Here is a 230,686-nt window from a genome sequence, read left to right on the forward strand (position 1 = left end):
GTACTCGTCGATCAGCCCGGCCCGCATCGCCGCCGCGGCGAGGGTGGCGCCGCCGACGTCCATCGGACCGCCGTCCTCGGTCTTGAGCCGGGTGATCTCGGGAACCGCGTCGCCGGTCACCAGGCGGGCCCCGTCGACCGCGCTGGTCGTGGAGGAGAACACCACCTTCGGCATGTCCCGCCAGCGGCGGGCGTACTCGATCTGCGCCGGTGTGGCGCCGGGCTGCTGGTCGGCGGTCGGCCAGTGCGAGCTCATCGTCGCCCACAGCCTGCGCCCGTACAGCGCCAGGCCCGTCGCCCCCACCCGGTCGGACCACCACTGGAACAGCTCGTCACTCGGCACGCCCCAGCCGAGGTCGTCACCGGGCGCGGCGGTGTAGCCGTCCAGGCTCACGTTCATCCCGACGGTCAGTCTCCGCACGGCGTCAGCCTCCCCGAAGTCGGTTCCCGGCGTACGGACCGGCACGGCGCGGGGAAGTCATCGGTCGGGCCCACGGTCTCACCGGCCAACACCCCCGGCCGATCCCGACGGTGATGCCGTCGGTCAGGGCGGCACCGGGTCCCGACTGCCCGCCGGCGGTGACCTTGGCGGCGGAGCAGGCGGACACCGCACGGGCCTCGTGGCGTCCCGTTCGAAGGACGGACTCTCGGGCCGGTGGACACCGAAGTCGATGGTCGGTGCTGCAGGCTGCGACGGCTCGAGTCTGGGGGTTGACGATAATGATTCTCGATAGCGATAGGGTGCCAGAGTCCGTGCTCCCGCTCCTCTGGAGGACCCGTGCGCCGCACCCCGCCTTCCGTTCCCCGCACCCTCGCGCTGTCCGCCGCGCTGCCCCTCGCGCTCGTGGCCGGCTGCGCGTCCCCCGGCGGTGGCTCCGCCGCTGCGCCGACCACCTCCTCGTCGCCGTCCACGACCGAGCAGACCGAGGTGGGATCCAGCGCCCCCCGGCTCGCGCTCACCTACGACGGCGGCGTGCAGGTCCTCGACGCCCAGACCCTGGAGGTGCTCGCCGACGAGGAGCTGGACGGCTTCAACCGGCTCAACGCCGCCGGTGACGGGCGGCACTTCCTCGTCTCGACGCAGGGCGGGTTCCGGCTGCTCGACGGGGGAGCCTGGGCGGAGCCGCACGGCGACCACGCGCACTACTACACCGCCACCCCGGCCCTCACCGACGTGGTGTTCGAGGCCGACCGACCCGGCCACGTCGTCGCGCACGCCGGGCGGACGGTGCTCTTCGACGACGGCACCGGCGAGGTCACGGCCTTCGACAGTGCCGAGGTCGCCGACCCCGACCGCGAGACCCGCCGCCACCGGACGCCGTCGGCGCACCACGGGGTCGCCCTCGAGCTCCAGGACGGCACCATGCTGGTCTCGGAGGGGACCGAGGACGCCCGCACCGGTGTCCGGCTGCTCGACGCCGAGGGCACCGAGATCGCCGCCTCCGACGACTGCCCCGGCGTGCACGGTGAGACCGTCACCGGCGGGGAGACCATCGTGATCGGCTGCGAGGACGGCGTGCTGGTCGTCGCCGACGGTGCCATCACGAAGGTCGACAGCCCCGACCCGTACGGCCGGATCGGCAACCAGGCCGGCAGTGACGTCTCGCCGATCGTGCTGGGCGACTACAAGGCCGACCCGGACGCCGAGGTGGAACGGCCCACCCGGGTGGCACTGGTGGACACCACCACCATGCAGCTGCGCCTGGTCGATCTGCCTGCGTCCTACTGGTACCGCTCGCTGGGCCGAGGTGAGAACGGCGAGGCGCTCGTGCTCGGCACCGATGGTGCGCTGCACGTCATCGACCCGGTTGCCGGCACGGTCACCCGGTCGGTGCCGGTCATCGGCGCGTGGGAGGAGTCCGAGGACTGGCAGGACCCGCACCCGCAGCTCGTCGTCCTGGACGGCACCGCGTACGTGTCCGAGCCCGCCACGAGCTCGCTGCACGCGGTCGACGTCACGACCGGGGAGGTGTGGCGGACCGCCGAACTCGAGGTGACCCCGAACGAGCTGGCCGGCGTTCCCGGAGAGGTGGACGAGCACGCCACCGGCGAGCACACCGGTGAGGGCGGCGGGCACGAGGAGAGGGAGGAGGGCCACGGCCGGTGAGCCGTCCACCCGTCCGTGCGGTGGCCCTGGCGGGAGCGGCGGTCTGCGGCCTGACCGCGTGCTCCGGCGCCCACGCCGGCGAACGCGACGGCCTGACCGTGGCGGTCACCTCCTACCCGCTGGAGTACGTCACCGAGCAGGTCGGCGGCGAGCACGTGACCGTGCAGAACCTGACGCCGCGGGGCGGTGACAGCCACGGCCTCGAGCCGACCCCGCGGGTCGTCCTGGCGCTGGCCGAGGCGGACGTCGTCGTCCACCTGTCCGGCGGCATGCAGCCCGGGGTCGACGACGCCCTGGCGCAGCAGCCGACGGAGCACCTCGTCGACGCCGCGGACCTCGCCGACCGGCCACCGGATCCGCACTTCTGGCTCGATCCGGTCCGGCTGGCCGAACTCGGTGACCGGGTGGCCGACGGCCTCGCCGGTGCCGACCCCGCGCACGCAGAGGAGTACGCGCAGGCGGCCGACCGGCTCGGGGAGTCCCTGCAGGCCCTCGATGCGGAGTACGCCGCGGCCCTCGCACCGTGCCGGGGCGCCACCCTCGTCGCGGCGCACGAGGCGTTCGGCTACCTCGCCGACCGGTACGGCCTGCGCCAGGTCGGGGTGACCGGGCTGGACCCGGACGTCGAGCCGTCACCGGCCCGGCTTCGCCGGGCTGCGGAGGCGGTACGGGACAGCGGAGCGCGGACGGTCTTCTTCGAGGCCGCCGCCGGACCGGCCGTGGCGCGGACCCTGGCCGACGACCTCGGCGTCACCGCGGACGTCCTCCACCCGATCGAGAGGGTCGAGGGCGACGAGAGCTATCCCGAGCTCGTGCGGGACAACCTGACTGCGCTCGAGCGTGGCCTCGTCTGCCACGGCTGACCCGTTCAGAGCGCCGGCCCGACCGCAGTCCCCGGGACGCGACGGACGCGATCGCAGGGGCCGGCGGCCGGGTCGGCGCCCGGCTGGCGCCGAGCTGCCCTGGCCTCACGAGGCGGCCGGGGCACCGGGGAGCAGTGCATCGGGATCACCGCGGACGGCGTGTGTCAGGGCTGGTGACCCCGACGATCCGGCGTTCGGCGACGGTCCGCACGCCCACGGGTGACCCAGGGGATGTCGTGGCCCGTTGACGGTCCCGTGACGACCTCCTGTCTACCGTCCCCGCCTGCGCCGTAGGAGCGCGCAGGCCTTCGAGGAGGGGGCATGCCGAAGCGTCTGGTGCTGTGCTGTGACGGCACGTGGAACACGGCCGGCCGGGAGCGGGACGGCCGCTTGTGCCCGACCAACGTCGCCAAGGTGGCCCTGGGGGTCGACGGCGTGGACGGGAACGGTGTCGAGCAGCGGGTGTACTACCAGCAGGGGGTCGGCACGAGGCCGGGGGAGCGGCTGCGGGGCGGGGCCTTCGGCATGGGCCTGTCGCGCAACGTGCAGGACGCCTACCGGTTCCTCGTGGAGAACTACGAACCCGGCGACGAGCTCTTCGCCTTCGGCTTCAGCCGCGGTGCCTACACCGCCCGCAGCACCGTGGGGCTGGTGCGCACGTGCGGTGTCCTGCGGCGGGAGCACGCGGGCCGGCTCAAGGAGGCCTACGCCCGGTACCGGTCCCGGACCGAGGGCCCGCGCGACCTCGAGTCGCAGCTCTTCCGGCGGTCCTACAGCCACGAACCACGGGTGCGCTTCCTGGGGGTGTGGGACACCGTGGGCTCGCTGGGCGTCCCGTCGGTCGGACTGGGACTGTCGAGGTTGGTCAACCGCCGCTTCGAGTTCCACGACACCCGGCTCAGTAGCACGGTCGACGCCGCCTACCAGGCGCTGGCCATCGATGAGCGGCGGCGGCCCTTCGCCCCGACGCTGTGGGACCGTCGCTCGGTCGCAGGGCGCCCGCAGGTGGAGCAGGTGTGGTTCAGCGGCGACCACTGCGACGTCGGCGGTGGGCACGCCAGGTCGGAGCTCGCCGACATCACGCTCCTGTGGATGGTCGACCGCGCGCGCTCGTGCGGACTCGCGTTCCGGGAGGACGCCTACCGGCGCCCGGCCGACGGCGCGCCACGGACCTTCGACGGCCGGACCTTCCCCGTCGAGCCCGATCCCCTGGGGGTCCTGCACGACTCGCGGAGGTGGTTCTTCCGCCTGGTGCGGCCCTACGCCCGGCCCATCGGCGTGGAGGACCCGGACTCGGAGTCCGTCGCCTCCAGTGCCGTCCGCCGGCACGGGGAGCCCCGGGCGCGGTACGCGCCCCGCCAGCTCGTCGCCTACCTCGAGGGACGTCCCCGGGTCACGGACGTCCCGCTGGGGAACGGTGCCCGGACCGGCATGCGGCCACTGGCGGGACAGGTGGAGCCCGCCGAGGAAGAACGGACGGTCGCCCACCTGACGCCGCCCGGTCCCGGTAGCCCCGAGATCGACCTCTAGGCGGGAGCGTCCACCTCGTCATGACCGACCTCGTCAAGGGCATCGTGGGCGGCGGTTGGAACCTGGTGGTCGGTTGGATCCTCCCGACGTTCCTCGCCCTGCAGGTCGTCGCCTGGCTCCTCGTGCCCGCCTGGACGACGGAAGCAGCGCGCAGCTACGTGGAGTCTCCCCTGGCCACCCGTCAGGCACTCCTGCTGGCCGTCTCCGCGGTCGTCGGTCTCGTCCTCGCGGCGGTCAAGACCCCCCTCTACCGCTTGCTCGAGGGCTACCTGTTGTGGCCCCGGTGGCTCGTCGACCGATCCACCACGCGTCAACGGAGGCGTCGCGACTCGCACGCGAGGAGCAGTGACCGGGCCCTGGCCGCAGGCAGCTCCCTCAGGTACGCCCTCCTGTACGAACGGGTGCAGCGGTACCCCGCGGACGACGCCCAGTTCGCGCCCACGGCTCTCGGCAACTCCATCCGTCGCTTCGAGCACTATGCGAGCGATCGGTACAACCTCGACTCCCAGCTCCTGTGGCACCACCTGGCGACGTCGGCTCCCGATCGGCTGGTCAAGGTGCAGGAGAACGCCAGCACCAACGTCGACTTCTTCGTGTGCCTCGTGTACGGCTCGGGTCTCACCGCGACCTGCGCCCTGGCGACGCTCGTGGGCCCGGGACGTCCTGGCGTCCTCTGGTGGGCGGTGGTGCTCGGGCTGGCCGGCGCGCGGATCGCCTACCGTCTCGCCATCATCGCCACGGACGAGTGGGACCGGGCCGTACGGGCGATGGTCGACCACGGCCGGCTCGGAGCGGCGAAGGTCTTCGGTCTTGCCGTTCCGAAGCGACTGGCCGAGGAGCGGGACATGTGGCGGGCGGTCAACACCCTGGTCCGGCGGCCGTACGCGTACTCGACGAGCAGGGACGTCCCGGGGAAGCTCGATGCCTTCCGGGTCCAGCACGACCCCAACTCCCTGACGGTCGTGCTGGAGACCCGGCCCGCGCCGAACCCGTGAGGCGACCCCGCTGCCGGTGTCGGACCGCGCGTGCGGTGCTGGTCCCGGCGGTGCAGCCGACCGATGACCCGGTCCCGCCGGATGCGAGCCCGTCCCGCCCGGCAGCCGGCCGGCAGCCCGGTGTGGTGACGTCGCGGTGACGTCGCGGTGACGGACGACCGGTAGGTCCTGGCGGCACAGCGTTCGCCGCGGGCGCCATGGGAACCCGGAGTGGTTGATGGCCGACAGCACCGTCGATCTGTTCAAGTTCGTGACCATCCGCGCGACGCAGACCACGGCGCCGGCGGATCCGAGCGTCATCCGTGACCCGCGACTGGGTCCCCCGGCACCGGAGGGGGAGACGCCGGAGGTGGATGCCGACGCGGCGAACTACGCGGGCAGTGCCGCTGCACGCGCGGTCTACGACCTGGTGAAGGAACTGGGGGCGGACGCGCACACGGCACCCCAGGTGATCGAGGCCAACCGTGCCGTCGCGCAACGCATCCTGTCGCGCGGCCCGGTGGAGACCGGGACCGGCCTGCCGCACGTCGACGCGACGACGGCCGCGCTGGACGAGGTCTCCCCGGCGTCGTCGGCGGACGACCTCGGCGCGGCGATCACCGGCCGGTGGCCGTTCCCCGACGAGCCGGCCACGTCCTGGCAGGCGTACGTCGACCGACCGCCCGGCGCAGCCGGTGCGGACCGCCCCAGCCTGGAGGCCGACCAGGGGAGCCTGTTCGACCGGCTCTACCTGGCGCTCGTGGCCAAACGGGACCGGGCGGTCAGCCTGGAGGAGCTGATCCGGGGACTGCGCCTCCTCAACCTCCTCCGCGCCCTCCACGGGAGCTCCGCTCCCGAGCCGGCCGACGTGGCCGGCCTGCTGGCGGCCAACCCGGCCGTGCACCGACTGATCACCGCACTGGTCGGCTACTACCGCCCCTTCAACCCGATACGGCCCGTCGGGATCGGGGACCTCCTCGTCGTCAAGCAGTTCCTGTGCAGGTACGAGCCCGGGGAGGTCGCCCACATCGAGAACGTCCTGCCGGACGAGTCGAAACTGCGCAGGCACCGGAGCCTGCACCGGACGGACGACCTGGTCTCGGTGGTCGAGGACGAGGTGTCCCTCACCGAACGGGAGCTGTCGACCTCTCAGCGGTTCGAGCTGAAGAGCGAGACCGAGTCCACCATCCAGAACGACCTCTCCGCCGAGATCAGCGGACAGGTCAGCGGTCGGTACGGCGTGGTCGAGTACTCCGCCAACGCGGGGGTCAGCTACTCGACGTCGAGGCGCGACTCGCGCCGCGGTGCCAACAACTTCGCCAAGGACGTCGTCGACCGGTCGCTGTCCCGCATCCAGACGAGCGTCCGCGAGGAACGGACCACCCGGCGCCTCAGCGAGACCGAGGAACTCAACCGGCACCAGCTCGCCAACTCCACCGGGCGCAACATCGCCGGCATCTACCGCTGGGTCGACAAGGTGTACCGGGCGCAGGTCTACAACTACGGCAAGCGCCTGATGTTCGAGTTCGTGATCCCGGAACCGGCGGCCTTCGTGCTCTCGGTCTTCGACCACGAACGCCAGCAGACGGAACGGCCGGACATCCCGCAGCGCCCGGTCAAGCCGGACCTCGACATCAGCCAGATCAGCGCCGCCACGGTCGACACCTACGGTCGGATCTACAACCTCTCGGGACTCGACCCGGAACCACCGTTCGAGCAGACCATCACGCAGGCCATCGGGCTCGGCGGCCTCGAGGACCAGGCCGCGTCCGCGCACGAGCGGCTCTTCGACATCCCCGCGGGATACGCGGCGGTCGAGGCGACCATCGACGGGCGGTGGGACGGGCAGAGCAAGAACGAGCACGGTGCGGGTGTCTCGATCGGCGGCAAGACCGAGTTCCAGTCGGATCCACCCCAGGGACGGATCCACATGGACTTCGCGACGCGCACGCCGACGTTCGACCCGCCCCTGATCGGCAGCGTCGCAGCCGTGGTGTTCGTCTACCGGGTCAGGGCCTTCGCGTTCAGCGTCGCGCTGAAGGTGCGCCGCACGCCGCAGAGACTCCGGGAATGGCAGCTGTCGGTGTACGAGAGCATCATGGACGCCTACGACGAGGCCTACAGCGAGTACGTCTCGGCGCTCGGCGAGTACGAGTCGCAGCTGCAGGGTTACCGCATCAGCCAGGGCGTCCTGATCCGGGGCCGGAACCCCCGCATCAACCAGGAGGTCATCCGGACGGAGCTGCGCAAGAGCTGCCTGAGCATGATCGCGCTGCAGTTCGACGCCGACGGCTCTGACGACGTCGTGTTCGACGCCATGCGGAGCCGCAAGGAGTTCCTGCCGGTCGAGTCCGTGATCACGACCGAGACGGAGACGGTCACGACGACCACGCCCTCGCCGGGCACGACGGTGACGGTCACCACGACGAGCACGAAGAAGGAGCCGTCGACCGTCCGCACCGCGATCGACGTCCCGGCCATCGACGTCCCCGAGGCGGTCGACGACGGGCGGACCGTGCAGTTCCTGGAGCAGGCGTTCGAGTGGCAGCAGCTGAACTACGTCCTCTACCCGTACTTCTGGGGGCGGATCCCCGGCAAGTGGTACGACGCGCAGCGGTACTACGACGAGGTCGACCCGCTGTACGCGAAGTTCCTGCAGGCAGGAGCTGCCCGGGTGCTGGTCAGCGTGCGCCCCGGCTTCGAGGCGGCCGTCCAGCACTACCTCTCCACGCGTGAGCCCTGGAACGGCGGGCCGGTTCCCGACATCGACGATCCGCTGTACCTGGCCGTGCACGCCGAGCTGCGGGACCAGCAGGACGACCTGAACAACGCGACGCCGTACGGGGACGCGTGGACCGTCGTCGTCCCGACGCCGATCGTGTGGTTGCAGCCGGACGGAGTGCTGCCGGAGTTCGACTGCGGTGCAGCACCCGGCGTCGCGCACTCCATGACGGGGTTCTGGACCGGCACCGCCCACCAGGCGACGCTGTCGACCCTGGCCTCGGACCAGCAGGAGTGGACCGACTGGCCCTCTGCGGCCCGGTGGGACGTGCCCGTGCCCGACTGGGCCACCGAGGCCGACGTCACCTTCACGCTGAACCCCGGGGTCGTGGACGGCGACGTGTGGGGCGAGCTGCGCGCGGACCTCGGGGGGATCGTCACCGGCCCGTCGATGTTCGACGTCAACTACGAGGCCGACGTCGGGGGTCACCCGGAGCAGGCCGTGATGATCGTCGGCGCGTCCGTGGAGATCCCCGCGGCGCTGCGAGGGGAGGTCGTGCCGGTGCGGCTCCAGGGACGGATGCTCGACCCGCCCGAACACCCCGGTCGCCTCGAGGCCAACCGCGGGTGTCACGTCAGCGGTCAGGTGCACTTCAAGCGGCATCCGCTTCCATGACCGTGGGGGCGACAGCCGGGGTCACCGTCGTCGCTCCGGGGAACCGGCCCGCGGTCGACGGCACCGACGTCGACGGCATCGACGTCGACGGTCTCGCGGTCGCCGCGCCGGCAGGGGGACCCCGGGCTCTCCCGTCGGTGCAGGACATCGTCGTGGCGCTCCCGGTCGGGGTCGACGGAGCCGCGCCGTCCCCGGTCACCGTCACCTTCGACATGGGCCGGCCCGACCTGGCCGGTGTCGTCGCCGCGGCGTGCGACTCGATCTTCGTGATGGCGGGGCTCCCCGGGCTGACCGCGTTCGAGGAGGCCCTGGGGGGCACGGGGGTCTCCCTCGAGGGCCTCGGACAGGTCGGGATGCTGGTCCCCGTCGCCGGTCTGCGGGGGGAGGAACGGTATCGGGACGCTCGGCGGTCGCCGAACCGGCACCGGCTGCGGGAGGCGTTCGAGCAGTACACCCGCCGACTGCCGGCCCGCCGGGCAGCGGCGGAGGCGGCGGTCGGCGCCGCGGCACGGGCCGCGGCCCGGTCGCGGCTGGGTGCGAGTCGCGACGAGGTGGTGCGGGAGGCCCGGCGGTACCTGTCCGTCGCCCCGGGGGACCCGGTGGCCGCGGCCGTCCTCGGCGGCACCGCTCCCAACCGGCTGGCCGGGCCCGACGTGATCGGGCTGGCCACCGACCTGGTCAGGATCGCCGGGGCGCGCGACCGCCTCGATCGCGTGCAGGAGGCGCAACGGCGCGTGCAGGAGCAGTGGGAACGGGACAAGCGGTCCGTGGTCGAGGAGGACTACACGCGACGCAGCGTCCGCCAAGGCACCCCGCTGACTCCGGAGCAGTCGGCCGAGGCCGCCCGCGCTCTGGCGGCCATCGGTGACTCGGCGGCGGTCCGTGAGGCCCGGCAGCGGACGAGCGACGAGCGGATGGACCTCGCCCGGCTCGTGACGGACCTGGCGAGTCAGCGGCCGGTCCTCTTCCGGCTCTGGCGCACCGATGCCCCGTTCGAGGCGCGCCGCGCCGTGCTGCGGTCGGGTGGCGGCACCATCGTCCGGGACCGGGCGGTGCTGGCCTCCTCTGCTCCGCTGCGCGATGCGGTGACCGCGACGCCCTCCGGACGACGTGGCAGGCGGCGACCGAGCTCGGCCATCGCATCGACGACGTCCCCGACGTCGTCTGGCACTTCCCCGCCCTCGTCGACCAGGTGTTGCAGGAGTCGTACGCCGACGACGGCGACTTCGCCGGCCGGGCGGCACAGATCCGCCTCCGCGCCGAGGAGCCTGCTCGCGACCTGACCGACCTGTCGGACTGGATCGGTCGCGCGAGCCTGGCCGCTGCCCTGGTGGGGGCGGAGCCGGTCGCCACCACCGCCGCGGTCGCGCAGATCCTGGTGGATCTCGGCGGCCTGTTGGTGAAGCTGCTGCGCGCGCTGGAGCAGCAGCTGGGAGCGGATGCGTTCCTGGATCCCTCACGTCAACTGGCCGTCCCGCCCACCTACTCGTCGTTGGCCGTCGATCTCCTCCTCGTCGGCCTCGACGTCTTCTCGACCGGTCGGGAGATCCGCGGACCGCGGGTGCGGTGATGGCCGCTCAGCGGAGTCCCGAAGAGGTCGTCCAGGACATCGCCGACCTCAGCCGCACGGCCACCACGAAGGTCGTGCGACTGTCGCCGGCGGTGCGTGGTGGCTTCATCCGGCTCATCGGGGCCGCCCGGCACCGGTCCGCAGTGGTCGCCGCCGTGGACCAGTACCTCCTCGCCTCCCGCCGGGTGGAGTCCCACGCCGATCCGGCGGCACTGGCCGTCTTCACCCGAGCCGATGCCGTCCTCACCCAGCAGCTCGCCACCGTCACCGGGCCGGACATGGACCTGCTGAGGCGAGAGCTGGCGCAGCGACGGGCCACCGTCCTGCTGGATCCGGCCGCCCTGGAGGAACGACTCCGGAGAGCGGCCGAGCGGCAACGCAGGCGGCTCCGTGCCCGTCCGGGGCCCGACGGCGCCGACCTGCACGCCGCGCTCCTGCAACAGCGGTTCTTCCAGCAGCTGCGGGACGTCGCGGCCCGTGGACCGGCTGGGTGGACCGCCGAGCAGCGCAGCATGCTCCGGGGCTGGCGGAAGCTGAGAGCCGTGCTCGGCAGCCAGTGGGCAGACGGCTGGGAGGCGACCTTCCGCCACCTCCGGGAGAACGCCGTCGGCATCGCCGGAGCCGGCCGGGAGCTCCGCTCCGCGGTCAGTGCGCTCGACGAGGCGCGGGCCGGAGGCTCGGCGGTGCTCGTCCGTGCCGCCGAGGCGAGGGTGCAGCGGGCCCGCCGGCGAGCCCACGGTCACCTGAGCACGATCAAGGGACACCTCGGTGAGGCGTACGTGCCGAGGTGGAGTGCCTGGCAGATCCAGGTCGACGGCTTCCTCGACCTCGCCCGCCGCGAGGTCGCGCAACGGCCCGGCCGCTGGGAGGTCCGCCGTGTGACCGGTGACCTGCGCATCGGAGGACGGCAGGCATGGGACGAAGCCGTCCTCCTCGTCCGGCGGGACGTCTCGCCACCCAGCGCGGAGCTGTTCGTCGCGGCGCAGTTCAAGGTCGAGAAGCGGGTGTCCGCGCTGCGCCAGGTCCACGACGACGCGCGACGCGAGACCGCGTTGGTGGGGCACACGGCACCGGTCGTCCTCAGCTTCCGGTCGGGAGACGCGATCGAGAACGTCGTCCTCTCGCCGCCGAGGGCAGGCGCGGCCAGTCATCGGTACGTCTTCAACGCGGCCGGCGGGCGGTTCTCCGCCGCGGACGTCGCGCGACTGCGCCAGGCCGGCCTGGAGGTGAACCAGCTGAGCCTCGACGTGTCGGTCGGGGAGTTCGACGCCGTCGCGGAGGCGCTGATGGACGTGGTCACCGCGACGGTCGGCCGGTGACCGCCGGATGCCGGCGCCGGGCGACCTCCGGCCCCACCGAGGACCCCGCCGTCCGCGCCCACCTGCGCGACCGGCGGCCGTCCGGCGCCTGCGCGGACGGGTGGGGCACCGCCTGAGCCCGTCGCGCCTCAGCCGAGCGCGGGGACCGCGCTGGACGGGTTGCCGTCGGCGGCTGCCGCCAGGGCCGGCACGACCTCCTCCACCAGGTAGGGCAGCGACAGCGGGCTGCCGAAGCCGAGCGCGGCGGACACGTCGCCGGAGTAGCCGCCGAGCAGGACCGTGCGGTCCTGGGTCACCACGTCGAGGGCGGACAGCAGCGCGTCGGCGTCGGCGTCGGCCCGGTCGTACCCGTTCACGGCCAGCACGTCCGCCTCGAGCAGGTCCAGTCGCTCCTGGCTGACGTCGGTGCTCGTGTCGGGGACGGTGAAGCCGAGACCGGTGAAGAACTGGGTGCGCAGGTCGTCGCTGCCCAGCAGGTAGTGGCCCGAGCCGACGCCCGTCAGGTCCACGGCGATCGAGCTGCCGGCGAAGTCGGGGTTCTCCTCGATCGCCTGCTCGAACCGGCCCTCGACGTCGTCGACGAGAGCCCGCGCCTCGTCCTCTCGGCCGAGCGCCCGGCCGACGAGGAGGGTCTGCTGCTGCCACGGGGTGGCGCCGTCGGCGTGCTCGTCGGTCTGCGCGAGCGTCGGCGCGATGCCGGACAGCTGCTCGTAGACCGTCTCGTCCATGAAGGAGTAGACGCCCACGATCAGGTCCGGCTCGAGTGCGGCGACGGCCTCGAGGTCGATCTCCTCGCCGCCCACGGTCGGGATCTCCTCGGCCGGGAGCAGCTCCTCCGCCCAGGGCCGGGTCGCGGCGTCGTACCCACCGAGGAGCTCCCGCTCGCCCACCGGGGTGACGCCCAGCGCCAGCACGAAGTCCTGGTCGTTGAAGCCGACGGTGACGACGCGCTGCGGCTCCTCGGGGATCTCGGTGGTGCCGTACTTGTTCCCGATGCTGACCGGGAAGGCGCCCGACGCGGAGGACGCCCCCGCGGCCGGGGCGGGTTCGTCCCCGGAGCCGCCGCAGGCGGTCAGCCCTCCGGACAGGGCCAGGACGGTGAGCGGGACGGCGAGACGGGACGGGCGCAGCGGGCCCGCACTCTTCGGCATCAGGCGAGGTTAGCCTGCCCTAAGTCCGTGCTGACGAGGGGTCACGTCCGGTGCTTGTGCGGCCCGGTCGTCGACGTCGGCGGGTCGGCGCACGTGTCACGGGGCGGGGGCCGGGTAGTCGCCCGGGTCAGCGGCCGCGGGACGGGTCCTCGCGCCGGACGACAGCGACCCGGTGCCCGGGTGCCCCGTACCGCTCGAGGAGGAGGCGTGCCCCCTGGCCGGCGCCCGCGCGTCCCGTCCGGCGACGGGCGCGACCGCGGCGCGGGCGTCGTCAGCCTCGCACCGCGTGCACCGTCCGAGATCGAGGTCGTGGCCCACCGCGGTGTCTCGGCGGAGGCCCCCGAGCACACCCTCGCGGCCTACCGGCAGGCGCTGGCACTCGGCGCGGACGCCGTGGAGTGCGACGTCCGGCTGACTCGCGACGGCGTGCTCGTGTGCGTGCACGACCGCCGCATCAACCGGACCTCCACGGGCCGGGGCGTGGTGTCGGCGCTGGATCTGGCCGACCTCGAGCGGCACCGCGTCGTCCACCGGCGACCCCGGCGCGCCGCGCTCCGGGGGCGCCCGCCGCGCCCCGTGGCCGAGGACGCCGACGTGGGCGTCGACGTGGGCGCCGACGTGGGCGCCGACCCGGGCGCCGACGACGAGGCCGACGAGGACGCCGGTCGGGTGCTGACCCTCGACCGGTTGCTGGACTACGTGACGTCCTCGCCCGGGCGCGTGCGGCTGGCGATCGAGACCAAGCACCCGACCCGCCACGCCGGTCAGGTCGAGGCGGCCCTGCTCACCAGCCTCCGGAGGTTCGGGCTGCTCTCCGGCGGACGCCCACTGGAGTGGTCCGGACGTCCGGCGGTCCGGGTCATGAGCTTCTCGCCGACGGCCCTGCGGCGGGTCCGGCTCCTGGCGCCGGACCTGCCCACCGTGCACCTGGTCCGCCAGATGCTGCCGCGGACGCGGACACGGTCGGTCGCCCCGGCCGGCACCGCCGTCGGCCCGTCGCTGGCGCTGCTGCGCCAGGACCCGGCCCTGGTCGCACGCCTGCACCGGGCCGGACTGCAGGTGCACGTGTGGGTCGTCAACCGCCCGCGCGACATGCAGTTCGCCCTGTCCCTGGGGGTCGACGCGATCATCACGGACGAGGCGGCGGTGCTGATGCAGCTCCTGGGGAGAGACCGGCCGTCGTCGTCCGGCACGGGCTGACCCCGCCGGGTCAGGCCGGCCGGGCGGAGAACAGCCGCCGGTGGACGACGGCGTCGGGGCCGAGCGCGAGCAGACCCGCGGTGAGCGCGTCGGCCGCGGCGTGCGCGTCGTCGTCGGTCAGCGGGTCGAGGACGTCCAGGACGAACAGCGCGCCGGTGGTCCCGGTCGTGATGCGGGTACGCACGCCCTGGCGCCAGTTCCAGCGCCGGCAGGTGACGCCGGCGTCGTCGCGCCAGACGACCTCGCCGGGCTCGGGGTGCTCGACGACGGGCTCGCCCCCGGCGGTGCTGTCGAAGGGCTCGGTGCCGTCAGCGCGCACCAGCCGCGGCGGTCCGGTGTAGGCGGCCCGGTCCTCCCCGCCGAGCGGGAGCAGGTGGGCGACGGAGACGGCGTTGTAGACGTCGGTGATGCGGTCGATGCGCGGCAGCCCGTCCGGGTCGAGCCGGCGCAGCAGCGCCTCGACGCTCGGCCGGGTGCGCTGCGGCCGGGCGCCGAACGCGCGGTAGGCCTCGCGCCAGGCGGCCAGCTCCGGCAGCTCCTCGGGCCTCCGCCCGCCGAGCCGGTCCCGCGCGGTGGCCTCGGCGGTGGCGAGGACCCGCTCGCTGACCTCGTCGCTGGTCCCCCCGCGCAGGCCGTCGGCGGTCACCAGGAGCGCGCGGTAGTCCGGGCGCAGTGCGAACACGGCGTCGTCGACGGCGGCCGCGGCGAGCCACTCCTGCGGATCGGTCACGATCGGCCTCCGGTGACGTGGCGGCCGGCCGCTCCGGACCCTCGCCGCGCGGGGCCGGTGGCCGGGAGGTCCGGGACCGGGTGGCGCGCTACGGCAGCCCGACCGAGGACGACACGTACGGGACGACCCACAGCGCCACCGACACCGGCCACCACACGCGGGCCGGCACCGGCGTGTAGCTGCGGGCGAGCGCGGTCAGCGGTGCGGCGACCAGGACGAACACCGACCACAGCAGGACGGTCGTGATGACGGCGGGGCTGAGCCCGTCGCGCAGCAGCGTGGACGAGGCGTCCGCCCAGCCGGCCCGCATGGCGATCATGAGGCCGGTCATGCCGCTGACGATGAGCGGGAAGCGGCACAGCCAGCCCAGACCCAGTCCCAGCCCCAGGCACAGCAGCCAGCTCGCCCAGTGGGGGAGCTGCCGCCGCGGGGGTGCGGCGACCGGCGGTCGGCGCAGCGTGTCCGTCACCTCGTCCTCCTCCGGGGCGGCCGTCTGCTCGCCGCGGTCGGCACGGTAACCGGCCGTCGGCCGGACCCGGGGGTGGAGCGCCGCCGGCCGTTCCCGACCGGCGGACGTCGTGACCAGGCGTGACTCCGCCGTCGGTCCCCGGTGAGACCGACGGGTCCGGTCGCCCACGCGGCGGTGCCCCGGCCGCCCGCGTCGCCGGCCTCCACCGAGGACGCCCCCGGCCGGGTGACATCGGCGGGCGTCAGGCGTCGACGGCCTCGTACAGCCCGGCCGCGGTGCTCCGGCCGCTGACGACCAGGTCGGCCACCACGCGGGAGGCGACCCAGGCCTGGACGTGACCGGTGCCGTTGTAGCCGCCCAGCGCCAGCACCCGCCCGTCGGTGCCCGGCACCGGCCCGCACCGGGGCACCGGGTCCCCGGCGAAGCCGACCACGCCCGCCCACCGGTGCGTCACCGGGGCGCGCACCTGCAGCTCCTCCAGGAGCCACCGGTCGAGGCGCGCCTGCACCGGCGCGGAGACCTCCGGCTGCGACGTCCAGCTCGCGTCCCCGTCGAGGTCGGAGAAGCCGCCGAGCGCGATGCGCCCGTCGGCGGTCTGGTGCACGTACTCGTGGCCGTGCCGGGCGTACACGGGGCAGGGGAGGACCGTCCGGCCGACCGGCGCCGTGGCGAGCATGTTCAGGCGCCGCGGGCGGACGGCCGCCGCCGACGGCACCAGCGCGGCCAGGTCGCCGTCCATCGCGACGACGGCCCGGCCGCAGCGCACGACGCCCGCCGCCGTCTCCACGCGGACACCGTCGCCGTCGACGACGGGTGGCCCGGTCACCGGCGAGCGCTCGAAGACCCGCGCCCCCCGCGCCTCGAGCACGCCGGCGAGCGCACGCAGCCAGCGGACCGGGTGCACCGAGCCGTCGTGCGGGAGGAACAGCCCGGCCCGCCCGGGCCGGGCGAGGGGGCCGGGGAGGTCGTCGGCGGGGACGAGGTGCCCCGGGAAGCCGTCCTCGGCCAGCGCCGCGGCGTGGGCGCGGACGTCGTCGGCCTCGGCCTCGTCGACGGCCAGCCGGAGCATGCCGTCGAGGCGGAAGTGCCCGCGGGCGCCGACGGCCTCGGCCACCTCGAGCATCTCCCGCTGCGCGTCCAGAGTCGCCCGGTGGATGGCGACGGCGCGCTCGCGTCCCCAGAGGTGGCGGGTGTCGTGGTACATCGGCGCGGCGCCGGCGATGAAGAACCCGCCGTTGCGCCCGCTCGCGCCGGAGGCCACCTCGTGCCCGTCGAGCAGGACGACCGACAGGCCGGCGTCGAGCAGCCGCCGGGCCGTCGCCAGCCCGCCCACGCCCGCGCCGACGACGCACACGTCCGCGCGCACCTCGCCCTCGAGGGACGGCCGGGGGCGGTACGGCTCGTCCTGCCACAGCGGGACCTGGCTGCTCATCGGCGTCCTCTCCGTCGGGGTGGTCGTCGGACCGGTCGCGGGACGCGGATGCCCCGGCCCGCGCGGTGCGGACCGGGGCATCCGGCAGGGGAGTGCCTACCGCAGGTCGAAGCGGTCGAGCTCCATGACCTTCACCCACGCGGCGGCGAAGTCCTGCACGAACTTCTCCTTTGCGTCGTCGGCCGAGTAGACCTCGACGATGCCGCGCAGGATGGAGTTGGAGTTGAACACCAGGTCCGCGGCGGTCGCCGTGCGCACGACGTTCCCGTCGGCGTCCAGGCCCTCATAGACGCCCTCGGTGTCGACCGAGGTGCGCCACTGGACACCCAGGTCGAGCAGGTTGCGGAAGAAGTCCTGCGACAGCACGCCCGGCCGGTCGGTGAAGACGCCGTGCCGCACGCCGCCGGTGTTCGCGCCGAGCACGCGGAGCCCGCCGACCAGGACGGTCATCTCCCGGGCGGTCAGCTCCAGCATGTAGGCGCGGTCGACCAGCAGCGTCTCCGGCTGCAGCTTGCTGCCCGGCGCGATCCAGTTGCGGAAGCCGTCGGCCCGCGGCTCGAGCCAGCGGAAGTTCTCGACGTCGGTCTGCTCCTGGGAGGCGTCCGTGCGGCCCGGGTGGAACGGCACGGTCACCGGCGCGCCGGCGTCGGCCGCGGCCTTCTCCACCGCCGCGGTGCCGCCGAGCACGATCAGGTCGGCGAGCGAGACGCGCTTCCCGGTCTCGGACTCGAAGTCGGCCTTGACCTGCTCGAGCACCGTCAGGACGTCCTGGACACCCTCGTTGACCGCCCAGCCGACCTGCGGCTCCAGCCGCAGCCGGGCGCCGTTGGCCCCGCCGCGGTTGTCGGTGCCGCGGAAGGACGCGGCGGCCGACCAGGCGGTGTGCACCAGCTGCGGGACGGTCAGGCCGGAGGACAGCAGGCGCTGCTTGAGGTCGGCGACCTCGGCCTCGCCGACCAGCTCGTGGTCGACCGCCGGGACCGGGTCCTGCCAGACGAGGTCCTCGGCCGGCACGTCCGGGCCCAGGTAGCGGCTCTTGGGGCCCATGTCGCGGTGCAGCAGCTTGAACCAGGCGCGGGCGTATTGGTCGGCGAAGTACTCGGGGTCGCGGTAGAAGCGCTCCGAGATCGCGCGGAAGCCGGGGTCCTTGATGAGCGCGAGGTCGGTGGTCGCCATCATCGGCGGGTTCTTCTTGCCCTCGACGTGCGCGTCGGGGACGAGCTCCTGCGCCTCGGGGTCGCTCGGCTGCCACTGCTTCGCACCGGCCGGGCTCTCGGTGAGCTCCCACTCGTAGCTGAACAGCATCTCGAAGTAGGTGTTGTCCCACGTCGTCGGCGTCGGGGTCCAGGCGCCCTCGAGGCCGCTGGTGATCGTGTCGGCGCCCTTGCCGGTGCCGTGCTGGCTGATCCAGCCCAGGCCGTTGCCGTGCACCGGGCAGCCCTCGGGCTCCGGGCCGATCAGCTCGGGGTTGCCGGCGCCGTGCGTCTTGCCGAAGGTGTGCCCGCCGGCGATGAGGGCGACGGTCTCCTCGTCGGTCATGCCCATCCGGCTGAAGGTGACGCGGATGTCGTGGGCGGAGGCGACCGGGTCGGGCCGGCCCTGCGGGCCCTCGGGGTTGACGTAGATCAGGCCCATGGTGACCGCGGCGAGGTGGCCCTCCTCGAGGTCGAGCGGGGTGTCGCCGCTGTAGCGCTCGTCGCCCAGCCAGGTGTCCTCCGGACCCCAGAAGACCTCCGTGGGCTGCCAGGCGTCCTGGCGGCCGAAGGCGAACCCGAAGGTCTTCAGGCCCATGTCGTCGTGCGCGACGTTGCCGGCGAGCAGCAGCAGGTCGGCCCAGGAGAGCTTGCGGCCGTACTTCTGCTTGACCGGCAGCAGCAGACGGCGGGCCTTGTCCAGGTTGGCGTTGTCCGGCCAGCTGTTGAGCGGGGCGAAGCGCTGCGCGCCGGTGTTGCCGCTGCCGCGGCCGTCGGCGATCCGGTAGGTGCCGGCCGCGTGCCAGGACATGCGGATGAACAGCGGGCCGTAGTGGCCCCAGTCGGCCGGCCACCAGTCCTGGGAGGTGCGCATGACCTCGACGAGGTCGCGCTTGACCGCCTCGACGTCCAGCTCCGCGACGGCGGCCCGGTAGTCGAAGTCCTCGCCGAGCGGGTCGGAGTCCCGCGAGGGCTTGTTGAGCACCGACAGGTCGACCTGGTTGGGCCACCAGTCGCGGTTGCTGCGGGGCCGCTGGTCGGTGGCGACGGTCGGCGAGGGGATCGCCGGGTTCTCGCTCTCGCTGGTGCTCGCGGTCGCGGCCTTGCCGGCCTCGGTCTTGTCGTTCTCGCTCACGGAGTGCCTCTCTGTGCTGTGGAACCGTCGGGGTCGGGGGGAGCCGGGGCCGTCCGGGCGGTCGCGCACGACCGGCAGCGGCCCCAGTAGACGACCTCGGCCTCGTCGACGAGGAAGCCCCCGTCGACGGAGGGGGTGAGGCAGGGTGCCTGGCCCGTGGCGCAGTCGACGTCGCTGATCGCGCCGCAGGACCGGCACACCAGGTGGTGGTGGTTGTCGCCCACGCGTGCCTCGTAGCGCGCGACCGAGCCCTGCGGCTGGATGCGCCGCACCAGGCCCGTGTCGGTGAGGACGCGCAGGACGTCGTACACCGCCTGGTGCGACACCGCGCCCAGCCGGGCGCGGGCAGCGCCGATCAGGGCCTCGGTGTCGACGTGCGGGTGCGCGTGGACGGCGTCGAGCACCGCCAGGCGCGGGCGGGTGACCCGCAGACCCGCCGCGCGCAGGGCGCGCTCGAGGTCTGCGGCGTCCGGCACGCCGCCATCCTGGTGCGTTCTCTTGAACGAGTCAAGAACTGGGCGGGTCGTCCCCGCGACCCCGCGGCGGCCGGCCGGTGCCGTCACCGGGCGGGCACCGGCTCAGGAGACCCGGGTGTCCGGCGTGCCGGGCCGCGCACCCCGGCGGGGTCCCCGCCGCGGCCGTGGCACCAGGGGGGCGACGCCCCGGGGTGCGCCCGCTGCGATGGGCGCGGGGTGGGTCCGCCGCAGCCGTGCGGGCAGTTCGGCGGCCGGGAGCGCGGCACCGAACAGCCACCCCTGGCCCCGGCGGCAGCCGAGCTCGAGCAGCCGGCTGCGCACCGCCTCGGTCTCGACGCCCTCGGCCAGCACGCTGAGGCCCATGGTCGCGCCGAGGACGACGGCCGAGGCGACCATGTGCTCGCGCACGCGGTCGCCCACCAGCCCGGTGACCAGCTCCCGGTCGATCTTCAGACCCGTGAGGGGCAGGCGGAGCAGGCGCACGAGGTTCGACCAGCCGACGCCGAAGTCGTCGGCGGCGACGTGGACCCCGGCCTCGCGCAGGGTCACGAGCTCGTCGCGGGCCAGCTCGACGTCGGAGATCTCCGTCGTCTCGGTGATCTCCAGCGTGAGCGCGGAGCCGGGCAGCCCGGAGGCGTCGAGCATGCCGAGCACCTGCCCCGCCAGGCCGGGGCGGGCGAACTGCTGTCCGGACAGGTTGACGGCCACGCCGTCGGGGAGCGCGATGCCGCGCTCCCGCAGGTCCGCCACGACCCGGAGCGACCCGGTCAGCACCGCGCGGGTGGTCCACGCCGACAGCGTCCCGGCCTCCAGGCCGGGCAGGAAGGACGCCGGCGTCAGCAGGCCGTGGGTCGGGTGCTGCCACCGCACCAGCGCCTCCAGTCCGGTGACGACGCCGTCGCGCAGGTCCACGAGCGGCTGGAAGTGGGGTACGAACTGGCCGTCGTCGAGGGCCCGGCGCAGCACCTGCGGCCGGCGCGCGTCGGGCACGAGGCCGGGGGCGGTCAGGCCGGCCGCCGCGTCGAGCCGGCGCAGCTCCAGGGCCGTCGTCACCTGCCGCGCCACGTCCTCGAGCGAGGCCAGGTGGTCGGCGCCGAACAGCCGCGGCCGGGTGTCGAGGACGCACAGCGTGCCCAGCGGCAGGCCGTCGCGGCCGGCCAGCGGGACGGCGGCGTAGGCGCGCGCGCCGTCGCCGCCGATCCCCGGCACGTCGGCGTAGCGGGGGTCGGCGGCCAGGTCGCGGACGACGGCCGGGCGGCCGGCCGCCACGGTGTCGGAGCAGATCGACTGCTCCCGCGGCCGGTCGTGCACGGGGACGCCGTGGGCGCTCAGCTGCCACTGCCGGTCGCGGTCGACCAGGCTGATCATCGCCATGGGAGCGGAGCACAGCCGGGCGGCGGTGCGGGTCAGCGCATCGAAGGCGGGGTCGCGCCCGAGATCGAGCACGCCGTAGGAGTGCAGCGAGGCGACGCGGTCGGCCTCGTGCTCGTGCAGTCGCACGTCCATCGGTCGCTCCGTTCGGTGGTGCGCACGGCCCGGGGGCCGGGTGTCCGCCCGGTCCGGGACACGCGGTTCCTGTCGGCAGAGCAGGACGCGGAACGGAGTCGTCCGAGTTCCCTTCACCCGTCGGGGGCAGGCCGCGTCGCGCGCGTCCGGGCGGTCGGCGGGGGATGGGAGCGGCGTCCAGGGGTCGGCTCACCTGCTACGGCGCGGCGCCGGCGGCCGCCCTCCGGCACCTCCTCCGCCCGTCGCGGCCCGATAGGGTCCAGTCACGCAACGGACCAGCTCTGCTGCGTCGTCTGCCCGGAGGGGGTCGGCATGCGGGTCGGGATCGCCGTCAGCGGGGTCGGGGACGAGGACGTGCAGTTCGTCGTGGAGGCCGAGCGGCTCGGCGCGGACACCGTGTGGGTGGCCGAGGCGTGGGGCCACGACGCGTTCACCCCGCTGGCCTACCTGGCCGCCCGGACGAGCCGCATCCGGCTGGCCACCGGGATCGCGCAGCTGGGCGCGCGGACGCCGGCGCTGCTGGCGATGTCGGCGATGTCGATGCAGGCGCTCTCCGGTGGCCGGTTCCTGCTGGGGCTGGGGACCAGCGGCCCGCAGGTGATGGAGGGCTGGCACGGCGTGCGGTTCGGCTCCCCGCTGGCGATGACCCGGGAGACGGTCGCGATCCTGCGCACCGTGACCGCGGGGGAGCGGCTCACCCACGAGGGCACGGTGTACCGGCTGCCGTTGCCCGACAGCGCCGGGCGCGCGATCCGGTCGACGGCCCCGCCCACCCCGGTGCCGGTGTACCTCGCCGCGATGGGCCCGCGGAACCTGGAGTTGACCGGCGAGCTCGCCGAGGGCTGGCTCGCCAACGCGTTCGTGCTCGAGACCGCCGAGGTGTTCCTCGGGCCGCTGGCGGAGGGCGCGGCGCGCGCGGGCCGCACGGTCGCCGACCTCGACGTCGTGGTCCCGGTCGGGGTCGAGTTCACCGACGACGAGGAGGAGGCGGCCCGGCGGCACGCCCGCGGCTACGCCTTCACCATCGGCGCGATGGGCACCCGCGGGCAGAACTTCTACAACGCCGCCTTCGCGCGCCAGGGCTACGGTGAGGACGTCCGTGCCGTCCAGGAGCTGTGGCTCGCCGGCCGGCGCGAGGAGGCCGGGGACCGCGTCCCCGTGGACCTCGGCCGGCGCACCAACCTGCTCGGCCCGCCCGACGTGGTCGCCGAGCGCATCGCGCGCTACCGCGCCGCCGGGGTGGGCACCCTGCAGGCCAAGCTCACCGGCTCCCTCGACGAGCGGCTGACCACGCTGGCGACCCTGCTGGACCTGTGCGCCACCCCGGCCGCGACGGACCGGTCGTGAGGTACGCCGACGGGCCGACCGTCGAGGTGCAGACGCTCGTCGCGGCGCCCCCGGCGGTGGTGTGGGCCCTGGTCAGCGACGTCACGACGCCGGTGGAGTTCTCCGCGGAGCTGCAGGAGGTGCGCTGGCTCGACGAGCGGCGGTTCGTCGGGCGCAACTCCCACCCGGCGGTCGGTGAGTGGGAGACCACCTGCACCGTCGTCGAGGCCGAGCCCGGCCGGGCCTTCGGCTGGGTGGTCGGTGACCCGGAGCGGCCCGCCGCCGCCTGGCGGTTCACCGTGGAGCCGGCCGACGGCGGCACGCTGCTGCGGCAGTGGATGCGCATGGGCCCGGGCCGCTCGGGCCTGACCCCTGCCATCGAGGCGCACCCCGACAAGGAGGAGCGCATCGTCGCCCGCCGCCTGGCCGAGCACCGGGAGAACATGGAGCGCACCGTCGACGGCATCCGGCGGCGGGCCGAGGCCGCGGGAGGCTGACGACCTCGGGCGGACCCGGCCCGGGACGGCCGCGGGGCGGCGTGCAGCCGGTCGGGGCTCGGCAGCCGCGGATCGGAGCCGACCTCGGCCGCGGCGAGGTCGGCGACCCGCGCCCCGGTGCGGGCGGCGGCCGGCGGTCACCGGCCGGTGAAGCGCGCGTCGCGGCGCTCGACGAAGGAGGCCACGCCCTCACGGCCGTCGGCGGAGGCGAACAGCCGCGCCACGTCCGGGCCGAGCCGGGCGGCGGCGGCCGCGTCGCCCTCGTCGCGCGCCCGGTGGGCCGACTCCAGGACGGTCCGCACGCCGAGCGGCGCGCTCCGCTCGGCGATCGTGTGTGCGATCCCGGTGGCGCGGGTCAGGGCGGCGGCGCCGTCGTCGGCCAGCTCCTGCACCAGGCCGATGCGGTGGGCCTCGGCGGCGTCGTACTCGTCGCCGGTGAGCCGCCAGCGCATGGCGTTGCCCCAGCCGGCCTCGCGCGGCAGGCGGATCGTCGCCCCGCCGAAGGGGTAGATGCCGCGGCGGATCTCGTACTGGGCGAACCGGGTGTCGCGGGCCGCGATCCGGATGTCGGCGGCCAGCAGCAGCTCGATGCCCAGGGTTATCACCCAGCCCTGCGCCGCGGCCACCACCGGCGTCGTCCAGGTGCCGGTGAGCCGCCAGGGGTCGGCGCCGTCGGCGGGGTAGGGGCTCTCGCCGGCGAGCACGGCGGGGCCGACGTCGACCATGTCCAGACCGCCGGCGAAGTGGTCCCCGTGGGCGAACAGGACCCCACAGCGCAGGTCGTCGTCGCGCTCGAGCAGGCCGTAGGCCGCCGACAGCTCACCGAGCATCGCCAGGTCGAAAGCGTTGCGCTTGTGCGGGCGGTCCAGCCCGATGAGCAGGACGTGCCCCTGCCGCTCGACGGTCACGGTGGGCTGGGCGGACGGCTCGGGCACGGCTGCTCCTGGCGTGGGTCGCATCGAGCGGGTCGCATCGAGTGAGTTGCATGACGAGACCCACCGGATGTTAGCGGTGCCCGAGCTGCCGGGTCTCGTCACTGCACCCGTAACCTGGCGGCATGAGGCGGACGTCGTTCGAGGGCTGGCCCTGCTCCATCGCGCGCACGGCCGACCTGCTCGGCGACGGCTGGACGCTGCTGGTGCTGCGCGAGGTCTTCTACGGCCAGTCGCGCTTCGACGGCTTCGCCGACACCCTCGGCGTCCCGCGCAACACCCTCGGCGACCGCCTCCGGCGACTGGTCGACGCCGGCCTGCTCGAGCGCCGGCCCTACCAGTCCGACCCCGTCCGCCACGACTACGTGCCCACCGAGCGGGGCCGGGACCTCTTCGGCGTGCTCGCCGCCATGAACACGTGGGGCGACCGGTGGCTCGGCGGGGACGACGGCGTCCCGGTGACCCTGCGCCACGAGACCTGCGGCCACGACGTCCGGGCCCGCGTCGTCTGCGCCGCGTGCGGGGAGGACCTTGCGGCCGCGGACGTCACCGCCCGCCCGGGCCCGGGCTACCCGGCGCGGTTGCTCGAGACCCCGGACGTGCGCCGGCGCTTCGGGCTGCCCGCGCCGCAGACCGCCGGCGGGGGCTCCTGACGTGTGCCGTCGACCCGGGGAGCGGCCGTCCCTGGCACGTCCCCGGGAGACGCTGCGCGTCCGCTACTTGATGCCGGTGTTGGCGACGCCCTGGGCGATCTGGCGCTGGAGGACCAGGAAGACGGCGAGCAGCGGGAGGATGCCGAGGACGGCGGAGGCCATGGTCTCGGCGTACTGGATCGCGGAACCGCCGACCAGGCTGCTGAGCCCGACCGGGATGGTCTGCGACTTGGTCTGGGTGAGGACCAGCAGCGGCCAGAGGAAGGCGTTCCAGGACGTGATGAACGTCAGGATCGCCACCGCGGAGATCGCCGGCCGGGACAGCGGCATGGCGATCCGGGAGTAGATGCGCCACCAACTGGCGCCGTCGAGGCGGGCGGCCTCGATGAGGGCCACCGGGATGGCCTTGATGAAGGAGTGGAAGACGAGGACGGCCACGGGGAGGGCGACCGAGGGCAGGATGACCGCCCAGTAGGTCCCCAGCAGGCCGATCGCCCGGAACTCGAGGAACTGCGGCAGGACGAGCGCTTCGACGGGCACCATCAGGCCGGCCAGGATCAGCCCGAACACGACGTACTTCAAGCGGAAGTTGAGGTTGGCCAGGGCGAACGCGGCCATCGAGCAGACCAGCACGGTGAAGACGACCGTCAAGGTGGAGATGATGAAGCTGTTGACGTACCACCAGCCCAGTGGGCTCGAGTTCCACGCGGAGGCGTACGCGTCGAGGTTCCAGCTGCTCGACCAGAAGTTGGTGGGGTTCGCCGCGATCTCCTCGTTGGGCCGCAGCGACGTGATCAGCGCCCACAGGAACGGGATCAGCCAGATCAGGGCGAAGAGCGTCACGCACGTGGCGGCGAGCCGGTTGAACAGCTTCCCGCTCCGGTCCTCCTCGCCTCCCCGGCGCGAGCGCCGGGTGCCGGGGTCCTTCGTCTCGGCCGCAGTCGCGGCCACGGCTGTCGCCATCGTCCGAGCTCCCCTCAGGCGTTCGCGGCGTTGTTGCGCCGCCGGATCAGGAACCAGCCGACACTGACGACGACCAGGACCACGAAGTAGACCATCGTCGCGGCGGCCGCGTAGCCGCCCCGGTAGGTCGAGAACCCGGTGTCGAAGATGTACTGGATGACCGGACGCGTCGAGTAGTTCGGGCCGCCGGCCAGCAGGATGTAGATCTGGTCGAACACCTTCAGGGACGAGAGCACCTGCAGGATCAGCACGAGGCCGATGGTCGGGCGCAGCAGGGGGACGGTGATCATCCGGATCTGCTGCCACGGCCCGGCGCCGTCGAGCAGCGCCGCCTCGTAGACCTCCTCCGAGATCTCCTGGATGGCCGCGGTGTAGAGGATGAAGTTGAAGCCGAACGTCCACCACACGGTGAGCAGGACGACGGCGAACCAGGCACCCGAGGTGCTGCCGAAGAAGTCGGGGGCGGTCAGCCCGAACCAGCCGAAGGCGTTGGTGATGAGCCCGGTCTGGGGCGTGTACATGAACGCGAAGATGAGGCACACCGCGGCCGAGGGCACGACGTACGGGGCGAAGAAGGCGAGCCGGTAGAACGTCTGGCCCCGGGCCAGGCGCGAGACGAGGACGGCGAACAGCAGCGGCAGTAGCACCAGGAACGGTGTGGTCAGCAGCGTGAACAGCGCCGAGTGCCACATCGAGGCCCAGAAGTCCGCGTTGGTCAGGACGTCGGCGTAGTTGGAGAGGCCCACCCAGCTGCCCACGCCGGCTCGCACCGTCGTGGTGTTGAACAGGCTGATCAGCAGGCCGATGACCACCGGGCCGATGAGGAAGGCGAGGTAGAGGACCAGGAACGGGGTGGCGAACAGCCACCCCGCCCGGTTCTCCGGGCGCGAGGGCTTCCCCGCGGTCGCGGCGCGGTCACTGACCTCGGCCCCGCTCGGGGGCGCGGGGAGAGCGGTGGCGGTCATGGCGGTCTCCGTCCTAGACGGGTGGCCGGGCGGTGGAGAACGTCTGCAGGCTGTTGGTCATGGAGTCGACACCCTGCGCGGGGTCGGTGGCCCCGGTGAGCACGCTGGCGACGACGGAGCCCATGGCGGTCTGGAAGTCCGAGCCCGCTCCGGTGTACCAACCCGGCGGGTCGTAGACCGCGTTGAAGGCCGCCTCCGTGTAGTTGCTCTGCGGCTGGAGCTGGAGGAACTCCTCGCTCTCCTGCACCGGCAGCCAGGCGGGGACGTGCCCGCCGTCCGCCCAGGTCGAGCTCTGGTCCAGCAGGCCCTGGACGAAGCGCACGGCGCTCGCCGTCCGCTCGTCGGGGCGTCCGGGACTCGCCGGCACGATCAGTGCGTGCGAGTCGGCGTAGGCGACCGGCTCGGGGCCGAGGAGGGCGGGGAAGGGCACGACGTCGAAGTCGAGGCCCTCGACGTCCCGGTAGGTCGGGATCTGCCAGACGCCGTCGAAGAGGAAGCCGACCTCGCCGTTGCTGAAGAGGGTCGACGACGTGGTCGACGTGGCGGTGCGGGGCATCAGGCCCAGGTCCCCGGTGAGGCTCTGCAGGAAGGCGAACGACTCCTCCATCGCGGCGCGGTCGATCGTGACCCGGGTGCCGAGGTCCTCGACGATCGGTCCGGCCAGACCGGAGTAGGTCATCAGGAAGAGGCGCCAGCAGGTCGAGGGGTCCACCGTGATCGACGCGACCGCCGCGTACTCGTTGCCGGTCGAGTCCTTCATCGCCTGGAGGGTGGCGACGAAGTCGTCGCTGTTCCTCATGGGCCGGAGGGTCCCGTTCTCGAGCAGGCCGGCCTGCTCCGCCAGTGCGGTGTTGTAGTACAGGACGAAGGGGTGGGTGTCGATCGGTACCGCGTACGTGGTGCCGTCGACCGTGGCCTTCTCCCAGGCGGCAGGGGTGAACTTGTCCTCGGTGATCCCCGCGGCGGCGAACTGGTCCGCGACGGGCTCGAGCAGCTCGGCCTGCGCCAGGAGGGGCACCCGGGACAGGTGCGCGACGGTCACGTCGGGCGGGCGGCCGCTCGACGTCGACAGCGCCAGCTTGGTGTAGAAGGGGTTGCCCCAGGAGAGCAGCGAGGACTCGACCGACGTGCCGGACGACTCGCGATACGTCTCGATCATGGTCGCCATGTTCTCGCCGTCGCCGCCGCCGAACAGGTGCCAGAAGATGACGTCGGCCGTGCTCGGCTGCGCCCCGGTGAGGCTGCTCCCGATCGGCGTGGAGCACCCCGACATGGCGACGGCGAGCGAGACACCGCCCCCTGCGGCGAGGAACCGGCGACGCGAGAAAGAAGCCATGAGGTACGTCCAGTCGTAGCCCCGAAGTTCCGGACGCCAGGACTCTTGCACGCCTTTCTGGCGAGCGGCAACAGGAGGATCTCCGTTGTGTGACACGTATTTCCGGAGCATTTCACGATCACTCGCGGACGAGACCGCACTCGATCGCTTCCCTGCTGGTGAGCGCGTCGGAGGAGCCCCCACAGGGTCCGTCCCCCGTGGGGCGCGGCGGCGCTCGACGACCCGACCGGGCAGGCAGGTGTCCGGCGGGATCCGGCACCTGCCAGCATCGACGACGTGGGCACCGAGGACCGGACGGCCACGGAGGCGCCCGCCGGACCCTCACGACGTGTCCACCGCCTCCCGACCCGGTCGTCCGCGGCGCCCTCGTGCCCGGACCCCACGACCCGCTCGTCGACCCCCCACCCAGGAGTGACCATGCCCCCACGCGCCACCCGCCAGGACGGCACCCACCCCCGCCCGCAGCTGCTGCGCGACGAGTGGACCGACCTGTGCGGGACCTGGCAGCTGGCCTACGACGACGCCCGCGCCGGGGTCGACGGGGGCTGGGCGGGCATGTCCGACCTCGCCGACCGCGCCGTCTTCGACCGCGACGTCACGGTGCCCTTCCCCCCGGAGTCCGAGGCGTCGGGGATCGGCGACAACGGCCCCCACCCGGTGCTCTGGTACCGGCGCGGCCTGCGGCTGGCCGACGTCGCCGGGGCCGACGCGGTGCGCGAGCACGGGCACCGCGTCGTCCTGCGGTTCGCCGCGGTCGACTACCGCGCCCGTGTCTGGCTGGACGGCACGCTGCTGGGCTCGCACGAGGGCGGCCAGACGCCGTTCTCCTTCGACGTCACCGGCCTGCTGACCGCCGGTGACGCCGACGAGCACGTCCTGGTGGTGCGGGCGGAGGACGACCCGCGGGACGTGACCCAGCCCCGGGGCAAGCAGGACTGGCTCGACGAGCCGCACGGCATCTGGTACTTCCGGACCAGCGGCATCTGGCAGCCGGTGTGGTGCGAGGTCGTGCCGACGGTGGCCGTGGAGCACCTGGCCTGGAACCCCGACGTCACCGGTGCCGCGGTGCACCTGGGCATCACCCTGCGCGAGACGCCGGCCGAACCGGTCACGGTGGCGGTGCGGCTGGAACTGGACGGGCAGCTGCTGGCAGAGCACCGCGTCCGCATGCAGGAGCAGCGGCTGCGCACCACCGTGGCCGTGCCCGAACTGCTCAACGGGCCGGCGCGCTGGCTCATGACGTGGTCCCCGGAGACGCCCCGGCTGGTCGACGCGACCGTGCAGGTCCTCGCCGACCCCGACGGCGGGGACGGGGAGCGGGTGGTCGACGAGGTCGCCAGCTACCTCGGCCTGCGCACCGCCGGCGTGGGCGGTCGCGCCTTCCTGCTCAACGGCCTGCCGTACTACGTGCGCTCGGTGCTGGCGCAGGGGTACTGGCCGGAGTCCCACCTGGCCGCGCCGGACGCCGGGGCGCTGCGCCGTGAGGTAGAGCTGATCAAGGAGCTCGGCTTCAACGCGGTGCGGGTGCACCAGAAGGTCGAGGACCCCCGGTTCCTGTACTGGGCCGACCGGCTCGGTCTCCTGGTGTGGGGGGAGACGGCCAACGCCTTCGCCTTCTCGCCCGAGGCCGTACGGCGGCTCACCACCGAGTGGCTGGACGCCGTGCACCGCGACATCAGCCATCCCTGCATCGTCACGTGGGTGCCGATGAACGAGAGCTGGGGCGTGCACGACGTCGCCACCGACCCGGCCCAGCAGGCCTACACCGTCGCGCTGGCCGCCCTGACACGGGCGGCGGACCCCAGCCGGCCGGTGGTGAGCAACGACGGCTGGGAGCACACCGACAGCGACCTGTGGACGGTGCACGACTACGCCGACACCGGGGCGGTCCTGGCCGAGCGGTACGGGTCGGTGGAGCTTCGGACGATGCTCGAGGACTTCTGGCCGCAGGGGCGCCGCGTCCTGCTGCCCGGGGCCGTCGACCGCGGGCAGCCGCTGATGCTCACCGAGTTCGGCGGCGTCCGCTACACCCCCAGGCCGCCCGACGAGGTGCCCGTGGAGCGGACGTGGGGGTACTCGACCGCCGAGGACGCCGAGGACTTCGCCCGGCGGCTGGAGGACCTGCTGTCGGCCGTGCACGGCTCACCCGTGCTCGCCGGCTTCTGCTACACCCAGCTCACCGACACCCTGCAGGAGGCCAACGGCCTGCTCGACGAGCACCGTCGGCCCAAGCTGCCCGTGGAGCGGCTGCGCCGGATCATCACCGGCCGGTGAACCCGGGCGTCGCGGCGGCGCTGGCCGAACGACGCGACGCCCTCCCGGCCGTCGGCGGAGGCGGACCGGCGCGCCACCGCCACCCGGCGCGGCTGATCAGGGCCCCGGCGCCCGACCGCGGCAGGCCCGTCGGTCCCCGTCGCTACCGTGCCGCATGCCCCTCCAGCTGCTCGGCCTGCGCACGGCCGTCCACCCGGCTCCCGACCTGGACGCAGCGAAGCGGTGGTGGTCCGAGCAGCTCGGGACCGCCCCGTACTTCGACGAGCCGTTCTACGTCGGCTTCGACGTGGCCGGCTACGAGCTGGGCCTCCTCCCCGGCGCCGACCCGGCCGACGGCGTGCTCACCTACTGGGGCGTCGACGACGTCCCCGCGGCGGTGGCGCAGCTGCTGGCCGCCGGCGCCACCGGGCACGTGGCCCCGGCCGACGTCGGGGGAGGCATCGTCACCGCCACCGTCCGCACGCCCGGCGGCAGCGTGCTCGGGCTGATCCACAACCCGCACTTCCGCGCGGGCGGCTGACTCAGCTCCTCGACACCGTGCGCGGCAGCACCCGGCCGAGCACGAGGGTGGCGACGCCGGCCACCACGACGGTCAGCAGGCCGACGCGCAGGCTCGTCGCGTCGGCGATGGCGCCGACCAGTGGCGGCGACAGCAGGAAGCCGATCCGCAGCAGCCAGTTGACCAGCGTCAGGCCGACGCCGGAGCGCAGCCCGGGCAGCTCGTCGGCCGCGGCGTAGACGGCCGGCACCAGCGTCGCGACGCCGAGCCCGGCGAGGGCGAACCCGACGAGCGTGGTGGCCAGCGACGGCACGGCGAGCGCGAGACCCATGCCGGCGGCGATGAGCACGCCGCCGGCCCGGGCCACCCGGCGCTGGCCGAAGCGGTCGACGACCCGGTCGCCGGTCAGCCGGCCCACCGTCATCGCCCCCTGCAGGGCGACGAAGCCGAGCCCCGCCGTCGCGGCGCCGACGGCGATCTCCCCGCGCAGGTACAGCGCCGACCACGACGAGCCGGCGTCCTCCACGAACGCCCCGGCGGTGGCGAGCACCCCCAGGGCGGCCAGGGCGGGCAGCGCCGCCCGGACGGCGCCGCGCGACACCTCCTCCGGGCCGGTCCCGGGGACCGCGTCGTCGCGGTCGGGGCCGGGCAGCATGCGGCGGCGGGCGACCAGCGCGAGCCCGGCGAAGACGACCGCGACGACGCCCAGGTGCAGGGCCAGGGGAACCCGCAGCCCGGCCGCGACCGAGCCCAGCAGGCCGCCGGCCACCGCGCCGATGCTCCAGACGCCGTGGAAGGCGTTCAGGATCGAGCGGTCGTAGGCACGTTGCACCCGCAGGCCGTGGGCGTTCTGGGCGACGTCGACGACCGCGTCCAGTGCGCCGGCGACGAACAGTGCCGCGGCGAGCAGCCACCACGACGGCGCCACGGCCGCGGCCCAGACCGCGGCGGCGAGCACCACGAGCCCCCAGGAGGCCACCCGCGCCGAGCCGAACCGGCGCATGAGGGCGGCCGAGGCCAGGGCGGAGACCAGCGAGCCCAGCGGCAGCGCGGCGAGTGCGGCGCCGAGGGTGGCGTTGGTGAGGTCGAGGCGGTCCTTCACCTCGGGCAGTCGCGGCACCAGGTTGGCGAAGAGGACGGCGTTGACGAAGAAGCAGGCCGCGACGGCCGCGCGGGCGGCGCGCAGGCGTGCGGGGACGGTCGCCGGGAGGGTGTCCGACACGGGGGTCCTGTCTGGGTGGTGGTCGGGCAGGTGGGTCAGCGGGCGAAGCGGGAGAACGCCGCGCGGATCTGCGCGGGCGTCATCGGGTCGGTCGACAGGGCGCTGTGCAGCGTCAGCCCCTCGACCATGGCGTCGATCTCTCGGGCGGTGACCGGGTCGAAGTGGCGCTCCAGGCTGCGCCGGCTGCGCAGCATCCAGTCCTGGGTCACCGCGCGCAGGGCGGGGCGCCGGGCGGCGGCCGCGTACAGCTCGACGGCCAGGACGAAGTCACGGTGAGAGGCCAGGAGGTCGTCGGTGAGGTGGCCGACGAGCACCTCCAGCGCGGCCGCGCCGTCCGGGGCCGTGGCCATGCGCTCGTCGAAGCGTGGGGCGACGTCGTCGACGTGCCGGGTGAAGGCGGCGGTGTGCAGCTCGTCGAGGGAGGCGAAGTGGTAGGTCAGCGAGCCGAGCGGCACGTCGGCGGCCCGGGCGATTGCCCGGTGCGTGGCCCCCACGACGCCGGCCTGCGCGATCACCTCGACGGTGGTCGCCACCAAGCGGTCGCGGCGTCCCGGGTCGTGCCGTCGCGGCCGGCGGACGGGGGCGGCGGTCACCGGAGCGCGTCGTCGAGCGTGCGGACCACCCGGGCGGGGTCGCCGACGGCGGCCACGCCCGCCGGCAGGTCGCGGGGAGCCACCGCGCCGGCGCCGACGACCGTGTCGGCGCCGATGCCCACCCCGGGCAGGACGACCACCCCGCCGCCGAGCCACACGTCGTCGCTGATGGTGATCGGCTGCTCGACCTCCTCCTGCCGCCACGGCTCGGCCTCGACCGGGTGCGTCGGGGTGAGCAGCTGGACGTCCGGCCCGATCTCGACGTCGTCGCCGATGGTGATGGCGGCGACGTCGAGGGCCACCAGGCCGACGTCGGCGAAGCAGCGGGCGCCGATCCGGATCTGCGTGCCGTGGTCGACGTACAGCGGCGGGCGGATCTCGGTGTCCTCGCCGACCGCGCCGAGCAGCCGCTCGAGCAGCTGCCGCCGCAGCGGGCGCTGGCGGACCGTGGTGGCGTCGTAGGCGGCCGTCAGGTCCATCGCCACGGCACTCGCCTCGGCCGGCTCGGGGTCGTCGGCGACATAGGGTCGCCGGCGAGCATCCGCTCGGGCACGGTGCGGCCGTCGGCGGCGGGCGGCAGACTCATGCGGACGAGCGTACACATCATGTGTACGCCCGTCCGCACCACGGTCCTGGTGGCGGCCGCCCGGGCCTGCCAGGCTCCCCGGCATGCAGCGCGCCTTCGGCATCGACGTCCCGGACACCGTCGCCGAGATGTGCCGCCCCGCGGCCACCGCGGTCCTCGTCTACGACGCGCAGGTCGGCATCCTCGCCCACGTCCGCGACCGCGACGGACTGGTCGGCCGGATCACCGCGGTGCTGGGTGCCGCCCGCGCGAACGACGTGCCGGTCGTCTACGTGCGGCACGTGTCGCTGCCGCCATCGCACCTGGGCGTGGCGGGGTTGCGCACCGCGATGGCCTGGCAGCGCAGGGACCGCGCCGAGGACGTCACGTCGTCGTTCCCCCCGGAGGCCGCGCACACCGCCCTCGCTCCGGAGCTCGCCCCCGCCGACGGCGAGCCGGTGTTCGACAAGCTCGGGATGTCGGCACTGGTCGGCACCCCGGTGGAGACGCTGCTGCGCGACCGCGGCGTCACGACGCTCGTGCTGGTCGGCGCGGTCCTCGAGATCGGCATCGAGCCGACGGCCCGGCACGCCGCCGACCTCGGCTTCCTGCCGGTGGTGGTCGACGACGCCTGCGGGGTGGTGGACGACGACGCCGCGCAGCGGTCGCTGGCCTCCCTCGACTACAGCCTGCTCAGCCACCGCTGCACCACCGCCGAGGTGGTCGCGGCCCTCGGCGGCGGCTGACCCCGGCGCGGGGGATGGTGTGGGGGCGCCCGGCGACCGAGGATGGTGCGCGCCGCTCCACCCCGACCCGGAGGACCCCGATGACCGCACCGTCCCGCACGCTCCCGCCGACCGCCTCCGTGGTCGTCATCGGCGGCGGGGTCACGGGGCTGGCCACCGCCTACGAGCTGGCCCGCGCCGGGGTGCGCGACGTCGTCCTGCTCGACCGGGACGCGTTCGGCGCCGGGTCGACGTGCAAGGCGGCCGGCGGGGTGCGGGCGATGTTCTCCGACCCGGTCAACATCACCCTCGGCGAGCGCAGCCTGGAGACCTTCCGCGACTTCCCCGCCCGCTTCGGGCAGGAGATCGACTTCGCCGCCGTCGGCTACCTGTTCCTGCTCTCCACGCCGGAGGCGGTGGCCGCCTTCGACGACGCCGTCGCGCTGCAGAACTCCCTCGGCGTGCCCAGCCGGATGATCGACGTCGCCGAGGCGCAGCGGCTGTCCCCGCTGATCGCGACCGACGGGCTGCTGGCCGCCGCGTTCTCGCCCACCGACGGGCACTGCACACCGGAGTCGGTGGTGCTCGGCTACGCCTCGGCCGCCCGCCGGGCCGGGGCCACGCTGCTGCCGCACTGCGCCACGACCGGCATCGACGTCACCGACGGGCGGGTCAGTGCCGTGCACACCGCCGCCGGGACCATCCGCACCGACACCGTGGTCTGCGCCGCGGGCGCGTGGTCGGCCGAGGTCGGCGCGTGGGCCGGCGTCGACCTGCCGGTGACGCCGCTGCGCCGGCAGGTGCTGGTCACCGAGCCGGTGCCCGGCCTGGACCCGCACACCCCGTTCACCATCGACTTCGCCACCTCCTTCTACTTCCACCGGGAGGGGCGGGGCCTGCTCATGGGCATGTCCGACCCCGACGAGACGCCCGGCTTCCGGCTCACCCGCTCCGACGCGTGGCTGCCGCGGCTCGGCGAGGCGATCGAGCGGCGGGCACCGGAGCTGGCCGGCGTCGGCGTCGCCGGCGGCTGGGCGGGGCTGTACGAGATGACGCCCGACCACAACGCGCTCATCGGCCGGGCCGACGAGGTGGAGGGGTTCCTCTACGCCACCGGCTTCTCCGGGCACGGCTTCCTCATGGGGCCGGCCGTCGGCGAGGTGGTGCGCGACCTGTACCTGGGCCGGGAGACCCTCGTCGACGTCTCCGGACTCGGTGCGGCACGCTTCCGGGGCGCGGGCGTCCGCCCCGAACTGAACGTCGTGTGACCCCGTCCCACCCCGGCCACCACCCCCGGCCACCGACCCGGCACCCGAGGCGACACCCCGCCCGGGCGGCCGATCCGATCGAAGGAGAACCGTGACCAGCCTGCCCACCGCCGAGGAGCTCCGCCGACTGGCCGAGGACGCCGCCCGCCGCTGCGGGGTCGACCTCGACGCCGTCGCCGGCGACCACCCGGTGACCTCACCGGTCAACGGGCAGCACCTGCTGTCGGTCCGGCGGCAGACCGCCACCGACGTCCAGGACGCCGTCGCCCGGGCGCAGGAGGCGTTCCTGCAGTGGCGGACGGTCCCCGCGCCGGTGCGCGGCGGGCTGGTGCGCCGCCTCGGTGAGCTGCTGCGCGAGCACAAGGCCGACCTCGCCACCCTCGTGAGCGTCGAGGTCGGCAAGATCACCTCCGAGGCGGCCGGCGAGGTCCAGGAGATGATCGACATCTGCGAGTTCGCCGTCGGCCTCTCGCGGCAGCTCTACGGCAGGACGATCAGCTCCGAGCGCCCCGGCCACCGGCTCATGGAGACCTGGCACCCGCTCGGCGTCGTCGGCGTCATCAGCGCGTTCAACTTCCCGGTCGCCGTGTGGTCGTGGAACACCGCGATCGCGCTGGTGTGCGGCGACCCGGTGATCTGGAAGCCCTCGGAGCTCGCGCCGCTGTCCGCGCTGGCGTCGGCCGCGCTGCTCGACCGGGCGATCGCCGAGACGGGCGCGCCCGAGGGCCTGAGCCAGGTCCTGATCGGGGGTGCCGACGTCGGCGAGGCGCTCGTCGCCTCGCCCGGCATCGCGCTGCTGAGCGCCACCGGCTCCACCCGCATGGGCCGCGCGGTGGGGCCGCGGGTGGCCGACCGCTTCGGCCGCTCCCTGCTCGAGCTCGGCGGCAACAACGCCGCGATCGTCACGCCGTCGGCCGACCTCGACCTCACCACGCGCGGCATCGTCTTCTCCGCCGCCGGCACCGCCGGGCAGCGCTGCACCACGATGCGGCGGGTCATCGCGCACGTCGACGTCGTCGACGCCGTCGTCGAGCGGGTCGCCGCGGCCTACCGGAACCTGCCGATCGGGTCGCCGCTGGCGGCCGGCACCCTCGTCGGGCCGCTGATCCACGACGCCGCCTGGAAGGGCATGCAGGACGCGCTGCAGGCGGCGCGCCAGCAGGGCGGCGAGGTCGTCGTCGGCGGCGGGCGGCGGCTGGCCGAGGAGGCGCCCGACGCCTGGTACGCCGAGCCGGCGCTGGTCCGGATGCCCGGGCAGACCGACATCGTGCGCCAGGAGACCTTCGCGCCGGTGCTCTACGTGCTGCCCTACCGCACGCTGGAGGAGGCGGTGGCGCTCAACAACGACGTGCCGCAGGGCCTGTCGTCGACGATCTTCACCTCCGACCAGGCGGAGGCCGAGCGCTTCCTCGCCGCCGACGGCTCCGACTGCGGCATCGCCAACGTCAACATCGGCACCTCGGGTGCCGAGATCGGCGGCGCCTTCGGCGGGGAGAAGCAGACCGGCGGCGGCCGGGAGTCCGGCTCCGACGCGTGGAAGGGCTACATGCGCCGCGCGACGAACACCATCAACTTCTCCGGCGAGCTGCCGCTGGCGCAGGGCGTCGAGTTCCCGATCTGAGGAGGGGGCCGGGCCCTCGCGGGCCCGGCCCCGGCTCACAGCCCGAGCTGGCGGGCGATGAGCATGAGCTGCACCTCGGTGGTGCCCTCGCCGACCTCGAGGATCTTCGAGTCGCGGTAGTGCCGGGAGACGACGTACTCGTTCATGAACCCGTAGCCGCCATGCACCTGGGTGGCGTCGCGGGCGTTGTCCATGGCGGCCTCGCCGGCGACGAGCTTGGCCACCGCCGCCTCCTTCTTGAACGGCTGGCCGGCGAGCATCTTGGCCGCGGCGTCGTAGTAGGCCGCGCGGGCCGCCATCACCCGCGCCTCCATCCGGGCGATCTTGAACGAGATCGCCTGGTTCTGCGCGATCGGTCGGCCGAACGCCGAGCGCTCCTTGGCGTAGCGCACGCTCTCGTCGACGCAGCCCTGTGCGGCGCCGACGGCGAGCGCGGCGATGGCGATGCGGCCCTCGTCGAGGATCGACAGGAAGTTGGCGTAGCCACGGCCGCGGTTGCCGAGCAGGTTCTCCTCGGGCACGCGGACGTCGTCGAAGGACAGCGGGTGGGTGTCGCTGGCGTGCCAGCCGACCTTGTCGTAGGCCGGCTCGGCGGTGAAGCCCGGCGTGGGCACCGGCACGAGGATCGAGCTGATCTCCTTGCGGCCGTCGGCGAGCTCGCCGGTGACGGCGGTGACGGTGACCAGCCGGGTGATGTCGGTGCCGGAGTTGGTGATGAACGCCTTGCTGCCGTTGATCGTCCACTGGCCGTCGGCGAGCACCGCCGTCGTCCGGGTGCCGCCGGCGTCGCTGCCGGCGCCGGCCTCGGTCAGGCCGAAGGCGCCCAGCGCCTGCCCGCTGGTGAGTAGGGGCAGCCACTCCTGCCGCTGGGCCTCGGTGCCGAAGCGGTAGACCGGCATCGCGCCCAGCGAGCAGCCGGCCTCCAGCGTGATGGCCACGCTCTGGTCGACCCGGGCGAGCTCCTCGATGGCCAGGCACAGGGCGAAGTAGTCACCGCCCATCCCGCCGTACTCCTCGGGGAAGGGTAGCCCGAACAGGCCCATGTCGGCCATGCCGCGGACGACCTCGTACGGGAACGTCTTGTCGCGGTCGTGCTGGTAGGAGACCGGCGCGACGACCTCGCGGGTGAACTCCTCGACGGTCTTCTTGAGCTGCTGCTGCTCGTCGGTCAGGCGGGTGTCGAGCACGTCAGGACTCCTGGTCCTCGGGGGTGGGGGCGGTGCGGGGGTGGACGACGGCCAGCTCCTGGCCGAGGGCGACCTGGTCACCGACGCGGACGGAGAGGTCGACGGTGCCGTCGGCGGGCGCGGTGAGCGTGTGCTCCATCTTCATCGCCTCGACGACGACCAGCGGTGCGTCGGCGGCGACCGCGGCGCCCGGCGCGACGTGCACGGCCACGACCGTGCCCGGCAGCGGGCTGCGCACCGTGCGGTCGGCGGTCGCGGCGCCGGCGTGCAGCCGGGCCGGTGGCAGCTCGGCGAGGGCGTGGGTGCCGCCGTAGACGTGCACCCAGGTGGTGGCGCCGTCGACGGCGGTGCGGGCGGACAGGGTGCGGCCGTCGACGGTGAGCAGCAGGCGGGAGTCGACCACCTCGCCCGCGACCTCGTGCTCGCCGCCGTCGCCCACACGCAGCCGGGTGCCGCCGGTGAGGGTGACGGTCAGCCGCTCCCCGTCGGGGCCGGCGAGGTCCCAGCGCAGCGGTGCCCGGCGGCCGCCGGGCCGCCAGCCGCTCGGCACGTCCCACGGGTCGGGGGCCGGACCGGCCGGACGCAGCGCGGCCAGGCGCGACAGCGCGAACGCGGCGTACGCCTCGACCGGCACGTCGGCGGCGGTCAGGGCGTCGAGCTCGCGCTCGACCAGGCCGGTGTCGAGCCGGCCGGCGCGCACCTCGGGGTGGGCGAGCAGCGCGCGCAGGAAGGCGGTGTTGGTGCCGACGCCGAGGACGACGGTGCCGGCCAGCGCCCGGTCCAGCCGGGAGAGGGCGGCGGCGCGGTCGGGGCCGTGTGCGACGACCTTGGCCAGCATCGGGTCGTAGCTGGTGCCGACGACCTGGCCCTCGAGCAGCCCGCTGTCGACGCGCACCCCGGGACCGCCGGGCTCGGCCAGCACCAGCGCGGTGCCGCCGGTGGGCAGGAAGCCGCGGGCCGGGTCCTCGGCGTAGAGGCGGGCCTCCACGGCGTGCCCGGTGAGGACGACGTCGTCCTGGCCGAACGCCAGCGGCTCGCCGGCCGCCACCCGCAGCTGCTGCTCGACCAGGTCGACGCCGGTGACCAGCTCGGTCACCGGGTGCTCGACCTGCAGCCGGGTGTTCATCTCCATGAAGAACGGCTCGTCGGGGGCGTCGCCGGCGACGATGAACTCGACGGTGCCGGCGCCGGTGTAGTCGACGGCGCGGGCGACCTCGCAGGCCAGCGCGCCGTACCGGGCCCGCTGCTCCGGCGTCAGGAACGGCGAGGGCGCCTCCTCGACGATCTTCTGGTGGCGGCGCTGCAGGCTGCACTCGCGCTCGCCCAGGTGCAGCACGGTGCCGTGGGTGTCGGCGAGCACCTGCACCTCGACGTGCCGCGGGTCGGTGACGAACCGCTCGAGGAACAGCGTGTCGTCGCCGAAGCTGGCGGCCGCCTCGCGGCGGGCGGAGACCAGCGCGGCGCGCAGGTCGGCGTCGCGGTGCACCAGCCGCATGCCCTTGCCACCGCCGCCGGCCGAGGGCTTGACCAGCACCGGGTAGCCGACCTCGGCGGCCGCGGCGACGAGGTCGTCGTCGGTCATGCCGAGGTCGGTGCGCCCGGGGACGACGGGGACGCCGGCCGCGCTGACGGTCTGCTTGGCGCGGATCTTGTCGCCCATGACCTCGACCGCCTTCGCCGGCGGACCGACGAAGACCAGCCCGGCGTCGGCGCAGGCCTGCGCGAAGGCGGTGTTCTCCGACAGGAACCCGTAGCCGGGGTGCACGGCCTGGGCGCCGGTGCGCGCCGCGGCGTCGAGCAGCCGCTCCACCGACAGGTAGGACTGCGCGGCGGGCGCCGGGCCCAGCCGCACGGCGACGTCGGCCTCGCGGACGTGCCGGGCCCCGGCGTCGGCGTCGGAGAAGACGGCGACGCTGCGGATGCCCAGCCGGCGCAGGGTCCGGATCACGCGGACGGCGATCTCACCGCGGTTGGCGACGAGGACGGTCTGGAACACGCTCACATCCGGAAGACGCCGTAGGAGACCGGCGCGAGCGGCGCGTTCGCGCACGCCGACAGCGCCAGGCCGAGGACGGTGCGGGTGTCGAGGGGGTCGATGACCCCGTCGTCCCAGATCCGCGCGGTCGCGTACCAGGCGTTGCCCTGGTGCTCGTACTGCGCGCGGATCGGCTCCTTGAACGCCTCCTCGTCCTCGGCGCTCCAGCTGTCGCCGAGCTGGTCGCGGCGCACGGTGGCCAGCACGCTGGCCGCCTGCTCGCCGCCCATGACGGAGATGCGCGCGCCGGGCCAGGTGAAGAGGAAGCGGGGGGAGTAGGCCCGGCCGCACATGGAGTAGTTGCCGGCGCCGAACGAGCCGCCGATGACGACGGTCAGCTTGGGCACCCGGGCGCACGCGACAGCGGTGACCATCTTGGCGCCGTGCTTGGCGATGCCCCCGGCCTCGTAGTCGCGGCCGACCATGAACCCCGTGATGTTCTGCAGGAACAGCAGCGGGACGGACCGCTGGTCGCACAGCTCGACGAAGTGCGCGCCCTTGAGCGCCGACTCCCCGAACAGCACGCCGTTGTTGGCCACGATGCCGACCGGGTGCCCCTGGACGTGCGCGAACCCGCACACCAGCGTGGCGCCGTAGAGCTCCTTGAACTCGCGGAACCGGCTGCCGTCGACGATCCGCGCGATGACCTCGCGGACGTCGTAGGGCGTGCGGGGATCGGCCGGGACGACGCCGGGCAGGTCCGCGGGGTCGAGCGCGGGCTCCTCGGCCGGGCGCACGTCCCACGGGCGCGGGGCGCGCGGGCCCAGCCCGGCCACGATGTCGCGGACGATCCGCAGGGCGTGCGCGTCGTCGTCGGCCAGGTGGTCGGTGACGCCGGAGGTGCGGCTGTGCAGCAGCCCGCCGCCGAGGTCCTCGGCGCTGACGACCTCCCCGGTCGCGGCCTTCACCAGCGGCGGCCCGCCCAGGAAGATCGTGCCCTGGTCGCGGACGATGACCGCCTCGTCGGCCATCGCCGGCACGTAGGCGCCGCCGGCGGTGCACGAGCCCAGGACGGCGGCGACCTGCGGGATGCCCTGCGCGCTCATCGTGGCCTGGTTGAAGAAGATCCGGCCGAAGTGCTCGCGGTCGGGGAACACCTCGTCCTGCATCGGCAGGAACGCGCCGCCGGAGTCGACGAGGTAGACGCAGGGCAGCCGGTTCTGCAGCGCCACCTCCTGGGCGCGCAGGTGCTTCTTCACCGTCATCGGGTAGTAGGTGCCGCCCTTGACGGTGGCGTCGTTGGCCACGACGACGACCTCGCGGCCGCTGACCCGCCCGACGCCGGTGATGATCCCCGCGCCGGGGGCGTCGCCGCCGTACATGCCGTCGGCGGCCAGCGGGGACAGCTCGAGGAACGGGCTGCCGGGGTCGAGGAGGGTGTCGACCCGGTCGCGGGGGAGCAGCTTGCCCCGGGAGACGTGCCGCTCGCGGGTGCGCTCGGGCCCGCCGAGGGCCGCCGTCGCGAGCCTGTCGTGCAGCTGCGCGCGCAGCTCCTCCTGGGCCGCGGCATTGCGGGTGAAGGCCTCGCCGCGGACGTCGGCCCGGGTGCCGAGCACGGTGCCGGCGTCGACCGAGTTAACCGGGGTTAACGTCACGCCCGTCACGTTAACCGACGTTCACTCCCGGCGCTACGCTGCGGAGGTGACCGACGCGGGAACGCAGAGCGACACCGCGCTGGCCGCCGACGCCGCGCACCCCTCCCGGCGCGAGCAGATCCTCCGGGCGGCCGCACAGCTGTTCGCCGAGCGCGGCTCGCGGTCGGTCGGCGTCGACGACGTCGGCGCCGCCGTCGGGGTCACCGGCCCGGCCATCTACCGGCACTTCGCCAGCAAGGACGCGATGCTGGCCGAGATGCTCGAAGGCATCAGCCGGCGGCTGCTGGCCGGCGCACGCGAGCGGGTGGCCGCCGCAGGCCCCGCCCCGGCCGCCCAGCTGCGGGCGCTCGTCGCCTTCCAGGTCGACTTCGCGCTGGACAACCCGGCGCTGATCACCGTGCAGGACCGCGACCTCGGGTCGCTGTCCGCCGAGGACGCCGCGCGGGTGCGCCGGCTGCAGCGCCGCTACGTCGAGGTGTGGGTCGACGTCCTGGCCCGGCTGCGCCCGGAGGAGGGCACCGCCGGCAGCCGGGCGCGGGCGCACGCCGTCTTCGGGCTGGTCAACTCCACCCCGCACAGCGCCGGCCGGGTGCCGCGGGCGGAGATGGCCGCGCTGCTCGCCGCGATGGCCGAGGCCGCCGCGCTCGCCTGAGGCGCGGCCGCGGGTGGCCCCGTGGCGGGCTCTCGTCCCGGCCACACGGGTGCGGCCGTCCGGGAGCGGCTCGCCGGACGAGGGGACCGACCGGTGATGTGCGCTGACGGCGCATCCCCGGTGCCGGATGCGCCCTGAACGCACCTCACCGGCGCTGCGGCAGGGGCTGCCGCCGCCCGGAGGGGCGCCGCGCCGTCAGGCGTTGCGGATCCCGGCGGCCGACTGCAGGCCCAGCTCCTCCACCGACACCTCGCGCATCTCCACCTTCCGCACCTTGCCGGTGACGGTCATGGGGAAGGACTCGACGACCTTGACGTAGCGCGGGACCTTGTAGTGGGCGAGCTTGCCGGCGCAGAACTCCCGCAGCGCCTCGGGCGTGAGCGGCTGGGCGCCCTCGCGCAGCCGCACCCAGGCCATGAGCTCCTCGCCGTAGCGCTCGTCGGGGACGCCGATCACCTGCGCGTCGACGACGTCGGGGTGGGTGTAGAGGAACTCCTCGACCTCGCGCGGGTACACGTTCTCCCCGCCGCGGATGACCATGTCCTTGATCCGGCCGACGATGTTGAGGTAGCCCTCGTCGTCCATGACGGCGAGGTCGCCGGTGTGCATCCAGCGGGCGGCGTCGACGACCTCCGCGGTCTTCTCCGGCTGGTCCCAGTAGCCGAGCATCACCGAGTACCCGCGGGTGCAGAACTCACCGGGCGTGCCGCGGGGCACGGTGATCCCGGTGGCCGGGTCGACCACCTTGACCTCCAGGTGCGGGTGCACCCGGCCGACGGTGGAGGTGCGGCGGTCGAGGTCGTCGTCGGCGCCGGTCTGGGTGGAGACGGGCGAGGTCTCGGTCATGCCGTAGCAGATGGTCACCTCGGCCATGCCCATCTCGGCGACCACCCGCTTCATCACCTCCACCGGGCACGGCGAGCCGGCCATGATCCCGGTGCGCAGCGAGGAGAGGTCGTAGGTGCCGAAGTCGGGCAGCGCGAGCTCGGCGATGAACATCGTCGGCACGCCGTAGAGGGAGGTGCAGCGCTCCTCCTGCACCGCCCGCAGGGTCGCGACGGGGTCGAACGCGGGCGCCGGGATCACCATCGTCGCGCCGTGGCTGGTGGCCCCGAGGTTGCCCATGCCCATGCCGAAGCAGTGGTAGAAGGGCACCGGGATGCAGATCCGGTCGGCCTCGGTGTAGCCGCAGCCCTCACCCACGAAGAACCCGTTGTTGAGCAGGTTGTGGTGGCTGAGCGTGGCGCCCTTGGGGAAGCCGGTGGTGCCCGACGTGTACTGGATGTTGATCGGGTCGTCGGGGGAGAGCTCGCCGGCGCGGGTGGCCAGCAGCGAGCGGTCGGCGGCCCGCCCGGTCTCCATCAGGCGGTCCCACTCCGGGTCGCCGAGGAAGACGACCTCGCGCAGCTCGGGGCACCCGCCGCGCACCTCGGCCACCATCGCCCGGTAGTCGCTGGTCTTGAACTCCGGCGCGGCGACAAGCACCGAGATGCCCGCCTGGCGCAGCACGAACGCCAGCTCGTGGGTGCGGTAGGCGGGGTTGATGTTGACCATGACCGCGCCGAGCTTCGCCGTCCCGTACTGGACGAACACCCACTCGGCGCAGTTGGGCGACCAGATGCCGACCCGGTCGCCCTTGTCCACCCCCAGCGCGTCCAGGCCGAGCGCGCAGGCGTCGACGTCGGCGACCAGCTGCGGATAGGTCCAGCGACGACCGGTGGCGCACTCCACCAGGGCCTCGTGGTCGCCGACCCGCGCGGCCGTCCGGTCGAGGTTCGCGCCGATCGTGTCCCCGAGCAGGGGGACGGTCGAGGTGCCGCTGGCGTACGACGGCAGGGCCGGCGCCGTCGTCGGGCTGCTGCCTGGCTCGGTCACTGCGGGTCCTCTCGTCCGGGGAGCGCTCGGCTCGACTGTGCGCCACGGAGGCGGGCGGCGTCACCCCCGATCGCGGGGAGGACCGGCATAGGAAGCTCTCCCCTCGTCCCGGGCGCCGGGACGAGGGGAGAGCTTCCTGTGCCTGGGCGGGGTCAGCGCGGGTCGCCGACCAGCTCCCGCTCGCGGTGCGCGGCCGGGTCCTTCTCCAGCGCGGCGCCCTCGACGTCGAGCACCGGCAGCCAGCGCAGCCAGCGCGGCAGCCACCAGGCCCGCTCGCCCAGCAGCGCGAGCGCGGCCGGCACGAGCACCATCCGGACGACGAAGGCGTCGACGAGGATGCCGATCGCCAGCGCGAACGCGATCGACTTGATGGTCGGCTCGCCGGCCGGCACGAACCCGGCGAACACCGAGAACATGATCAGCGCGGCCGCGACGACGACCGGCGCTGCCTGCCGGAATCCGGTGCGGATGGCCTCCATGGGCGGGGTGCCGTGGGTGTGGGCCTCGTGCATCCGCGACACCAGGAACACCTGGTAGTCCATCGCCAGGCCGAACAGGATGCCGATCACCAGGATCGGCGTGAGGCTCAGCAGCGGGCCGGTGGAGTCGAGGTTGACCACGTCGGCCAGCCAGCCCCACTGGAACACCGCCACGGTGGCCCCGAGCGCGGCGCCGATGGTCAGCAGGAAGCCCAGCACGCCGACCAGCGGCACCAGCAGTGACCGGAAGACCAGCACGAGCAGCACCAGCGCCAGCCCGACGACGAGCAGCAGGTACACCGGCAGCGCCTCGTCGAGGCTCTGCGCGACGTCGACGCTGACCGCCGTCGCCCCGGTGACGGAGGCCTCGACACCGTCGACGCCGGCGAGCCGGTCGCGCAGGTCGGTGACGAGCTGCTCGGTCGCCTCGCTGCTGGGACCGGACTCCGGGACGACGGTCAGCAGCGCCGCGGTGTCGTCGGCGTTGGGCACCGGCGGGGCGACGACGGCGACGTCGTCGAGGTCGGCGAGCCCGGTGCCGACCTGCGCGGCGGCCGCGGCGGCCCCGTCGCCCTCGAACAGGACGGTGATCGGCCCGTTGAAGCCCTCGCCGAAGCCCTCGGCGAGCAGCGCGTCGGCGCGGGCGGCGGAGGTGCCCTCGGCCGGGGTCTGGATGAGCGTGGTCCGCATGGAGGCGACCGGGATGGCGACGGCGGCCAGGGTGACGATCGCCAGCAGCAGCCAGGCCACCGGGCGGTGCGTCACGGTCGCGATCCAGCCGGCGAGGAAGCCGCGGTCGCGGGCCGGGGCGGGGGAGCCCGCGGCGGCGGTGCGGCGGCGGCGCGGCAGCACCCGCTGCCCGAGCAGCGACAGCACCGCCGGCACGAGCGTGAGGGCCACGAGGACCGCGACGACGATCGTGCCGGCCGCCGCCAGGCCCATCTGGGTCAGGAACGGGATGCCGGCGACGAACAGCCCGGCCAGGGCGATGACGACGGTCAGGCCGGCGGTGACCACCGCGGAGCCCGCCGTCCCCACGGCCAGGCCGATCGAGGTGCGGACGTCGGTGCCGCGCAGCAGCTCCTGGCGGTGCCGCGTGACGATGAACAGCGTGTAGTCGATGCCGACGGCCAGGCCGAGCATCGCGGCGAGGATCGGCGTCGTCGAGGACAGGTCGGTGAAGCCGGTGGCGATGGTGATGCCCAGGACACCGACGCCGACACCGACGAGCGCGGTCATCAGGTTCATGCCGGCGACGGCCAGCGCGCCGTAGGTGACGGCCAGGACCACGAGGGCGACGACCACGCCGATGACCTCCGACGGTCCGCCGACGGCCGGCACCTCCTCGACGGCCTGGCCGGTGACGGCGACGGTCAGCCCGCCGTCGCCGTCGGCGTCCTCGACCGCCGACAGCAGGGCCTCCCGCTGCTCGGGGGTGACGCCGCCGGGGGCGTCGTAGCTGACGGTGCTGTAGGCGGTGGTCAGCTCGGCGTTCACGCCGGGGGCCGCGGGGTCGAGCGGGTTCGTGGCCGAGGCGACCCCGGGCAGGCCGGTCAGCGTGCCGACCAGCCCGGTGACCGCCGCGGCGTTCTCCGGCGTGGTCAGCTGGGCGCCCTCGGGCGCGACGACGACGACCCGCGCGCTCACGCCGCCGGCCGCGCCGCCGAACTCCTCGCCGATCCGCTCGAGCGCGGTGGTGGACTCCTGGCCGGGGATGGCGAAGTCGGTCGAGGTCTCCCCGGCGAGGGTGGCCGCGCCGGCACCGCCCGCCACGAGGACGAGGAGCCACACGGCGAGGACGGCGAACCGGTGCCGTGCGGAGGAGGTCCCGAGACGGGACAACAGGACTGCCATGGGGGATCAGGCCTCCGCCTGCTGGGGGTGGGAAGGGAGGGTGCGCGGACGGCGGTGTCCGAGCGCGTCGAGACAGGTGGCGACGACCAGCGGGCGCCACTCGGTGGTGCGGTCGGCCTCGTGGGCCGCCAGGGCGAGGACGGCGAGGGCGCCGAGCGCGCCGACGACGCGCACGGTGCGCTCGGGGTCGGCGTCGTCGTCGGGGTCGACGCCGAAGGCCTCGAGGACCGCGTGCTCGGGGCTGCCCGTCTCGTGCACGACACCGTCGGCGAGCTCGGTCACCGGGGCCAGCAGCATCGCGACGACGCCCGGGTGGCCGAGCGCGACGTCGACGAGGAGCTCCACGGCCAGCCGGTCGCGCGCGGGCCCGGGAGGCAGGTGCGCCACCCCGTCGAGCACCCGCCGGCCGAGCGCGTCGGCGTGGGCGAGGACCGCCTCGTGCAGCGCGTCCTTGCTGGGGAAGTGGTGCAGCAGCCCCGCCTTGGACAGGCCGACGGCGTCGGCGACGTCCTGGACGGAGGTCTTGGCGTACCCGCGACGGGCGAACAGTCCGGCGGCGCGGTCGAGGATGCCCTCGTCGATCTGCTGCCGGAAGGGACGCGCCACGTCCGCACAGGCTACGCGCCGACCGACCGAAACGGTCGGTCCACCGTCCGGTCCGGTCGGGATGTCGGTTCGGTCGTCGCCGGTGGGACGTCCTTCCCGCGGGCTCCCGGCGCGGGGGACGGCGTCCCGGTCATCCGTACGCCCGCGCCCCGGCCCGGCTCACAGCAGGTTGCCAGGCAGCACCCCGGAGGAGGACAGGTCGGCCTCCCACCCTCGCGGTGACCGCCGAGGAGGCGCCGATGTCCGGATCCCCCGCTCGTCTCCGGCCGCGCGGTCGCCCCCGCCCGGGTCGGCCCCGCCGGTGACGGCCGCGCTCGCGCCCGCGGGCCTGCTCGACGCCACCGGCGCCGCGCTCGCCGACCACCTGGCCGCCCACGGCCCGCTGCCGGCGGCCGACGCCGCCGCGCTCGCCGGGTCCGCCGGCCTGACCGCCCGGGGCGGCCTGCCGGCCGCGGGGCGCATCCGCTCGGTCGCGCAGGCGGCCCTCACCGCCCGGCGTGCGCCGGTGGTGGTCGCCGACGGCGTGGGCGGGGACCCGGCGGGACTCGGGGACCGGGCGCTGCTCACCCGGGCGCCGCACCTGGTGCTCGACGGTCTCGCCCTGGCCGGCCGCACGCTCGGTGCGACGACGCTGGCGCTCGCCGCGCCCGCCGACCGGCTGGCCACCGTCCTCCGCGCCGTCGCCGAGCGCGGGGACGCGGTGCGGCTCGACGTGGTGGTACCGCCGTCACCGGTGGGCGGCCGGCCGACCCTCGTGCTCGACGTCGAGACCCTGGCCCGGCTCGCGCTGCTCGCCCGCGGGTGCACCGGGCCGGCGGGCGCCCGGCTGGTCACCCGCCGCTGGGAGGCCGCCGGCGTCCCGCACGCCGACGTCGTCGACGCCGACCCCGGCACCCGGTTGGCCGACCTGCTGCCCCTCGGCGGCGCGCGGGCCGTGCTCGTCGGGGGCGGGTCCGGCACCTGGGTGCCGGCCGCGGCCGCGCGGGGGCTGCGCCTGGACGGCGCCGACCTCGCCGCCGTGGGCGCGCACCCGGGTGCCGTCGTGCTGGCCGCGCTGCCGGGCGACCGCTGCGGGCTGCTCGAGACCGCCCGGGTGGTCGCGGCCCTGACCGGCGACCCGACCGGCGCCCCGGCCGGCCGCTGCGGGCCCTGTGCCGACCACCTGTCCCGCGTCGCCGCCGCGCTGGCCGCCACCGTGCCCCCGCCGCCGGGGCTGCTCGACGACGTCGCCGGCCGGCCCGGGTGTGGCGCGTGCCGGCACGCCGACGGCGCCGCGCGGCTGGTCGCCGGTGCGCTGGAGGTGTTCGCCGACGAGGTGACCGCCCACCGGTACGGCTCGTGCACCGCGACGTCGTGGGCGCCGTTCCTCCCCGTGCCCGCGCACGTCCGGTGACCGGCAGGAGGGCCCGTCGTCAGACGGCGGTGGCGGTGACGAAGGTGCACACGCCGTCGCCGGCGGTGGCCCGCTGGCGGATGCCGGCCAGCCACAGCAGCGCCATCTCCACGCGGTAGGCAACCCGCATCGGTCCCCGGTAGAGGGTGTCGCCGGCGGTGGTGACCTCCAGGGACCCGAACCCGGCGAGCCGGACGTGCTCGGTGAGCATCCAGTCCGGCAGCAGCGTGATGTGGCCGGGGGAGTGGTAGTGGCGCGGGCCGAAGATGTAGGGGGCGCCGCGCAGCAGGGTCAGCAGCCGCGAGTGCGGGTGCGTGACGTTGGGCGTGCTCACCAGCAGCCGGTCACCGGGGCGCAGCAGGGCCCGGATCGAGCGCAGCACCTGCCGGGGGTTCTCCACGTGCTCGAGCGTCTCCACGCAGACGACGAGGTCGAACGGGCCGCGGGTGTCCTCGCTCCAGTGCGGGTCGTCGAGGTCGAGCCGGTGGATCCACTCGTGCGGCGGGTCGAGGTCGGTGGGGACGACGTCGATGCCGGCGTCGCGCAGCCGCAGCGCCAGGGCGCCGCAGCCGGATCCCACCTCGAGCACCCGCCCGCCCGCGGGCAGCGCCGCGCGGACCAGCTCCGCCGCGTACTCGTGCACCCCAGGGGCGGCGTGCACGCCGTGTCCCTGGTAGGTGCGGACGGCAGGTGTCCGCCGGCCGTCCCGGTGCGCCACGGTGTCCGCTGCTTCTCCCACCGGCCCACCTTGTCACCGACCCGCCCGCCCCGCAGACGTCACGCCGGGCACCGCCGGACGACACCGGCGGGACACCTCCGGGCCACCTCGCTGGTGACGATGGGGAGTGCCCGGATCGCGCTCCGCGGCCGGTCCTCCCGCTCCCGCACCCGAGGAGAGACGTGTCCGGTTCCCACTCGCACGGCACCGGTGGTCACCACCACGACCACGGGCACGACCACGCGCACCCCCACCCCCACGACGGCGACGCCGGGTACGCGCCCTACGGCGACGCCGCGGTGCCCGACGCGGCGCTGACGCCGGGCGACCTGTCCCGCCGCCGCTTCCTGCAGGCCGCCGGCGTCCTCGGGGTCACCGTCGGTGCCACGGTGGCCGGCGCCCCCCGCGCCGCGCAGGCCGCCCCGCGCCCCGGCCGGGGCGGCGCCGGCGGCTACACCTGGCTCAACGGCGACCACCACATCCACACGCAGTTCAGCCCCGACGGCCTCTACACCGTCGGCCAGCAGGTGGAGCAGGCCCGGCGCAACGGCGTGGACTGGCTGGTCATCACCGACCACGGCTCCGCGGCCCACGCGCGGCTCGGCGTGGAGGCCGTCAACCCCGAGATCCGGGCCGCCCGGGACGCCCACCGCGGCATGCTGGTGTTCCAGGGCCTGGAGTGGAACATCCCGGCCGCCGAGCACGGCACGGTGTTCGTCGCCCCGAACGCCAACGAGGTCGCCGTCCTCCGCGAGTTCGAGAACCAGTTCGACGGCGCGGTCCGCGGCACCTCCGCGAGCTCGCCGGCCAACGAGGAGCAGGCCGTCCTGGGCATCCGGTGGCTCGGCCGGCAGATGACGGGCGGCCGCACGCCCAACGCGCTGTTCCTCGCCAACCACCCGGCCCGCAACGGCCTGGACTCGCCGCACGAGATCCGCGCCTGGAACGACGCCGACCCCCGGATCGCGGTCGGCATGGAGGGCGCGCCGGGCCACCAGGCCGCCGGCATCCCCACGCCGGAGGGGCCGGGCGAGGAGCGCGGCTACTACGGCAACGGGCCGGGGGCGAACAGCTTCCCCGGCTACCCGCTGGAGTCCTACCGGACCTTCGGGGGCTTCGACTGGATGACGGCGCGGCTCGGCGGGGTCTGGGACTCGCTGCTGGCCGAGGGCCGGGGGTGGTGGATCACCGCCAACTCCGACTCGCACTCGGTGTACCGCGACAGCCTCGTCCGCCCCGCGGGGCAGGACACCCGCGCCTGGTTCGACGCCGACGGCCAGTACCCCGACCCGGTCGACAGCGGTGTCCCGGACCCGACGCGCGGCGACTTCTGGCCCGGCTACTACTCGCGCACCTGGGTCGGCGCCGCCGGCCGCGACTACGGCGCGGTGATGGACGGCCTGCGCGCCGGCCGGGCGTTCGTCGTGCACGGCGACCTGGTCGACGCCCTCGAGGTGACCGTCCGGGGCGCCGGGGGCGGCAACGCGCCGGGCACCCTCGGGGAGCAGGTCCGGGTGGGCCGCGGCGAGAACGTCCAGGTGCAGATCCGGATCACCCCGCGGCGGCGGCCCAACGCGAACGGCGACGTCCCGGTCCTGCGCCGGGTCGACCTGATCGCCGGGCCGGTCACCGGCCCGGCCGCTGACCGCGACACCCAGACGGCGCCCGAGACCACCGTGGTGCAGTCCTTCGAGGTGCGCGGCCGCGGGCAGGTCGTCCTCGACCACACCTTCCGCCGGGTCGACCGGCCGTTCTACCTGCGGCTGCGCGGGACCGACGGCAACTTCTCGGCACCCGGCAGCATCGAGCCGCGGCTGGACCCGGCGGGCAACAGCGACCCGTGGACCGACCTGTGGTTCTACTCCAACCCGGTGTTCGTCACCGTCGCCTGAGTCCCGTGCCCGAGTCCGCCCCCGGCGACCGCTGGGTCGCCGTCTGCGGCCCGCCGCGCGCGCTGGCCGAGGTCGAGCACCGGCTGCTCGACCTCGGCCGGCGGGCCGGCGGCGCGGTCGAGGTGGTGACCCACGTCGTGCGGGTCCCGGAGGGCAACCACCACGCGGGCACCCTGCGCGTGCGCGGGCCGGCCGCCGCCGACGGCTGGGCGGAGCCGGGGGAGGCGGTCGTGGTCTGCGACGAGGACGGGGAGGTCCTCCTGGCCGGGGACCCCGGGCACCGCGACCACGCCGTCGCCGCCGTCCGGGCCCACCGGGCCCGGGCCTCCGGGCGGCTGGTCCGCTTCCCCGGCCAGGACGCGCTGCCCGACGTGCTGCCGCTCGGCGAGCTGACCGGCCGGTGCGCCGTCGAGGCGGTCGACCTCCTCGGCGTCGCCGACGACCCGGGGCTGGTGCTGCGCACCCGTGGGCACGTCCGGCCCCAGTTCCGCGACGGTGTCGTGGTCCTGCCGGTCACCGCCTGGGACGACGGCGAGGTGTGCCCGTTCGAGGGGCCGCGGCCGCGCGCCTGCTGCAGCGACCACTGACCCGCCGGCGGCCGGCCGTCAGGTGCGGGCGCCGTGGTGGACGACGCGGCCCTTGCCGGCGCGCTTGGCCGCGTACATCGCCGCGTCGGCGCGGGCCATCAGCTCGTCGGCGCCCGCCGCGGCGTCGCCGGCGCCGAGGGCGACCACGCCGGTGCTCGCACCCACCGCCCGGGTGTGCCCCGCGACGGTGAAGGGCACGGCCATCGCCGCGGTGATGCGCGCGGCGGCCTCGAGCGGGTCCCCGCCGTCCTCGAGCAGCGCGGCGAACTCGTCCCCGCCGAGGCGGGCCACCGTGTCGCCGCCGCGCAGCGCGCCGGTCAGCCGCTCCGACACCCGCATGAGCAGCTCGTCGCCCGCGGCGTGGCCGAGGGTGTCGTTGACGGCCTTGAAGTCGTCGAGGTCGAGGAAGACGACGGCGACCGGCCGCATGTCCCGCGCGTGCAGGGCCAGGGCGTGCTGGAGGCGGTCGAGGAACAGCGAGCGGTTGGCCAGGCCGGTCAGCGGGTCGGAGAAGGCCAGGTGCCGCAGCTGCGCCTCGCGGGCGGCCAGGTCGTCGGCGAGCCGGACGTTCTCCCGCACGGTCATGTACTGGCGGGCCATGAGCGCGGCGATGACCACGGTGGCGGCCAGCAACTCGCCACGGGACATCGGCGTGCCGGCGAGGCTGCGGGCCAGGGCGGTCGCGAGCGCGACGGAGACCGGGGCGTAGGGCAGCAGTGACGCCCGGGTGCCCGTCCGGCGGCGCTCGCCGGGGTCGGAGCCGGCCGGCGCGAGCGGGGGGCACAGCCCCGCGGCGGCGAGCAGCACGAAGGCGGCCGCCCAGCCGGCGTCGGCGACCCCGCCGTCGTAGCTGCTGGTCGCGGCGAGGTAGGTGAAGGCGCTGTCGGCGACGGCGAGCGAGGTCACCCCGGCCGCGACGAGGTTGAGCGGCCGGCGGTCACCGGCCGTCCGGGTGACCAGCAGGACGGCGAGGACGACGAGGGCGGTGTCGGCGACGGGGTAGGCGGCCAGCAGCAGGCGGACGACGACGTCGTGGCCGGTGTCCTCGCGCAGGACCGCACCCAGCGCCGTCTGCCAGCTGACCAGGCCGACCGCGCCGGTGCTCATCACCGCGTCCAGGGCCCGCTGGCGGCGGCCGGTGCGCCCGCCGCCGGCCGGGTGCACGACCAACGCGACCACGGCGAGGACGGCGAACCCGAGGAAGCCGACGTCGGCCAGCGAGGGGAACGGTGCCTCGCCGCGGGCCGCGAGCGCGGCCCAGTACACCTGCCCGGCGCACCACGCCGCGCAGGCGGCCGACAGCGACCACCACGCGGCGCGCATCCGCCGCCCGGTGCTCCGGACGGCGTGCCGGCCGGTGGCCGCCGCGGCGGCGCCCGCGGCGAGGGCCTGGGTGACGTCGGAGACGAGCGGCGCGACGGAGGGCGGCAGGAGCGTCGTGCTCAGCATGCCGGTGGCGCACACGCCGACGAGCAGCGCGCCCAGGTGCGGGGCTGGGGGGAGGGGCCGGGCCATGCGGGGCTGCTTCCGTCGGCGGGGAGCTGTCCCCCTCCTGATCGACCCCCGGCCGTCCCCGGCACACCCCCCGCCGGGGTGATCGGCTCAGCCGCGTCCGGCGAGGACCCGCGCCTGCTCGGCGCACAACTCGGCCGGCGCCTGGGGCGCCGACCGGCACAGCCGCGGGAAGGCGAGGAAGCCGTGGGGCATGCCCACGTACTCGGTCAGCCGCACCGGCACCCCGGCGCGTCGCAGGGCCGCGGCATAGCGGGTGCCGTCGTCGCGGATGGGGGCGTGCTCGGCGACCTGGACCAGGGCCGAGGGCAGCCCGGTGAGGTCCTCGGCGAACAGTGGGGACGCGTACGGCTGCCGGGGGTCATGGCCCCCGAGGTAGTGGTCGCGGAAGGCCAGGCAGTCGGCCTCGGTGAGGATCGGGGCGGAGGCGTTCTCCTCGATCGAGGGGCCGCTCATCGTGAGGTCGACCGACGGGTACACCAGCCCCTGGTGCGCGATGGCGGGCCCCGAGCGGTCCCGGGCCATGAGGCTGACGACGGCGGCCAGGTTGCCGCCCGCGCTGTCGCCCATGACCGCGACCCGTGCGGGGTCGACGCCGTGCTCCGCGGCCCGGCCGACGACGTCGACCAGCGCGGCGTAGCAGTCCTCCGCGGCGGCGGGCCAGCGGTGCCCCGGCGCGAGCCGGTAGTCCACCGAGACGACGACGGCGCCGACGGAGGCCGCCACGTTGCTGCACGGCCAGTCGCCGGAGTCCAGGTTCCCCAGCGTCCACCCGTCGCCGTGGAAGTGGACGACCAGCGGCAGCGGGCCGCCGTCGGCGCCCTGGGGCCGGTAGGTGCGCACCGGCACGGGACCGACCTCGCCGCGCGCCGTCCCGTCGGTGAGCCGCACCCCGCGGGCGACGCCGTCGAGCAGCAGGTCGGTGACGGGGTTGTGCCCGATCGACTGGTGCTGGGCCCTCCGCAGCCGCTGCTCGTCCATCGACGAGATCGACACGCGGCCCAGCAGCCGCCCGAGCACCCGCACCCGCAGGTCCATCCGTGCCACGTGCCGCTCCTCTGTCTCGCTGCCGGTGTCCCGGTCAGTGCTCGGCGAACCAGGCCCAGCCGAGCCCCGGGACGACGATCCTGCCGTCCTGCACCGGGAGCCGGCCGTCGCTGCCGGCCACCTGGGGGAAGGTGCCCAGCCCGGTGACGGTGTCGGCGTCGACCGGCTGGGGAGCCGGGGCCACGTTGGCCACCCCGACGAAGGTCCCGTGGCGCGGGTGCCGGCGGCGCCACACCAGGACGGTGTCCTCCCCGGCGCTGACGCCGGCGCCGAGGACCTCCGACGCGACGTCGCCGGTCAGCGCGGGCAGCGACCGGCGGGCCCCGCCCAGCCGGCGCAGCGCGGCCCAGACCCGGCCCTCGACGCTGCCGGGGTCGGCGGTGCGGGCGGCGGCCGCCCAGTCCAGCGGGGGGCGGTGCATCCACCGGTTGTCCGGCGCGAGGGCGGGGTCGGCCAGGTAGCCGGCGTCGTTGCGCTGGGCCAGCTCGTCGCCGGAGAACAGCAGCGGGATGCCGCCGAAGCCGTAGGCGACGGAGTACAGCAGCTCCAGCCGGCGGATCCCCGCCTCCAGGGCCGCGTCGTCGCCGCGCTCCAGGGCGTCCTCGATGCCGCACAGCGACGCCGTGGTGCCCGAGATCCGCGCGTCGCCGGTGGCCTCGTTCTCCTGGAACAGCGCGCCCCGGGCGAAGGAGCCGGGGAAGCGGCCGGAGTAGAAGTCGTTGAGGAAGCGCCGGTGGGCGAACCCGTCGAGGCCGACGGCGGCGGCGTCCTCGTCGGTGACCGCCCAGCCGATGTCGTCGTGGCCGCGCACGTAGGTGCACCACGTCGTCGACGGGGGGATGGGCTGCATCCGCTGCAGGGACTGCCGCGCCAGGCGGACGTCGCCGGTGGCCAGGCAGCTCCACAGCAGCACCATGAGCTGGTTGTGGTAGGCCAGCTCGCACTCCGGGCGCTCCCGCTCGTGCGCGCCGAGGTACCGGACGAGGTCGTCGGGGGCGACGATCGCCTCGGCCTTGAAGACGACGCCGGGCGCGGCCAGCCGGGTCAGCGCGTGCAGCACCTGCAGCAGCAGGTGGGCCTCCGGCTCGTTCTGCGAGGAGGTGCCCAGCCGCTTCCACAGGAACGGGACGGCGTCCATGCGGAACACGTCGACACCGCGGTTGGCCAGCCAGGTGATCTCGCCGAGCATCGCGAGCGTCACCTCGGGGTTGGTGTAGTCGAGGTCCCACTGGTAGGGCCAGAACGTCGTCCGCACCCAGCCGCCGGCGCCGCCGAGGGCCTCGGGCACCCAGCTGAACGACCCGGGCGCCCGGTCGGGGAACACCTCGGGAGTGGTCGCGTCGTAGGCGTCGGGCAGCGCCCGGTCGGGGAAGGCGGTGTAGAAGTCCGCGTACGCCGGGTCGCCGGCCAGCCAGCCGCGCGCCCACGGGTGCTCGCGGGCGGTGTGGTTGACCACCAGGTCGATGCACAGGCTCATGTCGCGCTCGTGCAGCGCGGCGGCGACCGCCTCGAGGTCGGCCATCGTGCCCAGCCGCGGGTCGACGGCGCGGTGGTCGGCGACGGCGTAGCCGCCGTCGTTCTCGCCCTCGCGCGGGCACAGCAGCGGCATGAGGTGCAGGTAGGTGGTGCCGAGCTCCTCGAGGTGGTCGAGCCGGCCGGGCAGCCGGTCGAGGGTGCCGCAGAAGCGGTCGACGTAGCAGACGTAGGCCTGCACGCGCGGCGACTGGAACCAGCCGGGGTCGATCTCGCGGCGCCGGTCGAGGCGGCGCAGGGGCGCGGGACGCTCGGCGGCCGTCCGCAGCGCGGTCCGCAGCGCGCGGTGCAGCACGTCCGGGGCCCGGCCGCCGTAGAGCACGGCCAGGGCCGCGCGCACGTCGGGCAGGCACAGCGCGGCCCGGGTGAGGAAGGCGTCGGCCTCGTCCTCCCCGAGCGCGGCGACCGCCTCCGCGGCGAACCCCTCCGGCAGCACGGCCGTCGTCGTCCCGTTCCCCCGGCTCATGGATCCTCCGTATCCCGTTCCGGCCGTGCCCGCACCTGGGCGGGGCCCCAGACTGACCGGCATGCCCACAGCCGTCCCGCCGTCCCGCCCGCCCCACCGCCGCCGGCACCGGCCGTGAGCCGCGGGCTCGTCCTCGGCGGTGGCGGCATCGCCGGCATCGCGTGGGAGATCGGCCTGCTGTCCGGGCTGGCCGCGGCCGGTGCCGACGTCCGCGACGCCGACCTGGTCGTGGGCACCTCGGCCGGCTCGATCGTGGGCACGCTGCTGCGCACGGGCGCCGACCTCGAGGAGCTCCACGCCGCGCAGCTGGGCCCGGTCCCGGCGACCGAGCGGGCCGTCGCGTTCGACGGCGCCGCCTTCGCCGCGACGGTCGCCGGGGCGCTGGCCGGCGCGCGCGGGGAGCAGGAGTCGCGAGCGCGGGTCGGCGCCCTGGCGCTGCGGGCCGAGACCATGCCGGAGTCCGAGCGGCGGGCGGTCATCGGCGCGCGCATCGGGTCGCCGGAGTGGCCGGCCGCCCGGCTCGTCGTCACCGCGATCGACACCGCCGACGGGGAGTTCCTCGCCGTCGACCGCGACACCGGCTGGCCGCTGCTCGACGCCGTCGCCGCCTCCTGCGCCGTCCCCGGCGTCTACCCGCCGATCACCGTCGGCGGCCGGCGCCTCATGGACGGCGGGCTGCGCTCGCCCACGAACGCCGACCTGGCCGCCGGCTGCGACCGCGTGCTCGTCGTCGCGCCGACGGGCGGGTTCCCGGGCAGCCCGCTGGGTCCCTCCCTCGACGACGAGCTGGCCACCCTGCGCCGCGACGGCGAGGCGCACCTGGTCCTCGCCGACGACGCGGCGCTGGCGGCGTTCGGTCGCAACCCGCTCGACCCGGCCACCCGCGCACCCGCCGCCCGCGCCGGCCGCGCGCAGGCCGAGCGGGTCGCCGGCGAGGTCCGCGCGTTCTGGGGCTGACGCCCGCCGGACCCGGAACGGGCCGGGCTCAGGCGAGGACGCGGACGGCGAGGACGGCGACGTCGTCGTCGGTGCGGGCGGGCAGCACCCGGGTGAGCAGGCGGTCGCACAGCGCGTCGGCCGGCAGCCCCTGCAGGCCGTCGAGCGCCCCGGCGACCCGCTCCAGCCCCTCGTCGATGCCGCCCCGGTCGATCTCCACCAGCCCGTCGGTGACCAGGACGAGCGTCTCCCCGGGCGCGACGGTGGTGGCGTGGTCGGTGCGCGCGCCGGGGTCGCCGGTGCCGAGCAGCCGCTCCGGCGGGGTGGTGAGCAGCCGCACCCCGCCGTCGGCGGCGAGCAGCAGGGGCGGCAGGTGCCCGGCCGACGACCAGCGCAGCAGCCGGCCGTCGCCCTCGCCGGCCGGCTCCAGCCGGGCGACCAGCGCGGTGGCCAGCGTGCCCACGTGCAGCCCGGCCAGGACGCGGTCGACCCGGTCGAGCGTCCCGGCCGGGCCGGCGGGGGAGTCGTAGGCCAGCGTCCGGACGGCACTGCGCAGCTGCGCCATCGCCGCGGCCGCCTCGACGCCGTGGCCGGTGACGTCACCGATGACGAGCACCGTGGCCCCGCCGGGCAGCTCGAACGCGTCGTACCAGTCGCCGCCGACGAGGTCCTCCGACACCGCCGCCCGGTAGCGCACGGCGAGCTCGAGGCCCGGGGGCTGCGGCGGCGGGGTGAGCAGGCTGTGCTGCAGCGTCTCGGCCACCCGCAGCTGCCGGCCGTAGAGGCGGGCGTTGTCCAGCGCCAGCGCCCCGCGCCGGCCCACCTCGACGGCGAGGGCGACCTCGGCGGGCCCCGCCGGGAGGCGGTCGCCGCAGCGCACCAGGGACAGGACGCCGATCGCCGAGCCGCGGGCCCGCAGCGGGACGAACAGGCTCGACGTCGGGTCCAGCAGGTCCCAGGCGGCCCGCACGGGGCCCTCGGGCAGGGACTCGGGCCCGAGGTCGGGCTCGAGCTCGGTGAGGTGCACCGGCTCCCCGGAGTGCAGCGCGGAGACGAGGGCGGCCTGGTCGCGGGGCGCGGTCACCCGGCCCGCCAGGTAGGTGTCGACGGCGCCGAGCAGGTCCGGGTCGCGGTGGGCGCGGGCGACGCCTCCGGGCGCCCCGTCGCCGGCGAGGACGGTGACCGTGGCCCAGTCGGCCAGCCGGGGGACCACCAGGCGGGCGAGCCGGTCGGCGGCGGTGCCGGAGTCCAGGCTCTCCGCCAGGGCGTCGGTGACCTCCGCCAGGAAGCGGTAGCGGTCGCGTTCGGCGTCGCGCTCCCCGTCCCCGGTGGGTCCACTCACCTCGGCTCCGTCCCGTCCCGGGCCTCCTCCGGCGACGGGGACGCAGCGTACGCGAGCAGACCCCCGCGACCGGCGCGCTCGCGACCGGCGGCTCAGCCGCCGCGGCGCGCGCGGTAGCGGGCGGCCCGCCTGGCCGCCGCCGCGCGGCGGCGCTCGGACTCACGGGCGTCGCGCTGCAGCCCCGCCCGGTCCCGGACGGCCTGTGCCGAGCCCGCGGCGTAGCCGGCCTTCTTGACCCGGTTCTCCACGGCCTCGGTCATGTAGGCGAGGGAGAAGGCCATGCCCAGGATCAGCCCGCCGAGCGCGGCCAGGCCGCGGATCCAGAACTCCCCGGGGACGAGCAGCAGCACCAGCCCGATCGGGACCGCGAGCTGGACGAGCGTGCGGGCCACGTGCCGGAGCACCCACGTGCCCGTCGTCGTGTCGTAGAGCACCCAGGTCCGGTGCCGCCCGGGGAGCCCGGCACCCATCGCGTAGGCCACCCACCGCAGCGGGCCGGGGCGGACGCGCCCCCCTCCGTCCGACGGTGCCCGCGCCTCCACGTCCCCTGTCTACCCCTCCGGACGCGATCGCGGGCCGCCGACCCGACGGACGGCACGGCCGAGCCGGGGCCACACTGGAGAGCGGACGGGGGTGGGGCGCATGCCGATGACGAGCCTGCGGGGAGCCGACTTCGCCTCGGCGGTCGCGGCGCAGGGCATCGTGCTGGTCGACGTCCGGACGTCGCGCTCGGGCAGCAGCCGGGCGTTCAGCGCGGTGTTCGAGGCGGCGGCCGGCCGGCACCCGGACCTGCGCTTCGTCGCGGTGGACGCCGACGTCGAGCCGGTGCTGGCCGCCGAGCTGGGCGTGCGGTCGACGCCCACGCTGATGGTGTACCGCGACGGCGTGCTGGTGTTCGCCGAGCCCGGGTGGCTGCCCGGTGACTCGGTGGACCTGCTGGTGGCCACCGTCCGCGACCTCGACATGGCCGCGGTGCGGGCGACCTTCCCCGCGCCGATCGAGCGGTACCCGCGCTGATCGGGGCGGCGCCCGTGCGCCGGACGCCGACCCGGTGCCGTCCCCGGACCGCGGGGACGGCGTCAGGTCGACACCGGGCGCGCCGGCGCCGGGACCCGCGGTCCTCCGTCAGGCGGCGAGCACGACCACCAGCGTCCGGGGGCCGTGCACGCCCTCGACCCGCTGCAGCTCGATGTCGCTGGTGGCCGAGGGGCCGCTGACCATCGTGATCGGTGCGACGGGGTCCAGGCGGGCCAGCGCGTCGGGCACGTCGGGCACCACCTGGGCCGCCTCGACCACGCACACCAGCACGTCGGGCAGCAGCGACAGCGCCCGCCGCCCCGACAGCGGCGAGCCGTCGAGGACCAGCGTGCCGGTCTCGGCGACCGCCGTCGCCACCCCGGTGAGCGTCGCGGCGAACGCGGCGAGCCCGACCGCCGGCCGGCCGTCGTCCTCGGTGGACCCCTCCGGTCGCCAGGCGGCCGGGACCCCGGGGGCGACGACGACGTCGGCGGGGGACCAGCCCCCGCCCAGCGCCAGGTCCAGGCCGCGGACGACGGTGGCGCCGACCTCGCCGGGCGCGCAGCGCAGCACGGTGGCGCGGTAGTCCTCGACCCGGTCGGTGAGCAGGTCGAGCAGCTCGGCGGCCGGGAGGTCGCGCGGCGACGGCAGCGGCGGGACGTCGACCCGCGGGCGGTCGGCCCCCAGCGCGGTGCGGATCCGGCCGAGCACCTCCTCGCGCGCGCTCACTGCCGGTGCTCCTCGGTCCACTGCTGCACGAACGACTTCCGGGGCGGGGTGGGCAGGTCGCGGCTGCGGGTCCAGGCGCTCGCCGGCGGCGGAAGGGCAGCGGGCAGCGTCGGCTTCCCGCGGGCGAGGAACCGGCCGAGCCCGGCGGCGCGCTGGGCCAGGTGCCACAGCCGCGGGTTGCTCATCACCCGCGCCAGGCCGCGGAAGGCGACGGCCTCGGCGGTGGGCCGCGTCTGCGCCTCGACGTGCTCGCCGCGCAGGTGCACGAGGATCGAGGGGATGTCGATGGCCACCGGGCAGACGTCGTAGCAGGCGCCGCACAGCGACGAGGCGTAGGGCAGCGAGGCGTTGTCCTCGACGCCGGTGAGCTGCGGGGACAGCACCGCGCCGATCGGGCCGGGGTAGACCGAGCCGTAGGCGTGCCCGCCGGTGCGCTCGTAGACCGGGCAGACGTTGAGGCAGGCCGAGCAGCGGATGCAGTGCAGCGCCTCGCGGCCCACCTCGTCGGCGAGGACCGCCGTCCGCCCGTTGTCGAGCAGCACGAGGTGGAACTCCTGCGGCCCGTCGCCGGGGGTCACGCCGGCCCAGGTGGAGGTGTAGGGGTTCATCCGCTCGCCGGTGGAGGAGCGGGGGAGCAGCTGCAGGAAGACGCCGAGGTCCTCCCAGCGCGGCACGACCTTCTCGATGCCCATGACGGTGATGAGCGTCTGCGGCAGGGTCAGGCACATCCGGCCGTTGCCCTCGCTCTCGACGACCGACAGCGTGCCGGTCTCGGCGACGGCGAAGTTGGCCCCGCTGACGGCGACCCGGGCGCGCAGGAACCGCTCCCGCAGGTGGGTGCGCGCGGCCATCGCCAGCCGGCGGGGGTCGTCGGTGAGCCCGGGGTCGACGCCGGGGATGGTGCGGCGGAAGATCTCGCGGATCTCCGAGCGGTTCTTGTGGATGGCCGGCACGAGGATGTGGCTGGGGGAGTCCTCGCCCAGCTGCACGATCAGCTCGGCCAGGTCGGTCTCGATCGCCTCGATGCCGGCGGCCTCGAGCGCCTCGTTGAGTCCGATCTCCTGGGTGGCCATCGACTTGACCTTGACAACCTCGCGGCTGCCGGTCGCCTGCACCAGCCCGGTGACGATGCGGTTGGCCTCGGTGGCGTCCCGCGCCCAGTGCACGGTCCCGCCGCGGGCGGTGACCTGCCGCTCGAGCTCCTCGAGGTGCTCGTCGAGGCGGGCCATGGTCGCGGCCTTGAGCGCCTTGCCGGCCTGGCGCAGCTGCTCCCAGTGCGGCACCTCGGCGACGACGGCGGCGCGCTTGCCGCGGATCGTCGTCGTCGCCCGGCCGAGGTTGGCGCGCAGCTGGCCGTCGCGCAGGGCGGTGCGGGCGGCGTCCGGGAAGGACTGCGTGCCGCGCAGGTGGCCCACGCCGCGGGGTGCCGTGGGCAGGCCGAGGAACGTCGTCCCGGAGCGGGGGGCGCCGGGCGCGAGGGGCGTCGGCTCGGCGCGGGAGTCCTGCGGCGTCGTCGTCACCGGTTCGCCTCCCACGCGCGAGAGGCGGTCACGCCCGGACCGCCGGGCGGGTGGTCTGGGTGGGGCTCACGTCGTCCTCCGTCGAGGCCAGGATCTCGGCCAGGTGCACCGTGCGGGTGCCCGAGCGCAGCCGCGACAGCCCGCCGCCGATGTGCACCAGGCACGAGGAGTCCCCGGCGGTGCACACCTCGGCGCCGGTGGACAGCACGTTGGCCATCTTGTCGGTGAGCATCGCCGTCGAGGTGTCGGCGTTCTTCACCGCGAAGGTGCCGCCGAACCCGCAGCAGGACTCCGCGCCGGGCAGCTCCACGAGGTCGAGCCCGCGGACGGCGCGCAGCAGGGCGAGCGGCCGGTCGCCGACCCGCAGCAGCCGCAGCGAGTGGCAGGTCGGGTGGTAGGTGACCCGGTGCGGGTAGTAGGCGCCGACGTCGGTCACCCCGAGGACGTCGACGAGGAACTGCGACAGCTCGTAGGTGCGCCCGGCCAGCGCCTGCGCCTCGTCGGCCAGCGCGTGCTCCCCGGCGCGCCGGGCCACCATCGCCTGCTGGTGGTGGATCGAGGCGACGCACGAGCCCGACGGCGCCACGACGGCCTCGGCGCCGGCGAAGGCGCGCACGTGGTTGGCCACGATCGGCACCGCCTCGCGCCGGTAGCCGGTGTTGACGTGCATCTGCCCGCAGCAGGCCTGCGTCGGCGGCACGACCACCTCGTGGCCCAGCCGCTCCAGCAGCACCGCGGTCGCCCGCGCCACCTGGGGCACCACGGTGTCGACCAGGCAGGTGGCGAACAGCGCGACCCTCACGGGCCCTCCTCCCGGTCGGCCGTCCTGTCGCGGCGGACCATGCTCGACTCGCGGACGACGAGCGTCGGCTCGAAGACCTCCTGCACGTGCACGTGTCCGTCCCCGCGGGCCTCGTCGAGCAGCAGTTCCGCGGCCCGCGAGCCGAGGGCCTGGCGCGGCTTGCGCACCGAGGTCAGCGGCACCGCGGCGGCCGCGGCGAAGTCGATGTCGTCGTACCCCACGATGGCGAACTCGTCGGGTACCCGCACCCCCTGGCGCACCATCTCCTGCAGCACGCCGAGCGCCATGAGGTCGTTGGCGCACACCGCGGCGGTGGGCCGGTGGGCGGCGGGCATCCCGACGATGCGGGCGGCGGCCTCGCGGCCGGCCGCCACGGTGAGCGCCTCGGTGGAGAGGACGACGAGCGCGTCGTCGCTGCCGGTGGCCTCCCGGACGACGGCCTGCACGCCGGCGAGCCGCTCCTGCACCTGCGGCAGGTCCGAGGCGCCGCCGATGAAGGCGATCCGCCGGTGCCCGCGCTCGAGCAGGTGCCCGCCGGCCAGCCGGCCGCCGAGGACGTCGTCGACGGCGACCGCGCACTGGTCGGCCGACGGCGCCCGGCGGTCGACCAGCACCACCGGCACGCCCCGGCGGCGCAGCGTCTGCAGGTGCGGGTTCAGCTCGCCGGTGGGGGTGATGAGCACGCCCTGCACCCGCTGCTCGGCGAGCACGTCGAGGTGGGCGCTCTCCTTCTCCGGGCGGTCGTCGGAGTTGCAGAGGAACACCGCCAGGCCGGCCCTGTTGGCGACGTCCTCGACGCCGCGGGCGACGTCGGTGAAGAACGGGTTGGCGATGTCGAGCACGACCAGGCCGATGGTGCGGCTGTGCCCGGCGCGCAGGTGACGGGCCGACTCGTTGCGCACGAAGCCCAGGACGGCGATCGCCGACAGCACCCGCTCGCGGGTCGGCGCGCTCACCACGTCGGGCCGGTTGAGGACGTTGCTGACCGTCCCGACCGAGACCCCGGCACGCTCGGCGACGTCGCGGATGCTCGCGGCCACGGCGTCTCCTCCCGGGGGTCGGGGCTCGGGACGGGACACCGTCCGGTGCCGTGATGGTCGTCGCTGTCCTGAAACGTGTCAAACACCCGTCACGAGCCGTAGGGGACCGCCGCGGTGTCTCATGACACCGATTGACACGGTCCCGAGCGGCGTCCTATGGTCCAGGCCACAGCGTCGCTGAATCGTTTCACGGCAGGAAGGGCCGGCATGTCACGTGCCTGCTTCACCCTCCAGGTCCGCCCCGACCGGCTGGCCGAGTACCGCGCACGGCACGCCGCCGTCTGGCCGGAGATGCTGCGCGCGCTGCGCGACGCCGGCTGGGGGGAGTACCTGCTCTACCTGCGCGACGACGGCCTGCTGGTCGGCGTCGTGGAGACCGACGACCTCGCGGCCGCCCAGGCGGCCGTGGACGCCACCGAGGTGAGCGGCCGCTGGGAGGCCGAGATGGCGCCCTTCTTCACCACCGGCGACGGCCGTGGCAAGGCCACGCTCGACCTGGTCTTCGACCTCGACGCCCAGCTCGCCGCCGCCGGCGAGCACCCTCCCCGTCCGAACGGAGACGCCCCGTGACCACCGACCTCCGCGCCCGCGCGCTCGCCGCGCTGGCCGACCAGACGATCGAGCTGCCCTCCTGGGCGTTCGGCAACTCCGGCACCCGCTTCAAGGTGTTCGGCCAGCCCGGCGTGGCCCGCGACCCGTTCGAGAAGATCGAGGACGCCGCCCAGGTGCACCGCTACACCGGCGCCGCGCCGCGAGTGTCGCTGCACGTCCCGTGGGACCTCGTCGACGACTTTGCCAAGCTCGCCGCGCACGCCGCCGACCTCGGCGTCTCGATCGGGGCGATCAACTCCAACCTCTTCCAGGACGACGACTACCGGCTCGGGTCGCTGACCCATCCGGACGAGGCCGTGCGGGACAAGGCGATCGCCCACCACGCGCAGTGCGTCGACGTCATGCGCGCCACCGGCTCGACCGACCTGAAGTTGTGGCTGCCCGACGGCACCAACTATGCCGGCCAGGACGACCTGCGCGGCCGCCAGGAGCGCCTCGCCGACTCGCTGCAGCAGGTCTACGCCCTGCTCGACCCGGGCCACCGGCTGCTGCTCGAGTACAAGTTCTACGAGCCGTACTTCTACGCGATGGACATCCCCGACTGGGGCACCTCGCTGCTGCACTGCATGGCCCTCGGCGAGCAGGCGACGGTCGTGCTCGACACCGGCCACCACGCGCCGGGCACCAACATCGAGTTCATCGTCATGCAGCTGCTGCGGGTGGGCCGCCTGGGTGCGTTCGACTTCAACTCGCGCTACTACGGCGACGACGACCTGATCGTCGGGTCGGCCGACCCGTTCCAGCTGTTCCGGATCATGAACGAGATCGTCGCCGCGGACGCGCTGCTCGGCGCGGGCGTCAACTTCATGCTCGACCAGTGCCACAACATCGAGCCGAAGATCCCCGGGCAGATCCGCTCGGTGATGAACGTGCAGGAGGCCACGGCGAAGGCGCTGCTGGTCGACCGCGAGGCGCTCGCCGCGGCCCAGCGGTCCGGTGACGTGCTGGCCGCACACGGCGCGCTGACCGACGCCTTCAGCACCGACGTCCGCCCCCTGCTCGCCGAGCTGCGAGAGTCGAAGGGCCTCGACGCCGACCCCTACGCCGCCTACGCCCGCTCCGGCCACCAGGAGCGCATCGCCCGCGAGCGCGTCGGCGGCACCCAGGCCGGCTGGGGCGCCTAGCCCCTCCTGCCTCCTCTCCCCGGCGAGATCACGTGATCTCGCACGGATCAGCCCCTCCCACCGTGCGAGATCCCGTGATCTCGCCGGGTCCAGGAACCCGGAAGGAACCACCCGTGACCAACCCCGTGGTCAGTGAGCTGCTGGGCCGGAGCAACCGGCTGGGCGCCGACCCGCGCAACACCAACTACGCCGGGGGCAACACCTCCGCCAAGGGCAGCGAGACCGACCCGGTGACCGGCCGGCCGGTCGAGCTGCTCTGGGTCAAGGGCTCCGGCGGCGACCTCGGCACGCTGCAGGAGTCCGGCCTGGCCGTGCTCCGGCTGGACCGGCTGCGCTCGCTGGTCGACGTCTACCCCGGCATCGACCGCGAGGACGAGATGGTCGCCGCCTTCGACTACTGCCTGCACGGCCGCGGCGGCGCCGCCCCGTCAATTGACACCGCCATGCACGGTCTCGTCGACGCCGCACACGTCGACCACCTGCACCCCGACTCCGGCATCGCATTGGCCACGGCGGCCGACGGCGAGGCGCTCACCCGCGAGTGCTTCGGCGACCGCGTCGTCTGGGTGCCGTGGCGCCGTCCCGGCTTCCAGCTCGGCCTCGACATCGCCGCCATCAAGGAGAAGAACCCGCAGGCCATCGGCTGCGTCCTCGGCGGGCACGGCATCACCGTGTGGGGGGCGACCAGCGAGGAGGCCGAGGCCAACTCCCTCGACGTCATCCGCACCGCCGAACGCTTCCTCGCCGAGCGGGGGGAGGCCGAGCCGTTCGGTGCCGTCGTCCCCGGCTACGAGGCGCTGCCCGAGACCGAGCGCCGCCGCCGCGCCGCCGAGCTCGCGCCGGTCATCCGCGGGCTGGCCTCCACCGACCGGCCGCAGGTCGGCAACTTCACCGACTCCGACGTCGTCCTGGAGTTCCTGTCGCGGGAGAAGCTGGCGCCCCTCGCGGCGCTGGGCACCTCCTGCCCCGACCACTTCCTGCGCACCAAGGTCCGCCCCCTGGTGGTCGACCTGCCGGCGAGCGCCCCGGTCGAGGACGTCGTCGCGCGGCTGCGCGAGCTGCACGAGGAGTACCGCGCCGAGTACGCGGCCTACTACCAGCGGCACGCCACCCCCGACAGCCCGCCGATGCGCGGCGCCGACCCGGCGATCGTGCTGGTCCCGGGCGTAGGCATGTTCAGCTTCGGCGCGAACAAGCAGACCGCGCGCGTGGCCGGTGAGTTCTACGTCAACGCGATCAACGTCATGCGCGGCGCCGAGGCGGTGAGCACCTACGCCCCGATCGACGAGAGCGAGAAGTTCCGCATCGAGTACTGGGCGCTGGAGGAGGCCAAGCTCCACCGGATGCCGAAGTCCAAGCCGCTGGCCTCGCGCGTCGCGCTGGTGACCGGGGCGGCCAGCGGCATCGGCAAGGCCATCGCCGAGCGGCTGGCGCGCGAGGGCGCGTGCGTCGTCGTCGCCGACCTCGACCTGCAGAAGGCCACCGACGCCGCCGCCGGCATCGGCGGCGCCGACGTCGCGATCGGGGTGGCCGCCGACGTCAGCGACGCCGAGGCCGTGGCCACCGCCTTCCGCGAGGCCGTGCTGGCCTTCGGGGGCGTCGACCTGGTGGTGAACAACGCCGGCCTGTCGATCTCCAAGCCGCTGCTGGAGACCACCGAGCAGGACTGGGACCTGCAGCACGACGTGATGGCCAAGGGCAGCTTCCTCGTCTCGCGCGAGGCCGCCCGGATCATGATCGAGCAGGGGATGGGCGGCGACGTCGTCTACATCTCCTCGAAGAACGCGGTGTTCGCCGGCCCGAGCAACATCGCGTACTCCTCCACCAAGGCCGACCAGGCGCACCAGGTCCGGCTGCTGGCCGCCGAGCTCGGCGAGCACCAGATCCGGGTCAACGGGATCAACCCCGACGGGGTCGTCCGCGGGTCGGGCATCTTCGCCGGCGGCTGGGGCGCCAAGCGCGCCGCGGTCTACGGGGTGCCGGAGGAGGAGCTGGGGCAGTTCTACGCCCAGCGGACGCTGCTCAAGCGCGAGGTGCTGCCCGAGCACGTCGCCGACGCCGTCTTCGCCCTGACCGGCGGCGAGCTCTCCCGCACCACCGGTCTGCACGTCCCGGTCGACTCCGGCGTCGCGGCCGCGTTCCTGCGCTGATGTCCGCCTTCCGCGCGCGAAAGGGGGATGGGTGAGCCGGGAGCTGACCCTCGCGGCCGTCGACCTGGGCGCCTCCAGCGGCCGGGTGATGACCGCGCGGGTCGGCCCGGGGCGGCTCGACCTCGCCGAGGTGCACCGGTTCCCGAACCGGCCGGTGCGCACGGCGGGCACGCTGCAGTGGGACGTGCTGTCCCTCTACGCCGGCGTCCTCGACGGCCTGCGCGCGGCCGGCCGCGAGAGCAGCGGCGTCGACGCCATCGGCATCGACAGCTGGGCGGTCGACGTCGGCCTGCTCGACGCCGACGGCGCGCTGCTGGGCAACCCGGTGCACTACCGCGACGCCCGGCACGGGACCGCGGTCCCGGCCGTGCACGCCGCCGTCCCGCCCGCGGAGCTCTACCGGGTCAACGGGCTGCAGCACCTGCCGTTCAACACCGTGTTCCAGCTCGCCGCGATGCGCGGGACGGCGCGGTTCGCCGCGGCCCGGCAGGCGCTGCTGGTGCCCGACCTGCTGGCGTACTGGCTCACCGGGGCCCGCGCCGCCGAGGTCACCAACGCCTCCACCACCGGGCTGCTCGACGCGACGACGCGGCAGTGGGCTCCCGGCCTGCTCGAGCGGCTCGAGCTGCCGCGCGACCTCCTGCCCGGCCTCGTGCAGCCGGGGGAGGAGGTCGGACGGCTCACCGCGGAGGTGCGCGCCGAGACCGGCCTGGGCGAGGTGCCGGTGATCGCCGTCGGGTCGCACGACACGGCCTCGGCGGTCGTGGGCGTGCCGGCGTCGTCGGACCGGTTCGCCTACGTCTCCTGCGGCACCTGGTCGCTGGTGGGCGTGGAGCTGGACGGGCCGGTGCTCACCGAGGCCGGGCGCGCCGCCGGGTTCACCAACGAGCTCGGCGTCGACGGCACGGTCCGCTACCTGCACAACGTGATGGGCCTGTGGCTGCTGCAGGAGTCGCTGCGCACGTGGGCCGCCTCCGGGCTGCCGGCGGACCTGCCCGACCTGCTCGCCGCCGCGGGACGGGTGCCGGCGTTCACCGCGGTGGTCGACGTGGACGACCCGCGGTTCCTGCCGCCCGGCGACGTGCCGGGCCGCCTCGCGCAGGCGTGCGGGGAGACCGGGCAGGCGCCGCCGCAGGGCCAGGCCGAGACGGTGCGCTGCATCGTCGACAGCCTGGCGCTGGCCTACCGCCGGACGGTGCGGCGGGCGCAGGAGCTGTCCGGCCGCGCGGTCGACGTCGTGCACCTGGTCGGCGGGGGAGCGCGCAACGCCCTGCTCTGCCAGCTCACCGCCGACGCCTGCGGGCTGCCGGTCCTCGCCGGTCCCGTCGAGGCCGCCGCGCTCGGCAACGCCCTCGTGCAGGCCCGGGCGCTCGGCGCGGTCACGGGTGGCCTGGGGGAGATGCGCCGGCTGCTGCGGGACACCCAGCAGCTGGTCGAGTACCGCCCCTCGGGTTCGGCCGCGGCCTGGGACGCCGCCGAGGCGCGCGTCGCCGGCTGACCGGAACGCGGGGCCTCGTGCGCGTCCCGGCCGGGCGCGCGGCATCGGCCCACGGGCGGCGCCTCCGCCGGCCGGTGGGGAGGGGCCGTGACCGGTCCGGCGGAGCGTCGCCGACGGCGACCACGGCGACGACCTCGCCCACGAGGCCACCGCCGGCGGGCGACCGCAGCCGGCACCCCCGGCGCCCGCGGTGCCGCCCGCCAGGGCGGCCGGCGGCGACCCCGGAGACCCCGACCGTGACCCCCGCGACCCCGGCGGGGACCTCGGCCACGACGTGGTGCACCGCGCCTGACCGGCGTCCGGGTCAGGGCCGCCCGGCGGCCGCCAGGCCGCGCTTGGTGAAGTCCAGCGCCTCGCGGGCCAGGGTGCGGTTGTCGGTCCAGAGGTTGCGCCAGATCGCCAGGTCGTTGGACAGCGTGCGGTGCACGACCTCGGAGGAGAACGACTCGAAGGTCACGATCCCGTCGTAGCCGACCTCGGTCAGCGCGCCGAAGAACTCCGCCCAGGGGATGGTCCCGGTGCCCAGCGCACCGCGGTGGGACTCCCCGACGTGCACGTAGCCCAGCCGCCCGGCCGCGGCGGCCGCCCGCACCGCCTCGGTGAACGAGTGCTCCTCGATGTTCATGTGGTAGGTGTCGAGGTGGGCCATGACGTTGGGCCGGTCGACCGCGGCGATGAAGTCCAGCGTCTCCTGCGTGGTGTTGATGACGTTGGTCTCGTAGCGGTTGCAGAACTCCAGGGCCAGCGTGATGCCCGAGGCGGCGGCCCGGTCGGCCAGCCACGCGATCGCCTCCTGGGAGTTGGCCCGGCCGCGCTCGGTGGCGGGCCCGGAGTACTTGCCGAGCCGGGAGTAGAGGACGCCGCACAGCACCGAGCCGCCGCTGTCACGCAGCACCGACAGTGCGGTCGCCAGGCGCTCCCGGCCCCGGGCGACGATGTCGGGGTCCTCGCTGGAGACGTCGGTGTCCTCGCTGAGCCCGAGGGAGGCGCTCACCTGCAGGCCGTGCTCCTCCAGCAGCCGCGCGGTCATGCCGGCGTCGAAGCCCGTCGGGTCGATCGGGGCGATCTCGATCAGGTCGTAGCCCGCCTCGGCGGTCGAGGCGATGGCGTGGCGGGCCTCGTCGGGGGACCAGCCCCCGGTCCAGACCAGCGCGTGGACGCCGTGGGTGATCGGCATGGGTCCTCTCCTCTTCCTCGGTGGGACACGGGTCAGCTGACGTCGTCGAGCCAGCCGCGGCGGTGCAGCTCGGTGACCAGGCGCCGGTAGCCCTCCTCGAGCGGGCCGGCCTGGCCGGGGTCGGGGTCGACCACCTCGGCCGCGCGCACCATCCGGTCGGCGGCGGCCACCGGCGGCGCTCCGGTCACCGCGGCGGCGGCCAGGACGGCGGCGCCGAAGGCGCTCGACGGCTCGGCCGGCCGCGTCACCGGACGGCCGAGCACGCTCGCGCGGATGACGCTCCACACCGCCGATCCGGAGCCGCCGCCGACGACCCGGTGGTCGGTCGAGGCGACCCCCAGCGCGGCGAGGCGCTCCAGGCCGAGGCGCTCGACGAACGCGACGCCGTCGAGCACGGCGCGGTGCCGCTGCTGCGGGGTCGGCGCGGAGGGCCCGACGAGGAAGCCGGTCGCCTCGGGGCGGACGAAGGGGAAGCGCTCGCCGGTCCCCGGCAGGGGGTAGGCGGTCCAGGGGGAGGGACCCTGCCGGGCGGCCTCGGCGTCGGCGGCGGCGAGGTCGGGCACCCCGGCGTCGGCCAGGACGCCGGCCCCGGTGTTGGACGCGCCGCCGGGCCACCACAGGCCGTCGGGTGCGAGGTGGGAGTAGACCGCGCCGCCGAACCCGGTCACCTCGGCGGCGGCCACGCCCTTGAGCACGAGCGTGGTCCCCAGCACGCCCGCCGTCCGGCCCGGGGCCACGGCACCCGCGGCGAGCTGCGCGGTGCAGCCGTCGGTCATCCCGGCGACGACGGCCACGCCGCGGGCGAGACCGAGCGCGGCCGCCACGTCCGGGCGGACCTCCCCGACGACGGTGCCCGGGTGCACCAGCTCAGGCAGCGCGGTCTCCGGCACGCCCGCGGCGGCCACCAGGTCCGCCGGCCAGCGGGCGGTGACCGGGTCGATGCCCGCCTTGAGCGCGTGCGAGGTGTCGGTGACCAGCCGCCCGGTCAGGTCGGCGACCACGACGTCGGGCACGTGCAGGTACCGGGCGGCCGGGTCGGAGGCGGCCAGCCAGGCCAGCCGCGCGAGGGTCGAGGAGGCGCCGACCGGCCGGCCGGTCGCGGCGCTCACCCGCCCGGCGTGCGCGGCGCCGCGCTGGTCGGCGTAGAGCAGCACGGGCCCGCGCGGCACCCCGTCCCCGTCGGTGGCGACGACGCTGCCCGACGTCGCGGTGACGGCGAGCGCCGCGACGTCGGCCGCGCGAGCGCCCAGCCGGGTGGTGAGCTCCCGGAGGACCGACCGGACGGCGGCGGCGTGCACCGGCGGCTGCTCCTGGCAGCCCGGGGCGGGCACCGCGGGCACGGGCAGGGGGGCGGCGGCGGTGGCGACGACGTCGCCGGTGCCGATCCGGACGGCCGTGGCCCGCACCGCCGCGGTGGCCAGGTCCACGCCGACCACGAGCTCGCCGGTCACCCGCGCCCGTCCTCCGCCGAGGTCAGGGGCAGCAGGACGTCGGCCAGTCCGGTGAGGTCGGGGACGGCGAGGTCGGGCTCGGCCAGCTGCTCGGGCGTGGGCTCGTCGGGCGCCTCGCCCCGCAGCACCCACACGGTGCCCAGCCCCAGCGCCGCGGCGGGCCGGACGTCGGTGTCGAGCCGGTTGCCCACGTGCACCGCCTCCTCCGGCGAGCAGCCGGCCCGGTCGAGGCACCAGCTGAACAGCTCCGGGCTGGGCTTCTCGAACCCGACGACCGCCGACACCCCCCAGACGTCGACGAACGGGGCGACGCCGTCGCGGGTGAGCGCGTCGACGACGGTCGCCTCCTGGTTGGCCAGCACCCCGACGACGACCCGCCCGTGCAGGGCGCGCAGCAGGGGCAGGACGTCGGGGTAGAGGGTGCCCGGCGGGTGCACCCAGTGCCGGCGGGTCCGCTCGTGCAGCGCGCCGCGGAGCCCGGGGTCGCCGAGCAGCTCCGTGGCCAGCGCGGTCCGCAGGGACCCGCCCTGCCGGGCCCGGGCGGCGTCGTACACCCGGCGGACCGCGGCGCGGTCGACCGGCTCCCGGCCCTGGTCGGCGCGCAGCTCGTCGAGGGCCCGGACCACGGCGGCGAGGTAGTTCCCGTCGTCGTAGACCGGCCCGCCGACGTCGAGGAACACCGCGCGCAGCCGCCGGGGCAGGGTCATGCCCGCGAGCCGCCGAGACGGGCCCGCCGCTCGGTCACGTCCTCCCGGGCGACGAACTCCTCGACCTTCGCCGGCTCCAGCGGGACGACGCCGCCCACCGAGTAGGCGGCCAGCCGGACCTGCGCGCCCTTGACCGCCATCTCCGAGGCCGCCTCGACCCCGGCCGGCCCGGGCGCGTTGACGACGATGCCGTGGTTGCCGAGGAGCACCAGCCGGGGCAGCTCCCCGTGGGCGTCGACGTGGCGCCGCAGTGCCGCGAGGTAGACCCGGCCCAGGTCGATCCCCGGCGTCGCGTAGGGGACGTACAGCGGCCGGCCGATCACCACGGCCTCGTCGGAGTAGACGTGCCGGTCCCACGCGGTGGGCCCCTGCACGCTCGCCAGCAGGCCGACCACCGCCGTCGGGTGGGTGTGCCCGACGAACGCCGTGGGGGCGAACACCTGCGCCGCCACGTGCACCAGCGTCTCGATCGAGGCCCGCCGTCGGCGGCCCTCGTGCTCGCCGGCGTCGAGCGCGGCGGTGAGGTCGGCCTGGGTCGCCGTCGGTGAGGACATGAGCTCCACGAGCGGGTCGACGTCGACGACGACGAAGTCCTCGGCGGTCGACGTGCGCATGTTCGACCCCGACGCCTTGACCACCAGCCGCCCGTCGGGCAGCAGCTCGGAGGTGTTGCCCTCGGCCAGGACGACGAGGTCGCGGGAGCGCTCGCCCAGCGACCGGGTGAGCGCGACCAGCTCGTCGCTGACCAGGTCCGGGTCCCAGACGGCGCTCACCCCGTCCTCCCGTATCGGCGGTTGGCCAGCCCGTTGAGCAGCGCGGCGGCGATGAGGACGACGCCGAGGGCGAGCAGCTGGTACTGCGAGCCGGCGTTGCCCGGCACCGCCAGCAGGATGCCCGCGTTGAGCCAGACGACCAGCAGGGTCGCCAGGACGACGCCGGCGACCCGGCCGATGCCCCCGGTGATCGCCACCCCGCCGAGGACGGCGATCGTGATCGCCGGCAGCGCCATGCCGCTGCCCGTGACCCCGGCGTCGGGCCGCGCGGAGGCGAACTGCGCCACGGTCACGACCGCGACCAGGCCGGAGATCACCCCGGCGGCGACGTAGGCGGTGAACCGGGTGCGCCGCACGTCGATGCCGGTCCACTCCGCGGCGACGTCGTTGGTGCCGATCGCGTAGAGCCGCCGTCCGTACGTGGTCCGGTTGAGCAGCAGCCAGACCACCACGGCGGTGGGCAGCAGGAAGGTCAGGATGCCCAGCGGGATCTGCAGCGGGTCCTCGCCCCCGCCGACCGGCACCGAGCGGGCGGCGGAGAAGAACTCCTGGATCGGCCGGGTGCTGATCGGCTGCTGGTCGTTGATGACGATGGCGAGCGAGGAGAACGCGTAGTAGGTGGCCAGGGTGGTGATCAGTGCCGGGTAGCCGATGTAGGCGATGAGGAAGCCGTTCACCGCGCCGCACAGGCCGCCGAACGCGGCGGCCAGCACGATGGCCGACCACAGAGGCCAGCCCCACTCCCCGTAGGCGAATCCGAACACCATGCTGGTCAGGGACACGATCGCGCCGACCGAGAGGTCGATCCCGCCGCGCCCGGACGTGATGACGAGCAGCTCTGCCAGGCCGAGCATGACCAGCGGGACCGCGCTGATGAGGGTGACCGACAGGTAGCCGGCGTCGTAGGGCGCGGACAGGTAGTTGCGCGCCGACAGCGTCAGGAACGTGACGACGACGGCGGCGAGCAGCACCAGCAGCAGCACGATCCGCTGGGTCAGCAGCCCGCGCAGCAGGAGGGCGGGCAGCTGCCGGAGCCGGGACTCCGAGGGCGCGCTCCCGTCGTCGGGCCGGGGTGCCGGGGCGGGCGCCTCCGGGGAGACCGCCGTGCTCATGTCGTCCTCCTCGTCCGCTGCCGGAGCAGGTCGGCCCCGACGGCGATCAGGATGAAGATGCCGATGAAGAGGGCCGACAGCTGCGAGCGCCAGCCCAGCTGGGTCACGCCCGAGGTGACGGTCTGCACGAGCAGGGCGCCCAGGACGGTGCCGAGGACCGAGCCGCGGCCGCCCATGATCGAGGTGCCCCCGATGACCACCGCGGCGATCGCGGCCAGCTCGATGCCGGCGCCCACGTTCGGTGCGAGCGTGGAGGTGCCGCGGGCGATGACGAAGCAGGCGGCCAGCCCGGTGAGCAGGCCGGTGAGGACGTAGGCCGACACCACCCGCCGCTGGACCTTGACACCGGCCAGCCGGGCGGCGTCGGCGTCACCGCCGATCGCGTACATATGCCGCCCGCCGGGCGTGTGCCGCAGGTAGTACCAGGCGGCCGCCGCGATGAGCAGCATGATCAGGAAGCTGTGCGGGATGCCGAGGGTGCGGCCGGCCTCGCCGCGGCCGAAGAAGGCCAGCGTGCCGGGGATGTTGTCGACCGTGGTCCCGCCGAACAGCCGCAGCCCGAGGAACTCGAACAGGTTCGCGGTGCCGAAGGTGATGATGATCGCGTGCACCCGCCCGTAGGCGATGAGCACGCCGTTGACCAGCCCCAGCACGCCGCCGATCGCGACCGAGAGCACGACGGCCACCGGCAGGGAGATCCCCGACCCGACCATCGCCCTGGCCACCACGACGGCGCAGACCATGACGATGCCGGCCACCGAGACGTCGATGCCGCCGGTGATGATGACGACCGTCATCCCGATGCCGATCAGCGCGACCGGTGCCATCGCCACCAGCAGCGGCACGATCGAGCCGCGGGTCAGGAACGCCGGGGTGGCCAGGGCGAGCGCCACCCACAGCGCGGCGACGACCACGAGCAGCACGATCTCCTGGCCGGTGACCGGGAAGGGCAGGACCCGGCCGCGCTCCCTGGCGGTGTGCGCCTCCTGCCCGGCCGGCGCGGCTCCGCCCGGGGGCGTGAGGGTGGACGAGCTCATGCCGCCTCCTCCTGGCCGACCGCGCCGGCGGCGGCGGCCAGGACGTCGGCCTGGCTCGCCCCGGGGCCGAACTCGACCGTCGTGGTTCCGGCGCGGACGACCTGCAGCCGGTCGGAGATGCGGATGGCCTCAGGCAGGTCCGAGGTGACGATGAGGACGGCGGTCCCCTCGTCGGCGAGCGCGCGGACGATCCGGTGGATCTCCTCCTTGGCCCCGACGTCGACGCCCTGGGTGGGCTCGGCGAGGACGAGGACCTTCGGCCGCTGCACCAGCTGGCGGGCGAGCACGACCTTCTGCGCGTTGCCGCCGGACATCGCCGACACCGGCTGCCGCTCGTGCGGCGTCTTCACCGACAGCCTGGTGATGAGGTCGCGGGCGACCTGGCGCTCGCGGCGGCGGTCCATCCAGGTGCCCAGCCGGGACAGCATCGGCAGGTGGCCGGCGGAGATGTTGAAGGCGATCGACTGGAAGCCGAACAGCCCCTGCTGCTTGCGGTTGGCCGGCAGCAGCGCGATGCCGAGCCGCTTGGCGGCGCGGGGGGAGTGCGGGGCGACCGGCCGGCCGTCGAGCAGCACCCGGCCGGCGGTGGCCCGGCGCATGCCGTACACCGTGTCGGCGACCTCCGAGGCCCCGGAGCCGATCAGCCCGTACAGGGTGACGATCTCCCCGGGGCGGACGGCGACGTCGACGCCGGAGTACGCCCCCTCGGAGGCCAGCCCCTCGAGGACCAGCCGGGGCGGGACGTCGGGGACGGTGTGCTCGGGCGGGCGGTCCTCGAGGATCCCGCCGACCATCAGCTCGACGACCCGGCGGACCGACAGCTCCTCGATGGGCCAGGTGCCGAGGGTCTCCCCGTCCCGCATGACGGTGACCTCGTCGGCGATGACGAACAGCTCGTCCAGGCGGTGGGAGATGTAGATGATCGCGACGCCGGTGGAGGCCAGCCGGCGGACGACGCCGAAGAGCACCTCGATCTCGGCGTCGGTGAGGATCGCCGAGGGCTCGTCGAGGATGAGCACCTCCGCGTTGCCGACCAGCGCCTTGGCGATGGAGACCTGCTGCTGCTCGGCGATGGACAGCTCGCTGACCGGGACGGTGGCGTAGCGCGCGGGCAGCCCGATGAGCTCCAGCAGCTCGACGACGCGGGCGTTCTGCGCCGCCCAGTCGACCCGGCCCCGGCGGGTGATCTCCCGGCCGGTGAAGACGTTCTCCGCGACCGTGAGGTCGGGGAACAGCTGCGGTTCCTGGTAGACGGTCGCGATGCCGAGGGCGATGGCGTCCGCGGTGCTCGAGATGGTCACGGGGCGGCCCTCGAAGGTGATCCGGCCGGTGTCGGCGGTCGCCGCCCCGGAGAGGATCTTGATGAGGGTGGACTTGCCGGCGCCGTTCTCGCCCACCAGCGCGTGCACGCTGCCGGCCCGCACGGTCATGTCGGCGTTGCGGATGGCCCGCACCGCCCCGTAGCGCTTGGACACCCCGGTGACGGACAGCCGCTCGGCGCGTGCTCCGGTCGGCTGGGAGGGGGCCGGCTCGGCCGGCCCGGTCGTTCGGGTCTCGCTCATGGTCTCCTCGCTCGGCCGGTGGCCGGGGAGGACCGGCGGGGTGCCGGTCCTCCCCGGGGCGCGATCAGTAGTCGAACTCGCCGGCGTTGTCCTTGGTGATGCGCAGCGGCGGGCCGAGCAGCAGCACCTTGCTCTCGGAGTCGAAGGTCACCTCGGGCATGTCCGCGTTGACCTCGTTGGTCTCCTGCAGCTCCTCGCCGTTGGCCAGCTGGACGCCGGTCCACGCGGTCAGGTAGCCGAGGTTCTCGACGTCCCAGAGGATGCTCGCGCTCGACGAGCCGTCCTCGAGGTAGGGCAGCATCGACTGCGGCGTCCCGAGCCCGACGGTGAAGACCTGGCCGATCTTCCCGGCGTCGCGGACCGCCTGGGCCACACCCGGCGCCGACGAGGTGCACTCGCCGACCAGCCCGGTGAGGTCCGGGTTGGCGTTCATCAGGTCGGTCGCCAGCTGGGTGGCCGCCGCCTGGTCCTCGCCGGCGTAGACGATGTCGACGATCTCGGCCTCGGGGTAGGCCTCGGCGGTGTAGGCCTCCTGGACCTCGATCCAGGCGTTGAGGTTCTCGGCCGTCTGCCCGCAGGAGACGATGGCGTACTTGCCGCGCCCGCCCATGGCCTCCATCAGCGCGTCGGTGAGGCCCTCGCCGATGCCCTGGGTCGAGGCCTGGCTGACGAACACCTCGCGGACCGAGTTGGGCGCGTCGGTGTCCGAGGTGGCCACGGCGATGCCCGCGTCGGCGGCCTGCTGCAGCAGCGGCGCCATCGAGTCGGGGTCGTTGGGCGCCACGATGAGCGCGTCGACGCCCTGCTGGATGTAGGAGCGCACGATGTCGGCCTGCGCGGCCGGGTCGGCCTCGACCGGGCCCTGGTAGAGCCAGGTGCAGCCGATCTCCTCGCAGGCGGCCTGCCCGCCGGTGTTCATGGCCTCGAAGTACGGGATGCCCTGCAGCTTGGGGACGAAGGCGACCGTGACGTCGCCGCCCTCGGAGCCCCCGCCGCCGCCACCCCCGCCGCCTCCGCCGCCGGATGCCGACCCGCCGCTGCCCTCCCCGCACGCGGTGAGGACCAGGGTGGTGGCCGCGCCGAGGGCGACGGCCAACCTCGTCGTTCGTGTTCTGCTCATCGGTCACCTCTCGGAGTGGGGGACGAGCCCCCGTGGTGCCACCGGACTCGGCGAGCCGGTGGGGGACAGGACGCTGCGCTGCTCACGTCGGGATGAGCCCCCGCTCGCGGTCGTCGTCCTGGGTCAGCTCCCGCAGCCGGGCTGCGGCCTGCTCCCAGCGCGGATCGGGGCGCGGGGACCAGGTCAGGAGGTCGGCGGTCCGGGCGACGACCGCGCGGACGTCGGCCACACCGCCCAGGTCGCCGAGGGCCACCAGCTGCGCCGCGGCGTTGCCCAGCGAGGTGGCCTCGACCGGGCCGCACTGCACGGGCAGCCCCGTGGCGTCGGCGGTGGCCTGGGCCAGCAGCCCGTTGCGGGCGCCGCCGCCGGTCACGCAGACCGCGGTGGGCGTCGTGCCGGTGACCGCCGCGATGTCCTCGGCGGTCACCCGGTAGGAGACGGCGAGGGAGTCGACCACGCAGCGGGTGACGGCGGCGGGGGACTCGGGCACCGGCTGCCCCGAGCGCCGGCAGTAGGCCTGCACCCGGGCGGGCATGTCGCCGCGGCCGAGGAAGTCGCGCGCGTTGGGGTTGACCACGCTGCGCAGGGCCGGCTCGCGGCCGGCGAGCTCGATCAGGTCGGCGTAGGAGAACTCCAGACCCCGGGCGGCCCAGGCCCGCCGGCACTCCTGCAGCAGCCACAGGCCCATGACGTTGCGCAGCAGCCGCGTGGTGCCGGCGTAGCCGCCCTCGTTGGTCAGGTTGGCCGCCAGGGACGCGTCGGTCACGACCGGCCGCGGCACCTCCGCGCCCATCAGCGACCAGGTCCCCGAGGACAGGAACAGCGCCCCGGGCCCGGGGAACGGGGTGGCGACGACGGCGCTGGCGGTGTCGTGCCCGGCCGGGGTCACCACCCGCGTCCCGGCCAGTGGGCCATCCGCCAGCGGACCGACGACCGGGCCGAGGTCGGTGCCCGGCGGCACGACCTCGGGGAACAGCCGGGTCGGGATCCCCAGCTCCTCGGCCAGGCCGGTGGCCCACCGGCCGCCGGCGGCGTCGTAGAGACCGGTGGTCGAGGCGGCGGTGGCCTCGGTGACCCCGGCGCCGGACAGCAGGTGGTGGAAGACGTCGGGCATCATCAGCAGCGACGCGGCGTCGTCCAGGCGGGTCGTCGTCCGCGCGTCGGAGACCAGCGCGAACACGGTGTTGATCTCGTTGACCTGGACGCCGGTGGACCGGTACAGCCGGTCGCGGCCGACCGTGGCCAGGGCCTCGTCCATCGCCGCGAGCTGCCGGGGGTCGCGGTAGCAGGTCGGTGCGTCCACCAGCGTCCCGTCGGCGCGGACCAGCCCGTAGTCGACACCCCAGGCGTCCACCCCGACCGAGGCGACCGCCGTCTCCGCGCCCAGCGCCGCCAGCCCGTCGTGGACCGACCGGACGAGGAGGTCGACGTCCCAGCGCAGCAGGCCGTCGACGGGCGCCGGCGTGTGCGGGAACCGGGCGACCTCGCGGACGGTCAGCCGTTCGCCGTCGAAGTCGGCGCGCTCGACCCGGCCGCTCTCGGCGCCGAGGTCGACCGCCGCGACGGTCCGCACGGCGCTCACCGGTGCTCCTCGGGGACGGCGACCCGGTGCACGCGGGTGCCGGCCCGCTCGATCGCCGCCACGACCGTGGGATCGGCGCCGGCGCCGGTGTAGAGGGCGGTGAGCTGCGACAGCGGGGTGGCCGTGTGCAGCGAGAAGCTGCCGAACTTGCTGGAGTCGACCAGGCCGTACAGCTCGCTGCAGTGCGCGGCGAAGTGCTGCTTGGCCTGCACCTCCTCCAGCGCCATGTCCATGACGCCGCGCTCGGCGGAGACGGCGTGCGCGCCGATGAAGCCCTTGTGGATGCGCCCGCGCCCGGCCAGGACGTCGTTGATGAGGCCGACCACCGACCGCGCCGAGCGGCGCACGATGCCGCCGGTCACCAGGACCGTCGCCTCCGACCGCTCGGAGAACAGCGTCGCGGTCGGCATGCTGTTGGTGATCACCACCAGCGACCGGCGGTGCAGCAGCTCGCGGGCGAGGAAGTGGCAGCTGGTCGAGGAGTCCAGCGCGATGACGTCGCCGTCCTGGACCAGCGGTGCCACGGCCCGGGCGATGGCGGTCTTCTCCGCGCGCCGCGTGCGCAGTCGGGTCTCGAAGGACCCCTCGTCGACGACGGCCGCGGCCACGGCCCCGCCCCGGACGCGGCGCAGGGCGGCGCGCTGCTCCAGCGCGTCGAGGTCCTTGCGGATGGTGACCGGAGAGACCTCCAGCCGCTGCGCGAGGTCGTTCACCTCGACCCGCCCGGCGGCCCCCAGCGCGGACAGGATCGCCTGCGAGCGGGCGTGCTCGTCGAGAGAGGGCACGGACACCTCCTCGCTCTCCGCTGCTGTGACCGGGCCACCCGATGACCTCGGCGCGCGAAAAGCTAGGGGCTCGCGAAACCGAGCGTCAAGACTCCGCAGCGAAACGAAAGCCGTCCGCTTGCGATGAGCCGTCGGGCGGTTTCGCGCGTCCCGGACGACGGCCGGACGGACCGGTCAGCCGCTGATCCGCTTGTAGGGGTCCGGCGGCGCGGCACCGCCGGCCACGACCGCCGCCGACCACTCCTCCAGCTGCCGGGTCAGCCCGGGGAGGTCCGGCCCGATCGCGGCGAGCACCGGCTCCATGGCGGCCTCCGTGCGCGTCTCGACGTCGTCGCGCAGCCGCCTGCCGGCGGCCGTGAGCGCGCCGTCGGCGACCAGGCCGCGGCGCACGAGGTCGGCGTCGGCCGCGGCCATCGCCTCCGGCGACCAGCCGCGGGTGCCGGCGTACGCGGTGGGCTCCCAGCCGACCCAGTACTCCGTCAGGAGGTTCATCTCGACGGCGGTGAGGCCGGCGGCCACGTTGGCGGCCTGGTGGGTGTCACCGCGGTACTCGCGCAGCAGCGTGGCAGCGTGCCAGAGCTGCCCCAGCGGGTCCTCCGGCCAGGGCAGGGACAGCTGGCCGGCGAACAGGGGCCGGCCGACGACGTGCGGCGCGGCGGCGTCGACCCCGCGGCGCAGCGCGGCGACCGCGCCGGTGACGTCGGCGCCGGGCAGCAGGGCGCGCAGCGACTCCACGACCCCCTGCTCCCGGGCGGCGAGGACGGCGGCGCGGCCGGCCGTGGCGCGCGCCTGCTCGTAGACGCCGGTGACCAGGCCGGGCTCGAAGACGCCGAAGGCGGCGACGACGACCGGTGCGGCCGGCTCGCCCATCGGTGCGGCGCGGCCCCAGACGTAGCCGGTCAGGAAGTCCAGGCCGAGGGCCGCGAGGCGGTCGTTGACCGGCTCGCCCCACCAGCTGACGGTCGCGATCGGCTCGGCGGCGTCGCGCAGCCGCCGGCCCGGGGTGTCGGGGACGCCGGCGGGCGTGCGCTCGACCGCGGGCGGGGTGAGGAAGACCTGCCGTGCCTGGGCGTAGTCCACGGGCGCATGGTCCTCGCGTGCCACCTCCCCGACCATCCCCTTCGCGCCGGGAAGGCCGGGCCCGTGCGGCGGGTTGTGGACCCGTCCGGCCCCCGCCCGTCAGGAGACGCCCGTGCCCGCCGCCCCCCTCGCCGTCACCGGCTCCACCGGGCGGCTCGGCGGCCGCGTCGCCCGCCGGCTCGCCGCTGCCGGTGTGCCGCAGCGGCTGCTGGCCCGCGACCCCGCCCGCGCCCCGGAGCTGCCCGGCGCGACCGCCGTCCGCGCGCCCTACGGCGACGCCGCCGCCGTCCGCGCGGCGCTCGAGGGCACCTCGACGGTGCTCATGGTGTCGGCGTCGGAGACCGTCGACCGGGTCGACCAGCACCGAACCTTCGTCGATGCCGCCGTCGCCGCCGGGGTGGAGCACCTCGTCTACGTGTCCTTCGTCGGGGCGGCCCCGGACGCCACCTTCACCCTCGCCCGCGACCACTGGGCCACCGAGGAGCACGTGCGCGCCCGCGGCCTGCCCGCGACGTTCCTGCGCGACTCCCTGTACGCCGACTTCGCGCCGGTGCTGGTCGGCGACGACGGCGCGATCCGCGGGCCGGCCGGTGACGGGCAGGTGGCGCTGGTGGCGCAGGACGACATCGCCGACGTCGCCGTCGCGGTGCTGCGCGACCCGACCGCGCACGCCGGGCGGACCCTCGACCTCACCGGGCCGGAGGCGCTCACCCTGACCGAGGTGGCCGGCGTGCTGACGGCGGTCACCGGGCGGGCGGTGCGCTACGAGCCCGAGACGGTGGAGGAGGCGTTCGCCTCCCGGGCTGTGTACGGGGCGCCGGACTGGCAGGTGGCGGCGTGGGTGTCGACCTACACCGCGATCGCGGCCGGGGAGATGGCCGCCGTCTCCTCCGCGGTCCCCGACCTCCTCGGGCGGCCGGCCCGCACGCTGGAGCAGGTGCTGCGCGCGCCTTCCTGACGGCGGGTGGGTCAGGTGCGGGCGTGCGGGTAGACGCTCCTCGTGCGCCTGCCCGGTCCCTCGGACCTCCTCGACCTGCCCTGGACGCTCGCCGACTCCGTCCGCAGCCTCAGCGCCGCCCTGCCGCGCGCCGAGACGCTGCTGCCGCTGGCCGACGACGTCCTCCGCCGCACCCGCGCCCTGCTCGACGGCGCCGGCCCGGCCGTGGCGCGGGCGGCGGCGGTGGGTCCCGAGGCCGTCGAGGTGGCGGCGGGCGTGGTGCAGCGGTTCGCCGCGATCGCGACGCCCGAGCGGGTCGCGACCCTCGGCGCCGTCGTCGACCGGCTCGGCGCGGCGCTGTCGGCCGACCGGGTCGAGGCGCTCACCCGCGCGGTGGACACGCTGCGCTCGCGGGCCGACGTCGTGCCGCGCGTCCTGGACGCCGTCGACGGCCTGCTGTCCTCCGGCCTGTTCTCCCCGGGCCGGCTGGACGGGATCGCCGACGGGCTCGACCGGCTGCTGTCGACGGACCTGCTGACCCGGGTCGAGCGGGTGCTCGACCACCTGGCCGACGAGCGCGTGGAGCGCGCCCTCGACCTCGCCGGGGACGACCGGGTCGTGCGGGCCCTCGAGCTCGTCACCGGCGACCGGGTGAACCGCACCCTGGACGTCCTGACCGACGCGCGGGTCGACCGCAGCCTGGACGTCCTGACCGACCAGCGGGTCGACCGCACCCTGGACCTCCTGACCGGCGAGCGGGTCGAGCAGGCCCTCGACCTGGCCGCCGACGAGCGGGTGCGCACGCTGCTCGACCTCGCGTCCGACGAGCGGGTGCGCACGCTGCTCGACCTCGCGTCCGACGAGCGGGTGCAGCGGCTGCTCGGCCGACCCGACGACCTGCTCGACGACGACCGAGTCCCGCGGCTGGTGGAGCGCGCCGTCGGGCTGCTCGACGACGAGCGCCTGGCTCGGCTCGGCGCCCGGCTCGACGTGCTGCTGTCCGACGAGCGCCTCCACCGCCTCGAGGAGGCGCTGGGCGAGGAGCAGGTGGACGCCGTCCTCGGCCTGCTCACCCGGCTGGGCCGCGAGCTCGACGACGACGCGACCCGCGCGCTGGGCACGCTGCTCGGCCGCCTGCCCGCGCTGCTCACCGAGCAGCGGGCCGCCGACCTGGCGGCGCTCACCGACCAGATCCCGCGGCTGCTGCGCGGGCTGGAGGCGGGGCACCTGCCGAGCACCGCCGACCTGGGGCGGGTGCCGACGGACCTGCACGCCCTGCTCGAGCTCATCGACGACCTGCACCAGGTCGTGTCGGGCCTGCCCGGGGCCGGCCGCGCGCGGGACCGCGGCGACGACCCGCACCCGCAGGTCGAGGACCCCCGGCCGCCCGATGACGAGCCCCGGACGGTGCAGAGCGGACCGCTACCGGACCCGCAGGCCGCCGAGGTGCAGGGCGAGGACCGGCCGCCGGGCGCCTGAGCCGGCGTCCTCCCGCACCGCAGCGCGTCCTCCCTCACCGCAGCGCGTCCTCCCTCACCGCCCACCGTGAGGGAGGACGCCGCACGATCAGGTCACCTGATCGTGGCGGGACCTCCACTCCCGCACCCAGGCGCGGCCGTAGTCGTTGCCGTGCGGGGTGCGCAACACGGTGTGCACGTGGAAGGGCTGCGGGGTGTCGTGGTCGAGGAAGACGCCGCAGTGGTGGTCGAGCTCGGCGACGACGACCGGCGACTGCACGCGGTAGTAGAAGACGTCGCCGGGTGCGGAACCGCCGATCCAGGAGAACCAGGTCTCGTCCAGGTGCGCCTCGACCTCGCGCAGCCGCGCCGCCCGCGGTCCCTCGGGCAGCAGCCGCACGAACGTGGCGACGACGTCGAGCACCCGCGCCCGCGCCTCCGCCGACAGCTCCGCGCACCGCACGCCCTCCACCGGGATGACGCGGTTGTCCTGGAAGGCGCCGGCCAGGTGCCGCTCGTCGCCGGGGTGCACCCGGCCGGGCGGCATGGCCGGGTCGACCATCTCGCGGTAGACGGTGGCGGCGTCGCGCTGCTCCGGCGTCAGTGCCGCCATCACGGCTAGGCCGGCCGCGATCCGGTCGGCGAACAGGCCGGAGATCCCGGCGTGCGGGCCCTCGTCGATCTCGTCGGGCTCGGCGCCCACGAACACCGGCGAGACCACCATCCGGCCCTCGACGACGAGCACGTTGACCGCGCAGTGGTGGCCGTAGAGCTGCCAGCCCCACGGCGCCCGCAGGTCGGGGTTGCCGTAGAGGGCGAGGTTGTAGCTCCACTCGCCCAGCAGCGTGGGCAGGTCGACGACGTCGCCGAGGAAGCCGTTGACCAGCATCGCGGCGTGCACCAGGTCGGCGCCCTTGGGTGACAGCGACGCGCGGACCAGCGCCAGCGCGGCCTCGCGCACCTGCGGCGGCTGGAACTCCAGGCGCAGGCCGGTGTCGAACTGCAGGAACTCCGGGTTGGCCCAGGTCTGCCACTCGGGGGCGTCGACGGCGAAGGCCACCCGCTCCCGGTCCTCCGGCGTCAGCAGGCCCAGCAGCGCCTCGGCGGCGGCGACCATCGCCGCGACGGGCGCCTCCTCACCCGGGGCGGCCGGCGTCAGCGGGTACTGCCCCTCCCGGAGCGACCCGTCCTCGGTGACCCCGCGGAACGGCGCGAGGTACAGCGGGGCCCAGCCCTCGACCAGCCCGCCGGTGAACGTGCCCGGCTTCCGCGCGAACTCCCCGTAGGTGTGGGGGTCCAGCCCGCGGACCTCCGCCAGCCGCGGGTGGTCGTGGGGGAACAGGTACCGCCGGAACTCACCGGCCACGGCGGGCCTCCCCTCCGACGACGCGGTTGGTCAGCACGCCCAGGCGGTCCACCTCGACCTCGACGACGTCGCCGGGCTGCATGAGCCACGGGGGTGTGCGGGCGTAGCCGACGCCGGACGGCGTGCCGGTGGCCAGCAGGTCGCCCGGGCGCAGCGTGAAGGTGCGGCTGATCAGGGAGAGCGTGTCGCCGACGGTGTAGACCATCTCGTCGGTGCGGCCGTCCTGGACGGTCTCGCCGTTGACCCGGGTCCGCACCCGCAGGCCCTCGCGCAGGTCGCCGACGTCCGCGGCCGGGACCAGCGGCCCGAGCGGCCCGGACCGGTCGCCGTTCTTCCCGAGGATCCACTGCGACGTGAGCTTCTGCGCCCGCCGCGAGGTGACGTCGTTGAACGTCGAGTACCCCACGACGGCGGTCAGTGCCTCGTCCGGCGTCGCGTCGACCAGCGTGGACCCGACCCAGGCCACGACCTCGCCCTCCCAGTCGAGGCCGTCCTCGTCGGCGGGGACCGGGATCTCCGCACCGTCGACGGTCAGCGACTGCGTCCAGCGGGCGAACAGCGTCGGGTACGGCGGTACGCCCTCGCCGGCGAAGGACCCCTCGGCGACGTGCTTGAGGTAGTTCAGCCCGATGCACACGACCCGCGCGCCGGGCATCACCGGCGGCACGGACTCGACCTCGCGGGTCGGCACCGTCTCGCCGTCCGGCTCGCGGGACAGCCACGCGGCGGCGTCGGCCCAGAACTCCTCCAGCGGCGCCAGCACGGTGACCGCGGCGCCGTCGTCGGACAGGGCGGCCACCTTGACGCCGGTCGCGCCCGGCCGGCGGATCCCCACGACCCGCATCAGGCGAGCCCGTTCCGGCGGGCCACCCCACCGAGCCACGCCAGGCTCGGCTTGGGCGTGCGGGCGAAGGTCTGCCGGTCCACGGCGACCAGGCCGAAGGTGGGCAGGTAGCCGAGCATCCACTCGAAGTTGTCCAGCAGCGACCAGTGCACGTAGCCGCGGACGTCGGCGCCGCCGTCGATGGCCGCGGCCAGGGACGTGAGCGCGTCGCGGGTGAAGGCGATGCGGTCGTCGTCGTCGGCGGTGGCGATGCCGTTCTCGGTGATGACCAGCGGCATCCCGGGCAGCACCTCGGCGGCGCGGGTGACGGCGGCCCCGAGGGCCTGGGGCCGGCGCTCCATGCCGTGGGCGAGGGTCTGTACCTCCAGCGCCGGCGCGATCAGCCCGTCGGGGCCGAAGCGGGCCGCGGTGTAGATCTGCAGGCCCACGAAGTCGTCGCCGCGGGCGGCCTCGAGGAACTGGTCCTCGAAGGCGGCGCGCTCGGCCCGCAGGTGCTCCTCGCCGCCCTCCTCGGCGATGTGCTCGCGGCCGACCAGGGTCAGGCCGGCGTTGCGCACGTTCCCGCGCAGCACCTCCATCGACCGGGCGTGCAGGCCCAGCAGCGCCTCGGCGACCTCCTGGTCGGGGCGGGGCAGGCCCTTGATCTCCTCGCCGCGGCGGGCCATCGCGCCCATCACCGGCTGCGCGGCCATGAGGTTGGGCTCGTTGAGCGTGGCCACGTACTCGGCGTCGGCGAGCACCGGCAGCACGGTCTCGGTGTAGCGGGCGATCCGGTCGCCGGTCTTCGGCCCGGTCCAGCCGCCGTCGTGGAGCAGCCAGCGTGGCTGGGTGAAGTGCACCAGGGTGACCACCGGCGTCAGCCCGCGGTCGCGGCAGCCGTCGACGATGCGGCGGTAGTGGTCGAGCGCGGCCCGGGAGACCTCGCCCTCCTCCGGCTCGATGCGGCTCCACTCGAGGCTGAACCGGTAGGCGGTCAGGCCCGCACCGGCGACGAGGTCGAGGTCCTCGGGCCAGCGGTGCCAGGAGTCGCAGGCGTCGCCGCTGGGCTCGTGGAACGGAGAGTGCGCCGCGTGCTCCATCTCCCAGTGGTCGTTGTTCACGTTGCCGCCCTCCACCTGGTGGGCGGCGGTGGCGGCGCCCCAGAGGAAGCCGTCGGGGAAGGTGGTCATCGGTCGTCTCCTCGGAGTGGGGTCAGCGGGCGGCGGAGGCCGGGACGGGGACGCCCAGCACGCGGTCGAGCAGCGCGGCGGGGTCGGCGACGGCCGGGCCGCGCCAGGCGACGTGCTGGTCGGGGCGGACGAGCACCAGGTCCCCGCCCATGAGCCCGTGCATCCCCGGGACCCCGGCCAGGTCCACCACGGTCAGCGGGACACCCCGGCGCTCCGCCTCACCGGCCAGCGGCGCCGGGTCGGCGGCGGCGTCCAGCCGCAGCAGGCTGAGCTCGGGGCCGAGCCGGTCGTAGAGGGAGTCGCCGTCGGCCAGCCACGCGTGCGGCAGCCGGGCGCCGGGGTGGGCCGACGGGGTGAAGGTGGCCAGCGCGGGCTCGGGGACCGCCTCCCCGTCGGGGACGACGACGGGGGAGTCGGGGTAGTCGTAGCCGAGCACCAGGCCCAGGCTGTGGAACTCGGGGTCCTTGACCTGCAGCGCCTCGGCCAGCGCCGCCCGCAGCTGCCAGCCGGTGGGGCCGTCGTCGTCGAGGTCGCGGGAGGAGAAGGCGGGGGCGAGGAAGGCCTCCTGGCCGCCGGCCGCCGCGATCGTCCGCTGCGCCACCGGGCGTCGCTCGGGCTGGTAGCTGTCGAGCAGCGCGGCCGGCGCCCACCCGCGCAGCACGGCCGCGAGCTTCCAGCCGACGTTGACCGCGTCGCCGACGCAGGTGTTGAACCCGTGCCCGCCCCACGGCGGGTTGAGGTGCGCGGCGTCGCCGACGAGGAACACCCGCTCGCCCCGGTAGCGGTCGACGAGCAGCATCCGGGCCTGCCACGGGTCGGTGGCGAGCACCTCGACGTCGATGTCGTCGCCGACCATCGCCCGCACCAGCGCGACGGGGTCGGCGTCCGCGGCCACGGTGTCCAGCCCCTGGACGATCGCCCACCAGGTGCCGTCGAGGTCGAGGCGGCCCATGAGCCCGCCGCGCTCGGTGCCGATGACCCAGTAGTGGACGCCGAGCGCGCACAGCGGCCGCTCCTCCAGCGCCCGGGAGCGGAAGGTGACGCTGAGGTTGGGCAGCGCGCCGGAGGAGCCCTCGTAGCGGGCGCCGATCGCGCGGCGGGAGATCCCGCCGCTGCCGTCGCAGCCCAGCAGGTAGTCCGCGACGACGTCGGCGGTCGCGCCGTCCGGGCCCTCGACCGTGGCGCGGACCTCGTCCGGCCCGTCGGTGACCGCGGTGACCCGGGAGCCGACCAGCAGGGTGACCGACGGCAGGTCTGCGGCGGCCGCCCGCAGCAGCACCTCGACGTCGGGCTGCGGCGCCTGCTGACCCGACTCCGCGGCGATCTGGCGCGGCTGCGTCCACAGCCCGAAGGCCTCGGGGAAGCGGGTGATCTCGTGGCCGAACAGGCCGGTGCAGAAGACGACGTCCTGGGCGTGCGTCACCGGCAGGGGAGCGGCGGCGCGCAGCCTGCCGGCCAGGCCCCAGCGGCGCAGGTGCTCCATCGTGCGGACGCTGGTGGTCTTGGCGCGGGGGCGCAGCGGGTCGAGCGTCGTGCGGGGCTCGACCACGAGCACCTCGACGCCCCGCCGGCCGAGCTCGATCGCGGCGGCCAGGCCGCTGGGGCCGCCGCCGGCGACGAGGACCGGGACCCGGGAGGGGGCGGTGGCGTGGGACACGGGGACTCCTGTCGGGACTGCGGTGCCGCCGTCCTGTCGCGTGCGAGAGGCGAGAGGGTGCGGGGATCGGGGCCGGCCGGCGGGCTCGGGTGCCGCTTCCGGACACGTCGAGCATCGGTGGCGCAGGTCACCCCGACCTACGGCGTTGCCATTGGGCGGCAGACGGCCCTGAGCCGTCTCGCATCACCCGACCGGCAGGCGCGCGCGGAGGAAGGCGACGGTGCGGTCGAGGGCATCGGCGGCCGTCTCCGGCGCGCCCAGCCACATGTGGCCGGCGGCGTCGTAGGTGTGCAGCCCGACGTCGCCGCCCGCCGCCGACAGCGCCGCCGCCAGCCGCTCGCTCTGCACGCAGGGGACCAACCGGTCGGCCCGCCCGTGCAGCAGCAGGAACGGCGGGGCGCCCGGGCGCACGTGGGTGACCGGGCTCGCCTGGGCGGCCCGCTCCGGCACCGCGGACGGCGCCGCCCCGAGCAGCCGGGCCTCGCGGGTGGTCGCGTCGGCGGGGTCGGCGCCGGTGTCGACGGCGACCGCGGCGACGTCGCTGGGCGCGTACCAGGCGGCCACCGCGACGACGGCGCTCGACGGTCCGGTCACCCCGACGTCGCCCTCCAGCGCCGGGTCGTCGACCAGGCCGAGCAGCTCGGCCAGGTGCCCGCCGGCCGACTCGCCCCACGCGGCGACCCGGTCCGGGTCGATCCCGAGCTCGCCGGCACGGGCGCGCAGCCACCGGACGGCGGCCTTCGCGTCGGACAGCTGCGCGGGCCAGACCGCCTCGCCGGTGAGCCGGTAGTCGGCGCTGGCGACGGCGATCCCGGCGGCCGCGGCGCGCTCGAACAGCGTGCGGCCGGGGAAGGCGGGGCCCCCGGAGTGCCGGCTGCCCAGCCGCCAGCCGCCGCCGTGCAGGAACAGCGCGACCGGGTGCGGGCCCTCGCCGGGCGGCAGGTACAGGTCCAGCTCCAGCGGGCGGACGCCCGGGGTCGCCGCGAACGGGACGCCGGCCAGCAGACGCGTGCCGTCCGGGCCGGGCGCGGCCGGGGGCAGCGGGGCGGCGTGGGCCGGCGGCGGGAGCGGCGGGGCGGGCGTGGGCACGGCGGGGGTGGGCACGGCTCTCCTCACGGGACCGGGCGCGGTCCGGAGGGACCGCGCCCGGCGGGGGTGCGACGGCTGCAGGATCAGGCGTCGGGCCAGGTGAAGTCGCGCATGAACTGCATGTCGTGCTGCTGCGCGGCCGCCTGCATGCGCGGGAAATCGGGGATGAAGGGCGGCTGGTCCTTCGTCGGGTGGTCGGTCGGCTGGCCCATGTGCTGGAAGAACCGCTCGAAGCCACCGGAGAGGGTGCCCATCATCCGGGCGTCCTCGACGATCTGGTACGCGTGCGCGAACCCGGCCGGCACGTAGCCGAAGTCGCCGGGACCGAGCAGCTGCGACTGCTTGACACCCTCGGCGTCCTCGAAGAACAGCCGCACCCGGCCGTCGAGGACGAAGAAGGTCTCGTGGGTGCCGTTGTGCGAGTGGGTGGGGATGACGTCGCCGGCGGGGGAGTCGCTGACGATGATCCCGAACTGGCCCTGCGTCTCGTCACCGGAGAGCAGCACGGTGAACAGGTCGCCGAAGAGCATCGCGTGCTCGCCCTCCCCGCGGCGCAGCACGTAGGGGACCGGCTTGCCCGGCAGCACGCCCTGCCACTGCGGGCCCCTCTCCGGGTCGATCAGGTACTCGAAGCTCATCGGGACTCCCGGTCTGGTCGGCGCTGACCCCCCGAGCATGGGTGACCGCCGTCACGTGCTCCCAGCACCGTGCCATTGAGCGGCAACCAACCTCCGGCGGCGACCAGGCCGGGCCCGCGGGCGTCCGCAGGAGCAGGATGCGGGCATGCCCCTGTTCACCGGCGTCGGCGTCGCCCTGGTCACCCTGTTCTCCGAGGACGGGACGCTGGACGCACCGGCCACCGCCGACCTGGCGGCGCGGCTGGCCGGCCTCGGCGTGCGCTGCGTGCTCGTCGCCGGGACGACGGGGGAGGCGGCCGCCCTGACCGCCGGGGAGCGGGACGCGCTCGTCGGCGCGGTGCGGGCGGCGTTGCCGGCGGAGGTGCCCGTGCTGGCCGGCACCGGCGCAGCCACCGGCCGGCAGGCGGCGGAGCTGACCGGGCGCGCCTTCGCCGCGGGCGCGGACGCCGTCCTGGTGCTCTCACCGCCCGGGGTCCCCGACCCGCGGCCGTACTACGAGGCGGTGGCGGAGGCGGCGACCGGACCGCTGCTGGCCTACCACTTCCCGGGGGCCTCCGCGCCCGGGATCCCCGTCGACCTGCTGCCCGGCCTCCCCGTGTCCGGGCTCAAGGACAGCTCGGGCGACGCCGGCCGGCTGCTGCACGAGCGCGAGGTGTTCCCCGGCGACCTCTACACCGGGGCGGCGTCCCTGGTCGGGTTGTGCGGCGCGATCGGGGCCGCCGGCGCGCTCGTGGCCGCCGCCAACGCCGCCCCCGAGTTGTGCGTGGCTGCGGCCGGCGGCGACGCGGACGCCCAGGTGCGGCTCGCGGCGGTCGACCGCAGCGCCTCGGCCGACTTCCCGGCGGGCTACAAGCGGGCGGCCGCGGAGCGCTTCGGCACGTCGGTGGTCACCCGGATGGGCACTTGACGACAGCCTCGGGAGCATCGCAGCGAGGAACGAGCGAGGAGCGGACCGAGGCGCGGAGTCAGGCCATCGGGATCGCTTGACGACAGCCTCGGGAGCATCGCAGCGAGGAACGAGCGAGGAGCGGACCGGGGCGCGGAGTCAGGCCATCGGGATCGCGACCGCGCTCAGTGCGACTCGCGGCTCACCGCCGACCCGCTCGAGCCGACGAGGAAGTCCAGGTCCGCGCCGGTGTCGGCCTGCAGCACGTGGTCGATGTAGAGCCGCTCCCAGCCGCGCCGGGGGGCGGCGAAGCCGGCGACGGTCGCCTCGCTCGGCCGGCGCCGGGCCAGCTCGTCGTCCGGCACCTCGACGTCGATCCGCCGCGCCGCGACGTCCAGCGTGACGACGTCGCCGGTGCGCACCAGGCCCAGCGGGCCGCCGGCGGCCGCCTCCGGCGCCACGTGCAGGACGACGGTGCCGTAGGCGGTGCCGCTCATCCGGCCGTCGCACACCCGCACCATGTCGCGCACGCCCTGCTCCAGCAGCTTCCGCGGCAGCGGCATGTTCGAGACCTCGGGCATGCCGGGGTAGCCCCGCGGGCCGCAGCCGCGGAGGACGAGCACGGAGTCGGCGTCGACGTCGAGGCCGGGGTCGTCGATACGGGCGGAGAAGTCCTCGATGGAGTCGAAGACCACCGCCCGGCCGCGGTGCCGCATGAGGTGCGGTGAGGCCGCGGCCGGCTTGACCACCGCGCCGTCGGGGGCGAGGTTGCCGCGCAGGACGGCGATGCCGCCGTGCTCGACCAGCGGCTCCGCGCGCGGCCGGATCACCTGCGGGTCCCAGACCGGGGCGTCGTCGAGGGCGTCGACCAGCGGCTCGCCGGTGACGGTGAGCGCGGTCGGGTCGAGCAGGTCGCGGACCTGGGCCAGCACGGCGAGCAGGCCGCCGGCGCGGTGGAGGTCCTCCATGAGGAACCGCCCCGCCGGGAGCAGGTCGACGAGCACCGGCACGCCGGAGCCGATGCGGTCGAAGTCGTCGAGCGTCAGGTCGATCCCCAGCCGGCCGGCGATGGCCAGCAGGTGGACGACGGCGTTGGTCGATCCGCCGACGGCGGCCAGCGCCACGATGGCGTTGGCGAAGGCCCCCGCGGTGAGGAGGGTCGAGGGCCGGCGGTCGGCGGCCACCATCTCGACCACCAGCCGGCCGGTCCCGTGCGCGGCCTCCAGCAGGCGGCTGTCCGCGGCGGGGATGCCGGCGACCCCGGGGACGACGGTGCCCAGCGCCTCGGCGACGACCGCCATGGTCGAGGCGGTGCCCATCGTGTTGCAGTGCCCGCGGCTGCGGATCATCGCCGACTCCGACCGCGCGAACTCCTCCGCCGACAGCGTGCCCGCCCGGACCTCCTCGGAGAGCCGGAAGACGTCGGTGCCGCAGCCCAGCGGCACCCCGCGGAAGGTGCCGGTGAGCATCGGCCCGCCCGGGACGACGACGGCGGGCAGGTCGACCGAGGCGGCGGCCATGAGCAGCGAGGGGATCGTCTTGTCGCACCCGCCGAGCAGCACCAGCCCGTCGACCGGGTTGGCCCGGAACGCCTCCTCCATCTGCATCGCGGCCAGGTTGCGCCAGAGCATCGCGGTGGGCCGGACCTGGGTCTCGCCCAGCCCCATCACGGGCAGGTCCAGCGGGGTGCCGCCCGCGGCGAGGACGCCGTCGCGCACGGCGGCCGCGACCTCGGTGAGGTGGCGGTTGCAGGGCACGAGGTCGGAGGCGGTGTTCGCGATGGCGATCTGCGGGCGGCCGAACGCGTCGTCCGGCGCGCCGCGGCGCATCCAGGCGCGGTGGATGTAGGCGTTGCGGACGTCGCCGGAGTACCACTGCGCGCTGCGGAGGGTCACGGCCGCCATCCTCGTGCCCGGCCGAGACGGCGGTCCAGCCCGGCGCACCCACCGTGTGGGCCGCCGTCCGCACCGGGCCGGGTCAGCCGGCCGCCGCTCGTCTCCGCCCGGTGCCGAGGACGACGCCGGCCACCAGGTCCAGCGCCGCGTCGACCGGCTCGACGTCATCCGCCGGCAGGTTGAGGAAGCCGTGCAGCATCCCGGGCACGAGCACCTGCCGGACGTCGACGCCGGCCAGCGCCAGCGCCGCGGTGAACGCCTCGGCCGAGGCGCGCAGGTCGTCGTACTCGGCGTTGAGCAGCAGCACCGGGCACAGCCCGTCGAGGACGGCGTTCGCGGGCATCGCGTACCCGTCGGCCCGGCTCTCCGGCCCGCCCAGGTAGTTGCGCGAGATCGACGCCCGGTCCTCGGGCAGGAAGCGCAGCAGCCGGGGCACCTCGGTCATCAGCGCCGCGAGCGCCGTCGACGGGGCCGGGACGACGGCGTGCAGGGTCGTGTAGGCGAGCACGAGCGCCGCGGGGACCCAGGCGTCGTCGTCACGGAGCCGCAGCACGGCGCCGGTGGCCAGGTTGCCGCCCGCGCTGGCGCCTCCGACGGAGATGCGCCCGGGGTCGACGCCGAGCGCGTCGGCCGAGTCGCGGACCCAGCGCACGGCGGCGACGGCGTCGTCGTGGGGGACCGGGTAGGTGACGCCGCCGACGCAGAGCCGGTAGTCGACGCTCACGACGACCGCGCCGGCCCGCTGGCACACCTGCCGCGCGGTCCAGTCGGCCTCGGGCATGTCGAGGTCGCCCATGCGGAAGGCGCCACCGTGCAGCCAGACCAAGCAGGGCCGCCCGGTGCCGCCGCCGTCGGGCTCGTACACGCGGACGGGCACGTCGCCGTGCGGTCCGGGCGCCGACGCCGGCCGGGTCGCGACGGCCGGTGGCGCCGGCGCGCCCGCGATGGACAGGAACGCGTCCAGGCGGGCGCGCTGCTCCGGGTCGGCGAGCCCCTTCTCGAAGGACTCGATGCCCTCGAGCAGGGGCAGGTTCGCGGCGATGGCGGGGTGGATCGGCACGGTTCCTCCAGACAGGGGTGAGCCAGGCCACCCTCGGCAGGTGGACCGCCGTCAGGCCATGCCCGTGCCATCAGGCGGCACGCCGCTAGCGCCCGAGCGGCCGCCGGGCGCCGAGCTCGCGGGAGATGGCCCGCGCCGCCGTGCGCACCGCCGGACCGAGCAGCCGCGCGTCCGCCCGCTCCTCGGGCACCACCACCGACAGCGCCGCCGCCGGCCGGTCCTGGGCGTCGAACACGGGAGCGGCGACGGAGACCAGCGGGTTGGGGACCTTGCGGCGGAAGTGGGCCAGCCCCTCCCGGCGGACGTCGGCGAGCGTGCGGCGCAGCGCCGCCTCCGACACCGGGACCCGCTCTGGCTCGTGCAGCAGCGGCCGGGCGAGGTACTCCTGCTGCACGTCCGGGTCGGCGTAGGCCAGGAGCACCAGCCCGACGCCGGTGGAGTGCAGGGGCAGCCGGCCGCCGACCTGGTAGAGGACCGGCGTGGCGGCGTGCGCCGACAGCCGCTCGACGAGCACGGCGTCCCCGCCCTCGCGGACGGCGAGCAGCACGTGCTGGCGGGTGACCTCCTCCAGGTCGCCCATGTACGGCATGGCGACCTGCCGCAGGCCGCGGGCGCGCGGGGCCAGCGAGGCGACCTCCCACAGCCGCAGGCCCACGGTGAACCGGCCGTCGGCGCCGCGCTCGAGCGCCCCCCACGCCTGTAGCCGCCCGGCCAGGCGCAGCGCCGAGCTGGTGGGGATGCCGCTGCGCCGGGCGAGCTCGCCGAGGGTCAGCGCGGGGCGGGCGGCGTCGAAGGCGGCCAGCAGGGCGAGGGCCCGGTCCACCACCGGGTCGCCCTGCGGCGGCCGGCGGCCGCGGACCCTCGGCGCGGGGGAGGGGACGTCGGTCACCCGCCGGTCACCTCCCGGTCACTGATGAGGCCTGCACCACACTCGCGTTCCATTCAACGGCATCGTGCCTGACGCCACATCCCGGTCGTCCTCATCGTCTACGTCAGCCGGGCCGAGCAGCCCGCACGGCCGCCGGTCGGCCGTCCAGACCCCTCGCGTCCGTCGAGGATGAGGAGCCAGGACACGATGAACAGAAGCACCCTCTCGTCGCGCCGGACCACGCGACCGCTGCGCGCCCGCCTCGGTGCGGTGACCCTCGCGCTGGCGACCGCCACCACGCTGGCCGCCTGCGGCGGCAACGGCGGCGGTGGCGGCGCCGGCTCCGCGAGCGCCGAGGGCACGCTGACCTTCGCCTACGACGCGGACGCGGCCCCGACCGGCTACGACCCGCTGCTGTACTCGCAGGGCCAGTTCACCTTCTTCTCCGCGCTCTACGACGCGCTCTTCGTGACCCAGGCCGACGGCACCGTCGCGCCCAGCCTGGTCACCGAGTTCGCCAACGACGCGGAGAACACCCAGACCACGCTGACCCTGCGCGAGGGCGTCACCTTCACCGACGGCTCGCCGCTGGACGCCGAGCTGGTCAAGGCCAACCTCGACCGCCGCAGCGACCCCGACCTCGAGGCCTACGGCGCCCTGGCGCCGGGCGGGGCCAGCGAGATCACCGACGTCACGGTGCAGGACCCGCAGACCGTGGTCATCACCTGGGCCCAGCCGCAGGCGCGGCCCGACAGCAACCTGGTCGACACCGCCGGCGTCATCGTCGGCCCGGCCGGCATCGCCGACCCGACGTCGCTGGAGACCACGCCGGACGGCTCGGGCGCCTACACGCTCAACACCGACGAGACGACGCGGGCGAGCACCTACACGCTCGACAAGAACGACGAGGCGTGGGCCGCCGACGAGTGGACCTACGACACGATCGTCTTCGACGTCATCACCGACCCGCAGGCGCTGGCCAACGCGGTCGTGTCCGGCCAGGCCGACGTCGCGACCGTGCTCGACCCGACGACGATCGACCTGGTCGAGGAGCGGCAGAGCACGGTGAGCGTCGGCGGCACCATCGTCGGCTTCCCCGTGACCGACAAGACCGGCGCGACCAACCCCGCCTTCGCCAGCGAGCAGGCCCGGCTGGCGATGATCTACGCCACCGACCGCGAGTCGCTCGTCGCCGACCTGCACGACGGGTCGCGCCCGACCTCGCAGCTGTTCCCCGAGAGCGCCCCCGGCTTCGACCCGGCGCTGGACGAGGAGTTCGGGTACGACCCCGACCGCGCCCGCGAGCTGCTCGCGGAGGCCGGGTTCCCGGACGGCTTCGACGTGAACTACACGGTGCTCGGCCAGCCGGAGGAGGACGCCGTCGCCATCCAGAGCCAGTGGGCCGAGGTGGGCATCCGGCTGAACTTCGTCAACGCGACGTCGACCGACCAGGTGTTCGCCGCGGTGCGGACCGACCCGGTCATCTTCGGCCCCTTCACCGTCGGTGCGAACCCGGCGGGCTTCGTCGCCGGTGTGCTCTACGGCGGCTTCATGAACATGCAGGGCGCGGAGGAGCCGGAGATTGAGGGGTCGCTCGGCGCTGCCCTCGGTGCCACCGGTGACGCCCAGGAGCAGGCGCTGACCGACCTCAACCGGGCCATCACGGCCAACGGCTGGTTCGTCCCGGTGTACGAGGACTTCGTCTACGCCGGCTACAACGCCGAGTCGGTCGCCGAGCCGTCCTTCGCCGGGACCAACGCCTACCTGGTCCTGTCGCAGATCCAGCCGGCCAGCTGAGGCCGCCGGCCGGTGGCCGCGGACCCCTCTGCGGCCACCGGCCACCTCCTCGCCCTCCTGACACGGCACCCACGGACAAGGGACCCGAGATGCTCGCCTACGTCGCCAAGCGACTGGCCCTGGCGGTCGGCACCGTGCTCTCAGCGGTCGTGATCGTCTTCCTGCTGGTGCACGCCAGCGACACCACCCCCGGCGCCGTGCGCGCCGGCGCGGGCGCCACCGCCGAGCAGGTCGCCGCGGAGAACGAGGCCCTCGGCTGGAACCGTCCGCTCTGGGTGCAGTTCACCGACTACGTGGGGCAGCTCGTGCAGGGCGACCTCGGGACCTCGCTCGTCGACGGTCGCGACATCGCCGCCGACATGGCCGACCGGCTGCCGGTGACCGCCTCGATCGCCCTGTTCGCCACGCTGCTCTCGGGCCTGGTCGGGGTCTTCCTCGGCGTCACCGCTGCCGTCCGCGGCGGCCGCCTGGGCCGGCTGATCACCACCGGCAGCGGTGTCGCCCTGTCCCTGCCGGCCTTCTGGGTGGGGATCCTCTTCGTCTACCTGCTCTCGCTGCAGCTGGGGTGGTTCCCCGCCACCGGCTACACGGAGTTCTCCTCCGACCCGCTCGGGTGGGCCACGAGCATCGCGATCCCGGTGCTCACCCTGGCCGTCGGCGGTGCCGCGATCATCGCCCGCACCGCCGCGGCCGGCATGCGCGAGGCCCTCACCCAGGAGCACATCCGCACCCTCCGGGCCATGGGGACGCCCCGGTGGCGGATCCGGTACGTGCACGCGCTGCGCTACGCCAGCGTGCCGGTGGTCTCCACGCTCGGCATCCAGTTCATCGCGCTGTTCGGCGGCTCGGTGATCATCGAGAACCTCTTCGCGCTGCCCGGCCTCGGCCAGGCCAGCCAGGTCGCCGCGTCCTCGAGCGACTTCCCGGCGCTGGTCGGCGTCGTCGTCGTGGCCACGGTGGTCGTCGTCGTCACCAACCTGCTGCTCGACCTCGTCGTCGCGGCCCTGGACCCCAAGGTGCGGACCCCATGAGCGTGCTGCCCCTCGACGCGGCCGACGAGGTCGCCACCGAGCCCGTCCCGCCGGCCCGGCGCCGTCGCGGCCTGCCCGGCTTCCTCCGCCGTCCCGGCGGGGTCTTCGGCGCCGCCTGGCTGACGTTCGTCATCGTGGCGTCGCTCACCGCGTCGCTGTGGCGGCCGTTCGAGCCCGGCCAGCAGGACACCGCCAACCGGCTCGCGCTGCCCTCGGCCGAGCACTGGCTGGGCACCGACCCGCTGGGCCGTGACCTGCTCTCGCGCATCTTCAGCGCCGGGTCGCTGCCGCTGCTGTCCTCGGCCCTCATGCTCGTCGTCGCCTTCGGCATCGGCCTGCCGCTCGCGCTGATCGCCGCCGAGCGCGGCCGCCGGGTCGAGCGGGTCATCAGCCGGGTCACCGAGGTCTTCCTCGCGCTGCCGGCGACCATCCTGCTGCTGGCGCTCATCGGCGTGATCGGCAACCGGCTCTACCCGGTGATGGCGGTCCTCGGTGTGCTCATCTCCGCCGCGGTCTACCGCGTGCTGCTCGGGGTGGCGCAGTCGGTGCGGCAGCGGCTCTACGTCGACGCCGCCCGGGTCAACGGCCTGGGCTCGCTGCGGGTGAACCTCGTCCACGTGCTGCCCTCGATGGCCACCGTGGTGGCGGTGCAGGCCGCGCAGCTGTTCGGCATCGGCCTGCTGATCGTCGCGGGCCTGGCCTTCCTCGGGTTCGGGCCCGGCGAGCCGGAGCCCAGCTGGGGCTTCATGATCCAGGACGCGTCGGGCTACATCTACACGTCACCGTGGCTGATGGTCCCCACGGGCCTGGTGCTCGCGCTGACGGTCGTGGCGGCCAACGAGCTCGCCGACGCCCTGGCGGGCAAGGCCGCCGCCGCTCGCGGGACCGGCCGTCGCCGTCGCCCCCTGCGCCGGGCCGTCGCGGCCGCCGCCGTGCCGGCCGGCGCCCCGGCCGACCCGGCCGCCGTCCTCGAGGTCCGGGACCTCACCGTCTCCGTCGACGACGGCCCGGACCTGGTCACCGGCGTCTCGTTCTCGCTGCGGAAGGGCGAGGTCCTCGGCCTGGTCGGCGAGTCCGGCTGCGGCAAGACGATGACCGCCCGCTCGCTGATGGGGCTGCTGCCCGACGGCGTCTCGGTCACCGGCGGCTCGATCCGCTGGCGGGGCCGCGAGCTGGCCGGCCTGTCCGAGGCCGAGATCGACCGGGTCCGCGGCCGGGAGATCGCGATGATCTCCCAGGAGCCGATGGTGGCCCTCGACCCGATGTTCTCGATCGCCACCCAGCTGGTCGGCCCGATCCGCCGCTTCCGCGGGGTGGGGCGCTCGGAGGCGAAGCGGATCGCCGCCGAGCTGCTGCGCAACGTCGGCATCGTCGACGCGCAGCGGGTCCTGAAGAGCTACCCGCACCAGCTGTCCGGCGGCATGGCGCAGCGGGTCTGCATCGCCCTGGCGCTGACCGGTGAGCCGGAGCTGCTGGTCGCCGACGAGCCGACCACCGCGCTCGACGTCACGGTGCAGGCGGAGATCCTGTCACTGCTGCGCGCGCTGGTCCGCGACACCGGCCTGTCCGTCGTCATCGTCAGCCACGACCTCGGCGTGGTCGCCGACATCTGCGACTCGGTGGCGGTCATGTACGCCGGCGAGGTCGTCGAGGCCGGCACCGCCGCCGCCGTGCTGGACGAACCCGCGCACCCGTACACGATGGCGCTGCTCGGGGCGAACCCGCACGTGCCCGAGGGCGAGCCGGTGCCCGAGCGGCTGGCCTCGATCGCGGGCACCGTCCCCCCGCCCGGCTCCTGGCCGACCGGCTGCCGGTTCGCCACCCGCTGCCGGTTCGTGCAGGAGAAGTGCACGGTGCCGTTCCCGGTGCTGCCCGCCCACGGGGAGGGGTCGGTCCTCTGCACCCGGGTCGACGAGCTCTCCCGCGAGCACGCCGTGTGGGAGCCCGAGCACGCCGGCGACGAGATCGCGTCGCCGCTCGCACCGCCCGCCCCCGTCGCTGGAGTGTCCTCATGACCACCGCCCCCGCCGGTGCCACGGCCCTCTCCGCCACCGTCCGCGTCCCCGCGCTGGAGATCCGCGACCTCGTCGTCCGCTACGGCTCGGGACGCAAGGCACGGCAGGCGCCGCCGGCCATCGACCGGGTCAGCTTCGACATCGCCCCCGGCGAGACCGTCGGCCTGGTCGGGGAGTCCGGCTCCGGCAAGTCGACGATCGGCAAGGCGGTGCTTGGGCTGCAGCCGCCGACGTCCGGGACCGTGAAGCTGCACGGGCAGGACATCACCGCGATGTCGCTCAAGCAGCGCAGCCGTCTGGTCGCCGACCTGCGGGTGGTGTTCCAGGACCCGTACTCCTCGCTCAACCCGGCGCGCACCATCGGCCAGACGCTGGTCGAGCCGCTGCGGCTGATGGGGGTCAAGGGCCCGGAGGCGCTGCAGAAGGCGCGCGCCGGCCTGGAGTCGGTCGGGCTCCCCGCCGACGCGGTGGACCGCTACCCGTCGCAGTTCTCCGGCGGTCAGCGCCAGCGCATCGCGATCGCCCGGGCGCTGGTGTGCGACCCCAAGGTCGTCGTCCTCGACGAGCCGGTCAGCGCGCTGGACCTGTCCACCCAGGCGCAGGTGCTCAACCTGCTCGCCGACCTGCGCGACCAGCGTGGGCTGGCGTTCCTGTTCATCGCGCACGACCTCGGCGTCGTCCGCTTCCTCTCGCAGCGCACGGTGGTGCTCTACCGCGGGCAGGTCATGGAGACCGGGCCGGTGGAGGCGGTCAGCCGGGCGCCCCGGCACCCGTACACCGTGGCGCTCACCGCCGCCGCGCCCGTACCGCGCCCGGCCGAGCAGGCCGCCCGCCGCGCGGCCCGCGAGGCCGCCGGGTTCGGCACCGCGGGGGCCGCCGCGCCGTCGGCCACCGGCTGCCCGTTCGTGCCGCGCTGCCCGCTGGCCACCGACGTGTGCGTCACCGAGCGGCCGCCGCTGCGGCTCGTCGAGGGTACCGAGGCCGCCTGCCACCACGCCGAGCGCGTCCCGGCCTTGTGACGGCCGCGGCACACGACGGGTCGGGGGCGCCGCACCCGCTCCGCGTCGAGCACCTCGACGAGCCGCTCGGCATCCGGACGACGGCGCCGCGGCTGTCCTGGCAGCTGCCCGACGGCGCCCGCGAGCAGGTCGCGTACCGCCTGACCTCCGACGACGGGTGGGACACCGGCTGGGTGGATGACTGCGGGCACCTGTTCGTGCCCTACGCCGGCCCGGCGCCCGGGTCGTCGCAGCGGGTGCACTGGCGCGTGCAGGTCCGCACCGACCTCGGCGAGAGCCCGGTGTCCGAGCCCGCCTGGTTCGAGACCGGCCTGCTGTCGGCCGGGGACTGGCAGGCCTCCTGGATCGAGCCCGGCCGGATGCCGGGCGGCCCGGCGGGGGAGCGGCCGGCGGCCCTGCTGCGGGGGGAGTTCGACGTCGACCGGCCGGTGGTCGCGGCGCGGCTGCACGCCACGGCCCAGGGGCTCTACGAGGCGTTCCTCAACGGGCAGCGGGCCGGCGACGCCGAGCTCACGCCCGGCTGGACGCAGTACGACGCCCGGCTGCAGGTGCAGACGCTGGACGTCACCGACGCCGTCCGGCCGGGCCGCAACGCGCTCGCCGTCGTCCTCGCCGACGGGTGGTTCCGCGGGCAGATCGGGATCACCCGCGCCGCCGACCAGTGGGGCGACCGCACCGCCGTCCTCGCGCAGCTGCACCTGACCCACGACGACGGCACGGTCACCGTCGTTGGCACCGGGCCGGACTGGCGCAGCGCGCCCGGCCACGTGGTCGCCGCCGACCTGATCGCCGGGGAGCGCTGGGACCTGCGCCGGCTGCCCCGCGGCTGGGACGCGCCCGGCTCCGACGACTCCGGCTGGGACGCCGTCCAGGTGGTCGAGCACGGCCTCGGCGGGCTGGTCGACTCGCCGGCGCCGCCGGTGCGCCGCGTGGCGGAGCTGGTCCCGGTGTCGGTGACCCGGCTCGACGCCGACCGGCAGGTGGTCGACCTCGGGCAGGACGTCAACGGGTGGGTGCGGCTGACCGACCTCGGCCCCGCCGGGACGACCGTGACCCTCACCCACGGCGAGTGGCTCGGCCCCGACGGCGACGTCACCACCGACCACCTCTGCCCGGCGGTGCCCTTCCTGCCGTACCCGCTGCCGGCCGGCCAGGTCGACACCGTCGTGAGCGCGGGCGTCCCCGGCGACGCCTTCGAGCCGCGGCGCACCACCCACGGCTTCCGCTACGTGCGGGTGGAGGGCCACCCCGCCGACCTCACCCCCGACGACGTCCGCGGCGTCGTCGTGCACACCGACATGCGGCGCACCGGCTGGTTCTCCTGCAGCGACGAGCGCGTGACCCGCCTGCACGAGGCGGCGGTGTGGAGCCTGCGCGGCAACGCCTGCGACGTCCCCACCGACTGCCCGCACCGGGAGCGCGTCGGCTGGACCGGCGACTGGCAGCTGTTCGTGCCGACCGCCGCCTTCCTGTACGACGTCGCCGGCTTCTCCACCAAGTGGCTGCGCGACGTCGCCGCCGACCAGTGGCCCGACGGCACGGTCGCCAACGTCAGCCCGATGCCGCGCTCGGAGGGCAGGGACAGCCCGGTGTCCTTCCTCAACGGCTCGGCCGGCTGGGGCGACGCGGCCGTGATCGTGCCGTGGGAGCTCTACCGCGCCTACGGCGACACGGCGGTCCTCGCCGAGCTGTGGCCGACGATCGTCCGCTGGCTGGACCGGGCCGAGCGGACGGCCCGCGAGCAGCGCCACCCGGCGCGGGCCGCGCGCCGACCCGGGCCCGCGCCGCACGAGCAGTGGCTGTGGGACACCGGCTTCCACTGGGGCGAGTGGCTCGTGCCGGGGGAGGAGGTCGGTGACTTCGGTGCCTTCGTGGCGTCCGACGAGGGGCACGTCGCGACGGCGTACCTCGCGCACAGCGCGGGGCTCGCGAGCCGGGTCGCCGCCGTGCTGGGCCGGGACGACGACGCCGCGCGGTACCTGGAGCTCGCCGACCGGGCGCGCGCCGCCTGGCGGGCCGAGTACCTCGACGACGACGGCCGCCTGGTGCCCGACACCCAGGCCGACCACGTGCGCGCCCTGGCCTTCGACCTGGTCCTCGACGGGCAGCGCCCCGCCGTCGCCGAGCGGCTGGTCGAGCTGCTCCGCAAGGCCGGCACCCACCTGGGCACCGGCTTCCTCGCCACGCCGTACCTGCTGCCGGTGCTCGCCGACGCCGGGCACCTCGACGTGGCGTACGAGCTGCTGCTGCAGGACACCGAGCCGTCCTGGCTGACGATGGTCGACCGCGGCGCCACCACGGTGTGGGAGCGCTGGAACGGGGTGGACGCCGACGGGGTGCCGCACGAGTCGCTCAACCACTACTCGAAGGGTGCCGTCGTCTCCTTCCTGCACCGGTACGTCGCCGGCATCGAGGCGGTCGAGCCCGCGTACCGCCGCTTCCGCGTCCGGCCGCGTCCCGGCGGCGGGCTGTCCTCCGCCGAGGCCGCGCACGAGTCGCCGTACGGCCGCATCGAGTCGGCCTGGCGGCTCGACGGCGACACGTTCCGCCTGCACGTCGTCGTCCCCGCCGGGACGCAGGCCGAGGTCGTCCTGCCCGACGGCACCACCACGACCGCCGGCCCCGGCCGGCACGAGTTCACGAGCACCGACCCGACGGAGAGCACCCGATGACCGCCACCGCCCCTCCCGACGAGTGGGCCGGGCCCGCCCGGTTCCTGCCGCCGCCGCCGGCCACCCGGCGCGACGACGGCGCCCGCCACTTCTCCGGCGTCACCTACGCCGTGGCCTTCGGGTACCGGCCGCTGCAGCTGGACGTGTGGGTCCCCGACACCCCGGCACCCCCGCCGCTGGTCGTGTGGGTCCACGGCGGCGCCTGGATGATCGGCGACCGCCGCGAGCTGCCCGAGACCCTGCGTCCCGGCCAGGTCTTCGACGCGCTGCTGGCCGCCGGGCTCGCCGTCGCCACGATCGACTACCGGTTCGCGCTGGAGGCGCCCTTCCCGGCGCAGCTGCACGACGCCAAGGCCGCGGTCCGCTACCTGCGCTCCTTCGCCGGCGAGCTCGGCGTGGACACCACCCGCATCGGCGTGATGGGGGAGTCGGCCGGGGGGCACTTCGCCGCGCTGGTCGGCCTGACCGGGCACCGCGCCGACCTGGAGGGCACGGTCGGCGTCGTCGGCCCGTCGAGCGCGGTCGACGTCGTCGTCGACTGGTACGGCGTCTCCGACCTCGACACCATGCCGCGCCAGGCGCCGCCGCCGGAGATCGCCGACCGGCTGCCCGAGGAGCTGCGCGTCCCGCCGGAGGAGCACCTGGTCGCCGGCCTGACCGACGCCACGCGGGCGGACGCCAGCCCGGTCACCCACGTCACCGCCGGCGCCCCGCCGTTCCTCCTCGTGCACGGCACGGCCGACTGGCTGGTGCCCTTCGCGCAGAGCGAGCAGCTGGCCGCGGCACTGCGGGAGGCCGGTGTGCCCGTCGAGTTCGAGGCCGTGGACGGCGCCGGGCACATCTGGCAGGGCTCCGACGACGTCGACGGGATCGTCGACCGCTCGGTCCGCCACCTCGCCGACGCGCTGATCGGAGCACGGGCGTGAGCGACCTGACCGTCGGCGCCGTCACCGTCGAGCACCACCGCGAGCCGCTCGGCATCGGCGAGACGGCACCGCGCCTGTCGTGGGTGACGTCGACCGAGCTGCCGGACTGGCGGCAGGCCGCCTACGAGGTGGAGGTCGAGCCGGAGGACGGGCCGGCGTGGTCGTCGGGCCGCGTCGACTCCGACACCTCGGTGCTCGTGCCGTGGGGCGCGCCGCCGCTGACCAGCCGGGAGCGGCGCACCGTCCGCGTCCGCGTGTGGGGCGCCGGCGACGCGCAGCCCTCCGGGTGGAGCGAGGACGTCGTCGTCGAGGCGGGGCTGCTCGAGCCCGAGGACTGGACGGCGGTCCTGGTCCGGCCGGTGCTGCCCGAGGGCGAGGAGCCGGCCGTCCTGCTGCGGCGGGAGTTCACGCTCGACGCCCCGGTCGTCCGCGCCCGGCTGTACGCCACCGCGCAGGGCGTGTTCGAGGCCGAGCTCAACGGCGCGCCCGTCGGCGACGAGGTGCTGGCGCCCGGCTGGACCAGCTACCGGCACCGGCTCCGCTACCGCACCCACGACGTCACCGCGCTGCTCTCCGAGGGCGCCAACGCCCTGGGCGTGCACCTCGCCGACGGCTGGTTCCGCGGCCACCTCGGCTTCACCGGCAAGCGGCACTGGTACGGCGACCGGACCGGGGCGTTCGCGCAGCTGGAGGTCGAGCACCCCGACGGCTCGCGCACGGTGGTCACCACCGACGGTTCCTGGCGCTCGGCGCCCAGCTGGCTGACCCGCGCCGGCCTCTACTCCGGCGAGACCGCCGACCTGCGCCGCGAGGTGCCCGGCTGGTCGGCGCCCGGCCTCGACGACGCGGACTGGACGCCGGTCGAGGCCGGCGACCTCGATCTCGCCACGCTCGTGGCCCCGACCGGCCCGCCGGTGCGACGCACCGAGGTGCTGCCCGCGGTGTCGGTGTCCACCTCACCGTCGGGGAAGGTGCTCGTCGACCTCGGCCAGAACCTCGTCGGCCGGCTACGGCTGCGCCTGCCCGACGGCCCGGCCGGCACCGAGGTCACCGTCCGGCACGCCGAGGTGCTCGAGCACGGCGAGCTCGGCACCCGCCCGCTGCGCGCCGCGCGGGCGACCGACGTCGTCGTCCTCGACGGGAACGGCCCGCGCACCTGGGAGCCGCGGTTCACCTTCCACGGCTTCCGGTACGCCGAGGTGACCGGCTGGTCCGGCGAGCTGACCGCCGACGACCTCGAGGCCGTCGTCCTGCACACCGATCTGCGGCGCACCGGGACGTTCACCTGCTCCGACCCCGACGTCGAGCGGCTGCACGAGAACGTCGTGTGGGGGATGCGCGGCAACTTCCTCGACATCCCGACCGACTGCCCGCAGCGCGACGAGCGGCTGGGCTGGACCGGCGACCTGCAGGTGTTCGCGCCGACCGCGTCGTTCCTCTACGACACCACCGGCATGCTGCGCTCCTGGCTGGCCGACCTGGCCGCCGAGCAGCGGGAGTTCGACGGCGTCGTCCCGATGTACGTGCCGTTCCTGCCGCTGCTGCCGTTCCCGCAGCAGGCCGAGACCGGCTGGGGCGACGCCGCGGTCGTCGTCCCCTGGGTGCTGTACCAGCGCACCGGCGACGCCGGGCTGCTCGCCGACCAGTGGGAGTCGATGACCGGCTGGATCGACGCGTTCGCCGCGCGGGCGGGGGAGGAGCTCGACTTCCCCGGAGGCGGGTTCTCCTTCGGCGACTGGCTCGACACCGCCGCCCCGCCGGACAACCCGGCGGCCGCCCGGACGCCGTGGCAGTGCGTGGCCACCGCCTACCTGGCCCGCTCGGCACGCACGGTCGCTCAGGCGGCGGAGGTGCTGGGCCGCGACGGCGCGCGGTTCGCCGAGCTGGGGGAGCGGGCAGCCGCCCGGTTCCGCGCCGAGTACGTCTCCCCGAACGGCCGGGTCGCCTTCCCGTCGCAGACCGCCTACGCCCTGGCCCTGGAGTTCGACCTGCTCGAGCCGGCGCAGCGCGGGCACGCCGGGCGGCTGCTGGCCGACCAGGTGCTGAAGGACGGGTTCCACATCGCGAGCGGATTCCTGGGCACGCCGCTGGTCACCGACGCGCTGACCGGGGCCGGGGAGCTGGCCACCGCCTACGAGCTGCTGCTGCAGCGGGAGAACCCGTCGTGGCTGTACCCGGTGACGATGGGCGCGACGACGATCTGGGAGCGCTGGGACTCCATGCTCCCCGACGGGTCGGTCAACCCCGGCGACATGACGTCGTTCAACCACTACGCGCTCGGCGCGGTGGCCGACTGGCTGCACCGCACGGTCGCCGGCCTGGCCCCGGCCGCGCCGGGCTACCGGCGGCTGCGGGTGGAGCCCCGTCCCGGGCCGGGGCTCACCTCGGCGGCGGCCACCCACGAGACGCCGTACGGCACCGCGTCGGTGTCGTGGGCGCTGACCGGCGGGACGGCGTTCGCGCTCGACGTCGTCGTCCCGCCGAACACGACCGCGGAGGTCGTGCTGCCCGACGGCAGCGCACCGGGAGAGGTCGGCTCCGGCCGGCACGCGTTCACGTGCGAGATCGAGGAGCCCCGCCCGGTGGAGAAGCCGGCGCTGTTCTTCGACCCGGACGCGCACGCGTGACCCCGCGCCCCGTCGTCCCCGGCTTCCACCCCGACCCGAGCGTGGTCCGGGTCGGCGACACGTACTGGTTGGTGCACTCGAGCTTCGAGTACGCCCCCGGCGTCCCGCTGTACCGCTCGACCGACCTGGTGACGTGGGAGCAGGCCGGGCACGTGCTGGCCCGGCCCTCGCAGCTCGACTTGTCGGCCGCGCCCGGGTCGGGCGGGATCACCGCGCCGACGATCCGCCACCACGACGGCCGGTTCTGGATGGTCACCACCAACCTCGCCGACGGCGGCTGGCAGGTGCTCGTCTCGGCCGAGGACCCGCTCGGGGAGTGGTCGGACCCGCTGCGGATGACCGGCGTGCGCGGCATCGACCCCGACCTCGCCTGGGACGACGACGGCACGCTGCTGGTCAGCTACGCCGGCTTCGGCGCAGGCGGCCCGGCCGGGCTCGTGCAGCAGGCCGTCGACCCGGTCACCGGCGCCGCGCTCACCGGGCGGCGGCCGCTGTGGCAGGGCACCGGCGGGCGGTTCCCCGAGGGGCCGCACCTCTACCGGGTGGGCGACCTCTGGTACCTGCTCATCGCCGAGGGCGGCACCGAGCGCGGGCACGCGGTGACCATCGCGCGCGGGCCGTCGCCGGCCGGGCCGTTCGAGCCGTGCCCGTCCAACCCGCTGCTCACCCACCGCGGCGTCGAGTCGCCGGTGCAGAACACCGGCCACGCCGACCTGGTGCAGCGGCCCGACGGCAGCTGGGCGGTCGTCTTCCACGGCGTGCGCCCGCGCGGCGCCAGCCCGCAGTTCCACGTCCTCGGCCGGGAGACCTTCGCCGCCGAGGTCGAGTGGGTCGACGGCTGGCCGCGGCTGGGGGAGTGGCTGACCCCGCCGGACGGCACCGTCGAGGTCGCCGACGACCTCTCCGGCCCCGCGTGGGTCGCGCCCCGGCGGTTCCCCGGCGAGCTGCTGACCCAGGTGGAGGGCGGCTGGCGGCTGACCGCGGCCGACCCCGACCCCGCGTCGGAGGACCTCGCGTTCGTGGGCCGCCGCCAGGAGCACGAGGACGCCCGCTTCCGTGCCGTCGTGCGGGCCTCCGACGGGGTCGGCGGGCTGTCCCTGCGCATCGACGCCCGGCACCACCTCGACCTCGAGGTCGACGGCGACCGCGTCCGCGCCGTCGCCCAGGTCGGCGCGCTGCGCTCCGTGCTCGGCGAGGCGGAGGTCGCCCCCGGGGACGTGACCCTCGAGATCCGCACGCTCCCCGGCGAGGGGCACTTCTCCTCGACGGCGCTCGCCCCCGACGTCCTGGTGGCCGGCCTCGTCGGTGTGGGCGGGTTCGCCGAGCTGGGCCGCCTCGACGGGCGCTACGTCTCCACCGAGGTCGCCGGCGGCATGACCGGACGGCTCGGCGGCGTCTGGTGCGCGCGCGGCGAACTGCACGTCCGCTCGACCACCTACCGCGGCGCCGACGACCCGGCCGCCGCCTGACTCCGGAGGAACGCGTGTCCCTGCGCATCACACGACGCTGCCGCGTCGTCGTCGACAACGACTGGGCCGGTGACCCGGACGGCCTGGTCGCCCTCGCCCACCACCTGCTCAGCCCCGCCAACCGGGTGGACGCGGTGACCAGCTCGCACTTGAACCCGGTGTTCGGGCCACCCGAGGGCACCGCGGAGAGAGGCGCCCGGTTCGCCCAGGAGCTGGTGGACCTGGTCGGCGGCCCCCGGCCGGCGGTCGCCGCCGGCTGCGACGTGGTCCTGGACGCAGGCGACACCCGCTCGGCCGCGGCGGACCTCATCGTCGCCGAGGCCCGGCGGGACGACCCGTTGCCGCTGCTGCTCGTCTGCGCCGGGCCGCTCACCAACGTCGCCCAGGCACTGCGGCAGGCGCCGGAGATCGCGCAGCGGCTGACGCTGGTCTGGGTCGGCGGGGCACTGGACCCGGCCGCCTTCGAGTACAACCGGGAGACCGACGCCGAGGCAGCCCGTGAGGTGCTGGCCCGCACCGACCTCGCCGTCTCCCAGTTCCCGCTGGAGACCTACCGGCGGTGCGAGTACTCCGTCGCCGAACTGGAGCAGGACCTGGGTGGGGCGGGCCGGGTGGGGGCGTGGCTGTGGCAGCGGTACGTCGAGCTGCCGATCCCCTACTTCGTGGAGCAGGGGGAGACCTGGCCGCTCGGCGACAGCCCGCCGTTGCTGCTGACCGCCCTCAGCGATGCCACCAGCGCGTGGACCGAGACCGCGTCCGCGCCCGGGGGTGCGTCCCGCCGCGTGTACGTCGACGTCGACGTCCGGCTGCTGGTCGCCGACCTCTACGCCAAACTGCGCCGGCACGAGCGGCAGGCGGTCGGGGCCTCGGGGCCGGTGTGACCGGTGACCGGGTGGGGCACCCGCCCCACCCCACGGGTCACAACGTGGTCATGCCGCCGTCCACGGCGAACACCGCACCGGTGGCGAACGCCGACTCGTCGCTGGCCAGGAACACCATGACGCCCTCGAGGTCACCGGTCGTGCCGGCCCGGCCCATTGGGATCCGGCCCACGATCGCGGCCCGCGCCCCGGGGTCGGCGGTGAGGGTGCTGACCAGACCGGTCTCGGTGTAGGGCGGCACGACGGTGTTCACCCGGATGCCCCGCCGGGCGTAGGCGGCGGCGACCGTGCGGCCCAGCCCGTGCATGCCGGCCTTGGACGACGCGTAGGCGGTAAACTCCGCGCCCTCGCCGCGGACCGCGGTGGGGCTGCCGGTCAGGACGACCGAGCCGCCGCCGACGGTCAGCATGCCGCGGACCGCGTGCTTGATGGTCAGGAAGGCGCCGGTCAGGTTGACCTCGTGGGTGCGCCGCCAGACGTCGAGGTCGAGGTCGGCGACCTCGGCGTCCTGTCCGAACAGCTGCACGCCGGCGTTGACGACGACGACGTCGGGGACCCAGCCGTCCGCGGCCAGCGTGGCGAACCCGCCCGCCACGCTGTCCTCGCCGGTGACGTCCATCGGCACCGCCCGCCCGCCCGACGCCGCGGCGGCCGCCTCGGCCCCTGCGGCGTCGCGGTCGGCGTAGGCGACCCGCGCTCCCTCGGCGGCGAACCGGTCGGCCACCGCCCGCCCGATGCCGGCGGCAGCTCCGGTGACCAGTGCCGTCTTGCCCGTCAATCGCCCACTCACGTCCGCAGTCTGTCCCGCGCCCCCCGGGGCACCGGCACCCGTCTGCCAACCACCGGCACGCCGCTGTCCGTCGCATGCGCGCCTCGTCGAAGATCGAGGCGCGGGCTCCAGCGGCGACCCAGCGGACGGCCGGTCGCCCCGACGCCGGACCCGCGTGGGCATGGGGCGCTCCAGCCAGGACGCCATCCGTCGCGTGCTGCCTCTTCGTCCCCGATGACAGGACAGCCATGCGCCGCATCCCGTTCACGACCGGCTGGCAGACCCGCCGGCACGCCAACTCCTTCGCCGAGATGGTCGGCGCCGCGGCGCCCTGGCGGGACGTGACCCTGCCGCACGACGCGACCCTGGGTGAGACCCGCGACCCCGTCCACGGCGCCGGCCGCGGCTACTTCCCCGGCGGCGTGTACGAGTACCGGGCGACGCTCCCCGCGCCCGCGGAGTACGCCGACCGCCGCGTCCTGCTCGAGTTCGAGGGCGTCTACCGGCGAGCGACGGTCTCCGTGAACGGCGCCCTGGCCGGCCACTGGGCGTCGGGCTACACCGGCTTCGCCGTGCCGCTCGACGACGTCCTCCGGTACGGCGAGGACAACGAGGTGCGGGTCGTGTGCCGGTCCGCCGAGGACTCCCGCTGGTACGCCGGCGCCGGGATCCACCGGCCGGTGCACCTCGTCGTCGGCGACCTGCTGCACGTGGCGCTCGACGGCGTCCGCGTCACCACCGAGGACGTCGACGCCGACCTCGCCGTGATCGAGGTCGTGACGACCGTGGAGAACGACCGGCCGCGGCTGGCCACCGTCGAGGCGGTCACCGAGGTCCGCGACGCCGCCGGCGCGGTCGTCGCCACCGACCGGGCGCCGGTCACCGTGCGGCCCGGTGAGCCGGCGGTCGTGCGCCAGCGCCTCGTCGTCCGCGAGCCCGTCCTGTGGGGTCCCGGCTCGTCGGCCCTGTACACCGCCACGGTGCAGCTCCGCGACGGCGACGCGGTCGTCGACGACGGGACGGCGACCTTCGGCATCCGGACGATCTCGGTCGACCCGGTGCGCGGCCTGCGCGTCAACGGCGAGAAGGTGCACCTGCGCGGGGCCTGCGTGCACTCCGACAACGGCGTCCTCGGCTCGGCCACCATCGACCGCTCCGACGAGCGGCGGGTGGAGCTGCTGCAGGCGGCCGGCTTCAACGCCCTGCGCAGCGCCCACAACCCGATGAGCCGGGCGATGCTCGAGGCCTGCGACCGGCTCGGCGTCCTGGTGATGGACGAGCTGAGCGACGTGTGGACCGAGAGCAAGTCCGATTTCGACGCCGCACTGGACTTCCCCGAGTGGTGGCAGCGCGACGTCGCCGCGATGGTGCGCAAGGACGCCAACCACCCCAGCGTGGTCATGTACTCGATCGGCAACGAGATCCCCGAGCTCGCCACCCCGCAGGGCGCGCTGTGGTCCCGGCGGCTGGCCGAGGAGGTGCGCCGCCTCGACCCGACCCGGCTCGTGACCAACGGCGTCAACGGGATGCTCGCCGTCATCGGGGAGGCCAGGGCCGGCGCCGAGGCCGGGGGCGGCATCAACACGATGCTGTCGGACATGGGCGGCTTCATGCGGGAGCTGTCCGGGTCGGAGCTGGTCGGCCGGCGGACGGCGGAGTCCTTCGCGGTGCTCGACGTGGCCGGCCTGAACTACATGGACGCCCGCTACGAGGCCGACCGTCAGGTCTTCCCGAACCGCGTCGTCGTGGGCAGCGAGACCTTCCCGGCCGACATCGACCGGCTGTGGCCGCTGGTCCGCGACAACCCGCACGTGATCGGCGACTTCACCTGGACCGGCTGGGACTACCTCGGCGAGGTGGGCATCGGCCGGGTCGCCGACGTCGAGGACCCGACCGCCCGCCAGCTCAACGGCCCGTACCCGTGGCTGCTCGCCCACGTCGGCGACATCGACGTCACGGGGCACCGGCGGCCGGCGTCCTACCACCGCGAGATCGTCTTCGGCCTCCGGCGCGACCCCTACGTCGCGGTGCTGCGGCCGGAGCGCTCCGGCCGGGAGACCGTGTCGACGCCGTGGGCCTGGAGCGACACCGTCGGCAGCTGGGCCTTCCCCTCCGGGACCGAGGGGACGCCGCTGACGGTCGAGGTCTCCAGCGACGCCGAGGAGGTCGAGCTGCTGCTCGACGGCGAGTCACTGGGCACCGCGAAGGCGGGGGAGGCCAACCGGTTCCGGTCGGAGTTCACGGTGACCTGGGCGCCCGGCGAGCTCACCGCCGTCGCCCGCACCGGCGGGGAGGAGACGGGCCGGTTCTCGCTGCGGGCGGCGGAGGGACCGGTCGCGCTGGCCGCCGTCGCCGACCGCGGGGTCATCCGGGCCGACGGCACCGACCTCGCGTACGTGGACCTGGCGCTGCAGGACGCCGCCGGCACCGTGGCGCTCGGCGTCGACCGCGAGGTCACCGTCACCGTCGAGGGACCCGGCGTGCTCGCCGGGTTCGGTAGCGCGGCACCGGCGACCGAGGAGTCCTACCTCGACGAGGTGCACACCACGTTCGACGGCCGCGCGCTCGCCGTCGTCCGCCCCACCGGCCCGGGGACCATCACCCTCACCGCCTCGGCGCCGGGCTGCGGGCGCGTGACCGCGACCGTCGAGGCGCGCTGACCGGGCTCCTCTACGGTGCCGGCATGACGGACGGGGAGCTGCGCGTGCAGCCGTGGCACGCCGGCGCGTGGACGACCGCCCCCGCCGCCGTCGCCGAGGACGGGCCGGACGTGGTGGTGACCGCCGTCGAGGGCAGCGACGCGTGGCGGCACACCGCCTACGGGTTCGTGCACGACGACGCGCACGCGCTCCTCGCCCCGTTGGCGTCCCCGGGCGCGGTCGAGGTGACGTTCGACGTTGGGTGGGACGGGCAGTTCGACCAGGCCGGGTGGTGCTGCGGGCCGACGAGCAGACCTGGCTCAAGGCCGGTGTGGAGATGACCGACGGCGCCGCCCACGTCGGCGCCGTCGTCACGCTGGGCCGCTCGGACTGGTCGCTGGCACCGGTGCCGGAGTGGGCCGGCCGCCGGGTCACCGTCCGGGCCAGCCGTGCCGGGGACGCGGTCACCGTCCGCGCGCGGGTCGACGACGAGGCGTTCCGGCTGGTCCGGGTCGCGTCCTTCCCGCCGCACCCCGCGGTGCGGGCCGGGCCCTATTGCTGCGCACCCACCCGCAGTGGCCTCGTCGTGCGTTTCCGGCGGTGGGCGGTCGGCCCGGCGGACGCCGCGCTGCACTGAGCGGCGCTGCCACTGGATGGCAGCCGCGAGGACGGTGCGGTCCGCGGCACAGCAGGATCGGGTGGTGACCTCCGCCACGCCCCCCGACCGGTCCTCCCTCGACGCGCTGCCCCTCGAGACGAGGGCGGCGTTGCTGTCCGGGCAGGACTTCTGGTCCACGCCGGCGGTCGAGGAGGCCGGGCTGCCCTCGGTGGTGCTCACCGACGGCCCGCACGGGGTGCGCCGCCAGGAGGGGGACTTCGACCGGATCGGCCTCCTGCGGAGCGTCCCGGCCACCTGCTTCCCCCCGGCGGTCGGCGTCGGGTCGAGCTGGGACCCGGACGTCGCCGAGCGGATCGGCGCCGCGGTCGGCCGGGAGGCCCGCGCGCTCGGCGTGCCCGTCGTCCTCGGCCCGGGCGTCAACATCAAGCGGTCCCCGCTGGGCGGGCGGAACTTCGAGTACTACTCCGAGGACCCGCTGCTCACCGGCGTGCTCGGCGCGGCCCACGTCCGCGGCCAGCAGGCGGAGGGGGTCGGCGCCTCGGTCAAGCACTTCGCGGCCAACAACCAGGAGACGCAGCGCATGCAGGTCAGCGCCGACGTCGACGAGCGCACGCTGCGCGAGATCTACCTGCCCGCCTTCGAGCGGATCGTCACCGAGGCGCGGCCGGCCACGGTCATGTGCGCCTACAACAGGCTCAACGGCGTCTACGCGTCGCAGAACCACTGGCTGCTCACCGAGGTGCTGCGCGAGGAGTGGGGCTTCGAGGGCGTCGTCGTCTCGGACTGGGGCGCCGTCGACGACCGGGTCGCGGCGCTGGCCGCCGGCCTGGACCTGCAGATGCCCGGCGACCACGGCGCGGGCAACCGGCTCGTCGTCGAGGCGGTCCGCGCCGGGGAGCTCGACGAGGCGCTCGTCGACCGCAGCGTGCGGCGGGTGGCCGCGCTCGCCGACCTGGTGACCGAGCCGACCGAGGCCTTCGACGCCGACGCCCACCACGCGCTGGCCCGGGAACTGGCGGCGCAGTGCGCGGTGCTGCTGAAGAACGACGGCGGCGTGCTGCCGCTGGCGCCGGACGCCCGGGTCGCCGTCGTCGGGGAGTTCGCCCGCACGCCCCGCTGCCAGGGCGGCGGGAGCTCGAACGTCAACGCCACCCGCGTCGACGACGCGCTGACCGTCCTGGGGGAGGCGCTACCCACCGTGTCCTCCGCCCCCGGTTTCTCCCTCGACGGCTCGGGCGACGCCGCCGCGCTGCGCGAGGAGGCCGTGGCGCTCGCCCGCGACGCCGACGTCGCCGTCGTCTTCGCCGGGCTGGCCGAGTCCGACGAGTCCGAGGGCTTCGACCGCACGACGATCGACCTGCCCGCCGTCCAGGTGGAGCTGATCCGCGCGGTGGCCGCGGCCGCCCCACGCACGGTCGTCGTCCTGTCCTCCGGCGGCATCGTGTCCCTGGAGGGCTGGCACGACGACGTCGACGCGATCCTGGCCGGGTTCCTGCTCGGCCAGGCCGGCGGCAGCGCGCTGGCCGACCTGCTCACCGGCGCGGTGAGCCCGTCCGGGCGGCTGGCCGAGTCGATCCCGCTCCGCCTGGAGGACACCCCCAGCCACCTGAACTTCCCCGGCGAGCAGGGGCACGTCCGCTACGGCGAGGGCGTGATGGTCGGCTACCGCCACTACACGACCGTCGACCGGACGGTGCGGTACCCGTTCGGCCACGGGCTCGGCTACACGACCGTCGAGACCTCCGGCCTGCGGGTGACGGCGACCGGCGACGACACCGCCACCGTCGCGGTGACCGTGACCAACACCGGCGAGCGGGCCGGTCGGCACGTGGTGCAGGTCTACGTCGCGACGACGGCCGGCCCGGTGCGCCGCCCGGCGCGGGAGCTGCGCGCGTTCACGAAGGTGCCGCTGGAGCCCGGGGAGTCGCGGACGGTGGAGCTGGCGCTGGACCGCCGCGCGTTCGCCTACTGGGACGTCCGCGAGGGCGGCTGGGTGGTGGCGCCGGGGGAGTACGCGGTGCAGGTCGGCGCGAGCGCCGCCGAGGTCCTGGCCGAGGAGACGCTGACCCTGGCGGGCGACACGGTCGTCCCCGAGCTCACGCTGGGGTCGTCGGTGGCCGAGTGGTTCGAGCACCCGGTCGTGGGGCCCCAGCTGCTCGAGGGCTTCCTCGCGTCCATGCCGGACGGCGCCGCCGAGATGCACGCCGGGATGCTGCAGATGATCGGGTCGATGCCGATGCGCCGGTTCGCCGCCGACTTCGGCGCCGCCATCCCGCCCGCCGAGCTCGACCGCCTGGTCGCCGTCGCCCGGGAGGCCCGAGCCGGCTGACCACCCGACCGTGCCCGCGGATCTGCCCGGTGCAGATCCGCGGAAGTGCACGGAGGGACGGCGGTCAGCGGCGGCCGGACAGCTCTCCGGCGCGGCTCCGCACGGCGGCCACGAGTTCCGCGTCGTCGGCGAGTGCGGGATCCAGGGTGGCCAGGACGGCGGGGACGGCCTCGGCCGGCGGCCGACCGCCGAGGGCCCGGAGCTCGTCGGCGCGGAGGTCGCGCACCGGTGCACCGGTACCGCGCAGGTGCAGCAGCCACGCGGCCAGGACGGTGACCGCGACGTCGGGAAGCCGGCCGGCGGCCCGCTCCGCGCGGAGGACCGGCAGCAGACGGACGGGGAGCTTCTGCGAGCCGTCGCCGGCGATCTGCGCCAGCGCGTGGCGCATCCGCGGGTTGGCGAAGCGCTCGATCAGCGCCGCGCAGTACTCCTCCGCCCGCTCGCGGCCGAGGAGCAGGTGGGGTGTGCACAGCGCCCACCACCGCTGCAGCAGGTCGAGGCAGTGCGGGTCGCGCACCGCCTCGTCGACGGTGGCGTGCCCGCGCTGCGACCCCACGTAGGCCAGCAGGGAGTGCCCGCCGTTGAGCAGCCACAGCTTGCGCTGCTCGTAGGGCGTCACGTCGTCGGTCACCACCGCGCCGGCGGTCTCCCACGCGGGCCGGCCACCCGGGAAGGCCCCCGAGACGACCCACTCGCTGAACGGCTCGGTCACCACGGGGGCCGCGTCGTCCACCCCGGTGGCGGCCAGGACGGCGGCGCGGTCGGCGTCGGTCGGGGCGGGGGTGATCCGGTCGACCATCGTGGTGGCCGTCGAGACGGCGGCGTCGAGCCAGGGGAGCAGCGAGGGGTCGACGGCCCCGGCCAGGTCGCGCAGGACGCGGTCGAGCACCCGTCCGTTCTCCGGCAGGTTGTCGCAGGGGACGAGCGCGAGGGCGCCGGCGTCCGCGGCGCGGCGGGCGAGCAGCCCGGCCACGATGCGCGCGGGAGCCGTGACGACGGGCGCGCGCGGGTCCTCCCGCAGTGCGGCGACGTCGCGGACCACGGCCGGGTGTGCGGAGTCCAGCCCGCCGCCGGGCGCCCGCAGGTACCCGGCCTCGGTGACGGTCGTGGTCAGCACCCGGACGTCGGGCGAGGCGACGGCGCCCAGCCACGCGTCGTGGTCCCCGCCGGGGACGGCCCGGGCGAGGGAGCCGACGGTGGCGAAGGCGTCGCCGTCGGCCCCGCGGGTGACCAGCGTGTAGAGCCCGTCCTGGGCGGAGAGGGCCTCGGCGAGGTCCGGACGACGCCCGGTGAAGGCGGCGATGCCCCACCCGTCGCCGTCGGCCGCGCGGTCGGTGTACCAGGCCTGGTGGGCGCGGGAGAACGCGCCGAGGCCCAGGTGGACGACGCGGACGGGCGGCGGTGGCGCGCTGCGGCGCAGGCGGGCGGTCACAGCTTGAACACCTCGCGCGGGCGGCCGGCGACCAGGTCGACGGCGGTCTCGAGCGCCTCGTCCTCGTCCAGGACGTGCTCGGCGACGAGCTGGGCCAGGGAGCCGCTGTCCAGCCGGCGGGACATGTCGTGGCGGGCGGGGATCGAGCAGAAGGCCCGGGTGTCGTCGATGAACCCCGAGGTCCGGCGGAACCCGGCGGACTCCGTGACCGCGCGGCGGAACCGGCGGACCGCCTCGGGGGCGTCGAGGAACCACCACGGTGCCCCGACGTAGACCGACGGGTAGAAGCCGGCGAGCGGTCCGAGCTCGCGGGAGAACACGGTCTCGTCGAGCGTGAAGAGCACCAGGTGCAGCGCCGGGTGGGTGCCGAAGCGCTCCAGCAGCGGCCGCAGGGGGTCGGTGAACTCGGTCCGCAGCGGGATGTCGTGCCCGGTGTCCGGCCCGAAGCGCTCGGCCGTGGGGGAGTGGTGGTTGCGCCGGACGCCGGGGTGCAGCGTCATCACCAGCCCGTCGTCGCACGACATCCGGGCCATCTCCAGCAGCATGTGCCGGCGCAGCGCGACGCACTCCGCCCGCGTCGCCGTCCCGGCCAGCGCCGCGCGGTAGCCGCGCTCGGGGTCGTCCAGCGGCTCGGTGCCGACGTCCTCGTGGCTGTGGTCGGCCGAGGTCGCCCCGTGCGCGCGGAAGTGCTCGCGGCGCCGCTCCATCGCGGCCACCCAGCCGGCGTAGCTGCCGGTGTCGACGCCGCTCACCTCGCCCAGTCGGGCGACGGCGTCGGCCCAGCCGGGGGCCGCGGCCTCGAGGTACCGGTCGGGGCGGAAGGTCGGGACGACGCGGCCGGGGAAGGACGGGTCGGCGGCCAGTCCCGCGTGCGCGGCGAGGTCGTCGCACGGGTCGTCGGTGGTGGCGAGGACCTCGATGCCGAAGCGCTCGAACAGCGCCCGCGGGCGGTAGGCGTCCTTGGTCAGCCGCTCGGCGACCCGGTCGTAGACGTCGTCCGCCGTCGCGGCCGAGGGGCGGACCGTCACGTCGAAGACCTCGGCGAGCGCCGACTCGAGCCAGTAGCGGCTGGGCGTGCCGGCGAACACCGGCCAGTGCTCGCACAGCCGTCGCCACACCGCGCGTGCCTCCGCCTCCGGCAGCGGCCCGTGGCCGACGCCCAGGTCGGACAGGGACACCCCGTTCGCGTGCAGCAGCCGGGTGACGTAGTGGTCGGGGGTCACGAACAGGGCGGCCGGGTCGGAGAACGGGACGTCGTCGGCCAGCGTTCGAGGGTCCACGTGCCCGTGCGGCGAGAGGATCGGCAGGTCCCGCACGGCGTCGTAGAGGCGGCGCGCGATCGAGCGGACACCGGGCTCTGCCGGCAGCAGCCGGTCGGGGTGCGGCGCGAGGGCGCCGGGGGCTGGCATGCCCGTCATGCTGGGTGTTGCGCGGATCACGCGGCAATCGGTTGCCGCGAGTTGTCGCCACGCGCCCGTCCCGGTTGCCACATGTTCCCGTGGCACCTTGTCGCCCGGACGTCGTCCGGCGGAGGGTGGGCGCGTGACGACCACCGTCGACCCCGTCGTCGACCTCCCGACCACCGCCGCGCTCGTCGGCGGACCCGATTCGGTCCTGACCGACGCGCAGGTGACCGCCTTCGTCCGGGAGCAACTGGCCGCGCACGACCTCGACGGCCGCAGCGTCTGCATCGTGGTGCCGGACGCCACCCGCAGCTGCCCGCTGCCGCTGCTCCTGTCCGCGGTGCACGGCGCGCTGACCGGCCGGGCGAGCCGGATGACGGTGCTGATCGCGCTGGGCACGCACGCCCCGATGACGGAGGCGCAGCTGGCGCGTCACCTGGGTTACCCGGCCGGTGACCTGGCCGTGCGCTATCCCGGGACGACCGTGCTCAACCACGAGTGGGACGACCCGGAGACGTTCGTGTCGCTCGGCCGGATCCCCGCCGAACGGGTGGCGGAGCTCTCCGAGGGCCGGCTGCACGAGGGCGTCGACGTCCGCCTCAACCGTGCCGTGGTCGAGCACGACGTCGCGCTCGTCGTCGGGCCCGTCTTCCCGCACGAGGTGGTCGGTTTCTCGGGCGGCAACAAGTACTTCTTCCCGGGCGTCGCCGGCCAGGAGATCATCGACCTGTCGCACTGGCTGGGTGCGCTCATCACCAGCGCCGACATCATCGGCACCCGCGGCACCACTCCCGTCCGCGCGCTGATCGACGAGGCCGCGGCGCTCGTGCCGGCGCAGAAGCTGGCGCTCTGCGTCGTCGCGCAGTCCGGCAGCGGTGCCCTGCACGCCGCCGCCTTCGGGGACCCGCAGGCCGCGTGGTCAGCGGCGGCCGACGTCTCGGCCCAGACCCACGTCCGGTACCTGGACGCCCCGGTGCGCCGGGTGCTGTCGGTCGTCCCCGAGAAGTACGACGACATGTGGACCGCGGCCAAGGGCTTCTACAAGGTCGAGCCGGTGGTCGCCGACGGCGGCGAGGTGGTGCTCTACGCGCCGCACATCACGCAGATCTCGGCCGTGCACCCGGAGATCGAGCAGATCGGGTACCACTGCCGCGACTGGTTCGTGGGGCAGTGGGAGCAGTACCGGCACCTGCACTGGGGCGTCCTGGCGCACTCCACCCACCTGCGCGGCGCCGGCACCTGGGACGCCGAGCACGGCGAGCGCTGCCGGGTGCGCGTGGTCCTCGCGACCGGCATCCCGGAGGACGTCGTCCGGGTCGCCGCCCTCGAGTACCTCGATCCCGCCGACGTCGACCTCGCGGCCTACCGCGCGGACCCGGACACCCTCGTCGTCCCCGAGGCCGGGGAGGTCCTCTTCCGCCTGCGCTGAGCGGTGGAGCCCCGCACCACGAGGCGGACCGGCAGGACCAGGGGCGCACCGGTGTGGCCCGCCGCGCCCTGCACCATCGCCAGCAGGTGCCGGACGGCGGTCGTGCCCTCGGCGCGCAGCGGAGCGGCCACGGTGGTGAGGCCGGGGGTCACCAGGGCGGCGGCGTCGATGTCGTCGAAGCCGGCCACGCTCACGTCCCGCGGGACGCGCAGCCCCTGGGCGGTGAGTCCGCGCAGGAGCCCGATGGCCTGCTGGTCGTTGTAGGCCACGACCGCGGTGGCCGACCGACCGCGCAGCTCCCCGGCGGCCCGCAGACCCCCGGGCACGTCGGGCGTGCACGGGCCGTGCCGGCGTACCTGCAGGCCGAGGTCGGCGGCCGCCTCGCGCAGCGCGGTCCACCGGGCGCCGTCGGCCCACGACGCCTCCGGACCGGCGACGTAGGCGAGCGACTCGTGCCCGAGCCCCGCCAGGTGCTCGGCCACCAGCCGCGCGCCCCGCTCGTTGTCGGTCACCACGCAGGGCACGTCGACGACGGCCCGGTTGAGCACGACGACGGGCTTCTGCTTGGCGAGCATCCGGATGGCCGAGTCCGACATCCGCGACCCGGCCAGCACCACCCCGTCGACGACGGACAGGATCCGCTCCAGCGAGGCGCGCTCGCGGACCCCCGACTCCTGGGCGTCGGCGAGCAGCACGGTGTACCCGGCGTCCCCCGCCGCGGCCTGCGCACCCCGGATGACCTCCGCGAAGACCGGGTTGGTCACGTCGGGCACGGCCAGCGCCAGCATGTGCGTGCGGGTGGTCACGAGTGCCCGCGCCAGCGGGTTGGTCCGGTAGCCGAGCCGGCCGGCCGCCTCCCGGATCCGCTCGGCCGTCGCGGCGTTCACCCGGCCCGGCCGCGAAAAGGCGCGGGAGACGGTCGAGGCGGCGACACCGGCCTCGCGGGCGACGTCGTAGATGGTCACCGGGCGACTCGGGGACGGTCCGCCCTCGGTGCGGGACACCTGCCGTCCCCCTTCCAACAACACATGGCAACCGATTGCCTCGGCTCCGGCCAGTGTGACCTACTGCGGACGTGCTGAGGCCGCAGGACAGTGCCACCCGGGAACGCCGGCGCCTGGACGGCCTGTGGCGGTTCGCGATCGACCCGTCCGGCGCGGGCCGGGAGCAGGGCTGGTGGCGCCGGCCCCTGGCGGACGCCCGGGACGTGCCCGTGCCGGCCAGCTACAACGACGTCTTCGCCGACCCGGCGATCCGGGACCACGTCGGCGACGCCTGGTACCAGACCACCGTGCGGGTGCCCCGCGGTTGGGGCGGCCAGCGGGTGGTGCTCCGCTTCGACGCGGCCACCCACCGCGCCGTCGTCTGGGTGGACGACGTCGAGGTCGCCCGGCACGAGGGCGGCTACACGCCGTTCGAGGCCGACGTGACCGCGCACGCCCGGCCGGGGGAGGAGTTCCGGCTCACCGCCGTCGTCGACAACCGGCTCACCTGGGAGTCGGTGCCTCCCGGCATCGTCGAGGACACCCCCGCGGGACCGCGGCAGACCTACTTCCACGACTTCTTCAACTACGCGGGCCTGCACCGGTCGGTGTGGCTGTACAGCACCCCGCCCGCCCGGATCGACGACCTCACCGTGGTCACCGGACTACGGGGGACGACGGGCACCGTGGACTACCGGGTGGACGTGGCCGGCGCGGACGGGCTCGGCGTCCGAGTCGTCCTCCGGGACGACGACGGCACCGAGGTCGCCTCCGGCAGCGGCACGGCCGGCATCCTGACCGTCGAGGACGTGCACCCCTGGCGGCCCGGCGAGGGTCACCTCTACGACCTGCGGGTGGAGCTGACCGACGGCACCGACGTCGTGGACTCCTACTCGCTGCCGGTGGGGATCCGCACCGTGGAGGTGCGGGGCACGCAGTTCCTGGTCAACGGGGAACCGTTCCGCTTCCGCGGCTTCGGGAAGCACGAGGACGCGCCCTTCCGCGGCAAGGGCCACGACGACGTGCTGATGGTCCACGACTTCGCGCTCCTGGACTGGTGCGGTGCCAACTCCTTCCGGACGTCGCACTACCCCTACGCCGAGGAGGTCCTGGACTACGCCGACCGGCACGGGATCGTGGTCATCGGCGAGGCGGCCGCCGTGGGGCAGAACCTGGCGCTGATCGGCGGCATCTCCGGCAGGCAGATGGCGCCGACCTTCTCCCCGGAGACCATCTCCGCCGCGGGCCAGGAGACCCACGCCCAGGCCATCCGCGAGCTCGTGGCGCGGGACAGGAACCACCCGAGCGTCGTGCTGTGGAGCATCACCAACGAGCCGGAGGCCGACACCGAGGCCGCCGAGGAGTACTTCCGGCCGCTGTTCGAGCTCACCCGCGAACTCGACCCGACCCGCCCGGTCGGCCACGTGAACGTCTTCCTCGCCCGGCACGGCGAGGACCGGCTCGCGCAGTACGCCGACGTCGTCATGCTCAACCGCTACTACGGCTGGTACGCCTTCACCGGCGACCTCGCGACGGCCGAGACCGTCTGGCAGGCCGAGCTCGAGCAGTGGGCCACCGACGGCAAGCCGATCATCGTCACGGAGTACGGCGCCGACACCGTCGCGGGCCTGCACTCGGTGGTGCCCGAGCCGTGGAGCGAGGAGTACCAGGTGGCCTACCTGGAGATGAACCACCGCGTCTTCGACCGGGTCGACGCCGTGGTCGGCGAGCACGTGTGGAACTTCGCCGACTTCGCGACGAAGTCCGGGATCACCCGCGTCGACGGCAACAAGAAGGGCGTGTTCACCCGGGACCGCCGGCCCAAGGCCGCGGCCGCGGTGCTGCGCCGTCGCTGGCGGGAGGCGAGCGGGTGAACGGGGTCCTCGCGGCGTTGCGGGCCTGGTTCGCCGACGTGCCCGCGGTCGCGGTGGCGTGCAGCGGCGGCGTCGACAGCCTCACCCTGGCCACGGTCGCGCACCGTGCCGCACCCGGGACGACGCTCGTCGTGCACAGCGTCACCCCCGCCGTGCCCGCCGCCGCGACCGCCCGGGTGCTCGCGCTGGCCGCGGACGAGGGCTGGGACCTGCGGCTGGTCCGCTCCCGGGAGTTCGAGGACGCGCGCTACCTCGCCAACCCGCGGGACCGGTGCTGGTCCTGCAAGTCGCACCTGTACGACGCGATCACCGAGCTGGCCGGCGTCGTCGACGGGCGGACGACGCTGGTCAGCGGCGCCAACCTCGACGACCTCGCCGAGTACCGCCCGGGCCTGGTCGCGGCGGCCGAGCGCGGGGTGCGCCACCCCTACGTCGAGGTCGGCATGGGGAAGGCCGACGTCCGGCGCACGGCCGCCGCCCTCGGTCTCGACTGCGCCGACCTCCCGGCCTCGCCCTGCCTGGCCAGCCGGCTCTACACCGGCACCGCCGTCACCCCGGCGCGGCTGCGCGCGGTCGAGGTCGGCGAGGCGCTGCTCACCGCCCGCACCGGGGCGGCGGTCGTCCGCTGCCGGATCCGCGAGGACGTCGTCCGGGTCGAGGTCCCCGACGCCGACCGCGCCGCCGTCACCGGCACCGTCCTGGCCGACGTGCTCACCGCCATGTGCGCGCTGGCACCGGACCTGCGGACGGCGGTGCTCGACGACGAGGCCTACCGGCCCGGGCGCGCCTTCACCCTCACGCCGGTGGCGCGGTGAACGACCCCGGCTACACCGACCTCGGGTTCGCGAAGGTCGACACCGACCGGCTGCGCCGGACCGGCGACCCCGAGGTCGTGTTCGGGCAGGGCAAGACCCCCGACGAGGTCGTGGCGATCGTCGCGACGCTCGCCGCGGCGTCCGGGGACCGGCCGGTGCTCGTGACCCGCGCCGGCCCGCGGACCGTCGCCGCCCTCCTCGACCGGTGGCCGGACGCCACCGTCGACGGGACCACGGTCGTGGTGGGCGCCTTCGCACCGCCCGCAGGCACCGTCGCGGTCGTCAGCGCCGGCACCTCGGACGCACCCGTGGCCGCGGAGGCCGCGCTCACCGTCCGCGCCTGCGGGGCCGGCGTCGTCCGGGTGACCGACGTCGGGGTGGCCGGCCTGCACCGGGTGCTCGCCGCCCGGCCGGTGCTCGACGACGCGGACGTGGTCGTCGTCGTGGCCGGCATGGAGGGGGCGCTGCCGAGCGTCGTCGGCGGGCTGGTCGGGACGCCGGTGGTCGCGGTGCCCACCAGCGTCGGCTACGGCGCCAGCTTCGGCGGGCTGTCCGCGCTGCTCGGCATGCTCAACTCCTGCGCGCCCGGCGTGGTGGTCTGCAACATCGACAACGGCTTCGGGGCAGGGGTCTTCGCCGCCCGGGTCGCGCGCAGCATCGCCGGCGGGCGACCGTGACCCGGACCGGCTGGCTGGACCTCGGCGCCGGCGTCGCCGGGGACATGCTGCTCGGGGCGCTCGTGGGGGCCGGCGTCCCGCTGGACACCGTCCGCTCGGCCCTGGCGCCGCTGGACCTGGCGATCGCGCTGCGCGCCGAGGACGTGCGGCGCGGGGGACTCGCCGCCGTCCGCGTCGTCGTCGACGTGCCGGAGGAGGGTCAGCCGCACCGCACCTGGGCCGACGTCCGGCTGCTGCTGGACCGGCTGCCCGAGCCGCTGCGCTCGACGTCGACGGCGGTGTTCGCCGCGCTGGCCCGCGCGGAGGCGGCCGTGCACGGCGTCGCCGAGGACGAGGTGCACTTCCACGAGGTCGGCGCGCTGGACGCGGTCGCCGACGTCGTCGGGGTGTGCGCCGGGCTGGCCGCGCTGGGGCTCGACGAGCTCGTGGCCTCGCCGGTCACCGTCGGCAGCGGTTCGGTGCGCACCGCGCACGGCGCCCTCCCGGTGCCGGTGCCGGCCGTGGTGGCGCTGCTGGCCGCGGCCGGCGCACCGGCGCGGGGCGGGTCGTTCCCGGGCGAGCAGGCCACGCCCACCGGCGTCGCGCTGGTGACCGTGCTCGCCGACCGGTTCGGGCCGATGCCGGCGATGCGCCCGTCCGGCTGGGGTGCCGGCGCCGGGACCCGCGACCCCGCCGACCGGGCGAACGTCGTCCGGCTGGTGGTGGGGGAGGGTCAGGCGGCGGACCCGCCGGGCGCCCTGCTGCTGGAGAGCGCCGTCGACGACCTCGACCCGCGGGTGTGGCCCCTGGTCCTCGCCGCACTGCTGGCGGCCGGAGCGCACGACGCGTGGCTGACGCCGGTGCTGATGAAGAAGGGCCGGCCCGGGCACGTGGTCGCCGCGCTGGCACCGCCGGCCGCCGCCGCGCCGGTGCGCGGCGTGCTGTTCCGGGAGACCACGACGCTCGGTGTGCGGGAGACGGCGGTCGCCCGGACGGTGCTCGACCGCGAGTTCCGGCAGGTCGACGTCGACGGTCAGATCGTGGCGGTGAAGCTCGGCCTGCTCGACGGCGCCGTGGTCAACGCGATGCCGGAGTTCGAGGACGTCGTCCGCGCGGCGCAGGGACTCGGGCTGCCGGTCGAGCAGGTGCTGGCCCGCGCCCGCGGGCTGGCGCAGGACCTGCTCGGCGGCTGAGCACTCGTCCGTGCACTTCCGCGGAGCTGCCCGGGGCAGATCCGCGGAAGTGCACGGTCAGAGCTGGAGGTGCAGGCGGAGTGCGTCGTCGAGGGTGGCCATCGTCGCGGCGGGGACCCGACCGAGCACGGCGCCGACGCGCTCGACCGCGACCGCGCGTACCTGTTCCGCCTGGGCCTTGCTGTCGACCTGCAGACCGGTGTCCTCGGCCGGGAGCAGGGTCTGGAAGGGGAAGACCCGTGTGGTGTTGCTGGTGACCGGGACGACGGTCACCACGCCGCGCCGCAGACGATCCGCCACCGCGTTGGCCCGGTCGTTGCTGACGACGACTGCGGGTCGGCGCTTGCCGGCCTCGCTGCCGCGGATGGGCTCGAGGTCGACGAGGCGGATCTCACCGCGGAGCATCGTCCAGCCCGTCCCCTGCGGTCGTCTGCCAGTCGGCCTCCTCACCCGAGGCCCGCCATTCCTCCCACGCGGCCGCGTAGTCGTCCTCGAGGTCCGGGTGACGGAGCAGGCGGATCGCGTGCTGCAGGGCCGCCGACCGGGACCGCAGGCCGGTCGACCGGGCGTAGTCGTCGAGAACGGCGACGTCCTCCTCGGTCAGGCTCACACTGAGCTTCACACCGCGATGCTACTTCGGTGGCACCACGACGGGACGCACGTCCGCGGATGTGCCCGAGGTGCTCCGCCCCAGCCGCCGAGGTGGCGTGCGGCCGGGACGCCTCCCGCGCGCGAGAGGCGCCCCGGTGCACATCACCGTCGGGTCGGGACGGACTCAGACGCGGACCTGGTCGTCGTCGCGGTCCTCGCGCAGGGTGGGCTCGGCCGCCGGGACGGCGGCGTGCGCGCCCGACCGCAGCAGCGCCGCGAGCTCCTCCTCCGACTCCACCGCCTCGCCGCGGGCGACCATGCCGGCGTGCTCGGCGAGCGGGATCTCCCTGAGCGCGAACGACAGCAGCAGCGCGAGGACCAGCAGCGGCACGAGGTACCAGAACACCGGCGCGAGCGAGTCGGCGTAGGCGTCCACGATCGCCGTCCGCAAGGGCTCCCCGGCGGCCTCGACCGCGGCCGGCACCAGGGTGTCCGGCGAGGTGATGCCCGCGGCGGCCGCCTGCTCGGCGTTGCCGGTCAGCGCGCCGGTCAGGTTCTGGGCGAGCCGGCTGGTGAACAACGTCCCGAAGACGGCGACGCCCAGGGTGGCGCCCACCTCGCGGAAGTAGTTGTTCGTGGAGGTGGCGGTGCCGATCTGGGTGGCCGGGACGGCGTTCTGCGCGGCCAGGACGACGTTCTGCATGATCAGGCCGAGCCCGCAGCCGAGCGCGAAGAACATCACGCCGATGGTCCACAGCGACGTCCCGCCGGTCAGCGTGGTCATCCAGACGACGGCCCCGAGGATCACCGCGGTCCCGGCGATGGTGAACCGCTTGTACCGGCCGGTCCTGAGGATGGACGCCGCCGAGCCCTGGATCGTGACGATGATGCCGGCGGTCATCGGCAGCATGAGCAGACCCGAGTTCGCGGCCGACAGCCCGGAGCTCATCTGCAGGAACGTCGGCATGAACGCGATGGCCGAGAACATGCCCAGCCCCACGGCCATCCCCATCCCGGTGGCGACGACGAACGTGCGGTTGCGGAAGAGGCTCAGCGGCACGATCGGCTCGACCGCGCGCCGCTCGACCAGCACGAACGCCACCACGGAGACGGCGAACGCGGCCAGCAGCGCGAGGGTCAGCGGGTCGGTCCAGCCGTCGCTGCCGCCGAGGTCGGTGAACAGCACCAGCGACGTCGTGGTGGCCGACAGCGCGACGATGCCGGCGACGTCGAGCGGGGTGGTGCTGCGCTTGCGCGGCAGGGACAGCGCGAACCAGCCGATGAGGAAGGCGCCGATGCCGACCGGCACGTTGACCCAGAAGCACCACTCCCAGCCGAGTGCCGGCGAGTCGGTGAGGAAGCCGCCGACCAGCGGCCCGGCGACGGCGGACAGGCCGAACAGGGCGCCGATCGGGCCCATGTACTTCGCCCGCTCCCGGGCCGGGACGATGTCGGCGATGATCGCCTGCGACAGGATCATCAGCCCGCCGCCGCCGAGGCCCTGCACCCCGCGCCAGATCACGAACCAGGTGAAGTCCGGCGCCAGCGCGGCGCCGACGCTGGCCGCGGTGAACAGGCCGATCGCGACCAGGAAGAGGGTGCGGCGGCCCCACAGGTCGCCGAACTTGCCGTAGACGGGCATGACGAGCGTCGTCGCCAGCAGGTAGGCGGTGGTCACCCACGCCATGTGCGAGACGCCGCCGAGCTCGCCGACGATCGTGGGCATCGACGTCGACACGATCGTCTGGTCGAGGGCGGCCATGAGCATGCCGGCCAGCAGGGCGCTGAAGACGACGTTGATGCGGCGCCGGGTCAGGACGATGGGCGGTGCGGAGCTGTCGGGCGGGGCCTGCACGGAGGTCCTCTCTCGGGTCGTTCGGCGGTGCCGCTGGCGCGCGGCACCGAGGGGAGAGCGGACGGCGCCGGCCGCTCGGGGGATCAGCGGCGCGGGGCGGGGAGCCCGGCGGCCAGCGCGTCCCACGCCTCGTCGACGAGGGCGGGAAGGGACGCGGAGAAGTCGCTGGCCAGCCAGGCGTGCAGGGCGGTGCGCATGGCCGTCCCGGACACCGCGGCGAGCAGGGTGGGGTAGACGTCGGCGCCGACGGTGGTGCCGGTGCGGGCGGCGATCGCGTCGGCCAGGGCCCGCTCGGCGGAGCCGAAGACCGCGTGCAGCCGGGCGACGAGGACCGGGTGCTCGTCGATGACCCGCAGCCGCAGCGGCCACAACGTCTCGGGCTCACCGGCCATCTCGGTGGCCTGCTGGGCGTGGACCGCGCGCAGCGCCTCGACCGGCGACTCCTGCGCCGGCCGTGCGGTGAACCGCTCGGCGGCCTGTCCGACGGCGGAGGCGTCGATCCCGACGACGGCGTCGTCCTTGGTCGGGAAGTAGTTGAAGAAGGTGCGCGGGGAGACGTCGGCGCGGGCGGCGATGTCGTCGACCGAGACGCCGTCCAGGCCGCGCTCGGCCACCAGCTGCAGCGCCGCCTGGTGCAGCGCCAGGCGGGTGGCGAGCTTCTTGCGCTCGCGCAGGCCGGAGGTCACCGGGACATGATCGCGCGAAACGTGCAGTCCGTGCAATGTTGCGTGCACTGCACGGCGTGTCGCGTCCGTCGCAGGCGGGCGGCGTCCCGGCTCACCGCAGCGCGTCCTGGCTCACCGCAGCGCGTCCTGCGTCACCGTCGACCGTGAGCCAGGACGCCGCACGATCAGGTCACCTGATCATGCGCGGCCACACGTCAGTCGCGGTCGCGCTGCTCCTCGATCGCCCGCAGGACGGTCTTGCGTCCCTTGCCCAGGTCCTTCTCCGCGTGCTCGGCCCGGTCGAGCTGGGAGTCCCCGTGCATCTCCCCGACCCGCTCGCGCGCCTCGGTCGCCGTCACGTCCACGAGCTCGGCCGCCTTCCGGGCCTCCTTCGCCGCGTCGGTGTTGGTGACGTGCTGCTCGCGGCCCTGCCGCTTGCGCGTGTCGGTCGCCTCCTTCTCCTCGTCGGTGAGCAGCTCCCACGCCGCGTCGGGCAGGTAGCGCTTCGTCCCGTCGGAGCCGCGCGCCCGGTCGCCGCCGTCGGCGGTGTGCCAGTCCTGCCCGGTCCACTCCTGCAGGTGCCGCTGCGCCTCGGTGCGCTCGCCCTCGTGCCGGTAGCCGCCGCCCTGCGCCTCGTACTCATGGGTGAGCAGCTGGCTCTTGCGGGCGCTCCACTGGCCGGGCCGCCCGCCCCTGTCCCCGGCCTTGATCTCCTCCTTGAGCCGCGCGCGCAGCTCCGGGTCCGTGTAGTCCTCGGCGTAGTCCTCGGCCGACTTCCCGCTCATGGGACCGGGGTACCCCGATCCGGCCGCGCCTCACCCGGTCTCGCACGACCGACCTGTGAGTGGTGGGTCAGCGGCCGGCGGGGGCGGCGCGCACGTGGATGCGCTCGCCCTGGGGGCCGTAGAGCGCGAGGACCTCGGCGGGCCGGTCCTCGGGGTTGCCCATCCAGTGCGGCACGTGCGTGTCGAACTCGGCCACCTCGCCGGCGGTGAGGACGACGTCGGTGTCGCCCAGCAGCAGCCGCAGCCGGCCCGACAGCACGTAGAGCCACTCCCAGCCCTCGTGGCTGCGCTGCTCGCCAGGCTCGCCGCCCCAGCGCGGCGGGAGCACCAGCTTGTAGGCCTGCAGACCACCGGGCCGGCGGGTGAGCGGGATGAACGTGGCGCCGTGCCGGGTGATCGGCTTGAGCCGCACCCGCGGGTCGCCGGTCTCGGGGGCGCCGACCAGCTCGTCGAGCGGCACCTGGTGTGCCCGGGCGAGGGGCAGCAGCAGTTCGAGGGTGGGCCGGCGCTGCCCCGACTCCAACCGCGACAGCGTCGACACCGAGATGCCGGTGTCCTCCGACAGCTGGGCGAGGGTGGCGCCGCGTTGCCGCCGGAGCTCCCGCAGTCGCGGGCCCACGGCATCGAGGACGTCGTCGAGGTCGGGCACGCCGCACACTTTGCCGTTCCGGCAAGGAAGTTTGTCAAGGCGGCACGGGTGGGCGCACAGTCGCCGGCATGGACGAGACATACGACGTGGTGGTCATCGGCGGGGGAGCGGCCGGCCTGTCCGGCGCCCTCGCCCTGGGACGGGCGCGCCGCTCGGTGGCGGTGGTCGACGAGGGGACGCCGCGCAACGCGCCGGCGCACGCGATGCACAACTACCTCGGTCGCGACGGCACCCCGCCGGCCGACCTGCTCGCCGCCGGACGGGCGGAGGTCGCCGGGTACGGCGTCGCGCTGGTCGACGGCACGGTCACCGCGGTGGGCGGCTCGGTGGGCGCCTTCACCGTCGAGACGGCGGCTGGGCGGGTGCTCCGCGCGCGCCGGCTGCTGGTCACCACCGGGCTGACCGACGAGCTGCCGGAGATCCCGGGCGTGCGCGAGCTGTGGGGCACCGACGTGCTGCACTGCCCGTACTGCCACGGGTGGGAGGTGCGGGACCAGGCGATCGGCGTCGTGGCCACCGGTCCCCTGTCGCTGCACCAAGCGCAGCTGTGGCGGCAGTGGAGCGCCGACGTCGTGCTGTTCCAGCACACCGCGGACGCGCCGCCGGCCGACGTCGCGGAGGCCCTGGCCGCCCGCGGTGTCCGCGTCGTGACCGGCGAGGTCGTCGCGCTGGAGACCGACGGCGGCCGACTGACCGGCGTCCGCCTGGCGAGCGGCGAGGTCGTGCCCCGCGCGGCCGTCGTCGTCGCGCCGCGGTTCACCGCCCGCTCGGCGGTGCTCGCCGATCTGGGCATCGAGGCCGAGCCGTTCCGGATGGGCGAGGTGGTCATGGGCACCCACGTGCCGGTCGACGCGCGCGGCGCCACCGCGGTCCCGGGCGTGTGGGCGGCCGGCAACGTCACCGATCTCGGCGCCCAGGTGGTCTCGTCCGCGGCAGCCGGGCTGTGGGCGGCCGGCCAGATCAACGCCGACCTCCTCGCCGAGGACACCCGCCTCGCCGTCGACGTGCTGCGCGCGCAGACCGACCCGGTGTACGGCGAGCAGTGGTGGGAGGAGCGCTACCGGTCGCACGCGCACACCGTGTGGAGCGGCCGGGTCAACGACGTGCTGGCCACCGAGGCCGCCGACCTCCCGCCGGGGCGCGCGCTCGACGCCGGCGCCGGCGAGGGCGGCGACGCCGTCTGGCTGGCCCGGCGCGGCTGGGCGGTGACCGCGCTCGACCTCTCCCGCACGGCGCTGGACCGGGCGGCCGCGGCGGCCGAGGCGGCCGGCGTGGCGCTCGACACCCGTCAGGCCGACGTCTCGTCGTGGGAGCCCGGCGACGAGCGGTGGGACCTGGTGACGGCGTCGTTCCTGCACTTCCTGCCCGCCACCCGCGACGACGTGCTGCGCCGGCTGGCCACCGCGGTCGCGCCCGGCGGCACGCTGTTGGTGACCATGCACGACGGCGGCGACCTCTCCCGCGGCGTGCAGCGTCCGGGCCTGCCCGAGTGGTACGCCACCGGCGAGCAGCTGGCCGCCGTGCTCGACGCCGGGGACTGGGAGGTCGAGGTGGCGGAGTCGCGTCCCCGCGAGGCCCGCGGTCACGAGCACGGGTCGGTGCACGTGGCCGACGCGGTGCTGCGGGCGCGGCGCCGTCAGCCGGCCGTGTCGCCGTCCTCCCGCGGGTAGAGGAACCGCAGCCGGGCCGGCGGGCTGAACGGCGCCCAGCCGTCGCGCGTCTGGGCCAGCCGGTCGGCCACCAGCCACAGCACCGCGGGGTCGAGACCCATGCCGAGGTGGCTGGCGTGCACGCCGACGTTCTCGGCCCGCGGTCCCGGCCGCTGCCGGCAGGCCCGCCAGTCGACGACGCCGTCCCACCGCGAGTAGACGGCGGTGCTCGGCACCGGCAGGCCGCCGCGCAGGTCGCCGCGACCGCGGGGGACGGCGTGCAGGTGGCGGTACCGGTCGTAGGTGCGGGCACCGGGCGAGTCGTCGGCGGGGCGGCCCGCCAGCGCGAACGGTGAGCCGAGGCTGATCACCTGGCGCACCAGCCGCGGGACCCGCGTCGCCAGCCGCCGGGCGTAGATGCCGCCGAGGCTCTGCCCGACGATGCTCACCGGCCCGCCCTGCCGCTCGGCCAGCCGCTCCACCAGCCGGGGCAGCTCGTCGGTGATCTCCTTGGTCGGGCCGCGGTTGCGGCCCAGCTCCCAGCCGACCACGGGGTACCCCAGCCCGCGCAGCCACCGGCGCAGCGTCCCGGTCGAGACGTCGGAGGCGAGCAGCCCGGGGAGGACGAGCACGCCGTGCGGCTCACCGCGCGGGGCGCCGCGCAGCAGGGGGTAAGCCAGCGCGAGGGCGCCGGCACTGGCCGCGGCCCGCGCCGGCTCGGTGGCGGCCAGCAGGGTGGCGCGCCGGGCGGGCGGGCGGCGTCCGGGGGTCTCGGACACGGGCTCTCCTCCGACAGTGGTGCAGCGGGACCCCCGGCCCCTACCCGCGCGGACGCCGCACGACCACGTTCATGACGCGGGTCCGGCACCCGATCCGGGCCGGATGCCGTCCAAGTCCGCGTCATGGCCAGGGGCCGGAGGGGTCTTCACCTGTGCACGGCCCACACGGCGAGGACGCCGCACCGGGCCACCGACGGATGGAGACCCCCATGACCAGCACGCTCAAGCGCTCCGCCTTCTGCCTGGTCGCGTCGACCGCGCTCGTCACCGGCGTCGCCGGCACCGCCAGCGCCCAGCCGGTGGACCAGGACGGCCTGGTCAACGTCAACGTCGGCGATGTGACGGTGACCGTCCCGATCGGCATTGCCGCCCAGATCGCGGCAAACGTCTGCGGCGTCAAGGTCGGCCCGGTGGCGGTCCTGGGCACGGCCGTCGACCGCGGCGGCGAGGTGGACCCCGTCTGCACGACCGACCAGGGAGACATCACCATCACGCAGAACGTCTGACCTGAGCCCGGCGCGGTTCCCCCGGCCGCGCCGGCCCAGCCCCCGGCCGGGACCGTGACCCCGTGCCCGGTCGGGGGTCCGGGTCAGCGCCGGTGCAGCAGCGCCCGCTGGGCCATGTCCGACGTCGCCAGCACCTCGCTGAGGAACTCCGCGGCCGCGGCCGCCACCTCGGGCAGCTCGTCGGCGGGGGTCTCCCGCAGCACCTCCAGCAGCACCTCGTGGTGCACGCTCGCGACCTCGAGGATCCCCAGCCCCTGCGTGACCGCGGCCCGCCCGAGCTCGTACCCCCGGCTCAGCGAGGCCTCGCAGCGGCGGGTGAGGTGGGCCAGGAAGGCGACGCGGTAGTCGCGGGTGAGGCCCTCGACGCCGCCGGTCACGCCGGCCCGCCCCGCGCGCCCACTGCCGGGCGGCGGCCCCCGGCGATCCGGTCGAGGAGGGCCAGGCCCTCCTCGAGGTCGAGGGCGGTGTGCAGCGCCCCGGTGTCCATCCCCAGCGACACCATCGCGAAGGCCACGTCCGGCTGGATGCCGACCACCACCGTCACCGCGCCGCGCAGCCGGGCAACCTCCGCGATCGTCCGCAGCGTCCGGGTGGCGAAGGAGTCCAGGACGTCGAGCGCGGCCACGTCGATCACCACGCCCCGCGACCGGTCCCGGCCGATCCGGTCGACCAGGTCGTGCTGGAAGGCGGTCATCTGCGTGTCGTCCAGGGCCGTGTGCACCGAGGCGATGAGGTGGGAGCCCTGCCGCAGGATCGAGACGAGCCGTGGTCCGGTCACGGCGCCGTCCCGTCGTCCCCGCCGGCGGTCGGGTAGCCGAGGAGGCGCTCGGCCTCCTCCAGGCCGCCCTGCAGGTCGCCGATGGTGTCCATCTTGCTGAGGTCGACCCCGATGGTCACCAGCGTCTGGGCGATCACGGGGGACAGGCCGGTGATGATGACGCTGGCCCCCATCAGCCGGGAGGCGTCGACCGTCTGCACCAGGTGGTTGGCCACCGACTCGTCGACCTCGGGGACGCCGGTGATGTCGATGACCACCACCCGCGCACGGTGGGTGCGGATGCCGTTGAGCAGCTGCTCGGTGAGCTGGCGGGCACGCTCCCGGTCGAGGACCCCGATGATCGGCAGGATGAGCAGCCGCTCCCGCACCGGCAGCACCGGGGTGGACAGCTCGCGGATGGAGTCCTGCTGCTGCCGGATGACCCGCTCGCGCTCCTCCACGAAGCTGACCGCGACGGTGTTGGCGATGCGGTTGGCGGCCGGCTCGTAGGCGTCGAGCACCCGGTTGAGCAGGCCGAAGTCGCGCTGGTACTTCTCGAACAGGGACCGGGCGAGGACGTCGCGCAGCAACAGCACGATCCCCACGACCTCGTGGGTCTCGACGCCGCGCGGGATGATCCGCTCGGAGAGGTCGCGGGCGTAGCGCTGCAGGGCCTCGACGCTGCCGGTCTCCAGCACCTCGACGTAGTTGTCGTAGACCGACGTCGTCTCGGCGGCCATCTCCTGCGGCGTCATGGCGTGCAGCAGCCCGGCCAGCTGGATGCGGTCGGCCCACTCGTGCCGCAGCCGCGCGCGGTGCTCGCGCAGGTGCGCGACGAGCTGGGGGAGCAGCTGGTCCTCGGCCAGGCCCTCCAGGCCGTCGAGGCCGTCCAGGCCCCCGGGGCCCCCGGTCGTCGTGCCCTGTCCTCGGTAGCCGGTCATCGCTCACCACACCATCTCGTCATCGTCACCGTCGTGCCCCGCCCCACTTCGGAGGCGATCGCGAACTCGTCCATCAGCCGCCGGGCGCCGGGGAGGCCCAGGCCCAGGCCGGCGTAGGTGCTGTAGCCGTCCTGCAGCGCCCGCTCGACGTCGGGGATGCCGGGGCCGGTGTCGCGGGCGGTCACCCGCACGCCCGTGCGCGGCTCCTCGAGGACCTCCACGACCACCTCGCCGGAGCCCGCGAACTTGACGATGTTGCGGGTCACCTCGGAGACGGCCGTGGCGATGAGCGTCAGGTCGGTGCGGGAGAAGCAGCCGAGCCGGGCGGCCAGTTCGCGGGCGGCCTGCCGGGCCGCGACGACGTCGCCGTCGCCGTCGACGGGGATGCGGACGGCGTCCTCGCGCGGCGGCGCACGGTCGAGCAGCGGCTGGCTGAGCCCGGCACAGGCGTCGCACTCCAGCAGGTGCCGCCCGGCCTCGACCTCGCGCTGGCGGCGGCGGTCACCGCTGGACAGGGCGAGCAGGACGGGGCGGCACCGGTCGGTCGGCGGCTCGGTGTGGTCCCGGGCCAGCAGGTACTCCACGCGCAGCCGGGCCCGGGCCCGGTGCAGCTGGGCGGCGACGGCACCGGGGGTGGACCCGAGCTCGGCGGCCAGTGACCGGGTGTCCCGGCCCGACACCTCGTGGGCGAGCAGCGCCTCGCGGTCGCGGTCCCCGAGCCGGGCGAGCGCCTCGGCCACCGCGGCGCGCTCCTCGGAGGCGAGCAGCTCGGTGTCGGGCGGGTCGGGGGTGTCGAGGTCGACGACCCGGTGCTGGTTGCGCCGCTGCCGGTCCCGGTCGCGCCAGGCGGTGGCGACGACGTTGCGTGCGGTGGCGATGGCGTATGGCTCGAGCATCCCGGCGTCGACCCGCCCGGCGGCGGCCAGCACCCGCACCAGCGTCTCCTGGACGAGGTCATCAGCCATGGCCGCGTCGTCCACGCGGGCGGCGACGATGCGCCGGACCATGGGGATCAACGAGGCCACGGCGTCGTCACCGTGTGGTGACCGCGTGGCGGACCCGGTGGCCGCCATGAGCCGGACGCTACGCCCGGACGGCCGTCACCGTGCCGGAAGCGGGCACGGTGACGGCCGCCGGTGTCAGCGCTCGGCGAGGTAGGCGGCGGCGGTGGCCCGCAGCCGCTCGTGCACGCCGTCGGCCGCGGTGGCACCCGGCAGGTACCGCTTCGCCAGCTTGGCCACCATCGTGTAGTTGGTGTCGACGACGTTCCCCGCCGGCGCCAGCCCCGCCTGGCTGACCAGTTGCAGCGCGTCGAGGGGGTCCCAGCCGGTCAGCTGCGCCGCCCAGGTGACCAGGTCGTGCTGGCTGACCCGGTAGGCGTCCTCCAGCGGCCGCACCGAGCCGGTCGACATGAGGAACTCGTCGGTCTCCAGCCGCGGCCACGCCGGGCCGCCGCCCTTGACGAGGTCGACGACGACCACGGTGCGCATCGCCGACTCGACGGCGGTCCCGCACACCTCGCCCTCGCCCTGCCGGCAGTGCCCGTCACCGATCGACAGCTGCCCGCCGGGCACGTTCACGCCGAAGTACGCCGTCGTGCCCGCGCGCACCTCGGGGGTGTCCATGTTCCCGCCGTGCGCACCGGGCGTGATGCTGGCGAACACCTCGCCGGAGGCCGGCGCGACGCCGATCGTGCCGTGCATCGGGTCGAGCGGGAGCTCCACCTCCGGCCCGCCGCGGCGCGGCCGGAACAGGCAGGTGCCGCGCTCCCGGTCGACCTCGTAGAGCCAGACCAGCTCCTCGAGCGGGTCGTGCAGCATCGCGGTGCTGTGCGTGGTGGTGAGCGCGCCGAAGTGCGGGAACGTGCTCGACACCGCCCAGTCGCGGGCCGGCGCGACGTCGACCAGGTGCACCGCGAGGGTGTCGCCGGGCTCGGCGCCCTCGACCGCGATCGGCCCGGTGACGGGGTTGAGGTAGGGGAACTGGCACACGACGCTCGGCAGGTCCTCGACGCTGCGGACCTTCCCGGCGTAGCAGTCCTCGGTGGTCAGTTCGACCACCGTGCCGGGTGCGACGGTCAGCAGCGGCTCGCCGCCGCCGAACGACCACCGCCACTGGTCGGGCGTCGGCTCCAGGGTGACGACCTCGAGGGACTGCGTCACAGCTCCTCCTCCGCCCGGATCTCGGGCTTCCGGCCCGTGGCGACCAGGAAGACCATCAGCGCCACGCCGATGAGCAACCAGACGAACCCCAGCCGCTGGGCCGTCACCTGGGCGTTGACGACGACGTAGACCAGGATGGCGAACCCGAGGACGGGCACCACCAGGTGCAGCCACCAGTTCCTGCTCCGCTGCCTGCCGACGTAGTGCACGACGACCGACACGTGCAGGAGCAGGAACGCCGACAGGGCACCGAAGTTCACCAGCGTGGACAGCAGCGTGATGCCGTCCTCCCGGGTCGTCATGTACCAGCCGAGCAGGAGGGAGACGGCCGCGACCAGCAGGGTCGCGTTGACCGGCACGCGGCGGGTCGGGTGCACCTGCCGGAGGAAGCCCGGCAGCTGCCGGTCCCGCGCCATCGCGAACAGCAGCCGGGAGGTGGCCGCCTGCGCGACGAGGGAGTTGGCGAAGCCCCACGCGACCGCCGTCGCCACCGCGGTGAGCGTGCCCAGCCAGGCACCCCCGGCCACCTCGGCGGCGTCGTAGAAGGCGGTGCCGGCGGCGTCCCCCTCGGCGATGAGGGTGTCCGGGTCGGGCACGAGCAGCGCCGCCACCCAGGTCTGGACGATGAACAGCGTCCCGGCCAGGGCGAGCGCGGCGATCATCGCCTTGCCGATCGAGCGGGCGGAGTCGCGGTTCTCCTCGGCCAGGGTGGAGATGCCGTCGAAGCCGAGGAAGCTCAGCACGGCCACCGACACGGCCCCGAAGACGAGCTCGAGGGAGAAGGCGTCCGCGTCGTAGATCGGGGAGAAGTCGAAGCCGCGGCCCTCACCGGAGGCCAGCGCGACGACGCCGATCACCAGGAAGATCGCGAGCACGATCAGCTCGCCGACGAGCATGATCTTGTTGACCCGCGCGGTGAACTCGATGCCGAAGTAGTTGACGACGGTGTTGAGCACGACGAAGCCGATCAGCCAGACCAGCACCGGCACCGAGGTGACGATCGAGTTCATCGCGATCGCGGCGATGAGGTAGAGCAGCGCGGGGACCAGCACGTAGTCGAGCAGGATCATCCAGCCGGCGATGAAGCCGACCGGCTGGGCGATGCCGCGGCCGGCGTAGGTGTAGACCGAGCCCGCCATCGGGAACGCCCGCGACATCTGCGAGTAGGACGCGGCGGTGAAGGCCATGGCCAGGCCGCCGATCGCGTACGCCAGGGCGACCATGCCACCGGAGGCCTGGAAGACGCCGCCGAAGATGCCGAACGGCGCGATCGGGACCATGAAGACCAGGCCGTAGACTAGCAGGTCGGTGAAGGTCAGCGAGCGCTTGAGCTCCTGGCGGTAGCCGAACTCCTCGACGCCGGCCGCACCGGCGGCGGGCACCGATCCGGCGCCGGTGCTCCCGGGCAGGTCGGGGGAATGGGTGGGGCGGTGGTCGCTCACGGCTCCTCCTCTCGGCCGGCTCGGGGCCGGACGCGGGGGAGGGTAGACCCCTGTTGTTTCCACGTGGAAGCACCTCGGGGTCAGGCGCGCGGCGCGACCTCGCGGAAGACGAGTCCCTCGGCACGGGCCAGGCGCGGGGGAGCCGGCCGCGCGGGTCCGCCGGACCCCGGCCCGAGCAGGCCGGCGGCGGTGCGGACGCCGTCGTGGACGCCGCGGGCGTAGGCGCAGACCACTGGCGCGGAGGGGCCGGCGCGGGCCGCGAGCCGCTCCTGCAGGTCGAGCTGGCCCTCGTCGCCGCTGCCGTCGGGGGCGGCGAAGGAGGGCATGCAGGCGTAGAGCTCCCCGCCGCTGTCCCCGCCGACGGCGTAGAGGCCGTTCTCCTCCAGCGCGCCGGAGAGCCGCACCACCCGCCGGTCGAGGCCGGCGCGGGCGAAGGCCCGGTTGAAGGCCACCAGGTCGCGGCCGACCAGGCTGAGCAGGACGGCGTCGGCCCTGCTGCGGCGGACCAGGTCCAGCGCCGGGCCGGGGTCCATCGGGCCGAAGGGCACCAGCCGCTCGTCGACCACCTCAGCGCCGAGGTCGGCCAGCACCGTCCGGGCGGCGCGGTGCACCGCCTGCGGCCAGACGTAGTCGGTGCCCAGCAGCAGCCAGCGCCGGGCGTGCCGGTGGCGGACCAGCCAGGCGAGGGCGGCGGCGTGCTGGGCCAGCGGCGAGGAGCCGATCCGCAGCACGCCGGGACGGGCGCGGCCGCCCTCGTGCGGCGGGGTGAACACGTAGCCGGCGCGGCCGGCCAGCGCTGCTGCGACCGCCCGGGAGACGTCACTGGTGGAGAACCCGACGAACACGTCGACGGCGCCGGCCGCGTGCAGCGCCGCCACGTCGGCGGCCACCTCGACGGGGCGCCGTCCGGCGTCGACGGTGACCAGTTCGACGGCGCGGCCGCGGACCCCGCCGGCGTCGTTGAGCTCGTCGGCCGCCAGCCCCGCGAGGTCGAGCGCCGACGGCGCGGTCATCGCCAGCGGACCGGTGAGCGGGAGGGCCAGGCCGACGCGCAGGACGCCGGGGGAGCGGCCGGTGACGGCGGCCTCCCAGGCGTCGATCGGGACGGTCGGGCCGGTCACTCCCTGAGTATGGTGCGGTCCATGGCGGTCGAGCAGCAGGCCACGGGCGCTCCCGCGCCGCCGTCGGCCGCTCCCTCGCTCGTCGAGCTGCTCACCGTGGTCGCGCGGCGGGTGGCCCGCGGGGTCACCGCGGTGCTCGCCGAGGACGGCGCGACGCTCGACTCCTACCGCTTGATGCGGGCGCTCGGCAGCGGGCCGGGGCGCACGATGGGCGAGCTCGGCGCGGCGCTGTGCCTGCCGGCGCCCACCACCACCCGGCTGGTCGACGCCCTGGTCGACGCAGCGCTCGCCTATCGGCTGCCCGACCCAGACGACGGGCGGCGGGTGCGGGTGCACCTGGCGGCGCGCGGGCGCACCCGGCTCGACCGGCTCGAGGCATTGGTGGCGGCGCACGAGGCCGCGCTGGCCGCCGAGCTTGGCGCCGACCGGGTCGGCGCGCTGGTCGCCGCGCTCACCGACCTCGCGGCGCCGCAGGACCCCCTGCCCGGGAGCTAGTCCGCCGGGGGCAGGACGCGGGGCACGAACACCTCGTCGATCGGGCGGGGGCCGACGTACTGCCGGCACGTGCACGGCACCCAGGTGTGACCGGCCCAGCGGCCGCGCTTGTCGTAGGCGTCGCGGCGCAGCTCGGCGTAGCAGGTGTTGGTCCCGGTGTCGTGCTGGCTCAGCGGGTGCCCGCAGCCGCACACCGGCTGGGGGTTCGCCGGTGGCGCCGGGGGCCGGCGGCGCCCGATCCGGCCCGCCACGAAGCCGACGGCCACCAGCACCGCACCGACCACCAGGCTGACTGGTTCCACCGCTCACTCCTCACGCCGCCGTCCTCCCGACGGTAACGCCGGGAGGACCGTCGTGGTGCCGGCGGGGGACCGGGTCAGGTGTCCTGCTTGCCCCGCCCGCTGACCGCGTCCCGCAGGTGGTCGACGAGCGCGGCGACCGGGCCGACCACCGTGCGGACCACGCCCTCGTTCGGCGTCATCGGGTGCGGCCGGGTCGGCGCGATCTTCTTCACCCGCTCGACCGCCTCCGCCATCCGCACCAGCTCGGCGCGGTCGAAGGACGCCCGCAGCTCGGTGAACATCCGGCTCTCCTCGTGCTCCACGTGCGTGCGGATCTCGTGGATGAGGGTCCGGATCTCGACGTCGTACCGCTCGTCGGCGGGGTCGAGCCGCTCGAGCTGCTTCATCGTCTGCTCGGCGGAGTCGTGCTCGTGCTTGGAGCGCTCGGCCTCCTCCGCGTCCACCTCCTTCTGCACCCGCGGGTAGACCTGCGTCTCCTCGGCGACGGAGTGCTTGACCAGGCCGATGCTCACCTCGTCGACCAGGGCGCGTTTGCGGGCCAGCACGTCGGGGTCGGTGCTGCCCATGAGCTGCTCGAGCTCTCGGAAGATGCGGTCGAACTCGCGGTGGTCGGCGCTCAGCAGCTCCACCACGTCACGCTGGGTCTCGGTCACGGTGTCTCCCGGCTCGCTGACCTGCGTCCCCCCTGCTCGGGGACGCCCCGACCCTTCCCCGCGGCACCCGCCGGCACACCCCCGCGGCCCTGTCCCGCGACCAGGGGGTTTCGGCCGGATGTGGCCTGGGGCACAGCAGGTCCGTGGAGTCCTACGCGGTGGGTTTCGCCCGGCCCGACCGGTGGTCCCGCGGCACGCCGGCCGGGGAGCACACGCCCTGGCACGCCGTCGAGGCGCACCGCCCGGCCGCGGAGCTCGACGGGGAGGTCGAGCTGGCGCTGTGCGGCGCCATCGTGCAGGTGTGGGGCAGCCAGGTCTGGGCGCGGATCGGCAGCGGCCGCACCGGGTGCCCGGAGTGCCGCCGGCTGTCCGGCCTGCCGCAGCCGGCGCAGCTCAGCCGCGCCGGCTGAGCCCCCGCCGGGTCAGCGCCGCCGGCCGCTGATCGCCGACAGCCCGGTGATCTCCCGCCCGACGATGAGCGCCTGCACGTGGTCGGTGCCCTCGAAGGTGTAGATCGCCTCGATGTCGGCGTGGTGGCGGGCGATGTGGTGCTGCAGCAGGATGCCGTCGCCGCCGAACAGGTCGCGGGAGTCGGCCACGATCCGCCGGGCGGTGGCGCAGCAGTGCCGTTTGGCCAGCGAGGCCATCGCGGCGGTCATCCGGCCGGCGTCGGCCAGGCTCGACAGCCGCCAGCACATCAGCTGCATCGTCGTGATCTCGGCGAGCATCGTCGCCAGCTTCTCCTGCACCAGCTGGTAGCCGGCGATCGGCTGGCCGAACTGCTCGCGCTGCAGGCAGTGGGCGAGCGCCAGCTCGTAGGCGGCCATGGCCACGCCCAGAGCCCGCCAGGCGACGGTGTAGCGGGTGCGGTCGAGGATGGTCGAGACGTCCTTGAACGACCGGCAGTTCTCCAGCCGGTTCTCCGCCGGGACGCGGGCGCCCTCGAGGGTGATCTCGGCCTGCCACACCGCCCGCAGCGCCGTCTTGCCGGTCATCACCCGCGCGGTGAACCCGGGCGTGCCCTTCTCGACGACGTAGCCGCCGACCTGCCCGTCCTCCCCGCGCGCCCAGATGAGCACGTAGTCGGCGATCGACCCGTTGCCGATCCACTTCTTCTGCCCGTCGAGGACGTAGGAGTCACCGTCGCGGCGCGCGCGGGTCTCCAGGGCGACGGCGTCGCTGCCGTGCTGCGGCTCGGTCAGCCCGAACGCGCCGATCTTCTCCATCCGCGCCATCGCGGGCAGGAACCGCTCGCGCTGCTCCTCCGAACCGAGCAGCGCGATCGACTGCATCGCCAGGAAGCTGTGCACGCCGTTGAAGGTGCCGATGCTGCCGTCGGCGCGGGCGAGCTCGGCGGCGACCAGGCCGGCCGCGACGGCGCTCATGCCCGGCGAGCCGTAGCCCTGCACGGTGCCGCCGGCGATGCCCAGCTCGGCGAAGCCGGGCACCAGCTCGAACGGGAAGTCGCCGCGCTCCCAGTAGTCGTTGATCCGCGGCGTGACCTCCTTGGCGCACCAGTCGGCCACCCGGTCGCGGACCTCGACCTCCTCGGGGGCCAGGAGCTCCTCGATGGCGTAGAAGTCGGTGCGCGCGGTCTCGGTCACGCGCCGACGCTACGCGCGGGCGGGGCATGCTGCCGGGCGTGCGGATCGTCGTCGCGCCCGACTCCCTCAAGGGCTCCCTGACCGCCGCGGAGGCCGCCGACGCGGTCGCCCGCGGCGTGCGCCGGGCGGTGCCCGGCGCGGAGGTGCTCACCCGTCCGATGGCCGACGGCGGCGAGGGGACGGTGGCCGCCGCGCTGCGCGCCGGGTACCGCCCGCGGACGGTGCGGGTCAGCGGCCCCGACGGCCGCGCGGTCGACGCCGTCCTCGCCGTCGACGGCGACACCGCGGTGGTCGAGCTCGCCGCCGCGGCCGGGATCGGCCTGCTGCAGACCCCGGCGCCGCTGACCGCCACCACCCGCGGGGTCGGGGAGCTGCTGCTGGCCGCGCTCGACGCCGGTGCGCGCCGGGTGGTGCTGGGCCTGGGCGGCAGCGCCACGACCGACGCCGGTGCGGGCCTGCTGCAGGCGCTCGGCGTGCGGCTGCTCGACGCCGCGGGCCGCGACGTCCCGCCCGGCGGCGCGGGCCTCGCCCTGCTGGAGCGCATCGACGTCGGCGCCCGCGACCGGCGGCTGCACGGCCTCGCGGTGCGGGTGGCCACCGACGTCGACAACCCGCTCACCGGCCCGGCCGGGGCGGCCGCGGTCTACGGGCCGCAGAAGGGCGCGACGCCGGAGCAGGTCGCCGAGCTCGACGCCGCGCTGGCCCGGTTCGCCGCCGTCGTGCGCCGCGACCTCGGCATCGACCTGGAGGGACGGCCGGCGATGGGCGCGGCCGGGGGCACCGCCGCCGGCGTGGCCGCCGTCCTCACCTGCTCGGTCGGCTCGGGCGCGGAGCTGGTCGCCGACCTCGTCGGGCTGGACGCCGCGCTCGCCGGCGCCGCCCTCGTCGTCACCGGCGAGGGGTCGCTGGACGCGCAGACGCTGCGCGGCAAGGCGCCGGCGGTGGTGGCGGCGCGGGCGCGCGCGGCCCGGGTGCCGTGTGTGGGGCTGGCAGGCCGCGTGGCGCTGACCCCGGGCGAGCTCGCGGCCGCCGGGTTCGCGGCCGCGCCCGCGCTCACCGAGGTCGAGCCCGACGTCGGCCGCTGCCTCACCGACGCCGCCGCCGTTCTCGAGGAGCTCGCCGCCCGCACGGTCGGGCCCCGGGTGGCGGCCGGCCCGCGCGGCTGAGTCCCGCTCCGGGGGGACACCCGCGCGCGCGGGCCGACGGTAGGTTGCGGTGTCCGCCCGGCCGCCCGAGGAGCCCCGTTGCCGTTCCTGCTGCACCGGCTGCTGCGCTTCGCCCGCACCCGGCTGCCGGGCTGGCGCCTGCCGCTGGCCGTGGCGCTGCTGGTCTTCCTCAGCAGCTGGGGGCTCATGGCGCTGGCCGAGCCCGGGGCCGACATCGTCGCCCCCGCGAACTACTGGTGGTACTTCGTCGTCACGGCCGCCACCGTCGGCTACGGCGACCTGTTCCCGGAGACCCTCGCCGGCCACGCCGTCGGCGCGTACGTGATCGTCGGCGGGATCGTCACGCTGACGCTGCTGTTCACCGAGCTGGCCACCGCCCTGCAGAACGCGCGGGGCAAGCGTCTGAGAGGGGTGGTGGGCCTGGACGTCCGGGACCACGTCGTCGTCCTGGGGTACACGCCCGGGCGGACCGAGCGGATCGTCGCCGAGCTCACCGTCGAGCCGGGCACGCACGTGGTGCTGTGCGCCCACGACGACGTGCCGGGCAACCCGATGCCCGAGCAGCGCGCCGTCTCCTTCGTCCGCGGCGACCTCACCCACGCCGACGTCATGCACCGGGCCTGCGTCGAGCACGCCCGGACGGCGGTCATCGACGGCCGCGACGACAACGAGACGCTGGCCATCGCCGTCGCCGTCGACCACGCCAACCCGGCGGTGCACATGGTCGCCGCCGTCCGCGACCTCGCCCGCCGCGACACCCTGCGCTACGTCAACCCCGGCGTACAGGTGGTGCAGTGGCACATGCCGTTCCTGCTGTCGGAGGAGGCGGCCGACCCGGGGCTGACCCAGGTCTACAACGAGCTGATGACGGCCGGCGGCCACGGCAACACCTACTCGGTGCGGGTGCCGCGCGGCGGCCTGGCGCACCGCACCTTCGGCGACTGCCAGACCGCCTTCGGCCGCGAGCACGGCGCGACGGTGCTCGCCCTGCGCACCGACGACGGCCTGCTGGTCAGCCCGTCGTGGGACACCCCCGTGCCCGAGGGCGCCACGCTGTACTACGTCGCCTCCCGGCGACTGGACCCCGCGCGGCTCGCCCAGCGGAGCTGAGCGGGCCGGTCACCACCAGCCGGCCGCGGCGGCCACCAGGGCGACCACCCCGCCCAGCGCGGCGAGGACGGCGAGCACGGCCAGCACGACCGGCACGACGACCCAGCGCCGCTTGAACCGCAGCCGCCGGGCCGGGGCACCCGCACGGCGGGCGGGACCCCCCGGACGGAGGGCGACCGGTGGCGGTGCCGGCGGCGGCACGGGGGCGACCCTCCGGTCGGCGCGCCGGTCCCGGCGCTCGCGGCGCTTGTCGGCCAGGTGGCGGGCCTGGTCGCGGGCGTCGCGGGCGACGGTGCCGATGACCGACGCGAGCGCCCGCAGGTCGTCGCGGTCGAAGCGCTCCACCTGGCCGCCGAGGGAGGGGGCGTCGGCGGCCGGGGTGCCGTCGGGCTCGGGCGGCGACCACGCCGGGCCCGGCCCGGCCCCGGCGAGGGCGTCGCGCAGGCCGGCCCGGGCGCGGGCGACGTCCCACCGCTGTTCCTGGTCGCGGGTGAGCAGGCCCTGCAGCACCGGTGCGAGGGGGCCGGCCCGCTCGGGCGGTGCGGGGTCCTCCTGGACGACGGCGAGCAGCGTGGCCATCGGCTCGGGCCGGTCGAAGGCCAGCCGGCCCTCGACCGCCGTGTAGAGGGTGGCGCCCAGGGACCACAGGTCGACCGCGGGCCCCGGCTCCTCCCCGCGCGCCCGCTCCGGGGACATGTAGGCCGGCGACCCGAGGATCGCGCCGGAGGTGGTGATCGAGGCGTCGCCGGTCGCCGTCGCGATGCCGAAGTCGGTGAGGTGCGCCGAGCAGTCGGTGCCGACGAGCACGTTGGCCGGCTTGACGTCGCGGTGCACGATCCCGGCGGCGTGCGCGGCCTCCAGCGCGTCGAGGACGTCGAGGCCGATGCGGGCAGCGGTGCGCCACGGCAGCGGGCCCGATCGCTGCACGACCTCCTGGAGGCTGCGCGACTCGACCCGCTCCATGACCAGCCAGGGCCGGCCGTCCTCCTCGACGACGTCGTAGAGGGTCGTCACGCAGGGGTGGACCAGCCGGGCCGCCGTGCGGGCCTCCCGCAGGGTCCGGGCCCGCAGCGAGGCGCGCTCCTCGTCGGAGAGGTGCGGCGGGAACGACACCTCCTTGAGCGCGACCGGTCGGTTGAGCACCTCGTCGGTGGCGTCCCAGACGACTCCCATGCCCCCGCGGCCCAGGACGCCGGTCACGGAGTAGCGCCCGGCGACCAGACGCCCGGTTCCGGTTTCGGCGGACATGCCAGAACGCTACGCCCGGGAGCGGGCCGCCGTCCCGGCTCAGGCCGGGTTCGTCGGCTCCTCCGGGTCGCTCTTCGCCTCGAGGTCGTCGGCGACCTCCTGCGTCTCCATCTCCACGGCGATGTCGCGGGGCTGGGGCAGGTCGGACTCGGGCGGCGTCGTCATGCCCGGCAGCCTGCCCCGGATCCCGCCGCGGCGCTCCCTAGACTCCGGCGTCCGTGAGCGTCACCCGGCTGCTGGTCGCCAACCGCGGCGAGGTCGCCGTCCGCGTGCTGCGGACCGCCGCCGCCCTCGGCCTGTCCACGGTGGCCGTCGCGCCGGAGGACGACGCCGGGGGCCTGCACCTGCGGCGGGCCGACGACGCCGTCCGGCTGCCCGGCGCCGGCCCGGCCGCGTACCTCGACGTCGCCGCGGTGGTCGGGGCCGCGGTGCGGAGCGGCGCGGACGCCCTGCACCCAGGCTGGGGGTTCCTCGCCGAGAGCCCGGCCCTCGCGCGGGCCTGCGCCGGCGCCGGGATCACGTTCGTCGGCCCGGACGCCGGGGCGCTCGCGCTGTTCGGTGACAAGACCCGCGCCCGGGCCCGCGCCGTCGAGGTGGGCCTGCCCGTGCCGGCCGCCACGGGCGCCGACCCCGCCCCCGAGGCCGCCGCGGCGTTCCTCGCCGGCGGCCCGGCCATGGTGAAGGCGGTGGCCGGCGGCGGGGGACGCGGCATGCGCCTCGTGCACGACCCCGCGGACCTGCCGGCCACGCTGGAGCGCTGCCGCTCGGAGGCGCGGGCCGCCTTCGGCGACGGCGCCGTCTACCTCGAGCGGCTGTTGACCGGCGCCCGGCACGTCGAGGTCCAGGTGGCCGGCGACGGTGCGGCGGTCGTCGTCCTCGGCGACCGGGACTGCTCGCTGCAGCGGCGGCGCCAGAAGCTCGTCGAGGTCGCCCCGGCGCCGGCACTGGACGACGCGCTGCGGGCCCGCCTGGCCGGGTGGGCGACGGCGCTGTGCGCCTCGGCCGGCCTGCGCGGGCTGGCCACCGTGGAGTTCCTGGTCCGCGGCGGGGAGGTCGCCTTCCTCGAGGTCAACCCGCGCCTGCAGGTCGAGCACACCGTCACCGAGGAGGTCACCGGCCTCGACCTGGTGGAGCTGGGCATCCGGCTGGCCGAGGGGAGGACGCTCGCCGGCCTGGGACTGGCCGGCCCGCCCGCGGTCCGCGGCGCCGCCGTCCAGGTGCGGGTGAACGCCGAGACGCTGCTGCCCGACGGCACCGTGCGGCCCGGCACCGGCGTGCTCGAGCGGTTCGTCCCGCCCACGGGCCGCGGCGTGCGGGTCGACACCGCCGCGGTGCCGGGGGCGGAGGTGGGCCCGCGCTACGACTCGCTGCTGGCCAAGGTCGTCGTGCACGACCGCGACCTGCCGCGCGCGCTGGCCGGCGCCGGCCGGGCCCTCACCGAGCTCGACGTCACCGGGGTGCCCACCAACCGCGACGTGCTCGCCGCGCTGGTCGCCCTGCCGGACGTCGCCGCCGGCACGGCCACCACCGACCTCGTCGACGCCCGCCTCGCCGACCTGGTGCCGCAGCCACCCGCCGAGGCGGTGGCCGTCGTCGACGGCGTGCTGCCGGTGACCGCGCCGCTGTCCGGGGCGGTGGTCGAGGTGACCGCCGCGGACGGCGACGCCGTCGCCGCCGGCGCGCCGCTGGTGGTGCTCGAGGCGATGAAGATGGAGCACGTCGTGGCGGCGCCGGCCGGGGGCGTGCTCACCGGGCTGGCCGTGCGGGTCGGCGAGGTGGTCGCCGCCGGGGCGGTGCTCGCCGGCGTCGTCCCGGGGGAGGTCGCCGGGGACGACGCGGGGCCGGAGGCGACCGACCCCGACGTCCTGCGGCCCGAGCTGACCGAGCTGCGGGAGCGCCGGGCCGCCACCCTCGACACGGCGCGCCCCGACGTGGTGGAGCGGCGGCACGCCGCCGGCCGGATGACCGCCCGCGAGACGGTCGCCGCGCTGGTCGACGAGGGCACCTTCGTCGAGTACGGCGGGCTCGGCCTCGCCGCCCAGCGGGCCCGCCGGTCGCTGGAGGAGCTGGTCGCGCGCACCCCGGCCGACGGCATGGTCACCGGCATCGGCGAGGTCGACGGCGTCCCGTGCGCGGTGCTCGCCTACGACTACACCGTGCTGGCCGGCACCCAGGGCCGCGTCAACCACCGCAAGACCGACCGGGTGCTGGAGGTCGCCGCGGAGCGGGGGCTGCCGGTGGTGCTCGTCGCCGAGGGCGGCGGCGGCCGGCCCGGCGACACCGACGGGGTGGGGCTGTCGCACCTCGACGTCCCGACGTTCACCACCATGGCGCGCCTGGCCGGGCGGGTGCCCACGGTCGCCGTCGTCTCGGGGTACTGCTTCGCGGGCAACGCGGCGCTGGTCGGCTGCTGCGACGTCGTGGTCGCCACCGAGGGCAGCAGCATCGGCATGGGCGGGCCGGCGATGATCGAGGCCGGCGGGCTGGGCGTCGTCGCGCCGGAGGACGTGGGGCCGACCGCGGTGCACGCGGCCACCGGCGTGGTCGACGTCGTGGTGCCCGACGACGCCGCGGCCGTCGCCGCGGCCCGGCAGGCGCTCGGGCTGCTCGCCGGCCGGGCCGAGCCGGGGGAGGCCGCCGACCAGCGCGTGCTGCGGACAGCGCTGCCGGCGAACCGGGTGCGCAGCTACGACGTGCGGCCGGTGGTCACCACGCTGGCCGACGCCGGCAGCGTGCTGGAGCTGCGCCCCGCGTACGGCCGCGGGATCGTCACCGCGCTGGCCCGCCTCGGCGGGCGGCCGGTGGGGTTGCTCGCCAACGACCCGCGGCACCTGGGCGGGGCGATCGACGGCGAGTCGGCCGACAAGGCGGCGGCGTTGCTGCGGCTGTGCGGGTCGGCCGGGCTGCCGGTGGTCTCGCTGGTCGACACCCCGGGGTTCATGGTCGGTCCGGAGTCCGAGCGCACCGGGACCGTGCGGCGCTTCGGCGGGCTCTACGTCGCCGGGGCGCAGCTGCCGGTGCCGTTGCTCGCCGTGGTGCTGCGCAAGGCCTACGGCCTCGGGGCGATGGCGATGCTCGGCGGCGACCTCGGCGTCCCGCTGCTCACCCTGGCCTGGCCGACCGGCGAGTTCGGGCCGATGAGCCTCGAGGGCGCCGTCCGGCTGGGAGCGCGCCGCGAGCTGGAGGCCCTGTCGCCGGGAGCGCGGGAGGCGCGCTTCGCCGAGCTCGTCGCCGAGTCCTACGCCCGGGGCCGGGCGCTGGAGGTCGCCTCGGCGTTCGAGGTCGACGACGTCGTGGACCCGGCCGACACCCGCGACGTGCTCCTGCGCGCGCTGGCCGGGCTCAGCCCTCGCCCAGGCGGCGCTGCAGCACCTCGTGCTCGTGGCGCAGCACCACCTGGCTGACCAGGTCGCGCACGGCGCCCTCGGCCTGGCGGCCGATGAAGGGGGCGTCGACCTTCGCGTCGCCGGTGACGGTGGCGCGGGTCCCGCCCCCGGCGGCCGGGGTCAGGCGCCGCTCGCAGGTGACCCGCGCCTCGCGACCCATGATCTCGGCCCGCAGGTCGAGGCTGCCGTGGTGGCCGCCGTCGCCGTCCGGCGTCCAGGTGGTGACCTGCGAGACCGGCACGGTGGTGCCGACGAAGCGGGCGAAGACCGGCGGGATGCCCGTCGTGGGCGCCGACAGCCGCACCCGCGTCGTGGTGCCGGTGTCGTCGGCGCGGCTCGAGGCCTCCTGCACCTGCGCCTCGAGGGCCTGCGCGACCTCGCGCAGGAAGGCCTCGTCGGTGAGGACGGCGAGCACGCGGTCGGGGTCGGCGGAGTAGCTGGTCGTGGCGTCGATGGGCACACCCCATCCTCGTCCGGGACGGCCGCCGTCCGCCCGGCGGGGGCCCGCGGTGTGCGCGGGAGGCCTGGGACGCCTGGGCCGGACCCGCCCTCCGAGCGTGCGGAGGAACCCCTCCCGGCCGACCTAGCGTCCCGGAGGACGCGCCGGGTACATGGCCGGCGCCCTCACCGAGGAGACCACGCGTGCGTCGCAGCACCGCTCTCGCCGGGGCCCTGGCCGCCGGCGCCACCATCCTGCTGACCGGACCGGCCGCCCAGGCCGCCGACACGGATGTCATCTACGTCCCCGACGACTTCGTCGCCGCGTACACCGACACCCGGGCGACCGGTTCCTACGCGGTCGAGGGCACGGGACTCCGCATCACGACCAGAGGGAGCACCAGCACGGACAAGGTGGCCGAGTACGTGGCCACGGATGTGTCACTCGCCGATGCGCGCGATTCCAGCCTCGACTACACCGCCATCTCGGGCACCACCCCGCCCGGCTTCCAGCTCCGTGTCGACTTCGACGGCGACGGCTTCGAGGACGGCATCCTGGTCGGCGAGGACGTGTACGGCGACAAGTGGTGGCTGAGCAACGACGCGCAGCAGTCCGTGAAGGACGACGCGCCACGGACCGGCGGGGGCTCTGGTAGCAACTGGTTCGGCACGCTCGACGAGTGGAGTGAGGCGTTCCCCGAAGCCGATGTCCTCGCGTTCGGGTTCTCGCTCGGCTCGGGCGTCAAGGGCGACGGCGTCATCGAGTCGATCGAGTTCGCCGGCACCCGCTTCACCTTCGCGGTGCACGTGACGCTGACCGCCAAGCAGGACTGCAAGAGCGGCGGGTGGGCCAGGAGCACCAAGCCGGTGTTCCGCAACCAGGGCGAGTGCGTCGCCTCGCTCGCCCGGCCTGCCGGGCGCTGATCCGGGCTCCGCTCCGGAGGCCGTCACCCCGACCGGGGTGACGGCCTCCGTCGTCGTGTGGGCCGGCGATGGCGTGCAGCGGGCCGCGGTGACGTGCTCCCGGGTCAGGGCGCGGCGGTGACCGGCTCCGTCTCCGGGACCGTGCAGGCGACGGCGTCCGGGGCCGGCGTCGCCGCCGGGTCGGCGGTGGCCTCCGCAGCCGGCTGTTCCGCGGGAACGGCGGCTGGCTCGCAGTCGGTCGCGGGTGGCTCGGCCGGTGCGGGTGCGGCGGGTGCAGGCGCGGCGGGTGCGGGCTGCGCTGGCGCAGGCTGCGCCGGAGCCGGTGCGCTGGGGGTCGAGGTCGGGGCCTGCGTGGTGGGCGCCGCCGGGGTCGTCGGCACAGCCGGAGTCGTCGGCGCGGTTGGTGCCGCCGGAGTCGTCGGCGCGGCCGGAGTCGTCGGCGCCGCCGGAGTGGCCGGCGTATTGGGTGCCGCCGGAGTCGTCGGCGCAGCCGGAGGCGTCGTCGGCGCGGCCGGCGTGGTGGGCGCGGCCGGCGTGGTGGGCGCCGCCGGAGGCGTCGGCGTAGCCGGAGGCGTCGTCGGCGCGGCCGGCGTGGTGGGCGCGGCCGGGGTGGTGGGCGCTGCGGGTACAGCGGGCTCGGCCGGCGTCGTGGGCGCGGCCGGAGTCGTCGGAGCCACCGGGGTGGTCGGAGCCGCCGGAGCCGCCGGGGTGGGCGCGGCCGCAGTCGTCGGCTCGGTGGGTGCGGCGGAGGTGCTCGGCTCCGTCGGGGTGGGCTCGGCGGGTGCCGAGCCCGACGGGGCCGGCTCGGTCGGCGTGGGCTCCGTCGCGGCCGTGGTCGGCACCGTCGGCTCCGTGGGCACGTCCGCCGGCAGCGGTTGCTCGGCGGGCGGCGCGCCGATCGGCAGTTCCTCCGGCGTCGGCTCCCCCAGCGGCGGATCCCCGAGCGGGTACTCGTCGAGAGCGGCCTCGAGGTCGTCGTCGAGGGGTGGGAACGGGTCCTCGGGCATCAGGCCGGCCCAGTCGGGCGCTCGCGGGACCGCGGGGATGGGCGCCCACCCGTCCTCGAACTCGGGGGGCACCACCCCGATGCTCGGCAGGGCCAGCGGGCCGCCGTCGGTCGCCTCGGGGTCGGGCCGGTAGACGTCACCGGCCGGTGCGGTCCCGCCGGCGAGGGGGGCACCCGCCGGCGTCGCCGAAACCGCGGACACCGCCGCCGCCATGCCGAGGACGAAGGCACTCGCGCCCACGGCCGGTGTGAAACGGATACCGCGACGCGATCTGCCCACTACTCATCCCCCGAGCTGCCGGACCTGCTGCGCCCATCGTGGGCCCGTCGGTACCGGCCGTCTACGGGAGCGTGCGTCCCGCGCCGCTCGTTCACCCGCTGGCTCAGGCGCGCACCGGCCGACGCGCGGGTCATCACCGTCAGTGCGCGGCGTCGTCCGGAGTGGGAGCACCGGGCCCAGCGAGGTCGCCGGAGCGTGCGGGCGCCCGCCGTGCCCACCGGCGCGGTGGGCACGACGGGCACCGAGGACGGGACCGGTGGCGAGCGCCGTCACGCCGCCGCGACCGGCACGGCCTCCCGCGCGGCGGGAGCCGGCGCCGCGGGACGGGACCGGCGACCGCGGGCGGCGCCGGCGGCGAGCAGGAGCAGACCGGCGAGGCACCACGTGAGGAGCACGAGGAGCGCGGAGCCGGCACCGGCGCCGTCGAACCAGGAGGTGGCACGCAGCAGCGTCCCGGTGGCGCCGGGGGGCAGCAGCTGGCCCACCGTCCCCCAGGCGCCCGGCAGCAGCTCCGGCGCACCGGCCAGGCCGGACAGCGGGTTGCCCAGCAGCACCGTCGTCGCCGAGCCGAGCGCCAGCCCCGCGGTGCCGAGCAGGGCGTGCAGGCCGAGCAGGACCAGCGCGGTCGCGCTGATGCCGAGCGCCACCACACCCGACGTCGTCCACCACGAGGCCCCGACCGAGCCGAGCCAGCTGCCGAGGACGGTGGCGGTCACCATCCCGCCGGCGACCGCGGCGGCCAGTGCCGCGGCGACCTGCCGGAGCCTGCCGCGCACCAGGCGCGAGGTGAGCGCGCCGGTGACGATGCCGCCCAGGGCCAGCGGGAGGGCGGAAGCGGCCAGGCCGGCGCCGCGGGGGTCGGCCTCCGGGGCGGACACGACGTCCTCGACCGCCACCGGCGAGCCGGCCGCCGCACCGAGCCCGGCCGCGACCTGCCGCAGCGAGTTCGCCACGGTGGGGGAGGCGGCGGAGGCGACGAGCAGCCGGGGTCCGGCGGCGTCGACGACGACCGCGCCGTACACGTCCCGGTCCTCGATCGCCGCCCGGGCTGCGGCCTCGTCGTCGACCGGGCGGACGTCGAACGCGCCGGGGGACGCCTCGTCGAGGGCGGCGGACACCTGCGCGACGGCCGGTGGGGGCCCCGCGACGGCGAGCGGCAGGTCGTGCGGCGCCGACCGGACGGCCGGCCAGGCGAAGGCGGTGAGGACGACGGTCAGGAGCACCGCGACCGCGGCGACGGCGGCCAGGACCGGTGCGAGGGAGGAGCGTGCGGGGGCGGGAGTCGTGGGCTCCGGGACAGCGGGCATGAGGACCACTCCGGTAAAACGAAGGACCGTTCGCTTACACGGACGAGTGTGGCGCGGTCCCTACCGGGCGTCAAGAACGATCGTTCGCTTTATGCTCGGCCCATGCCCCGAGTGCCCGACTCACACCTGGCCGCCCGCCGGGACCAGATCATCGACGCCGCCACCGTCCGTTTCGCGGCCAACGGCTTCCAGGCCACCGGCATGGCCGACGTCATCGCCGCCTCGGGGTTGTCGGCGGGCGCCGTCTACCGGTACTTCCGCAGCAAGGACGAGCTGATCGCCGCGATCGTCGAGCGCGTCCTCGGGCAGGCGGCCGACCGCTTCCAGGCGCTGCTCGCGGAGGACGCGATCCCGGACCCGCCGACGGCGGTGGCGACCGCCGTCGGACTCGTGGCCGACCTGGGCGCTCGCCCGCCGGTGGACATGACCCGGGTCGCCGTGCAGGCGTGGGGGGAGGCCCTGCGCAACCCGGCCGTGCACGCCGTCGTCGACCGCGCCTACCGGATCATCCGCGGCTACTTCGTCGAGGTCGCCCGGCGGGGCCAGGCGGCCGGGCGGCTGCCGGCCGACGCCGACCCGCTGCACCTGGGCGCGACGATGCTCTCCTCGGTGCTCGGCTTCCTCGTGCAGCGGCTGCTGCTCGGCGACCTCGACCCGGCCGCCTACGCGGAGGCGGTGCGGGTCACCGCCGCCGGGTCCCCGGTCACCGGGTCGCCGGTCGCCGAGGGGTAGCGGCGCGGCGGGCGGCTGCCGACCAGGACCCCGGTCACCACCAGCGCCCCGCAGGTCAGCTCGACCAGCGGCGTCCGCTCGCCGAGCAGCAGCCACGACGAGCCCATCCCGACGACGGGCACCAGCATCGAGAACGGCGCCACCGTGCCCGAGGGGTGACGGCTCATCAGCGCCGTCCAGATGCCCGAGCCGAGCAGGGTCGCGACGACGACGGTGAAGGCGAGTCCGGCGAGTGCGAGGACGCCCTGCCGGCTGTCCAGGGTCGTGAACGACGCGCCGATGCGGGCGGGACCCTCGGTGGCGAGCGAGACGGCGAGCATCGGCAGCGGCGGGACGACGGTCATCCAGAGGACCAGCCGAAAGGGTCGCGCCGGGCGCGCCTGCCGGTTGCAGAGGTTGCCCAGCGCCCAGCCCAGCCCGCCGCAGAGGGTGAGCAGCACCGGCAGCAGCGTCGTGCCGCCGGCCAGCCCGGCGCGGTGGACGGCGATCCCGGCCAGCCCGGCGACGGCCAGCGCGACGCCCACCGCCTGCCGCCCGGTGAGCCGCTCGTGCAGCAGGAGCCCGGCGAGCACGACGGTGAACGGCGCCGACGACTGCAGCACCAGTGACGCGAGCCCGGTCGGCATGCCGGTGTCCATGGCGACGTAGAGGAAGAGGAACTGCAGGACGCCGAAGCCGGCGCCGTACCCGACCACCCACCGCCACGGGACGCCGGGGAGCGGGACCAGCAGCACGGTCGGGACGGCGACGAGCGCGAACCGCAGCGCCACGAGGAGGAACGGCGGGAACTGCTCCAGCGACAGGTGGATCGCCGGGAAGTTGAGCCCCCAGACGACGGCCACGAGGAGGGCGAGCAGGCGGTCGCGGGGAGGCACGGTCCCGAGCGTCCCGGCCACGACCGGTCAGCACCAGCGAATGGTCCTGCACCGACGTTGTAGCGTCACTTCATGGACGTCCGGGCACTGGAGACCCTGCGGACGGTGCGCAGCCAGGGCGGCGTCGGAGCCGCGGCAGCCGTGCTGCACCTCACGCCGTCGGCGGTCTCGCAGCAGCTGGCGGCGCTGTCGCGGGAGGCCGGGGTGGCGCTGACCGAGCGGGTCGGCCGGGGGCTGCGGCTGACCGCGGCGGGCGACGCCCTGGCCGACGCCGCGGTCGACGTGGCGGTCGCCGTCGGGAGAGCGCGCGCGGCCTGCGCGTCCTTCCTCGGCCGGCCCGAGGGCACGGTCCGGGTCTCGGCGTTCCAGAGCGGTGCCCAGCTGCTGCTGCCGCCGCTGCTCACCCGCGTGCGGGCGCTGGGCGGCATCACCGTCGAGTGCTCCGACGAGGACGTCGCGCAGGACGACTTCCCCGCGCTCACCGACCGTGTCGACGTCGTCGTCGCGCACCGCCCCGAGGGGAGCGCGGAGTGGCCGGGGTCGCCGTCGCGGCTGCGCGTCGTCCCGCTGCTGCGCGAGCCCCTCGACGTCGCCGTGCCGGCGGACCACCCGCTGGCCGGGCGCGAGCGCGTGCGGGCCGGCGACCTGGTGGACGAGCAGTGGATCGCCGTCCGCGAGGGCTTCCCGGTCGCCACGGTGCTGGCCGCCGTCGCCGCCGGCCCGGGCACCGCGCCGCGGATCGCGCACCGGATCAACGACTTCTCCGTCGTCGAGGCGATGGTGGCCGCGGGGCACGGCGTCTCGCTGCTGCCGCGCTACACCGCGGGGCGTTCCCCCGGCGTGCGTCTGCTGCCGCTGGCCGGCGTCCGGGCGGGGCGCCGGGTCGACGCGCTGCTGCGGCCCGACACCGCCGAGCGGCTGGTCGTGCGCCGCGTGCTGGACGAGCTGGTCGCCGTCGCGGCCGAGGCCGGCGGCGCGCCGGTCAGGGCCGCCAGCGGTGCAGGCCGGTGACCCGACGGACGGCGGCCGCGGTCACCCGGTAGGGGAGCCGGCCGAGCACGGCGGCGAGGCGGGCGTCCGGACCGACGAGGACCCGGAACGGCGGCCGCCGGGCTCCGAGGGCGTCCGCGACGGCGCGGGCGACCTCGCGCGGGTCGCGGGAGCGGGGGAGGTGCTCCTGGTCGACGAAGCGCTCGACCGCCGACGACAGGCCCGCGTACGGGCTGCCCGGCGGCGTGACCCGCGGCGTCGACGACCAGATGGCGGTGTCGTAGTTGCCCGGCTCGACCAGGACCACCCGGACGCCGAGGGGCTCCACCTCGTAGGCCAGGGACTCCGCCCAGCCCTCGAGCGCCCACTTGGAGGCGCAGTACAGCGACAGACCGGGGTTGCCGTAGCGCGCGGAGTCGCTGGAGACGAGGAGCAGCCGCCCCGCCCCCTGGGCCCGCATGACCGGCAGGACCAGCTTCGCCATCCGCATGCCGCCGAACAGGTTGGTCTCGATGACGCGCTGCCACTCGGCCTCGTCGGTGTCCTCGAAGGCGCCACCGGAGGCGGTGCCGGCGTTGCTGACGAGCGCGTCGAGCCGGCCGCCGGTGAGCTCGAGGGTCTCCTCCACCGCCTGCTTCGCCGAGTCGGGGTCGGTGACGTCGAGCGGGACGACGTCGAGCGGCTGCAGGCCCGCCTCCCGGGTGCGCGCGTCGAGCGCCTCCCGCCGCCCCGGGTCGCGCATCGAGGCGACCACGTGCCAGCCGCGGCCGGCCAGCTCGACGGCGGTCTCCAGGCCCAGGCCGGAGGAGGTGCCGGTGATGAGGACGGAGCGCTGTGGCCGGGTCACCCCTCCGGGATCGGCCGGCCGGCGCGCGGGGTGGACGTCCCCGCAGGAGGTGTGACGCAGGTCCCGTCCGTCAGCGGTGGTGCTCCCGGCGGTTCAGCCAGCCACCCGGTGGCCGGCCGATGCTGGCGGTGAGGCCCTCGACCTGCCCGGCGTCGAGGCGGCAGCCGTGCGGGCAGTCGAAGCCGGTGGGGCGCCCGCCCAGCCAGCCGACGGCCGCGGACCGCCGGCAGTTGGGGCAGTCCTCCCACGTGACCCGCTCGGTCGATTCCATGGTGCTGCCCTCCGGTCCCGGCGTCGGCCGGGGACGAGGTCCGGCCGCGTCCTGGACCGGGATCCCGGGTTCGGGCGCTCTCCTAGCCCGTCGCTCGGGTGGGAAACGCGCCCGTGCGGGCCTGCTGGTTCCGGTTCAGGGGCGTCTCGGCCCGCGTCTCCCCGTCGGCGGGGCCGGAGGTCATCCGGTCGAGGACCTCCAGCCATGCCCGGCGCACGTGGACGGGCTGGTCACCCACCAGGGCCTGCAGGTCCAGCGCGCTCGGCCGGGCCGGGTCGATCGAGCTGTCGAAGGCCAGGCGGAACAGCAGGGTGCTCATCTCGTCACGGGTCAGGCCGGCCTCCACCAGGGGTCGCAGGATCCAGTGCTGCTGCGCCGATGCTCCGATCACGGAACGTCTTCGGACGCGAGGGGCCGCTCGGATGCGCCCTCCCGCGGTTCGGGCTTGTCGGGGGAGCGCCGGGCGCGCAGCCTGGCGGCATGGCACGCAGCGGGAGCGCGGTGGGCACGGTCGTCCGGTGGGACGGCGACGGCGGCGTCATCGAGGTGGCCGGCCTGCCGGGGGAGTGCTGGGCCGACGCGTCCGTCGTCGAGGACGGTCCGCTGCGCGCGGGGCAGGTGGTCGGCGTCGACTGGGCGGAGTCGGAGGAGGGCCGGCCCTTCCGGGCGGTGCGCGTCGGACGGCCGCGCGACGACCTGCAGGCCACACCCGGCGGCTGACCGCCGCCACCTGCGTGCGGAGGGACGAGGTCGCAGGCCTCTGGACGGCGACGCGTCGGAGAGGACCGTCACCGGCATGACCGAGGACGTCCAGCGCTCCGTCCGGCCGGCCACCGCGGGGGACGCCGACCGTCTGGCCCGCACCCTGGCCGCGGCCTTCGTCGACGACCCGGTCTTCTGCCACCTCCTGCCACCCGGGGTGCCCAGGAGGGGCGAGCGGTTGCGTCGGGCCTTCGCCATCGACGGCGCCCGCAGCCTGTCCCTCGGCGGGCTCTGGACCGCGGCCGGAGGGAATGCAGCCGCGGTGTGGTTCCCGCCGGGCCACTGGCGGGCCACCGCACGACAGGACCTCGCCGAGCTGCCCGCCTGGCTGCGGGCCGCAGGAGGGCGGATGCGGGCCTTCCAGCAGGTGCGATCGACCCTGTACGCCCACCACCGCGAGCTGCCGCCGCACTGGTACCTGCTGTACGTCGGCACCCGCCCCGAGCAGCAACAGCAGGGGCTCGGCCGCGTGCTCCTGCAGGCGGTCCTCGACCGCTGTGATGCCGAGCAGGTCCCCGCCTACCTCGAGTCCACCTGCGAGAGGAACCTCCCCCTCTACCGACGGCTCGGGTTCGTCGACCGCGGAGCCCTCGAGATGCCCGCCGGCTGCCCACCCATGACACCCATGTGGCGGGACCCCGCTGGGCTGGACCGGGACGACCGGTCGTCGCCGCGCTGACCTGAGGGTGCTCGAGTGGGGCGGGTGGGGCTCGAACCCACGACCCAGGGATTATGAGTCCCATGCTCTGACCGGCTGAGCTACCGCCCCGGACGGTGCCTCCCAGCCTGCCAGACGCCGCTCCGGCACCCGCCGGCGCCGACACCGCGCCACAGGCGACCGGGCCTCAGTCCGGATCGAGCTCGCCCCACCGGTCGCGCGGGCCGTCCCACTCCTCGCCCCAGCCGCCCGGGCCGCCGTCGAACACCGCCTCCAGGAGCGACGAGCCCAGCGCGACCAGCAGCAGCACCGCCAGCACCGCGGCCAGGGCGAGACGGATGCCGGGACGGCCGGGGGTACGCCTGACCGTCGTCCGCACCTGCTCCCAGGCCATCAGGCCCAGCGGCCGCCACCCCGGGGCGCCCGTGCGGGCCGGCAGCGGCGCCGGGACCGGCGCGGCGGGGAGGTCCGCCGTGAGCGGCGCGAGGTCCCGCAGGTGGACGGCGGCCCAGGCCGCCGCCATCCGGTCACTGCCCTCGTCGGGCGTCAACAGTCCCCGCGCGACGGCGTCCTGCAGCACGTGCACCGTGGCCGCCCGGTCGCTGTCGGCCGCCCGCATCGGCGGTGCCGGCCGGGGTCCCCCCGATCCGTCCATGTCCCTGCTCCTCGTGCCGGTGCTCATCCCGGCCAGCCAGGGTGCCTCCGCTCCCTGTGACCGACCTGTGAGCGGGCGCACACGTGCGACGAGCCGACGGCGGCCCCGCTCCCGTGCGTGCGACATCCCACACGCGCAGTCATGTGCGCAGCTCAGCGGCCTGTGGACCCTCACCCGGCCGGGCAGGTAGTTGATCGTTGCGCGACCCCACGCGTCCCACCCGTAGTACGTTCGCCCGCGGTCCTGCCGGGCCCACCCGCTCCTCGATCCCCGAGGACACCGGCCGGACCCCGCCTGACCGCCGGCCACCGCGCCGGGGGACCGGGACCTCCTCGAGGCCCCGACTCGGTCGCGCCCGCGCACGGGGACGCGGGCAGTCCGCACGCCCGCACCGGGCGCCGCGGTGATCCGGACGGCGGTCCCGAGGAAACGGAGATCCGCCGTCTTGGCGTCCCTGCACCAGCGGACCGGTACCCGCCCCGTCCGTCGCGTCCGTCGCGCCGTGTTCGCCACCGGGGCGGCCCTGGGCCTCCTGCTCACCGCCGCCGCCCCCGCGATCGCCGACCCGGACGACGACGTCGCCGCCGCCGAGGCCACCGAGCAGGATCTCGCCACCGAGGTCGCCCGCATCCAGGCCGAGGTCGCCGCCGCGGAGGAGCAGCTGCAGCGGATGACCGTCGAGGCCGAGGCCGCCGCGGACGCCGCCCTGGTCGCCCAGGCCGAGCTCGCCGCCGCCCAGGAGCAGGCCGCGATCGCCGCCGCCGAGCTGCAGGTCGCCCGGGACGCCGTGACGGCGGCCCGGGCCGAGGTCGTGGAGCTCGGCCGCGAGGCCTACATGCAGAGCACCGGCGGTGAGCTGGGCGGCACCGCCGAGGTCCTGCTGGACAGCGAGGGGCCCCGCGAGGTCCTCGAGCGCGCCGCCACCCTCGACCTGCTCGGTGACCAGCGCGCCGAGACCCTCGATGACTTCGAGGTGCTCGAGGCCCAGGAGGCCGCCGCCGACGCCGCCGCCCGCGCCGCCGTCGACGAGCGGGACGCCGCCGCGCGGGTGGCCGCCGAGGCGCAGGCCGCCGCCGACGCCCGGCTCGCCGGCGCCCAGGCCGAGTACGACGCCCTCGCCGCGGACAAGGCGCGCCTCGACGAGCAGCTGCGCGCCGCCGAGGTCGAGCTGCTGCGCCTGCGCGGCGTCCGCGACGCCGAGGCCGCCTACGCCGCCCAGCAGGCCGCGGCGCAGGAGGCCGCCGTCGACGTGCGGGCGGCCGTCGGGGGCTCCGCCGCCCTCACCACCGGCCGGGTCACCTCCTGCTACGGCGCCCGCTGGGGGACCCTGCACCAGGGCGTGGACATCGCCGCGCCGATCGGCACACCGGTCCACGCCCCCGAGGGCGGCGTCGTGCTGCAGGCGGGCCCGGCCAGCGGCTTCGGCCAGGCCGTCTACGTGCAGCACGGCGACGGCACGATCACCCTCTACGGCCACGTCGACCAGTTCCTCGTCTCGGCCGGCGAGGTGGTCAGCACCGGGCAGCAGATCGCCACGGTGGGCAACAAGGGCCAGTCGACCGGACCGCACCTGCACTTCGAGGTCCACGAGGGCGGCCTCTACGCCAGCCGCGTGAACCCGATGCCGTGGCTGGAGGCGCACGGCATCTCCCTCGGCGGCGCCTGCTAGCGGCGGCGGGCTCAGCCCCGTCGGCCGCGCAACCGGCCGAGCAGGTCGCCGGCGCCGCCGACGGTCCGCGCCGCCAGCGCCAGGACCGGCCCGCCCGGGATACCCGGGGCCGCCTCCACGATCGGCGTGAGGCGCATCAGCTCCGGCAGGTCGCGGATCCGCAGCCGACGGCGCACCAGCGCCGCGGCCGGGTTGGTCCGCCCCGACGCGGCCTCCAGCAGGACGTCGGCGGCCGCCTCGACGACGGCGCCGTCGGGCCGACCGCCGGGTAGCCGGCGGACGGTCCACCCCGGCGGGTCCGCCGCGAACGCCCAGCCGCCGTCGGGGGTGAGGAGGGCCGCGCCTCCGGTGATGCCGGATGCGGCGGCCAGCGCCCCGGTCACCTCCGCCAGTGCGGCCAGGCCGGCCTGCAGCACCGACGGCGGCGGTGGGGGAGCGCCCAGCGGCACGAGGTCCAGACCGTGGACGGCCAGCTCGTAGGCCTGGCCGAGGACCACCGACAGCAGCGGCAGCCGCCCGACCGTCGACACGGTCGGGGCCGTGTCGAGATCCTCCGGCTCGTCGGCGAGGTAGCGCACCGTCGCCTCCCGGTTGCGGTGCAGCGCCGCCAGGACCTCCTCGCGGGAGGCGTCCCGGTGGGCGGCGGTGACCCGGGCGTTGGTGGCGTCGACGTCCTGCGGGTCCCCCCTGCCCCCGGCCCGTGCCCCGGCCACCAGGTCGGCCAGCGCGGCGTGGTCGGGCCACGCGCCCAGGTGGACGCAGACCTCGTGCGCCCGCCAGCCGGGCAGCCGGGTGGGCCGGTCGAGGTCGACCGCGGCGGCCTGCGCGAGGAAGACGTCCCAGGCCTCCAGCACCAGCGGCCCCACCACGTCCCGTCCGGCGCCCGCCAGGCCGCGCGGGTGGCCGGCGTCGTCCCCTGCTCCCATGGCCCCTCCCTACCCCGCCGGACGGCGGTCTCCCGGTGCCGGTGGTCACCCCTGACGGGGGAGCGGCCTCGCGGTCCGAGGCGAGGAGGGGACCCCGTCGGCCGTTGACCGCGTCGTGGACGGCGCGGCGACCGGGGTGCGCAGCGGGGGAGGACCCCTGGCTGCGCCGCGGCGTCGCGCCCCGGGCTGGCTGTCCGCCGGGCTGTACCGGCCGCTGGCCGAGGACGACGAGCGGGGCCCGCTTCTGGGTGCGGCACGTCCGTGCGGCGCGACCGCCAGCGTGGGCTGCGCCCTCCTGCACCCCGACGACGACGTCGCGGGGGTCCTGCACCGCGCCGACGCGGCGCTGTACCGGGCCGAGGCGGCCGGCGGGGACCGGGTGCACGACCTCGCACGGTGACGGCCCCACCCGCGCGTAGGTGACCCACCGTGATGACCGGCCCGGTGGTCCCACGGGCGACGCGTCCGGTCGCGACGGCACGTGACCGGGCACCGGGGGTACCGTCAGACCGGTCCGGGGGTGGGTTGGACTGCCGGGGCGCCGTCGTGGTATGGCGTTGACCAGCACTTCCGTGGCGCCGGGGACGCGCGTGATCCCATCTGTCCCACGTGTCGCATCCGCACTGGCGCGACCGGTGCTCCATCGTGCACACTGTCCGTGGAACCCCTGGTCCACCGGAGCTGACCACAGCCTGTCACCGAATCGATCGTCCGTTGGGGAAGACGAGACCGATCGAGTCGATGGAGGTGCCTCGTGCAGCGACGGTCTACCCAGGGTGTCGTCTTCGTGCACTCCTGCCCGAAGGCGCTGTGCCAGCACGTCGAGTGGGCGCTCGAGCGCGTCATCGGCGCGCCGGTCTCCCTGTCGTGGGCCGACCAGCCCGCGGCGCACGGGTCCTACCGTGCCGAGGTCGCCTGGACCGGCGTCCCCGGCACGGGTGCCAAGCTGGTCGCTGCCCTCCGCGCGTGGCCGATGCTGCGCTTCGAGGTGACCGAGGAGGCGAGCCACGGCAACGACGGCGAGCGGATGTCCTACGTGCCCGGGCACGGGGTCTACCGCGCGCCCACGAGTGCCAACGGCGACCTCGTCGTGACCGAGCAGCAGCTGCGCACCCTCGCCGCCACGGCGACGTCCATCGAGGCGTTCCGGCACGGCGTGGACCAGCTCCTCGGGGCCGCGTGGGACGCCGATCTCGAGGTCTACCGGCACGCCGGCGACGGCAGCCAGACCACCTGGCTCCACCAGGTGGTGTGATCGGGTGAACCCGCAGGTCACGATCAGGGCACACGACGTGAGGCCGCCCGTCTCGTCGTCGTAGGCTCCAGGTCGGGTCGTCCGGACGTCGTCGGGGAAGCGGCGTCCGGAGGACCTTCCGAGGAGGCCCGCCACCGCTGCAGCGGTGGCGGGCCTCTCCTCGTCCGGTGAGCGGCCGGGGTCGTCCGTCTACAGCGGGATGTTGCCGTGCGCGCCGCGGCCGGCCGGTGCGGCGGCCAGGGCTGCCACCAGCCGGCGGCGGGTGTGCGCGGGCTCGACCACCTCGTCGACGACGCCGATCCGCAGCGCCCGGTCCACCCCGCCGGCGATGCGCTCGTGCTCCTCGGCCAGCCGGGCGTGCAGCGCCTCCCGCTCGGCCGGCGGCACCACGGCCAGCTTCTTGCGGTGCAGGATCCCGACCGCGGCCCGGGCGCCCATGACCGCCACCTCCGCGCCCGGCCAGGCGAACACGGCCGTGGCGCCCAGCGAGCGGGCGTTCATGGCGATGTAGGCGCCGCCGTAGGCCTTGCGGGTCACGAGCGTCACCCGGGGCACCACGGCCTCGGCGAAGGCGTGCAGCAGCTTGGCGCCGCGGCGCACGACGCCGTCCCACTCCTGGCCGACGCCGGGCAGGTAGCCGGGGACGTCGACGAGCACCACCAGCGGGACGCCGAACGCGTCGCACATCCGCACGAACCGGGCCGCTTTCTCCGCGGACGCGGAGTCCAGGCACCCGCCCAGCCGCAGCGGGTTGTTGGCCACGACGCCGACGGTCCGCCCGGCGAGCCGCCCCAGCGTGGTCACGACGTTGGGCGCCCACCGCGGGTGCAGCTCCAGGCCCGGCCCGTCGAGCACCGCGGCGACCAGCGGCCGGACGTCGTAGGCGCGGTTGCTCCGCTCGGGCAGCAGCGCGCGCAGGTCGACGTCGGGCAGGGCGGGCGCACCCGCGGCGAGGGAGCCCTGCGCGGCCAGCAGGTCCACCGCCCGGCGGGCGGTCTGCAACGCCTCGTCCTCGGAGTCGGTGACCACGTGGACGACGCCGCTGCGGCGCCCGTGGGTGTCGGGCCCGCCGAGGCTCTCCATGTCGACGTCCTCGCCGGTGACGGAGCGGACGACGTCGGGGCCGGTGACGAACACCCGCCCGGCCGGGCCCATGATCACCAGGTCGGTGAGCGCGGGGCCGTAGGCGGCGCCGCCGGCCGCGGGGCCGAGGACGACGGAGACCTGCGGGACCCGCCCGGAGGCGCGGACCATCGCCGCGAACACCTCGCCGACGGCGTGCAGCGCGGTGACGCCCTCGGCCAGCCGGGCGCCGCCGGAGTGCCAGATGCCGACCACCGGGACCCGCTCGCGCAGCGCGGTGTCGATGGCGTCGACCACGTGCCGGCACCCGTCGACGCCCATGGCCCCGCCCATGACGGTCGCGTCGGTGCAGAACGCGACGACCGGCGACCCGCCCACCGTGCCGCGGGCGGCCACCACCCCGGAGGTGTCGCGCGGGGCCAGCAGGGTCGTCGACCCGGCGTCGAGCAGCCGCAGCAGGCGTCCCTCGGGGTCGCGCGGGCCCGGGGTGGACAGGGTCGGGACGGGGTGGACGGTGGTGGTCACCGGACCTCCAGGGGCGCCTGCAGCGCAAGGGTGGGAGCCCGCCCGGAGGACCGGGTCGGGCTGAGGAGAGGTCGGACTCAGGCGGTGGTGAAGACCAGCGCGAGGTTGTGCCCGCCGAAGCCGAAGGAGTCGTTCACCGCGGCGGTGAACGTGGCCTTGCGGGGCTCGTGGCGGACGATGTCGAGCGCCTGCACCGCCGCGTCGTCGTCGGGGTCGTCGAGGTTGGCCGTCGCCGGCACCACCTGGTCACGCAGCGCCAGGATGGTGAACACCGACTCCAGGGCCCCGGCCGCGCCGAGCAGGTGGCCGGTCTGGCTCTTGGTCGCCGAGACCAGCGCGTGCTCGCCGACGGCGCTGTGGATGGCGCCGGCCTCGGCGGTGTCGCCGACCGGCGTCGAGGTGGCGTGCGCGTTGACGTGGCCGATGTCGGCCGGGGAGAGACCGGCGTCGCGCAGGGCCGCGCCGATCGCCCGTGCGGCGCCCTCGCCCTCCGGGTGCGGGGCGACGAGGTCGTAGCCGTCGGCGGTGGCGCCGGCACCGGCCAGCCGGGCGTGCACGTGCACCCCGCGGGCGCGGGCGGAGCCGGCGCGCTCGAGCACGAGCGCGGCCGCGCCCTCGCCGAGCACGAACCCGTCGCGGCCCTTGTCGAAGGGGCGGGAGGCCCGCTCGGGCTCGTCGTTGCGGGTGCTCATCGCGCGCATCGCGGCGAAGCCTGCCATGGGCAGCGGGTGCACGCAGGCCTCGGCGCCGCCGACCAGCACGACGTCGGCCCGGTCGAAGCGGAGCAGGTCCAGGCCCCAGCGGATGGCCTCGGCGCCGGAGGCGCAGGCGCTCACCGGCGCGTGGACGCCGCCGCGGGCGCCCACGGCCAGCCCGACCGCGGCCGCCGGGCCGTTGGGCATGAGCATCGGGATGGTGAAAGGGGAGACCCGCTTGGGCCCCTTGGCCTCGAGGATGTCGTCCTGGCCGAGCAGGGTCAGCGCGCCGCCGATGCCGGTGCCGAAGACGACCGCGATCCGCTCGGAGTCGTAACCGGCGTCGCCCGCACCCGACTCCGCCCAGGCCTCCTCCGCGGCGATGACGGCCACCTGCTGGCTGCGGTCGAGGCGCCGGGCGCGCACCCGGTCGATCTGCTCGGCGGGGTCGGCGGCCAGCCGGGCGACGAGCTGGGCGGGGAACTCCCGCACCCACTCGTCGGTGATCCGGCTGACCCCCGACCGCCCGGCCAGGAGGGCGTCCCAGGTGCTCGCCACGTCGCCGCCCAGCGGCGTGGTGGCACCGAGGCCGGTGACGACGACGTCACGGTCGGACGTGCTCATTTCGGGTTCCTCCTGGGACGGGCGGCCGGGGGCTGGGGGCCTTCGTCAGCCCTGGTTCTTCTGGATGTAGCTCATGGCGTCGCCGACGGTCTTGATGTTGCCCAGCTCGTCGTCGGGGATGGCCACGCCGAACTTGTCCTCGACGGCCGTGGCGATCTCGACCATCGACAGCGAGTCGACGTCGAGGTCCTCGGTGAACGACTTCTCCGGGGTGGCGTCGGCGGGGGCGACCCCGGCGACCTCCTCCAGGATCTCGGCCAGTCCTGCCTGGATGTCCTCGCTCACGCGGGGGTCCTCTCTCTCGGTGGTGGTGGCGGGGGGTGCCCGCCGTCGGGCCCGGTGGTCCGGGGGTCTGTGGGGGAGCTCAGGGCAGCGTCAGCACCTGGCCGGCGAAGGTCAGCCCCGCGCCGTACCCGAGGACGAGCGCGAGGTCGCCGCTCTTCGCCTCGCCGGACTCCATCAGTGCGGTCAGCGCCAGCGGGATCGACGCCGCGGAGGTGTTGCCCGACTGGACGACGTCGCGGGCGACGACGACGTCCTCGCCGAAGCCCAGCCGCTTCGTCATCGACTCCACGATGCGCAGGTTGGCCTGGTGCGGGGCGAACACGTCGATGTCCTTCGGGTCGACGCCCGCGGACTCCATCGCCAGCAGCAGCGTGTCGGTGAGCCGGGTGGTGGCCCAGCGGTAGACCGCCTGGCCGGCCATCGTCATGGTGCCGGTGCCGGCGGCGATCTCGATCGCGGAGAACTGGTCGCCGTCGCTGCCCCAGGCCACCGGGCCGATGCCGGGCTCCTCGGACGCGCCGACCACCGCCGCCCCGGCGCCGTCGGCGAAGATCACCGCGGTCGACCGGTCGGTCTTGTCGACGACGTCGGTGAGCCGCTCGACACCGACGACGAGCACGTTGCGCGCCGAGCCGGCGCGGATGGCGGCGGAGGCCGACTCCAGCGCGTAGCAGAAGCCGGCGCAGCCGGCGTTGAGGTCGAAGGCCCCCGGGCGCGGGATGCCGAGGCGGTACGCGACCTGCGGGCCGATGCCCGGGATCGGCTCCGTGAGGCTGGCGCTCGCCAGGATCACCAGATCGACCTCGTCGGGGGACAGGCCGCTGGCGGCCAGCGCCTTGCCGCCGGCGGCGACCGACATCTCCACCAGGGTCTCGTCGTCGGAGGCCCAGCGGCGCTCGGCGATGCCGACGCGGCTCTGGATCCACTCGTCGTTGGTCTCCATGACCTGCGCGAGTTCGTCGTTGGTCACGCGGCGCCGCGGGCGGTAGCCGCCCAGGCCGAGGACGCGGGCGCCCGGGGCGCCGGCCGGCAGTCGGATGCTCACGCGGGGACCTCCGGGTAGAGACGGGCGAGGGGGTCGCCGGCGTCGACGAGGTCGCCGTCCTGGACCAGCCACTCGGCGAGGACCCCGTCGTAGCCGGCGGAGACGTTGATCTCCTCACGCCGGCTGCGGACGCGGCCCAGGGGGGTGCCGGCCGGCAGCCGGGTGCCCTCGGGCACGTCGGCCGGGCTGACGGTCCCGCGCACGGGCGAGACGACGACCCGCCAGTCGGGCTGGTGCTCGCCCTCGGGCCGGCCGCGGGCGGCGTCGATGAGGGCGCGGGCCCGGTCGAGGTCGCCGGGGCCGGCCAGGGCCAGCACCTCGATGTCGCTGCCCTTCCACTCCCGCTTGGCCAGGCCGGCGAGCGCGCCGGCCGGCGGCAGCTCGATGGCGGCGGTGACGCCGAGGTCGCGCAGGGTGGCCAGGCAGGCGTCGAAGTGCACCGGGCTGGTCACCTGGGTGACCAGGCGGGACAGCGCCGCGGTGCCGGAGCCGACGGCCGCGCCGTCGGCGTTGGACAGCAGCAGCCGGCTCGGGTCGGCCGGCCGCAGCCCGCCGACGAGGCCCTCGAGCTCCTCGCGGGCCGGGGTCATGTAGCCGGTGTGGAAGGCGCCGGCCACCGACAGCGGCAGCACCTTCGCCCTGGCGGGCGGCTCGGCCTTCAGCGCGGCCAGACCCTCCAGCGGCCCGGCGACGACGACCTGCCCGCCACCGTTGAGGTTGGCCGCCACCAGCCCGTGCCGCTCCAACGCCGCGGCCAGCTCGTCGGGGTCGCCGCCGAGGACGGCGGACATGCCGGTCGGGGTCAGCGCGCAGGCCCGGGCCATCGCGCGGCCGCGGACGGCGGTGAGCGCGATCGCGGCCTCGACGGAGAGCACGCCGGCCAGCGCGGCCGCGGTCAGCTCGCCGACGCTGTGCCCGGTGATGACGACGTCGCGGCCGGTCTGCGGCGTGTGCGCGACCGGGCCGGGCAGCCCACCGAGCTCGCGGGCGACGAACAGGCTCATCGCGACGACCAGCGGCTGGGTGACCGCGGTGTCGCGGATGGCCTCGGCGTCGCCGGTCGTGCCGAGGGTCAGCAGGTCGGCGTCGGCGATCGCGCCGGCCCAGCGGAAGAAGGGCTCGGCTCCGGGCAGGTCCAGCCAGGGGGTCAGCATCCCGGGCTTCTGGGCACCCTGTCCGGGGGCGAGGACGGCCAGCACCTCCTCACGGTGTCATGGGTCCGGGCGGCCCGCGCGCTCGGTCGCCACGAAACCGTCCGGGATCTCCTTGGAGGGTTCCCACAAGAGCGACGGCCCGGATGCCGCTCTGGCGGCGTGTCGGTGGTGGGGACCACACGGACGCGTGCCCGGCTCTGGTAGTGGCGAGGAGGTCCTCGAACTAGTGCCAGAGGGAGCGGCCGCCGTCGAGGTCGGCGAGTGCCAGCGCCACGTGCAGCGTCCACGCGCCGCGGGCGTCGGTGGCCACCAGACCGGTCAGCTCCGCGGCCCGCTTGAGCCGGTACCGGACGGTGTTCGGGTGGACGAACAGCGCCCGCGCGCTGGCCTCGAGGTTGCCGCCGCCGGCCAGCACCGCGCGGACCGTGTCGAGCACCTCGCCGCCGGCCCCGCGCAGCGGCAGCACCACCCGCTCGGTGAGCGCCGCTCGGGCCAGCGGGTCGCCGTCGAGGGCCCGCTCGGGCAGCAGCGCGTCGGCCGTGACCGGCCGGGGCGCTCCGGGCCAGGCGCGCGCGGCCCGCAGGCCCGCGAGGGCGGCGGCGGCCGAGCCGCCGGCCGCGCTGAGCCGGTCGACGACGGGGCCGAGGACGACCGGGCCGGGCGCGAACTCCTCCGCCACCCGGCCGGCGGCGGCGGTCACGTGCTCGGCGCCGCCGAGGACGACGACCAGCTGCTCGGCGTGCACGCCCACGAGCACCTCGCAGCCCTGGGAGCGGGCGGCCCGGCGGACGGCGGTGTGCGCGTCGCCGTCGGCGGGTGCTGCGCCGACCAGCACGGTCACCGGCTGGGTGTCGGCCCAGCCGAGCGCGGCGGCCCGGCCGGGCAGCTCCTCGGAGCGCTCCCCGCGGACCAGCGCGTCGACGACCAGCGCCTCGAGCCGGGCGTCCCACGCGCCGCGGTTCTCGGCGAAGCTGGCGTAGACGTGCGCGGTGGCGAAGGCGACCTCGCGGCTGAACTGCAGGACCGCCACGCGCAGCGCGACGACGTCGCCGGGCTCGGCCACCGACTCCACGTGGTCGTCCATCACCTCGACGGTGAGCTTGACCAGGTCGACGGTCTGCTTGAGCGGCACGGCCCGCACCAGGTCGCGGGGCGCGGCGCCGAACACCTCGCCGGTCAGCCGCGGTGGCCGGGCGGGGTCGCGGCACCACTCCACGAGGGAGGCGATGCCGGCCTGGGCGACGAGCATGACCCAGGAGCGCTGGTCGGCGGGCATGGTGCGGAACCACGGCAGGTCGTCGTCCATGCGGGCGACGGCGCGGGTGGCGATGGCCCCCGAGGCGCGCTCGAGCCGCCGCAGCGTCCCGGCGGACGGTGGGCGGTCGTTCACCCGGTCGGCCACGCCGGCCAGCGTGTCACGCGGCGCGTCGTCGGGGAGAGTGGGGGAGTGTTCCGCTCCGCCGCCCGGGCTCCCCGACGGGTCCCGGCCGCGATCGGGGGCGGGCTCACCGTCCTCGGGGTGCTGGGCGCCGGGGTGCTCGCCCGCTTCCCGCCGCAGGTCCGCCTCGACGACGCGCTCAGCCGCGCCCTCTACGCCGGTGACGACCGGTCGCCGCTGGTGGGCGGGCTGCTGGAGGTGCTCACCACGCCCGGCGTGACCTGGTTCCGGGTGCTGGTCTTCCTCCCCGTGCTGGGCTGGCTGGCCCGCCGCCGGGCGTGGCGGACGGTGCTCTGGGTGGGCGTGGCGATCACGGCCGTCGGCCCGGTGACGGTCTGGCTCAAGGACGTCGCCGGCCGCGCCCGGCCGGCGTTCGAGAACGGCGGGCTGGTGTACGAGGGCCTGAGCTACCCGAGCGGGCACTCCTCGGGCATCGCCACGCTGGTCACCGTGGCCCTGGTGCTGGCCTGGCCCCGGCTGACGGCGGGCGGGCGCCGCGCGGCGGTGACGGGCGGCGTCGCGCTGGCGGCGCTGGTGGGCCTGACCCGGATGTGGCTGGGGGTGCACTACCTGTCCGACGTCGTCGGCGGGCTGGCGCTGGGCCTGGCGTGGTCCCTCGGTGTCGCGCTGGTGCTCGGCGGGCTGCCCGGCGGGGCCGGCGCGCTGCCGGACCGCGAGCGGGTGGGGGAGTACCGGTGACGGGCCCGGACGGGCGGACGCTGCTCGAGCCCGGCGACGGGTCGCTGGGCCCGCTGCTGCGGGTGACCGACGACCGGCTGCCGCCCGGTACCGGCTACGGCGTCCACGCCCACCGGGCGGTCGACGTCGTCGCGGTCGTGCTGGCCGGGTCGCTCACCCACCGCTGGGGCACGGCGGCCCCGCTGTCGGCGGGGGACGTCGGCGTGCTGCGCGCCGGGCGCGGCCTCGACCACGACGAGGTCGCCGGCCCCGACGGCGCCCGGGTGCTGCAGTGCCACCTGCGGGCCGCCGACCCCGGGGCGGCGCCGGCGCACGAGGTGCTGCAGGCCCCCCACGGCTGGGTCGACCTGGGCCGGCCCGACGCCCGGCTGTGGCTCGGTGCGGACGGGCCGGACGTCCCCGACGGTGTCGTGCTGCGCACCGGCGGGCCGGTCGTCGTCTGGTCGGTCGACGCCGGCCGTCCCGACTGGGCGGGGTGACCGGGGGACCTCCCCGCGGAGAGGCCCCCCGGCCGCCGGTCAGGGAGCGCAGAGCTCCGGCGGGACACTGCTGCCGCAGGTGTCGTCCTCGAAGTCGACCGCGCCCACGTCGAGCAGGGACGGGCTGACCTCCGGAGAGCTCAGCAGGACGTCGACGGGGACGTTGCCGGTCAGCGTGTTCCCCTCCACCACGACGTCCTCCGCGGGGCCGGGGTCGATGCCCAGCGCGTCGTTGAACGGCGGCAGCGAGACGAGGACGAGCCCACCGGCCGGGAACTGCAGGCTGGCTGGGTCGACCGACGGCACGTTGTCGTGGACGTGGTTGTGCCGGACGGTGACGGTGTCGGCGTTCACGACGCCGATCCCGGTGCCGGAGACGCGCAGCGACGCCTGCACCTCACCGACGCCGGCGAGGCAGAACCGGTCGTTGGCGGTCACCTCGTTCCACTTCAGCTGCCAGTCCCCGCCCTCGACCTGCCGGCCGGCGTCGGGGATCTCGGTGGTGGCGTCGTCGAAGACGAGGACGCCGACGCAGTTGCCGGACACGTAGTTGTTGCGGATGACCCCGACGCGCGACTCCCGGGCGACGACGCCGAGGTCGTGGCCCTGGACGTCATTGGCCACGACGTCGGCGTAGGAGTCGTCGGAGTCGGTGATCCCGATGCCGGCCGTGCCGCTGTTCGGCGCCTCCGGCGAGCCGCGGTCGAGCCCCTCCACGACGTTGCGCGAGATCCGCGTGTGCGTGGAGTCGGCGGCGAGGATGCCGTAGCGATCGTGCGCGTGGACCGCGGTCTCGTGCACCCGGAAGCCGTCGCACCCCAGGCGGCGATCCCGTTGGCCGGGTGGTTCCAGGTGGACAGGTGGCGCACCCGGACCGGGCCGTCGGGCTCGAGGAAGAACAGCCCGGAGACGTCGTCGGCCAGCGTGGCGGGGTCGGACTCGGGATCGGCCTCGTTTCGCGCCGTCCAGCAGGCCGGCGCCCCCTCCTCATACCAGAGGCGTGTGTGGGCCTCGCCCCTCCGACGGGTCCCGGGCTCCGACCACCGGACCCGTCAGGCGGACTCCCGCACCACGAGCCGGGTCGGGCAGACCCGCACGCGCACCTCGTCGTCGCCCTCGACCTGCCGCAGCAGCAGCTCGGTCATGAGGGAGGTCATCTCGCCCAGCGGCTGGGCCACCGTGGTCAGCGGCGGGTCGCTCGTGGCGGCCACCGGGGCGTCGTCGAACCCGACGACGGCGACGTCACCGGGCACCGAGCGGCCGGACGCGCGCAGCACGCGCAGGGCACCCACCTCCATCGGGTCGGAGGCGACGAAGACGGCGTCGAGGTCGGGCGCGCGCTCGAGCAGGGCGGTCATCGCGGCGGCACCGCCGGCCTCGGTGAAGTCGCCCTCGGCCACCAGCGCCGGGTCCTCGGCGACCCCGGCGTCCCGCAGCGCGGTGCGGTAGCCGGCGTAGCGGTCGATCCCACCGATCATGTCCCGCGGGCCGGTCACGGTGGCCACCCGCCGCCGGCCGGCGACCAGCAGGTGCGCGGTGGCCGCCCGGGCGCCGCCGGCGTTGTCGGCGTCGACGTAGCAGACCGGGTGGCCGTCGAGGGGGCGGCCGGAGAGCACCAGCGGCACCTGCGCCTCGGCGAGGATGCGGGGCAGCGTGTCCTGGCTGTGCAGCGACATCAGGATGACGCCGTCGACGTGCCCCTGACGCACGTAGCGGCCGACCTTCTCCTGCTCGCGCTCACCGCGGGCGGCGAGCAGGACGAGGTTCATCTCGGTGTCGGCCAGGGCGGCCGACAGCTCGCGGACCACCCGGGCGAAGAACGGGTCGGAGAACACCTGGGTGTCGGACTCCGAGAGCACCAGCGCGATCGTGTCGGTGCGCCGGGTCACCAGGCTGCGGGCCATGCGGTTGGGCACGTAGCGCAGCTCCGCCACCGCCGCCTCGACCGCCCGGCGGGCCTCCGGGCGCACCTTCGGCGAGCCGTTGACCACGCGCGACACCGTCGCCCGCGACACGCCGGCGAGCTCGGCCACCTCGTCGAGGGTGGGCGAGGACGCCCGTCCGGCCAGGGTCGTCACAGGACCTCCTCGGGTCGTGGTGCGGGTCCATGGTGCACGCGTCAGGGCGTCCCCGCTCGGCTCGCCGACGTCTGCCGAACACCCACTTGACAGGTCGATGTGATGCCCATCACTCTCCTCCCATCCGGTCGTGAGAGCGCTTTCACGGCGACAACGTAACCCGGACGAGGTCGTTCGGGAACCGATCCAGGAGGACCGATGACCGTTTCCCGGAGACGCAGGGCGGCGCTGGGAGCTGCCCTCGCCACCTCGCTGCTGGCCGCCGGCTGTGGAGGCGGCGGTGGCGGTGACGACGGCGCCGTCACGCTCGACCTCGGCCTGTTCGGGACCTTCGGGTTCGAGGAGGCCGGGCTCTACGAGGAGTACATGCGGCTCAACCCCGACATCCGCATCACCGAGGAGTCGGTGGAGCGGTCGGCCGACTACTACCGGGCGCTGCAGACGCGCCTGGCGGCCAACTCCGGCCTCGCCGACATCCAGGGCATCGAGGTCGGCTTCGTCGCCGACGTCGCCGCCAACCACGCCGACGCCTTCGTCGACTTCGCCACCACCGAGAACGCCGACGAGTCCCTCGGCCACTACTTCGACTGGAAGGTCGAGCAGGCCACCACCTCCGACGGCCGCGTGCTCGGCCTCGGCACCGACGCCGGCCCCCAGGCGATGTGCTACCGGCACGACCTGTTCGAGCAGGCCGGGCTGCCCACCGACCGCGCCGAGCTGGCGACCCTGTGGGCCGACTGGGACGGCTACCTGGAGCTGGGCCGGCAGTACGAGGCCTCGCCCACCAAGCCGGAGGGCAGCTCGTGGGTCGACAGCCCGGCGAGCGTCTTCTCCGCCTCGGTGTACCAGGGCGAGACCGCCTACGACGACGAGGACGGCAACCCGATCCCCGAGTCCAGCGACGGTGTGCAGGCCGCGTGGGAGGACGCCAGCGCCGCGGCCGCGGACGGGCTGACGGCCAACCTCACCCAGTTCGGCGACGAGTGGAACTCAGCCTTCGTCAACGGTGCCTTCGCCACCATCGCCTGCCCGGCCTGGATGCTCTCCTACATCTCCACGCAGGCCGGTGACGAGGGCGCGGGCACCTGGGACGTCGCGCCGCTGCCCGGCGGTGCGGGCAACTGGGGTGGCTCGTGGCTGGCGGTCTCGGAGACCAGCGAGCACAAGGAGGAGGCGATCGCCCTCGTCGAGTGGCTGACCGCCCCCGAGCAGCAGGTCAAGCGGTTCACCTCGCTGGGCTACTTCCCCTCCAGCCAGGAGGCCGCGGAGGACCCGGCGGTCGCGTCGGCCACCAGTGAGTACTTCACCGGGGCGCCGATCGGGCAGCTGTTCGGCGAGTCGGCGGCCGCGGTGCGCTTCACGCCCATCGGCCCCTACGACACGCAGATCCAGGAGGCCTTCACCGAGGCCCTCACCACGGTGGGCGGCGGGACCGACCCCGACGACGCCTTCCAGGCCGCACTCGCCGAGATCGAGCAGATCACCGGCGGCTGACCGACTCCGGCCGGTGCCCGCGCGACCGTCGGCCCGGGCACCGGCCGGCTCCACCGCACCGCCCGACTCGCAGTGAGGCCCCCCGCATGACCATCGCCAGCGACGACCCCCGGGTCGCGGCGGTCACCGCACCGCCACCCGACGCCCCACCGGCCGCTCCGGCGGCCGCCCCCCGCCGCCGCCGCGCCCGGCTCACCCGCAACCGCTGGGGCTACGCCTACGTCGCCCCGTTCTTCCTGCTCTTCGGCGCCTTCAGCCTCTACCCGTTCCTCTACACCGCCTACATCTCGCTGCACGAGGTCCGGCTGTCGGACATCGACGGCGCGGAGTTCGTCGGATTCGGCAACTACACCGCCCTGCTGCAGAACGAGTTCTTCTGGAACGCGGCGAGGAACACCCTCACCATCGGGATCCTCTCGACGGTCCCGCAGCTGTGCATCGCCCTGGGCCTGGCCCACCTGCTGAACTACCGGCTGCGCGGCCGGACCTTCTTCCGGGTCGCGATGCTCATGCCCTACGCCACCAGCATCGCCGCGGCCACGCTCGTCTTCGGCCAGCTCTTCGGCCACGACTACGGCCTCATCAACGCCCTCCTGCAGGGCCTCGGCCTGGACCGGGTCGACTGGGAGGCCGGCACCCTGAGCAGCCAGGTCGCCATCTCGGTCATCGTGACCTGGCGCTGGACGGGCTACAACGCGCTCATCTACCTCGCCGCGATGCAGGCGATCCCCAACGACCTCTACGAGGCCGCGACGCTCGACGGCGCCAGCCGCTGGAAGCAGTTCATCCACGTCACCGTCCCGGCGCTCAAGCCCACGATCCTGTTCACGATCGTGGTCTCGACCATCGGCGCGGTGCAGCTGTTCGGCGAGCCGCTGCTCTTCAGCGGCAACGGCATGACCAACGGCGGGGCGTCCAACCAGTACCAGACCCTCGGCCTGCTCATGTACGACCAGGGGTGGACCAACTTCCGCCTCGGCCAGGCCGCCGCCACCGCGTGGGCCATGTTCCTGATCATCCTCGTCGTCGTGGGCGCCTGCGCGCTGATCGCCCGCCGGCGTGCCCGGGCCGAGCGGTAGGAGCCGCCATGACCACCCTCGCCACCCCGCCGGAGGAGTCCGTGGACGCCCCGGCCCGCACCGTCGCCTCCGCCGCCCCGCGGCGCCGGCGCCGCCGGGCCGGCCGCGTGACCGCCGCCGGACCGCTGACCTACCTGCTGCTCGCGCTGACCACCCTGGTGTCGGTCTTCCCGCTGTACTGGACGATGGTCGCCGGCTCGCACACCAACGCCGAGATCGCCGCGACGCCGCCGCCGTTCCTGCCCGACGCCGACCTGTTCACCAACATCGGCCGGGCGATGGAGGAGGCGCCGATCGGGCTGGCGATCGTCAACTCCGTCGTCGTCGCCGGCTGCATCACCGTGGGCACGGTCCTGTGCTGCACGCTGGCCGGTTTCGCCTTCGCCAAGCTCAGGTTCCGCGGCAACGGCGTCCTGCTCGGCCTGGTCATCGGCACGATGATGGTGCCCACCCAGCTGGCGATCATCCCGCTGTTCATCCTCATCGCCGAGCTGCAGTGGGTCGACCACCTGCAGGCGGTGGTGCTGCCGACGCTCGTCAGTGCCTTCGGCGTCTTCTTCATGCGCCAGTTCCTCACCCAGGCGCTGCCCGACGAGCTGCTGGAGGCCGGCCGCGTCGACGGCGCCTCCACGTGGCGGATCTTCTGGTCGATCGTCGTCCCGGTCGCCCGGCCGGCGATGGCGGTGCTGGCGATGCTCACCTTCCTCACCGCCTGGAACGACTTCTTCTGGCCGATCATCGCCCTCACCACGAACAACCCCACCGTGCAGGTGGCGCTGGCCGGGCTGGGCGGGGGCTACGTCCCCGACCGAGCCGTGATCATGGCCGGGACCCTCGTCGGCACGCTGCCGGTCCTCGTCGTCTTCGTCGTCCTCGGCAAGCAGATCGTCGGCGGCATCATGCAGGGCGCGGTCAAGGGATGAGGCGTCCACGCACCCCCACTCCCCGCCCCAGCTCCCCGAGAGGGCTCTCACCGTGGCCACCGTGACCTTCGAACAGGCGACCCGCATCTACCCCAGGGCCGACCGGCCGGCGGTCGACACCCTCGACCTGGCGATCGGCGACGGCGAGCTCCTCGTCCTCGTCGGCCCCTCCGGCTGCGGCAAGTCCACCTCGCTGCGGATGCTCGCCGGCCTCGAGGAGGTCGACGCCGGCAGCATCCGGATCGGCGACCGCGACGTCACCGACTCCCCGCCCAAGGACCGCGACATCGCGATGGTCTTCCAGAACTACGCGCTCTACCCGCACATGACCGTCGCCGAGAACATGGGCTTCGCCCTGAGGATCGCCGGCGTCGGCAAGGCCGACATCGGCCGGCGGGTCGCCGAGGCCGCGCGGATCCTCGACCTCGAGCCCTACCTGGCGCGGCGGCCCAAGGCGCTCTCGGGCGGGCAGCGGCAGCGGGTGGCGATGGGCCGGGCGATCGTCCGCCAGCCCCAGGTGTTCCTCATGGACGAGCCGCTGTCCAACCTCGACGCCAAGCTGCGCGTGCAGACCCGCACGCAGATCGCGGCGCTGCAGCGGCGCCTCGTCGTGACCACCGTCTACGTCACCCACGACCAGGTCGAGGCCATGACCATGGGCGACCGGGTCGCGGTGCTGAAGGACGGCGTGCTGCAGCAGTGCGACGCCCCCGGCACGCTCTACGACCGGCCCGCGAACACCTTCGTCGCCGGATTCATCGGCTCCCCGGCGATGAACGTCGTCACCGGCCCGGGGGTCGACGGCGGGGTGCGGCTCGGCGGCGCGGTGCTGCCGGTGCCGCGCGAGCGGCTGGCGCGCGCCTCCGCCGGCTCCGGCCGGATCACCGTCGGCTTCCGTCCGGAGGCGGTGGACCTCAGGGCCGGCGACGGCGTTCCCGTGGTGGTCGACGTGGTCGAGCAGCTGGGCTCGGACGCCTGCCTGTACGCCACCCTCGGCGCGGCCGACGACGGTGACGTGCTGCACACTGCTGATCTCGTGGTCCGCACGGAGCCGCGCAGCGCACCGGCGGTGGGGGAGCCGGTGACGCTCCGGGTCCGAGAGGACCACCTGCACGTGTTCGACCCCGTCACGCAGCTCCGCGTCGACTGACCCGCACCCTCCCGTCCCCCTCGGCGGCCCCGTGCCGGGCGCCGCGCTGCCCCCTGACCACCGCCGCGAAGGAGCACCCGCCTTGACCACCACCGACAGCCCCGAGGACCTCCTCGCCGGCCTAACCTTCCCGCCCGGCTTCGTCTTCGGCGCCGCCACTGCGGCCTACCAGATCGAGGGCGCCGCCGACGAAGACGGCCGGGGCCGGTCGATCTGGGACACCTACAGCCACACCCCGGGCCGCACCTTCGGCGGCCACACCGGCGACGTCGCCTGCGACCACTACCATCGCTACCGCGACGACGTCGCGCTGATGCGGGAGCTGGGCCTGTCGGCCTACCGCTTCTCGGTCTCCTGGCCGCGCGTGTTGCCCGAGGGTGCGGGCCGCGTGGAGCAGCGCGGCCTGGACTTCTACCGCCGGCTGGTCGACGAGCTGCTCGAGGCCGGCATCGACCCGTGGCTGACGCTCTACCACTGGGACCTGCCGCAGGCGCTGCAGGACCGCGGCGGCTGGGCCGACCGGGACACCGCCGCGCGGTTCGCCGACTACTCGGCCGTCGTCGTCGACGCCCTCGGCGACCGGGTGCGGCACTGGTCGACGCTCAACGAGCCGATGTGCAGCTCGCTGATCGGCCACATGGCCGGTGCCCACGCCCCGGGCCTGCAGGACCCGGTCGCGGCCTCCCGGGCCGTCCACCACCTGCTGCTCGGGCACGGGCTGGCCGCGGGCCGGCTGCGGGCGGCCGGCGTCGAGTCGTTCGGCATCACGCTGAACTTCACGCCGATGAGCCCGGCCACCGACTCGCCGGCCGACCTCGACGCCGCCCGCCGGCTCGACGGACAGCAGAACCGGATGTTCCTCGACCCGGTCGTCTCCGGCGCCTACCCGGCAGACGTCGTCGACGACCTCGCCGCCGCCGGCGCGCCCCTGCCGGTGCAGGACGGCGACCTGGAGATCATCGCCGCGCCGCTGGACTGGCTGGGTGTGAACTACTACTTCGAGCAGACCGTGCGCGCCGGTGCCCGCCCGGCGGACAAGCCGCCGACGTCGTTCATCGGCGGCGAGAACGTCGTCGAGCTCGACCCCGAGGGCCCGACCACGACCATGGGCTGGGGCATCAGCCCGCGGGCCTTCACCGACCTGCTGCTGTGGCTGGGCGCGAAGGCGCCGGGCCTGCCGCTGATGATCACCGAGAACGGCTCGGCCTGGGACGACGTGGTCGACGCCGAAGGCGCGGTGCACGACCCCGAGCGGGTCGACTTCCTGCTCCGCCACCTGGCCGCCATGACCGCGGCGATCGAGCGCGGCGCCGACGTCCGCGGCTACTTCGCCTGGTCGCTCATGGACAACTTCGAGTGGGCCCGCGGGTACGCGCAGCGCTTCGGCCTGGTGCACGTCGACTACGACACCCAGCGACGCACGGTGAAGGACAGCGGGCGGGTCTACGCCGAGGTCCTGCGCCGCCACCGCGAGGGCTGATGGCCGGCCTGCCGGCGGGTCCCGTGCTCGACGACGGGGCCCGCGGGCGGGTGCTCACCTGCCTGCTGATCTGCCAGCGCCACTCGTGGGACCAGGGCCTGACGGCCGCGGTCCTCGACGGCGCGGGGGAGGCCGGGGCGCTGCGGGTCCTGGTCGACGACGCCGTCGCACGGCAGCTGCCCGACGGCCGGCTGGCCGAGCTCGACCCGGCGTGCAGCGTCAACGGCGGGGTCGTGGGGGAGTACGTGGACCGGGTGGCCGCCCGCCTCGGCGACCGGGAGCTCGCCGCCGCGGCCGCCCGCCAGCGCGACTGGCTGCTGCACCGGGCGCCCCGGGCCACCGACGGCACCCTGTTCCACCTGCTCGGCACGCGGGAGGTCTGGGCCGACACCGTCTTCATGGTGGTGCCGCCGCTGGCCGCGGCCGGGCACGGCGACGCCGCGCTCGCCCAGCTGGACGGACACCGGGCCCGCCTGCGGCGACCCGACGGGCTGTGGCGGGCCCGGTGGGACGAGGACGGCGGGCGGACGGCCGACGCCCGCGCCTGGGGCACCGGCAACGGCTGGGTCGCCGCCGCCCTGGCCCGGACGGTGGGCCGGCTGACCGGTGCCGCCGGCGCCCGGGTGGCGGAGGAGGCCCGGGCACTCCTCGACGCCTGCCTGGCCCACCGGCGTGCCGACGGGACGCTCGGGGACGTGCTCGACGACGACACCTCGGACGCGGACACGGCGGTCGGCGCGATGCTGTCCTACGCCGCCCTCACCGGCGCCGCCGAGGGGTGGCTGCCGGAGTCCTACGCCGCGGCCGGACGGTCGCTGCTCGGCACGGTGGTGGCGAGCCTGGACGGGCTGGGACGGGTCTCCGGCGCGGCGGCGGCGCCCCGGTTCGACCGTCCGGGGCACTCGCCCGAGGCGCAGGCCTGGCTGCTCCTGGCCGACGCGGCGGCGCGGCGCGGTCAACGGCCCGGGACCAGCGCGACGACGTCGGCGGCGCAGCCCCAGGAGAGGGTGACGCCGGCGCCGCCGTGTCCGTAGCAGGCGACGACCGGACGGCCGGCCCGCTCGACGCGCTCGAGGCGCACGGTGGGCCGGCCCGGCCGCAGCCCGACCGCGCGGGAGAGCACGGGGGCGTCCCGCAGCTCGGGGACCAGCGCCCGCGCCCGCGCCAGGACGGCGGCCTCGACGCCGGGGTCCGGCTCGGTGCCGGTGGCGCCCTCGACGGCCGTGCCGCCGCAGACGACGTCGCGTCCGCGGGGCACGACGTAGGTCAGCCCGTCGGGCCCGTCCTCGTCGAGCACCCAGCCGGTCAGGCCGGGGTCGGCCAACCGCACCACCTGGCCCTGGACCGGGATCCCGCTGTCATCGCCGAGCAGGGGGCCGGAGGCCAGTCCGGCGGCCACCACGAGGACGTCGCCGGGGACGTCGTCGAGCCGGCCGACCCGCGTGCGCACGACCTCCACCCCGGCCGACCGGGCGGCTCCGGCCAGCCACGGCAGGTACCGGCCCGTGTCGACGACCGGCAGCGTGCAGCGGGTGCCGCGGGACGCCCCGGGCGGGAGCTCGGCGCCGGTCGCCGGCCGGTGCGGCAGCCCGCGGGTCCACCACAGGTCGGGCTCGGGGTCGCGGTGCACGACGGTGCCCGGCCGCAGGGTCACCCCGGTGGCCGGGTCGTCGGCGAGGGCGGTCCGCGACGCGGCGCCCCAGCGGAGCACCGCATCGGCCGGCGCCGCCCGGTAGGGGAACCACAGCGCCGCGGCCACGGCCGAGGTCGTCGCCTCCGGCGGGTCGGCCGCGTGCAGCCGCACCCGGTGACCGGCGCGGGCGAGCTCGAGCGCGCAGGTCAGGCCGACCACCCCGCCGCCGACGACGGCGACCCGCGGGTGCGGGCCGCCGTCGCCGGTGCTCACCTCGCGGTGCTCAGGTCGCGGGGCTGGGGTCCGTGCGCTCCTCGGCGGGCGCGGCCTGCACGTCGCCGATGCGGTACCTCTCCACCGCCTCGCGCACCTGGGCCCGGTCGACCAGGCCCCGGTCCGCCAGCGACGCGAGCACCCGGACGACGATCGACTCGGCGTCGACGTGGAAGTGCCGCCGCAGCGCCGGGCGGGTGTCGGACAGGCCGAACCCGTCGGTGCCCAGCGTCGCCATCCCGCCGGGGACGAACGGCGCGATGAGGTCGGGGACCGACTTCATCCAGTCGGACACGGCGACGACCGGGCCGTCGGTGTCCTGGAGGCGCTGCGTCACGTACGGGATCTGCGGCTCCTCCTCCGGGTGCAGCAGGTTGTGCTCGGAGCACGCGTCGGCCTGCCGGCGCAGCTCGGTCCACGAGGTCACCGACCACACGTCGGCCGACACGCCCCAGTCCTCGCGCAGCAGCTCCTGGGCGCGCAACGCCCACGGCACCGCCACGCCGGAGGCCAGCACCTGCGCCCGGTGGCCCTCCCCGTGACCCGGGGCGTAGCGGTACATGCCGGCCAGCAGGCCCTGCACGTCCAGCCCCTCCGGCTCGGCCGGCTGGTTGTACGGCTCGTTGTAGACGGTCAGGTAGTACATGACGTCGGGGCTGCGGTGCCCGCCCAGCGGCGCGCCCGGGTCCTCGCCGTACATGCGCAGCAGCGCGTCGCGGGTGATGTGCCCGACCTCGAAGGAGAACGCCGGGTCGTAGGACACCACCGCCGGGTTGGTGTGCGCCAGCAGCAGCGAGTGGCCGTCCTCGTGCTGCAGGCCCTCGCCGTTGAGCGTCGTCCGGCCCGCGGTGGCGCCGAGGACGAACCCGCGGGTCATCTGGTCGGCGGCGGCCCAGAACGAGTCACCGGTCCGCTGGAACCCGAACATCGAGTAGAAGATGTAGATCGGGATCATCGGCTCGCCGTGCGTGGAGTACGAGGTGCCGGCGGCGGTGAACGACGCCGTCGAGCCGGCCTCGTTGATGCCCTCGTGCAGGATCACGCCCGACTCGGACTCCTTGTAGGTGAGCATCAGCTCGCGGTCGACCGAGGTGTAGCGCTGACCGGCCGGGTTGTAGATCTTCTGCGACGGGAAGAGGGAGTCCATCCCGAACGTGCGGGCCTCGTCGGGGATGATCGGCACGAAGCGCGGGCCGAGCTCCTTGTCCTTCAGCAGCTCCTTGAGCAGCCGGACGAACGCCATCGTCGTCGCGACCTCCTGCTTGCCGGAGCCGCGGCGCAGGACGTCGAGGGCCTTGTCGTCGGGCGCCTTCAGCGTCTTGAACTCCGCCCGGCGGCGCGGCACCGCACCGCCGAGGGCCCGGCGCCGCTCGAGCATGTACTGCATCTCGTCGGAGGCCGGGTCGGGCTTGTAGTAGGGCGGCAGGGTCTTGTCCAACGCCTCGTCGGGGATGGGCAGGTAGAGCCGGTCGCGGAAGGCGGCGAGGTCCTCGGCGGTCAGCTTCTTCATCTGGTGGGTGGAGTTGCGGCCCTCGAAGTGGCTGCCCAGCGTCCAGCCCTTGATGGTCTTGGCGAGGATGACCGTCGGCTGGCCCTTGTGCTCCACGGCGGCCTTGAACGCCGCGTAGACCTTGCGGTAGTCGTGCCCGCCGCGGGAGAGGTCCCAGACCTCCTTGTCGCTCATGTGCTCCACGAGCTTGCGGGTGCGCGGGTCGCGGCCGAAGAAGTGCTCGCGCACGAAGGCGCCGTCCTCGGCCTTGTAGGTCTGGTAGTCGCCGTCGGGCGTGGAGTTCATGAGGTTGACCAGCGCGCCGTCGCGGTCGGCGGCCAGCAGCGGGTCCCACTCCCGGCCCCAGATCACCTTGACGACGTTCCAGCCGGCGCCGCGGAAGAACGACTCCAGCTCCTGGATGACCTTGCCGTTGCCCCGCACGGGGCCGTCGAGCCGCTGCAGGTTGCAGTTGACGACGAAGGTGAGGTTGTCCAGCTCCTCGCGGGCGGCCAGGCCGATCACGCCCAGCGACTCCGGCTCGTCCATCTCGCCGTCGCCGAGAAAGGCCCAGACGTGCTGGTCGGAGGTGTCCTTGATGCCGCGCGCGTGCAGGTAGCGGTTGAACCGGGCCTGGTAGATCGCGTTCATCGGGCCCAGGCCCATGGAGACGCTGGGGAACTCCCAGAAGTCGGGCATGAGGCGCGGGTGCGGGTAGGACGACAGCCCGCCGCCGGGGTGGCTGACCTCCTGCCGGAAGCCGTCGAGCTGCTCCTCGGTGAGGCGGCCCTCGAGGAAGGCGCGGGCGTAGATGCCGGGGGAGGCGTGACCCTGGAACCAGATCTGGTCGCCGCCGCCGGGGTGGTCCTTGCCGCGGAAGAAGTGGTTGAAGCCCACCTCGTAGAGCGAGGCGGAGCTGGCGTAGGAGGAGATGTGGCCGCCGACGCCGATCCCCGGCCGCTGCGCGCGGTGGACCATGATCGCGGCGTTCCACCGGATGTAGGCGCGGATGCGCCGCTCGGTGTCCTCGTCACCGGGGAAGTAGGGCTCCCGCTCCGGCGGGATGGTGTTGATGTAGTCGGTGCTGCGCAGTGCCGGCACGCCCACCTGCTGCTCACGGCTGCGCTGCAGCATCTTGAGCATCAGGTAGCGGGCGCGCCCGCGGCCTGCGTGCTCGACGACGCTGTCGAGCGACTCCACCCACTCCTGGGTCTCGTCGGGATCGGTGTCGACCAACTGGCTGGGGAGCCCGTCGGTGATGACCGCGCGGGGCTGGCCGGCGTCGCGGGTGGGGTCGCCACCCTGCTGCGGTGCGCTCATGGCCCCATCGTCTCGCGTTCCCCGCCCCGGCGTCACCTGATGGTGGCGAAGACCCAGGGCCGCCACGCCGACGACGGCACCCGCGCGCCTCCCCGTGGACCGCTTGCGCCTGACCAGGCATGCCCTACGCTCCTGCCCACGCGCACCGACGTCGTCGGCGCCGCACGTCCGGGCTCGAGAGGGGTGACATGACCAGGCAGCGGGTGGCATCCCCGCCGGTCGTGTCCGTCGTCGGCCCGCACACCCCCCACGCGCCCGGGTGCCGGTGCCGCGTGCCCGCCGGCCCGGGGTCGGCCACCACCGGACCTCTGGAGGAACAGCAGGGATGAGCGTCGACTCGGGCAGCGCCAGCATGGCGGCCCGGCTGGGGATCAAGCCGGGCATGGTCGTGCAGGAGCTCGGCTGGGACGAGGACGCCGACGAGGACCTGCGCGACTCCATCGTCGAGGTCTCCGGCAGCGACATGGTCGACGAGGACACCGACGAGGTGGCCGACGTCGTCCTCCTGTGGTGGCGCGAGGACGACGGCGACCTGGTCGACGCGCTCGTCGACGCGATCGCCTCCCTGGCCGACGACGGCGTCGTCTGGCTGCTGGTGCCGAAGTCCGGGCGTCCCGGCCACGTCGAGCCCGGCGACGTCACCGAGGCCGCGCCCACCGCGGGCCTGGCCCAGACCAGCAGCATCTCGGCGGCCAAGGACTGGTCGGGCATCCGGCTGGTCACCCCGAAGACCGCGCGCACCCGCCGCTGAAGGACCCCGTCCTCCTCGTCCCTCGCCAGCTCGGGACGAGCCTCTGGACGGGGCCGTTCCATGGCGTCACCGGGAGTGGGGCACGATCGGGCGCATGAGTCTCTCCGTCGGTGACGTCGCGCCCGAGTTCAGCCTCCCGGACTCCGACCGCCAGGTCGTCTCCCTCGCCGAGTTGCGCGGCGCGCCCGTGCTGGTCGTCTTCTACCCCTTCGCCTTCTCCGGCATCTGCACCGGCGAGCTGTGCCAGCTGCGCGACGAGCTCGCCACCTACACCGACGCCGGCGTGCGGGTGGTCGCCATCAGCACCGACCCGGTGTTCAGCCTCAAGGCCTGGAAGGCGCAGGAGGGCTTCGAGTTCCCCCTGCTCAGCGACTTCTGGCCGCACGGTGCGACCGCGCAGGCCTACGGCGTCTTCAACGACAAGGCCGGCATGGCCCTGCGCGGGACGTTCCTCGTCGACGCCGACGGGAAGGTCGCCTTCGCCGAGGTCAACCAGCCCGGCGACGCGCGCGAGCAGTCCGGCTGGAAGGACGCCGTCGCCGAGCTCGCCGCCTAGGCTGGGCCGGCGGGGCGCGTAGCTCAGCGGGAGAGCTCTCGCCTTACAAGCGAGCGGTCGCAGGTTCGATCCCTGCCGCGCCCACCCTCGTCCGACTCCGACGGCCGGCCACCCGACCGGCCGGGCGTCGGCGGACGCGCGCGGTGGTCGACGCGAGGCCGACGTCAGGCCGCGGCGGCGAAGACGGGCGGCGGGACGTCGGGCCGGGGGAACGCCGGCCGCAGCGCGAGCGGCGAGCGGAACGGGCGCCACACACCCTCGGGCTGGGCGAGCCGGTCGGCGACGGCGTAGATGACCGCCGGGTGGTGCCCCATGCCGAGGTGGCTGGCGTACACGGCGATGTTCTCCGACCGCGGGGAGAGCCGGTCCAGGCAGGCCTGCCAGGCGACGATGCCGTCCTGGTGGGAGTAGATCGACGTCGACGGCACCTGCAGCGGCGTCGCCTCGCTCTCCAGCGGCAGCGAGCGCCGCTCCACGTGCAGGTGCGCGTAGCGCTCGAACACCTTGTGCGCGCGGGTCTGGCTGTCCGACCGCAGCGCGAACGGACTGCCGAGGGTGATGACCTGGCGGACGGAGTCCGGCGTCCGGCGGGCCAGGTCGCGGGCGAAGATGCCGCCCAGGCTCTGCCCGACGAGGCTGACCGGCCGGCCGTAGCGCTCGCCGAGGTCCTCGATGCGCCGGCTCATGCCGTCGACGCACTCCGCGGTCGGCCCGATGTTGCGGCCCAGGCGCCAGCCGTGGACGCGGTAGCCCAGCCGGCGCAGCACCCGCCGCAGCGTCAGCGTGGACATGTCGTCGGCCATGAGGCCGGGCAGCACCAGCACGGGGTGCCCGTCCCCGGCCGGCAGCCGGGGGAGCAGCGGCCGGGCCGCGAGGTAGAGGCCGTAGTCGGCGCACGCGCGGCCGACCTCGGTCAGGTACAGCGGCAACCCCGGGCCCTCGAACTGCTGTCGTGCCACGTCGTCCTCCTCGCCGGCCGTCCGTGGCCTCTCTTCGACCAGCGACCGCCGCCTCTCCCGGTACCACTGTGGAGCTACGGTCACACCTGACTGTGACAGGACACGGTAACGATCGTGGCGCAGACCACAGCCGTCCCGGGAGTCCCATCAGCACGGCGGCGGGCGGCCCGGGCGGGGGCGTGGAACCGTACGGACGGCGCCGCGCGGGCGCCGACGGGGACAGGAGGACGGCGCGTGGAGCAGGCTCCCGGCACGAGCAGGACGATCGACCTCGGCGGTCCGGTGCACCTCGTGGACTACGGCGGTGCCGACGACGGTCCCGCCGTCGTCCTGGTGCACGGCCTGGGCGGGTCGCACGGCAACTGGGACCTGCTGGCGCCGCTGCTGACGCCGTCGGCCCGGGTGTGGGCGCTGGACCTGCCCGGCTTCGGCCGCAGTGAGCCCGGGGAGCGCCGGGCCACCGTGCAGGCCAACGTCGGGGTGCTGCAGCGCTTCCTGCGCGAGGTCGTGGGGGAGCCGGTGGTGCTCGTCGGCAACTCGATGGGCGGGATGATCTCGCTGTTCACCGCGGCCGCCGCGCCCGACGCCGTCCGGGCGCTCGTGCTGCTCGACCCGGCGCTGCCCGGCGGCCGTCGCCGGCTCGACCCGCTGGTCGCGGCCACCTTCGCCCTCTACGCAGTCCCCGGCATCGGGGAGCGGGTCCTGTCGCTGCGGCGGTCCCGGCAGACCCCGCTGACCCGCGTGCGCACGATGCTGCAGCTCGTGGGCGTGGATCCGGACACGCTGCCGGCCCCGGTGGTCGACCGGGCGGTGACGCTGCTCGAGCAGCGCGGGGACGTCGCCGGCATGGACCGGGCGTTCCTCACCGCCGCCCGGTCGCTGCTGCGGATCCTGCTCGACCCGCGCCGCTACCGGGCGGCCATGGCGCGGGTGACCGCACCGGTGCTGCTCGTGCAGGGCGACGTCGACCGGCTGGTGCCCGTCGGCGCCGCCCGGGAGACCGCCCGGCAGAACCCCGGCTGGCGGTACGAGGAGTTGGCCGGGGTCGGGCACGTGCCGCAGCTGCAGGTGCCCGACCGCCTGGCCGGCCTGGTGCTCGCCTGGCTCGACGAGGTCGCCGTCAGCGGGTCCGCAGCTCGGTCTTGAGGACCTTCCCGCTGGGGCCCTTGGGCAGCTCCTCGATGACCAGCACCTCCCGCGGGTACTTGTAGGCCGCCAGCCGCTCCCTGCAGAAGCCGATGACCTCGGCCGGCTCGGCCGAGGCGCCCTCGCGCAGGCTGACGTAGGCCACGACCTCCTCGCCGAGACGCTCGTCGGGCCGACCGACGACGGCGGCCTCGCGGACGGCGGGGTGGGCGTGCAGGACCTCCTCGATCTCGCGCGGGTAGACGTTGAAGCCGCCGCGGATGACGAGGTCCTTCTTGCGGTCGACGATGTAGAAGAAGCCGTCCTCGTCCCGGTAACCGAGGTCGCCGGTGTGGAACCAGCCGCCCTTCATGGCCTCCGCGGTGGCGTCGGGGCGGCCGAGGTAGCCCTTCATGACGTTGTGCCCGCGCAGGACGATCTCGCCGACGTGGTCCGGGCCGGGCGGCAGCTCGCGGTCGTCGGCGTCGACGACGCGGACCTCGCAGCCCCACAGGCGCTTGCCGATGGACATGACCCGGCGGTCCTCGGCGCTGCGGTTGAACGTCGCGAGCGCGCAGGTCTCCGACAGCCCGTAGCCCTCGAGGACGGTCGCGCCGTAGGCCGCCTCGAAGCCCTTGATCACCTCGCCGGGGATGGACGCGCCGCCGGACACGCAGATGCGCAGGGAGGAGACGTCGCGGCCGGTCAGGTCGGCGTACATGAGCGCGACGAACATCGTCGGCACGCCGCAGAACACGGTGACCCGGTGCTGCTCCATCGCGTCGAGGACCGCGCCGACGTCGAAGCGCGGCACCAGCACGAGCGTCGCCGCGGAGCGGACGGCGCAGTTCATGACGCTGGACAGGCCGAAGACGTGGAACAGCGGCAGCACCGCCATGGCGACGTCGTCGTCGCGGTAGGCGAAGGTCTCGGCGGCGACGGAGGCGGCCATGTACGCCTGGAAGTGGGTGAGCTCGGCGCCCTTGGGCTTGCCGGTCGTGCCGCTGGTGTAGATGACCACCGCGGTGTCGTCGGGGGACATCTGCTCGACGTCGGCCGGGTCGGCCTCCGCGCCGGCGGCGACCAGCTCGTCGAACGGGCTGGTGTCGGCGGGGGCCTCCGGCCCGCCGGGCGCGGACACCACGTACACGCGGACGTCCCCGGCCCCGGCCGCCCCCTTGACCGCTTCCTCGGCGAACGCGTCGAAGGTGATCAGCGCCTTCGACCCGCTGTCGGAGAGGTGGTAGCTCACCTCGGGCGCCTTGAGCAGCGGGTTGAGGGGGACGACCGTCATCCCGGCCTTGAGCGCACCGAAGTAGGCCAGCACGAACTGCGGCACGTTGGGCAGCTGCAGCGCGACCGAGTCGCCACGGCCCAGCCCGGCCGCCCGCAGGCCGGCGGCGACCTGTCCCGACAGCACGTCGACCTGGCCGTAGGTCAGCGCCAGCGGGCCGAGGCGCAGCATCGGCTTGTCCGGCTGCGCGAGGGCGGACTCGCGCAGGATGGTGGCGAGGTTGAAGCTCATGGTCCCCCCAGGACTGTGACACGGGTTACACCCGGTCCAGTACCGCCACCACCCCGGCTCACACCTCCTGGGCGTCAGCCGCGGCCGAGCGCCACCACCTCGTCCAGCCCCGCCTGCAGGTCGGCCACGAGCCCGGCCGGGTCGGTGACGGCAGCTGAGTCGAGGTTCATCCCGATGCAGCACTGCGTCTCGTGCGACAGCAGCGTGATCATCGCGGCGCAGCCGGGCAGCGGGCCGAACGGGAACATCCGGGTGATCCGCGAGCCGGCGATGTACACCGGGTGCGTCACCCCGGGCACGTTGGAGACCTGGACGTCGTTCGCGCTGGTCAGCCGCCCCGACACCGCGCCGATCACCGGCGCCGGCAGCCAGCTCAGCGTGGGGGCGAGCAGGTCGTTGAGCACGCTGGAGCGCGCGTCGCCGCGCACGGAGAGGACGAACTCGCGGATCGTCCGGATGCGCGCCGCGGGGTCGGGCTCGTCGAGCGGCGCGGCGAAGCGGGCGCCGGTGAACCGGTTGCCGCCCTCGGGCGCGTCCTGCGACCGCAGGCTGATCGGGATGCCGATGGCCAGCGTGCCCAGCGGCGCCCCGTGCCGCTGGTGGTAGCGGCGGAAGCCGCCGACCATCGCGGCCAGGAAGCCGTCGTTGAGCGAGCCACCGGCCGCCTTCGCCCCGGCCTTGAGGTCGGCCAGCGCCACCTCGAGCACCTCGAGGTGCCAGTCGCCGCCGCGCGGGGTGAGCAGGGTGGAGCCCGGTCCCGGCGGGGTGAGGGTGCGCCCGGCCGAGCGGGCCGACCCCAGCGCCGAGGTGACCGCGCCCCACGGGTTGGCGCCGCTGGTGAGCGCGTCGACGCCGCGGCGCAGCACCGCCATCGGTGCCGAGCGGGCGGTGCCGACGAGCTGCTCGGTGAGCAGGCCGGTGCGCGAGACGCCGTCGCCGGGCGTGGGAACGGGTGGCTCGGGGCGCACCGGGTCGTGCTCGGCGGTGCGGCTGTGCAGCCTGCCCATGAGCTGCACCGCGCCCAGGCCGTCGGTGGTGCTGTGGTGGGTCTTGACGACGTAGCCGGCGCGGCCGTCGGCCAGCCCCTCGACCAGCAGCGCCTGCCACAGTGGCCTGTCGCGGTCCAGCGGCGCGGAGACGAACTCCCCGACGACGTCGAGCAGCTGCCGCATCGAGCCCGGCTCCTCCAGCCGCACCCGCCGCACGTGCGCGTCGAGGTCGAGCTCCTCGACCGTCACCCACCGCGGCGTGCCGATGCCGAGCGCCGGCTCGACGACGCGCTGGCGCATCCGCGGCACCATCCGCGAGGCCCACTCGTGCGCGGCGCGCAGCCGCTCCCACTCCGGGGCGGGCTCCAGCAGCTCCAGCAGGGCGACGTTGGCGCGCAGCCGCGGGTCGGCCACCTCGGCGCGCCACATCGCCGTCTCCAGCGGGTTCATCTCCGGCACGCTGCCCCAGTCCAGCGGCGGGGCGGGCAGCGGCGCCGCCTCCCCGGCGGTCGGCTCCTCGCTGACCACGGGGCGCTCGCCGCGGCCACCCCAGTCGGCCAGGGTGCGCAGGTACCGGTCGCGCACGTCGGCGACCCGCTCGTCGAGGTCGTCGACGGTCCACCCGTCGGTGGGGACCGGCGGCAGCACGCGCACCTGGACGACGCCGGGGGAGACGGTGGTGGCGCCGCGCCACATCAGCTCGCCGGTGTTGCGCAGCACGATCGGCACGATCGGCACGCCGGCCTGCATGGCGACGTGGAAGGCGCCCTTCTTGAACGGCGCCAGCGTCGGCGTCGCCGTCCGGGTGCCCTCGGGCGCCACGACCAGCGAGATGCCCTCCTTCAGGCGCTGCACCGCGGGCTCGAGCGCCCTGCGCGCCTGCTCGGGGTCGCCGCGGTCGACGAAGGCGACGTCGGCCAGGCGGAAGGCCAGCCCGAAGCCGGGTGTGCGGGCCAGCTCCTTCTTGGCCACGCCGGTGAACCCGCCGCGCAGGAGCTTGGCGAGCACGAGTACGTCGAGCTGGCTCTGGTGGTTGAAGAGGAACACCGCCGGGCGGGTGGCGAGGTGCTCGGCGCCCTGGACGTCGAGCCGGACGCCGGCCAGCGCGCTGCCGAGTTCACCCGCGAGGGTGATCCCCAGGTCGACCGCCTCGCGCCGGGAGCCGCCCAGGGCGCCGACGGCCAGGCCGGTGGCGAAGCCGCCGACCATGCCGCCGACGCCGGCCACGGTGCGGGCGAGGTCGACCGGCGAGGTGGTGCCGCGGCGGCGGAAGTGGGCCACCGGCCAGGAGTAGTGCCGCGCGGCGGCGGTCAGTCCGCGGCCGGGGTTGAGCGCGCGGGCCCGGCCGACGGTGCGCAGGAAGGGGACGTCCTCGTCGCCGTTGGAGTAGGCGTAGCTCTGCAGCAGGTCGATGCCGTGCTCCTCGGCGAAGGTGCGCACGGCGGCGGCCTTGCCCTTGCGCCACAGCAGCGGCCCGCCGGGGCGGCCGGTGCACAGGCCGTCGACGATCTCGACGGGGGAGACCAGCACGTGCTCCACGCCCAGGGCGCGGGCGGCCGGCTCGACCTGGAACCGGGTGGCCGAGGAGGCCAGGACCACGGTGTGCCCGGCGTTGAGGTGCGCGGTGACCAGACGCCACGCCTCCGGGTACAGCGACCCGGCGATGCCCTGGACGAACAGCCGCTCGCCGAGCTCGAGCAGCTCGTCCTCGCTGCGGCCGGCCCACGCGCGCATGCCGGCGACGGTGAACCGCTCGAAGTCCTCCTCGGTGGTGACCCCGCGCAGCCCGTTGAGCAGCAGCTGGCCCAGCGCGTTCGGCGTCACCTCCAGCGAGCGCAGGTGGTGGCGGGCGAAGGCGGCCAGGGAGTAGCCGTCGATGACGGTGCCGTCGAAGTCGAAGAACGCGCCGATCCGCGGGCCCGGGGGCGCGGCGTCGACGTCGGCGATCAGCTGCTCCTCGGTCCAGACCGCGCGCCTGGCCATCGCCGCGGCGTTCTCCCGCAGACCGCCGCCCGCCGTCGTCCCCTGGTCGGCCGTCACGGCTCCACCCCCACGCTCTCCCGCCGCGCCGCGGCGTCCAACTCGTCGATCACTCCTACTCGGCCGACGACGTCCCGGACTTGAGCGGCCCACTCCTGGCGGCGGCGGGCCAGCTCCTCCCGCCCGGGGTCGACCAGGTCGAGGTTGGCGGCCAGCCGCAGCGCGCTGGCGAACAGCTCGCGCGACAGCGACTCGGGCCCGTGCAGCCGGCCCTGCAGCAGCATCTGCTGGCCGACGCCGCTGCACTCGGCGAGGAACTCCGGCTCGGCCACGGGGGTGCGCGGGTCGCGGGCGGCCAGCCGCTCGGCCACGACGAGCTGCGCGTCGAGGAAGGAGCGCAGCACCCGGTGGGCCACCAGCAGCGGCGCCCGGCACAGCACGTCGCGGCCGTCGGCGGTCTCCCACGCCGGGTCGAGCCGCGCGAGCTCGGCGGCCAGCCGCTCGCGGTAGGCCTCGCGCTCGGGGAAGAAGAACTCGAACTCCAGGAGCTTGCGCAGGCGGGTGGCCTCCTCCCAGCGGTCGGCCGGGTCGCGCAGCATGACCAGCTCGGCGATCGCCCGGTCGACGACGTGGTGGACGGCGCTGTTGCGGTAGAAGGCGGCCACCAGGTGCTGGCCGCGCTCGATGGCGTAGACCGGCTCCTCGCCGCCCTCGTAGACGGTGACCACGCCCTGCTGGGCGAGCGCGGCGAGCACCCGCCGCACCCCGGTGGCGGTGCGCAGGGCGGCGCCGGAGTGCGGCCGGCCCTCCTCGGTGAGGTAGGCCAGCAGGGGCTCGAGCACCCGCTGCACCTGCCCCAGCGTGAGCGCGCGGTCCCGGACGCCGAGGAGTGCCAGGGTGACCAGCGCGGTCGCCGTCGCCGGGGTGACGGAGTTGATCCCGACGGCGACCTGGAAGGCTACCTTCTGCAGGGTCAGCCGGCGGGCGTCGGGGTCGGCGGGGTCGGCGCCGCTGCGCAGCGCCGCGGCCAGCGAGATGGGCTCGGCGAAGCCGACGTGCACGGTGCCCAGCGGGGTGCGCACCTGCTCGCGGATGTAGGAGGCCATCCACGACAGCCCCTCGCCGCGCTTGGCGGCCCCGCCCTGCTCGGCGGCCATGCCGGTGACCTCGCGCAGCTGGTCGTAGGTGATCGACACGGGGACCACGTAGGCGTCCTCGACCCGGCCGCGCTCGACGGCGTCGGCCACGTAGCGCAGCAGCCCGTGACGTGGCGGGCGCAGCTTCCCGGTGCGGGAGCGGCCGCCCTCCATGTACCACTCGAGGTTGAACCGCTTGGCCAGCAGGAAGGCGAAGTACTCGCGGACGGCGAGCTTGTAGACCTGGTCGTCGCCGAAGCTGCGCCGGATGAACACCAGCCCGGCGCGCTTGGCGATCGGGCCGACCGGCCAGAAGCGCAGGTTCTCCCCGCCCAGCACGTGGTTGCGCGGGAAGTCGTGGGCGGCGAGCACGTCGGCCAGCACCAGCGGGTCGACGTAGGAGCGGTGGCTGGGCAGGAACACCAGCGGGTGCCGCCGGTTGAGCTCCCGCAGGCCGGCGAGCCGGGCGGTGTCGGCATGCACGTCCCACGCGCGGGCGTGCACCGGCCGCAGCAGGGCGGTGAACAGCTCGACGGCCACCGGGTCCATCGCCGCGACCAGGCCGCGCAGGTCCTCGACCGCCTCGGCCATGACCTGCTCCTCGGGCAGCTCGAGCCGCTCGGCCAGCGCGGCGACCTCGCCGCGGAACTCCGGGCTGTACTGGATCGCCTCGGCCACGTGCCGCGGCACCTTCGCCCGGTCGCCGACCACCAGGCGCTCGGCCCGGTCCAGCGCCAGCTCCGCCTGGTGGACGACGAAGGCGGCCAGCGAGCCGCTGCCGTCCCACCGGCGCGCCAGCTCGGCCACCGTCGCGGGCTCGGCGACGACGACGCGGGCGCGGTCGGGGTCGCGGCGCACCGCGGCGGCCTGCAGGGGCGCGGGCGGACGGCGCAGCAGCCAGGGGCGCACGTCGTGCAGCCGGCCGCGCCGCGTGCGTCCCGGGGCGGAGGCGGAGGGCCGGCGCGGGGCCCAGGCCACCCGGACCGCGGTCACCACGGTCTCCGGGACGGCGTCGGCGAGCGGCGCGGCGAGCGCGGCGCCGCGCATCGGGACCACGGTCACCTCGTCGCGGTCGGCGGGGACCACGTCGGCCACCAGCCGCCGCTCCACCTCGCTGGTCACGTCGGCCAGCACGATCGTCGGGACGGCGGTGTCGACGAGCGGGTCCATGTGCACCTCTCTCCGGGGTCTCCCGGGACTGCTCCGGCCCACGCAGGCCCCGTCCGGTCTCGTCCGGGGCCGCGGCCGGGGTCACGCCCGCGGGGACGCCGAGCCTGCCGGTCCGGCGCCGTCCGCGGAAGTGCTGGTCAGCTGCGTCGTCAGCCCGAGCGCAGCGTGGCCCGCAGGGCCTCCAGCCCGGTGTAGCGCGGGCGCCAGCCCAGCTGCTCGCGGGCCTTGGTGGTGTCCATGATGGCCGGGTGGCTGGCAGCCTCCACCCACTCGGCCACCGGCGGCAGGAACGGCAGCCGCGACACCGCCCGGGCGGCCAGCTGCGCGGGGGCGGCCGGCAGCGGCAGCGGGATCGCGCCGTACTCGCGCGCGACGTCGGCCGCGGTCAGCACGCCGTCGCCGGCGATGTTGTAGGCCCCGGGCGGGCCGGCCGCCACGACGCACTGCAGCAGCGCCTGCCCGACGTCGTCCTCGTGCACGAACTGCAGCGGGATCACCGGGACCGCGACCGGCACCGGGACCGGCAGCCGCCGGGTGCCCTGCTCGGCCAGCTTGCGGCCCAGCGGCGCGAGGGGGCCGGGCAGCAGGTCCTTGGCGCCGAGGGTGTGCGGGCCCAGCACCACCGGCGGGCGCAGCAGGTAGAGGTCGATCTCCGGGTGCGCCTGGGCCTCGGCCTGCAGCAGCTGCTCGAGCTCGGCCTTCTCCTGGGCGTAGAACAGCCGCGCGGCCGGGCGCACCGGCCACTCCTCGGTCATGCCCACGGGGTTGTCCGGGTGGAAGCCGTAGGCGGCGACGGAGGAGGCGTAGACGAAGCGGCGCGCGCCGGCCGCGGCGGCCGCCCGGAAGGCGTTGAGCGTGCCGTCGACGTTGATCGCCCGGGTGGTCTGCCGGGAGGCGTTGCCGGTGATGAGGAAGGCAAGGTGCACGACGACGTCGGCGCCGGCGAAGGCCTCCCGCAGTGCGCCGGCGTCGCGGACGTCGCCGCGCCGGTACTCCATCTTCGACCAGCCGCGGTCGGCCGGGTCGAAGGGACGGCGGGCGATGCCCACGACCCGGCGCACGCGGTCGTCGTCCTGCAGCAGGGGGACCAGCCCCTCGCCGAAGGTGCCGGTGGGGCCGGTGACGGCGACGGTCAGGTCGGTCTGGGGAGCGGTCACGCCGGTTCCGCTACCCGGGCCCCCGGCGGGGTGAACCAGGACCGGGCCGGCCGGGACCGGGCGGCCCGGCTCACCGGGCCGCTGCGGCCGGCTGGCTGCGCCCCAGGCCGACCAGCTCGTCCACGCCGCGGCGGATGCCGTCGGAGAGCACCTCGAGGTCGGGGAAGGCGTCGAAGTCGGCGTTGATGCCGAAGGTCATCGAGTCCAGGTAGCTGAAGATGCCGATCGAGATCCGCGTCCCGCCGCCGATGGGCACGTACGGGTGCGCCGAGACCATCCGCCTGCCGAGCACGTACAGCGGCACGCGCGGCCCGGGGACGTTGGTGGTCACCGCCTGGCACCACAGCTGCCCGGCCGACGCCGCCGCGCGCACCCCGAGCGCCAGCAGCGTCGGGGCCACGTAGTCGCCCATCGCGATGATCGAGCGGGCGTCGACGGCCTGCATCGTGCGCTTGTAGTCGTCCATCTGCCGCCGGATCAGGGTCAGCCGCTCCACCGGGTCCGGCTCGCCGACGGGCAGGTCGACGAACACCGCCGTCACCTGGTTGTTCAGCGACCCGCGCTCGTTCGGCCTGCGGACCGAGATGGGCACCATCGTGCGCACCACGGTGTCCCCGCCGAGGGCGCCGCGGCCCTGCAGCAGGTCGCGGAAGCCACGGGTGATCGCGGTGAGGACGACGTCGTTCACCGTGCCGCCGAGCGCCGTGCGAGCGGTCTTGAGCTCGGCGAACTCCGCGTCCGACCAGGCCCACCGGCGGTGCGGGCCGATCGGGCCGGTGAGCGTGCGCGCCAGCGGCGTGAGCGCCTGGCGGGCCAGCGCGGGCAGGGTCGCGGCCGCCGCACGGGCGCTGCCCACGAGGCTCTTCGCGCCGGCGGTGACCGCCTCGGGTCCGGGCAGGGAGGTGAGCTGGCGCAGCGGGGTGGTCACGGTCTCGGTGACGGCGCCGACGGCCATGGCCAGGCCCGACGGGGTGCGCTGCGGCGACCAGTCGCGCGGCGGGGCGTGCTCGGCGTCGGGGTCGATGTCGAACATCACCTGCATGAGGTCGGTGCCGGCGACGCCGTCGACCATGCAGTGGTGGACCTTGGAGATGATCGCCCAGCGGTCGTCCTCCAGGCCCTCGACCAGCCACACCTCCCACAGCGGCTTGGCCATGTCCAGGCGCTGGCCGAGCACCCGCCCCGCGAGGTTGCGCAGCTGCTCCTGCCCGCCGGGCTTCGGCACCGCGGTGTGCCGCACGTGGTAGAGGATCTGGAAGTGCGGGTCGTCGACCCACAGCGGGCGGCCGAGGCTCATCGGCACCTCGCGGACCCGCTGCCGGTAGCGGGGGACCTGCGGGAGCTTGCTCAGCAGGAGCCGGACCAGGTCGCCGTAGGACGGCGCGGGGCCCTCGAACACGGCCACGGAGCCCACGTGCAGCGGGGCGTTCTCGGTCTCGGCGTAGTAGAAGCCGGCATCGGTGGCACTCAGTCGGTCCACGGTCGCTCCCCTCCTCGTCGACGGTCGGGCGACGCTGCTGTGGTGCCGGACACAGTAGGCGGGCCCCGGCTCAGCCTGCCCGGCGGGCGGGGCCGGAGCCAGCGGCATCCACCCGGCCGAGCAGGGTGAGCAGCGCCTCGTCGACGACGGCCGTGCGGGTCAGGTTGACGCTGTGCCCGGCGCCCGGGACGACGACGAGCTCGGTCCGCTCCCCGAGCAGCTCGGCCAGCCGGCGACCGTGCGCGGCCGGGGTCAGCCGGTCGTACTCCGCGGCGACGACGGTGACCGGCACCCGGCCCAGCACCGGCAGCGCCGCCGTCTCGTCGTGGTCGAGGAAGGTGCCGTAGAAGGCCATGGTCACCGTCAGCGGCGTCTCCTCGAGCATGTCCTGCACGACCCGCACCGCCTCCGGCGTCGCGTCGTCGCGGCCGAAGAGGTACGTGCGCATGTACCGGGCGCCGATCCGGGAGCCGCGGCGGCGGTAGCGCTCCAGCAGGGGCGCCAGCAGCCGCAGCCACCACAGGTAGAGCGGCAGCAGCCGCAGCGCCTGGAGCAGCTTCACGGCGGTGCCGAGCAGGCCGGTGGAGACGAGCCCGCCGGCCGAGGTGGCCAGCAGGAACGCGCCGACGACGCGGGTGCCGATCCAGTCCGGCCGCTGCCGGGCCAGCGCCATGACCGTCATCCCGCCCATCGAGTGCCCGGCGAGGACGACCGGCTGCCCGGCCGGGACGACGGCATCGAGCACCAGCTGCAGGTCGCGGGCGGTGCGGTCGATGGTCGCCGTCGTCGGGTCGGCCCAGCTGGAGCGGCCGTGCCCGCGGTGGTCCCACAGCACGACGCGGGCGCGGTCGCGGACGGCCTCGCGCTGCAGCTCCCACTCGCCGAGGCGCGCGGTGAACCCGTGGCAGAACACCACGGTCAGCGGCGCGTCCTCGGGGCCGTCGAACTCCACGTGCAGGTCGACGCCGTCGTCGGTGCGGACGGTGCGCGACCCCGGCGGCGGTGGGCCGTCGGTGCCGGGGATGACCGGGATGCGGGGGGCGGCGGGGGAGGTCCGTCGGCGGCGGCGCATCTGTCCATGACAGCGCAGGCGCGGGGCACCGGCGACTCAGGTGCCCGGCACCGTCGTCTCGGGGCGGCGGCCGGGGGCTGCGTCGCGGACCAGGCGGCGGGCGGCGTCGACCTCGCGCGCCACGGGCGCCAGCACGCCGTCGGCGTCGATCTCGGCGTCGTCGGGCGGCCGGTGCGCGCGGACGTCGTCCTCCAGCTCGCGCAGCGCCCGCCGCAGCACCGCGACCTGCGCCGGGTCGGGGGTCCGGCCACCCTGCCCGACGGCGATCACGGCCTCGGTGACGGCGTCGGCAGTGCGCTCGAGCTGCACGATGACCGGCCACCACGCCGAGGCGCGGGAGCTGATCGGCGGCGGCTCGGCCAGGCGGCGCTGCAGCTGCGTCTGCACCTCGGTGAGCGCGCGGTAGGCCCGGCGCCGCGCCCGACGGCGGGTGGTGGGGTCGCCGGTGAAGGCCGCCCCCACGAAGTCGTCGAGGGCGAGGGTGGCGGCACGGAGCGCCTCGTCCAGCGGCGCCCGCCAGGTCTGCGGCCAGATCAGGTAGCCGGCGACCAGGACGATCGCGCAGCCGATGAGGGTGTCGACCAGGCGCGCCCCGACCAGCCCCGGGCCGCCGGGGACGGCCAGGTCGAGCAGCAGGATGATCACCGGCGTCTGGAAGACGGAGAACAGGCCGAAGTTCGCCCCCCGCGCCCACGGCAGCAGCCCCGCGCCCACGGCCATGGCGACCACCACCCAGCCGTCGCGCGGCAGGAACGACAGCAGCACCGACCCGATGAGGACGCCGAGCAGCGTGCCGGCCCCGCGCTGGACGGCCCGGGTGAACACCGACCCGAAGTCGGGCTTGAGCACGATCGCCACGGTGAGCAGCACCCAGTAGGGGCGCTCGATGGGCAGCAGCTGGCGGGCGACCTCGGCGATGCTCATGCACAGCACGAGCCGGAGGGCGAAGTCGCGGGTGTCGCGGCTGCCGAGGGTGCGGTCGGCCAGGTCGCGCAGCCGCTCGCGCCCGGACGGCCGGGGCGGGGTGACGGCGGCCTCCGCGCGCTCCTCCGGGTCGCCGACCACCGCCCACGCCAGGCGGACCCCGTGCCGCACCGCGCGCCGCTGCGGCGGGCCCTGGTCCAGCGGCGGCGGCCGGTCGGCGGGCAGCTCCCGGTCGCCGGTCACCGCGGCGGCCAGCGCGTGCACCGCGGTGACGTCGTGCGGGTCGGCGTGCACCCCGGCGCGTGCGGAGGCGACGGCGGCCTCGACCAGGGGTGCCGCGGCGTTGAGCACCCCGGCGAGCTCCGACAGCTCCCGGTTGCGGCCGGCCAGGAGGCTCCGGGTGCGGATCACCCGGTCGTAGGCGGCGTTGAGCGCGGTGGTCAGGTCGCGGCGCGCGTCGTCGGTGCCCTCGGTGCCCACGGCGGTGAGCAGGCCGGCGATGCGGGTGAGGACGGCGGCCACCGCGGCGCGGTCGGGGTCGCCGGGCTCGGTCGCGGACTGGACCAGCGTCCCGAGCGTGGCCCACGCCGCGCCGACGGCGAACCAGGCAACCTCCGCCGCCGGCGACAGCGAGGTCACCAGCCCGGACGCCAGCGCGGTGTAGACGAGCAGCTGCAGCGCGCCCAGCGACAGCGCCGAGTTGACGGCGCTGATCAGCGCCGCGGCTGCCGCGAGCAGCGCCACGACGACCACCGGCAGCACCCCGCCGCCGCTGGCGTACTGCCCGGCCACCAGCCCGACGGCGCCGAGGCCGACGGCGGCCGCGGTGCGCCGCAGCCGCTCGCGCAGCGGCCCGCCCTGCGGGGCCAGGGTGGCCGCGAGCGCCCCGGTGGTGGCGAAGACCCCGGCACCGAGCGCCGCGTCCCCGCCGACCACCAGGGCGACGGCCAGCGGCGCGGGCACGGTGACGGCGAAGCGGGCGACGTCGCGCCAGGGCACCGGCGGGGGAGTGGTGCGCACCAGTTCCTCGAGCCACGCGGGGGCGCGCCGCGACCGGTCCGCCACGTCGGGCAGCCTCTCACCCGCTCTGGGGGGCCGCCGGGATCAGGTGACCTGATCGTGGCGCGTCCTCCCTCACGGTCTGCGGTGGGGGAGGACGCGTTGCGGTGAGCCAGGACGCGTTGCGGTGGGGCAGGACGCGTTGCGGTGCGGGAGGACGCCGCGCCGCCCGTGCACGCGGCAGCATGACGGCGTGGACGCCGACGTGCGGGTCGCCGACCCGGCCGACCTCGAGCGGCTGCCGGAGGTGGAGGCCGCCGCGGACGCGCTCTTCGAGCCGCTCGGCATCACCGGCCTCCCGCCGCCGCAGACCGCGCAGCAGCGTGCGGCGTCCTGGCGGGTCCTGGTCGCCGGACGCCCCGCCGTCGGCTTCGCCGCCCTGCAGCGGGTCGACGACGACGTGCACCTCGAGCAGCTCTCCGTGCACCCGTCGGCCGGGCGGCGTGGGCTCGGGACCGCCCTGCTCGACGCCGCCGTGCGGGCCGCGCGGGAGGCCGGGGCGGCGCGGGTCACGCTGACCACGTACGCCGACGTCCCGTGGAACGGGCCCTGGTACGCCGCCCGCGGCTTCACGGTGCTGCCCGACCCCGGTCCGGAGCTGACCGCGCTGCTCGCCGCGGAGGCCACCGTCGGGCTGACCGTCCACGGCCGCCGGATCGCGATGGCCCGGCCGCTCTGACCTAGGGTCGGCGCCCGTGACCGCCACCCTGGGCGAGGTCGTCGCCGCGCTGGAGGCCCGCTACGACCCGGCGCTGGCCGAGAGCTGGGACGCCGTCGGGCTGGTGTGCGGTGACCCGGCCGACCCGGTCGAGCGGGTGCTCGTCGCCGTGGACCCGGTCGCCGCCGTGGTCGACGAGGCGGTCGAGAGCGGTGCCGGACTGCTGGTCACCCACCACCCGCTGTTCCTCACCGCGGTGCACGGCGTGCCCGCCGACGACCCGAAGGGGCGCCTGGTGCACCGGCTGGTGCGGGCCGGCTGCGGGCTGTTCGTCGCCCACACCAACGCCGACCGCGCCGCCGATGTCGGCGTCAACGACGCGCTGGCCGCCGTCCTCGGGCTGACCGCGACCCGGCCGCTGGAGCCGGTCGCCCCGGGCTCGCGGCAGGGGCTGGGCCGGGTGGGGGAGCTGGCGGAGCCGACGACGCTGGCCGCCTTCGCCGCGCACGCGGCGGCCGTGCTGCCGGCGACGGCGGGCGGGGTGCGCGCGGCCGGCGACCCGGACCGCCCGGTGCGCACGGTCGCCGTGTGCGGGGGCAGCGGCGGCTCGCTGCTGCCGGCCGCCGCGGCCGCCGGCGCCGACGTCCTGCTCACCAGCGACCTGCGGCACCACCCGGTCTCGGAGTCGCAGGAGCGCCCCGGGCCGGCCGTCTGCGACGTCGCGCACTTCGCCTCCGAGTGGCCCTGGGTACCGGTCGCCGCCGAGGTGCTGGCCGCGGACCTCTCCGGCAGGGTCGCGGTGGCCGCCTCCCGGCTGCGCACCGATCCCTGGGCGGTGCACGCGAGCCCGCCGGGGGGCGCCGGGTCCGCGGGTAGGTTGAGCGGGTGAAGGCCGACCACTTCGAGCAGCAGAAGCTCCTGGCCCTGGCCGACGAGGACGTCGCGCTCACCCAGCTCGCCCACCGGAAGCGGACCCTGCCGGAGGTCGCCGCCGTCGAGGCCGCAGCGGGGTCCGAGCGGGCCTTCGCGGAGGCCGAGGTCCGGGCGGGGACCGAGGTGCGCGACCTCGACCGGGAGCAGAAGCGGCTCGAGGCCGACGTCGACACCGTCCGGACGCGGGCGTCGCGCGACCAGTCGCGGATCGACTCCGGTGCGGCGACGGCGAAGGAGATCACCTCGCTGCAGTCGGAGCTGCAGTCGCTCGCCCGGCGGCAGTCCGACCTCGAGGACCAGGTGCTCGAGCTCATGGAGCGCCGGGAGACCGCCGACGCCGCGCTCGCCGCTGCGCAGTCCGGCCGCGCCTCCGCCGCCGCCGACCGGGAGCGGGCCGAGCAGCTGCGCGACGACGCCCTCGCCGACATCGCCGACTCGACCGGACGCCACCAGGCCACGCGGGACGAGGTCGCCGCCGGCCTGTCGGAGCCGCTGCTGTCGCTGTACGACCGCATCCGCAAGCAGACCGGCACCACCGGCGCGGCGATGCTCAAGGCGCGCCAGTGCCAGGGCTGCCGGATCGAGCTCAACGGCCGCGAGCTCGCCGCCGTCCGCAACGCCGACCCGCACGAGGTCGTCCGGTGCGAGAACTGCGGCCGGATCCTGGTCCGCACCGCCGAGTCGGGGCTGTGAGCCGCCGGTTCGTCGTGGAGGCCGACGGGGGCTCGCGGGGCAACCCGGGTCCGGCCGGCTACGGCGCGCTGGTCCGCGACGCCGACACCGGGCGGGTGCTCGCCGAGCGCGCCGCATCCGTCGGCCGGGCCACGAACAACGTCGCCGAGTACGGCGGCCTGGTGGCCGGGCTGCAGGCCGCCCTCGACCTCGACCCGGGCGCGCAGGTCGAGGTGCGGATGGACTCCAAGCTCGTCGTCGAGCAGATGTCGGGGCGATGGAAGATCAAGCACCCGGACATGCAGAAGCTCGCCGTGCAGGCCCGCGACATCGCCCGCCGGCTCGGCGGCGTCCGCTACACCTGGGTGCCGCGGGCGCAGAACGGCGCCGCCGACGCCCTGGCCAACAGCGCCATGGACGGCCGGCCGGTGCACCGCGACCTGGCCGCCGAGCCGTCGGTGGCCGAGGACGACGTCCAGCCCACGGCCGAGCCCGCCCCGGTCGTCACCACGGTGACGCACCTGCTGCGGCACGGGCGGACCGAGCACACACCCGAGCGTCGCTACAGCGGCCGCAACGACCTGCCGCTGTCGGCCACCGGGCGCGCCGAGGCCGAGGCGGCGGCCGCCCGGGCGGCGGACCTCGGCATCGAGGTCGTCGTCGCCTCCCCGCTGCGCCGCACGCGGGAGACCGCGGAGGTCGTGGCCGCCGCGCTGGGCCTGCCGGTCGAGTTCGACGACGACCTGGTCGAGCTCGACTTCGGCGACCTCGAGGGGCTGACCGCCACCGAGGCGCGGGAGCGGCACCCGCTGGCGGCCCGCCGGTTCACGTCCGACGTGACCGTGGCGGCGCCGAACGGCGAGTCGGTGGCCGACGTGGCGAAGCGGGTCGCGCGGGCCCGCGTCCGGCTGCTCGAGCGGCACGCCGGGCGGACCGTGCTCGTGGTCAGCCACGTGACGCCGATCAAGCTGCTGCTGGCCGCCGGCCTCGGGGTCGGGGACGAGGTGGTGCACCGGGTGTTCCTGGAGGCCGCGTCGCTGTCGACCGTGGCGTGGTCCTCCGACGGCCGCACGTCCGTCCGCCTGGTCAACGACACGGCGCACCTGCGCTGAGGCCCGTCGAGATCGCGTGATCTCGCACGTCCGGGGCGTCCCCGGCGTACGAGATCACGCGATCTCGACGGCATAGGGAGGGGAGGGACGGCCTACAGCCGGCCGGCGTCGATGACGCGGCGGAGGAACTGCCGGGTCCGCGGGTGCTGCGGCTCACCGAGCACCTGCGCCGGCGGTCCGGACTCCAGCAGCACCCCGCCGTCGAGGAAGGCCACCGTGTCGGCCACCTGGCGGGCGAAGCCCATCTCGTGGGTGGCCATCACGATCGTCATCCCCTGCGCGGCGACCTCGCGCACCAGCGCCAGCACCTCGCCGACGAGCTCGGGGTCGAGCGCGCTGGTCACCTCGTCGAGCAGGAGCACCCGCGGGCGGACGGCGAGCGCCCGCACGATCGCCACCCGCTGCTGCTGCCCACCGGAGAGCCGGTCGGGGTACTCGGCCGCCTTGTCGCCCAGCCCGATCCGGTCGAGCAGCGCCCGCGCCTCCTCGGCCGCCTCGGACCTCGACCGCCCGTGCACGACCGTCGGCGCGAGCGTCACGTTGTCGAGCACCGACAGGTGCGGGAACAGGTTGTAGGCCTGGAAGACCACGCCCATCCGCCGGCGCACCCGGTCGGCGTCGGCCCGCGGGTCGGTGACGTCCTCCCCGTCGAGCAGCACCTGGCCGTCGTCGACGGTCTCCAGCAGCGACGCGCAGCGCAGCAGCGTCGACTTGCCCGATCCCGACCCGCCGATGAGCGCCACCACGCGGTGCTCGTCGACGGCGAGGTCGACCCCGCGCAGCACCACGTTCGCGCCGAACGCCTTCACGATCCCGCGCAGCTCCAGGACACTCACAGCAACGAACCGCTCTGCTGCCGGCGGCGGGCGCGGGCGGTGACGGCGTCGGCCAGCCGGGCCGAGGGGACGGCGAGCAGCACGAACAGCAGCCCGGCGACGACGTAGGGCGTGAAGTTGAACGTCTGCCCGACCTGGATCTGCGCCGAGCGGACGGCGTCGATCGCGCCGAGGACGGAGATCAGCCCGACGTCCTTCTGCAGCGCGACGAAGTCGTTGAGCAGCGCCGGGGTGACCGTGCGCAGCGCCTGCGGCAGCACGACGATCCGCATCGTCTGCCGGTGGGTGAGCCCGAGGGAGCGGGCCGCGGCGCGCTGGCTGGGGTGCACCGACTCGATGCCGGCCCGGAACACCTCGGCCACGTACGCGGAGTAGACGAGCACGATGGCCGCCGTCCCCAGGACGAACGGCGACGTCGGCACGCCCTGCAGGCCCAGGGCCGGGAACCCGAAGCCGACGAGGTACAGCACGATGATCAGCGGGACGCCGCGGAAGAGGTCGACGTAGACCGTCGCGAGGATCCGCAGCGGGGCCCAGGCCGGGCCGCGCAGCGTCCGCAGCGCCGCCGTCCCCAGCCCGGCGACGAGCACCAGCAGCCCGCCGACGACGAGCACCTGCAGGTTGACCACCAAGCCGCGGGCGATGTCGGGCAGCGACTCCAGCGCCGCCGACGGCGAGAAGAACGTCGCCTGCACCCGCGGCCAGCCCGGCGAGCTGGTGACCGCGACGTAGGCGACGACGGCGAAGACGAGCGTGGAGGCCAGCGCGACGAGCGTGGACCGGCGGGCGCGGCGACGGCGCCAGGCCCGGCGGCCCAGCTCCAACTCGCTGGGCGGCGGCAGCCCGCCGCCCGGGACGGGCGCGCTCAGGACAGGACGGGGGCGTCGGCGACGTCGGAGAGCCACTCCTGCTCGAGGTCGGCCAGCGTGCCGTCCTCGCGCAGGGCGTCGACCGCCTGGGACACGCAGTCGGTGAGCGGGCTGTCCTTGGCCAGCAGCAGGCCGAACTGGTCGCCGCCCTCGCCGGAGTCCTCGAGCTGGCCGACGATCACGCCGTCCTCGAGCTCGGCCGCGGTGATGAAGAAGGCGGTCGGCAGGTCGACGACGATCGCGTCGACCTGACCGTTCTGCAGCGCGAGCTTGGCGTCGTCGTTGGTGTTGAACACGACCGGGTCGCTCTCGGGGGCGATGACGTCGGTGAGGACCTGCAGGCTCGTCGTCGCCACCTGGGCGCCCAGGCGCAGGCCGCGCAGGTCGTCCAGCGACGTGGCGCCGTCGGCGGCCGAGCCCGCGGTCGTGATGACCGCCTGGCTGACCGTGTAGTACGGCGAGGAGAAGTCGACGGCCTGGCGGCGCTCCTCGGTGATGGAGAACTGGTTGACGTCGAAGTCGAAGGGCCGCGGTCCGGGCTGGATCGCGGCGGTGAAGGGCACCCGGGTCCAGGTGACCTGGTCCTCGGTGTACCCGAGCTGCTCGGCGACGGCGTAGGCGACGGCGGACTCGAAGCCCTGCCCGTTCTCGGGGGTGTCGTCGACCATCCACGGCTCGTAGGCCGGCTGGTCGGTGGCGATGGTGAGCGTGCCCGGCTCGAGGGTGTCGAGCTCGTCGGGGGTGCACGCGCCGGTGGTCGCGGAGCCGCTGCCCGTGGCGGCCGCGTCGGTCGACTCCTCCTGCGGGGCGCACGCCGCGATCGCCAGGGCGGTGGCGGCGGCCAGGGCGAGGGGGAGCGGGTGACGGCGCATCGGGGGTCCCTTGATCGACGGGGGTACGGCGCGGTGATCGTAGGACCGCCGCCGGTGTGTCCGGCCTCACCGTGCGTCCGCAACCGATGAGTTGAGGACGCCGCGCCGGTCGGAGGGGGGACGGCTCCGTCCGGGAGCCGGTGTCGAGGAGGTGCGCCATGGGTGCTGTGGTGCTGTTCGCCGCGGTCTCGCTGGACGGGTACGTGGGCCGGGACGACGACATGCCGGGACCGCTGTTCGACTGGTACGGCAACGGCGACGTCGAGCTGTCCTTCAGCGACCGGGACCGGCCCTTCCACGTCACGCGGGCGACGGCGGAGTTCCTGCGGCCGTTCGCCGAGCGGGCGGGCGTCATGGTCGTCGGGCGCCGCCTGTTCGACATCACGAACGGCTGGGAGGGCGTGCCCCCGAACGGCGAGCACGTCGTCGTGGTCACCCACCGCCCGGCCGACGACTGGCCGCACGCCGGCACGGCGCCGTTCTCCTTCGTGCCCGACGTGGGGACCGGGATCGAGCGGGCGCGGGAGATGGCCGGCGACCGCGACGTCACGGTGAGCGCGGGCGACGTCGGCGGGCAGGCGCTGCGCGCCGGCCTGGTCGACCGGGTGGTGCTCGCGCTCGTCCCGGTGGTCCTGGGCTCGGGCAAGCCGTACTTCGGCGCCGGCGGCCCACCGGAGATCGAGTTCGAGGACCCGCAGGTGGTGCAGGGCAGGCGGGTGACGCACCTGGTCTACGACGTCCGGCGCTGACGCCGGGGAAGCGCCCGGGGTGGCCGCGCGTTGCACCGGGCACCCCGCCGCCGTCGCCTCCGACGCGGCGGGGAGCATGAGAGCCCCGTCCCCTCCGAGGAGCCCCGTGACCGCGACCATCGCGCCCGCCACCCCCGCCGTCGTCGGCGACGAGCGCACCCTGTCGCCCGCCGAGTACGAGACCTGGGCGGCCGAGGTCCGCCGGCTGGCCGACGAGCGCGGCGCGGTCGTGCTCGCGCACAACTACCAGGTGCCCGAGATCCAGGACGTCGCCCACTTCACCGGTGACTCGCTGTACCTGTCGCGGGTCGCGGCGCAGACCGACGCCCGGGAGATCGTCTTCTGCGGCGTCCACTTCATGGCCGAGACGGCGAAGATCCTCTCGCCGGACAAGACGGTGCTCCTGCCCGACCACGCCGCCGGCTGCTCGCTGGCTGACTCGATCACCGCCGAGCAGCTGCGCGAGTGGAAGGCCGAGCACCCGGGCGCCGTCGTCGTCAGCTACGTCAACACCACGGCCGCGGTGAAGGCCGAGACCGACATCTGCTGCACGTCGTCGAACGCCGCCGACGTCATCCGCTCCATCCCGGCCGACCGCGAGATCCTCTTCTGCCCCGACCAGTTCCTCGGCGCGCACGTCAGGCGCGTGACCGGGCGCGAGGACATCCACGTGTGGGCGGGGGAGTGCCACGTGCACGCCGGCATCAGCCCGGCCGACGTCCGCGCGCAGGTCGCCGCCCACCCCGACGCGGAGATCCTCGTGCACCCCGAGTGCGGCTGCACCACCTCCGTGCTCGACCTGGTCAGCCATGGCGACCTGCCGGCCGACCGCACCCGCGTGCTGTCCACCGGCGGGATGGTCGAGGCCGCGGCGCGCACGTCGTCGGGCCAGGTGCTGGTGGCCACCGAGATCGGCATCCTGCACCAGCTGCGCGCGCTCAACAGCGGGACGGCGTTCATCCCGATGAACGAGCGGGCCGCCTGCCGCTACATGAAGATGATCACCCCGGCGAAGCTGCTGCACACGCTGCGCACCGGCGAGGGCGCGATCGACGTCGACCCCGACACCGCCGCCCGCGCCCGCCGCGCCGTCGAGGCCATGGTGGCCATCGGCGAGCCCGGCCGCGGCGGCGAATGAAGGACCTCCTGCCCCCCACCCCTCGCAGGCTCGGGGCGGGACCCTGCAGGAGGCCGTTCCAGCACGTCACCTGGTGAACAGGTAGGCCGACACCGTCAGGCCGAAGACGACGATCAGCACGCGCAGCGGGGTCGCCGGGATGCGGCCGGCGATGCGGGCGCCGGCGAAGCCGCCCACCAGGCTCGCCGGCGCCGCGACGGCCACCACCGCCCACGCGACCGGGCCGAACAGCCCGAACACCACGAGCGTGACCGTCGCCGTCACCGCGGAGAACGCCGACTTGAGCGCGTTGGCCAGCGGCAGCCGGTGCAGCGCCGTGCCCAGGACGCCGACCAGGATCACGCCCAGCGCCCCGCCGAAGTAGCCGCCGTAGACGGTGGCGAGGAACAGCGCGAGGAACAGCCACCACGGGTCGCGCACGGTGGCGTCGTCGCGGTCGCGCAGCCGGCGGGTGAGCAGCGGCTGCACCGCGAGCAGCAGGCTGGCCAGCAGCACGAGCACCGGCACGACGACGTCGAAGGCCTCGCTCGGCGTGGTCAGCAGCAGCACGCTGCCGGCCGTCCCGCCCAGCGCCGAGACGACGCCGAGGCGCAGGAGCCGGCCGCGCTGGCCGGCGTACTCGCGGCGGAACCCCACCATCCCGCCGAGGTAGCCGGGCCACTGCGCGACCGAGTTGGTGACATTGGCCGCGACCGTCGGCAACCCGAGCGCCACCAGGGTCGGGAACAGGATCAGCGACCCGCCCCCGGCGATCGAGTTGACGACGCCCGCCAGCAGGGCGACCGCCGCCGCGATCAGCAGGTCGGCGGCCGGCACGGGGCCGCAGCCTACGGTGACCGCATGCGACTGCCCGCCCCGGCGACCTGGCTGGCCGCCGCACTCGGCGGCTCCGGCGTGCTGCACCTCGTGCGGCCCCGGACCTACGAGTGGCTGGTGCCCCCGGAGCTCGGCGACGCCCGCGCGTGGGTGCTGGGCAGCGGCGTCGCCGAGGTGGCCGCCGCGGCGCTGCTGAGCGCGCCGCCCACCCGCCGCGCCGGGGGCTGGGCCGCCGCCGGGCTGCTGGCGTCGTTCCTGCCGGCGCACCTGCACCACGTCCGCATCGCCCGGGGGAACCCGGCGCTGCTGGCGGCCGCGACCGTGCGGCTGCCCCTCCAGGGGCCGATGATCGCCGCGGCTCTGCGGGTCGCCCGCGGGCGCTGAGACCCCGGCGCGCCCGGTTGTCCTCCACCGGACGGGGCACGACGGAGTGGTGGACAGTGGTTGCCATGCGCAAGTGGCTGCCGCTGGTCGCGATCTGCACCGGCACGTTCATGCTCCTGGTCGACGTCACGATCGTGAACGTCGCCCTGCCGGACATGGCGACCGACCTGGACACCTCCTTCGGCCAGCTGCAGTGGGTGGTCGACGTCTACGCGCTGGCCCTCGCCGCGCTGGTGCTCGGCGCGGGCTCGCTGGCCGACCTCTACGGGCGCCGCCGGCTCTACCTGATCGGGCTCGTCCTGTTCGCGCTCGCCTCGCTGGCCTGCGGCCTGGCCCCGGACGCCGGCTCGCTGGTCGCCGCCCGCGGAGCGCAGGGGATCGGCGGGGCGATCATGTTCGCCACCACGATCGCGCTGATCAACACCGGCTACGAGGGCCGCGACCGCGGGACCGCCTTCGGCATCTGGGGCGCCGTCTCCGGGGCGGCGGCCGCCATCGGGCCGATCCTGGGCGGCGCGCTCACCGAGCTGTCCTGGCGCTGGATCTTCTACGTCAACCTGCCCTTCTGCGTGCTCGCCGTGGTCCTGACGCTCAGGGCCGTCGCCGAGACCCGGCAGCCCGGCGCACCGCGCCCGGACCTCCCCGGCATCGGGCTGTTCACCCTCGGCGCCGGCGGCCTGGTGTTCGGCCTCGTCCGCGCCGCCGCCGACGGCTGGGACGCACCGGCCGCCTGGGCGCCGCTGGCCGGTGGCCTGCTCGCGCTGGCCGTGTGGGTGCTCGTCGAGCTGCGCCGGCGGGCCCCGATGCTCGACGTCCGGCTCTTCGGCAGCCGCTCCTTCACCGGGATCATGATCGGGTCGCTGCTGCTCAACGCCTCGGCGTTCGCCTCGCTGGTGTTCACCTCACTGTGGCTGCAGTCGGTCGGCGGGCTCTCGCCGCTGCAGACGGGGCTGGTGTTCGTCCCGCTGTCGCTGGTCAGCTTCGTCGTCGCCGCGGCCGCCGGCCGGGCGCTGCAGGCCCGCCCGCCCGGCCCGGTGATCGGCGGCGGGCTGCTGCTCGTCGGCGCCGGCTCGCTGCTGATGGCGCTGGTCGACGGCGACTCCACCTGGCGGGTCCTGGTGGCCGGCCTCGCCGTCCTCGGCGCCGGGGTGGGCCTGGCGACCCCGCTGCTGGCGTCGGCGGCCCTGGCGGCGGTGCCCCGGGAGCGCAGCGGCATGGCCTCGGGGGCGGTCAACACCGCCCGGCAGCTCGGCTTCGCCCTCGGCGTCGCGGTGCTGGGCAGCGTCTTCACCGCGGGGGCGGCGGCCCCGCTGCGCGACGCCGGTGCCCCCGACCCCGGCGGGACGGCGACCGCGCTGAGCGCCGGGCAGGCCGGACGGATCGTCGGGGCCGCGCCGCCGGCCGAGCGGGGCGCGCTGGCCGACCTGCTCGGCGGCGCCTACGCCGACGGGCTGCGTGACGTGTTCCTCGTCTGCGGTGCGGCCGGCGTCGTCGGCGGGGTCCTGGTGCTGCTGCTCGTGCGCGCCGCCGCGCCCGGGCAGGCGCCGGCCGCGCGTCCCGCGGCCGCCGCCACGCGCTGACCGGGGCAGACTGCCCGCATGCCCGAGCCGTTCCCCGACGACTGGGAGCGCGCGCTCGTGGTCGTCGCCCACCCCGACGACGTCGAGTACGGCTGCGCGGCCGCCGTCGCGGCGTGGACCGCCGCCGGGCGCGACGTGCGGTACGTGCTGGCCACCAGCGGGGAGGCCGGCATCGCCGGGCTGCCGCCGGAGGCCGCCGGGCCGCTGCGCGAGCGGGAGCAGCGGGCGTCCGCGGCGGTGGTCGGGGTGCCGGTCGTCGAGTTCCTCGGTCACCCCGACGGGCGGCTCACCGAGGGGCTGGACCTGCGGCGGTCCCTGGCGGCGGCGATCCGCCGGCACCGGCCGGAGCTGGTGGTGACGATGCACTGGGGCGAGACGTGGACGCCGCCGGAGGTCGCGCCCGCGTACTGGAACAGCGCCGACCACCGGGCGCTGGGCCGGTCGGTGCTCGACGCGGTGGGCGACGCCGCGAACGAGTGGATCTTCCCCGAGCTCGCCGACCCGGAGCCGTGGCGGGGCGTGCGCTGGACCGCCGTCTCCACCCCGGTGGGGGTGACGCACGCCGTCGACGTGACCGCCGTCGTCGACCTCGCGGTGGCCTCCCTCGCCGAGCACCGCCGCTACCTCGAGGCGCTGTCGGACGACCCGGTCGAGGAGCAGGCGCGGCGGCAGGTCGAGCGGGCGACCCCCGCCGACGACGCCGGGCGGCGGCTGGCGGGGTTCCGGCTCTACGCAGGCTGACGAGGGCCGGCCGACGAGGACGCCGGCCGACGAGGGCGCGGCCCCGGGGAGTCCCCGGAGCCGCGTCCCGGACCAGTCAGGGGTTGAAGCTGACGTGCACGTGGTCGTAGTGGTTCGCGGTGATCGACCCGCGGTCCTCCATCGCCCGCCAGCCGGAGCCGCCGATGATGAAGATCCGCTGCTCCCAGATGACGTACTCGACGCCGAACCGCTCGGCGTTGTCGATCACGAACTGGGCGACGGCGTCCCCCTTGGCGGAGTCGGCGTAGACCATGAAGTCCGCGGCGAGCTCCTGGGTGGGGGAGTGTCCCGGCCGGGTGAGGACCGTGGACACCGCGTGCGCCTGGGTCACCTCGGCCACCACCGGGCGGACGTGCGGTGCCCACGCGCTGTAGGAGGTCGAGGTGGGCGTCGGCTTGCCGGCGGGGTCGGTGGAGATCGGCAGCGCCGCGGCCGGAGCCGGTGCGGCGGCCCCGGCGGGCACCTCAGGCGCAGGTGCGGGTGCAGGCGCGGGGGCCGGTGCCGGCGCCGGAACCTCGGCGGGCGCGGGCGCCTCCGCCGTGGCCGCGGTCCGGTCCCAGCGGTCCCAGCCGTGGTCCCGGTCGTGGTCCCGGTCGTGCGCCTGGGCGGCCGACTGGCCGGCCAGGCCGAAGGTGACGGCGAGGGCGCCGGCGGTGAGCGTGCGGCGGAACGTGCGCCGGTGGGTGTTCGAGGGCATGACGAGGAGAACTCCTGACGAGTGTCCGGGGCCGCCGTGAGCGAGCGGTCCCGTCGTGATCGAGGGGTGGCACGAGGCCGGGCGGGCAGTCGGACACGGGCCGCACGCGGGGCACTGCTGGAGCGCAGGCCGACACGAGGGCAGTCGAGGTCCGTTCCCGTCCACGCGGCGACCGGCGGGTGTGCAGGGCGGGTCGCGGCGGCGGTGTCTGGAGGGGTGCGAGCGCGCCAGGGCAGGCGCCTGCGGCGCACCCCGTTGCGGATCTCCGTTCTTCCCAGGGCCGCCTACCGGGTCAGCTGACGGGTTCGGGCGGGGAGACGCCCTACCCGCTCCCGAGCGGGGCTCGGAGGCGGGACTCACCCCAGTGGTTCGGTGGGTCCCCGGCTCACGGCCACGGACGTGGTCGCGACTCGGCGGCATCCGGCGCGGCTCCCCCCGAGTGGAGGCGGTGACGACCGGCCGGACGCCGAAACCGTAGAGGGGTTGTCGTCCTGTGACAATCCGAGGAGTCCGGACTTGGCGAGTTGGCTGGTCACCGTCCGCGTGTCGTTCACCTCGACCGCGTGTCGGCGTCGGCCGGCGCCCCGGCTGGGCCCGAAACCAGCGGGAACGGTTCCGTCCTGTGGGCACCCCGGTGCCGGGTCCGACAGGGTGGGGGCGGCAACCGCGACCACGCCCCGGGAGGACGACGGTGACCGACACGGACACGCGCGAGGAGACCACCGCCCCCCAGGGCAGCGGCCCGTTGGCGCCCGACGAGCTGGAGCGCATCCACGCGTGGTGGCGGGCGGCCAACTACCTGTCGGTCGGGCAGATCTACCTGATGGGCAACCCGCTGCTGCGCGAGCCGCTGCGCTCGGAGCACGTCAAGCCGCGGCTGCTGGGCCACTGGGGCACCACGCCCGGCCTGAACTTCGTCTACGCGCACCTCAACCGGGCGATCACCGCCCGCGACCTCGACTGCATGTACGTGATGGGCCCCGGGCACGGCGGCCCCGGGCCGGTGGCAGCGGCGTGGCTGGAGGGCACCTACAGCGAGGTCTACCCCGACGTGTCGCAGGACGGGCCGGGGATGGCGCGGCTGTTCACGCAGTTCAGCTTCCCGGGCGGGATCCCCAGCCACGTCGCCCCTGAGACGCCCGGCTCCATCCACGAGGGCGGCGAGCTCGGCTACGCCCTGGTGCACGCCTACGGGGCCGCCTTCGACAACCCCGACCTGGTGGTGGCGGCGGTCGTCGGCGACGGCGAGGCCGAGACCGGCCCGCTGGCGGCGAGCTGGCACACCACCAAGTTCGTCGACCCGTCCCGCGACGGCGCCGTGCTGCCGATCCTGCACCTCAACGGCTACAAGATCGCCAACCCGACGGTGCTCGCCCGCATCGAGCCCGAGGAGCTCGACGCCCTGCTGCGCGGCTACGGGCACACGCCGTACGTGGTGGAGGGCAGCGACCCCGAGCTCATGCACCAGCAGTTCGCCGCCGCACTCGACCGCTGCCTCGACGAGATCGCGGAGATCCAGCGGCGGGCGCGGGAGGACGGCGTCACCGAGCGGCCGCGCTGGCCGATGATCGTGCTGCGCTCGCCGAAGGGGTGGACCGGCCCGGCCGAGGTCGACGGGCACCGCGTCGAGGGCTCGTGGCGCTCGCACCAGGTGCCCTTCGCCGACGCCCGGCAGGACGACGCCCACCGCGAGGTGCTCGAGCAGTGGCTGCGCAGCTACCGCCCCGAGGAGCTCTTCGACGACGACGGCGCCCCGGTGCCGGCCGTCCGCGACCTGCACCCGCAGGGGATGCGGCGGATGAGCGCGAGCCCGCACGCCAACGGCGGCATCCTGCTGCAGCCGCTGCGGATGCCGGACTTCCGCGACTACGCCGTGCCCGTGGAGGAGCCGGGCACCGGTGCGGTGGAGGCCACCCGGGTGCTGGGGGAGTTCCTCCGCGACGTCATGCGCCGCAACGGCGACAACTTCCGGGTGTTCGCCCCCGACGAGAACAACTCCAACCGGCTCGGCGCCGTGCTGGAGGCCACCGACCGCACCTGGATGGCGCGCCGCGAGGAGGAGGACGACCACCTCGCCCCCGACGGCCGGGTCATGGAGGTGCTCAGCGAGCACCTCTGCCAGGGCTGGCTGGAGGGCTACCTCCTCACCGGCCGGCACGGCCTGTTCTCCTGCTACGAGGCGTTCATCCACGTGGTCGACTCGATGTTCAACCAGCACGCCAAGTGGCTGAAGACCACGAACGGGATCCCGTGGCGGCAGCCGGTAGCGTCGCTGAACTACCTGCTCACCTCGCACGTGTGGCGCCAGGACCACAACGGCTTCTCCCACCAGGACCCCGGCTTCATCGACCACGTCGTCAACAAGAAGGCCGACGTCATCCGGGTGTACCTGCCGCCGGACGCCAACACCCTGCTGTCGGTGGGCGACCACTGCCTGCGCAGCCGGCAGTACGTCAACGTGATCGTGGCGGGCAAGCAGGCGGCGCTGCAGTACCTCGACATGCCGCGGGCGGTCGAGCACTGCACCAAGGGCCTCGGCATCTGGGAGTGGGCCAGCACCGACGCCGGTGCCGAGCCCGACGTCGTCCTCGCCTGCGCCGGGGACGTGCCGACGATGGAGGCGCTCGCGGCGGCGGAGATCCTGCGCAACGCGTTCCCCGACCTGCGGCTCCGGTTCGTCAACGTCGTCGACCTGATGCGGCTGCAGGACGACCGGGAGCACCCGCACGGGCTCTCCGACGCGGAGTTCGACTCCTACTTCACCAGCGACAAGCCGGTCGTCTTCGCCTACCACGGCTACCCGTGGCTGATCCACCGGCTGACCTACCGGCGCACCAACCACGGGAACCTGCACGTGCGCGGGTACGTCGAGGAGGGCACGACGACGACGCCGTTCGACATGTGCGTGCTCAACGGCATCGACCGCTACGACCTGGCCATCGACGTCATCGACCGGGTGCCCCGGCTGCGGGCCCGCGGGGCGCACCTGCGCGACCGGCTGCGCAACCAGCTCATCGAGCACCGCCGGCACGTGCACGCCACCGGCGAGGACCTGCCGGAGGTGCGGAACTGGCAGTGGGGGTCGGGCGCCGGGCCGGTCGTCGTCGGCGGGGACAACCAGCCGTTGCACGAGCCGGAGGACTGAGTCCGGTCACCTAGACTGTCGGGCACGACGGACGAGTCGGCCGGGCGGTCGCGTCGGCGGGGGAGACCCCGTCGCCGAGGAACGTCCGGGCTCCACAGGGCAGGGTGGTCGCCAACAGCGACCCGGGGTGACCCGCGGGACAGTGCCACAGAGAACAGACCGCCAGCAGTTCGCTGCTGGTCAGGGTGAAACGGTGGTGTAAGAGACCACCAGCGCACCGGGTGACCGGTGCGGCTCGGTAAACCCCACCCGGAGCAAGGTCGAGAAGGGACGGCGGCGCGAGTCGCCGTCCTGCGCAGGCGTTCGAGGGCTGCCCGCCCGAGCCTGCGGGTGGACCGCTCGAGCCCGCCGGCAACGGCGGGCCTAGATGGATGACCGCCCATCGGGAGGCCGCGAGGCGCCCGAGGACAGAACCCGGCGTACAGGCCGACTCGTCCGTCGTCCCCCACCTGACCTGCACGTTCAGGTCCGGCGGTGGTTCCCGTTCCTCGGATGTTCCTCAGCCGCGGGAGCCGGCACGGCATCCACCGCGGCCGGGTCCGGTCGTCGTAGTCCGGCCACAGGTGGCTGTCGGTGTCGAGGGTCCCGGAGGCCGAGGCGTGGCCCAGCCGCGCCTGTACGGTCCGGTCGACCGTCAGCCCGAGGGCCTCGCCCTGTCGCAGAACCCTGCCGGTGGCGAGGGTGACCAATTCCCGGTAGCGCTCCGGGACGGCGTCGGTGAGCGCCCGGAGCGCCTCGGTCGACAGCGGCTCGATGCGCTGCTCGTGGACCGTGGGCAGTCGCGTCCCCGTGCAGGGCGACTCGATGGTGCGGCGGTCTCGGACAGCGGCCTTGAAGACCGCCGACAGGATGCGGTGGACGACGCCGACCGTGCCCGGCGCGAGCGTCTTCGCCAGTCGCTCGACGAGGCCTGCACGACGCTCGGCAGCCGGGGCCTGAGGAGGAGGAGGCCTCCTTCCTGCGGTGTAGACGGTGCGGGAACCGGTGGTCCCTGGAGTGGGTCGAACAGCCTCGCCGCGGGCGAGGCGCCACACCTGCGGGCATCGACATGCTCGGCGCCGCCGCCTCCCTCGGAGCCGGCTCTTACCCCGCCTCAGGGAAGGACTCCGATGTTCCCTCGAATGTCCGCTCTCGGCAGCGCCGCGACCTTCTACGCACTGGCCGTCGTGATGGTCACGGTGGTGGCGGCGACCGGCGGCAGTACGACGGTGGCCATGATCACCCCGGTCGTCGCCGCGGTGCTGATGCTGCTGGTCGTCACCCGTGACGGCTGGACACGGTCCGGATGGGCCTCGCTGGGTCTGCACCGGCTAGGGCTGCGGCTGTGGCCGGTGGCCGTCCTGGTACCCCTGGCAGTGATCTCGCTGGGGGGAGCGGTTGCTGCCGCCCTCGGCATCGCCGAGTGGAACCCTGTCGGCCAGCCCGGGGAGTTCGGCCCGGCGTCGTGGCCGGTGATCGTCGCAACCAACATCCTGTATGCCGCCCTCACGGTGAGCTTGACCGAGGAGATCGGCTGGCGCGGCTACCTGCTCCCCCGGCTGGTCGCGCTGGGGGAGCGGCGGGCCATGCTGCTCAGCGGCCTGATGCACGGCATCTGGCACCTGCCGGTCGTCCTGCTGACCAGCCTCTACCTCCCCGCGGGCAACCGGGCGGTGGTGATCCCGATGTTCCTGCTCTGCGTGGCGGCCGGCGGTGTCCTGATGGGCTGGCTGCGCCTGCGCACGGACAGTGTGTGGCCGGCGGTCCTCGCGCACTCCGCGCACAACGTCGCGATCTTCTGGCTCGCCGACCTCCTCGACGGCCAGGAGACGTCGATGGCATACATCGCCGGGGAGGCCGGAGTGGTGCCGGTCGCCACCTACGTGGCGCTCGCCGCGGTCCTGCTGGTGCGCACCCGGCCGGCAAAGGGCTCCAGTGGGTATCCGGTGGCGGTCCCGCCCGCACGCGCGCCGGAGGCCAGTGCTCTGTGATCGGCGAGGCCGGACCGCGTTCCCGCCGGGCTGCGCGGGCGCGGTCCGGCCTGCTGCCCTGGAACGATGCGGACGTCGCGCTCGGGACGGGGCCGGGGTGGCGCCCGCGGCCCTAACCTCTGGCGCGTGCAGCGCACCGGTGCTCCCGATCGGCGTTCCCTCGCTGCCGGTCCCGAGGACGGCGTTCCGGGCCGTCCCGCCGGTCGGATCGGTACGGCGGCCCTGACCGCGGCGCCCACCGTGCTGGTCCTCCTGATGAGCACCAGCGGGCTCGATGACGCCCACCGCGCCCACGGCTGGTGGCCCCTGCTGGGAGTCCTGGGTCAGACCCTGCCGCTGCTCCTCCTGCGCCGTGCCCCCGGGTCCGTGCTCGTCGTCGTGGCCGGCGTGACGGCCGCCCAGCTGGCTGCCGGGTTGCCGGTGACGAACGGCATGATGGGGCAGGCGGTCGCCACCGGTGCGGTCGTCGCGCGGACGCGGTGGCCGACCGCCTCGGTGGTGCCCGTCGCCGTGCTCGCGACGAGCTGGGGGAGCGCGTGGGCGGGAGGGCAGCCCGGCCTCCTCCGTTTCGTCTCGGTCACCGCGCTTGCCCTGCTGGTGGCGTGGCTGCTGGGCGATGCTGCGGGCCGGCGGGCGCAGGTGCGCCGCGGCATGGAGGCCGCACTCTCCCGCCGTCGGAACCGTGCCCGTCTCCACGGCCACGTGGTGGCCACGGAAGAGCGGCTGCGCATCACCCGCGAGCTCCATGACCTGGTGGGGGAGGCGCTCGACGCCGTCGTCCTGCACGTCGAAGCCTCCCGCTCGCACCGCGGCCGGCCGGAGGCGGCGAGTCAGCTGCAGTCGATCGAGGAGCTGGGACGTCAGGTCCTCGCCGAACTCGACGGCTACCTTCGCTACCTGCGGCGACCCGTCTTCGAGGGTCAGCGGACGGCGGATCCCGGTTCGGCGCCGGTCGCCGTTCCGGAGGGGCGCCGGCTGCCGACCGCTTCCCGGTTCTCCTCGATCGGATCGGTGCTCGGTGTCGCCTTCCTGACCTTCGTCGACGAGTTGTCGGTACCCCTGGAGGACTGGCCGTTCCCGGCATGGCCCGCCGTGTCGACGGCTGTGGTCGCCGTGCCGCTGCTCCTGCGCCAGCGCGCCCCGGAGGCGGTCCTCGGTGTCCTCCTCACCCTGTTGGCCGGGCTCGCGCTGGTCGGCATGCCGATCGGGAGCGGCGGCCTCCTCGCCATCGCTGTCGCCCTGCACGAGGTCGCTTCGGGGCGAAGCCGGCGTCGGGCCCTGCTGGGGGCGGTGTCGTCGTGCCTGGTGCTGCTGGCAGTGACCGTGCTGGTGTATCCGCAGGAGTTCGGCGCGTTCGCCGGGCCCCTCCTCGCTCTCGTCGCGGGGGCGCTGTACGTGGGTGACACGGCCCGCGTCGCGCGGGAGCACAACGAGTCCCTGGCCAGGCGCGTCGCCGAGGCCGAGGAGGAGGACCGACTCCGCGAGCGTGCCGCCGTGGCCGACGAGCGCACCCGCATGGCACGGGACCTGCACGACTCGATCGGCCACACCCTGTCCCTGATCGTGCTCCAGGCAGGGGCAGCACGCCTGGCGGCCGCCTCGCCGGGAGATGCGTCCGAACGGCAGGTGGCGGACGCCCTACGGTCCATCGAGACGACGGCGCGGACGGCGCTGAGGGAGCTGGACGCCGTCGTGCACTCACTCGGGGGAGACCCTGAGGACGACGGCCTCATCGTGCCCGGCCCCGCCGACCTGGACGACGTCGTCCAAGGGGTTCGTGCGGCCGGCACCCGCGTCGACGTGGCCGCCGCCCCGACAGGCGACCTTCCCCGTTCGCTCCAGGTCGCGATCCTGCGCATCGTCCAGGAGGCCCTGACCAACGTCGTGAAGCACGCGCCGGGGGCCCGTGCAACGGTCCAGGTCGTCCGGTCCGACGACTCGGTGAGCGTGACCGTCTCCAACGATCCCGGATCGCGTCCGGACCGGGTGCTGCCCTCCGGAGGACGGGGACTGGCCGGCATGCAGGAGAGGGTCTCGATGTTCCACGGCGAGCTCTCGGCGGGGCCCGACGGCAGGGGCGGACACCGTGTCGACGCCCGCATCCCGGTGCCCCGCCGCCCCACCTCACCGCCCTCCCTCGCCCCGACGGCAGGAGACCACCGGTGACGATCCGAGTTCTCATCGTGGACGACGACACCCTGATCCGGACCGGCCTCCGGCTCATCCTCGACACCCAGCCGGACCTGGACGTCGTGGGTGAGGCCGGTGACGGTGGCGCCGCCGTCGCCCAGGTGCGTGCCCTGCGTCCCGACGTCGTGCTGATGGACGTGCAGATGCCGCGGATGGACGGTCTGCGGGCCACCGCCGAGATCACCGGTACGGCCGATGCGCCGCGCGTGATCATCCTGACCACCTTCGAACTCGATGAGTACGTGTTCCAGGCGTTGCGTTCGGGTGCGAGCGGTTTCCTGTTGAAGCGGACCCCGGCCGAGGAGCTGGTGGCCGCGATCCGGACGGTGGCGGGAGGGGAGGCGCTGCTGGCGCCCTCGGTGACGCGGCGGCTGATCGAGGCCTTCGCCGCGCAGCCGGTGCCGCACCACCCCGACCAGGCCCTGTTGGGCGAGCTGACCGCTCGAGAACTGCAGATCTGGCGGTACCTCGCCCGAGGCCTGAGCAACGCGGAGATCGCCGAGGCGCTGTTCCTCAGCACGCTCACCGTCAAGACGCACGTCACCAACCTGCTGAACAAGCTGCGTCTGCGGGACCGCACCCAGGCGGTGGTCCTGGCCTATGAGTCCGGCCTGGTGACCCCTGGTGCGCTGGAGACGCCGTCGGGTCCTTGAACGGCGGCCGGACGCACTGCCCCGGCGGGAGTGGGGAGCTACTCCGCTCGGAGTAGCGGGATGCGCCTCGAGCGGTCCTCCGGGTCGGGTCACGAACCTCGTTCCGGGCGAGGCCCGGTACAGGTCGTGTGCGCCACGCTCGGCTCGTCGCCGGCGGGAGGCGCCGGCTCGGACCGGGGCGATCCCTCGCCATCGACATCCCGCGCGATGACGGAGGCGGGAGGAAGCCGCCCCGCGCCCGCCCTGCAGACCTCCTCCACACCGACCCAGGAGCAGTCATGCCCGAGATCTCGACCGACTCCGCCCGCGACACCACGATCGAGTCGCCACGGCCGGTGATCGCCCGCCGTCGCTCCGGCCCGCGCCGGGTCGGCCGCCGCCTCGCCATCGTGCTCGCATTGCTGGTCGGGGCCGGGCTGACCGGCGCCGGTGCCGAGGCGGTGATCTCCCAGTCCGATGACGAGCGGTACCCGCTGCCCGGCCGCCTGGTGACAGTCGCCGGGAACGGTCTGCACCTGAACTGCACGGGGACCGGTGCTCCGACGGTGGTCCTCGAGGCGGGGCTCGGCGAGCCGTCCCTGACCTGGGCCGACGTCCAGCCCTCGCTCGACGACGGCGTGCGGGTCTGCAGTTACGACCGAGCGGGATTGGGGTGGAGCCGCGGCGGCGACAACGGTGCCTGGACCGCCGAGCAAGCCGCCGCCGATCTCGCCGGCCTGCTGAGCGCTGCGGGCGAGCGCGAACCGTACGTCCTGGTGGCCCACTCCGTCGGCGTGCTCGTCGCGCGCGAGTTCCGGCAGGCGCACCCCGAGGCGGTGACGGCCATGGTCCTTCTCGATCCGACCAACGCCGAGGCCGTCCGCAACGGAGGGGTGCCTCCCGCCGGGGTCGTCGAGCGGCGTATCCAGGGCTTGCTGGCTCGAACCGGAGTCCTGCGGTGGCTGGGGGAGTGGCTGGTCCCGGCCGTCGTGGGGGATCAGCCACCCCCGGCGCTACTCCGCCAGCTGCCGGCCGCGTACCACCCTCGGTCCATCGATGCCTCGCTGCAGGAGCTACGTGGCACCGTCGCCTCCGTCGAGCACCTCCTGCGCGAGGAGGACCCCTCCTGGGGCGACCTGCCGGTGACCGTGGTCTCGGCCAGGTCCGCCACCGAGGCGGACCGGGATGCCCATGCCGCTCTCGCCGCCCGGAGCCGCGCGGGTCAGCACGTCTCGGCGGGGAGCGGCGGTCATCACCTCCACTACGCAGACCCGCACTGGGTCGTCGGCCTCGTCCGGGAAGCAGCCGCGACCGCTGACTGAGAGCGGCCGCACGTCTGCCCATCGATCGAAGGCTCGAGGACATGCCGATGCACCGCCGATACGGGCTGCGGACGGTGGCCTTGAGCGGCGTCGACGCCACGGGACGTCGCCAGACCGACCACGTGCTCGAGGGCCGCAAGACCGCGGTCGTCCGGCCGCTCCTGAACCCGGACGGCAGCACGGACCCCGTCGAGCGCCCAGGGGAGCTGCTGCTGGCCGTTGACCACGCCGGCCGCTCCGTCGCCGTGCTCCGCGTGGAGACGGCAGGCATCGCCGCCCTGGACGGCCTCGAGGAGGCTCTGCGTCGAGCAGACGACCCGGACGCCGACGGTCACACCGCATGGGCGCAGACCCGACGCCAGGAGTGGTCGGCCGCGGGCCACCCCGTGGACGGCACTGCACCGGTGGTGTGGGTCCGGTTCCAGGTCATCGGCCGGGACGACCCGGAGACAGACGGCGAGCCATGACAGGACGCTCGCGAATCCGACACGAGCGGGTCATCCCCCGCAGTCGTCGGCCCGCCCCGCCCTCAGGGGGCTCCAGCACGCGTTCGGAGAGCCGGGCCGAGGAGCCTGACCGTGGTGGTACAGGGCGCGGTGCAGCACGTGGCTGCCACCGTCAACGGTGGCGGCGCAGCTGCGAACCGTGCGTCGCGGCGTCAGCGCAGGTGCAGTCGCAGGGTCAGCGTCCCGGTGCCCTCGCCGCTCTCCAGGAAGGTCCCGTCACCTCGGACGGTCCGGAAGTCGCCTGAACCACCGGTGATGGCCACGGTCTTCTCCGGCGGCGGCGCGTTCTCGAACGCATAGGCGATCGTGCCCTGCCCGTCCAGGGTGACCACTGCGGTGCAGTTCGACAGCCCGGACGGGTCGACGACGACGCAGCTGCCGACCTCGTGGCCGACGTGGCGACCGTCCTGCTCGAGCACGTCGTTGAAGACGATCACGTCCGCGGCGGAGGGTCCCGGTGCGCCCAGGTCGGTGTAGGAGAAGGGACTCGTGACGACGTGGAAGGTGAGGGTGAGGTCGTCGTCTCGGTGGTCGCCGCCCGGGTCGGCGCTGGCCGTGGCTCCTTGCAGCACGGCCGCGGCCGCGAGCAGGGTGGCTCCATACGCTGCGGTGCGCACGGTGCGTCGTGTGGGCATCGGGTCCCCTCGGGCTCGGGCCGGCCGGTTCGACCGGATGTCGTCCGACTCTCGGCCGGCGGCTCCGGGAGGGGCAGTGCCGTCGGACCCTGTCGGTGTCCGGGCAGTCCGAGGGTGCGGAGTCCGCATCCGCTGCCGCCGGTCATGACGCACGACGAGGTGATCCGTGCCGGAGGCCCACCCGGCAGCCGAGTCTCCGGTGACCAGTCGGACACGCGACGTCTCGACACCGCGGTGGCCGTTGAGCCGGGCAGGTGACCGGAGTAGACATCGCAGCCCCCGCCGTCGGGGAGGGCCGCCGTGAGGTCGACGGCGCGACCGGTGCGCATCCTGGCTGTCGCCGGCGCTCTCGCGGCCCTGGCCGTCGGCTCTCAGGGGGGCGACGTTCAAGGTCCTTGCCGCGAGCGACACGGGCACTGCGGCGGACCTCAGCAGGACGGAGTTCGCACCCACAGCGGGTAGCGGCCTGAACTCGGACGCCCGGAGTGCCCCGAGCACGGCATACGGCATCGCGCAGTTCCTGTAGGGCGCTCACGGCGCACCGTCTCCACAGGCTGCACGCACCGCTGTGACGTGACGGCTGTCAACCGCTCGACGAGGCGAGCCGCCGGCACACCGAGTTCACGTCGCGACGTCACCCGTCGCGTCGCCCCTCGGCCGGCTGAGGCGAGGTGGTACGGCCGCCCATCGAGCGCGATCGGAGCGGAGAGGCTCGACCGACGCGTTCCTCGATCGTTCCCCGGCACGGGCCAGCGTGGTCCATCGTCCCCGGGTCAGGCCCCCGCGACCGGTGGCGCGGTGGGGTCGGCGGCCTCGGCCGTGACCTCCCGGAGCACGTAGTCCTCGATCGTCTCGAGGTCGTGGGTGGAGCGCTTCACGATCGTGAGCAGGTCGCTCATCTTGCTGACCTCCTCGATCTGCTCCTTGATGAACCACTGCATGAACTGGTCGGAGGCGAAGTCGTTCTCCCGCCGCGCGATCCCGATCAGCGCGCCGATCTGCTCGGTGACCCGCTTCTCCTGCTCCAGCGCCAGGGCAACCGGCGCGACGACGTCGGGGAACTCGTTGACCGGCGCCGCGACGGCAGGGATGCGCACCGGCGCGTCGGAGTCGAGCAGGTAGCGGACCATCATCATGGCGTGCTGCCGCTCTTCGAGCGCCTGGTCGAAGAAGAGCTGCGCCGTCCGGGGCATGGTCAGCTGGTCGAAGTACACGGCGCAGGAGACGTACTGCTGGTGCGCGGCGAATTCGTTGCCGATCTGCGTGTTCAGCAGCTCGACGAAGGCGGGGGCGGCCATCGGGACTCCCGGACGTGTGCGGTGGCGGTCACCGGACGTTATCCGGTGACCCGCCGGTGCCCGTGGATCACCCGCAAAGGGAAGGCTAGCCTCACCGGGTGGCCAAGTCGGCGGGCATGCCCAAGAAGAAGTGCTGCGAGGACAGGCCGCGCTGCAAGCGGTGTCCGCTCCGCGCCCTCGCCGAGGGGACGCTCCCGCCGGGCTACACGGTCAAGAAGCGCCGCCTGGTCAAGGTGGGCAAGGCCGACAAGGTGCTCGCCAAGAGCACCCGCAGGGCCGCCTGACCCGTCCCACCTCGGGATCCGCGGACGGTCAGGACGTCTTGCCGCTCTTCTCGGCCCTGTCGACCTCCCCGTCGAGGGGCGCCGTCCGAAAGCCGGGCGACCGGGCGCTGCCCACCCCGGGGCCGGTCGGCACACCCCGGTCCGCGAGGTGATGCCCGGGCGGGTCAGGCAGGAACGGCCGGACGGTAGGGCTCCTCCCGGACGGCGTGCGCGGCCACGAGCTCGAGGACGAGGGCCGGGCCCAACCCGGTCAGTCCGGCGGGTGCGGCGACCAGCGGGGCCGCGATGACGCCGACGGTCACGATGGCCCCGGCGAGGGGCCGGCCAGGTGGAGCGGCACGCACACCACCGCCACGGTCCCGGCGAGGCCCGACGAGTACCAGACGCCCGCCCACAGCACGGTGGCATCGGGCAGCAGTGCGGCGACGACGAACGGGTGCACGTGCAGCGCCGCGAAGCCGACGTGGTCCCGGCCGGCGGACAGGTCGTTGCCGGTCCGGCAAAGGGGACCCGTACGTTCCGGTCCGTGGGGGAGCGGGCGGCGGACCCCGGGTGACTGACCGGCCTGCACGTGGTCCTCACCGTCGTGACCCTCGTCGTGTGCACGCCCCTGGTCTCGACGGCGCCTGGGCCGCGGCGGCCGGCGTCTTCCTGCTCTTGGTCGTGCTCGAGGTCGCGGTCGTCGTCGTGGTCCGTCGGAGGAGGGACGACCGGCCTGACGCCGGCGCTGCAGGCCCCGGCCGTCCCCTCAGAGCCGCAGGAGCGTCTTGATCGCGCGGCGCTCGTCCATGGCCGCGTAGCCCTCGGCGGCCTGGTCGAGGGGGAGCTCCAGGTCGAAGACGCGGCCCGGGTCGATCTCCCGGTTGGTGATCAGCTCGATCAGCTCGGGGAGGAAGCGGCGCACCGGAGCCGGCCCGCCGTGCAGGTGGACGCCGGAGAAGAACAGCTCCTCGCCGGGCAGCGACACGTCGTGGCTGACGCCGACGTACCCCACGTGCCCGCCGGCCCGGGTGGCGCGGATGGCCTGCATCATCGACTCCTGCGTGCCCACGGCCTCGATGACCGAGTGCGCGCCCAGCCCGTCGGTCATGTCCCTGATGCGGGCCACGCCCTCGTCGCCGCGCTCGGTCACGACGTCGGTGGCGCCGAACTCCCGGGCCAGCCGCTGCCGGGGCTCGTGGCGGCTCATGGCGATCACCCGCTCGGCGCCGAGCCGCCGGGCGGCCAGCACGCCGAGCAGGCCGACGGCGCCGTCACCGACGACCGCGACGGTCTTGCCGGGGCCCACCTCGGCGGCGACGGCGCCGAACCAGCCGGTGCCGAGCACGTCCGAGGCGGCCAGCAGGCTCGGCACCAGGTCGTCGTCGGGCATGCCCGGCGTGGTGACGAGCGTGCCGTCGGCCAGGGGGACGCGGGTGTACTCGGCCTGCGCGCCGGTGGCGGCGCCGGGCTGCCGGTCCACGCAGTGCGTCTGGTAGCCGACGCGGCAGATGTCGCAGGTGTTGTCGGAGGCGGAGAACGAGCCGACGACGAAGTCGCCGGGCCGCACGGTGGTGACCTCGCTGCCCACCTCCTCGACGACGCCGGCGTACTCGTGCCCCATCGGGCTGGGACCGTCCACGGCCTCGACGCCGCGGTAGGGCCACAGGTCCGATCCGCAGACACAGGTGGCGGCCAGCCGGACGACGGCGTCGGTGGGCGCCTCGACCGTCGGCCGGGGGCGGTCCTCGACCCGGACGTCACGGGGGGCGTGGAGAACGGCTACGCGCACGGGGGACCTCTCGGAGGATCGGCGGGCGGTCGCCTCCAGCCAACCGCTGTGACAGGCGGTCCGCGAGGTGGGTCGTGCGGCGCCCGGGCCACCGGCTGCGGGGATCCGCCGTCAGGCCCGGTCCAGCTCGCGGGCGGCCGCGGCCAGCACCGCCTCGCGCACCCGGTCGAGGGTGGCCGAGCGCAGCCGCCACTGCTGCCAGTACAGGGGGACGTCGACCGCGCCGTCCGGGTCGAGCTCCACCAGTTCCACGCCCACGTCGCGTGCCTGCAGGTCGGGCACCATGCCCCAGCCGAACCCGAGGGCGACGGCGCTGACGTAGTCGGCCGACGCGGGCACGAGGTGCTGCGGCGGGACGACGCCGGTCCCCGCCCGGGCGTGCAGCCAGCGGTGCTGCAGGTCGTCCTTGCGATCGAAGACGACCACGGGGGCGCGGGCGAGCGCCTCGGGCGTGGGGCCGTCGGGGAACCAGCGCCGCGCGACGTCGGGCGTCGCCTTCGGCCGGTAGCGCATGCCGCCGAGCCGGGTGGAGGTGCAGCCGGGCACCGGGTCGGCGTCGGAGGTCACCGCCGCCATCACCGTGCCGGTACGCAGCAGGGCACTGGTGTGCTCCTGGTCCTCGCGGTGCAGGTCCACGCAGACCTCTCCGGCCAGGGGCGCCAACGCGGGGAGCACCCAGGTGGCCATCGAGTCGGCGTTGACCGCGATGGGCAGCGTGGGCACCGCGCCGGGCGCCGTGTCGTCGCCGAGCTCGCGGGCGACGTCGGCGGTGAGCAGGTCGACCTGCCGCGCCAGCCGCAGCACCGCCTGCCCCGACCCGGTCACCTGCACCGGCTTGGTCCGCACCAGCAGGATCCGGCCGGCCGCGATCTCCAGTGCCCGCAGCCGCTGGCTGATCGCCGAGGGGGTGACGTGCAACGCCCGGGCGGCGGCCTCCAGGGTGCCGCCGCGGACGGTCGCGTCGAGCGCGCGCAGCTGCGCCAGGTCGAGCTCCACGGACAGCGATGCTAATGACGCACAAGAAACATGAGCTGGACCGGTGGTCCGTCGCTTCCTAGCGTCGATGGCGTGGTGGACACCCCCGGCCTGCTCGCCGTCGCCTCCGGGCTCGCCCTGGGCCTCGGGCTCATCGTGGCCATCGGCGCCCAGAACGCCTTCGTCCTGCGGCAGGGACTGCGTCTCGAGCACGTGGCCGCCGTCGTGGCGGTGTGCGCCCTCTCCGACCTCGCGCTGATCCTGGCCGGCGTCCTCGGCGCCGGCGCCGCCCTGGAGCGGCAGCCGTGGCTCGTCCCGGTGGTCTGCTTCGCCGGGGCGGCCTTCCTGCTCGGCTACGGCCTGCTCGCCGCCCGGCGGGCACTGCGCCCGGGCGCGCTGCTGTCCGACGCCGCGGGTGCGCGCGCCGGCCTGGCGGCCACCGTCGGCACCTGCCTGGCGCTGACCTGGCTCAACCCGCACGTGTACCTCGACACGGTGGTGCTGCTCGGCTCCATGGCCTCCACCTACGGCGAGCACCGCTGGCAGTTCGCCGCCGGCGCCGGCCTGGGCAGCCTGCTGTGGTTCACCGGCCTCGGCTACGGCGCCCGCCTGCTGCGCCCGGTGTTCGCGCGGCCGGCGGCCTGGCGCATCCTCGACGGCGTCATCGCCGCCGTCATGACGGCCCTCGCCGTCTCGCTGGTGCTCCGCGGCCTGGCCGCCTGAGCCGATACCGCGTTGCGCGGTCCTCGCGCGGGGCCCTAGCGTCGCCGTCCTCCCGAGCCCGGATCGGAGGTGCCGCGCGGATGCCCTGCGACCTCGTCGCGCTCGGCTGGGACGCGACCGAGCCGCAGCGACTCGCGCGCTTCTGGGCCGGCCTCCTCGGCTGGGCGACGGCCGACGACGGCACCACGCTCCTGCCCGACGACGACACCGGCTTCGCCTTCCGGTTCCTCCCGACCGAGGAGCCGAGGACCGGGCTGAACCGGGCCCATCTCGACCTCACGAGCACCTCGCTGGAGGACCAGCGGCGGACGGTCGCACGGGCGCTCGACCTCGGTGCCCGGCACCTCGACGTCGGTCAGCTCACAGAGGAGGAGCACGTGGTGCTCGCCGACCCCGAGGGCAACGAGTTCTGCGTCATCGAACCCGGCAACGCCTTCCTCGCCGACTGCGGCCGCGTCGGGGCGCTCGCGTGCGACGGGTCGCAGGCGGTCGGCTACTTCTGGAGCGGGGCGCTGGGCTGGCCGCTGGTGTGGGACCAGGACCAGGAGACGGCGATCCGCTCACCGCACGGCGGCCCCAAGATCACCTGGGGAGGCCCTCCCGTCGAGCCGAAGAGGGGACGGAACCGCCTCCGCCTCGACGTCGCCCCGCAGGCCGGCGCGGACCAGCGGGCGGAGGTCGAGCGCCTCGTCTCCCTCGGGGCGACCCGGCTCGAGGGCGCGGGCGGCCCGGTGGAGATGACCGACCCCGACGGCAACGAGTTCCGGCTGCTGCCGCGCGCCTGACCGCACCTCCGGCCGCCGGCCGCGCACGGGTGACGCCGTCCGACCCCGCGGCCCGGTCAGTCGCCGGGGGGCAGCTGCCCGTCGGAGGCGGCGTCCTGCTCGCGGCGGAAGCGCAGCGACTCCACCAGCACGTAGCCGAACAGCACGCTCCAGGCGAAGGAGAGGAACGCCGCGCCCCAGTCGCCGTCGAGGAGCTGCAGCACGATCTGCACCAGGTTGTAGGCGAGGGCCACGCCGGCGAGGCCCTGCACGCCGCGGTTGCCGAACCACGGCGGGCGGAAGGATGCGGCGGCCACGACGCCACGCTAACCGGGCCCGGCCTGCCACCGCCGGGCGCCGCGCGGCACGATGCGGCCATGGGATCGCCCCGGGCAGGCGGCACGGCCTTCGTCCTCGGTGGCGGGGGAGTGCTCGGCGCGGCGGAGGTCGGCATGCTGCAGGCCCTCCTCGAGCGCGGCATCCGGCCGGACCTCGTCGTCGGCACCTCGGTCGGCGCGATCAACGGCGCGCTCGTCGCCGCCGACCCGACGCCGTCCGCCGTCGACCGGCTGCGACGGGTGTGGGAGGAGCTCGCCTCCCAGCGGGTCTTCGCCGGGTCGGTGTTCGCCCGCGTCGGCACCCTGGTGCGCACCCGCACCCACCTGCACCCCCGCGAGCCCCTGCGCGACCTGCTCGACACCCATCTACCGGTGCGGGACTTCGCCGGCCTCCAGGTCCCGTTCCAGTGCGTCGCGGCCAGCATCGAGCGGGCCGCCGAGCACTGGTTCACCGAGGGCCCGCTGGTCGAGGCGGTGCTCGCCTCCTGCGCCGTCCCCGGGCTGCTGCCGCCGGTCGAGATCGACGGCGAGCACTACCTCGACGGCGGGCTGGTGCACAGCATCCCGGTCGGCCGGGCGGTGGCCCTCGGCGCCGGCACCGTCTACGTGCTGCACGTCGGGCGGATCGACCGGCCGCTGCGCCCACCGGCCCGGCCCTGGGAGGTCGCCACGGTCGCCTTCGAGATCGCCCGCCGGCACCGCTTCGCCGCCGACCTGGCCGCCACACCGCCCGGGGTCACCGTGCACGTGCTGCCCGCCGGGGACGCCGCCCCGCCCGGGACGGCGAACCTGCGCTACCGCGACTTCGGGAGCGTGCCCGCGCGGATCGAGCAGGCCGCCGCCGCCACCCGCGACCACCTCGACCGGATCGCCGGAGGTGCCTGACGTGCTGCCACCCCGCCCCGTCCGCCGCGTCACCGGCCCGCTGCTGCTCGGCGCCCTCGTCCTCGGCGTCGTCCTGCTGCCCGCGCTCGCCGTCGTCTCCCTGGTCGTCTCGCTGTTCCTGCCCGGCCGGCTGCGCGCGCTGCGGCTGCTGGCCTTCGCGCTGGTCTACCTGGCGCTGGAGGTCGCCGGGCTGGCCGCCGCGGCGGTGCTGTGGGTGGCCGCGGGCTTCGGCCGCCGGCTGCACGCGCCGCGCATCCGGGCGGCGCACTACACCGTGCTGCGCCTGGTGCTCGACACCCTCATGCGGGTGGCGCAGCGGCTGTTCGCGCTGCGGCTGGTCACCGACGGGGAGTCCTGGTCCCCGCTCGACGACGGCGTCCCCGGCTCGACCAACGCGATGGTCGTGCTCTCCCGCCACGCCGGCCCGGGCGACTCGTTCCTGCTCGTGCAGACGCTGATGAACCGCGACCACCTGCGCCAGCCGCGCATCGTGCTCAAGGACCTGCTGCAGCTCGACCCGCTGATCGACGTCTACCTCAACCGGCTGCCCAACCACTTCGTCGCGTCGGCCCCCGGACTCGGGGACGTCACCACCGAGGCCATCGCCGACCTCGCCCGCGGCCTGGGGGAGGAGGACGCGCTGCTGGTCTTCCCGGAGGGCGCGAACTTCACCCCGCAGCGGCGGCTGCGGGCCATCCAGCGGCTGCGCGACCGCGGGCTGACCGCCGCGGTCCGCTCCGCCGAGGCGCTGCGGCACGTGCTGCCCCCGCGCCCGGCCGGGGTCACCGCGGCGCTGCGCGCGGCCCCGCACGCCGACGTCGTCTTCGTCGCCCACACCGGCCTCGACCACCTGAACACGGTCGGCGACCTGTGGCGGAGCCTGCCGATGGACAAGACGCTGCACCTGCGCTGGTGGTTCGTCCCGGCGGAGGAGGTGCCGCGCGGCGAGGCCGAGCTGACCGACTGGCTCTACCGCTGGTGGGCCACGATCGACGACTGGATCACCACCACCTCGGCCGCCGAGCGCCCCGCCGCGTAGCGCCGGTCACGATGCGGCTACCGGGACGCCCGGCCGGGTAGGCGGGCGCCATGGACCTGCTCGCGATCCCCCGCACCGTCACCGCCTCCGCGCTCGCCCTGGGGACGGCGCTGCGCGGGGCGCGGGTCTTCCACCCCCGCGGCGACGCGTACACCGGCACCGCCGAGACCGACGGCGGCGGGCGGTTCGGCGCCCGGGTGCTCGACGAGGCGGGCCGGCACGACGTCGTCGTCCGCCTCTCCCGCGGCGTGGGGCTGCCCGCGCCGCTGCCCGACATCGTCGGCCTCGCCGTCCGCTTCGAGGGCCGGGGCCGCGACGGA

General features: G+C 75.3%; 205 protein-coding genes, 2 tRNA genes, 1 other RNA gene, 1 pseudogene and 1 riboswitch (1 of these 210 cut by a window edge). Of the genes and pseudogenes, 96 read left to right on the plus strand and 113 right to left on the minus strand.

Translation table 11 applies throughout. From position 1 onward, the window contains the following. On the minus strand, positions 1-420 hold a 420-nt coding region (locus BM165_RS10655; protein ID WP_075013854.1), incomplete at its 3' end, for a dihydrofolate reductase family protein. Positions 421-777: 357 nt separating this feature from the next. Here BM165_RS10655 and aztD point away from each other — a divergent pair. The 8 genes from aztD to BM165_RS10695 all read left to right on the plus strand — a co-directional run bounded on the left by aztD (position 778) and on the right by BM165_RS10695 (position 11,759). Further along, positions 778-2,106: a zinc metallochaperone AztD gene (gene aztD / locus BM165_RS10660; protein ID WP_075013539.1), complete on the plus strand. Its 1,329-nt coding sequence runs from the start codon at positions 778-780 to the stop codon at positions 2,104-2,106. Beyond that, on the plus strand, positions 2,103-2,969 hold the full coding sequence (locus BM165_RS10665) for a metal ABC transporter substrate-binding protein (protein WP_075013540.1): 867 nt from the start codon (positions 2,103-2,105) through the stop codon (positions 2,967-2,969). The genes aztD and BM165_RS10665 overlap by 4 nt, the downstream gene beginning before the upstream one ends. Before the next feature lie 321 nt (positions 2,970-3,290). Continuing rightward, entirely contained in the window at positions 3,291-4,499 is a 1,209-nt protein-coding gene (locus tag BM165_RS10670) for a DUF2235 domain-containing protein (protein WP_083427252.1), read from the plus strand. A gap of 20 nt (positions 4,500-4,519) precedes the next feature. Continuing rightward, complete coding sequence (locus tag BM165_RS10675; RefSeq protein ID WP_083427253.1) at positions 4,520-5,494, plus strand: hypothetical protein; 975 nt, start codon at positions 4,520-4,522, stop codon at positions 5,492-5,494. Between the two features lie 217 nt (positions 5,495-5,711). Continuing rightward, entirely contained in the window at positions 5,712-8,870 is a 3,159-nt protein-coding gene (locus BM165_RS10680; protein ID WP_075013541.1) for a hypothetical protein, read from the plus strand. After that, complete coding sequence (locus BM165_RS10685) at positions 8,867-10,153, plus strand: hypothetical protein (RefSeq protein WP_143108122.1); 1,287 nt, start codon at positions 8,867-8,869, stop codon at positions 10,151-10,153. Before BM165_RS10680 ends, BM165_RS10685 begins: the two co-directional genes overlap by 4 nt. Further along, complete coding sequence (locus BM165_RS10690; RefSeq protein WP_075013543.1) at positions 10,063-10,440, plus strand: hypothetical protein; 378 nt, start codon at positions 10,063-10,065, stop codon at positions 10,438-10,440. Before BM165_RS10685 ends, BM165_RS10690 begins: the two co-directional genes overlap by 91 nt. Continuing rightward, the gene (locus BM165_RS10695; protein WP_143108123.1) at positions 10,440-11,759 is read left to right on the plus strand and encodes a hypothetical protein; all 1,320 of its coding nucleotides are present in this window, start codon (positions 10,440-10,442) and stop codon (positions 11,757-11,759) included. Before BM165_RS10690 ends, BM165_RS10695 begins: the two co-directional genes overlap by 1 nt. A gap of 128 nt (positions 11,760-11,887) precedes the next feature. On the opposite strand, the gene BM165_RS10700 is transcribed toward BM165_RS10695, so the two are convergent. Continuing rightward, complete coding sequence (locus tag BM165_RS10700) at positions 11,888-12,910, minus strand: ABC transporter substrate-binding protein (protein ID WP_075013545.1); 1,023 nt, start codon at positions 12,908-12,910, stop codon at positions 11,888-11,890. A 207-nt stretch (positions 12,911-13,117) separates the two neighbouring features. Between BM165_RS10700 and BM165_RS10705 the strand changes: the two genes are divergently transcribed. Further along, positions 13,118-14,110, plus strand: coding sequence for a glycerophosphodiester phosphodiesterase (locus BM165_RS10705; protein ID WP_244274167.1), 993 nt, complete (start codon positions 13,118-13,120; stop codon positions 14,108-14,110). A 10-nt stretch (positions 14,111-14,120) separates the two neighbouring features. On the opposite strand, the gene BM165_RS10710 is transcribed toward BM165_RS10705, so the two are convergent. The 6 genes from BM165_RS10710 to BM165_RS10735 all read right to left on the minus strand — a co-directional run bounded on the left by BM165_RS10710 (position 14,121) and on the right by BM165_RS10735 (position 21,051). Further along, positions 14,121-14,840 (minus strand): B3/B4 domain-containing protein, encoded by a 720-nt coding sequence (locus BM165_RS10710; protein WP_075013546.1) that lies wholly within the window; start codon positions 14,838-14,840, stop codon positions 14,121-14,123. Positions 14,841-14,928: 88 nt separating this feature from the next. Next, positions 14,929-15,309, minus strand: coding sequence for a hypothetical protein (locus tag BM165_RS10715; protein ID WP_143108124.1), 381 nt, complete (start codon positions 15,307-15,309; stop codon positions 14,929-14,931). A gap of 241 nt (positions 15,310-15,550) precedes the next feature. Beyond that, positions 15,551-16,741 (minus strand): NAD(P)/FAD-dependent oxidoreductase, encoded by a 1,191-nt coding sequence (locus BM165_RS10720; RefSeq protein ID WP_075013548.1) that lies wholly within the window; start codon positions 16,739-16,741, stop codon positions 15,551-15,553. 96 nt (positions 16,742-16,837) lie between these two features. Then, positions 16,838-19,069, minus strand: a complete 2,232-nt coding sequence (gene katG, locus BM165_RS10725; protein WP_075013549.1) for a catalase/peroxidase HPI — start codon at positions 19,067-19,069, stop codon at positions 16,838-16,840. Further along, the gene (locus tag BM165_RS10730; protein WP_075013550.1) at positions 19,066-19,545 is read right to left on the minus strand and encodes a Fur family transcriptional regulator; all 480 of its coding nucleotides are present in this window, start codon (positions 19,543-19,545) and stop codon (positions 19,066-19,068) included. The genes katG and BM165_RS10730 overlap by 4 nt, the downstream gene beginning before the upstream one ends. A 102-nt stretch (positions 19,546-19,647) precedes the next feature. Next, positions 19,648-21,051, minus strand: a complete 1,404-nt coding sequence (locus BM165_RS10735; protein ID WP_075013551.1) for a sensor domain-containing phosphodiesterase — start codon at positions 21,049-21,051, stop codon at positions 19,648-19,650. 312 nt (positions 21,052-21,363) lie between these two features. Between BM165_RS10735 and BM165_RS10740 the strand changes: the two genes are divergently transcribed. Both BM165_RS10740 and BM165_RS10745 read left to right on the plus strand, forming a co-directional pair. After that, complete coding sequence (locus BM165_RS10740) at positions 21,364-22,398, plus strand: LLM class flavin-dependent oxidoreductase (protein ID WP_075013552.1); 1,035 nt, start codon at positions 21,364-21,366, stop codon at positions 22,396-22,398. Further along, positions 22,395-22,874, plus strand: a complete 480-nt coding sequence (locus tag BM165_RS10745; protein WP_075013857.1) for an SRPBCC family protein — start codon at positions 22,395-22,397, stop codon at positions 22,872-22,874. Before BM165_RS10740 ends, BM165_RS10745 begins: the two co-directional genes overlap by 4 nt. Positions 22,875-23,011: 137 nt before the next feature. Here BM165_RS10745 and BM165_RS10750 read toward each other — a convergent pair whose 3' ends face one another. After that, the gene (locus BM165_RS10750) at positions 23,012-23,809 is read right to left on the minus strand and encodes a crotonase/enoyl-CoA hydratase family protein (RefSeq protein WP_208976712.1); all 798 of its coding nucleotides are present in this window, start codon (positions 23,807-23,809) and stop codon (positions 23,012-23,014) included. A gap of 122 nt (positions 23,810-23,931) precedes the next feature. Between BM165_RS10750 and BM165_RS10755 the strand changes: the two genes are divergently transcribed. Next, positions 23,932-24,459, plus strand: a complete 528-nt coding sequence (locus tag BM165_RS10755; RefSeq protein ID WP_075013554.1) for a winged helix-turn-helix transcriptional regulator — start codon at positions 23,932-23,934, stop codon at positions 24,457-24,459. A gap of 63 nt (positions 24,460-24,522) precedes the next feature. Here the strand turns inward: BM165_RS10755 and BM165_RS10760 are convergent, their stop codons facing one another. Genes BM165_RS10760 through BM165_RS10770 form a run of 3 tightly spaced genes read right to left on the minus strand, consistent with a single transcriptional unit; the run spans position 24,523 to position 27,723 of the window. Next, a complete protein-coding gene (locus tag BM165_RS10760; RefSeq protein WP_075013555.1) occupies positions 24,523-25,422 on the minus strand; it encodes a carbohydrate ABC transporter permease in 900 nt (299 codons plus the stop codon). 14 nt (positions 25,423-25,436) lie between these two features. After that, positions 25,437-26,387, minus strand: coding sequence for a carbohydrate ABC transporter permease (locus BM165_RS10765; RefSeq protein WP_075013556.1), 951 nt, complete (start codon positions 26,385-26,387; stop codon positions 25,437-25,439). A 13-nt stretch (positions 26,388-26,400) separates the two neighbouring features. After that, the gene (locus tag BM165_RS10770; RefSeq protein WP_075013557.1) at positions 26,401-27,723 is read right to left on the minus strand and encodes an extracellular solute-binding protein; all 1,323 of its coding nucleotides are present in this window, start codon (positions 27,721-27,723) and stop codon (positions 26,401-26,403) included. A 417-nt stretch (positions 27,724-28,140) separates the two neighbouring features. Here BM165_RS10770 and BM165_RS10775 point away from each other — a divergent pair, with 417 nt between their 5' ends. Both BM165_RS10775 and BM165_RS10780 read left to right on the plus strand, forming a co-directional pair. Beyond that, the gene (locus tag BM165_RS10775) at positions 28,141-29,997 is read left to right on the plus strand and encodes a glycoside hydrolase family 2 protein (protein WP_075013558.1); all 1,857 of its coding nucleotides are present in this window, start codon (positions 28,141-28,143) and stop codon (positions 29,995-29,997) included. 154 nt (positions 29,998-30,151) lie between these two features. After that, positions 30,152-30,517: a VOC family protein gene (locus BM165_RS10780; protein WP_075013559.1), complete on the plus strand. Its 366-nt coding sequence runs from the start codon at positions 30,152-30,154 to the stop codon at positions 30,515-30,517. Position 30,518: 1 nt separating this feature from the next. On the opposite strand, the gene BM165_RS10785 is transcribed toward BM165_RS10780, so the two are convergent. The 3 genes from BM165_RS10785 to BM165_RS10795 are packed head-to-tail and all read right to left on the minus strand — an operon-like array spanning position 30,519 to position 32,790. Further along, complete coding sequence (locus BM165_RS10785; protein WP_075013560.1) at positions 30,519-31,718, minus strand: MFS transporter; 1,200 nt, start codon at positions 31,716-31,718, stop codon at positions 30,519-30,521. Between the two features lie 35 nt (positions 31,719-31,753). Further along, the gene (locus tag BM165_RS10790; RefSeq protein ID WP_075013561.1) at positions 31,754-32,311 is read right to left on the minus strand and encodes a TetR/AcrR family transcriptional regulator; all 558 of its coding nucleotides are present in this window, start codon (positions 32,309-32,311) and stop codon (positions 31,754-31,756) included. After that, entirely contained in the window at positions 32,308-32,790 is a 483-nt protein-coding gene (locus tag BM165_RS10795) for an LbetaH domain-containing protein (RefSeq protein WP_244274194.1), read from the minus strand. Before BM165_RS10795 ends, BM165_RS10790 begins: the two co-directional genes overlap by 4 nt. A gap of 190 nt (positions 32,791-32,980) precedes the next feature. Between BM165_RS10795 and BM165_RS10800 the strand changes: the two genes are divergently transcribed. The 3 genes from BM165_RS10800 to amaB all read left to right on the plus strand — a co-directional run bounded on the left by BM165_RS10800 (position 32,981) and on the right by amaB (position 36,490). Next, positions 32,981-33,622, plus strand: coding sequence for a cysteine hydrolase family protein (locus tag BM165_RS10800; RefSeq protein WP_075013562.1), 642 nt, complete (start codon positions 32,981-32,983; stop codon positions 33,620-33,622). An 80-nt stretch (positions 33,623-33,702) separates the two neighbouring features. Beyond that, positions 33,703-34,869 (plus strand): NAD(P)/FAD-dependent oxidoreductase, encoded by a 1,167-nt coding sequence (locus BM165_RS10805; protein WP_075013563.1) that lies wholly within the window; start codon positions 33,703-33,705, stop codon positions 34,867-34,869. A gap of 91 nt (positions 34,870-34,960) precedes the next feature. After that, positions 34,961-36,490 carry an L-piperidine-6-carboxylate dehydrogenase gene (gene amaB / locus BM165_RS10810; protein WP_075013564.1) on the plus strand — a complete coding sequence of 510 codons (1,530 nt, stop codon included), beginning with the start codon at positions 34,961-34,963 and terminating at the stop codon, positions 36,488-36,490. Positions 36,491-36,525: 35 nt separating this feature from the next. On the opposite strand, the gene BM165_RS10815 is transcribed toward amaB, so the two are convergent. The 3 genes from BM165_RS10815 to BM165_RS10825 are packed head-to-tail and all read right to left on the minus strand — an operon-like array spanning position 36,526 to position 41,307. Further along, positions 36,526-37,677: an acyl-CoA dehydrogenase family protein gene (locus BM165_RS10815; protein ID WP_075013565.1), complete on the minus strand. Its 1,152-nt coding sequence runs from the start codon at positions 37,675-37,677 to the stop codon at positions 36,526-36,528. Position 37,678: 1 nt separating this feature from the next. Further along, on the minus strand, positions 37,679-39,673 hold the full coding sequence (locus BM165_RS10820; RefSeq protein WP_075013566.1) for an acetyl/propionyl/methylcrotonyl-CoA carboxylase subunit alpha: 1,995 nt from the start codon (positions 39,671-39,673) through the stop codon (positions 37,679-37,681). Positions 39,674-39,675: 2 nt separating this feature from the next. After that, positions 39,676-41,307, minus strand: a complete 1,632-nt coding sequence (locus BM165_RS10825) for a carboxyl transferase domain-containing protein (RefSeq protein WP_075013858.1) — start codon at positions 41,305-41,307, stop codon at positions 39,676-39,678. Positions 41,308-41,353: 46 nt separating this feature from the next. On the opposite strand from BM165_RS10825, the gene BM165_RS10830 reads away from it, so the two are divergent. Then, positions 41,354-41,959 carry an SACE_7040 family transcriptional regulator gene (locus BM165_RS10830; RefSeq protein WP_075013567.1) on the plus strand — a complete coding sequence of 202 codons (606 nt, stop codon included), beginning with the start codon at positions 41,354-41,356 and terminating at the stop codon, positions 41,957-41,959. Between the two features lie 195 nt (positions 41,960-42,154). On the opposite strand, the gene BM165_RS10835 is transcribed toward BM165_RS10830, so the two are convergent. The 3 genes from BM165_RS10835 to BM165_RS10845 all read right to left on the minus strand — a co-directional run bounded on the left by BM165_RS10835 (position 42,155) and on the right by BM165_RS10845 (position 46,773). Continuing rightward, positions 42,155-43,834 (minus strand): AMP-binding protein, encoded by a 1,680-nt coding sequence (locus tag BM165_RS10835; RefSeq protein WP_075013568.1) that lies wholly within the window; start codon positions 43,832-43,834, stop codon positions 42,155-42,157. Positions 43,835-43,986: 152 nt separating this feature from the next. After that, positions 43,987-46,167 (minus strand): MMPL family transporter, encoded by a 2,181-nt coding sequence (locus BM165_RS10840; protein ID WP_075013569.1) that lies wholly within the window; start codon positions 46,165-46,167, stop codon positions 43,987-43,989. 6 nt (positions 46,168-46,173) lie between these two features. Continuing rightward, entirely contained in the window at positions 46,174-46,773 is a 600-nt protein-coding gene (locus BM165_RS10845) for a TetR/AcrR family transcriptional regulator (protein ID WP_075013570.1), read from the minus strand. Positions 46,774-47,074: 301 nt separating this feature from the next. On the opposite strand from BM165_RS10845, the gene BM165_RS10850 reads away from it, so the two are divergent. Continuing rightward, on the plus strand, positions 47,075-48,166 hold the full coding sequence (locus BM165_RS10850; protein WP_075013571.1) for a hypothetical protein: 1,092 nt from the start codon (positions 47,075-47,077) through the stop codon (positions 48,164-48,166). Between the two features lie 19 nt (positions 48,167-48,185). Here the strand turns inward: BM165_RS10850 and BM165_RS10855 are convergent, their stop codons facing one another. After that, positions 48,186-48,905: a class I SAM-dependent methyltransferase gene (locus BM165_RS10855; protein ID WP_075013572.1), complete on the minus strand. Its 720-nt coding sequence runs from the start codon at positions 48,903-48,905 to the stop codon at positions 48,186-48,188. A 161-nt stretch (positions 48,906-49,066) separates the two neighbouring features. Here BM165_RS10855 and BM165_RS10860 point away from each other — a divergent pair, with 161 nt between their 5' ends. Together BM165_RS10860 and BM165_RS10865 are read left to right on the plus strand one after the other, a co-directional pair. Next, positions 49,067-50,776, plus strand: a complete 1,710-nt coding sequence (locus BM165_RS10860; RefSeq protein WP_075013573.1) for a PHP domain-containing protein — start codon at positions 49,067-49,069, stop codon at positions 50,774-50,776. A gap of 5 nt (positions 50,777-50,781) precedes the next feature. Next, positions 50,782-51,363, plus strand: coding sequence for a hypothetical protein (locus BM165_RS10865; RefSeq protein ID WP_075013574.1), 582 nt, complete (start codon positions 50,782-50,784; stop codon positions 51,361-51,363). A gap of 18 nt (positions 51,364-51,381) precedes the next feature. Here the strand turns inward: BM165_RS10865 and BM165_RS10870 are convergent, their stop codons facing one another. The 3 genes from BM165_RS10870 to BM165_RS10880 form a co-directional block, all read right to left on the minus strand. Then, on the minus strand, positions 51,382-52,878 hold the full coding sequence (locus BM165_RS10870; protein WP_075013575.1) for a GGDEF domain-containing protein: 1,497 nt from the start codon (positions 52,876-52,878) through the stop codon (positions 51,382-51,384). Positions 52,879-52,965: 87 nt separating this feature from the next. After that, on the minus strand, positions 52,966-53,913 hold the full coding sequence (locus BM165_RS10875; protein ID WP_244274195.1) for an alpha/beta hydrolase: 948 nt from the start codon (positions 53,911-53,913) through the stop codon (positions 52,966-52,968). A gap of 43 nt (positions 53,914-53,956) precedes the next feature. Next, positions 53,957-55,921, minus strand: coding sequence for an alpha-amylase family protein (locus tag BM165_RS10880; RefSeq protein WP_075013577.1), 1,965 nt, complete (start codon positions 55,919-55,921; stop codon positions 53,957-53,959). A gap of 114 nt (positions 55,922-56,035) precedes the next feature. Between BM165_RS10880 and BM165_RS10885 the strand changes: the two genes are divergently transcribed. Further along, positions 56,036-56,878 carry a patatin-like phospholipase family protein gene (locus tag BM165_RS10885; protein WP_075013578.1) on the plus strand — a complete coding sequence of 281 codons (843 nt, stop codon included), beginning with the start codon at positions 56,036-56,038 and terminating at the stop codon, positions 56,876-56,878. A 28-nt stretch (positions 56,879-56,906) separates the two neighbouring features. On the opposite strand, the gene BM165_RS10890 is transcribed toward BM165_RS10885, so the two are convergent. Next, positions 56,907-58,199 (minus strand): PP2C family protein-serine/threonine phosphatase, encoded by a 1,293-nt coding sequence (locus BM165_RS10890; protein ID WP_075013579.1) that lies wholly within the window; start codon positions 58,197-58,199, stop codon positions 56,907-56,909. 92 nt (positions 58,200-58,291) lie between these two features. After that, on the minus strand, positions 58,292-58,741 hold the full coding sequence (locus BM165_RS10895) for a DUF5313 family protein (protein WP_075013580.1): 450 nt from the start codon (positions 58,739-58,741) through the stop codon (positions 58,292-58,294). Positions 58,742-58,841: 100 nt separating this feature from the next. Between BM165_RS10895 and BM165_RS10900 the strand changes: the two genes are divergently transcribed. Beyond that, the gene (locus BM165_RS10900) at positions 58,842-59,216 is read left to right on the plus strand and encodes a thioredoxin family protein (protein ID WP_075013859.1); all 375 of its coding nucleotides are present in this window, start codon (positions 58,842-58,844) and stop codon (positions 59,214-59,216) included. Between the two features lie 108 nt (positions 59,217-59,324). Here BM165_RS10900 and BM165_RS10905 read toward each other — a convergent pair whose 3' ends face one another. From BM165_RS10905 to BM165_RS10920, 4 genes are read right to left on the minus strand one after another with little or no spacing between them, the layout of a single operon-like run. Continuing rightward, positions 59,325-59,945, minus strand: coding sequence for a LutC/YkgG family protein (locus tag BM165_RS10905; RefSeq protein WP_075013581.1), 621 nt, complete (start codon positions 59,943-59,945; stop codon positions 59,325-59,327). After that, entirely contained in the window at positions 59,942-61,465 is a 1,524-nt protein-coding gene (locus tag BM165_RS10910) for a LutB/LldF family L-lactate oxidation iron-sulfur protein (protein ID WP_083427256.1), read from the minus strand. Before BM165_RS10910 ends, BM165_RS10905 begins: the two co-directional genes overlap by 4 nt. Positions 61,466-61,493: 28 nt before the next feature. Next, the gene (locus BM165_RS10915) at positions 61,494-62,267 is read right to left on the minus strand and encodes a (Fe-S)-binding protein (protein WP_075013582.1); all 774 of its coding nucleotides are present in this window, start codon (positions 62,265-62,267) and stop codon (positions 61,494-61,496) included. Beyond that, positions 62,264-63,307 carry a LacI family DNA-binding transcriptional regulator gene (locus BM165_RS10920; RefSeq protein WP_075013583.1) on the minus strand — a complete coding sequence of 348 codons (1,044 nt, stop codon included), beginning with the start codon at positions 63,305-63,307 and terminating at the stop codon, positions 62,264-62,266. Before BM165_RS10920 ends, BM165_RS10915 begins: the two co-directional genes overlap by 4 nt. 207 nt (positions 63,308-63,514) lie before the next feature. Between BM165_RS10920 and BM165_RS10925 the strand changes: the two genes are divergently transcribed. The 4 genes from BM165_RS10925 to BM165_RS10940 all read left to right on the plus strand — a co-directional run bounded on the left by BM165_RS10925 (position 63,515) and on the right by BM165_RS10940 (position 68,691). Further along, positions 63,515-63,877, plus strand: a complete 363-nt coding sequence (locus tag BM165_RS10925) for an L-rhamnose mutarotase (protein WP_075013584.1) — start codon at positions 63,515-63,517, stop codon at positions 63,875-63,877. After that, positions 63,874-65,043: an L-rhamnose isomerase gene (gene rhaI, locus BM165_RS10930; RefSeq protein WP_075013585.1), complete on the plus strand. Its 1,170-nt coding sequence runs from the start codon at positions 63,874-63,876 to the stop codon at positions 65,041-65,043. Before BM165_RS10925 ends, rhaI begins: the two co-directional genes overlap by 4 nt. 113 nt (positions 65,044-65,156) lie before the next feature. Then, positions 65,157-67,193: a bifunctional rhamnulose-1-phosphate aldolase/short-chain dehydrogenase gene (locus tag BM165_RS10935; protein WP_075013586.1), complete on the plus strand. Its 2,037-nt coding sequence runs from the start codon at positions 65,157-65,159 to the stop codon at positions 67,191-67,193. A 31-nt stretch (positions 67,194-67,224) separates the two neighbouring features. After that, positions 67,225-68,691 (plus strand): rhamnulokinase, encoded by a 1,467-nt coding sequence (locus BM165_RS10940; RefSeq protein WP_075013587.1) that lies wholly within the window; start codon positions 67,225-67,227, stop codon positions 68,689-68,691. 304 nt (positions 68,692-68,995) lie between these two features. Here the strand turns inward: BM165_RS10940 and BM165_RS10945 are convergent, their stop codons facing one another. The 11 genes from BM165_RS10945 to BM165_RS10995 all read right to left on the minus strand — a co-directional run bounded on the left by BM165_RS10945 (position 68,996) and on the right by BM165_RS10995 (position 81,077). After that, complete coding sequence (locus BM165_RS10945) at positions 68,996-69,868, minus strand: sugar phosphate isomerase/epimerase family protein (RefSeq protein WP_075013588.1); 873 nt, start codon at positions 69,866-69,868, stop codon at positions 68,996-68,998. A 32-nt stretch (positions 69,869-69,900) separates the two neighbouring features. Then, positions 69,901-71,319: an FGGY family carbohydrate kinase gene (locus tag BM165_RS10950; RefSeq protein ID WP_083427257.1), complete on the minus strand. Its 1,419-nt coding sequence runs from the start codon at positions 71,317-71,319 to the stop codon at positions 69,901-69,903. Continuing rightward, complete coding sequence (locus BM165_RS10955; protein ID WP_075013589.1) at positions 71,316-72,026, minus strand: HAD family hydrolase; 711 nt, start codon at positions 72,024-72,026, stop codon at positions 71,316-71,318. The genes BM165_RS10950 and BM165_RS10955 overlap by 4 nt, the downstream gene beginning before the upstream one ends. Then, positions 72,023-72,799, minus strand: coding sequence for a class II aldolase/adducin family protein (locus BM165_RS10960; RefSeq protein WP_075013590.1), 777 nt, complete (start codon positions 72,797-72,799; stop codon positions 72,023-72,025). The genes BM165_RS10955 and BM165_RS10960 overlap by 4 nt, the downstream gene beginning before the upstream one ends. After that, the gene (locus BM165_RS10965) at positions 72,796-73,911 is read right to left on the minus strand and encodes an ABC transporter permease (RefSeq protein WP_075013591.1); all 1,116 of its coding nucleotides are present in this window, start codon (positions 73,909-73,911) and stop codon (positions 72,796-72,798) included. The genes BM165_RS10960 and BM165_RS10965 overlap by 4 nt, the downstream gene beginning before the upstream one ends. Further along, the gene (locus BM165_RS10970; protein ID WP_075013592.1) at positions 73,908-74,948 is read right to left on the minus strand and encodes an ABC transporter permease; all 1,041 of its coding nucleotides are present in this window, start codon (positions 74,946-74,948) and stop codon (positions 73,908-73,910) included. The genes BM165_RS10965 and BM165_RS10970 overlap by 4 nt, the downstream gene beginning before the upstream one ends. After that, positions 74,945-76,510, minus strand: a complete 1,566-nt coding sequence (locus BM165_RS10975) for a sugar ABC transporter ATP-binding protein (protein ID WP_075013593.1) — start codon at positions 76,508-76,510, stop codon at positions 74,945-74,947. Before BM165_RS10975 ends, BM165_RS10970 begins: the two co-directional genes overlap by 4 nt. Positions 76,511-76,574: 64 nt before the next feature. Further along, positions 76,575-77,630, minus strand: coding sequence for an autoinducer 2 ABC transporter substrate-binding protein (locus tag BM165_RS10980; RefSeq protein ID WP_075013594.1), 1,056 nt, complete (start codon positions 77,628-77,630; stop codon positions 76,575-76,577). A gap of 82 nt (positions 77,631-77,712) precedes the next feature. Continuing rightward, a complete protein-coding gene (locus tag BM165_RS10985; RefSeq protein WP_075013595.1) occupies positions 77,713-79,212 on the minus strand; it encodes a rhamnulokinase in 1,500 nt (499 codons plus the stop codon). Further along, positions 79,209-79,997: a DeoR/GlpR family DNA-binding transcription regulator gene (locus BM165_RS10990; protein ID WP_075013596.1), complete on the minus strand. Its 789-nt coding sequence runs from the start codon at positions 79,995-79,997 to the stop codon at positions 79,209-79,211. Before BM165_RS10990 ends, BM165_RS10985 begins: the two co-directional genes overlap by 4 nt. 174 nt (positions 79,998-80,171) lie before the next feature. Further along, positions 80,172-81,077 (minus strand): SCO6745 family protein, encoded by a 906-nt coding sequence (locus BM165_RS10995; RefSeq protein ID WP_075013597.1) that lies wholly within the window; start codon positions 81,075-81,077, stop codon positions 80,172-80,174. Positions 81,078-81,189: 112 nt separating this feature from the next. Here BM165_RS10995 and BM165_RS11000 point away from each other — a divergent pair, with 112 nt between their 5' ends. Next, on the plus strand, positions 81,190-82,035 hold the full coding sequence (locus BM165_RS11000; protein WP_075013598.1) for an SDR family oxidoreductase: 846 nt from the start codon (positions 81,190-81,192) through the stop codon (positions 82,033-82,035). 42 nt (positions 82,036-82,077) lie between these two features. Beyond that, a complete protein-coding gene (locus tag BM165_RS11005) occupies positions 82,078-83,493 on the plus strand; it encodes a DUF445 domain-containing protein (RefSeq protein WP_075013599.1) in 1,416 nt (471 codons plus the stop codon). Positions 83,494-83,580: 87 nt separating this feature from the next. Here BM165_RS11005 and BM165_RS11010 read toward each other — a convergent pair whose 3' ends face one another. The 6 genes from BM165_RS11010 to BM165_RS11035 all read right to left on the minus strand — a co-directional run bounded on the left by BM165_RS11010 (position 83,581) and on the right by BM165_RS11035 (position 90,234). Further along, positions 83,581-84,837 (minus strand): DUF3500 domain-containing protein, encoded by a 1,257-nt coding sequence (locus BM165_RS11010; protein WP_075013600.1) that lies wholly within the window; start codon positions 84,835-84,837, stop codon positions 83,581-83,583. Beyond that, positions 84,827-85,681: a fumarylacetoacetate hydrolase family protein gene (locus tag BM165_RS11015; protein ID WP_075013601.1), complete on the minus strand. Its 855-nt coding sequence runs from the start codon at positions 85,679-85,681 to the stop codon at positions 84,827-84,829. Before BM165_RS11015 ends, BM165_RS11010 begins: the two co-directional genes overlap by 11 nt. Then, positions 85,681-86,850, minus strand: a complete 1,170-nt coding sequence (locus BM165_RS11020) for a glycoside hydrolase family 1 protein (RefSeq protein WP_075013602.1) — start codon at positions 86,848-86,850, stop codon at positions 85,681-85,683. The genes BM165_RS11015 and BM165_RS11020 overlap by 1 nt, the downstream gene beginning before the upstream one ends. A gap of 22 nt (positions 86,851-86,872) precedes the next feature. Beyond that, positions 86,873-88,507: an FAD-dependent monooxygenase gene (locus BM165_RS11025; protein ID WP_075013603.1), complete on the minus strand. Its 1,635-nt coding sequence runs from the start codon at positions 88,505-88,507 to the stop codon at positions 86,873-86,875. 183 nt (positions 88,508-88,690) lie between these two features. Next, positions 88,691-89,611, minus strand: a complete 921-nt coding sequence (locus BM165_RS11030; RefSeq protein ID WP_244274169.1) for an alpha/beta hydrolase — start codon at positions 89,609-89,611, stop codon at positions 88,691-88,693. A gap of 68 nt (positions 89,612-89,679) precedes the next feature. Next, entirely contained in the window at positions 89,680-90,234 is a 555-nt protein-coding gene (locus BM165_RS11035) for a quercetin 2,3-dioxygenase (protein ID WP_075013604.1), read from the minus strand. A 145-nt stretch (positions 90,235-90,379) separates the two neighbouring features. On the opposite strand from BM165_RS11035, the gene BM165_RS11040 reads away from it, so the two are divergent. Then, positions 90,380-91,141: a dihydrodipicolinate synthase family protein gene (locus tag BM165_RS11040; protein WP_075013605.1), complete on the plus strand. Its 762-nt coding sequence runs from the start codon at positions 90,380-90,382 to the stop codon at positions 91,139-91,141. Between the two features lie 164 nt (positions 91,142-91,305). On the opposite strand, the gene BM165_RS11045 is transcribed toward BM165_RS11040, so the two are convergent. From BM165_RS11045 to BM165_RS11055, 3 genes are all read right to left on the minus strand, one after another. After that, positions 91,306-93,024 (minus strand): IlvD/Edd family dehydratase, encoded by a 1,719-nt coding sequence (locus BM165_RS11045; protein WP_208976714.1) that lies wholly within the window; start codon positions 93,022-93,024, stop codon positions 91,306-91,308. Positions 93,025-93,097: 73 nt separating this feature from the next. Continuing rightward, complete coding sequence (locus tag BM165_RS11050) at positions 93,098-94,075, minus strand: alpha/beta hydrolase (protein WP_075013607.1); 978 nt, start codon at positions 94,073-94,075, stop codon at positions 93,098-93,100. An 85-nt stretch (positions 94,076-94,160) separates the two neighbouring features. Beyond that, a complete protein-coding gene (locus BM165_RS11055; protein WP_075013608.1) occupies positions 94,161-94,964 on the minus strand; it encodes an IclR family transcriptional regulator in 804 nt (267 codons plus the stop codon). Between the two features lie 186 nt (positions 94,965-95,150). On the opposite strand from BM165_RS11055, the gene BM165_RS11060 reads away from it, so the two are divergent. The 9 genes from BM165_RS11060 to BM165_RS11100 all read left to right on the plus strand — a co-directional run bounded on the left by BM165_RS11060 (position 95,151) and on the right by BM165_RS11100 (position 109,380). After that, complete coding sequence (locus BM165_RS11060; RefSeq protein ID WP_075013609.1) at positions 95,151-96,740, plus strand: ABC transporter substrate-binding protein; 1,590 nt, start codon at positions 95,151-95,153, stop codon at positions 96,738-96,740. Between the two features lie 89 nt (positions 96,741-96,829). Next, positions 96,830-97,771, plus strand: coding sequence for an ABC transporter permease (locus BM165_RS11065; protein ID WP_075013610.1), 942 nt, complete (start codon positions 96,830-96,832; stop codon positions 97,769-97,771). Beyond that, positions 97,768-99,786: a dipeptide/oligopeptide/nickel ABC transporter permease/ATP-binding protein gene (locus tag BM165_RS11070; RefSeq protein ID WP_075013611.1), complete on the plus strand. Its 2,019-nt coding sequence runs from the start codon at positions 97,768-97,770 to the stop codon at positions 99,784-99,786. The genes BM165_RS11065 and BM165_RS11070 overlap by 4 nt, the downstream gene beginning before the upstream one ends. After that, the gene (locus BM165_RS11075; protein WP_075013612.1) at positions 99,783-100,805 is read left to right on the plus strand and encodes an oligopeptide/dipeptide ABC transporter ATP-binding protein; all 1,023 of its coding nucleotides are present in this window, start codon (positions 99,783-99,785) and stop codon (positions 100,803-100,805) included. Before BM165_RS11070 ends, BM165_RS11075 begins: the two co-directional genes overlap by 4 nt. After that, positions 100,802-103,477: a family 78 glycoside hydrolase catalytic domain gene (locus BM165_RS11080; RefSeq protein WP_075013613.1), complete on the plus strand. Its 2,676-nt coding sequence runs from the start codon at positions 100,802-100,804 to the stop codon at positions 103,475-103,477. The genes BM165_RS11075 and BM165_RS11080 overlap by 4 nt, the downstream gene beginning before the upstream one ends. Next, on the plus strand, positions 103,474-104,403 hold the full coding sequence (locus BM165_RS11085) for an alpha/beta hydrolase (RefSeq protein WP_075013614.1): 930 nt from the start codon (positions 103,474-103,476) through the stop codon (positions 104,401-104,403). Before BM165_RS11080 ends, BM165_RS11085 begins: the two co-directional genes overlap by 4 nt. Beyond that, on the plus strand, positions 104,400-107,030 hold the full coding sequence (locus BM165_RS11090; RefSeq protein ID WP_075013615.1) for a glycoside hydrolase family 78 protein: 2,631 nt from the start codon (positions 104,400-104,402) through the stop codon (positions 107,028-107,030). Before BM165_RS11085 ends, BM165_RS11090 begins: the two co-directional genes overlap by 4 nt. Continuing rightward, positions 107,027-108,499, plus strand: coding sequence for a glycoside hydrolase family 43 protein (locus BM165_RS11095; protein ID WP_075013616.1), 1,473 nt, complete (start codon positions 107,027-107,029; stop codon positions 108,497-108,499). Before BM165_RS11090 ends, BM165_RS11095 begins: the two co-directional genes overlap by 4 nt. Positions 108,500-108,513: 14 nt before the next feature. Then, positions 108,514-109,380 (plus strand): nucleoside hydrolase, encoded by an 867-nt coding sequence (locus tag BM165_RS11100; RefSeq protein WP_075013617.1) that lies wholly within the window; start codon positions 108,514-108,516, stop codon positions 109,378-109,380. A gap of 37 nt (positions 109,381-109,417) precedes the next feature. On the opposite strand, the gene BM165_RS11105 is transcribed toward BM165_RS11100, so the two are convergent. Beyond that, the gene (locus BM165_RS11105; protein ID WP_075013618.1) at positions 109,418-110,170 is read right to left on the minus strand and encodes an SDR family NAD(P)-dependent oxidoreductase; all 753 of its coding nucleotides are present in this window, start codon (positions 110,168-110,170) and stop codon (positions 109,418-109,420) included. 227 nt (positions 110,171-110,397) lie between these two features. Between BM165_RS11105 and BM165_RS11110 the strand changes: the two genes are divergently transcribed. The 3 genes and pseudogenes from BM165_RS11110 to BM165_RS11120 all read left to right on the plus strand — a co-directional run bounded on the left by BM165_RS11110 (position 110,398) and on the right by BM165_RS11120 (position 115,736). Continuing rightward, the gene (locus BM165_RS11110; protein WP_075013619.1) at positions 110,398-112,809 is read left to right on the plus strand and encodes a glycoside hydrolase family 2 TIM barrel-domain containing protein; all 2,412 of its coding nucleotides are present in this window, start codon (positions 110,398-110,400) and stop codon (positions 112,807-112,809) included. 23 nt (positions 112,810-112,832) lie between these two features. Continuing rightward, positions 112,833-113,425, plus strand: a pseudogene (locus BM165_RS11115) (DUF1349 domain-containing protein). A 64-nt stretch (positions 113,426-113,489) separates the two neighbouring features. After that, complete coding sequence (locus BM165_RS11120) at positions 113,490-115,736, plus strand: glycoside hydrolase family 3 C-terminal domain-containing protein (RefSeq protein ID WP_075013863.1); 2,247 nt, start codon at positions 113,490-113,492, stop codon at positions 115,734-115,736. Positions 115,737-115,800: 64 nt separating this feature from the next. Here the strand turns inward: BM165_RS11120 and BM165_RS11125 are convergent, their stop codons facing one another. Then, complete coding sequence (locus BM165_RS11125; protein WP_075013620.1) at positions 115,801-117,168, minus strand: mannitol dehydrogenase family protein; 1,368 nt, start codon at positions 117,166-117,168, stop codon at positions 115,801-115,803. Next, positions 117,165-118,577, minus strand: coding sequence for a glucuronate isomerase (gene uxaC / locus BM165_RS11130; protein ID WP_143108128.1), 1,413 nt, complete (start codon positions 118,575-118,577; stop codon positions 117,165-117,167). Before uxaC ends, BM165_RS11125 begins: the two co-directional genes overlap by 4 nt. Positions 118,578-118,710: 133 nt before the next feature. Between uxaC and BM165_RS11135 the strand changes: the two genes are divergently transcribed. Next, positions 118,711-120,000 (plus strand): lactate racemase domain-containing protein, encoded by a 1,290-nt coding sequence (locus tag BM165_RS11135; RefSeq protein ID WP_075013622.1) that lies wholly within the window; start codon positions 118,711-118,713, stop codon positions 119,998-120,000. Here the strand turns inward: BM165_RS11135 and BM165_RS11140 are convergent. Further along, entirely contained in the window at positions 119,934-120,965 is a 1,032-nt protein-coding gene (locus BM165_RS11140) for a LacI family DNA-binding transcriptional regulator (protein WP_244274170.1), read from the minus strand. The two genes, BM165_RS11135 and BM165_RS11140, sit on opposite strands and share 67 nt — an antisense overlap. 110 nt (positions 120,966-121,075) lie before the next feature. Here BM165_RS11140 and uidA point away from each other — a divergent pair, with 110 nt between their 5' ends. The 4 genes from uidA to larC are packed head-to-tail and all read left to right on the plus strand — an operon-like array spanning position 121,076 to position 125,521. Next, positions 121,076-122,857, plus strand: coding sequence for a beta-glucuronidase (gene uidA, locus BM165_RS11145; RefSeq protein ID WP_075013624.1), 1,782 nt, complete (start codon positions 121,076-121,078; stop codon positions 122,855-122,857). Beyond that, a complete protein-coding gene (locus BM165_RS11150; RefSeq protein WP_244274171.1) occupies positions 122,854-123,672 on the plus strand; it encodes an ATP-dependent sacrificial sulfur transferase LarE in 819 nt (272 codons plus the stop codon). Before uidA ends, BM165_RS11150 begins: the two co-directional genes overlap by 4 nt. After that, positions 123,669-124,349 carry a nickel pincer cofactor biosynthesis protein LarB gene (larB, locus tag BM165_RS11155; RefSeq protein WP_075013625.1) on the plus strand — a complete coding sequence of 227 codons (681 nt, stop codon included), beginning with the start codon at positions 123,669-123,671 and terminating at the stop codon, positions 124,347-124,349. Before BM165_RS11150 ends, larB begins: the two co-directional genes overlap by 4 nt. Further along, positions 124,346-125,521: a nickel pincer cofactor biosynthesis protein LarC gene (gene larC, locus BM165_RS11160; RefSeq protein WP_075013626.1), complete on the plus strand. Its 1,176-nt coding sequence runs from the start codon at positions 124,346-124,348 to the stop codon at positions 125,519-125,521. Before larB ends, larC begins: the two co-directional genes overlap by 4 nt. A gap of 57 nt (positions 125,522-125,578) precedes the next feature. Here larC and BM165_RS11165 read toward each other — a convergent pair whose 3' ends face one another. The 6 genes from BM165_RS11165 to BM165_RS11190 all read right to left on the minus strand — a co-directional run bounded on the left by BM165_RS11165 (position 125,579) and on the right by BM165_RS11190 (position 130,066). Then, positions 125,579-125,926, minus strand: coding sequence for a type II toxin-antitoxin system PemK/MazF family toxin (locus tag BM165_RS11165; protein ID WP_075013627.1), 348 nt, complete (start codon positions 125,924-125,926; stop codon positions 125,579-125,581). Further along, entirely contained in the window at positions 125,913-126,143 is a 231-nt protein-coding gene (locus tag BM165_RS11170) for a ribbon-helix-helix domain-containing protein (protein WP_075013628.1), read from the minus strand. Before BM165_RS11170 ends, BM165_RS11165 begins: the two co-directional genes overlap by 14 nt. Before the next feature lie 153 nt (positions 126,144-126,296). Beyond that, positions 126,297-127,967, minus strand: a complete 1,671-nt coding sequence (locus tag BM165_RS11175; RefSeq protein WP_075013629.1) for an MDR family MFS transporter — start codon at positions 127,965-127,967, stop codon at positions 126,297-126,299. A gap of 83 nt (positions 127,968-128,050) precedes the next feature. After that, on the minus strand, positions 128,051-128,653 hold the full coding sequence (locus tag BM165_RS11180) for an acyl-CoA-like ligand-binding transcription factor (protein ID WP_143108129.1): 603 nt from the start codon (positions 128,651-128,653) through the stop codon (positions 128,051-128,053). Positions 128,654-128,847: 194 nt separating this feature from the next. Then, positions 128,848-129,417 (minus strand): hypothetical protein, encoded by a 570-nt coding sequence (locus BM165_RS11185; RefSeq protein ID WP_075013631.1) that lies wholly within the window; start codon positions 129,415-129,417, stop codon positions 128,848-128,850. Positions 129,418-129,484: 67 nt separating this feature from the next. Continuing rightward, on the minus strand, positions 129,485-130,066 hold the full coding sequence (locus tag BM165_RS11190; RefSeq protein WP_075013865.1) for a helix-turn-helix transcriptional regulator: 582 nt from the start codon (positions 130,064-130,066) through the stop codon (positions 129,485-129,487). A gap of 68 nt (positions 130,067-130,134) precedes the next feature. On the opposite strand from BM165_RS11190, the gene BM165_RS25655 reads away from it, so the two are divergent. Further along, the gene (locus tag BM165_RS25655) at positions 130,135-131,736 is read left to right on the plus strand and encodes an FAD-dependent oxidoreductase (RefSeq protein ID WP_075013632.1); all 1,602 of its coding nucleotides are present in this window, start codon (positions 130,135-130,137) and stop codon (positions 131,734-131,736) included. On the opposite strand, the gene BM165_RS11200 is transcribed toward BM165_RS25655, so the two are convergent. Then, on the minus strand, positions 131,703-132,494 hold the full coding sequence (locus tag BM165_RS11200) for an esterase/lipase family protein (RefSeq protein WP_143108130.1): 792 nt from the start codon (positions 132,492-132,494) through the stop codon (positions 131,703-131,705). The two genes, BM165_RS25655 and BM165_RS11200, sit on opposite strands and share 34 nt — an antisense overlap. A 209-nt stretch (positions 132,495-132,703) precedes the next feature. Between BM165_RS11200 and BM165_RS11205 the strand changes: the two genes are divergently transcribed. Beyond that, positions 132,704-133,000 (plus strand): hypothetical protein, encoded by a 297-nt coding sequence (locus BM165_RS11205; protein ID WP_143108131.1) that lies wholly within the window; start codon positions 132,704-132,706, stop codon positions 132,998-133,000. Between the two features lie 83 nt (positions 133,001-133,083). Here BM165_RS11205 and BM165_RS11210 read toward each other — a convergent pair whose 3' ends face one another. The 7 genes from BM165_RS11210 to BM165_RS11240 all read right to left on the minus strand — a co-directional run bounded on the left by BM165_RS11210 (position 133,084) and on the right by BM165_RS11240 (position 139,423). Further along, on the minus strand, positions 133,084-133,377 hold the full coding sequence (locus tag BM165_RS11210; RefSeq protein WP_075013634.1) for a phosphatase RsbU N-terminal domain-containing protein: 294 nt from the start codon (positions 133,375-133,377) through the stop codon (positions 133,084-133,086). Next, complete coding sequence (locus tag BM165_RS11215) at positions 133,374-133,778, minus strand: STAS domain-containing protein (RefSeq protein ID WP_075013635.1); 405 nt, start codon at positions 133,776-133,778, stop codon at positions 133,374-133,376. Before BM165_RS11215 ends, BM165_RS11210 begins: the two co-directional genes overlap by 4 nt. Beyond that, the gene (locus BM165_RS11220; RefSeq protein WP_208976715.1) at positions 133,775-134,698 is read right to left on the minus strand and encodes an STAS domain-containing protein; all 924 of its coding nucleotides are present in this window, start codon (positions 134,696-134,698) and stop codon (positions 133,775-133,777) included. Before BM165_RS11220 ends, BM165_RS11215 begins: the two co-directional genes overlap by 4 nt. After that, complete coding sequence (locus BM165_RS11225; protein ID WP_244274172.1) at positions 134,695-135,723, minus strand: sigma-70 family RNA polymerase sigma factor; 1,029 nt, start codon at positions 135,721-135,723, stop codon at positions 134,695-134,697. Before BM165_RS11225 ends, BM165_RS11220 begins: the two co-directional genes overlap by 4 nt. Positions 135,724-135,837: 114 nt before the next feature. Then, positions 135,838-136,860: an acetamidase/formamidase family protein gene (locus tag BM165_RS11230; RefSeq protein ID WP_075013637.1), complete on the minus strand. Its 1,023-nt coding sequence runs from the start codon at positions 136,858-136,860 to the stop codon at positions 135,838-135,840. Continuing rightward, positions 136,857-138,302: an APC family permease gene (locus BM165_RS11235; RefSeq protein WP_244274173.1), complete on the minus strand. Its 1,446-nt coding sequence runs from the start codon at positions 138,300-138,302 to the stop codon at positions 136,857-136,859. The genes BM165_RS11230 and BM165_RS11235 overlap by 4 nt, the downstream gene beginning before the upstream one ends. Before the next feature lie 80 nt (positions 138,303-138,382). Continuing rightward, complete coding sequence (locus BM165_RS11240) at positions 138,383-139,423, minus strand: ABC transporter substrate-binding protein (protein WP_075013639.1); 1,041 nt, start codon at positions 139,421-139,423, stop codon at positions 138,383-138,385. 21 nt (positions 139,424-139,444) lie between these two features. On the opposite strand from BM165_RS11240, the gene BM165_RS11245 reads away from it, so the two are divergent. Continuing rightward, complete coding sequence (locus BM165_RS11245) at positions 139,445-139,918, plus strand: MarR family winged helix-turn-helix transcriptional regulator (RefSeq protein WP_075013868.1); 474 nt, start codon at positions 139,445-139,447, stop codon at positions 139,916-139,918. On the opposite strand, the gene BM165_RS11250 is transcribed toward BM165_RS11245, so the two are convergent. Together BM165_RS11250 and BM165_RS11255 are read right to left on the minus strand one after the other, a co-directional pair. Next, entirely contained in the window at positions 139,915-140,220 is a 306-nt protein-coding gene (locus BM165_RS11250) for a hypothetical protein (RefSeq protein WP_075013640.1), read from the minus strand. The genes BM165_RS11245 and BM165_RS11250 overlap by 4 nt on opposite strands. A 74-nt stretch (positions 140,221-140,294) precedes the next feature. After that, entirely contained in the window at positions 140,295-140,873 is a 579-nt protein-coding gene (locus tag BM165_RS11255; protein WP_075013641.1) for a hemerythrin domain-containing protein, read from the minus strand. A 143-nt stretch (positions 140,874-141,016) separates the two neighbouring features. On the opposite strand from BM165_RS11255, the gene BM165_RS11260 reads away from it, so the two are divergent. Continuing rightward, positions 141,017-141,283, plus strand: coding sequence for a hypothetical protein (locus BM165_RS11260; RefSeq protein WP_075013642.1), 267 nt, complete (start codon positions 141,017-141,019; stop codon positions 141,281-141,283). A 12-nt stretch (positions 141,284-141,295) separates the two neighbouring features. Here the strand turns inward: BM165_RS11260 and BM165_RS11265 are convergent, their stop codons facing one another. Next, positions 141,296-142,477, minus strand: coding sequence for an acyl-CoA dehydrogenase family protein (locus BM165_RS11265; RefSeq protein ID WP_075013643.1), 1,182 nt, complete (start codon positions 142,475-142,477; stop codon positions 141,296-141,298). Positions 142,478-142,515: 38 nt separating this feature from the next. Here BM165_RS11265 and BM165_RS11270 point away from each other — a divergent pair, with 38 nt between their 5' ends. Next, complete coding sequence (locus BM165_RS11270; RefSeq protein ID WP_208976716.1) at positions 142,516-143,643, plus strand: glycerate kinase; 1,128 nt, start codon at positions 142,516-142,518, stop codon at positions 143,641-143,643. Positions 143,644-143,721: 78 nt separating this feature from the next. After that, positions 143,722-144,753 (plus strand): ion channel, encoded by a 1,032-nt coding sequence (locus BM165_RS11275; RefSeq protein WP_075013645.1) that lies wholly within the window; start codon positions 143,722-143,724, stop codon positions 144,751-144,753. 9 nt (positions 144,754-144,762) lie between these two features. Here BM165_RS11275 and BM165_RS11280 read toward each other — a convergent pair whose 3' ends face one another. Next, positions 144,763-146,001: a serine/threonine-protein kinase gene (locus BM165_RS11280; RefSeq protein ID WP_075013646.1), complete on the minus strand. Its 1,239-nt coding sequence runs from the start codon at positions 145,999-146,001 to the stop codon at positions 144,763-144,765. Positions 146,002-146,040: 39 nt separating this feature from the next. Then, positions 146,041-146,166, minus strand: coding sequence for a hypothetical protein (locus BM165_RS26075; protein WP_280140709.1), 126 nt, complete (start codon positions 146,164-146,166; stop codon positions 146,041-146,043). Between the two features lie 53 nt (positions 146,167-146,219). Between BM165_RS26075 and BM165_RS11285 the strand changes: the two genes are divergently transcribed. Beyond that, positions 146,220-149,405 (plus strand): acetyl-CoA carboxylase family protein, encoded by a 3,186-nt coding sequence (locus BM165_RS11285; RefSeq protein ID WP_075013647.1) that lies wholly within the window; start codon positions 146,220-146,222, stop codon positions 149,403-149,405. Here the strand turns inward: BM165_RS11285 and BM165_RS11290 are convergent. Beyond that, on the minus strand, positions 149,344-149,847 hold the full coding sequence (locus BM165_RS11290; protein ID WP_075013648.1) for a DUF2505 domain-containing protein: 504 nt from the start codon (positions 149,845-149,847) through the stop codon (positions 149,344-149,346). The genes BM165_RS11285 and BM165_RS11290 overlap by 62 nt on opposite strands. A 182-nt stretch (positions 149,848-150,029) precedes the next feature. Between BM165_RS11290 and BM165_RS11295 the strand changes: the two genes are divergently transcribed. Further along, positions 150,030-150,749, plus strand: coding sequence for a hypothetical protein (locus BM165_RS11295; protein ID WP_075013649.1), 720 nt, complete (start codon positions 150,030-150,032; stop codon positions 150,747-150,749). 1,555 nt (positions 150,750-152,304) lie between these two features. On the opposite strand, the gene BM165_RS11305 is transcribed toward BM165_RS11295, so the two are convergent. Next, on the minus strand, positions 152,305-153,342 hold the full coding sequence (locus BM165_RS11305) for a hypothetical protein (protein WP_075013651.1): 1,038 nt from the start codon (positions 153,340-153,342) through the stop codon (positions 152,305-152,307). A 102-nt stretch (positions 153,343-153,444) separates the two neighbouring features. Here BM165_RS11305 and BM165_RS11310 point away from each other — a divergent pair, with 102 nt between their 5' ends. Next, complete coding sequence (locus BM165_RS11310; RefSeq protein WP_083427264.1) at positions 153,445-154,074, plus strand: TetR/AcrR family transcriptional regulator; 630 nt, start codon at positions 153,445-153,447, stop codon at positions 154,072-154,074. On the opposite strand, the gene BM165_RS11315 is transcribed toward BM165_RS11310, so the two are convergent. Then, positions 154,005-154,949: an EamA family transporter gene (locus tag BM165_RS11315; protein ID WP_083427297.1), complete on the minus strand. Its 945-nt coding sequence runs from the start codon at positions 154,947-154,949 to the stop codon at positions 154,005-154,007. The two genes, BM165_RS11310 and BM165_RS11315, sit on opposite strands and share 70 nt — an antisense overlap. A gap of 72 nt (positions 154,950-155,021) precedes the next feature. On the opposite strand from BM165_RS11315, the gene BM165_RS11320 reads away from it, so the two are divergent. Continuing rightward, a complete protein-coding gene (locus tag BM165_RS11320; RefSeq protein WP_075013653.1) occupies positions 155,022-155,960 on the plus strand; it encodes a LysR family transcriptional regulator in 939 nt (312 codons plus the stop codon). Here BM165_RS11320 and BM165_RS11325 read toward each other — a convergent pair. From BM165_RS11325 to BM165_RS11335, 3 genes are all read right to left on the minus strand, one after another. Continuing rightward, on the minus strand, positions 155,932-156,786 hold the full coding sequence (locus tag BM165_RS11325; protein WP_075013654.1) for an SDR family oxidoreductase: 855 nt from the start codon (positions 156,784-156,786) through the stop codon (positions 155,932-155,934). The genes BM165_RS11320 and BM165_RS11325 overlap by 29 nt on opposite strands. Before the next feature lie 70 nt (positions 156,787-156,856). Next, a complete protein-coding gene (locus tag BM165_RS11330; protein WP_075013655.1) occupies positions 156,857-157,057 on the minus strand; it encodes a hypothetical protein in 201 nt (66 codons plus the stop codon). 82 nt (positions 157,058-157,139) lie between these two features. After that, positions 157,140-157,448: a hypothetical protein gene (locus BM165_RS11335; protein ID WP_075013656.1), complete on the minus strand. Its 309-nt coding sequence runs from the start codon at positions 157,446-157,448 to the stop codon at positions 157,140-157,142. An 89-nt stretch (positions 157,449-157,537) separates the two neighbouring features. Here BM165_RS11335 and BM165_RS11340 point away from each other — a divergent pair, with 89 nt between their 5' ends. Further along, the gene (locus BM165_RS11340) at positions 157,538-157,777 is read left to right on the plus strand and encodes a hypothetical protein (RefSeq protein WP_075013657.1); all 240 of its coding nucleotides are present in this window, start codon (positions 157,538-157,540) and stop codon (positions 157,775-157,777) included. A 76-nt stretch (positions 157,778-157,853) separates the two neighbouring features. Beyond that, on the plus strand, positions 157,854-158,498 hold the full coding sequence (locus BM165_RS11345) for a GNAT family N-acetyltransferase (RefSeq protein WP_075013658.1): 645 nt from the start codon (positions 157,854-157,856) through the stop codon (positions 158,496-158,498). A gap of 16 nt (positions 158,499-158,514) precedes the next feature. Here BM165_RS11345 and BM165_RS11350 read toward each other — a convergent pair. Both BM165_RS11350 and BM165_RS26080 read right to left on the minus strand, forming a co-directional pair. Continuing rightward, positions 158,515-158,588, minus strand: a tRNA-Ile gene (locus tag BM165_RS11350). 76 nt (positions 158,589-158,664) lie between these two features. Then, a complete protein-coding gene (locus tag BM165_RS26080) occupies positions 158,665-159,132 on the minus strand; it encodes a DUF1707 SHOCT-like domain-containing protein (protein ID WP_177225170.1) in 468 nt (155 codons plus the stop codon). Positions 159,133-159,634: 502 nt separating this feature from the next. Here BM165_RS26080 and BM165_RS11360 point away from each other — a divergent pair. Further along, positions 159,635-160,801 carry a M23 family metallopeptidase gene (locus tag BM165_RS11360; protein WP_244274174.1) on the plus strand — a complete coding sequence of 389 codons (1,167 nt, stop codon included), beginning with the start codon at positions 159,635-159,637 and terminating at the stop codon, positions 160,799-160,801. 11 nt (positions 160,802-160,812) lie between these two features. Here BM165_RS11360 and BM165_RS11365 read toward each other — a convergent pair whose 3' ends face one another. Then, on the minus strand, positions 160,813-161,727 hold the full coding sequence (locus BM165_RS11365) for a maleylpyruvate isomerase family mycothiol-dependent enzyme (RefSeq protein WP_075013661.1): 915 nt from the start codon (positions 161,725-161,727) through the stop codon (positions 160,813-160,815). A gap of 115 nt (positions 161,728-161,842) precedes the next feature. Between BM165_RS11365 and BM165_RS11370 the strand changes: the two genes are divergently transcribed. Both BM165_RS11370 and BM165_RS11375 read left to right on the plus strand, forming a co-directional pair. Continuing rightward, entirely contained in the window at positions 161,843-162,127 is a 285-nt protein-coding gene (locus BM165_RS11370; RefSeq protein WP_075013662.1) for a hypothetical protein, read from the plus strand. Positions 162,128-162,481: 354 nt separating this feature from the next. Continuing rightward, a complete protein-coding gene (locus BM165_RS11375; RefSeq protein WP_075013663.1) occupies positions 162,482-162,982 on the plus strand; it encodes a DUF3145 domain-containing protein in 501 nt (166 codons plus the stop codon). Between the two features lie 189 nt (positions 162,983-163,171). Here the strand turns inward: BM165_RS11375 and BM165_RS11380 are convergent, their stop codons facing one another. The 6 genes from BM165_RS11380 to BM165_RS11405 all read right to left on the minus strand — a co-directional run bounded on the left by BM165_RS11380 (position 163,172) and on the right by BM165_RS11405 (position 169,795). Continuing rightward, positions 163,172-164,590, minus strand: a complete 1,419-nt coding sequence (locus BM165_RS11380; RefSeq protein ID WP_075013664.1) for an acyl-CoA carboxylase subunit beta — start codon at positions 164,588-164,590, stop codon at positions 163,172-163,174. Positions 164,591-164,667: 77 nt separating this feature from the next. Continuing rightward, on the minus strand, positions 164,668-165,909 hold the full coding sequence (locus BM165_RS11385) for a beta-ketoacyl-[acyl-carrier-protein] synthase family protein (RefSeq protein WP_075013665.1): 1,242 nt from the start codon (positions 165,907-165,909) through the stop codon (positions 164,668-164,670). A 45-nt stretch (positions 165,910-165,954) separates the two neighbouring features. Next, positions 165,955-166,194: an acyl carrier protein gene (locus BM165_RS11390; RefSeq protein ID WP_075013666.1), complete on the minus strand. Its 240-nt coding sequence runs from the start codon at positions 166,192-166,194 to the stop codon at positions 165,955-165,957. A 79-nt stretch (positions 166,195-166,273) separates the two neighbouring features. Then, the gene (locus BM165_RS11395; protein ID WP_208976717.1) at positions 166,274-167,239 is read right to left on the minus strand and encodes a beta-ketoacyl-ACP synthase III; all 966 of its coding nucleotides are present in this window, start codon (positions 167,237-167,239) and stop codon (positions 166,274-166,276) included. Continuing rightward, on the minus strand, positions 167,236-168,438 hold the full coding sequence (locus BM165_RS11400; RefSeq protein WP_075013667.1) for an acyltransferase domain-containing protein: 1,203 nt from the start codon (positions 168,436-168,438) through the stop codon (positions 167,236-167,238). The genes BM165_RS11395 and BM165_RS11400 overlap by 4 nt, the downstream gene beginning before the upstream one ends. Before the next feature lie 178 nt (positions 168,439-168,616). Beyond that, positions 168,617-169,795, minus strand: coding sequence for a PucR family transcriptional regulator (locus BM165_RS11405; RefSeq protein ID WP_075013668.1), 1,179 nt, complete (start codon positions 169,793-169,795; stop codon positions 168,617-168,619). Positions 169,796-169,840: 45 nt separating this feature from the next. Here BM165_RS11405 and BM165_RS11410 point away from each other — a divergent pair, with 45 nt between their 5' ends. Together BM165_RS11410 and BM165_RS11415 are read left to right on the plus strand one after the other, a co-directional pair. Continuing rightward, positions 169,841-170,530, plus strand: a complete 690-nt coding sequence (locus BM165_RS11410) for a phosphatase PAP2 family protein (RefSeq protein WP_075013669.1) — start codon at positions 169,841-169,843, stop codon at positions 170,528-170,530. Beyond that, complete coding sequence (locus BM165_RS11415; protein ID WP_083427267.1) at positions 170,527-171,009, plus strand: pirin family protein; 483 nt, start codon at positions 170,527-170,529, stop codon at positions 171,007-171,009. The genes BM165_RS11410 and BM165_RS11415 overlap by 4 nt, the downstream gene beginning before the upstream one ends. Before the next feature lie 39 nt (positions 171,010-171,048). Here BM165_RS11415 and BM165_RS11420 read toward each other — a convergent pair whose 3' ends face one another. Next, positions 171,049-171,810, minus strand: coding sequence for a right-handed parallel beta-helix repeat-containing protein (locus BM165_RS11420; RefSeq protein WP_075013670.1), 762 nt, complete (start codon positions 171,808-171,810; stop codon positions 171,049-171,051). Between the two features lie 251 nt (positions 171,811-172,061). Next, entirely contained in the window at positions 172,062-173,087 is a 1,026-nt protein-coding gene (locus tag BM165_RS11425) for a LacI family DNA-binding transcriptional regulator (protein ID WP_075013671.1), read from the minus strand. A 198-nt stretch (positions 173,088-173,285) separates the two neighbouring features. Here BM165_RS11425 and BM165_RS11430 point away from each other — a divergent pair, with 198 nt between their 5' ends. The 6 genes from BM165_RS11430 to BM165_RS11455 all read left to right on the plus strand — a co-directional run bounded on the left by BM165_RS11430 (position 173,286) and on the right by BM165_RS11455 (position 180,247). Next, entirely contained in the window at positions 173,286-174,581 is a 1,296-nt protein-coding gene (locus BM165_RS11430) for an extracellular solute-binding protein (RefSeq protein WP_075013672.1), read from the plus strand. 86 nt (positions 174,582-174,667) lie between these two features. After that, complete coding sequence (locus BM165_RS11435; RefSeq protein ID WP_075013673.1) at positions 174,668-175,660, plus strand: carbohydrate ABC transporter permease; 993 nt, start codon at positions 174,668-174,670, stop codon at positions 175,658-175,660. Positions 175,661-175,668: 8 nt separating this feature from the next. Then, on the plus strand, positions 175,669-176,583 hold the full coding sequence (locus tag BM165_RS11440; protein ID WP_075013674.1) for a carbohydrate ABC transporter permease: 915 nt from the start codon (positions 175,669-175,671) through the stop codon (positions 176,581-176,583). A 61-nt stretch (positions 176,584-176,644) separates the two neighbouring features. Further along, complete coding sequence (locus tag BM165_RS11445) at positions 176,645-177,733, plus strand: ABC transporter ATP-binding protein (RefSeq protein WP_432276816.1); 1,089 nt, start codon at positions 176,645-176,647, stop codon at positions 177,731-177,733. A gap of 82 nt (positions 177,734-177,815) precedes the next feature. Continuing rightward, positions 177,816-179,213, plus strand: a complete 1,398-nt coding sequence (locus BM165_RS11450; protein ID WP_075013676.1) for a GH1 family beta-glucosidase — start codon at positions 177,816-177,818, stop codon at positions 179,211-179,213. Beyond that, positions 179,213-180,247 (plus strand): glycoside hydrolase family 88 protein, encoded by a 1,035-nt coding sequence (locus BM165_RS11455; protein WP_075013677.1) that lies wholly within the window; start codon positions 179,213-179,215, stop codon positions 180,245-180,247. Before BM165_RS11450 ends, BM165_RS11455 begins: the two co-directional genes overlap by 1 nt. Here the strand turns inward: BM165_RS11455 and BM165_RS11460 are convergent. Both BM165_RS11460 and aceE read right to left on the minus strand, forming a co-directional pair. After that, a complete protein-coding gene (locus tag BM165_RS11460; protein ID WP_075013678.1) occupies positions 180,169-181,119 on the minus strand; it encodes an FAD-dependent oxidoreductase in 951 nt (316 codons plus the stop codon). The two genes, BM165_RS11455 and BM165_RS11460, sit on opposite strands and share 79 nt — an antisense overlap. Positions 181,120-181,129: 10 nt before the next feature. Next, a complete protein-coding gene (gene aceE, locus BM165_RS11465; protein WP_075013679.1) occupies positions 181,130-183,928 on the minus strand; it encodes a pyruvate dehydrogenase (acetyl-transferring), homodimeric type in 2,799 nt (932 codons plus the stop codon). 325 nt (positions 183,929-184,253) lie between these two features. Between aceE and BM165_RS11470 the strand changes: the two genes are divergently transcribed. From BM165_RS11470 to BM165_RS11480, 3 genes are all read left to right on the plus strand, one after another. After that, a complete protein-coding gene (locus BM165_RS11470) occupies positions 184,254-184,679 on the plus strand; it encodes a DUF3052 domain-containing protein (protein ID WP_075013680.1) in 426 nt (141 codons plus the stop codon). A 94-nt stretch (positions 184,680-184,773) separates the two neighbouring features. After that, a complete protein-coding gene (locus tag BM165_RS11475) occupies positions 184,774-185,235 on the plus strand; it encodes a peroxiredoxin (RefSeq protein WP_075013681.1) in 462 nt (153 codons plus the stop codon). A 12-nt stretch (positions 185,236-185,247) separates the two neighbouring features. Further along, positions 185,248-185,319, plus strand: a tRNA-Val gene (locus BM165_RS11480). Positions 185,320-185,399: 80 nt separating this feature from the next. Here BM165_RS11480 and BM165_RS11485 read toward each other — a convergent pair. Beyond that, positions 185,400-186,194, minus strand: coding sequence for an alpha/beta fold hydrolase (locus BM165_RS11485; protein ID WP_143108133.1), 795 nt, complete (start codon positions 186,192-186,194; stop codon positions 185,400-185,402). A gap of 234 nt (positions 186,195-186,428) precedes the next feature. Here BM165_RS11485 and BM165_RS11490 point away from each other — a divergent pair, with 234 nt between their 5' ends. Beyond that, positions 186,429-187,340: an alpha/beta fold hydrolase gene (locus tag BM165_RS11490; protein ID WP_075013682.1), complete on the plus strand. Its 912-nt coding sequence runs from the start codon at positions 186,429-186,431 to the stop codon at positions 187,338-187,340. On the opposite strand, the gene BM165_RS11495 is transcribed toward BM165_RS11490, so the two are convergent. From BM165_RS11495 to BM165_RS11525, 7 genes are all read right to left on the minus strand, one after another. After that, positions 187,315-188,844, minus strand: coding sequence for a long-chain-fatty-acid--CoA ligase (locus tag BM165_RS11495; RefSeq protein ID WP_075013683.1), 1,530 nt, complete (start codon positions 188,842-188,844; stop codon positions 187,315-187,317). The genes BM165_RS11490 and BM165_RS11495 overlap by 26 nt on opposite strands. Positions 188,845-188,918: 74 nt before the next feature. Then, positions 188,919-191,873: an HAD-IB family hydrolase gene (locus tag BM165_RS25180; protein WP_075013684.1), complete on the minus strand. Its 2,955-nt coding sequence runs from the start codon at positions 191,871-191,873 to the stop codon at positions 188,919-188,921. Further along, positions 191,870-194,119, minus strand: a complete 2,250-nt coding sequence (locus BM165_RS11505; RefSeq protein WP_075013685.1) for a glycerol-3-phosphate 1-O-acyltransferase — start codon at positions 194,117-194,119, stop codon at positions 191,870-191,872. The genes BM165_RS25180 and BM165_RS11505 overlap by 4 nt, the downstream gene beginning before the upstream one ends. Positions 194,120-194,268: 149 nt before the next feature. Beyond that, positions 194,269-195,276 (minus strand): NAD-dependent epimerase/dehydratase family protein, encoded by a 1,008-nt coding sequence (locus BM165_RS11510; RefSeq protein ID WP_083427269.1) that lies wholly within the window; start codon positions 195,274-195,276, stop codon positions 194,269-194,271. Positions 195,277-195,346: 70 nt separating this feature from the next. Beyond that, complete coding sequence (locus BM165_RS11515; RefSeq protein WP_075013686.1) at positions 195,347-196,756, minus strand: WS/DGAT/MGAT family O-acyltransferase; 1,410 nt, start codon at positions 196,754-196,756, stop codon at positions 195,347-195,349. A 70-nt stretch (positions 196,757-196,826) separates the two neighbouring features. Further along, entirely contained in the window at positions 196,827-197,828 is a 1,002-nt protein-coding gene (locus tag BM165_RS11520) for an alpha/beta fold hydrolase (protein WP_083427270.1), read from the minus strand. A 36-nt stretch (positions 197,829-197,864) separates the two neighbouring features. Further along, the gene (locus tag BM165_RS11525; protein ID WP_075013687.1) at positions 197,865-199,817 is read right to left on the minus strand and encodes an FUSC family protein; all 1,953 of its coding nucleotides are present in this window, start codon (positions 199,815-199,817) and stop codon (positions 197,865-197,867) included. Positions 199,818-200,004: 187 nt separating this feature from the next. On the opposite strand from BM165_RS11525, the gene BM165_RS11530 reads away from it, so the two are divergent. The 4 genes from BM165_RS11530 to BM165_RS11545 are packed head-to-tail and all read left to right on the plus strand — an operon-like array spanning position 200,005 to position 203,186. Next, the gene (locus BM165_RS11530; protein ID WP_075013688.1) at positions 200,005-200,490 is read left to right on the plus strand and encodes a GNAT family N-acetyltransferase; all 486 of its coding nucleotides are present in this window, start codon (positions 200,005-200,007) and stop codon (positions 200,488-200,490) included. A 16-nt stretch (positions 200,491-200,506) separates the two neighbouring features. Continuing rightward, complete coding sequence (locus BM165_RS11535; RefSeq protein ID WP_075013689.1) at positions 200,507-201,358, plus strand: Nif3-like dinuclear metal center hexameric protein; 852 nt, start codon at positions 200,507-200,509, stop codon at positions 201,356-201,358. Then, positions 201,355-202,095 (plus strand): zinc ribbon domain-containing protein, encoded by a 741-nt coding sequence (locus tag BM165_RS11540; protein WP_075013690.1) that lies wholly within the window; start codon positions 201,355-201,357, stop codon positions 202,093-202,095. Before BM165_RS11535 ends, BM165_RS11540 begins: the two co-directional genes overlap by 4 nt. Then, positions 202,092-203,186: a bifunctional RNase H/acid phosphatase gene (locus BM165_RS11545; protein WP_075013691.1), complete on the plus strand. Its 1,095-nt coding sequence runs from the start codon at positions 202,092-202,094 to the stop codon at positions 203,184-203,186. The genes BM165_RS11540 and BM165_RS11545 overlap by 4 nt, the downstream gene beginning before the upstream one ends. Positions 203,187-203,278: 92 nt before the next feature. Here the strand turns inward: BM165_RS11545 and BM165_RS11550 are convergent, their stop codons facing one another. From BM165_RS11550 to BM165_RS24280, 3 genes are read right to left on the minus strand one after another with little or no spacing between them, the layout of a single operon-like run. Next, entirely contained in the window at positions 203,279-204,022 is a 744-nt protein-coding gene (locus tag BM165_RS11550) for an amino acid ABC transporter ATP-binding protein (RefSeq protein ID WP_075013692.1), read from the minus strand. Beyond that, on the minus strand, positions 204,019-204,846 hold the full coding sequence (locus BM165_RS24275; RefSeq protein ID WP_208976718.1) for an amino acid ABC transporter permease: 828 nt from the start codon (positions 204,844-204,846) through the stop codon (positions 204,019-204,021). Before BM165_RS24275 ends, BM165_RS11550 begins: the two co-directional genes overlap by 4 nt. 41 nt (positions 204,847-204,887) lie before the next feature. Continuing rightward, positions 204,888-205,763: an ABC transporter substrate-binding protein gene (locus BM165_RS24280; protein ID WP_075013693.1), complete on the minus strand. Its 876-nt coding sequence runs from the start codon at positions 205,761-205,763 to the stop codon at positions 204,888-204,890. Positions 205,764-205,921: 158 nt separating this feature from the next. On the opposite strand from BM165_RS24280, the gene BM165_RS11565 reads away from it, so the two are divergent. Further along, positions 205,922-206,512: a dihydrofolate reductase family protein gene (locus BM165_RS11565; protein ID WP_075013694.1), complete on the plus strand. Its 591-nt coding sequence runs from the start codon at positions 205,922-205,924 to the stop codon at positions 206,510-206,512. 106 nt (positions 206,513-206,618) lie between these two features. After that, the gene (gene nadA, locus BM165_RS11570; protein ID WP_244274175.1) at positions 206,619-207,650 is read left to right on the plus strand and encodes a quinolinate synthase NadA; all 1,032 of its coding nucleotides are present in this window, start codon (positions 206,619-206,621) and stop codon (positions 207,648-207,650) included. Between the two features lie 66 nt (positions 207,651-207,716). On the opposite strand, the gene BM165_RS11575 is transcribed toward nadA, so the two are convergent. Next, entirely contained in the window at positions 207,717-208,466 is a 750-nt protein-coding gene (locus tag BM165_RS11575) for a sulfite exporter TauE/SafE family protein (RefSeq protein ID WP_075013695.1), read from the minus strand. Positions 208,467-208,490: 24 nt separating this feature from the next. Between BM165_RS11575 and BM165_RS11580 the strand changes: the two genes are divergently transcribed. The 3 genes from BM165_RS11580 (at position 208,491) to BM165_RS11590 (ending at position 211,171) form a co-directional block, all read left to right on the plus strand. Then, a complete protein-coding gene (locus BM165_RS11580; RefSeq protein WP_075013696.1) occupies positions 208,491-208,850 on the plus strand; it encodes a DoxX family protein in 360 nt (119 codons plus the stop codon). Positions 208,851-208,915: 65 nt separating this feature from the next. Next, complete coding sequence (locus tag BM165_RS11585) at positions 208,916-210,430, plus strand: MFS transporter (protein ID WP_075013697.1); 1,515 nt, start codon at positions 208,916-208,918, stop codon at positions 210,428-210,430. 18 nt (positions 210,431-210,448) lie between these two features. Further along, positions 210,449-211,171 (plus strand): PIG-L deacetylase family protein, encoded by a 723-nt coding sequence (locus BM165_RS11590; protein ID WP_075013698.1) that lies wholly within the window; start codon positions 210,449-210,451, stop codon positions 211,169-211,171. A gap of 76 nt (positions 211,172-211,247) precedes the next feature. Here the strand turns inward: BM165_RS11590 and BM165_RS24750 are convergent, their stop codons facing one another. After that, positions 211,248-211,889, minus strand: coding sequence for a VldE C-terminal domain-containing protein (locus BM165_RS24750; protein WP_177225171.1), 642 nt, complete (start codon positions 211,887-211,889; stop codon positions 211,248-211,250). 266 nt (positions 211,890-212,155) lie between these two features. Beyond that, positions 212,156-212,315, minus strand: a riboswitch (cyclic di-AMP (ydaO/yuaA leader). A 265-nt stretch (positions 212,316-212,580) separates the two neighbouring features. Here BM165_RS24750 and BM165_RS11605 point away from each other — a divergent pair. The 7 genes from BM165_RS11605 (at position 212,581) to BM165_RS11635 (ending at position 221,615) form a co-directional block, all read left to right on the plus strand. After that, entirely contained in the window at positions 212,581-215,034 is a 2,454-nt protein-coding gene (locus tag BM165_RS11605; RefSeq protein WP_075013701.1) for a phosphoketolase family protein, read from the plus strand. Between the two features lie 32 nt (positions 215,035-215,066). After that, positions 215,067-215,472, plus strand: an RNA gene (rnpB, locus tag BM165_RS11610) — RNase P RNA component class A. Between the two features lie 683 nt (positions 215,473-216,155). After that, positions 216,156-217,004, plus strand: a complete 849-nt coding sequence (locus BM165_RS11615) for a CPBP family intramembrane glutamic endopeptidase (protein WP_075013702.1) — start codon at positions 216,156-216,158, stop codon at positions 217,002-217,004. A gap of 255 nt (positions 217,005-217,259) precedes the next feature. Beyond that, positions 217,260-219,170, plus strand: a complete 1,911-nt coding sequence (locus BM165_RS11620) for a sensor histidine kinase (RefSeq protein WP_143108135.1) — start codon at positions 217,260-217,262, stop codon at positions 219,168-219,170. Further along, complete coding sequence (locus BM165_RS11625; RefSeq protein ID WP_075013704.1) at positions 219,167-219,847, plus strand: response regulator transcription factor; 681 nt, start codon at positions 219,167-219,169, stop codon at positions 219,845-219,847. The genes BM165_RS11620 and BM165_RS11625 overlap by 4 nt, the downstream gene beginning before the upstream one ends. A 278-nt stretch (positions 219,848-220,125) precedes the next feature. Then, positions 220,126-221,148, plus strand: a complete 1,023-nt coding sequence (locus BM165_RS11630) for an alpha/beta fold hydrolase (protein WP_075013705.1) — start codon at positions 220,126-220,128, stop codon at positions 221,146-221,148. Between the two features lie 47 nt (positions 221,149-221,195). Further along, a complete protein-coding gene (locus tag BM165_RS11635; RefSeq protein WP_075013706.1) occupies positions 221,196-221,615 on the plus strand; it encodes a hypothetical protein in 420 nt (139 codons plus the stop codon). Positions 221,616-221,806: 191 nt separating this feature from the next. Here BM165_RS11635 and BM165_RS11640 read toward each other — a convergent pair whose 3' ends face one another. Continuing rightward, positions 221,807-222,271 (minus strand): hypothetical protein, encoded by a 465-nt coding sequence (locus BM165_RS11640; protein ID WP_075013707.1) that lies wholly within the window; start codon positions 222,269-222,271, stop codon positions 221,807-221,809. Positions 222,272-223,062: 791 nt separating this feature from the next. After that, complete coding sequence (locus tag BM165_RS11645) at positions 223,063-223,587, minus strand: ferritin (RefSeq protein WP_075013708.1); 525 nt, start codon at positions 223,585-223,587, stop codon at positions 223,063-223,065. A gap of 98 nt (positions 223,588-223,685) precedes the next feature. On the opposite strand from BM165_RS11645, the gene BM165_RS11650 reads away from it, so the two are divergent. Then, positions 223,686-223,871: a hypothetical protein gene (locus BM165_RS11650; protein ID WP_075013709.1), complete on the plus strand. Its 186-nt coding sequence runs from the start codon at positions 223,686-223,688 to the stop codon at positions 223,869-223,871. 164 nt (positions 223,872-224,035) lie between these two features. Here the strand turns inward: BM165_RS11650 and BM165_RS24755 are convergent, their stop codons facing one another. The 4 genes from BM165_RS24755 to BM165_RS11665 form a co-directional block, all read right to left on the minus strand. Beyond that, entirely contained in the window at positions 224,036-224,173 is a 138-nt protein-coding gene (locus tag BM165_RS24755; protein WP_177225172.1) for a hypothetical protein, read from the minus strand. After that, positions 224,170-224,313, minus strand: coding sequence for a hypothetical protein (locus BM165_RS24760; protein WP_177225173.1), 144 nt, complete (start codon positions 224,311-224,313; stop codon positions 224,170-224,172). The genes BM165_RS24755 and BM165_RS24760 overlap by 4 nt, the downstream gene beginning before the upstream one ends. A 306-nt stretch (positions 224,314-224,619) precedes the next feature. Beyond that, positions 224,620-225,642, minus strand: coding sequence for a zinc-dependent alcohol dehydrogenase family protein (locus BM165_RS11660; RefSeq protein WP_075013711.1), 1,023 nt, complete (start codon positions 225,640-225,642; stop codon positions 224,620-224,622). Positions 225,643-225,753: 111 nt separating this feature from the next. Then, on the minus strand, positions 225,754-226,638 hold the full coding sequence (locus tag BM165_RS11665) for a LysR family transcriptional regulator ArgP (RefSeq protein ID WP_075013712.1): 885 nt from the start codon (positions 226,636-226,638) through the stop codon (positions 225,754-225,756). Between the two features lie 72 nt (positions 226,639-226,710). Between BM165_RS11665 and BM165_RS11670 the strand changes: the two genes are divergently transcribed. Next, complete coding sequence (locus BM165_RS11670; RefSeq protein ID WP_244274176.1) at positions 226,711-227,340, plus strand: LysE/ArgO family amino acid transporter; 630 nt, start codon at positions 226,711-226,713, stop codon at positions 227,338-227,340. Positions 227,341-227,420: 80 nt separating this feature from the next. Next, a complete protein-coding gene (locus tag BM165_RS11675; protein ID WP_075013714.1) occupies positions 227,421-228,125 on the plus strand; it encodes a VOC family protein in 705 nt (234 codons plus the stop codon). A 56-nt stretch (positions 228,126-228,181) separates the two neighbouring features. Here BM165_RS11675 and BM165_RS11680 read toward each other — a convergent pair whose 3' ends face one another. Beyond that, the gene (locus BM165_RS11680) at positions 228,182-228,421 is read right to left on the minus strand and encodes a hypothetical protein (protein ID WP_075013715.1); all 240 of its coding nucleotides are present in this window, start codon (positions 228,419-228,421) and stop codon (positions 228,182-228,184) included. A gap of 60 nt (positions 228,422-228,481) precedes the next feature. Between BM165_RS11680 and BM165_RS11685 the strand changes: the two genes are divergently transcribed. The 3 genes in view from BM165_RS11685 to BM165_RS23855 are tightly spaced (at most 50 nt apart) and all read left to right on the plus strand, a layout consistent with a single transcriptional unit that may run on beyond the window. Beyond that, positions 228,482-229,327: a patatin-like phospholipase family protein gene (locus tag BM165_RS11685; RefSeq protein ID WP_075013716.1), complete on the plus strand. Its 846-nt coding sequence runs from the start codon at positions 228,482-228,484 to the stop codon at positions 229,325-229,327. 1 nt (position 229,328) lies between these two features. Then, complete coding sequence (locus BM165_RS11690) at positions 229,329-230,366, plus strand: lysophospholipid acyltransferase family protein (protein ID WP_083427272.1); 1,038 nt, start codon at positions 229,329-229,331, stop codon at positions 230,364-230,366. Positions 230,367-230,416: 50 nt separating this feature from the next. Further along, positions 230,417-230,686, plus strand: partial view of a hypothetical protein gene (locus tag BM165_RS23855; RefSeq protein ID WP_083427273.1) — the 5' portion only. Its footprint extends 363 nt past the window's final position; only the first 270 of its 633 coding nucleotides appear in the window; its start codon is at positions 230,417-230,419; its stop codon lies off the right edge, out of view.

The organism is Geodermatophilus obscurus, from assembly GCF_900115395.1.
Lineage (GTDB): Bacteria > Actinomycetota > Actinomycetes > Mycobacteriales > Geodermatophilaceae > Geodermatophilus > Geodermatophilus obscurus_B.

Bases quoted from the DNA above. Each gene is read 5' to 3' on its own strand.
- BM165_RS10670 (WP_083427252.1), top strand. From the start codon at position 3,291: ATGCCGAAGCGTCTGGTGCTGTGCTGTGACGGCACGTGGAACACGGCC.
- BM165_RS10675 (WP_083427253.1), top strand. From the start codon at position 4,520: ATGACCGACCTCGTCAAGGGCATCGTGGGCGGCGGTTGGAACCTGGTG.
- BM165_RS10680 (WP_075013541.1), top strand. From the start codon at position 5,712: ATGGCCGACAGCACCGTCGATCTGTTCAAGTTCGTGACCATCCGCGCG.
- BM165_RS10685 (WP_143108122.1), top strand. From the start codon at position 8,867: ATGACCGTGGGGGCGACAGCCGGGGTCACCGTCGTCGCTCCGGGGAAC.
- BM165_RS10695 (WP_143108123.1), top strand. From the start codon at position 10,440: ATGGCCGCTCAGCGGAGTCCCGAAGAGGTCGTCCAGGACATCGCCGAC.
- BM165_RS10700 (WP_075013545.1), bottom strand. From the start codon at position 12,910: ATGCCGAAGAGTGCGGGCCCGCTGCGCCCGTCCCGTCTCGCCGTCCCG.
- BM165_RS10720 (WP_075013548.1), bottom strand. From the start codon at position 16,741: ATGAGCAGCCAGGTCCCGCTGTGGCAGGACGAGCCGTACCGCCCCCGG.
- BM165_RS10735 (WP_075013551.1), bottom strand. From the start codon at position 21,051: ATGGACGTGCGACTGCACGAGCACGAGGCCGACCGCGTCGCCTCGCTG.
- BM165_RS10740 (WP_075013552.1), top strand. From the start codon at position 21,364: ATGCGGGTCGGGATCGCCGTCAGCGGGGTCGGGGACGAGGACGTGCAG.
- BM165_RS10755 (WP_075013554.1), top strand. From the start codon at position 23,932: ATGAGGCGGACGTCGTTCGAGGGCTGGCCCTGCTCCATCGCGCGCACG.
- BM165_RS10760 (WP_075013555.1), bottom strand. From the start codon at position 25,422: ATGGCGACAGCCGTGGCCGCGACTGCGGCCGAGACGAAGGACCCCGGC.
- BM165_RS10765 (WP_075013556.1), bottom strand. From the start codon at position 26,387: ATGACCGCCACCGCTCTCCCCGCGCCCCCGAGCGGGGCCGAGGTCAGT.
- BM165_RS10770 (WP_075013557.1), bottom strand. From the start codon at position 27,723: ATGGCTTCTTTCTCGCGTCGCCGGTTCCTCGCCGCAGGGGGCGGTGTC.
- BM165_RS10775 (WP_075013558.1), top strand. From the start codon at position 28,141: ATGCCCCCACGCGCCACCCGCCAGGACGGCACCCACCCCCGCCCGCAG.
- BM165_RS10780 (WP_075013559.1), top strand. From the start codon at position 30,152: ATGCCCCTCCAGCTGCTCGGCCTGCGCACGGCCGTCCACCCGGCTCCC.
- BM165_RS10795 (WP_244274194.1), bottom strand. From the start codon at position 32,790: ATGGACCTGACGGCCGCCTACGACGCCACCACGGTCCGCCAGCGCCCG.
- BM165_RS10800 (WP_075013562.1), top strand. From the start codon at position 32,981: ATGCAGCGCGCCTTCGGCATCGACGTCCCGGACACCGTCGCCGAGATG.
- BM165_RS10805 (WP_075013563.1), top strand. From the start codon at position 33,703: ATGACCGCACCGTCCCGCACGCTCCCGCCGACCGCCTCCGTGGTCGTC.
- BM165_RS10840 (WP_075013569.1), bottom strand. From the start codon at position 46,167: ATGGCAGTCCTGTTGTCCCGTCTCGGGACCTCCTCCGCACGGCACCGG.
- BM165_RS10870 (WP_075013575.1), bottom strand. From the start codon at position 52,878: ATGGCCCGGCCCCTCCCCCCAGCCCCGCACCTGGGCGCGCTGCTCGTC.
- BM165_RS10875 (WP_244274195.1), bottom strand. From the start codon at position 53,913: ATGGACCTGCGGGTGCGGGTGCTCGGGCGGCTGCTGGGCCGCGTGTCG.
- BM165_RS10880 (WP_075013577.1), bottom strand. From the start codon at position 55,921: ATGAGCCGGGGGAACGGGACGACGACGGCCGTGCTGCCGGAGGGGTTC.
- BM165_RS10900 (WP_075013859.1), top strand. From the start codon at position 58,842: ATGCCGATGACGAGCCTGCGGGGAGCCGACTTCGCCTCGGCGGTCGCG.
- BM165_RS10925 (WP_075013584.1), top strand. From the start codon at position 63,515: ATGTCACGTGCCTGCTTCACCCTCCAGGTCCGCCCCGACCGGCTGGCC.
- BM165_RS10945 (WP_075013588.1), bottom strand. From the start codon at position 69,868: ATGCCGATCACCCACGGCGTCCACGCGCTGGTCTGGACCGGGGGCTGG.
- BM165_RS10955 (WP_075013589.1), bottom strand. From the start codon at position 72,026: ATGACCCTGCCCCGGCGGCTGCGCGCGGTGTTCCTCGACGTCGGCGGG.
- BM165_RS10965 (WP_075013591.1), bottom strand. From the start codon at position 73,911: ATGAGCACGGCGGTCTCCCCGGAGGCGCCCGCCCCGGCACCCCGGCCC.
- BM165_RS10970 (WP_075013592.1), bottom strand. From the start codon at position 74,948: ATGAGCTCGTCCACCCTCACGCCCCCGGGCGGAGCCGCGCCGGCCGGG.
- BM165_RS10975 (WP_075013593.1), bottom strand. From the start codon at position 76,510: ATGAGCGAGACCCGAACGACCGGGCCGGCCGAGCCGGCCCCCTCCCAG.
- BM165_RS10980 (WP_075013594.1), bottom strand. From the start codon at position 77,630: ATGAGCAGAACACGAACGACGAGGTTGGCCGTCGCCCTCGGCGCGGCC.
- BM165_RS11015 (WP_075013601.1), bottom strand. From the start codon at position 85,681: ATGCGGGTCGTGGGGATCCGCCGGCCGGGCGCGACCGGCGTCAAGGTG.
- BM165_RS11020 (WP_075013602.1), bottom strand. From the start codon at position 86,850: ATGACCACCTTCCCCGACGGCTTCCTCTGGGGCGCCGCCACCGCCGCC.
- BM165_RS11035 (WP_075013604.1), bottom strand. From the start codon at position 90,234: ATGAGCTTCGAGTACCTGATCGACCCGGAGAGGGGCCCGCAGTGGCAG.
- BM165_RS11040 (WP_075013605.1), top strand. From the start codon at position 90,380: ATGCCCCTGTTCACCGGCGTCGGCGTCGCCCTGGTCACCCTGTTCTCC.
- BM165_RS11045 (WP_208976714.1), bottom strand. From the start codon at position 93,024: ATGGCGGCCGTGACCCTCCGCAGCGCGCAGTGGTACTCCGGCGACGTC.
- BM165_RS11060 (WP_075013609.1), top strand. From the start codon at position 95,151: ATGAACAGAAGCACCCTCTCGTCGCGCCGGACCACGCGACCGCTGCGC.
- BM165_RS11065 (WP_075013610.1), top strand. From the start codon at position 96,830: ATGCTCGCCTACGTCGCCAAGCGACTGGCCCTGGCGGTCGGCACCGTG.
- BM165_RS11070 (WP_075013611.1), top strand. From the start codon at position 97,768: ATGAGCGTGCTGCCCCTCGACGCGGCCGACGAGGTCGCCACCGAGCCC.
- BM165_RS11075 (WP_075013612.1), top strand. From the start codon at position 99,783: ATGACCACCGCCCCCGCCGGTGCCACGGCCCTCTCCGCCACCGTCCGC.
- BM165_RS11085 (WP_075013614.1), top strand. From the start codon at position 103,474: ATGACCGCCACCGCCCCTCCCGACGAGTGGGCCGGGCCCGCCCGGTTC.
- BM165_RS11110 (WP_075013619.1), top strand. From the start codon at position 110,398: ATGCGCCGCATCCCGTTCACGACCGGCTGGCAGACCCGCCGGCACGCC.
- uxaC (WP_143108128.1), bottom strand. From the start codon at position 118,577: ATGCCAGCCCCCGGCGCCCTCGCGCCGCACCCCGACCGGCTGCTGCCG.
- BM165_RS11165 (WP_075013627.1), bottom strand. From the start codon at position 125,926: ATGCTCCGCGGTGAGATCCGCCTCGTCGACCTCGAGCCCATCCGCGGC.
- BM165_RS11185 (WP_075013631.1), bottom strand. From the start codon at position 129,417: ATGAGCGGGAAGTCGGCCGAGGACTACGCCGAGGACTACACGGACCCG.
- BM165_RS25655 (WP_075013632.1), top strand. From the start codon at position 130,135: ATGGACGAGACATACGACGTGGTGGTCATCGGCGGGGGAGCGGCCGGC.
- BM165_RS11205 (WP_143108131.1), top strand. From the start codon at position 132,704: ATGACCAGCACGCTCAAGCGCTCCGCCTTCTGCCTGGTCGCGTCGACC.
- BM165_RS11220 (WP_208976715.1), bottom strand. From the start codon at position 134,698: ATGACCGGCTACCGAGGACAGGGCACGACGACCGGGGGCCCCGGGGGC.
- BM165_RS11245 (WP_075013868.1), top strand. From the start codon at position 139,445: ATGGCGGTCGAGCAGCAGGCCACGGGCGCTCCCGCGCCGCCGTCGGCC.
- BM165_RS11280 (WP_075013646.1), bottom strand. From the start codon at position 146,001: ATGTCCGCCGAAACCGGAACCGGGCGTCTGGTCGCCGGGCGCTACTCC.
- BM165_RS26075 (WP_280140709.1), bottom strand. From the start codon at position 146,166: ATGACGACGCCGCCCGAGTCCGACCTGCCCCAGCCCCGCGACATCGCC.
- BM165_RS11305 (WP_075013651.1), bottom strand. From the start codon at position 153,342: ATGCCCGCTGTCCCGGAGCCCACGACTCCCGCCCCCGCACGCTCCTCC.
- BM165_RS11310 (WP_083427264.1), top strand. From the start codon at position 153,445: ATGCCCCGAGTGCCCGACTCACACCTGGCCGCCCGCCGGGACCAGATC.
- BM165_RS11320 (WP_075013653.1), top strand. From the start codon at position 155,022: ATGGACGTCCGGGCACTGGAGACCCTGCGGACGGTGCGCAGCCAGGGC.
- BM165_RS11330 (WP_075013655.1), bottom strand. From the start codon at position 157,057: ATGGAATCGACCGAGCGGGTCACGTGGGAGGACTGCCCCAACTGCCGG.
- BM165_RS11340 (WP_075013657.1), top strand. From the start codon at position 157,538: ATGGCACGCAGCGGGAGCGCGGTGGGCACGGTCGTCCGGTGGGACGGC.
- BM165_RS11345 (WP_075013658.1), top strand. From the start codon at position 157,854: ATGACCGAGGACGTCCAGCGCTCCGTCCGGCCGGCCACCGCGGGGGAC.
- BM165_RS26080 (WP_177225170.1), bottom strand. From the start codon at position 159,132: ATGGACGGATCGGGGGGACCCCGGCCGGCACCGCCGATGCGGGCGGCC.
- BM165_RS11365 (WP_075013661.1), bottom strand. From the start codon at position 161,727: ATGGGAGCAGGGGACGACGCCGGCCACCCGCGCGGCCTGGCGGGCGCC.
- BM165_RS11385 (WP_075013665.1), bottom strand. From the start codon at position 165,909: ATGAGCACGTCCGACCGTGACGTCGTCGTCACCGGCCTCGGTGCCACC.
- BM165_RS11430 (WP_075013672.1), top strand. From the start codon at position 173,286: ATGACCGTTTCCCGGAGACGCAGGGCGGCGCTGGGAGCTGCCCTCGCC.
- BM165_RS11435 (WP_075013673.1), top strand. From the start codon at position 174,668: ATGACCATCGCCAGCGACGACCCCCGGGTCGCGGCGGTCACCGCACCG.
- BM165_RS11440 (WP_075013674.1), top strand. From the start codon at position 175,669: ATGACCACCCTCGCCACCCCGCCGGAGGAGTCCGTGGACGCCCCGGCC.
- BM165_RS11455 (WP_075013677.1), top strand. From the start codon at position 179,213: ATGGCCGGCCTGCCGGCGGGTCCCGTGCTCGACGACGGGGCCCGCGGG.
- aceE (WP_075013679.1), bottom strand. From the start codon at position 183,928: ATGAGCGCACCGCAGCAGGGTGGCGACCCCACCCGCGACGCCGGCCAG.
- BM165_RS11470 (WP_075013680.1), top strand. From the start codon at position 184,254: ATGAGCGTCGACTCGGGCAGCGCCAGCATGGCGGCCCGGCTGGGGATC.
- BM165_RS11475 (WP_075013681.1), top strand. From the start codon at position 184,774: ATGAGTCTCTCCGTCGGTGACGTCGCGCCCGAGTTCAGCCTCCCGGAC.
- BM165_RS11495 (WP_075013683.1), bottom strand. From the start codon at position 188,844: ATGAGCTTCAACCTCGCCACCATCCTGCGCGAGTCCGCCCTCGCGCAG.
- BM165_RS11505 (WP_075013685.1), bottom strand. From the start codon at position 194,119: ATGGACCCGCTCGTCGACACCGCCGTCCCGACGATCGTGCTGGCCGAC.
- BM165_RS11520 (WP_083427270.1), bottom strand. From the start codon at position 197,828: ATGCGCCGCCGCCGACGGACCTCCCCCGCCGCCCCCCGCATCCCGGTC.
- BM165_RS24280 (WP_075013693.1), bottom strand. From the start codon at position 205,763: ATGCGCCGTCACCCGCTCCCCCTCGCCCTGGCCGCCGCCACCGCCCTG.
- BM165_RS11565 (WP_075013694.1), top strand. From the start codon at position 205,922: ATGGGTGCTGTGGTGCTGTTCGCCGCGGTCTCGCTGGACGGGTACGTG.
- BM165_RS11580 (WP_075013696.1), top strand. From the start codon at position 208,491: ATGCGACTGCCCGCCCCGGCGACCTGGCTGGCCGCCGCACTCGGCGGC.
- BM165_RS11585 (WP_075013697.1), top strand. From the start codon at position 208,916: ATGCGCAAGTGGCTGCCGCTGGTCGCGATCTGCACCGGCACGTTCATG.
- BM165_RS11590 (WP_075013698.1), top strand. From the start codon at position 210,449: ATGCCCGAGCCGTTCCCCGACGACTGGGAGCGCGCGCTCGTGGTCGTC.
- BM165_RS24750 (WP_177225171.1), bottom strand. From the start codon at position 211,889: ATGCCCTCGAACACCCACCGGCGCACGTTCCGCCGCACGCTCACCGCC.
- BM165_RS11615 (WP_075013702.1), top strand. From the start codon at position 216,156: ATGTCCGCTCTCGGCAGCGCCGCGACCTTCTACGCACTGGCCGTCGTG.
- BM165_RS11620 (WP_143108135.1), top strand. From the start codon at position 217,260: ATGAGCACCAGCGGGCTCGATGACGCCCACCGCGCCCACGGCTGGTGG.
- BM165_RS11630 (WP_075013705.1), top strand. From the start codon at position 220,126: ATGCCCGAGATCTCGACCGACTCCGCCCGCGACACCACGATCGAGTCG.
- BM165_RS11635 (WP_075013706.1), top strand. From the start codon at position 221,196: ATGCACCGCCGATACGGGCTGCGGACGGTGGCCTTGAGCGGCGTCGAC.
- BM165_RS11645 (WP_075013708.1), bottom strand. From the start codon at position 223,587: ATGGCCGCCCCCGCCTTCGTCGAGCTGCTGAACACGCAGATCGGCAAC.
- BM165_RS11675 (WP_075013714.1), top strand. From the start codon at position 227,421: ATGCCCTGCGACCTCGTCGCGCTCGGCTGGGACGCGACCGAGCCGCAG.
- BM165_RS11685 (WP_075013716.1), top strand. From the start codon at position 228,482: ATGGGATCGCCCCGGGCAGGCGGCACGGCCTTCGTCCTCGGTGGCGGG.